Source organism: Paenibacillus sp. VT-400 (genome assembly GCF_001029205.1).
Taxonomy (GTDB): Bacteria; Bacillota; Bacilli; order Paenibacillales; family Paenibacillaceae; genus Paenibacillus; species Paenibacillus amylolyticus.
Window position 1 is genome coordinate 807,399 of record NZ_LELF01000067.1, and the last position, 230,686, is coordinate 1,038,084.

230 protein-coding genes, 1 tRNA gene, 1 pseudogene and 1 riboswitch (1 of these 233 running past the window's edge) are annotated in these 230,686 nt (G+C 45.6%); of the genes and pseudogenes, 199 read left to right on the top strand and 33 right to left on the bottom strand.

The genetic code is table 11. The annotated features are described in order from the left end of the window. Positions 1-2 precede the first annotated feature (2 nt). A complete protein-coding gene (locus EL84_RS14305; protein WP_047842145.1) occupies positions 3-947 on the bottom strand; it encodes a hypothetical protein in 945 nt (314 codons plus the stop codon). A gap of 352 nt (positions 948-1,299) precedes the next feature. Between EL84_RS14305 and EL84_RS14310 the strand changes: the two genes are divergently transcribed. The 49 genes from EL84_RS14310 (at position 1,300) to EL84_RS30870 (ending at position 36,489) form a co-directional block, all read left to right on the top strand. Next, positions 1,300-1,806, top strand: coding sequence for a DUF2569 domain-containing protein (locus tag EL84_RS14310; RefSeq protein ID WP_047842146.1), 507 nt, complete (start codon positions 1,300-1,302; stop codon positions 1,804-1,806). A 127-nt stretch (positions 1,807-1,933) separates the two neighbouring features. Further along, positions 1,934-2,548: a histidine phosphatase family protein gene (locus EL84_RS14315; protein WP_047842147.1), complete on the top strand. Its 615-nt coding sequence runs from the start codon at positions 1,934-1,936 to the stop codon at positions 2,546-2,548. A gap of 38 nt (positions 2,549-2,586) precedes the next feature. After that, positions 2,587-3,243, top strand: a complete 657-nt coding sequence (locus EL84_RS14320; protein WP_047842148.1) for a pyridoxal 5'-phosphate synthase — start codon at positions 2,587-2,589, stop codon at positions 3,241-3,243. Between the two features lie 81 nt (positions 3,244-3,324). Next, positions 3,325-3,894 carry a GNAT family N-acetyltransferase gene (locus tag EL84_RS14325; protein ID WP_047842149.1) on the top strand — a complete coding sequence of 190 codons (570 nt, stop codon included), beginning with the start codon at positions 3,325-3,327 and terminating at the stop codon, positions 3,892-3,894. A 339-nt stretch (positions 3,895-4,233) separates the two neighbouring features. Next, positions 4,234-5,190, top strand: a complete 957-nt coding sequence (locus EL84_RS14330; protein WP_047842150.1) for a radical SAM protein — start codon at positions 4,234-4,236, stop codon at positions 5,188-5,190. Between the two features lie 386 nt (positions 5,191-5,576). Next, positions 5,577-6,590: a phosphodiester glycosidase family protein gene (locus EL84_RS14335; RefSeq protein WP_047842151.1), complete on the top strand. Its 1,014-nt coding sequence runs from the start codon at positions 5,577-5,579 to the stop codon at positions 6,588-6,590. Next, positions 6,587-7,600: a bifunctional glycosyltransferase family 2/GtrA family protein gene (locus EL84_RS14340; protein ID WP_047842152.1), complete on the top strand. Its 1,014-nt coding sequence runs from the start codon at positions 6,587-6,589 to the stop codon at positions 7,598-7,600. Before EL84_RS14335 ends, EL84_RS14340 begins: the two co-directional genes overlap by 4 nt. Before the next feature lie 214 nt (positions 7,601-7,814). After that, entirely contained in the window at positions 7,815-8,054 is a 240-nt protein-coding gene (locus EL84_RS14345; protein ID WP_235431614.1) for an Mpo1-like protein, read from the top strand. Positions 8,055-8,144: 90 nt separating this feature from the next. Beyond that, positions 8,145-8,855 (top strand): AAA family ATPase, encoded by a 711-nt coding sequence (locus EL84_RS14350; protein ID WP_047842153.1) that lies wholly within the window; start codon positions 8,145-8,147, stop codon positions 8,853-8,855. Between the two features lie 67 nt (positions 8,856-8,922). Beyond that, complete coding sequence (locus EL84_RS14355; RefSeq protein WP_047842154.1) at positions 8,923-9,417, top strand: cysteine hydrolase family protein; 495 nt, start codon at positions 8,923-8,925, stop codon at positions 9,415-9,417. A gap of 442 nt (positions 9,418-9,859) precedes the next feature. Continuing rightward, positions 9,860-10,372 carry a GNAT family N-acetyltransferase gene (locus tag EL84_RS14360; RefSeq protein ID WP_235431534.1) on the top strand — a complete coding sequence of 171 codons (513 nt, stop codon included), beginning with the start codon at positions 9,860-9,862 and terminating at the stop codon, positions 10,370-10,372. Between the two features lie 34 nt (positions 10,373-10,406). Beyond that, positions 10,407-10,880, top strand: a complete 474-nt coding sequence (locus tag EL84_RS14365; protein WP_047842155.1) for a hypothetical protein — start codon at positions 10,407-10,409, stop codon at positions 10,878-10,880. 41 nt (positions 10,881-10,921) lie between these two features. Continuing rightward, positions 10,922-11,332, top strand: coding sequence for a hypothetical protein (locus tag EL84_RS14370; protein WP_047842156.1), 411 nt, complete (start codon positions 10,922-10,924; stop codon positions 11,330-11,332). Positions 11,333-11,637: 305 nt separating this feature from the next. Continuing rightward, positions 11,638-14,352 (top strand): YDG domain-containing protein, encoded by a 2,715-nt coding sequence (locus EL84_RS30865; RefSeq protein WP_053061493.1) that lies wholly within the window; start codon positions 11,638-11,640, stop codon positions 14,350-14,352. A gap of 205 nt (positions 14,353-14,557) precedes the next feature. Then, positions 14,558-15,040: a hypothetical protein gene (locus EL84_RS14380; protein WP_047842157.1), complete on the top strand. Its 483-nt coding sequence runs from the start codon at positions 14,558-14,560 to the stop codon at positions 15,038-15,040. A 47-nt stretch (positions 15,041-15,087) separates the two neighbouring features. Continuing rightward, a complete protein-coding gene (locus EL84_RS14385; protein WP_047842158.1) occupies positions 15,088-15,723 on the top strand; it encodes a hypothetical protein in 636 nt (211 codons plus the stop codon). Positions 15,724-16,188: 465 nt separating this feature from the next. After that, positions 16,189-16,641, top strand: a complete 453-nt coding sequence (locus tag EL84_RS14395) for a hypothetical protein (RefSeq protein WP_047842160.1) — start codon at positions 16,189-16,191, stop codon at positions 16,639-16,641. Positions 16,642-16,672: 31 nt separating this feature from the next. Then, on the top strand, positions 16,673-17,176 hold the full coding sequence (locus EL84_RS14400) for a DUF4188 domain-containing protein (RefSeq protein ID WP_047842161.1): 504 nt from the start codon (positions 16,673-16,675) through the stop codon (positions 17,174-17,176). Positions 17,177-17,294: 118 nt separating this feature from the next. Continuing rightward, positions 17,295-17,702 (top strand): hypothetical protein, encoded by a 408-nt coding sequence (locus EL84_RS14405; protein WP_152683029.1) that lies wholly within the window; start codon positions 17,295-17,297, stop codon positions 17,700-17,702. A 171-nt stretch (positions 17,703-17,873) separates the two neighbouring features. Continuing rightward, positions 17,874-18,320 carry a LytTR family DNA-binding domain-containing protein gene (locus EL84_RS14410; protein ID WP_047842163.1) on the top strand — a complete coding sequence of 149 codons (447 nt, stop codon included), beginning with the start codon at positions 17,874-17,876 and terminating at the stop codon, positions 18,318-18,320. After that, positions 18,317-18,727 carry a hypothetical protein gene (locus tag EL84_RS14415; protein ID WP_047842164.1) on the top strand — a complete coding sequence of 137 codons (411 nt, stop codon included), beginning with the start codon at positions 18,317-18,319 and terminating at the stop codon, positions 18,725-18,727. The genes EL84_RS14410 and EL84_RS14415 overlap by 4 nt, the downstream gene beginning before the upstream one ends. 15 nt (positions 18,728-18,742) lie before the next feature. After that, the gene (locus EL84_RS14420) at positions 18,743-19,141 is read left to right on the top strand and encodes a hypothetical protein (protein WP_047842165.1); all 399 of its coding nucleotides are present in this window, start codon (positions 18,743-18,745) and stop codon (positions 19,139-19,141) included. Between the two features lie 29 nt (positions 19,142-19,170). Then, on the top strand, positions 19,171-19,563 hold the full coding sequence (locus EL84_RS14425; protein ID WP_047842166.1) for a hypothetical protein: 393 nt from the start codon (positions 19,171-19,173) through the stop codon (positions 19,561-19,563). A 5-nt stretch (positions 19,564-19,568) separates the two neighbouring features. Next, positions 19,569-19,916, top strand: a complete 348-nt coding sequence (locus EL84_RS14430) for a hypothetical protein (protein WP_047842167.1) — start codon at positions 19,569-19,571, stop codon at positions 19,914-19,916. Positions 19,917-20,191: 275 nt separating this feature from the next. Further along, on the top strand, positions 20,192-20,701 hold the full coding sequence (locus EL84_RS14435) for a hypothetical protein (protein WP_047842168.1): 510 nt from the start codon (positions 20,192-20,194) through the stop codon (positions 20,699-20,701). Between the two features lie 59 nt (positions 20,702-20,760). After that, entirely contained in the window at positions 20,761-21,603 is an 843-nt protein-coding gene (locus tag EL84_RS14440; RefSeq protein ID WP_235431535.1) for a hypothetical protein, read from the top strand. A 38-nt stretch (positions 21,604-21,641) separates the two neighbouring features. Next, positions 21,642-21,827, top strand: a complete 186-nt coding sequence (locus EL84_RS14445; RefSeq protein WP_036610391.1) for a hypothetical protein — start codon at positions 21,642-21,644, stop codon at positions 21,825-21,827. Beyond that, a complete protein-coding gene (locus tag EL84_RS14450) occupies positions 21,824-22,315 on the top strand; it encodes an NUDIX hydrolase (protein WP_047842170.1) in 492 nt (163 codons plus the stop codon). Before EL84_RS14445 ends, EL84_RS14450 begins: the two co-directional genes overlap by 4 nt. Positions 22,316-22,329: 14 nt before the next feature. Further along, entirely contained in the window at positions 22,330-22,899 is a 570-nt protein-coding gene (locus tag EL84_RS14455; RefSeq protein ID WP_047842171.1) for a phosphoglycerate mutase family protein, read from the top strand. A 95-nt stretch (positions 22,900-22,994) separates the two neighbouring features. Continuing rightward, positions 22,995-23,510 carry a nucleoside deaminase gene (locus EL84_RS14460; RefSeq protein ID WP_047842172.1) on the top strand — a complete coding sequence of 172 codons (516 nt, stop codon included), beginning with the start codon at positions 22,995-22,997 and terminating at the stop codon, positions 23,508-23,510. A 26-nt stretch (positions 23,511-23,536) separates the two neighbouring features. Continuing rightward, the gene (locus EL84_RS14465; RefSeq protein ID WP_047842173.1) at positions 23,537-24,079 is read left to right on the top strand and encodes a GNAT family N-acetyltransferase; all 543 of its coding nucleotides are present in this window, start codon (positions 23,537-23,539) and stop codon (positions 24,077-24,079) included. Positions 24,080-24,156: 77 nt separating this feature from the next. Continuing rightward, a complete protein-coding gene (locus EL84_RS14470; protein WP_047842174.1) occupies positions 24,157-25,050 on the top strand; it encodes a PhzF family phenazine biosynthesis isomerase in 894 nt (297 codons plus the stop codon). Positions 25,051-25,090: 40 nt separating this feature from the next. Further along, on the top strand, positions 25,091-25,543 hold the full coding sequence (locus EL84_RS14475) for a GNAT family N-acetyltransferase (protein WP_047842175.1): 453 nt from the start codon (positions 25,091-25,093) through the stop codon (positions 25,541-25,543). A gap of 53 nt (positions 25,544-25,596) precedes the next feature. After that, positions 25,597-26,436 carry a GNAT family N-acetyltransferase gene (locus EL84_RS14480; RefSeq protein ID WP_047842176.1) on the top strand — a complete coding sequence of 280 codons (840 nt, stop codon included), beginning with the start codon at positions 25,597-25,599 and terminating at the stop codon, positions 26,434-26,436. Positions 26,437-26,459: 23 nt separating this feature from the next. Next, a complete protein-coding gene (locus EL84_RS14485) occupies positions 26,460-27,050 on the top strand; it encodes an HD domain-containing protein (RefSeq protein ID WP_047842177.1) in 591 nt (196 codons plus the stop codon). 46 nt (positions 27,051-27,096) lie between these two features. Next, positions 27,097-27,552, top strand: a complete 456-nt coding sequence (locus EL84_RS14490; RefSeq protein WP_047842178.1) for an NUDIX hydrolase — start codon at positions 27,097-27,099, stop codon at positions 27,550-27,552. Between the two features lie 169 nt (positions 27,553-27,721). After that, complete coding sequence (locus tag EL84_RS32150; RefSeq protein WP_162489225.1) at positions 27,722-27,883, top strand: hypothetical protein; 162 nt, start codon at positions 27,722-27,724, stop codon at positions 27,881-27,883. Between the two features lie 108 nt (positions 27,884-27,991). Continuing rightward, entirely contained in the window at positions 27,992-28,771 is a 780-nt protein-coding gene (locus EL84_RS14495; protein WP_047842179.1) for a hypothetical protein, read from the top strand. A 135-nt stretch (positions 28,772-28,906) separates the two neighbouring features. Continuing rightward, positions 28,907-29,587, top strand: coding sequence for a zinc dependent phospholipase C family protein (locus tag EL84_RS14500; protein WP_047842180.1), 681 nt, complete (start codon positions 28,907-28,909; stop codon positions 29,585-29,587). Positions 29,588-29,690: 103 nt separating this feature from the next. Continuing rightward, the gene (locus EL84_RS14505; protein WP_047842181.1) at positions 29,691-30,113 is read left to right on the top strand and encodes a hypothetical protein; all 423 of its coding nucleotides are present in this window, start codon (positions 29,691-29,693) and stop codon (positions 30,111-30,113) included. 27 nt (positions 30,114-30,140) lie between these two features. After that, entirely contained in the window at positions 30,141-30,701 is a 561-nt protein-coding gene (locus EL84_RS14510; protein WP_047842182.1) for a GNAT family N-acetyltransferase, read from the top strand. Positions 30,702-30,832: 131 nt separating this feature from the next. After that, complete coding sequence (locus EL84_RS14515) at positions 30,833-31,330, top strand: PH domain-containing protein (RefSeq protein ID WP_047842183.1); 498 nt, start codon at positions 30,833-30,835, stop codon at positions 31,328-31,330. After that, complete coding sequence (locus EL84_RS14520; RefSeq protein ID WP_047842184.1) at positions 31,327-32,889, top strand: PH domain-containing protein; 1,563 nt, start codon at positions 31,327-31,329, stop codon at positions 32,887-32,889. Before EL84_RS14515 ends, EL84_RS14520 begins: the two co-directional genes overlap by 4 nt. Before the next feature lie 82 nt (positions 32,890-32,971). After that, positions 32,972-33,748: a Cof-type HAD-IIB family hydrolase gene (locus EL84_RS14525; RefSeq protein ID WP_047842185.1), complete on the top strand. Its 777-nt coding sequence runs from the start codon at positions 32,972-32,974 to the stop codon at positions 33,746-33,748. Positions 33,749-33,857: 109 nt separating this feature from the next. Then, on the top strand, positions 33,858-34,028 hold the full coding sequence (locus EL84_RS31760; protein WP_094030640.1) for a YHYH domain-containing protein: 171 nt from the start codon (positions 33,858-33,860) through the stop codon (positions 34,026-34,028). Positions 34,029-34,122: 94 nt separating this feature from the next. After that, positions 34,123-34,584, top strand: coding sequence for a GNAT family N-acetyltransferase (locus tag EL84_RS14530; RefSeq protein ID WP_047842186.1), 462 nt, complete (start codon positions 34,123-34,125; stop codon positions 34,582-34,584). Continuing rightward, positions 34,571-35,233 (top strand): HAD family hydrolase, encoded by a 663-nt coding sequence (locus EL84_RS14535; RefSeq protein WP_047842187.1) that lies wholly within the window; start codon positions 34,571-34,573, stop codon positions 35,231-35,233. The genes EL84_RS14530 and EL84_RS14535 overlap by 14 nt, the downstream gene beginning before the upstream one ends. Before the next feature lie 73 nt (positions 35,234-35,306). Continuing rightward, positions 35,307-35,831 (top strand): NUDIX domain-containing protein, encoded by a 525-nt coding sequence (locus EL84_RS14540; protein ID WP_047842188.1) that lies wholly within the window; start codon positions 35,307-35,309, stop codon positions 35,829-35,831. Continuing rightward, positions 35,818-36,489 (top strand): DUF3298 and DUF4163 domain-containing protein, encoded by a 672-nt coding sequence (locus EL84_RS30870; RefSeq protein ID WP_053061494.1) that lies wholly within the window; start codon positions 35,818-35,820, stop codon positions 36,487-36,489. The genes EL84_RS14540 and EL84_RS30870 overlap by 14 nt, the downstream gene beginning before the upstream one ends. A 300-nt stretch (positions 36,490-36,789) precedes the next feature. Here the strand turns inward: EL84_RS30870 and EL84_RS14550 are convergent, their stop codons facing one another. Then, positions 36,790-37,950: a glycosyltransferase family 4 protein gene (locus EL84_RS14550; protein ID WP_235431536.1), complete on the bottom strand. Its 1,161-nt coding sequence runs from the start codon at positions 37,948-37,950 to the stop codon at positions 36,790-36,792. Between the two features lie 209 nt (positions 37,951-38,159). Here EL84_RS14550 and EL84_RS14555 point away from each other — a divergent pair, with 209 nt between their 5' ends. The 7 genes from EL84_RS14555 to EL84_RS14585 all read left to right on the top strand — a co-directional run bounded on the left by EL84_RS14555 (position 38,160) and on the right by EL84_RS14585 (position 46,123). Continuing rightward, complete coding sequence (locus tag EL84_RS14555; protein WP_047842190.1) at positions 38,160-38,729, top strand: DUF4375 domain-containing protein; 570 nt, start codon at positions 38,160-38,162, stop codon at positions 38,727-38,729. A 27-nt stretch (positions 38,730-38,756) separates the two neighbouring features. Next, positions 38,757-39,029 (top strand): hypothetical protein, encoded by a 273-nt coding sequence (locus EL84_RS14560; RefSeq protein ID WP_152683030.1) that lies wholly within the window; start codon positions 38,757-38,759, stop codon positions 39,027-39,029. Positions 39,030-39,255: 226 nt separating this feature from the next. Further along, complete coding sequence (locus tag EL84_RS14565; protein ID WP_036669587.1) at positions 39,256-39,711, top strand: PTS sugar transporter subunit IIA; 456 nt, start codon at positions 39,256-39,258, stop codon at positions 39,709-39,711. After that, positions 39,711-40,028 carry a PTS fructose transporter subunit IIB gene (locus EL84_RS14570; protein ID WP_047842192.1) on the top strand — a complete coding sequence of 106 codons (318 nt, stop codon included), beginning with the start codon at positions 39,711-39,713 and terminating at the stop codon, positions 40,026-40,028. The genes EL84_RS14565 and EL84_RS14570 overlap by 1 nt, the downstream gene beginning before the upstream one ends. A gap of 29 nt (positions 40,029-40,057) precedes the next feature. Next, positions 40,058-41,176 (top strand): PTS fructose transporter subunit IIC, encoded by a 1,119-nt coding sequence (locus EL84_RS14575; protein WP_047842193.1) that lies wholly within the window; start codon positions 40,058-40,060, stop codon positions 41,174-41,176. A 248-nt stretch (positions 41,177-41,424) separates the two neighbouring features. Next, the gene (mngB, locus tag EL84_RS14580) at positions 41,425-44,103 is read left to right on the top strand and encodes a mannosylglycerate hydrolase (RefSeq protein WP_047842194.1); all 2,679 of its coding nucleotides are present in this window, start codon (positions 41,425-41,427) and stop codon (positions 44,101-44,103) included. A 52-nt stretch (positions 44,104-44,155) separates the two neighbouring features. Then, positions 44,156-46,123, top strand: coding sequence for a BglG family transcription antiterminator (locus EL84_RS14585; RefSeq protein ID WP_047842195.1), 1,968 nt, complete (start codon positions 44,156-44,158; stop codon positions 46,121-46,123). 165 nt (positions 46,124-46,288) lie between these two features. Here EL84_RS14585 and EL84_RS14590 read toward each other — a convergent pair whose 3' ends face one another. Then, positions 46,289-47,062, bottom strand: coding sequence for a sporulation protein (locus EL84_RS14590; RefSeq protein WP_047842196.1), 774 nt, complete (start codon positions 47,060-47,062; stop codon positions 46,289-46,291). Between the two features lie 181 nt (positions 47,063-47,243). Here EL84_RS14590 and EL84_RS14595 point away from each other — a divergent pair, with 181 nt between their 5' ends. From EL84_RS14595 to EL84_RS14685, 20 genes are all read left to right on the top strand, one after another. Further along, positions 47,244-47,921: a class I SAM-dependent methyltransferase gene (locus EL84_RS14595; RefSeq protein WP_047842197.1), complete on the top strand. Its 678-nt coding sequence runs from the start codon at positions 47,244-47,246 to the stop codon at positions 47,919-47,921. Positions 47,922-47,927: 6 nt separating this feature from the next. Further along, the gene (locus EL84_RS32030; protein WP_161799432.1) at positions 47,928-48,089 is read left to right on the top strand and encodes a hypothetical protein; all 162 of its coding nucleotides are present in this window, start codon (positions 47,928-47,930) and stop codon (positions 48,087-48,089) included. Between the two features lie 97 nt (positions 48,090-48,186). Continuing rightward, positions 48,187-48,726: a hypothetical protein gene (locus tag EL84_RS14600; RefSeq protein WP_047842198.1), complete on the top strand. Its 540-nt coding sequence runs from the start codon at positions 48,187-48,189 to the stop codon at positions 48,724-48,726. A gap of 8 nt (positions 48,727-48,734) precedes the next feature. Further along, entirely contained in the window at positions 48,735-49,274 is a 540-nt protein-coding gene (locus tag EL84_RS14605; RefSeq protein WP_047844196.1) for a GNAT family N-acetyltransferase, read from the top strand. A 47-nt stretch (positions 49,275-49,321) separates the two neighbouring features. Further along, positions 49,322-49,846, top strand: coding sequence for a YfiT family bacillithiol transferase (locus EL84_RS14610; protein WP_036610311.1), 525 nt, complete (start codon positions 49,322-49,324; stop codon positions 49,844-49,846). 33 nt (positions 49,847-49,879) lie between these two features. After that, positions 49,880-50,395, top strand: coding sequence for a GNAT family N-acetyltransferase (locus EL84_RS14615; protein WP_047842199.1), 516 nt, complete (start codon positions 49,880-49,882; stop codon positions 50,393-50,395). A 130-nt stretch (positions 50,396-50,525) separates the two neighbouring features. After that, positions 50,526-50,909, top strand: a complete 384-nt coding sequence (locus EL84_RS14620; protein ID WP_047842200.1) for a VOC family protein — start codon at positions 50,526-50,528, stop codon at positions 50,907-50,909. Positions 50,910-51,099: 190 nt separating this feature from the next. After that, positions 51,100-51,846, top strand: a complete 747-nt coding sequence (locus tag EL84_RS14625; protein ID WP_047842201.1) for a class I SAM-dependent methyltransferase — start codon at positions 51,100-51,102, stop codon at positions 51,844-51,846. 49 nt (positions 51,847-51,895) lie between these two features. Continuing rightward, entirely contained in the window at positions 51,896-52,660 is a 765-nt protein-coding gene (locus EL84_RS14630) for an SDR family NAD(P)-dependent oxidoreductase (protein WP_036610299.1), read from the top strand. 194 nt (positions 52,661-52,854) lie between these two features. Further along, positions 52,855-53,544, top strand: a complete 690-nt coding sequence (locus EL84_RS14635; protein ID WP_017689733.1) for a response regulator transcription factor — start codon at positions 52,855-52,857, stop codon at positions 53,542-53,544. Then, positions 53,541-54,545: a sensor histidine kinase gene (locus EL84_RS14640; RefSeq protein WP_047842202.1), complete on the top strand. Its 1,005-nt coding sequence runs from the start codon at positions 53,541-53,543 to the stop codon at positions 54,543-54,545. The genes EL84_RS14635 and EL84_RS14640 overlap by 4 nt, the downstream gene beginning before the upstream one ends. Positions 54,546-54,661: 116 nt before the next feature. After that, positions 54,662-55,417 (top strand): ABC transporter ATP-binding protein, encoded by a 756-nt coding sequence (locus EL84_RS14645; RefSeq protein WP_036669625.1) that lies wholly within the window; start codon positions 54,662-54,664, stop codon positions 55,415-55,417. Continuing rightward, positions 55,414-57,339: an ABC transporter permease gene (locus EL84_RS14650; RefSeq protein WP_047842203.1), complete on the top strand. Its 1,926-nt coding sequence runs from the start codon at positions 55,414-55,416 to the stop codon at positions 57,337-57,339. Before EL84_RS14645 ends, EL84_RS14650 begins: the two co-directional genes overlap by 4 nt. A 199-nt stretch (positions 57,340-57,538) precedes the next feature. Next, positions 57,539-58,066 (top strand): ClbS/DfsB family four-helix bundle protein, encoded by a 528-nt coding sequence (locus EL84_RS14655; protein WP_047842204.1) that lies wholly within the window; start codon positions 57,539-57,541, stop codon positions 58,064-58,066. A gap of 18 nt (positions 58,067-58,084) precedes the next feature. After that, positions 58,085-58,615, top strand: coding sequence for a CDP-diacylglycerol--glycerol-3-phosphate 3-phosphatidyltransferase (gene pgsA / locus EL84_RS14660; RefSeq protein WP_047842205.1), 531 nt, complete (start codon positions 58,085-58,087; stop codon positions 58,613-58,615). A gap of 16 nt (positions 58,616-58,631) precedes the next feature. Continuing rightward, positions 58,632-59,057 carry a GNAT family N-acetyltransferase gene (locus tag EL84_RS14665; protein WP_047842206.1) on the top strand — a complete coding sequence of 142 codons (426 nt, stop codon included), beginning with the start codon at positions 58,632-58,634 and terminating at the stop codon, positions 59,055-59,057. A gap of 40 nt (positions 59,058-59,097) precedes the next feature. Further along, on the top strand, positions 59,098-59,532 hold the full coding sequence (locus EL84_RS14670; RefSeq protein ID WP_047842207.1) for a GNAT family N-acetyltransferase: 435 nt from the start codon (positions 59,098-59,100) through the stop codon (positions 59,530-59,532). Between the two features lie 108 nt (positions 59,533-59,640). Next, positions 59,641-60,063, top strand: coding sequence for a hypothetical protein (locus tag EL84_RS14675; protein ID WP_036610281.1), 423 nt, complete (start codon positions 59,641-59,643; stop codon positions 60,061-60,063). A gap of 181 nt (positions 60,064-60,244) precedes the next feature. Further along, complete coding sequence (locus tag EL84_RS14680; protein ID WP_047842208.1) at positions 60,245-61,465, top strand: RtcB family protein; 1,221 nt, start codon at positions 60,245-60,247, stop codon at positions 61,463-61,465. 21 nt (positions 61,466-61,486) lie between these two features. Then, a complete protein-coding gene (locus EL84_RS14685) occupies positions 61,487-62,665 on the top strand; it encodes a DUF4272 domain-containing protein (protein WP_047842209.1) in 1,179 nt (392 codons plus the stop codon). Positions 62,666-62,857: 192 nt separating this feature from the next. Here the strand turns inward: EL84_RS14685 and EL84_RS14690 are convergent, their stop codons facing one another. Continuing rightward, entirely contained in the window at positions 62,858-63,898 is a 1,041-nt protein-coding gene (locus EL84_RS14690) for a LacI family DNA-binding transcriptional regulator (protein ID WP_235193769.1), read from the bottom strand. A 527-nt stretch (positions 63,899-64,425) separates the two neighbouring features. Here EL84_RS14690 and EL84_RS14695 point away from each other — a divergent pair. The 10 genes from EL84_RS14695 (at position 64,426) to EL84_RS14740 (ending at position 78,316) form a co-directional block, all read left to right on the top strand. Next, positions 64,426-65,805 (top strand): ABC transporter substrate-binding protein, encoded by a 1,380-nt coding sequence (locus tag EL84_RS14695; RefSeq protein WP_047844197.1) that lies wholly within the window; start codon positions 64,426-64,428, stop codon positions 65,803-65,805. A gap of 125 nt (positions 65,806-65,930) precedes the next feature. Continuing rightward, on the top strand, positions 65,931-68,858 hold the full coding sequence (locus tag EL84_RS14700; RefSeq protein WP_047842210.1) for an extracellular solute-binding protein: 2,928 nt from the start codon (positions 65,931-65,933) through the stop codon (positions 68,856-68,858). Between the two features lie 75 nt (positions 68,859-68,933). Further along, positions 68,934-69,845 carry a carbohydrate ABC transporter permease gene (locus tag EL84_RS14705; protein WP_047842211.1) on the top strand — a complete coding sequence of 304 codons (912 nt, stop codon included), beginning with the start codon at positions 68,934-68,936 and terminating at the stop codon, positions 69,843-69,845. A gap of 2 nt (positions 69,846-69,847) precedes the next feature. Further along, the gene (locus EL84_RS14710; RefSeq protein WP_017689719.1) at positions 69,848-70,711 is read left to right on the top strand and encodes a carbohydrate ABC transporter permease; all 864 of its coding nucleotides are present in this window, start codon (positions 69,848-69,850) and stop codon (positions 70,709-70,711) included. Between the two features lie 11 nt (positions 70,712-70,722). Beyond that, positions 70,723-72,189: an NHL repeat-containing protein gene (locus EL84_RS14715; RefSeq protein WP_047842212.1), complete on the top strand. Its 1,467-nt coding sequence runs from the start codon at positions 70,723-70,725 to the stop codon at positions 72,187-72,189. Further along, complete coding sequence (locus EL84_RS14720; RefSeq protein ID WP_047842213.1) at positions 72,170-72,790, top strand: Yip1 family protein; 621 nt, start codon at positions 72,170-72,172, stop codon at positions 72,788-72,790. The genes EL84_RS14715 and EL84_RS14720 overlap by 20 nt, the downstream gene beginning before the upstream one ends. 14 nt (positions 72,791-72,804) lie before the next feature. Further along, positions 72,805-75,390, top strand: coding sequence for a DUF5696 domain-containing protein (locus EL84_RS14725; RefSeq protein WP_047842214.1), 2,586 nt, complete (start codon positions 72,805-72,807; stop codon positions 75,388-75,390). After that, entirely contained in the window at positions 75,387-76,286 is a 900-nt protein-coding gene (locus tag EL84_RS14730; RefSeq protein WP_047842215.1) for a carbohydrate ABC transporter permease, read from the top strand. Before EL84_RS14725 ends, EL84_RS14730 begins: the two co-directional genes overlap by 4 nt. A 28-nt stretch (positions 76,287-76,314) precedes the next feature. After that, positions 76,315-77,325, top strand: coding sequence for a carbohydrate ABC transporter permease (locus EL84_RS14735; RefSeq protein WP_081745928.1), 1,011 nt, complete (start codon positions 76,315-76,317; stop codon positions 77,323-77,325). Positions 77,326-77,353: 28 nt separating this feature from the next. Further along, positions 77,354-78,316 carry a glycosyl hydrolase gene (locus EL84_RS14740; protein ID WP_053061496.1) on the top strand — a complete coding sequence of 321 codons (963 nt, stop codon included), beginning with the start codon at positions 77,354-77,356 and terminating at the stop codon, positions 78,314-78,316. Positions 78,317-78,463: 147 nt separating this feature from the next. Here EL84_RS14740 and EL84_RS14745 read toward each other — a convergent pair whose 3' ends face one another. Next, positions 78,464-78,715, bottom strand: a complete 252-nt coding sequence (locus EL84_RS14745) for a hypothetical protein (RefSeq protein WP_414855714.1) — start codon at positions 78,713-78,715, stop codon at positions 78,464-78,466. 238 nt (positions 78,716-78,953) lie between these two features. Between EL84_RS14745 and EL84_RS14750 the strand changes: the two genes are divergently transcribed. After that, a complete protein-coding gene (locus EL84_RS14750; protein ID WP_047842216.1) occupies positions 78,954-79,562 on the top strand; it encodes a DUF1349 domain-containing protein in 609 nt (202 codons plus the stop codon). A gap of 26 nt (positions 79,563-79,588) precedes the next feature. On the opposite strand, the gene EL84_RS14755 is transcribed toward EL84_RS14750, so the two are convergent. Together EL84_RS14755 and EL84_RS14760 are read right to left on the bottom strand one after the other, a co-directional pair. Beyond that, positions 79,589-80,695: an MFS transporter gene (locus EL84_RS14755; RefSeq protein WP_047842217.1), complete on the bottom strand. Its 1,107-nt coding sequence runs from the start codon at positions 80,693-80,695 to the stop codon at positions 79,589-79,591. Positions 80,696-80,783: 88 nt separating this feature from the next. Further along, positions 80,784-81,314, bottom strand: coding sequence for a TetR/AcrR family transcriptional regulator (locus EL84_RS14760; RefSeq protein WP_053061497.1), 531 nt, complete (start codon positions 81,312-81,314; stop codon positions 80,784-80,786). A 235-nt stretch (positions 81,315-81,549) separates the two neighbouring features. Between EL84_RS14760 and EL84_RS14765 the strand changes: the two genes are divergently transcribed. The 3 genes from EL84_RS14765 to EL84_RS14775 all read left to right on the top strand — a co-directional run bounded on the left by EL84_RS14765 (position 81,550) and on the right by EL84_RS14775 (position 83,946). Continuing rightward, the gene (locus EL84_RS14765) at positions 81,550-82,395 is read left to right on the top strand and encodes an AraC family transcriptional regulator (RefSeq protein ID WP_047842219.1); all 846 of its coding nucleotides are present in this window, start codon (positions 81,550-81,552) and stop codon (positions 82,393-82,395) included. 214 nt (positions 82,396-82,609) lie between these two features. Continuing rightward, on the top strand, positions 82,610-83,161 hold the full coding sequence (locus EL84_RS14770; RefSeq protein WP_047842220.1) for a nucleotidyltransferase family protein: 552 nt from the start codon (positions 82,610-82,612) through the stop codon (positions 83,159-83,161). 50 nt (positions 83,162-83,211) lie between these two features. Beyond that, positions 83,212-83,946, top strand: coding sequence for a YdcF family protein (locus EL84_RS14775; RefSeq protein ID WP_053061498.1), 735 nt, complete (start codon positions 83,212-83,214; stop codon positions 83,944-83,946). Between the two features lie 100 nt (positions 83,947-84,046). On the opposite strand, the gene EL84_RS14780 is transcribed toward EL84_RS14775, so the two are convergent. After that, positions 84,047-85,375, bottom strand: coding sequence for a M56 family metallopeptidase (locus EL84_RS14780; RefSeq protein WP_235431537.1), 1,329 nt, complete (start codon positions 85,373-85,375; stop codon positions 84,047-84,049). Between the two features lie 6 nt (positions 85,376-85,381). Beyond that, positions 85,382-85,756, bottom strand: coding sequence for a BlaI/MecI/CopY family transcriptional regulator (locus EL84_RS14785; RefSeq protein WP_017689706.1), 375 nt, complete (start codon positions 85,754-85,756; stop codon positions 85,382-85,384). Positions 85,757-85,923: 167 nt separating this feature from the next. On the opposite strand from EL84_RS14785, the gene EL84_RS14790 reads away from it, so the two are divergent. From EL84_RS14790 to EL84_RS14870, 18 genes are all read left to right on the top strand, one after another. Continuing rightward, on the top strand, positions 85,924-86,445 hold the full coding sequence (locus tag EL84_RS14790; RefSeq protein ID WP_047842222.1) for a hypothetical protein: 522 nt from the start codon (positions 85,924-85,926) through the stop codon (positions 86,443-86,445). A gap of 116 nt (positions 86,446-86,561) precedes the next feature. Beyond that, complete coding sequence (locus EL84_RS14795; RefSeq protein ID WP_047842223.1) at positions 86,562-87,452, top strand: TIGR01777 family oxidoreductase; 891 nt, start codon at positions 86,562-86,564, stop codon at positions 87,450-87,452. A 539-nt stretch (positions 87,453-87,991) separates the two neighbouring features. After that, complete coding sequence (locus tag EL84_RS14800) at positions 87,992-88,993, top strand: beta-ketoacyl-ACP synthase III (RefSeq protein ID WP_047842224.1); 1,002 nt, start codon at positions 87,992-87,994, stop codon at positions 88,991-88,993. Then, entirely contained in the window at positions 88,983-90,275 is a 1,293-nt protein-coding gene (locus EL84_RS14805) for an ATP-grasp domain-containing protein (RefSeq protein ID WP_053061500.1), read from the top strand. The genes EL84_RS14800 and EL84_RS14805 overlap by 11 nt, the downstream gene beginning before the upstream one ends. Then, positions 90,272-91,267 carry an NAD-dependent epimerase/dehydratase family protein gene (locus EL84_RS14810; RefSeq protein ID WP_047842225.1) on the top strand — a complete coding sequence of 332 codons (996 nt, stop codon included), beginning with the start codon at positions 90,272-90,274 and terminating at the stop codon, positions 91,265-91,267. The genes EL84_RS14805 and EL84_RS14810 overlap by 4 nt, the downstream gene beginning before the upstream one ends. Continuing rightward, entirely contained in the window at positions 91,261-92,121 is an 861-nt protein-coding gene (locus EL84_RS14815) for an MBL fold metallo-hydrolase (protein ID WP_047842226.1), read from the top strand. The genes EL84_RS14810 and EL84_RS14815 overlap by 7 nt, the downstream gene beginning before the upstream one ends. After that, positions 92,118-93,446 carry a F390 synthetase-related protein gene (locus EL84_RS14820; RefSeq protein ID WP_047842227.1) on the top strand — a complete coding sequence of 443 codons (1,329 nt, stop codon included), beginning with the start codon at positions 92,118-92,120 and terminating at the stop codon, positions 93,444-93,446. The genes EL84_RS14815 and EL84_RS14820 overlap by 4 nt, the downstream gene beginning before the upstream one ends. Positions 93,447-93,506: 60 nt before the next feature. After that, positions 93,507-94,427: an SDR family oxidoreductase gene (locus EL84_RS14825; protein WP_235431538.1), complete on the top strand. Its 921-nt coding sequence runs from the start codon at positions 93,507-93,509 to the stop codon at positions 94,425-94,427. A 20-nt stretch (positions 94,428-94,447) separates the two neighbouring features. Further along, the gene (locus EL84_RS32155; protein ID WP_162489226.1) at positions 94,448-94,624 is read left to right on the top strand and encodes a hypothetical protein; all 177 of its coding nucleotides are present in this window, start codon (positions 94,448-94,450) and stop codon (positions 94,622-94,624) included. Positions 94,625-94,640: 16 nt separating this feature from the next. Then, entirely contained in the window at positions 94,641-95,222 is a 582-nt protein-coding gene (locus tag EL84_RS14830; protein ID WP_017689696.1) for a DJ-1/PfpI family protein, read from the top strand. Next, positions 95,219-95,797 carry a GNAT family N-acetyltransferase gene (locus EL84_RS14835; protein ID WP_047842228.1) on the top strand — a complete coding sequence of 193 codons (579 nt, stop codon included), beginning with the start codon at positions 95,219-95,221 and terminating at the stop codon, positions 95,795-95,797. Before EL84_RS14830 ends, EL84_RS14835 begins: the two co-directional genes overlap by 4 nt. Further along, positions 95,794-96,669: a serine/threonine-protein kinase gene (locus tag EL84_RS14840; protein ID WP_047842229.1), complete on the top strand. Its 876-nt coding sequence runs from the start codon at positions 95,794-95,796 to the stop codon at positions 96,667-96,669. Before EL84_RS14835 ends, EL84_RS14840 begins: the two co-directional genes overlap by 4 nt. Positions 96,670-96,766: 97 nt before the next feature. Next, positions 96,767-97,138 carry a hypothetical protein gene (locus EL84_RS14845; protein WP_321163442.1) on the top strand — a complete coding sequence of 124 codons (372 nt, stop codon included), beginning with the start codon at positions 96,767-96,769 and terminating at the stop codon, positions 97,136-97,138. 59 nt (positions 97,139-97,197) lie between these two features. After that, positions 97,198-97,857 carry a GNAT family N-acetyltransferase gene (locus EL84_RS14850; RefSeq protein WP_161799433.1) on the top strand — a complete coding sequence of 220 codons (660 nt, stop codon included), beginning with the start codon at positions 97,198-97,200 and terminating at the stop codon, positions 97,855-97,857. Next, positions 97,857-98,327: a GNAT family N-acetyltransferase gene (locus EL84_RS14855; protein ID WP_053061501.1), complete on the top strand. Its 471-nt coding sequence runs from the start codon at positions 97,857-97,859 to the stop codon at positions 98,325-98,327. The genes EL84_RS14850 and EL84_RS14855 overlap by 1 nt, the downstream gene beginning before the upstream one ends. A 105-nt stretch (positions 98,328-98,432) precedes the next feature. Next, a complete protein-coding gene (locus EL84_RS14860) occupies positions 98,433-98,780 on the top strand; it encodes a hypothetical protein (protein ID WP_053061502.1) in 348 nt (115 codons plus the stop codon). A gap of 295 nt (positions 98,781-99,075) precedes the next feature. Next, positions 99,076-99,858 carry a glutamate racemase gene (gene murI / locus EL84_RS14865; protein WP_053061503.1) on the top strand — a complete coding sequence of 261 codons (783 nt, stop codon included), beginning with the start codon at positions 99,076-99,078 and terminating at the stop codon, positions 99,856-99,858. 24 nt (positions 99,859-99,882) lie between these two features. Further along, a complete protein-coding gene (locus EL84_RS14870; protein WP_047842232.1) occupies positions 99,883-100,434 on the top strand; it encodes a histidine phosphatase family protein in 552 nt (183 codons plus the stop codon). A gap of 68 nt (positions 100,435-100,502) precedes the next feature. Here EL84_RS14870 and EL84_RS14875 read toward each other — a convergent pair whose 3' ends face one another. Beyond that, entirely contained in the window at positions 100,503-100,865 is a 363-nt protein-coding gene (locus tag EL84_RS14875) for a DUF423 domain-containing protein (RefSeq protein WP_047842233.1), read from the bottom strand. Between the two features lie 64 nt (positions 100,866-100,929). After that, a complete protein-coding gene (gene coaA, locus EL84_RS14880; RefSeq protein ID WP_036610217.1) occupies positions 100,930-101,859 on the bottom strand; it encodes a type I pantothenate kinase in 930 nt (309 codons plus the stop codon). 195 nt (positions 101,860-102,054) lie between these two features. Between coaA and EL84_RS14885 the strand changes: the two genes are divergently transcribed. The 6 genes from EL84_RS14885 (at position 102,055) to odhB (ending at position 109,668) form a co-directional block, all read left to right on the top strand. Next, positions 102,055-102,843, top strand: a complete 789-nt coding sequence (locus EL84_RS14885) for a DUF3891 family protein (protein WP_047842234.1) — start codon at positions 102,055-102,057, stop codon at positions 102,841-102,843. A gap of 238 nt (positions 102,844-103,081) precedes the next feature. Beyond that, a complete protein-coding gene (locus EL84_RS14890; protein ID WP_047842235.1) occupies positions 103,082-103,591 on the top strand; it encodes an 8-oxo-dGTP diphosphatase in 510 nt (169 codons plus the stop codon). A 359-nt stretch (positions 103,592-103,950) separates the two neighbouring features. Further along, on the top strand, positions 103,951-104,448 hold the full coding sequence (locus tag EL84_RS14895; RefSeq protein ID WP_036610208.1) for a GNAT family N-acetyltransferase: 498 nt from the start codon (positions 103,951-103,953) through the stop codon (positions 104,446-104,448). Then, on the top strand, positions 104,449-104,883 hold the full coding sequence (locus tag EL84_RS14900) for an NUDIX domain-containing protein (protein ID WP_036610206.1): 435 nt from the start codon (positions 104,449-104,451) through the stop codon (positions 104,881-104,883). It abuts the gene before it with no gap. Between the two features lie 634 nt (positions 104,884-105,517). Next, complete coding sequence (locus tag EL84_RS14905) at positions 105,518-108,391, top strand: 2-oxoglutarate dehydrogenase E1 component (RefSeq protein WP_047842236.1); 2,874 nt, start codon at positions 105,518-105,520, stop codon at positions 108,389-108,391. A 5-nt stretch (positions 108,392-108,396) separates the two neighbouring features. After that, positions 108,397-109,668: a 2-oxoglutarate dehydrogenase complex dihydrolipoyllysine-residue succinyltransferase gene (gene odhB, locus EL84_RS14910; protein ID WP_047842237.1), complete on the top strand. Its 1,272-nt coding sequence runs from the start codon at positions 108,397-108,399 to the stop codon at positions 109,666-109,668. A 126-nt stretch (positions 109,669-109,794) separates the two neighbouring features. On the opposite strand, the gene EL84_RS14915 is transcribed toward odhB, so the two are convergent. The 4 genes from EL84_RS14915 to EL84_RS14930 form a co-directional block, all read right to left on the bottom strand. Next, positions 109,795-110,775: an alpha/beta fold hydrolase gene (locus EL84_RS14915; protein ID WP_047842238.1), complete on the bottom strand. Its 981-nt coding sequence runs from the start codon at positions 110,773-110,775 to the stop codon at positions 109,795-109,797. A 41-nt stretch (positions 110,776-110,816) separates the two neighbouring features. Beyond that, positions 110,817-111,794, bottom strand: a complete 978-nt coding sequence (locus EL84_RS14920) for a type I phosphomannose isomerase catalytic subunit (protein ID WP_047842239.1) — start codon at positions 111,792-111,794, stop codon at positions 110,817-110,819. Positions 111,795-111,983: 189 nt separating this feature from the next. Next, positions 111,984-112,568, bottom strand: coding sequence for a class I SAM-dependent methyltransferase (locus EL84_RS14925; protein ID WP_036610195.1), 585 nt, complete (start codon positions 112,566-112,568; stop codon positions 111,984-111,986). Beyond that, complete coding sequence (locus tag EL84_RS14930; protein ID WP_047842240.1) at positions 112,569-113,522, bottom strand: TIGR01212 family radical SAM protein; 954 nt, start codon at positions 113,520-113,522, stop codon at positions 112,569-112,571. It lies immediately after the preceding gene. A gap of 318 nt (positions 113,523-113,840) precedes the next feature. Here EL84_RS14930 and EL84_RS14935 point away from each other — a divergent pair, with 318 nt between their 5' ends. Then, positions 113,841-114,041, top strand: a complete 201-nt coding sequence (locus EL84_RS14935; protein WP_036610190.1) for a hypothetical protein — start codon at positions 113,841-113,843, stop codon at positions 114,039-114,041. A gap of 152 nt (positions 114,042-114,193) precedes the next feature. Then, complete coding sequence (gene trmB, locus EL84_RS14940) at positions 114,194-114,949, top strand: tRNA (guanosine(46)-N7)-methyltransferase TrmB (RefSeq protein ID WP_047842241.1); 756 nt, start codon at positions 114,194-114,196, stop codon at positions 114,947-114,949. A 129-nt stretch (positions 114,950-115,078) separates the two neighbouring features. On the opposite strand, the gene EL84_RS14945 is transcribed toward trmB, so the two are convergent. Then, positions 115,079-117,331, bottom strand: coding sequence for an AraC family transcriptional regulator (locus EL84_RS14945; protein ID WP_047842242.1), 2,253 nt, complete (start codon positions 117,329-117,331; stop codon positions 115,079-115,081). A 408-nt stretch (positions 117,332-117,739) separates the two neighbouring features. On the opposite strand from EL84_RS14945, the gene EL84_RS14950 reads away from it, so the two are divergent. The 3 genes from EL84_RS14950 to EL84_RS14960 all read left to right on the top strand — a co-directional run bounded on the left by EL84_RS14950 (position 117,740) and on the right by EL84_RS14960 (position 121,259). Next, positions 117,740-118,645: an ABC transporter permease gene (locus tag EL84_RS14950; RefSeq protein WP_017689672.1), complete on the top strand. Its 906-nt coding sequence runs from the start codon at positions 117,740-117,742 to the stop codon at positions 118,643-118,645. A 96-nt stretch (positions 118,646-118,741) separates the two neighbouring features. Beyond that, the gene (locus EL84_RS14955; protein WP_373865007.1) at positions 118,742-119,605 is read left to right on the top strand and encodes a carbohydrate ABC transporter permease; all 864 of its coding nucleotides are present in this window, start codon (positions 118,742-118,744) and stop codon (positions 119,603-119,605) included. Positions 119,606-119,705: 100 nt separating this feature from the next. Then, the gene (locus tag EL84_RS14960) at positions 119,706-121,259 is read left to right on the top strand and encodes an ABC transporter substrate-binding protein (RefSeq protein WP_047842243.1); all 1,554 of its coding nucleotides are present in this window, start codon (positions 119,706-119,708) and stop codon (positions 121,257-121,259) included. A 140-nt stretch (positions 121,260-121,399) separates the two neighbouring features. Here the strand turns inward: EL84_RS14960 and EL84_RS14965 are convergent, their stop codons facing one another. Continuing rightward, positions 121,400-122,551 (bottom strand): UDP-N-acetylglucosamine--LPS N-acetylglucosamine transferase, encoded by a 1,152-nt coding sequence (locus tag EL84_RS14965; protein ID WP_036669745.1) that lies wholly within the window; start codon positions 122,549-122,551, stop codon positions 121,400-121,402. A gap of 50 nt (positions 122,552-122,601) precedes the next feature. Further along, positions 122,602-123,129 carry a phosphatase PAP2 family protein gene (locus EL84_RS14970; RefSeq protein WP_017689668.1) on the bottom strand — a complete coding sequence of 176 codons (528 nt, stop codon included), beginning with the start codon at positions 123,127-123,129 and terminating at the stop codon, positions 122,602-122,604. Positions 123,130-123,839: 710 nt separating this feature from the next. Between EL84_RS14970 and EL84_RS14975 the strand changes: the two genes are divergently transcribed. From EL84_RS14975 to EL84_RS32280, 9 genes are all read left to right on the top strand, one after another. Then, the gene (locus EL84_RS14975; RefSeq protein ID WP_036610177.1) at positions 123,840-125,078 is read left to right on the top strand and encodes a glycosyltransferase family 2 protein; all 1,239 of its coding nucleotides are present in this window, start codon (positions 123,840-123,842) and stop codon (positions 125,076-125,078) included. Between the two features lie 335 nt (positions 125,079-125,413). Next, positions 125,414-125,908 carry a translation initiation factor IF-3 gene (gene infC, locus EL84_RS14980; RefSeq protein ID WP_017689666.1) on the top strand — a complete coding sequence of 165 codons (495 nt, stop codon included), beginning with the start codon at positions 125,414-125,416 and terminating at the stop codon, positions 125,906-125,908. A gap of 24 nt (positions 125,909-125,932) precedes the next feature. Next, positions 125,933-126,136 carry a 50S ribosomal protein L35 gene (gene rpmI / locus EL84_RS14985; RefSeq protein WP_017689665.1) on the top strand — a complete coding sequence of 68 codons (204 nt, stop codon included), beginning with the start codon at positions 125,933-125,935 and terminating at the stop codon, positions 126,134-126,136. Between the two features lie 88 nt (positions 126,137-126,224). Further along, a complete protein-coding gene (gene rplT, locus EL84_RS14990) occupies positions 126,225-126,584 on the top strand; it encodes a 50S ribosomal protein L20 (protein WP_017689664.1) in 360 nt (119 codons plus the stop codon). Between the two features lie 579 nt (positions 126,585-127,163). Continuing rightward, on the top strand, positions 127,164-128,204 hold the full coding sequence (locus EL84_RS14995; RefSeq protein ID WP_047842244.1) for a BMP family lipoprotein: 1,041 nt from the start codon (positions 127,164-127,166) through the stop codon (positions 128,202-128,204). A gap of 298 nt (positions 128,205-128,502) precedes the next feature. Continuing rightward, entirely contained in the window at positions 128,503-130,041 is a 1,539-nt protein-coding gene (locus tag EL84_RS15000) for an ABC transporter ATP-binding protein (protein ID WP_036610171.1), read from the top strand. Further along, entirely contained in the window at positions 130,034-131,113 is a 1,080-nt protein-coding gene (locus tag EL84_RS15005) for an ABC transporter permease (RefSeq protein ID WP_036610168.1), read from the top strand. Before EL84_RS15000 ends, EL84_RS15005 begins: the two co-directional genes overlap by 8 nt. Next, positions 131,114-132,076: an ABC transporter permease gene (locus EL84_RS15010; RefSeq protein WP_047842245.1), complete on the top strand. Its 963-nt coding sequence runs from the start codon at positions 131,114-131,116 to the stop codon at positions 132,074-132,076. 212 nt (positions 132,077-132,288) lie between these two features. Beyond that, positions 132,289-132,678 (top strand): hypothetical protein, encoded by a 390-nt coding sequence (locus EL84_RS32280; RefSeq protein ID WP_047842246.1) that lies wholly within the window; start codon positions 132,289-132,291, stop codon positions 132,676-132,678. A 6-nt stretch (positions 132,679-132,684) separates the two neighbouring features. Here EL84_RS32280 and EL84_RS15020 read toward each other — a convergent pair whose 3' ends face one another. Beyond that, the gene (locus tag EL84_RS15020) at positions 132,685-133,128 is read right to left on the bottom strand and encodes a GNAT family N-acetyltransferase (RefSeq protein ID WP_036611020.1); all 444 of its coding nucleotides are present in this window, start codon (positions 133,126-133,128) and stop codon (positions 132,685-132,687) included. Positions 133,129-133,732: 604 nt separating this feature from the next. On the opposite strand from EL84_RS15020, the gene ilvB reads away from it, so the two are divergent. From ilvB to EL84_RS15040, 4 genes are all read left to right on the top strand, one after another. Next, entirely contained in the window at positions 133,733-135,484 is a 1,752-nt protein-coding gene (gene ilvB / locus EL84_RS15025) for a biosynthetic-type acetolactate synthase large subunit (protein ID WP_036610160.1), read from the top strand. Beyond that, positions 135,481-135,963, top strand: coding sequence for an acetolactate synthase small subunit (ilvN, locus tag EL84_RS15030; RefSeq protein WP_024628317.1), 483 nt, complete (start codon positions 135,481-135,483; stop codon positions 135,961-135,963). The genes ilvB and ilvN overlap by 4 nt, the downstream gene beginning before the upstream one ends. Before the next feature lie 261 nt (positions 135,964-136,224). After that, entirely contained in the window at positions 136,225-137,217 is a 993-nt protein-coding gene (ilvC, locus tag EL84_RS15035; RefSeq protein ID WP_047842247.1) for a ketol-acid reductoisomerase, read from the top strand. A 138-nt stretch (positions 137,218-137,355) separates the two neighbouring features. Further along, positions 137,356-138,897, top strand: a complete 1,542-nt coding sequence (locus EL84_RS15040; RefSeq protein WP_036610154.1) for a 2-isopropylmalate synthase — start codon at positions 137,356-137,358, stop codon at positions 138,895-138,897. A gap of 379 nt (positions 138,898-139,276) precedes the next feature. Here the strand turns inward: EL84_RS15040 and EL84_RS15045 are convergent, their stop codons facing one another. Continuing rightward, positions 139,277-140,257 carry an aldo/keto reductase gene (locus EL84_RS15045; RefSeq protein WP_036669756.1) on the bottom strand — a complete coding sequence of 327 codons (981 nt, stop codon included), beginning with the start codon at positions 140,255-140,257 and terminating at the stop codon, positions 139,277-139,279. Between the two features lie 233 nt (positions 140,258-140,490). On the opposite strand from EL84_RS15045, the gene leuB reads away from it, so the two are divergent. From leuB to EL84_RS15120, 14 genes are all read left to right on the top strand, one after another. Beyond that, on the top strand, positions 140,491-141,576 hold the full coding sequence (gene leuB, locus EL84_RS15050; protein WP_036610148.1) for a 3-isopropylmalate dehydrogenase: 1,086 nt from the start codon (positions 140,491-140,493) through the stop codon (positions 141,574-141,576). Positions 141,577-141,854: 278 nt separating this feature from the next. After that, complete coding sequence (locus EL84_RS15055) at positions 141,855-142,394, top strand: peroxiredoxin (protein ID WP_036610146.1); 540 nt, start codon at positions 141,855-141,857, stop codon at positions 142,392-142,394. A 357-nt stretch (positions 142,395-142,751) separates the two neighbouring features. Beyond that, a complete protein-coding gene (locus EL84_RS15060) occupies positions 142,752-143,168 on the top strand; it encodes a hypothetical protein (RefSeq protein ID WP_017689649.1) in 417 nt (138 codons plus the stop codon). 448 nt (positions 143,169-143,616) lie between these two features. Continuing rightward, the gene (locus tag EL84_RS15070) at positions 143,617-144,723 is read left to right on the top strand and encodes a PAS domain-containing sensor histidine kinase (protein WP_036610143.1); all 1,107 of its coding nucleotides are present in this window, start codon (positions 143,617-143,619) and stop codon (positions 144,721-144,723) included. A 121-nt stretch (positions 144,724-144,844) separates the two neighbouring features. Further along, entirely contained in the window at positions 144,845-145,810 is a 966-nt protein-coding gene (locus EL84_RS15075; protein WP_047842249.1) for an AAA family ATPase, read from the top strand. 4 nt (positions 145,811-145,814) lie between these two features. Next, a complete protein-coding gene (locus EL84_RS15080) occupies positions 145,815-146,930 on the top strand; it encodes a DUF58 domain-containing protein (protein WP_047842250.1) in 1,116 nt (371 codons plus the stop codon). Further along, on the top strand, positions 146,927-148,240 hold the full coding sequence (locus EL84_RS15085) for a DUF4129 domain-containing protein (protein ID WP_047842251.1): 1,314 nt from the start codon (positions 146,927-146,929) through the stop codon (positions 148,238-148,240). The genes EL84_RS15080 and EL84_RS15085 overlap by 4 nt, the downstream gene beginning before the upstream one ends. Before the next feature lie 83 nt (positions 148,241-148,323). Next, positions 148,324-149,280, top strand: a complete 957-nt coding sequence (locus tag EL84_RS15090; RefSeq protein ID WP_047842252.1) for an aldolase catalytic domain-containing protein — start codon at positions 148,324-148,326, stop codon at positions 149,278-149,280. Between the two features lie 289 nt (positions 149,281-149,569). Continuing rightward, positions 149,570-151,696 (top strand): EAL domain-containing protein, encoded by a 2,127-nt coding sequence (locus tag EL84_RS15095; RefSeq protein ID WP_047842253.1) that lies wholly within the window; start codon positions 149,570-149,572, stop codon positions 151,694-151,696. 159 nt (positions 151,697-151,855) lie between these two features. Then, positions 151,856-151,926: transfer RNA gene (locus EL84_RS15100), tRNA-Gly, on the top strand. Positions 151,927-152,446: 520 nt separating this feature from the next. After that, on the top strand, positions 152,447-154,339 hold the full coding sequence (gene abc-f / locus EL84_RS15105; RefSeq protein ID WP_047842254.1) for a ribosomal protection-like ABC-F family protein: 1,893 nt from the start codon (positions 152,447-152,449) through the stop codon (positions 154,337-154,339). A 410-nt stretch (positions 154,340-154,749) separates the two neighbouring features. Further along, positions 154,750-155,784: a phenylalanine--tRNA ligase subunit alpha gene (gene pheS / locus EL84_RS15110; protein ID WP_047842255.1), complete on the top strand. Its 1,035-nt coding sequence runs from the start codon at positions 154,750-154,752 to the stop codon at positions 155,782-155,784. 82 nt (positions 155,785-155,866) lie between these two features. Then, on the top strand, positions 155,867-158,320 hold the full coding sequence (gene pheT / locus EL84_RS15115) for a phenylalanine--tRNA ligase subunit beta (RefSeq protein ID WP_047842256.1): 2,454 nt from the start codon (positions 155,867-155,869) through the stop codon (positions 158,318-158,320). Between the two features lie 138 nt (positions 158,321-158,458). Continuing rightward, the gene (locus tag EL84_RS15120) at positions 158,459-161,167 is read left to right on the top strand and encodes a hypothetical protein (protein ID WP_047842257.1); all 2,709 of its coding nucleotides are present in this window, start codon (positions 158,459-158,461) and stop codon (positions 161,165-161,167) included. A 104-nt stretch (positions 161,168-161,271) separates the two neighbouring features. Here EL84_RS15120 and EL84_RS15125 read toward each other — a convergent pair whose 3' ends face one another. Together EL84_RS15125 and EL84_RS15130 are read right to left on the bottom strand one after the other, a co-directional pair. After that, positions 161,272-161,667 (bottom strand): cytochrome C oxidase subunit II, encoded by a 396-nt coding sequence (locus EL84_RS15125; RefSeq protein ID WP_414855715.1) that lies wholly within the window; start codon positions 161,665-161,667, stop codon positions 161,272-161,274. 217 nt (positions 161,668-161,884) lie between these two features. Continuing rightward, positions 161,885-162,244, bottom strand: a complete 360-nt coding sequence (locus EL84_RS15130) for a phage holin family protein (protein ID WP_036610114.1) — start codon at positions 162,242-162,244, stop codon at positions 161,885-161,887. Positions 162,245-162,432: 188 nt separating this feature from the next. On the opposite strand from EL84_RS15130, the gene EL84_RS15135 reads away from it, so the two are divergent. From EL84_RS15135 to EL84_RS15150, 4 genes are all read left to right on the top strand, one after another. Further along, positions 162,433-164,799: an endonuclease MutS2 gene (locus tag EL84_RS15135; RefSeq protein ID WP_047842259.1), complete on the top strand. Its 2,367-nt coding sequence runs from the start codon at positions 162,433-162,435 to the stop codon at positions 164,797-164,799. 50 nt (positions 164,800-164,849) lie between these two features. Beyond that, the gene (locus EL84_RS15140) at positions 164,850-165,290 is read left to right on the top strand and encodes a DUF350 domain-containing protein (RefSeq protein WP_082219034.1); all 441 of its coding nucleotides are present in this window, start codon (positions 164,850-164,852) and stop codon (positions 165,288-165,290) included. 119 nt (positions 165,291-165,409) lie between these two features. After that, positions 165,410-165,976 carry a hypothetical protein gene (locus EL84_RS15145; RefSeq protein ID WP_036669791.1) on the top strand — a complete coding sequence of 189 codons (567 nt, stop codon included), beginning with the start codon at positions 165,410-165,412 and terminating at the stop codon, positions 165,974-165,976. 129 nt (positions 165,977-166,105) lie between these two features. Next, positions 166,106-167,320, top strand: a complete 1,215-nt coding sequence (locus EL84_RS15150) for an MFS transporter (protein WP_047842260.1) — start codon at positions 166,106-166,108, stop codon at positions 167,318-167,320. A 95-nt stretch (positions 167,321-167,415) separates the two neighbouring features. Here EL84_RS15150 and EL84_RS15155 read toward each other — a convergent pair whose 3' ends face one another. Continuing rightward, positions 167,416-168,636, bottom strand: a complete 1,221-nt coding sequence (locus EL84_RS15155) for an NAD(P)/FAD-dependent oxidoreductase (RefSeq protein WP_047842261.1) — start codon at positions 168,634-168,636, stop codon at positions 167,416-167,418. Between the two features lie 97 nt (positions 168,637-168,733). On the opposite strand from EL84_RS15155, the gene EL84_RS15160 reads away from it, so the two are divergent. The 7 genes from EL84_RS15160 (at position 168,734) to EL84_RS15190 (ending at position 173,009) form a co-directional block, all read left to right on the top strand. Then, positions 168,734-168,967 carry a hypothetical protein gene (locus tag EL84_RS15160; RefSeq protein ID WP_047842262.1) on the top strand — a complete coding sequence of 78 codons (234 nt, stop codon included), beginning with the start codon at positions 168,734-168,736 and terminating at the stop codon, positions 168,965-168,967. Positions 168,968-169,012: 45 nt separating this feature from the next. Further along, positions 169,013-169,408: a spore coat protein gene (locus tag EL84_RS15165; protein ID WP_047842263.1), complete on the top strand. Its 396-nt coding sequence runs from the start codon at positions 169,013-169,015 to the stop codon at positions 169,406-169,408. Between the two features lie 160 nt (positions 169,409-169,568). Continuing rightward, on the top strand, positions 169,569-170,069 hold the full coding sequence (locus tag EL84_RS15170; protein WP_024628343.1) for an Lrp/AsnC family transcriptional regulator: 501 nt from the start codon (positions 169,569-169,571) through the stop codon (positions 170,067-170,069). A 13-nt stretch (positions 170,070-170,082) separates the two neighbouring features. Further along, positions 170,083-171,291 carry an aminotransferase class I/II-fold pyridoxal phosphate-dependent enzyme gene (locus EL84_RS15175; RefSeq protein WP_047842264.1) on the top strand — a complete coding sequence of 403 codons (1,209 nt, stop codon included), beginning with the start codon at positions 170,083-170,085 and terminating at the stop codon, positions 171,289-171,291. Between the two features lie 187 nt (positions 171,292-171,478). Further along, a complete protein-coding gene (locus tag EL84_RS15180) occupies positions 171,479-171,700 on the top strand; it encodes an aspartyl-phosphate phosphatase Spo0E family protein (protein ID WP_179198508.1) in 222 nt (73 codons plus the stop codon). Between the two features lie 177 nt (positions 171,701-171,877). Then, positions 171,878-172,429, top strand: a complete 552-nt coding sequence (locus tag EL84_RS15185) for a hypothetical protein (protein ID WP_017689626.1) — start codon at positions 171,878-171,880, stop codon at positions 172,427-172,429. A gap of 37 nt (positions 172,430-172,466) precedes the next feature. Beyond that, complete coding sequence (locus EL84_RS15190; RefSeq protein ID WP_017689625.1) at positions 172,467-173,009, top strand: bifunctional adenosylcobinamide kinase/adenosylcobinamide-phosphate guanylyltransferase; 543 nt, start codon at positions 172,467-172,469, stop codon at positions 173,007-173,009. Positions 173,010-173,094: 85 nt separating this feature from the next. Here the strand turns inward: EL84_RS15190 and EL84_RS15195 are convergent, their stop codons facing one another. Continuing rightward, complete coding sequence (locus tag EL84_RS15195) at positions 173,095-173,706, bottom strand: DedA family protein (protein WP_047842265.1); 612 nt, start codon at positions 173,704-173,706, stop codon at positions 173,095-173,097. Positions 173,707-173,854: 148 nt separating this feature from the next. Between EL84_RS15195 and EL84_RS15200 the strand changes: the two genes are divergently transcribed. From EL84_RS15200 to EL84_RS15235, 8 genes are all read left to right on the top strand, one after another. Next, positions 173,855-174,430, top strand: a complete 576-nt coding sequence (locus EL84_RS15200; protein ID WP_036610088.1) for a cob(I)yrinic acid a,c-diamide adenosyltransferase — start codon at positions 173,855-173,857, stop codon at positions 174,428-174,430. Further along, positions 174,427-175,410, top strand: a complete 984-nt coding sequence (locus EL84_RS15205; protein ID WP_047842266.1) for an RluA family pseudouridine synthase — start codon at positions 174,427-174,429, stop codon at positions 175,408-175,410. Before EL84_RS15200 ends, EL84_RS15205 begins: the two co-directional genes overlap by 4 nt. Positions 175,411-175,811: 401 nt before the next feature. Next, the gene (locus EL84_RS15210; protein WP_047842267.1) at positions 175,812-176,177 is read left to right on the top strand and encodes an arsenate reductase family protein; all 366 of its coding nucleotides are present in this window, start codon (positions 175,812-175,814) and stop codon (positions 176,175-176,177) included. 139 nt (positions 176,178-176,316) lie between these two features. Then, positions 176,317-177,210, top strand: a complete 894-nt coding sequence (locus EL84_RS15215) for a 5'-3' exonuclease (protein ID WP_017689620.1) — start codon at positions 176,317-176,319, stop codon at positions 177,208-177,210. A gap of 5 nt (positions 177,211-177,215) precedes the next feature. Then, positions 177,216-178,322 carry a phosphodiester glycosidase family protein gene (locus EL84_RS15220; RefSeq protein WP_321163443.1) on the top strand — a complete coding sequence of 369 codons (1,107 nt, stop codon included), beginning with the start codon at positions 177,216-177,218 and terminating at the stop codon, positions 178,320-178,322. Between the two features lie 30 nt (positions 178,323-178,352). After that, complete coding sequence (locus tag EL84_RS15225; RefSeq protein WP_047842268.1) at positions 178,353-179,039, top strand: MOSC domain-containing protein; 687 nt, start codon at positions 178,353-178,355, stop codon at positions 179,037-179,039. Between the two features lie 72 nt (positions 179,040-179,111). Further along, positions 179,112-179,990: an ROK family protein gene (locus EL84_RS15230; RefSeq protein ID WP_047842269.1), complete on the top strand. Its 879-nt coding sequence runs from the start codon at positions 179,112-179,114 to the stop codon at positions 179,988-179,990. 176 nt (positions 179,991-180,166) lie between these two features. Further along, positions 180,167-181,168: an HRDC domain-containing protein gene (locus EL84_RS15235; RefSeq protein ID WP_047844208.1), complete on the top strand. Its 1,002-nt coding sequence runs from the start codon at positions 180,167-180,169 to the stop codon at positions 181,166-181,168. A gap of 70 nt (positions 181,169-181,238) precedes the next feature. On the opposite strand, the gene corA is transcribed toward EL84_RS15235, so the two are convergent. Further along, a complete protein-coding gene (gene corA / locus EL84_RS15240) occupies positions 181,239-182,174 on the bottom strand; it encodes a magnesium/cobalt transporter CorA (RefSeq protein ID WP_047842270.1) in 936 nt (311 codons plus the stop codon). A 451-nt stretch (positions 182,175-182,625) separates the two neighbouring features. Further along, positions 182,626-182,749, top strand: a riboswitch (SAM riboswitch). A 236-nt stretch (positions 182,750-182,985) separates the two neighbouring features. Between corA and metA the strand changes: the two genes are divergently transcribed. The 6 genes from metA to EL84_RS15270 all read left to right on the top strand — a co-directional run bounded on the left by metA (position 182,986) and on the right by EL84_RS15270 (position 189,883). Beyond that, on the top strand, positions 182,986-183,903 hold the full coding sequence (gene metA / locus EL84_RS15245) for a homoserine O-acetyltransferase MetA (protein ID WP_036610071.1): 918 nt from the start codon (positions 182,986-182,988) through the stop codon (positions 183,901-183,903). Between the two features lie 24 nt (positions 183,904-183,927). After that, the gene (locus EL84_RS15250) at positions 183,928-185,115 is read left to right on the top strand and encodes a PLP-dependent transferase (protein WP_047842271.1); all 1,188 of its coding nucleotides are present in this window, start codon (positions 183,928-183,930) and stop codon (positions 185,113-185,115) included. Further along, positions 185,112-186,284: a trans-sulfuration enzyme family protein gene (locus EL84_RS15255; RefSeq protein ID WP_047842272.1), complete on the top strand. Its 1,173-nt coding sequence runs from the start codon at positions 185,112-185,114 to the stop codon at positions 186,282-186,284. The genes EL84_RS15250 and EL84_RS15255 overlap by 4 nt, the downstream gene beginning before the upstream one ends. Positions 186,285-186,525: 241 nt before the next feature. Then, complete coding sequence (gene mqnC / locus EL84_RS15260; protein ID WP_047844209.1) at positions 186,526-187,662, top strand: cyclic dehypoxanthinyl futalosine synthase; 1,137 nt, start codon at positions 186,526-186,528, stop codon at positions 187,660-187,662. A gap of 233 nt (positions 187,663-187,895) precedes the next feature. Next, on the top strand, positions 187,896-188,873 hold the full coding sequence (locus EL84_RS15265) for an aldo/keto reductase (protein WP_047842273.1): 978 nt from the start codon (positions 187,896-187,898) through the stop codon (positions 188,871-188,873). Further along, entirely contained in the window at positions 188,870-189,883 is a 1,014-nt protein-coding gene (locus EL84_RS15270; RefSeq protein ID WP_047842274.1) for a zinc-binding alcohol dehydrogenase family protein, read from the top strand. Before EL84_RS15265 ends, EL84_RS15270 begins: the two co-directional genes overlap by 4 nt. A gap of 86 nt (positions 189,884-189,969) precedes the next feature. Here EL84_RS15270 and EL84_RS15275 read toward each other — a convergent pair whose 3' ends face one another. From EL84_RS15275 to EL84_RS30875, 4 genes are all read right to left on the bottom strand, one after another. After that, a complete protein-coding gene (locus EL84_RS15275; RefSeq protein WP_051447155.1) occupies positions 189,970-190,875 on the bottom strand; it encodes a YitT family protein in 906 nt (301 codons plus the stop codon). Positions 190,876-190,988: 113 nt separating this feature from the next. After that, positions 190,989-192,227, bottom strand: a complete 1,239-nt coding sequence (locus EL84_RS15280) for a cation:proton antiporter (protein WP_036610060.1) — start codon at positions 192,225-192,227, stop codon at positions 190,989-190,991. Between the two features lie 4 nt (positions 192,228-192,231). Further along, the gene (locus EL84_RS15285; RefSeq protein WP_036610059.1) at positions 192,232-192,726 is read right to left on the bottom strand and encodes a cation:proton antiporter regulatory subunit; all 495 of its coding nucleotides are present in this window, start codon (positions 192,724-192,726) and stop codon (positions 192,232-192,234) included. A gap of 294 nt (positions 192,727-193,020) precedes the next feature. Next, positions 193,021-193,425 (bottom strand): hypothetical protein, encoded by a 405-nt coding sequence (locus EL84_RS30875; RefSeq protein ID WP_051447154.1) that lies wholly within the window; start codon positions 193,423-193,425, stop codon positions 193,021-193,023. A gap of 180 nt (positions 193,426-193,605) precedes the next feature. Here EL84_RS30875 and EL84_RS15295 point away from each other — a divergent pair, with 180 nt between their 5' ends. From EL84_RS15295 to EL84_RS15370, 16 genes are all read left to right on the top strand, one after another. Then, positions 193,606-194,550, top strand: a complete 945-nt coding sequence (locus tag EL84_RS15295; protein WP_047844212.1) for a putative sporulation protein YtxC — start codon at positions 193,606-193,608, stop codon at positions 194,548-194,550. Between the two features lie 415 nt (positions 194,551-194,965). Then, positions 194,966-196,903, top strand: a complete 1,938-nt coding sequence (thrS, locus tag EL84_RS15300) for a threonine--tRNA ligase (RefSeq protein ID WP_036610058.1) — start codon at positions 194,966-194,968, stop codon at positions 196,901-196,903. Between the two features lie 427 nt (positions 196,904-197,330). After that, positions 197,331-197,870, top strand: a complete 540-nt coding sequence (locus EL84_RS15305) for a 3D domain-containing protein (protein WP_081595013.1) — start codon at positions 197,331-197,333, stop codon at positions 197,868-197,870. A gap of 111 nt (positions 197,871-197,981) precedes the next feature. Next, entirely contained in the window at positions 197,982-198,197 is a 216-nt protein-coding gene (locus EL84_RS15310) for a hypothetical protein (protein ID WP_036610057.1), read from the top strand. 198 nt (positions 198,198-198,395) lie between these two features. Further along, positions 198,396-199,424, top strand: coding sequence for a cell wall-active antibiotics response protein LiaF (liaF, locus tag EL84_RS15315; RefSeq protein WP_047842275.1), 1,029 nt, complete (start codon positions 198,396-198,398; stop codon positions 199,422-199,424). A gap of 3 nt (positions 199,425-199,427) precedes the next feature. After that, positions 199,428-200,453, top strand: coding sequence for a HAMP domain-containing sensor histidine kinase (locus EL84_RS15320; protein WP_047842276.1), 1,026 nt, complete (start codon positions 199,428-199,430; stop codon positions 200,451-200,453). Between the two features lie 18 nt (positions 200,454-200,471). Further along, positions 200,472-201,134 (top strand): response regulator, encoded by a 663-nt coding sequence (locus EL84_RS15325; RefSeq protein ID WP_017689597.1) that lies wholly within the window; start codon positions 200,472-200,474, stop codon positions 201,132-201,134. A gap of 148 nt (positions 201,135-201,282) precedes the next feature. Next, positions 201,283-202,947, top strand: a complete 1,665-nt coding sequence (locus tag EL84_RS15330) for a S1C family serine protease (protein ID WP_047842277.1) — start codon at positions 201,283-201,285, stop codon at positions 202,945-202,947. A 175-nt stretch (positions 202,948-203,122) separates the two neighbouring features. Continuing rightward, complete coding sequence (locus EL84_RS15335; RefSeq protein WP_047842278.1) at positions 203,123-203,812, top strand: response regulator transcription factor; 690 nt, start codon at positions 203,123-203,125, stop codon at positions 203,810-203,812. A gap of 1 nt (position 203,813) precedes the next feature. Further along, a complete protein-coding gene (locus EL84_RS15340; protein ID WP_047842279.1) occupies positions 203,814-205,274 on the top strand; it encodes a sensor histidine kinase in 1,461 nt (486 codons plus the stop codon). A 67-nt stretch (positions 205,275-205,341) separates the two neighbouring features. Then, positions 205,342-206,310: a 4-hydroxy-3-methylbut-2-enyl diphosphate reductase gene (locus tag EL84_RS15345; protein WP_047842280.1), complete on the top strand. Its 969-nt coding sequence runs from the start codon at positions 205,342-205,344 to the stop codon at positions 206,308-206,310. A gap of 276 nt (positions 206,311-206,586) precedes the next feature. After that, positions 206,587-207,651, top strand: a complete 1,065-nt coding sequence (gene aroF / locus EL84_RS15350) for a 3-deoxy-7-phosphoheptulonate synthase (RefSeq protein ID WP_047842281.1) — start codon at positions 206,587-206,589, stop codon at positions 207,649-207,651. Between the two features lie 413 nt (positions 207,652-208,064). Then, the gene (gene glnA, locus EL84_RS15355; RefSeq protein ID WP_036669830.1) at positions 208,065-209,489 is read left to right on the top strand and encodes a type I glutamate--ammonia ligase; all 1,425 of its coding nucleotides are present in this window, start codon (positions 208,065-208,067) and stop codon (positions 209,487-209,489) included. Positions 209,490-209,728: 239 nt separating this feature from the next. Continuing rightward, a complete protein-coding gene (gene serC / locus EL84_RS15360) occupies positions 209,729-210,817 on the top strand; it encodes a 3-phosphoserine/phosphohydroxythreonine transaminase (protein WP_047842282.1) in 1,089 nt (362 codons plus the stop codon). A gap of 138 nt (positions 210,818-210,955) precedes the next feature. After that, positions 210,956-211,423, top strand: a complete 468-nt coding sequence (trmL, locus tag EL84_RS15365) for a tRNA (uridine(34)/cytosine(34)/5-carboxymethylaminomethyluridine(34)-2'-O)-methyltransferase TrmL (RefSeq protein ID WP_017689589.1) — start codon at positions 210,956-210,958, stop codon at positions 211,421-211,423. Positions 211,424-211,590: 167 nt separating this feature from the next. Beyond that, entirely contained in the window at positions 211,591-211,845 is a 255-nt protein-coding gene (locus EL84_RS15370; protein WP_036610032.1) for an AbrB/MazE/SpoVT family DNA-binding domain-containing protein, read from the top strand. Positions 211,846-211,946: 101 nt separating this feature from the next. On the opposite strand, the gene EL84_RS15375 is transcribed toward EL84_RS15370, so the two are convergent. Beyond that, a complete protein-coding gene (locus tag EL84_RS15375) occupies positions 211,947-212,864 on the bottom strand; it encodes a serine hydrolase domain-containing protein (protein ID WP_047842283.1) in 918 nt (305 codons plus the stop codon). A gap of 473 nt (positions 212,865-213,337) precedes the next feature. On the opposite strand from EL84_RS15375, the gene EL84_RS15380 reads away from it, so the two are divergent. The 6 genes from EL84_RS15380 (at position 213,338) to EL84_RS15405 (ending at position 221,001) form a co-directional block, all read left to right on the top strand. After that, complete coding sequence (locus EL84_RS15380; protein WP_036669834.1) at positions 213,338-214,102, top strand: alpha/beta hydrolase; 765 nt, start codon at positions 213,338-213,340, stop codon at positions 214,100-214,102. A gap of 11 nt (positions 214,103-214,113) precedes the next feature. Continuing rightward, positions 214,114-215,073, top strand: coding sequence for an ABC transporter permease (locus tag EL84_RS15385; protein ID WP_017689585.1), 960 nt, complete (start codon positions 214,114-214,116; stop codon positions 215,071-215,073). Positions 215,074-215,091: 18 nt separating this feature from the next. Then, a complete protein-coding gene (locus tag EL84_RS15390; protein ID WP_036610027.1) occupies positions 215,092-215,994 on the top strand; it encodes a carbohydrate ABC transporter permease in 903 nt (300 codons plus the stop codon). 53 nt (positions 215,995-216,047) lie between these two features. Further along, positions 216,048-217,643: an ABC transporter substrate-binding protein gene (locus EL84_RS15395; RefSeq protein ID WP_047842284.1), complete on the top strand. Its 1,596-nt coding sequence runs from the start codon at positions 216,048-216,050 to the stop codon at positions 217,641-217,643. A gap of 98 nt (positions 217,644-217,741) precedes the next feature. Continuing rightward, positions 217,742-219,907 carry a beta-glucosidase BglX gene (gene bglX / locus EL84_RS15400; RefSeq protein ID WP_047842285.1) on the top strand — a complete coding sequence of 722 codons (2,166 nt, stop codon included), beginning with the start codon at positions 217,742-217,744 and terminating at the stop codon, positions 219,905-219,907. A 77-nt stretch (positions 219,908-219,984) separates the two neighbouring features. After that, positions 219,985-221,001: a LacI family DNA-binding transcriptional regulator gene (locus tag EL84_RS15405; protein ID WP_047842286.1), complete on the top strand. Its 1,017-nt coding sequence runs from the start codon at positions 219,985-219,987 to the stop codon at positions 220,999-221,001. A gap of 298 nt (positions 221,002-221,299) precedes the next feature. Here the strand turns inward: EL84_RS15405 and EL84_RS15410 are convergent, their stop codons facing one another. Both EL84_RS15410 and EL84_RS15415 read right to left on the bottom strand, forming a co-directional pair. Then, positions 221,300-222,364, bottom strand: coding sequence for a phosphodiester glycosidase family protein (locus EL84_RS15410; protein WP_047842287.1), 1,065 nt, complete (start codon positions 222,362-222,364; stop codon positions 221,300-221,302). After that, a complete protein-coding gene (locus tag EL84_RS15415; protein WP_017689578.1) occupies positions 222,361-222,771 on the bottom strand; it encodes a uroporphyrinogen-III C-methyltransferase in 411 nt (136 codons plus the stop codon). The genes EL84_RS15410 and EL84_RS15415 overlap by 4 nt, the downstream gene beginning before the upstream one ends. Before the next feature lie 439 nt (positions 222,772-223,210). Here EL84_RS15415 and EL84_RS15420 point away from each other — a divergent pair, with 439 nt between their 5' ends. From EL84_RS15420 to EL84_RS15430, 3 genes and pseudogenes are all read left to right on the top strand, one after another. Beyond that, positions 223,211-223,867, top strand: a complete 657-nt coding sequence (locus EL84_RS15420) for a response regulator transcription factor (RefSeq protein ID WP_017689577.1) — start codon at positions 223,211-223,213, stop codon at positions 223,865-223,867. A gap of 136 nt (positions 223,868-224,003) precedes the next feature. Further along, positions 224,004-225,228, top strand: a pseudogene (locus tag EL84_RS15425) (PLP-dependent aminotransferase family protein). Between the two features lie 191 nt (positions 225,229-225,419). Beyond that, positions 225,420-226,046, top strand: coding sequence for an FMN-dependent NADH-azoreductase (locus EL84_RS15430; RefSeq protein ID WP_053061505.1), 627 nt, complete (start codon positions 225,420-225,422; stop codon positions 226,044-226,046). 108 nt (positions 226,047-226,154) lie between these two features. Here the strand turns inward: EL84_RS15430 and EL84_RS15435 are convergent, their stop codons facing one another. Further along, positions 226,155-227,000 carry a DUF2161 domain-containing phosphodiesterase gene (locus EL84_RS15435; RefSeq protein ID WP_082219039.1) on the bottom strand — a complete coding sequence of 282 codons (846 nt, stop codon included), beginning with the start codon at positions 226,998-227,000 and terminating at the stop codon, positions 226,155-226,157. Positions 227,001-227,362: 362 nt separating this feature from the next. On the opposite strand from EL84_RS15435, the gene EL84_RS15445 reads away from it, so the two are divergent. The 3 genes from EL84_RS15445 to EL84_RS15455 form a co-directional block, all read left to right on the top strand. Next, complete coding sequence (locus tag EL84_RS15445) at positions 227,363-229,258, top strand: PrkA family serine protein kinase (protein WP_036610009.1); 1,896 nt, start codon at positions 227,363-227,365, stop codon at positions 229,256-229,258. 244 nt (positions 229,259-229,502) lie between these two features. Further along, on the top strand, positions 229,503-230,510 hold the full coding sequence (locus EL84_RS15450; RefSeq protein WP_047842288.1) for a globin-coupled sensor protein: 1,008 nt from the start codon (positions 229,503-229,505) through the stop codon (positions 230,508-230,510). A 128-nt stretch (positions 230,511-230,638) separates the two neighbouring features. After that, positions 230,639-230,686 carry the 5' end (the start) of a LacI family DNA-binding transcriptional regulator gene (locus tag EL84_RS15455; protein ID WP_017689571.1) on the top strand. Its footprint extends 957 nt past the window's final position, so the window shows 48 of its 1,005 coding nt (coding positions 1-48); the start codon lies at positions 230,639-230,641; the stop codon falls past the right edge of the window.

A 230,686-nucleotide genomic window follows, 5' to 3' on the forward strand; every position in this document is an offset into this window, starting at 1 on the left:
CACTAATCCAAACCAGAAGCTGAAGTAATCTCCTCCATCGTTACCCGATACAAGAAGTTACCTTCACTGAGTAGCAGACGATGTTGGCGAAAATCCTGCCGTGCCTGCTTGAAGGGCTGATCTTCCTCATTTAACAAAACAATCTTCTGCCCCTTGTTCAATCTACCGGGTTTCTCCATTTTTTTAAGCACAAACGACCCATGTTTACCGTACCCGGCATCGAACAAGAAATGATAACCATCCGTACTGAGGCCAGAGGAACCGGAGATGTTTGGATTCATAAATGTTACGTTAGGTTCACTGGTTCCCCCTGAGATACAACCGAGTTCAAAATCGGTATAGAAGTAGAACCAGACCTGCTTCTCATTTACCACATTGAGTGCGTAACAATCTGCAATGTCAGCTGCGCGGTTTTCGTACACTTTATTACCGTGCTCATCCCAGGCCAGCAGACCGCTTGATCCAATTGGATCGCTCCATCCGTAGTTACCAAATACCCCTTCATCGAAGTAACTGGTCCAGATCGTTCCCTTCTCTGTGACCTGTACACTTTGGATACCGTCTCCCAACAGAAACTCGCGGATCGTATTTCCGTCTAAATCACACAATTTGGCGTTCAGATCAAACTGTTCATTTCCGTAATTCGCACACCGTGCTCCGACGAGCAGCAGATGATCATGCAATGGTTGTACGTAATGATAATTGAACGTCTGTCCCCAGATGACAACTTCCTCGATAGTTTGATCTGTCACAATAAGCACTTTGTACGTATAGCTTTGATTCAATTTACTTTGGACGAACATACCTCGTTCTCTTTGGGGGATCTGATTCATCAAAAGCACATAAACAAGGCCATCCCCGCCCCACTGGGTGGAAACGATATCGAAGCCCTCGACATAGTTTGAAATGTCGGCAAAAGGCAAAAGTTTTACTTTGGGATTGGTCATATCCATATCCTCCTTTGTAGTCAAATTCAGAGTCACCATCTGCATCTGTATAAGAGGATTATGACGTACGTGTACTTTACTGAACATGGCGGAAGTATAGCGAAGGTCTTTCTTTGGCTTTTACAGTGGATGAGTATGATGTTTGGTAACCTGTGCCTTGACACTCGTAGTACAATAAGGAAGTTGTGTAAAATTCTATATAATAGGAGGGCGGAGAGATTGCTATAAGGAGAGTGTGAAAATACATACAACGCACGTGAATGAAGGGGTAAGAATCACCCGTAGATTCAATTTACAATTACGAGGAAGACTCATCTCAGAAAAACAAAACTAGTTAAGGAAGTGTTAAGAGGTGGAACCACATATTCAAGAGCAAAAGACAGACTACCGTCCACTAGGCGTATCGGGCTTAGGTGGTTGGCTGATTCTCGTCCAGATTGGATTATTTCTTACGTTGATTTTCCTGGCGCTCCAATTGGTTATGTATTGTTTGCCCATGCTTACAACAGAGACTTGGGAGTTGCTAACTTCGAAGCAATCTGAATATTATCACCCGCTATGGGGACCGGTCGTTATTTTTGAAACGGTATATAACGCACTGTTTTTAGTGTTTAGCATATATACTATCATTGCTTTGTATAGTAGAAAATCGATCTTTCCTCGTCTTATGATCATATTTTATAGTGTCAGTCTAGCCGTTAGTATCATTGATTATCTATTGTTGCTTCAGATTCCGATGGCGAGAGAACTTGAGGATGGAAACTCGTTAAGAGATATTGGCAAGTCGGTACTTACTTGTGCCATCTGGATTCCTTACTTTATCAAATCCGAGCGAGTTCATAACACATTTGTAAGATAAATGGTAAGCAGGAAATACCCGATCTTGGATAGAAGCTATCTGAGATCGGGTTTATTGTATATATGCCGGGCTAGTCATACAGTGTAAGGTATAGTGTTCATTATAGAAGTGAAAAGGAGGAGAGATCTTGAAAATTTATCTGGTAAGGCATGGGATGGATGAGGAAGGGTATCGAGGCGGATGGAGTGATCGTGGACTTACGGAACAGGGAATCAATCAATCCAGGAAACTGGGAGAGTATTTGCATCATCATGCTGAGGAGTACAACATACATACGATTATTAGCAGTGATCTTCCTCGTGCAGTGCAGACTACACGGGAAATTGAGAAGAAGTTAAACATGCAGGCTAGCTTAATGAAAGATTGGCGTGAGATGAATAACGGAGATTTGGCAGGCATGCTCCATAAGGATGCTGAAGAACATTACCCAGGGATTTATTTCAATACTCTTGAGATGGACTCCCCGTTTCCGGGAGGAGAAAGCCCAAGGGATTTTTATAACCGGATAAGCACAGCTTTCGAGAGTCTTTTCAGAGGTTTAGAGGAGAAAACAGTAGAGTCCAATGTTCTATTAATTACTCACGGCGGAGTGATTAATATTCTGTATTATCTGCTTGAGAAGAAGGAATGGAGCAATAAATCCAGCTTTTATCCCATGGACAACACCAGTGTACATACCGTTGAAAAGGGAAGGCATGGTTGGAAACTTAGCAGCGTAAATGTGTTAAGTCATCTAGATTAGTTGTTTTTCCATGTTAAATAGAAGACGGAGGCGATGACATGAGCGATAAACCAATTGAACTGTTGCAACGTTTAAAATCTTTATCCGGCCCATTTCCAACGTGGGATATGGGGCATTTGCCGGAGCAGCCGGGGAAGTTATTTTTGGAGTGGTTGAGATTGGCAGTTGAGAACAAAGTGAAAGAACCTCACGCTATGACAATCTCCACCATGGATCAAGATGGTTATCCTGATGCGCGGGTGTTGATTTTGAAAAACGTAATTGATGAAACGTTCTATTTTGCCTCCAGTTCGGAGAGTCGAAAAGGGCAGCAGTTGAAGGAGAATCCTCATGTGGCTCTGACATTCTACTGGCCTTCCCTTGGAAGACAGATTCGGATAAGGGGAATTGCCGAGGATCAGGGAGATGAAGCGGGCGCTGATGATTTCCGCAAACGTTCAGCTGGAGCAAGAGCAGTTGCTATGACAGGACATCAGAGTGAGGTTTTGGATAGCGAGGAAGTGCTGGATAGTTCCATTGAAGCTCAGAAGGAAAAGATAAGACGTGACCCCAGTGTTGTTACACCTCATTGGCGTTTATATGCCGTGAATGCACAAGAGGTGGAGTTTTGGCAGGGAGATTCGGAGCGCAAGCATGTACGAGTCCAATATGTAAAGCAAGATGGGCAGTGGAAGACATTCAGATTGTGGCCTTGATATTACAACAGGTGAGTTAGGCAACACGGACCGAACTGCTGTTTGTTTCTTTTTCCTAACAATCTGAGGGAGGATAAAACTATGAGAACGATTGAAAGTTTCTTCGAACCATTTCCCATGTTGGAAACCGAACGGACGTTACTTCGACCTTTTACTTATGATGATCTGGAGGATATGTACGGTTACTGCGTTGTACCTGCTGTATCGGAGTTCACGACCTGGGACGCGCATCAGAGTAAAGAAGACACCAAAGCTTTTTTAGATTTTGTCATGAGTCGCTATGAGACGGATCTAATAGGCCCGTGGGGGATCGAAGATAAACACACCAAGGGGCTGATTGGTAGTTGTAACTATCTAGGGTGTGACAGCGATAACAGGAGAGTTGAACTGGGATATGTGTTATCTGATCAATTTTGGAATCAAGGTTACATGACCGAGGTAGTGAAACGAATCATCCAATTTGGATTTGACGAAATGGGGCTCGAGCGAATTCAGGCCAGATGTTTGGTGAAGAACACGGGTTCCGCCAAGGTTATGGAGAAGGCAGGCATGCATTTCGAAGGTGTGCTGAGGAAATACATGAAGGTAAAAAATGAGTTTCAAGATCTGAAGATGTATGCTATCGTAAAAGAAGACTTCTACTCGTGTTAAATAAAGAACGTGTTATTGAAAAGTCGTGTGTCATTTATCATGCTGGCGAGCCATGGATTTTCCTATAATCCTGAATTTATCAGTGATACACAATAAAAGCAGAAGTAAGAAATAGCTTGAATTGCTGCATCAAGAGTTCAAGGTATCGTATTGAATATTGTCTAATTCAATAATCATATGCCAAGCTTTGGCCCATTCCTGATCGTTGAGGAAATGGGTTTTATTTTTGTTTTCAGCAAGCAACGTACATAATGTCATATCTTGAACCTGGTGCCTTCCGCTATAATCTTCAAGTTATTAAAACATGGATTGAATGAAGGAACCAGGAGGTACAACGAATTGACGACCAAAAACAGATATAAATCACTCGAACTGGAAACACCCGGCGTATATGAGCTAGAAGGGCTTGAAGTGGGAGTGACATCGAACTGCAATTATAAATGCGACTATTGCTGCGCCTACAATCGGGACGATGGAGCATGCATCGGTAGTCAGGAAGTTATCCGTATTATTAGTGAGCTTCCTCGTCTCAAGCGCGTGCGATTGTCCGGGGGAGAAGTTACTTTGAAATACCAGGATTGTCTGGAGATCGTGACGTATTGTGCGGCACATGGCATCGATACACAATTGAACAGCAATGCCAGTCTGCTGACAGAAGAACGGATTCATGCGTTGCGTGATGCGGGCTTGTCCAACATTCATATCTCGTTCAATTATACGGATGCGGAGTCCTATGCTGCGTATTATCGTGTGCATCCTCGCATGTATGAGAGACTGGAGCAGAATATCCGTCTGTGTACGGAAGCCGGTCTGGAGACGGTGCTGGAAACGTTACTATTTGAAGGTAATCAAGCGAACATGCAGGCCATTAGCGATAAGGTGTATGATCTGGGTGTGCGCATCCATGAGATCCAGAACAGTATTAAGATGCCGCATACCGACTGGACCCAGATTGTATCCAAAGAGTCCCTTGTTCGATCTGTTACGGAATTAATTAAACATAAAAAGCCAGATACAACGCTCTATTTCACCTGTATGGATCGGTTCGCTGAACAGTTGAATTTGCGTGAACAACCCGGTGTGTATTTCTCTAATTGTGTGGATGGCACGAAACAGCTACATTTGCACGGTAACGGGGATATTCTCATCTGTGAGTTATGCCACCCTGTCGTAATTGGCAACATCTATACTGGAACGTCGTTGAAGGATATTTACGCTCAGCAGCCCCCGGCGTTAACGGAATTCCTGGAGAAGCGGCCTTGTCTCGCATACGATGCTCTTTTTGCAGACGCATAACAGGAAGAGTTGTTAAAGAAGAGCTGTAAGCTAAACAAAACATGTTACACGATAACAGCGACATTTAGGGTTATATAGATTGAAAATCAAGGTGATCTGATTTCCTCAATGGGAAAACGGATGGCCTTTTTTGATTGAACTATTCATTTACACAAAAACGGAGAGGACAGAAAAAACCTGAAAAAGCGAAGCGTGCGCCTTTATCCCCGGATTTTTCCCTTTAGAAAAGGGAATCAAAAAAATCTGGGGGTAACAGCGATTGGAAGGTTGTTCTGTCATCGCAGTGTCAGTGTAATAATCTTTAGTCCAATTCGTGTGGTTTCAGATTCATTTAAGCTACCCGGCCTAATATGGCCTTAAGACTTAGATGAAGAGGTGAGATTCACATGATGAAGATAGATGAAAAACCAACCCGGAAAGAACCACATAAAAGGCCGATCTCTCCAAAAAAGCGCAGATGGCTCATCATCACACTTGTCATCGTGCTTGCGGTAGGTGGAATCTTATACAGCCTGGCTGACCGTTACCTGATCAGGCATGTGCAGGTAGTTGTAGCAGATGAGAACACAGGAACGCCAATAACAGGCAACACCAATGATTCCAACAATACTTCGACCACCACAACTGAAGTGAATGCAACGTCAGATGATTGGAATTATTCGAGTGATGATATGAAAGTCAATATTGAAAAGGTACAGACGGGTTCTGGCTCGGATCAGATTACGTATTATGTCGCTGATGTTCAGTTAACGGATGCAAGCAGCCTGCGAACCGCGCTGGCGGACAACAGCTTTGGAACGAACATTACCGAAAATACGTCAGAGATTGCCGCAGCCAACAATGCGATCTTTGCCATTAACGGTGATTATTACGGATTCCGCGACGATGGTGTCATTATCCGAAATGGAACACTGTACCGAGACAGCCCCACGCGGGATGCACTTGCCCTGTTCAACGACGGTACGATGAAAACATATAACGAGAACGAGATTTCTTCCTCGGAACTGCTGGCCGAAGGTGCAACCGATACACTATCTTTTGGGCCCATTCTGATTCAGGATGGCGAGATTGTCAGTGATTTTAGCAGTGTGAAAATCGATAATAACTTCGGCAACCGCTCCATTCAGGATGCAAATCCAAGAACTGCGATTGGCATGATTGCTCCGAATCATTACGTCTTTGTGGTGGTGGACGGACGGCAGGACAACAGCCGTGGCATGACCTTGGCAGAACTGGCGGATGTCATGAAAGGCCTCGGAGCAACCGAAGCCTACAACTTGGACGGCGGGGGTTCATCCACGATGTATTTTATGGGCAGAGTTGTCAATAATCCGCTGGGGCGTAATCAGGAACGTGGCGTAAGTGACATTTTATATCTGACGGAGGGACAAGGATCATGACGATATTAATTCCATCATATGAACCCGATGTGCGTTTACTGAATCTCGTTTTGCAACTGCAAACCTTTAAACTTGGACCCATTGTGATTGTGGATGATGGCAGTGGCCCCGGTTACCGTGGAATTTTTGAAACGGCAGAAGCGTATGGCTGTACGGTCCTGACACATTCCGTCAATCTGGGTAAGGGCAGGGCCTTGAAGACTGGCTTTCAGTATATTAAGGAGTATGGACCTCAGGGCGGTATAGTGTGCGCAGATAGTGACGGACAGCATCTGCCACATGATATTAAGCGTATCTTCGAAGTGCTACTCGCACAAACCACACCAGGAATTGTACTCGGCAGCCGTCGCTTCAGTGGTAAAATTCCAGCACGTAGCCGGTTTGGCAATACAGTCACAAGGGCGGTCTTTTCCCTCACAACAGGTACCAAAGTATATGACACGCAGACCGGTCTACGCGGTTTTCCCTACTCCATGCTGGACTGGCTGAACCAGATTCCCGGGGATCGGTTTGAATACGAGATGAACATGTTGTTAACGGCACACAAGGAAGGGTATGAGATTACGGAGGAGTTTATTGATACGGTGTATCTGGATCACAATGAGTCCTCCCATTTCCGCCCGCTGGTTGATTCATTCCGAATCTATATGCCAATCCTGATGTTCAGCACATCTTCGGTGCTGTCTGCTTTGATTGATTTTGGATTACTATTCGTTATTCAATATTTTACGCATAATCTGTTTCTGTCGGTTGTCGCAGCAAGGCTGTGCAGCTCCATCTTCAACTATACGATTAATCGGAAGTACGTATTTTCCGCTGGACGAACCTCTAAGGTTCGGCAGTCTTTGCCCAAATATTTCTCACTTGTCCTACTGGTGCTGTTATTAAACTACGGTTTATTGTATTTTTATAATGAAAAATTAATTCTCCCGCTGCTCGCAGCCAAGCTGCTGACCGAGGTATCCATCTTCCTGTTCAGCTATTGGGCACAGCGCAGATTTGTCTATTAACTCTGAAGAGAGAGTAAGCCTATGGCTTGCTCTTTTTTTGGTTGAAACGGTTTCATATCTACCCCGAAATAGGTTACGATGGAGTGGGAAATAAGGAGCCTTATTTTAGGTGAAATGGATGTGAACTGATGTTGAATCGTGTGCGCAAGGACTTGCGTTATTACCTTCAGAACATCAGGATCGGAACAACCTCATTTTGCATTACTTTGCGTTTTTGTCGGCGTTTGTGGCATGGATTTTTTTGTTTATTGATATCAAAGTCACGCTCCTACTCGCTGTCATCCATTACGCTTTATCCTGGATGGGGCACTTCTATTATGAAGGCAATAAACCCGCAGCTTTTCGTTATCCTCATATCGGTTTTTATGCGGGGTTTACCTGGTTTTTTATGAAAACGATGGAGATCATAACCCGCAAGGACATCATTCGTCCATGGCTGGACCAATCAGAGTAAACTTAATGTTAATTTGAAGATAAGTGTGCGAAGTTCGAGTGTAAATGTTCTTTTGTTGAACTTATATAAAATAAATATGGGAGGATGATTATGTATCTTCGAAGTGTGGAACTCATGTCGGCCAAGATTGAGAATCGGAACCAATATCCTTTTGACATCCCCGCGATACGGTCCTTGGAACGATTGGAATTCACGAATAACGTTACTTTTTTTGTAGGTGAAAATGGTTCAGGGAAATCTACACTGCTGGAAGGCATCGCTCATCAATGTGGATTCAATACCGCAGGGGGCGGCAGGAATAATACCTATGAGACACATGCTTCGGAATCCTCGCTCGGGAATTATCTCAGGCTGGCCTGGTTGCCCAAAATGACGAATGGTTTCTTCATGCGCTCTGAATCCTTCTATCAATTCGCATCACATGTCGATCAAATGCCGGCATCGCTTCAATATTATGGCGGGCGTTCATTACATGAACAATCACATGGGGAGTCTTTTCTCAGTCTGTTCGTCAATCGCTTCAGTTCCAAAGGCATCTATCTGCTTGACGAGCCCGAAGCCGCTTTGTCTCCAGCTAGGCAACTCTCCTTATTGCGTATCCTTCATGATCTGTCAGGCACTTCACAATTCATTATTGCGACGCATTCACCCATTTTGCTGGGATATCCGGGGGCAGAGATTTTAAGTTTTGACGATAGCCATATTCAAGAGATAGCCTATGAGGAGACAGATCACTATCAGATTACTCGCAGCTTTCTGGAGAATCGCGACCGGATGCTGAATGAATTATTTAAAGATTAAGTTCTCAGTTTAACAAGGGAAGTCACTCAACCATGCGACATGAAATTTATTTATGAGGAGAGATTGGATGAAAGTAGGTTTGCTGATTGTTGATATGCAGGAGAGTATTGTGCGGAAGAAGATGGACCAGACTTCGATAGACCATGCCTGTGAGTATATTAACCATGTGGCTAATGTGCTGCGCTCGAATGATCATACGGTCGTTCACGTGCAGGATGTGGAGGGCATGGAGGGGGCAGCGTCAGATGAGTATCGCATCATTCCCGAGGTGGATGTGAATGAGAAGGATCTCACCGTTACCAAGGAAGCCTCCAATGCCTTCTGGCAAACTGACTTGGAGCAGGTGTTGAAGAGTCATGGAATTGAATTGGTGATAATCTCTGGTTTTGCCGCAGAGGAATGTGTTCTATTCACCTACAACGGAGCGATGGAGCGAGGTTTCCGGCCGGTGATGTTGCAAAATGGAATTCTTAGCACACATCCCGAATCAGTGACTTCAACGTACAGAGATCGCAATGTGATCTCATATCCTGTGGTTGATTATCTATATAAATTCAACTAAAGAGGTTTACACTGAGCACTCCAATGACAGAACAACCTTCCGATCGCTGTTATCCCCAGATTTTTTTGATTCCCTTTTTAAAGGGGAAATCCGGTGATAAAGGCGAACGCTCCGCTTCTTCAGGTTATTTCTGTCCTCTCCGTTTTTGTGTAAAAAGTTTAGTTGAACCTATATAATTCGATAATTATTAGCTAAGTGCTAATGGATATTTGGTGAAAAATAAAGACAAGACCAATAATCGGACTCTGTAGGGAGTCTTTTTTTTGTCCAAATGTTCATGTCCACTGTGAAAGTAGGTTACTCCATGGTTTAAACCAAACTTTGCCTATATCTGTTGTGGTTGAAAGGATATATTGAGAACAGGGCACAGCAAACTCGTTGTGGACATCGGTAATGTCATGTATGGACCACTAACCAACTCATTAACTAAGGGAGATGTGCAATGAAGATGAATGTGCAAATTACGAGTATTTTGGCAGAACAAAAGGAATTGTTCCTCAACCTGTACAACTTGTACTTATATGATCTGTCCGAATTTTCTGGCGAGGATCTACTTGAAGAGGGGAAATATGATCCAACGAACACCTATCTATATCTGGAACGCGATGAATTACATCCGTTTTTGATTCAGTATGAAGGAAAGGTTATTGGATTCGTACTGGTCTGCTCACCTCCATATGTGCCGGAAGGTGTGGATTATACCGTGCAAGAGCTGTTCTTGGTCAAAAAATATCGCGGACAGGGGCTGGCAGCACAAGCGATTGACTTGGTTTTTGCTCAATTTGAAGGTACATTTAAAGTGGAACAGCTTGCTAATAATGCGGCAGCAGTTTCGTTCTGGAAAAAATATTATGAGCAACATCAGATTGAATACACTGAGTCTGAATATAACATTGAGATTGACAACATCGCTGGTAGCCACCGGATTTTGTCTCAGACTTTTGTACGTGGATGACGGTATAGAAGTATGAAGGGAGCAAGTAGGTTAAATGTCTAAAGAGCAATATTTCAAGGACCTCGAAGAAATTATTCATGATGTGATCTATATAGGTTCTTCTGATTCAGAACTTCAGAAAGAAATAGAAACGAATATGTGGTGTATTTCAATTTCAGAAGAAATGTCTAATGAAGTGAACTTGAGTGATTTTAGTGCTTTTATTATGAACGTCATAGCCAACCGTCAGAATCAGATTAATCATTCGAATAAGCAGAGCGGATTGATATTTTATCTATGGTTTGATTTTATGGCGAGTCAATTAAGATTTAATCTAATCTCGGATAGCAATAAGGAGCTACCTTTCAGATGCAAAATTCAGAATGTGAGTGAGCCTGATGAAATTATAGATCTTTTTTTGAAGTCGAATGTTTATGATGAGATAACCCAAGATACAGATACTAATGAGAATGATGCAGATAATGAATACGTATTAAAGGTATTTACACAATATTTAGACAAACAGTAAACCGTATATCATAGGAATATTTAAATTAGAAGGTGATTAGTATGTTCATTATCGTAGCAACCAAGGGGAGTTTGAAGTGGGTTTCGGGTGTATTTCAGGCAGAAGATGTAGCTAGACAGTATATGGATCTCATACCCGAGGAGCTTAAGGTGTACCATGAATTCATTCAGATAGAGAACATCACATATCCATTTTATATTATAGAGCGTCAGGATTCTCCATTTAGGTTTCTTGGTAAAGATGAAGTGATTTCACTTTTTGATAAAACAGATGTGTCAGAGGATGAAGATGAGGTGCACTTCAATATCTACACGATTGATTCAGATTATAGATCGAACAAACCTGGAACAGATTATATGGGAGCACTGAGGCATGATCATGTGACCAATGAATCTATAGAGATGTACCGAGAAGAAGGAACAGCGTTTCTGAGTAGACGAAGGATTTTATGAATGTGAGAATTGAGGAAACTAGTGATTCAGCATTTTAGTTTACTACCTAATTTAATAAACGAGGATACCTATGGATACGACAACGAGGTGTCCTTTTTTTTGTTATATTTCAGTTCTGATGTGATAGGGAGGAGTAGAAAAAATGTATACTGTATGCACCGAAAGTTGGGCTCTAAACTCTTTAACAGACTGGGTTTTGTAGCCATATTTCATGGTCAGTATTTTATGTATACTATTGCTGATCTTTGTGATAAGTTGAGCGAGTAAGATCCAGTAATCATACTATGAGTGAGAGGACTAATATCATGAATTGTGCTAAAAAGCTTGTGACCACTCTATTGATTACAGTTATGTTGTTTTCATCGTTTAATGTAGTATTGGGTGCCGCCGAATCTTCGGCATCAGACATCGAGGGAAACTGGGCAGAAAGCCAAATTACGAAATGGATCGACAAAGGTTTTATTCATGGTTATGAAGATGGCAGCTTTAAACCGAACAATACCATAACAAGAGCAGAGTTTTTCTCATTGGTTAATCGTTCATATGGATTTACTGAAACAGCATCTGTATCCTTCAAGGATGTTACTTCATCTAACTGGGCATATGCTGAGGTTTCCAAAGCTGTAAAAGCTGGATACATAAAGGGTTATAGGGACGGTACAATCGGTGCCAATAAACCCATTACTAGACAAGAAGTTGCAGTTATTATCAATGATCTTCTGGATCTATCGAATGAAGCTAGTACTGGAAATCACTTTACGGATTCCAATATGATAGCCTTATGGGCTAAAAATTCGGTAGATGCTATAGTGGCTAAAGGGATTTTACAGGGCTACGATAATAACTTCAATCCGAATAAACCGATCACTCGTGCTGAAGCAGTCGTTGCGCTGGATCGTTCAGTGAATGCAAGAGCAACGGATTACAGCTTAGCTGGAACATATGGCCCTGAGGCGGGGACGCAGACCATTGATGGGGATGTGCTCATTAGCACGGCTGGGGTTACATTGAAGAATATGATCATCAAAGGAAACCTATTATTTAGTGAAGGTATCCAAGAAGGAGATGTACACCTTACGAATGTTACGATTAAAGGTGTGACACGGGTAGAGGGTGGGGGCGTTAGTACCATCTATTTAAAAAATACCGTAACATCTACCCTTATTGTTGATAAGAAAAAAGGACCCGTTCTCATTATTGTAGAAGGTTCAACGACAGTTGGAGAAGTAACCATTCACTCCCCTGCTACGCTACAAGAAACGGATATTACGGGGAATGGCTTCGGCAAGATTACATTATCCGAGCGGTTACCTGCGGGTTCAAAAGTAGGTTTGAAAGGAACATTTGATTCCTTAATCATTAAAGGCAGTGGGGTTCAGGTGGATATTCCTGAAGGCCGTATTAAGGACGTTATCGTAGCAGTTACAGCAACGGGGACGACTCTTAACTTAGGCACGGATGCAACGATTGTAAACCTTTTCTTAGATGCAGTCGCTAAAATTCTAGGCACGGGTACTATTGAAAAGGTGACGCTGAGTTCCGTTGCTAAAGGTGGTACGACTTTTGAAACTACAATTCGACTGTTGGATAAAGTCATAAATACAGTGACTCCAGCTACTCCAACTGCTCCTGTGACTTCACCTTCCACTGGAGGAACGGATACAATCGCTCCTACTCTGTCCAATGTAACGAGTGGTCATATTGCAGGTGGAGATCCTGTGGTGGGTAGAAGCAATGAAAATGGGTATCTGTATTTGGTTCCTTCCGCAACACCAAAAACAATCACTAGTCTAAACCAATCTGTTGCAGGGTTGTTTGGCAAGAAGCAGTCGGTGACAGCAAACGTAGATACGACAATGAGTACAGCGGGTTTAACGTCAGGTACGTATGTCGTATATGCCGTTGATCTCGCGAACAATATATCGATGGCTTCGGCAGAGATCATTATTGGTACAAATCAGTTAATCGTTTCGACTCCAGTACTCTCAACCGAAAAAATGTATGATGGAACGGTATCGGCAACAGTAATAGCAGATTCACTAACCGGAGTTGCTACTGGAGATCATGTAACCGTGAGTGCAGCAGCCACCTACAATGATGCATCAATAGGCACAGGTAAAACAATCACTGTAGTTTATACGTTGAGCGGACCAGAGGCGTCCAAGTATATTACGCCTGCAAACTATACAATCCAGACAGGAGTTATTACAGCCGCACAGTTGACGATCGGGGAGCCATTGTTGACTGTTATTGAGAATACAGATGGAGATTCATCGGTAGTCGTATCTGCAGGTTCCTTAGTTGGGGTTGTTCCAGGTGAGGATGTGACGGTGAGTGCTGAGGCGGTATATGATACAACTTCCCCGCCTAAAGCGGCGCTTGTATCTGTGGTTTACAGATTAGCTGGTATGGATAGTGGCAAATATATTGCTCCGGTTAATAATACGAACTACACTGCTTATGTACAATCTAGTGCAGATACGGGGACGATCATAGACCTAATCACCACTTTCAAAGTGTATGATGGAACCTTTGCAACAACTGCAATAGCAGGTTCTAGAGTAGGATCTTGTGGAGAAAATAAACAAGGTATTTGTCCTGGGGATGACGTAACGGTAAGTGCTTCAGGAGTCTATGATAATGAAAATGTAGGAACAAATAAAAAGATAACCGTATCGTATATTTTATCTGGTAATGATGCAACAAACTATACTGCACCAGATGAAATTGCAGTGAATGGTGTAATAACTAGAAAGCAATTGATGATCTCGTCTCCGACATTAATACTCTCCAAAGTGTATGACGGAACTCTTATTGCAAATGTAACACCAGGTGCATTATCTAACATTATCCCTGGGGATGACGTACAGGTAATCGCCGTAGCCACTTACAACAATGCAGCTGTAGGAACCAATAAAGTAATAACGATTAATTACACTCTTACAGGAAATGATGCAGGAAATTATGTTGCCCCAGCAATGCAGATAGTTGGTACAGGGGAGATTACTGCTACACCGTGATGTTTATGTTTGAAGACCATTTTCATTAGTGACTTTTCTGATGAAAGTGTAGAAGCAAATAGAGTCTCCACTGTCGAATAAGACTGTGGAGGCTTTTTGATTTTTAGATTCAAAACAACTTCGCATTTACCAATACATGGGTTATGATGAATTAAGAGGATTGAACAGATATTGAAGCATGGGGAAGTGTAACGGAGGTGCGGGTATGTCGAAGCATCATTTTGTTATTGAAAACAAATCGCAAGTAAACGAATATATCTATACTTCCTACTCTTGGGACTCTAACGGCGTGATACATGGGAGTGGATTAACCACAAAGAATCATGCGACCTTGGAAGACGAATTCATTGCGTACATCTATGATTCCCTTTGCTGGTTGGATACATGGAATCCATCTACCTGTATGAGATGTAGTGGACTGAACAACTATGGAATAACCGTTATTAAAGAGCAGGATGTTTTGTTGAAGTTTCATCAACTAATTCGGGCCTGGATGGATCTATTCAGCCATGCGACTGATCCGATTGTTCTAACAGGGAGTTACTGTGTTGATGGAGAAGAACAAAAGAGCTACTACGAGAAACTCGTGTACAACAAAGTTGAATTAATCAACGAATTACATAAGCTTGCGAACATGGCAAAGTATGCTGAGATAAATGGGAAATGCATTGTGCATTTTGGGATATGAAATTTAACTCTTTTAAGACCAATTGACTAAAGAAGGGAGTTTTTGTATTGCCTTGGCCGATGGTACATTTTGCAATTGCATCCGAGTTGATATCCGAGCCATTCCCTGAATTGTTATCGGGGAGCCTTGCTCCTGATTCGATCCATGTAAGAACTAATCTTCGTACAGAAAAGGCGAAAACCCACCTCATGCCAGAGGGAGGAAGATTCGCAACAGACGAAGAACTTAAAGGATTTTTTGAATCCAACAAGAAGTTAGCTTATAGTGATCCCAAATTCCTGCAATATCTGTGCGGTTACATCGCCCATATCTATACGGATCGCGTGTGGACATTCGATATCTATCCAGCATATGAAGTCCATCCCAACGGAAGAAGTGTGTATACACAGGATGTCACAAAGCTGGAGTTTATGATTTTACGGAATTGGAACAGGGCCAACGATTGGTTAAATGAGCTGAATGTGGGAAGAGCATTTGATTTAGGCGGATTGCTGGAATCTGAGGTGTACCAGTATAGAGAAGAGAAACTTGAGTTTTTAGTTAACCCTGACAACGAACCTTTGGGTGATTTAAATATGTTATCCATGGAAGGTATGGAAGAGTTCATACATAAAACGGCGTTAGCGCTAAAAGAATTGTATACAAAATGGAATGTGTATGAAGATTTACGCAGCACTGTGTAAGAAAGGGAGAGATATACCTGAAGGTATACAGGAAACAAGTACGCAAAATTGTAGTGAATGATACACTGTTCCTGTACGTTGTGGATGAGCAAGCTTACGATATCGTCATTCGGGTTTATTCGAATGCGTTTAAATCTACATTTGTAGAGTTCGATGTTGCTTGGGAAGATACATGGGATATATTTGTCTATGAACCCAAACTGATATCCAACCTTATTCAATATGCTATAAAACAAGGGTGGGACTACCAACAGAAGAATAACAAAATGAAATTTAACAATGCGACCAGCATTGTAAGGATTCTAATGGCAGAGAAACAAACACGATCATAAGGAACTTGAACACAAATTGAAAGCACGTCTACTGCTCCACAACTCACCTAATTTTAAATTAGAAGCTATATATACTGAAAGACATGATCTCCAGTTAATCTTGCATCATAGAATCACATAAAGGAGGATGACTATGGACATCGTTATGACGCTTGAACTGCACGGATGGCTGGATATCCTGGTTCTCCCTGATCAGGGAGAACAGATTGAGATTCCGGTTTCTTTTTTGTCAGATGCGGTTGAGGAGATAACACGTCAATTCGTAGCATTGCACAAAGGAGCCACGGAGGTATCCATGACCATGCAGACCGAACCTGGAGAATATCGCTTCTGGATCAAGAAACGTTCGCAGGTAATCGTTCAATTCATGGTGTATGAGATGAGTGATAACTTTAGCACGGAAGCCGTTACAGAGGGGCGATTGCTTATGTCTGAGGAGTTATCCTTGGTCAAGTTGACTAAGCTATTTTACAGAGAATTAAGCAAATTGAAGGAAATGGGACTGGAGGAATATCACAAACGGTGGAGTTTTGAGTTTCCCTTGAATGCCTATGAGCGGATAGGAAGGGCCGTCCAGATCCGATGAAATCGAATGTTTTGAGAGAAGGAGAGATTACGTGGCGAACATACATAAGGGAAGATACTCCGCTCAGATTGAGGGAGAATTTGTTGTTTTTATCATCGGAATGAGGATCAATCGTCTGTGGGCTATACACAAATGGTTGCCTGTCTTTAAGTCCATGGGACCGATGATTAAAGAACTGTATATGAATCCGGAGACTGGATTTCTGAGTACAGAGTATTTTATAAGTTGGCGTGGGGTGACGCTACTACAATACTGGCGCTCTTACGATGAATTGGAGAAATACGCACGAAGCGGATTACACTTGGAAGCTTGGAAAAAATTCAACCGATCCATTGGTACTGACGGAACAGTAGGGATATATCATGAAACATACAAGGCTCAGTCGGGTTCCTTCGAGACCATATACGCCAACATGCCCAAATTCGGATTAGCTAAAGCTTCTGACCATGTGCCTTCGACAGGGAAAATGGAGACATCCAGACGCAGAATGGGCGGAGAGAATGACCCGGCCGTGGAAGTAACAGAGAATCCTTAAATAGGTAAAAAGAAAGGGGCATGTTATGAAGGCTAAACTTCGACCAGAAGATATATATTCAAAGCAACTTAGCTGGCTGTGTATTGAACCAATTCTTGTTTCGGTACGGGGCAGAGATATGGCAGCCAAAACAGAGATATACCGAATGTTACACGAAGGGCAACAAGCTTTATTTCTGTTCTATTCCTATCACAATCACACGAAAAGTCTGGCAGAATTTTATTGGTTTTCGGCATATAACATCATTGAGATCAAAAGCTGGAATGGAATAAAAAATGGGATGCACTTTTTTCATTTAGATGAGATGGTTAATGTACTTGAACAGATTGAAAGTCTCATTACGGACAAAAATAAAGTGGGTGAAGAGTGGCTTGAGGTGCTGGCAACAGATCTGGATAAGGACCCAATCTTGCTTCAGAGAACAGAGGTGTTATATGACACCTATCAGACCGTGGCGCAAGCAGCTATTACACATATGAATGAGATGATCCTGCAAAATCGGGATATGTATCTGGAGATTGAGTAAGGTTAACGTAGCACCTCCTTATAATAAAAGAACTGCTCCCATGGAGTGGTTCTTTTTAGTATTTATGCAGTACCGATGCAACAAACTTGCAAAATCATGCAACAAAACGCAATACAGTGGGATTGCCGTAACTATGCTTGTAATATGAGTTGTGAGAGGAGGGGCAAACACATGAAAGTCATTTTTGAAGAGGACACGACAGTTGAAAAAAGGTTAGCCAAGGTCATAACCCATCCTGCGGAGAAGTCGAAGTGGGACCGTATTCAGAAGGCAATCTGTGAATCGGAAACTCAATTAACGGTCATCCATGCCAAGAATAATCGCAATATACAGATCCAGTTGAGCTCGGTGGTTGCCTTTGAATCAGAGGATCGGATGTGCTGTGTCCGGGTGATCTCAGGTGAGAGGTACTTGCTTCATAAACGTCTGAAATTTGTAGAAGAGGATCTGGATGACCTTCATTTTGTAAAAATAAATAATCAAACGATCATCAATACGCGGTACATCACCGCATTCTCTGCAACAGACCAAGCTCGAATTAAGGTAGACCTGAGCGATAGCTCCAGTTACTTCGTCAGCCGATTTTATATTAAAAACTTTAGGGGGAAATTATCATGATTACTCAACTTAGAAATTCTTTTTTTCAAGTATTCACTATAATGACGCTATGGATCACACTCTTGGCTACAATATTCTTTGGTGATCTGCCCATTCAGATGTCCTATTTATGGAACATAGCGGGTATTGCTTTTATTGCAGCTTTGTTGTTTGGAATGATGTATAACATACTGTGGAACTATTTTACGTTAAAACCGGTATGGAATATCGTCATTTCTTCCACATTCAATATTGCAGGAGGTATGGCGATGGTATGGTTATTCTCGGTAGACATGTTCCAATTCATCGCTCCCTGGTTCCCCGGCATGTGGTTATTATCTATCGTGCTGCACATCATCGCTTTCTATTTTTATGCTAGAATGGATAGCAGGAAAAAAGCGGAAGAGTTAAATAACATTCTCAAGTAGGTAGGGAGTACACGTATGAACGAGGAAGAACTGTTGCAGTTGTACGGATTGGAACCTGATGAGGTACACCGGGAGGCCATCCGACAGCTGCTTCAGCAAGAGATTGAGAACCGGAAGTCAGAGGATAACGAGGTTCTGAGACTGTTGTGCATCATGTTATTCTGTATTGGAAATGTGGAGGACACCACGCTGATCTGGAAAGCTAAACGAAAGAATCAGGATACGGGCAGTTATATTGATGTGCAGTTATTATGTGGTGCGGGACATGAGCAGACTTTATTTTATCTGGAAAATATGGACGGGGAACAGGCGCACAAGGAGTTGCTTTACCTTAAACACTGCGAGCCGTATGACTTTGTTGATTTCTCCAACGCGGAATGGGTCTCAAACTATAAACAATATTATGGTGTTTAATATATGAGTACACCGGAAGGAGGGGGACTATGCCAAGTTTGCATGACAACATCATATTAAGTTACGAAGTTGATTTAGAGAACAAAAAAATCAGGATGCGCACACGTTCAAGTCATACTGTACCGAAAAATATGGATGTTTTATTCTCTGGTGTAATGGCCCATGCGTTTGATACACCGCTGCATGGCAGCATTATTTTGGATCTGGATGAGTGGGAAATAGAGCATTTTATCCCTTATAATCGAGAGTTGTTAGAGTCAGGGAAGGGTCAAGCTTGGCCTGTCAGTTATGATTCCTATGACGAATTGCAAATCCGGCTGATCGAGGAGAAATACAAGTACATGGTGATCTCATCCTCGTATGGACTGAGTGGTTGGGTTTTGGCGAAGAACGTAGAGATTACTGTTCAAGAAACGGGGTGAACGGGATGAAGGGTGAAAACACACAGCATGGTGGCAAGAAGGGCGCAGGACTCAGAACGGGCATTGTTGTTCTTGTTGTTCTGCTCGTTATTCTAGTAATGACCAATCCAAACGAAGAAGATTTTGTTGCGTGGCTCGCAAGTGAACATGACATCCATTCTTCGTATGATGTGAATGAAGGCAGGACGTTTACGCAGACGATCGACGGTGAGGAAAAGACGCTTCATTATAAAGGTGGACATATACTGCATATGGGAATCTTTTCAACATTTAGTTACCTTTTCTTGGATAATGAAGAAAAAGAGATCCAGATTGAAGCGGTCGGCATAATGAATATGCTATTTAGTAGGTAGCTAGATTGATTGTGGACAGTTACAAAAGTTGAATGAAAGTTCTGCTGATAACCACGCGCTTTGCATGATATAACTCGTGCAGAGAAGCGTGGTTTTTTGCGCGAAATGCTATAGAAACAGAGATGGTTAACTTCGTTTATTCGCAAATTCCACATTATGGGTTATGATGTACCTTGAGAGAAAATTTACATACATAGGAAGTCTCTATTTTAAATTAAAGGCATTTAAGGTCTTTACGAGGGGAGTATTATCCATGATTGAATGGAGGGCTGACTATGAAAAAGTTAACCGTAGTTTCATTATTATTACTACTTCTGGTGGCCTGTCAGAACCAGGAAAACACTGAAGATGCACAACAATCAATAGATTCCTTGGCTCAAAGTGTCACAGCAAAAGAGACACAACAGGATGAAGAAATATCGACATCCCATGAGAAGGAAGACATCCCACCAGAGTATCTCGATGAAACAAACTATACCGGTGACAAATTGGAAATCGTCAAACTTATGAATGCCCGTATACGTTATTTATACGAAAAGGATGAAATAGCATATATGAGTTTGATTGATCCTGAATCTCCTATATCAGGTATGGGAAGATACAAAGTTCTTAAGGTTACTTCCATGAGCGATATCACTATACAGGAGCAAAGGAAACTCTATCAGGCAGTGGTGATAGTTAATGAGTTAAATGAGAACGACGAAGAGTATAGCAATACGATGGTGTTTTGGAAAAAGAAAGAAGATGGCGATAACGCGCAATGGATTTTTGCAGACATTGATTAAGCACATAGTGTCTGACACATGGAAGATCCATATCTTCACACAAAATAAAGGGTGATGTAATGATGGCAAGGCGATTAATACTGATTGAAGGATTACCGGGTTCAGGCAAGTCAACGGTTGCCAAAATGGTATCCGAAATTTTGATAGGACAAGGCAAGAAGGTACAACTGTTTCAGGAAGGAAACCTGGATCACCCTGCTGATTACGAGGGCGTATCTTTTTATTATGCAGGAGACTTCGAGGCTTTATTGGGCACGCATGAAGATTACAGAGAGGTTCTGGAAAGCAATGCGACTGCTCATGATGAAGGTTTCCTGATTCCATACCGTAAGATGAAAGAGCAATGGGGAATAGAGCTTCCTGATCACATTGTACAGGATATTTTCAGACGAGATATTTACGAAATTCCTTTTGAGCAAAATGTTAAGCTGATCACCGAGAAGTGGCAAGATTTCGCCCAAAACGTGTTAAGCACGAATGATGACTGCATCACGATATTTGAATGTTGTTTTATCCAGAATCCACTAACCATGGGTCTCGTAAAATGCAATCAATCCAAAGAGCAAAACGTGCAGTATGTATTGGAACTGGGGCGAATCATTCATGCTCTGAACCCGCTTCTCATCTATATCGACCAGAAAGATATATCCTATACATTTGATAAGGCGGTTAGTGAAAGACCAAAAGAATGGTCAGAGGGATTCATTAATTATTATACGAACCAGGGTTTGGGGCAGGCACAGGGTTATCAGGGTGTTGAGGGTACGGTACAGGTTTTGCAGGAAAGAAAGAAGCTGGAGTCCGAAATCTATGGGTTACTTCAAATGGATAAGGTATGGCTGGATAATTCGGATTATGACCGCGAGGCTTGTTGGCACAAGCTAGAAAAGATTCTGCAGTAACCTTAATGAAATACGAATACATACCGGAGGTCAGTTTTATGACATTTTATGGAGTAGCCTTAATTGCAACAACCGCAATCTTAATTATTATAGGTGTTCGAAGCAAACGGAAAGTAATTCTTAGATGGGGCATAGCCAGTTTAATTTTATTGCTCGTACTCATCATTCCCTCATTCATCATGGGATTCATGGACGGATTTGCTGATGGGTGGTCAGCGAGATGACCACTGCAGATAACAATAATGTATCGTATGAACAAAATAACAACAAATTCAACTTCCGTGTGGCAGGTATTGTGATGGATGCGGGAAGAGTTCTTTTGCATACGACAGAACAGGATGATTTCTGGAATCTGCCCGGAGGTCGGGTGAAATTAAACGAGACAACAGAAGCGGCTATTGTGCGAGAGATGATGGAGGAACTGGGTGTTCATGTAGAAGCGCAAAGGCTCGCATATGTTAGTGAAGATTTCTTTGAATATGATGGTCTGAAGTATCATGAAGTTGGCTTTTATTATCTCATCACATTGCCGGAAGCCCATAAGCTATATAGTGAAACCGAATTCAAAGGTTTAGAAGATAACGGTAAGTTAATTTTCCAATGGTTTTCCTTGGACGAACTGGAGCGAATGGAAGTATATCCTGTGTTTTTGAAAGAGGAACTGAGTAACCTTCTTGATGCAAAAGGCATCAAACACTTCATTCAGAAATAGAGGAATAGGTGCCTATGGACATTACATTTATTCGTCATGGTCATGGCGAACACTTGATGGATTATCCAAACCAATTAAATTTTCTGCATCCTGGCCTCACTGAATTGGGAGAAAGTCAAGTCATAGCGTTGCGTAAGCAAGTGGTTTTTGCGCCTGAAGACGTCATTTTGGTTAGTCCAACGAAACGTACTATTGAAACAGCACAACTCCTAACCCCTAACAAAAATCTTGCGTTCTTCAGCCCACTGGTTGGCCCAAGAATGTTTCCTCAGAATCCAGAGTTTGTTCCTTTCGTCTGTGATCAGATCTATTCCAAGGAAGAACTCAGCCATCAGTATACTTACATAAGAATGCTTAATTTGGGGTTGGATTGTTGGGAAGAAAGTATTAATCAGATGGATGCAGATCGGTTCCAGATATTAGCTGAAAAGCTTCTTGAATGGTGCAGGCAACAGAGCGGCAATACGTTTATCATTTCACATGACGGTACGATATCGAACTACAGGATATTACTCGGAGAAAAAGAGTTAACCAAAAGTGATTTTCTGGGTGAAGCCGGGCAGTACACAATCCGAAACGTTTAACGATTAAAGGTGATTCCGTCAATCTCTTCTATTACACATTGCACAAGGAGTCTGTTTTGTAGGTGGTCTATAACTGTACTTAGGGGGACTTTCAAATGAAGTTATCGGATTATGAATATTTAACTTTGGCTCTGGAAGAAGCAGAACAATCACTTATTGAAGGAACGTATCCGATTGGTGCGATAATCGTGGATGTGGATGGGATTGTCGTGAGTAAAGGCAGGAACCGAGTTTTCTCGGATTGCGACCCCACCGCACATGCTGAGGTGGATGCCATTCGTCGGGCAGGAAAACATTTGCTGGATGTAGAGAAGAAGAAATTCTCGAAGAAGAAAGACTTGACGCTTTATACTACCTGTGAACCTTGTCCTATGTGCTCTTGTACCATATTAATGTCGGGTATTAAAAAGATTGTATGGGCAGCGGATGATGAAGAATATGGCGGACTTCGACGTTTCAAGGAAGGGCCTCATTTTATCCATATGTTTGACACGTTATCCTGTGTTGCAGCACCCTATCTTGATCTGGAAAACAGACAGAGGGCTTTGCTCGCCAAATGGAATATTGGTAGAGGTTTGCTTAATACAGAGTGGGAGATTCCTAAGCAATGATCCTAATCCAAAGGAGATGAATTCATATGGAATTCGTGGGAGAGAAGGTAAGAATAACAACAGTCACAGAGCAGGACCTCGACTTCATATGTCAACTTGAATGTGACGCAAACATATGGAGCTTTGAGGAAACTGTTGAGACGGATGAGGAGAAGGTTCGCGAGAAATATCGCAGCCATTTTGCTGTCGCAGATGAGAAACCGTATGCCTATGATTTTGTTATACGCCGCTTGAATGATCCGGAAGATACACCCATTGGTATTGTTCAGATGTGGAGTTATGTGGATTACCGAAAAAGCTGGGAACTTGGATTCGCTGTACTTTCAGAATACGCAGGCAACGGATATGGGAGCGAGGCTACCCGTCTTTTGTTACGATTTGCGTTTCAAGAGTTACAAGATCATAAGGTCGTCGGCATGTGCAATTCACAAAACGTTCGCTCAGCCGCACTGATGCAGCATGTGGGTATGACACGGGAGGCCATCTTCCAGGAAGAGCTATGGTGGAACAATCAGTGGACAGACCAGTATTTTTACTCCATTTTGGATAGAGAATTTAAGTCTGTCTAATAGGTACGGGAGGAAATAAGATGACTACGTTGGTTCTGTTGTGTTTCTCGTAAATTAGGGCAAAGGTGGTTATAACCATGGGGAGAATTACGGTTTATCATTATGATGCTTTCTCTACCGTTCCGGGTCAAGGTAACCCGGCAGGAGTGGTTTTTGATGCTGATCATTTCAGTGAGACGGAGATGCAGCAGATCGCTTATAAGGTTGGTTTTAATGAGACAGTATTTGTGTTGAATTCTGAAGTAGCTGACGTCAGATTACGTTATTTTACGCCGGGCCATGAGATTAATCTGTGTGGTCATGCCACAATGGCATCATTGTATGGATTGAAGACGCGTGGGATGTTAAGTGACAAAGAGTTAATCACGATTGAAACCAATGTAGGTACATTACCCATACGATTTGAGCGCAATGCCGACACCATTTACATGGAAATGAAACAGGATCAGCCGCAGTTTATACCATTCCAGGGGGATATCGAGAAGCTGGTAAGCGCCATCAATCTCACTCTGGATGATGTTGACCTTTCTACGCCAATCGTTTATGGAAGTACAGGAGCCTGGACGTTATTAATCCCGATTCGTGAACTGAACTCCTTTATGAAAATGAAACCGGATTCTTCCCTGTTCCCAGGAATTTTAATTGAGAATCCCCAAGCTTCCCTACATCCCTTTTGTTTCGAAACCCGTGATTTCGATGCGATGATGCATGCCAGACATTTTTCATCACCATACTCAGGTACTACGGAAGATCCTGTGACTGGAACAGCCTCCGGGGTGATGGGTGCCTATTATTTAACCTATGTGAAACCGGAGATTGATGAGGTACAGTTTGTGATAGAGCAAGGGCATGAGATTGGAAGAGATGGAAAGGTTCAAGTGAGTGTGATTCGGGATGGTGAGGATATGGATGTCAGAATGAAGGGGACAGCTGCTTTTGTGCGTGAACTGAATGTTGAATTGGACATTTGATCATATACGAAAGCAAAAAGCGCGAAGGGAGATTAACATTTTGCAAATTATTGATATTCGGCAGAAGCCGGACGTGATGCAAGAAGCAGTACAGTATTTCTGGAAACAATGGGGCTCGGAATCAAGCTTCCATTTCTATCGGGATTGTATAGAGCGTTCTGTGGATACAGAGAGTGATGTACCAAGATTTTATGTGATGTTGGACGGAGACCGAATTATCGGTGGGTGCGCTTTGTTGCGAAGTGATCTGAATAGCAGGCAGGATCTTTTTCCCTGGTTTGCGTGTCTTCATGTTGATCCAGAATATCGGGGCCAGAATCTGGGTGGACAACTTCAGACCCATGCGATGAATGAGGTGAAAGCAAAAGGGTATGACAAGCTGTATTTGTGTACTGATCTGACTGATTATTATGAAAAAAATAACTGGGCCTATATCAGTAAAGGATATTTGCTTGATGATGAAGAGACAAGAATCTATGAATATAAGATTTAATAGAGGTTACACACGCTTTATGGCTTTGTCTTGAATTCGGGAGGAATGAACCTATGATTACCGAGATTAATAAACATGAATTCCACAAAGTAAAACATCTCACGGACTCGTGTAAGAATATTGAAGTCAAAGCGGTGGCGTATGGCTTGAACCCGGGACGGATCTATGTAGATGATGCAGAAAATATCACAGCAGCTCTAATTTGGGTACATGGACAATCTGGTTTTCAGTTGATCGGCGACTCTCGAAGTGAGCCCTTTCTGAATGAATTGAAAGAGTACATGCGGGAACGTATAGAACCTGAGTTATTGGACTTACATATGCATGCTGTTGAAATTGGTGTGGTGGACGAAGCCTGGGAAGATGTTCTTCGGCACATCTCCGGGAAAAGAGATATCTCCAGTGATATTCAGCATGTATTCAAGTTGAATCCAAATTCGATAAGTCAGCAAGCACCTCTCGACATATGTGCTTCACAGGACGAGAAAGTCAGAATTCTCAGGATAGATGAAGTATTATTAGGAGAGAAAAGATATAACAATTCTCCATTCCTGAAAGATAAAATATCTCACTTTTGGAAGACAATAGATGATTTTTTACAACATGGCTTTGGCTATATTGCAGTGCATAACGATGATATCGCGAGTGTTTGCTTTTCGGCATTTATCACAGATCAGACACATGCGGTTGATATTGAAACGGTTGAAGTCTACAGAAGAAGGAATTATGGTGCGATGGTGGCAAAAGCTTTTGTGGAAGAATGCAGTCGTGTAGGTATACATCCGTATTGGGATTGTTCACCGGACAATGCAGGCTCAATTCGTCTGGCACAAGGTGTGGGGATGTCACTCGATTTTAACTATAGAGTTTACTGGTATGATCTATCCACATAGATGGGTATGAAGGAGGGTGTGCTGTGAGCGAATCATTACAGGATCAGATTCACTTTCTCATTGAGATTGATAAACTCAAAACGATTGAACGAAAGACGAGAATTATGCACGGTGAGAGACTTGAAAATGATGCGGAGCATTCCTGGCATCTGGCGATGATGGCCTTGGTTTTGCAGAGTCATGCCAACAAGGATGTGGATATCCTCAAAGTCATTAAGATGCTTCTCGTTCATGATCTGGTCGAGATTGATGCCGGAGATACGTTCGCTTATGATACGGTGGGACACACGGATAAATATGATCGTGAACTCAAAGCAGCTCATCGGCTGTTTGGTATATTGCCTAAGGAACAGGCGGAAGAACTACTCCAATTATGGTTAGAGTTTGAAGCAAAGCAGACTCCTGAAGCACAATTTGCTTCATCTCTAGATCGGTTGCAGCCTCTGATACACAATCATCAGAATGAGGGAGATACGTGGCAGAAATATAACATTACAAGTGAACAGGTGATAAACAGAAACCGTGAGATTGCGAACGGTTCCGAAACATTGTGGGAGTATGCGCAGCAGCTTATTCAGAAATCCGTGGATCAGGGAATCCTGTCCAAATCATAAGGATACGTTTTGACGTATGCACTTCGAAGATGGGGGAGAAGCATGAATGGGGTATACCATGGAGCTAAGAAAACTGGTGGGCCCGCGTCCTCTAATTATGGCGGGCTCATGCGTACTCGTGTTTAATGAGGAAGGTCACCTGTTGCTGCAAAAACGTACAGATAGCTTGGATTGGGGGACACTTGGGGGATCGATGGAACCCGGGGAGTCTTTGGAGGAAACAGCTGCGCGGGAATTATTTGAAGAGGCCGGACTGAGAGCGGAATCGTTCAAACTCATTAACGTTTTTTCAGGTGAGGACATGTATTATCAGTATCCGCATGGTGATGAAGTTTACAACGTCATGGCTGTTTATGAAGCTTCAGGCATCAAGGGCAGCCCAACCATTATGGATGGTGAAGGGCTGGAACTCCGATATTTTGATCTGAATCAGCCGATCCCTGAGATCAATCCGTTTACGGAGTATGTGTTGAAGAAGGCAGAATATATCAGAACTAACTAGCTGTATCCGGATTATAAATCTTCCACCTTTCACAAATGGGTGTGGAAGATTTTTTTATTTTCAACTTATACGCACCCTAAATGCCCCTTACATCTACCCAAAAAATTAACTAAGGAAAAATATGCTAGAATAGGGAGTGAACATTTAAAAGGGTCTATTAGGAGGAATAATGATGATGTTTGGTTCTATCATTACAATATTCGCAATGTTGATTAATGTGTTGTTATATGGACTGGGCGTGTATGCGCTGATCCTGTTTATTAAGCTAGCCCGACGTGGGATTCAGGCGCTGGATATCTACCTGTATGAAAAACGCGGAGAGCGTTTTTAACGTTCAGCATCTCATACTCGAACAGAATTATCATTTTTCTCTCAGTGTTTTATCTTTTCTATTCTAGTATGATTAACGCATCAATCCAGTAAAGAGAGGTTCCTGAATATGGATGCTTTTTTAGAGCAAATTAACGAGTTAAACGAGCTTCAGAAAGACTTGGTTAGCCTACATCCTTTGTTTGCAGAACATTATCCAGTGGTTGTAGCCTATGAAGCTTTATTATATATCTATGATTATTCGTCCAAAACGCAACAATATGAGTGGGTGAAGACGGTACCGGACGATTTATATATTCCAGATGAGTGCCTTGCCGCAATGCCGGTGCATCATATGAACGGACGAATGTGTGCGATTGTAACGGATACAGCGTTCAAAGATCTGGAGCAGAAAGTTTATCTGTTCCACGAATATGTTCATTGTTATGTATATGAGAAATATGATGAACGAATCGTCAACCGTCTTCAGATTAAGCATAAAATGGACCAACTGAAGCGTGTAACATGGGAACTGGATTATGAGTTTCCGTATGAAGATGAAATCGTTGTGGAGCGGATTAACTCATTGTTGTCTGCTTTGAAGAGTAAAGACCTGACACAAGTACAGACAGCTAGAAAGGCGTTGTTCACTTCATTAAATGAAGAACAAGCCGAGTATTGGAGCTGGTTGGAGTGGAACGAGGGTTACGCGCGTTATATTGAGAATCTGATTCGGGCAAAATTTGGGCAGGAAAGCAACCATTTTGGAGATACTGCTCCGTTTAATCGTCTAGTATTCTATGAATGTGGATCGGAATACATTAGTCTGCTTGTGAAGGAGCACCCGGAATACCATACGGATCTGGAGCAGCTGTTTGACCGGACGCAAGTGGAGAGAATACAGGGTTAATCACGCATCTACGGTGAAAAAGCTGGAGCAGAGTGAAGTCTTACTAATCTAGCCATCTGTACGTTACCTAGTAGGTTATATCGTTTCTTTTTCTAAGTATAGTAGAATACTTCCCGCTAAAAGGAGATTAACTCTATGCCGTTACCTATGGTTCATCTTAGTATTGCTAATCGAATTGCAGACTCGCTGCAAATGCAGGCTGATCGAGGTTCATTCTATCTGGGGAATATCGCCCCGGATTCCATACATATGCGCGAAGGTACAACTAGAGATGATAAGGAATACACCCATTTTAACCCGAAAGATGATGGAGATCACGTTGGTGAACTGAAGGATCTTTACTCATTCTATATGCAACAACTTACGGATGAAGGATGGAAGTGGTTTGTGCGAGGATACTTTATGCATGTGCTGACAGACTATTACTGGTTCCGGAGTGTGCATCCTGAATTCGTCGAACGGGTCAACAAGGTAGATCAACATACAGACAGTAGCAGATCGAAGGATGAACTGGCGCGTTTATATTACCAGGAGACGGACCAGATCGATTTTAATCTCTATCAAGGTTCAAGTTGGAGCGAAGAGGTATGGCAAGTGCTCAACAGTTCACCGGGTTATGACATGACGGATCGTTTAACTGCTGATGAGATTGTACGCTGGCGGGACCACACGTTTTCTTTTCTTAATGGGGAAGAACCGGGAATTACTCCTGAGTTCATCACGGGTGAGAGAGTTCAGGTATTTGTGGAAGAGACCGTAGAGCGACTGATCTCTATGTTGCCTTCATGGGACCCGGAGTTACGTAACTTGATATGAATATAGATAGTTAGTGCAGTTAAGTCATTTCATTATATACTGTATTTATTACTTCTCTACTCATTACTAGTTTATTTAATACTACGTCAGGGAGGCACGCAGTATGGTGAAATATGTAGGAATGTTGCTCGTATTTGTCATTGCCACGTTCATTGCAGGGTGCAGTAAACCGAATGAATCGAACGCGGAAGAGGGGCTTCCTGTGCTGATCACCTTAACCTGTAATCCAGACCTCACTTTGGAACCATGCCAAGATGTTGAGTTTGATCGATCTGACGAGATTCGGATCATGATGGATGCAATACATAAGGCCGAGCGTATGCCGGGTATTCTCAATTATAGTGCACAGTACGACCTGAGCATAACAAATGCGGACAGCTCGATAACACGGTATGATTTTTCATTAGGAATGGATCCCAAGATGCAAGGCCTGTTAGTAAACCTTGAAGACACGAACACTGGATATAGCATTCCTCTTGAGGATTCGAATCAACTAAGAAGACTGATTCAGAGACGTACAGATTAAGAAGGTATATGGAACGGAGAAGAACCTGTGGGTGACAAAATTACCATTGAACCTTTGACAAAATCAGATGCAGATGGAGCGTATCAGGTATTTGAGACAACCATTCCCGCAGCATTTGATCAGGAGGGAATAGGCTCGCTTCTGGATGATATTCAGGATGAGATAACACAGAAAAAAGCGATGATTCACAAGGCATTGCAAGCTAAGGACAACATCAAAGCAAGTGTATTTTTCCTCGTTGCTAAAATGGGGGATGTTATTGTAGGCACAATCTCGTATGGACCGTGTGGTAAGGAGATTCCAGAATGTACAGAGGGCCGGCTGAACGGTATCGGAGAACTGGGTAGCCTGTATGTGTTGCCCGAGGTTCAAGGACGGGGGGTTGGTTCGGCGCTCATTCTTGCACTGGTTACTGAACTGCAACGGCTGGGAATTCAGCAATTCTGCCTGGATAGCGGTTACCAGATCGCACAGAAGAAGTGGCAACGCAAATTCGGTGAACCCTATGTGGTGGCGAAGAACTACTGGGGCGAAGGAACAGATCATATGGTTTGGCTGTGTGAAGTACAGGATTTTATAGTAAAATGAATGAACAAAAGAGATGACGACCTGTATTGTATAGGGGTCATCTCTTTATCTTTTTGCATCGATCGTGGACGATTGTTCGTACATTGTATCATGTGTGTTTTTATGTACCCGAGGAAAAAAGGAGTGAACATATGTCAATACAGTGGAATACACCCGAGCAACGGCTGTCCCCTCATGCGGTAAACTTGTGGAGAATTAGCGCCATCATATGGAATGTAATAGGCTTTCTGATCCTTGCCGTACTGTTAATACTGGACTCCATCTATGGATGGAAGACGTGGATTGGTTGGATTTTGTGGGGCGTTACGGCCATATCGGTGCTCTATGCGGTGTGGGATATTTTCATCCAGCCGTCATGGTTATACAAGCATTGGTACTATGATGTGAATGAGGAGTTCCTGCAACTGAAGCGTGGGGCGCTAACCAAGGTACATCAGATCATCCCCATGGCGAAAGTGCAATCGGTTACAACAAATCAGGGACCTTTAATGCGAAAATACGGACTCTATTCCGTATCGGTTGGCACGATGGGTTCATCGCATGAAATCCCGGCATTGCCAGAGGAAGTCGCACTTGCACTCCGTCATCAGATTGCGTCCTATGCGCGAATTAATGAGGTGGATGAATGATCGATATGAAGCGACATCATCCATTAACCATGCTGTGGAGCTTGTGGAAACGGGTAAAGAATTGGTTCGCTATCGTCCTTTTTTTGTTTGTTTTCCGTCAGGGCTCGGAGTCCCAATGGATATTCTATGGAAGAATCGCTTTTTATGTAGGTGTCTCCCTTAGCATCCTGTCCATGATCCTGAAGTGGTTCACCTCGCGTTATGCAGCAGACGATACAGCCTTTCATATCTATAGTGGTGTGTTTAACCGTACTCGAAGAACGATACCTTATACGAAGGTCCAGAATGTGAATCGTCATACAACGTTGTTTCATCGGTTATTCAGGGTGACGTCGATTCGATTCGAGACCGGAATTAAGGGAGAAGATGCTACCTTTCAGTTACACATTGTTTCACTTTCCGAAGCGGAACAGCTGGAGAAGATTGTAGCAGGTCATATGGCTGAAGAAGCAGTAACAGTAGGAGCAACAGAGGAACATGATACGTTGGATGCAGTTCAGGTTATGGAAGAGGGAGAGGCGCAATCCGAACCTGTTATAACTGATGAAGTCATGTCTCTACCTGCAAAAGAAAAACAGGAACGGGTTGTTCATTATCATTCCACCCGCAAGGACATATTCAAAGCATCCTTTACCTCGCTTAGTTTTCTCGTACTGATTCCGGTCCTGGCTACGCTCTATTCCTGGGTGAAGGACTTCTTCCCTGATGAAGAAGTAACGGAAAGTTTGTTATTAACCTGGCTCGATTCCTGGTGGATTGCCAGTTTGATGATTTTAGTTTTATTGATCATATCTATTGCTCTGGGCATAGTCAGAACCTTCGTAAAGTATGGCAATTTCCAGATCACCTCGGATTCCAAGCGGATCTATATCTCGAAGGGCATGATGGAGCAAACGTCATTTTCAATCCTGAAAGAGCGAGTCCAGGCCGTCAAAATTACACAGTCGCCAATGAAAAGGCTGCTTGGACTGGCGGAAGTAGAACTGACCACTGCAGGTAGTCTGGGAGAATCCGAGCAGGAGGTGAACTCACTCTATCCCTTCTTGCCTGTGAAGCAAGCCTATACCCTGATTGAGGAGATCCTGCCATCCTATCGGGTTACGCAAGAGATGGAAAAACTTCCACGAATATCACTATGGCTGCGCCTGCTCAAACCAAGCTGGGGATGGATTATGATCACGGGTTTATTGTGGTATTTCAAACCAGTGGTGTTTGGGCAGAAACATGCCTGGTTGATGATTTCCGCGATTCTGCTCGTGTGGATTGCAACATGCAGAGTGATGGACTTTTTCCATACCCGATACATTCTGCATCAGAATTTCATCCAACTTCGAACCGGTGCACTTACTTCAACACTCTTCATCTCCAAACGTGAGAAAGTCATCGAAGTGCAGATCACTCGTAATGTGTTACAACGTTGGTTCGGTGTGGCTTCCATTCATACCGTAAACCGCGCCAAACCAGTACTGCATCATTGGGCACATGACATTTCCCTGGATACGGCGAAATCATTTCAATTATGGTACATGGGACGTACCCAAGATGTTCAGACCCGTTAATTGTAAGAGCAAGTGCAGGAAGACCAAACAAGGTTATTCTGTACTTGCTCTTTTTAATTGAAGACAGAGGAGGAAGAATAATTTGATTAAAGCTGTGTTCTTTGATGTGGACGGTACATTGCTGAGCGAAATAGATCGGAGTTTATCACCGCGTACAGCTGAGTCGATCCGGGAGTTGATTCGTAAAGGCGTTCAAGTCGTACTCGTCACAGGCAGGCCATATAATTTATGCGAAGAATTCAGAAATCTCGGAATCGATACGATCATTTCGGCTAATGGAGCATTGATCAAAGCGGGTGATGAAGTGATACATAAGTCTGTACTTTCAGCACAGATGGTTAGAGCATTCAGTGAGTTTGCCGAGTTGCAGGGGCACAGTATTTCATATTTTACAGAGTCATTTGATACGAACGGGTTGTGTACAGCAGATGATCGTGTTACTGACGCCTTAAGAGATACGCTTGGACTCATGGATTCCCCGCAGAAAATCAGCACGTTGGAACAGGACGTATATTGCATCTGTTTATATGCAGATGAAGCGGAGACGGATAAATTCCAGTCCAGATTTCCTTCCTTACGATTCGTGAGATTCCATCCGTATGTAGTTAATGTGCTGGAAGCGAGTGAAGTCAGCAAATCTATAGCCGCAGAGAAAGTTCTCGACTACCTGAAGATATCCAGAGAGGATACAATGGCCTTTGGCGATGGGGAGAATGATGTGGATCTGCTAGATTATGCGGGAATCGGAATTGGGATGGGGAATGGCGGAGAACGAATTAAACAAAACGCCAATTATGTCACCCTGCGGGCAAGTGAAGATGGAGTCACCCATGCATTGAAGCAATTTAAGATTTTATGAGAATGGATCGGCTAAAAAGATGAAGGATATCCAAATTGTGGATTTTCATGTAGAATGATATAGCATGTATTAAGCCCTAAAGCATAGGGTGTTGATCGAAGGGTGACTTATGAAAAAGGTTGTTATCGTAATCCTGTCTCTTGTCGTACTTGTTGGTGTATCCTCTTCCGCTTATGCTCATCCAGGCAGACTGGATAAGAACGGTGGACATAACTGTTCAGCCAAATCCAAACAAAAGGGTCTGTGCACGGGTTATCACTATCACAAAAAGAAAAAATGAGAATGAGCTGTACAAGATAAACCCGGCCATCATTCAATGTATGGTTGGGTTTGCATGTGTAGCATTGTTTTAAAATGATGGAGGCGATTACACCATGCGGATACAGGAGATATCGGTATGGAATCGTGACGAGTTAGTGGCGATGCTGGCCGAAAGCTCCAGTGAGGGGTTCAGACATATCGAGCGATTAATCCATGAATATGAGACAGGAATCAATACATTTGAGCAAGAAGATGAAGCGCTTTTTGAATGCAGAATACACGATAAGGTTGTTGGGATCTGCGGTTTGAACAGAGATCCTTATTCTGAAGTGACGGATACCGGAAGAATTCGCAGGTTTTATGTGATGAGAGAATTTCGAAGACATGGGGTTGGGCGCAGGCTGATGGATGCGGTTATTCAAAAAGCGGAAAATCATTACGCTCGACTGGTTCTTTACACGGATCAACCGGTTGCTGGATCTTTTTATCACAACTTGGGATTTAGAGAAGTGACGAGTATGGAGAAGATAACGCATGTACTGGAATTGGGGGAGAAGGAAGATGGATCATATTAAAGCGGTTATTTTTGATTTGGATAATACGATTCTGAACAGAACGATGACCTTTGACGGCTTCACGCAGCGTTTAATCAAGACATATTTTGGTCACCTTGAGTCAACCGAAGAAATAAGCAAACGAATTATTGAACTCGACCAGGATGGTTATAAGGACAAACCCCTTCTGTTCAACGAGTTGTTGCATGAACTGCCTTGGGCTGAACATCCGCCACATGCAGAACTGATGGAGTTCTATGGCAGAGAGTATGTGCGAAGTTCAGTTCTGATGGAACAGGCGCGAGAAGTCGTTCAGCATCTGCGGGGGAAATACCAAACCGGGTTAATCACCAATGGGCAGACCGATATTCAGTATGGAAAAATCGATCAACTCGGTATCCGGGAGGATTACGACCATATTATTGTTTCAGAAGAGGCTGGAGTCAAAAAGCCCGACCCACGCATATTTCAGCTTGCGCTCGATCATTTCGGTCTGAGACCAGAGCAATGCATCTACATTGGCGATCATCCGGTGAACGATATTGAAGGAGCAGCAAGCGTAGGCATGAGCACCATCTGGATGAAGGTCAACCAGCCGTGGCAGGACAGCATTACATCGGGTCCTTTACATAAGATTGAACATCTAAGTGAGTTGAAGAAACTGCTTTAGAAGACGGTTATATAAACAAGTGAACACCTATAATCACAGTCTGGAAAGCGAGGAACATATGGAGATTAGACAGATGGCAACAGCGTTTTTGAGCAATGGCTCAGACATGCTGATGATGAAGAAGACGGGCAGCAGACTATTTGATTTTGAATTTTGGGGTGGCATCGGCGGGCATCTGGAACAAGGGGAATTGAACGTACCCATGAGCGCCAGCTATCGGGAGATTGAAGAAGAGACCGGATTCAAGCAAGAGGATGTCGAACACTTTCGGCTTCAATATATTCTGTTGGAAGTTAACGGTGGTGAGATTTGGCAGCAGTTTGTATATTTCGGAGAGACCAGACATCGACATTTTGTGCCCTCGGATGAAGGAGAGTTATTCTGGATACCGATGGATGAGGTACTGGACTTACATTCGTCTATTCTGATCAAAGCAACGCTCAGGCACTATTTACAACATCCGGGAGCAGAAGACATCTGGATTGGCAACGTTCAGAGCGGAACAGACCTAAAGGGCACTTTACAGGTAATATGGAGCAGAATGCAGGAAACGAAATCATTTGAGCCAAAGGGGGTTATCGATAATGTTGAAATATAGAACTGAAAGAAAAAAATGGAGATGGATAAATTACCTGTTGATCACTGTCCTGATGGCTATAATTCTTCCGAGTAGTCATGTAGAGGCAGGCAGCACGATTACAGTGAAAACGAAGGTCCAATATTACAAAGGACAGCCATACATACATCTAACAGGTGGAAATAAATCTGTGACGGATAAGCTGAACAAGACATTTAAACTTCACGCAGTGAAAGCAGCTCGCCTGGACAAAGAAGAAAAGAAATCAAACAAAAATTATTTCTACATTACCATGGCCAGTGTAAAATACAATGCAAAAGAAAAGTTATCTGTGGTATATGAAGATCATGTGTACACTGGCGGAGCACATGGAATGGATGCGACAAAATCATATAACTATGATTTAAGAACGGGGAAAGAACTGCGGCTAAGCGAGTATGTCAAAGACGATACTCAGATGGAGAAGGTAGAGAAATCAATCTCCAACAGTCTATTAGCCATGTATAATGCAGGAGTTTCTATTTTTGAAGAAAATATTTATGATTTTCAGCTTGATCAAACATCTGAATTCTTTTTATATGACAAAGGTATCGTCATCCGATTCCATCCTTATGAGGTTGCACCCTACGCTAAAGGGTTTGTAGATATCAAAGTCCCGTTCAGTAAATTCAACCAATAGATTGTTTGCAATAAAAGGCATGATCCAGTTCAATGAGGTCATGTCTTTTTCTATATATACAATCATTCAAAATACTCTAAATAATTTCAATAACTTCGGCTTCTATGTTTCTACATACCGAATAAATAGCTTAACCTATTCCAAGAAGGAGATTTTGTTATGAAACGTATCGGAAACATGTTTCAGGCTGACCGTAGCAGAGTGTAAATGCTATGGCAGCCTGAACGAGCGAACCGGTTTAATTTTGCATAGGGCAGTGACGGTAGTTATGGGTTCTTGGAAGAAGATGATTTCATCAGACTACGCTGTAATAATTCGATCTTTTGTTTGTCTGTTCCGATGTTCTATCGCTTCCTCATAATCCCCGATCAGTGTATCAAAAATATGCTCCCACGACCGCTGCTTAGCCAGCTTTCTGCCTTCCAGTCCCATCATTCTCAATTGGTTCGAGTGATTTCCCCAGAGACATATCTCCCGAATCAGTGCATCAGCCTGACCTGGCTCGAATAACACACCATTGCGGTGGTGGGATACCAGATCCTTTACACCTCCGGCATTGGCCGCCACCACAGGGAGTCCTGAAGCCATCGCTTCCAGTACCACATTGCCAAATGTCTCCGTAGAGGAAGGAAACACAAACAGATCTGCCGAAGCATACATAACAGCAAGTTCTTCGCCATGCATATAGCCTGTAAAGGTGACATTGGGTGGGGATTGCAGACGCATTTTCGGGAGAGATGGGCCGTCGCCAACGATGATCCAGTGTACACGGGACTGCATTTCCTGGGGCAACTGCTGCATGGTAGTCGTGAGCGTAGCGATATCTTTTTCCGGGGCAATGCGTCCAACGTAGAGTAGAATAAGGGGAGCGGTGATGTGGTATCGTTCACGGATATCCGAGCTGCGTTTATCAGGTGAGTACAGGTTGCAATCAATCCCGCGAGACCAAAGTTTCAGACGCTGAATGCCTTGGGTTTGCAGGGTGTTTAACGTTTCCTGCGATGGAGTTAGGGTTGCATCACAGGCGCGGTGGAACCACTGGATATACTTCCAGTAGAGAGGAATCATACTTTTCAACCGGTAGTATTCGAGATAACGATCGAAGTGGGTATGGTAGGAGACAACATGCGGAAGATGGTGTTTGAGCGCATACCTCAGACCAAGCAGCCCCATATTAAAAGGCGTAGCGATATGCAGCAGATCGGGTTGAAAGGTTTGTAGCTGCTTGTGCGTGTCTGCTCTGTTGGGTAGAGCAATGCGGCATTCGGGATACAGAAAAAAAGGGATGTTGGCAACCGATCGGACTTGAGTCTCATGGCTTCCTTCAATGATGGAGTTCGGAGTAAACAGCAGATGTTCAATTCTTCTGCGGTTCAGATGGTTACTCAAGCGGTGGAGCGTGCCAGCAACACCATTGGTTTCCGGAAGATAGGTGTCTGTGAACAAGGCTAGGCGCATCATTACCCCTCCCAAGACTCGTGATGCCAAGATCATAACAGCGGAACATTTTCCAGAGGTCAAGTGCACGTTAACTTGACGATATTCCCTGTAAATTGTTAAAGGATATACTATACCAACTTCCATAAGTTCAACTTATATAGCGTATTCTGATATGATGTAATAACGTGTCGGCGTATATATAGAAAGAGAGATACAGGAGGCAGAGAAAGATGAACAAGTTACAAGAAGAATTGCAGGAGTTGTTACCACTTGATCAGCTTGAAGAGATGTCAGGTGAAGAAGTGGTGGGGAGTGTTGCCATGGACCTTTATCGGGCTGAATTTTCGACGATTCGAGAAAGTGGGCCGGAACTTCCGCAAGTATTGAGAGATATCATTCTAATCATTGATCTGGATACCGAGCTGTCCATGAACGGGATGACCGGTTTCCTTGAGAATTCCAGCGGACAGTATCTGGGTGAGACGATAACAGCTATGGAGCGGATCGGCAATGATGCAGATGCCGTGATCCTGAAGAAGATAGAGCAGATGTTGTCCGAAAGCGGTGTAACGCACGGGCAATTACGAGATAATGTGAATGGCCTGTCCGAAGATGACATCACGACAAGCCTGCAAACGCATGGGGAACAGATTCATGAGGTATTACAGCAGATTGAACTGGAAGCCGCGAATTTGAGCATGCAATCGGATAACGAAGAAAGCTTTGATCTGCTGTATCAATATGTGGACGAAAATAAAGAACGTTTGAAACAGGAGATGCAACACGTTTTGTCTAATTGAGTGGGAAGAGGAGGCAAAATGACAATCATGAACAAACGATTAGCGCTGGAATCCTTTTTGGTTACCTTGTTATTCATCATCGGTTTTGTAGCTTGGAATGTCGTTCAAGGCATGATCATGATACCTGATCTGACGAACACCGCTTCTTCTGTTACCCCATTGCAATCCAAGATTGCTTTTGGAAGCCGTGTTCAATGGGATACAACATCCATGATTATGGCTGTTGCCGGATTTATTTTGCTCGCCGCCGCATATTACGGTCTTCGATCAGGAATGCAACGCTGGACACAGCGTTCCTGAAGTATTGTCTAAATAGAAGACATTTCCTTACACTGCCTTTGCAGCATACCAATTGAAATTCATTTGCAATTGCCCTGAGTCTATTAGACTCAGGGTTTTTGCTATGGCTAATGTTTTTCCGCTTCGAAGGGGAAATTTTCTAGATCCAAGGTCAAGGAAGAATCCGTTACAATGATCTTGTAAGCGCTTATCGTTTTGGATAGAGAGAGGAGGAGAGACAGAGATCATGATTACAACCAATCAGATTTATCTCGATCAGACATTGCATAGCAAAGAGGATGTATTTGATTTTATATCTGCGGAGGCAGAGCGTTACAGCATCACTACAAACCGTGTACAACTTGCGGCTGATCTGTGGGAACGCGAACGTGTCTACTCCACCGGACTTCAGGATCACTTTGCAATTCCCCATACCCAGAGTGAAGTTGTAACACGTCCGGCAGTGATGGTCATTCGATTGCGGGAGCCCATTGATTGGGAATCTCATGACGGCAAGCCGGTAAAATATATTTTTGCCATTCTTGTGCCTAAAGGTCATGTAGACGTATCCCATCTGCAAATTATCTCTTCACTTGCCACCTTATTGCTGGAAGATTCATTCAAAGAGGCCATCGCGGAAGCGGTACAGCCGGAAGATGTATATGCGTTGCTTCATCAATATACGGAAGGACTGGTGTCATAATGAAAATCGTAGGTGTAACGTCATGTATCGCAGGTCTCGCCCATACCCCGATGGCTGCTAAAGCACTGGAGAAAGCAGCTCAGCAACTAGGATACGAGATCAAAGTGGAACAGCAGGGAGCTATGGGGCAGGTCAACAAGCTAACGGAGGAAGATATCGCAGCCGCGAATTTTGTATTGATTGCAGCGGATCAGACCGTGAAGGATATGGATCGGTTCAGTGACAAAAAAGTCGTCCGTGTCAAAATCGGTCATGCCGTAAGTCAGGCAGAGGCCGTGTTAACCCGAGCGGTTGAGGCTGTTAACGCACAAGCTTAACCCCACCTTCCACATGAGGAGAGAGTACGATGAGAAAATGGTTCGGTGAAGCAAAAACACACTTGATGACAGGTATCTCCTATCTGCTGCCGGTCATTATCGCGGGTTCCCTGGTCGTTGCCATCTGCAAAATTATCGCACTATCAATGGGCATTACTGATCTTGATCCGTACAAAGATGGAAGCGGATTCTTGCATATTTTATATCTCGTGCAAAATGTAGGATGGAGCGGCATCGGACTATTGACGATTGTCCTGTCCGGTTACATTGCTTACTCCATTGCTGACAAACCTGCGCTGGCGGCAGGTCTGATCGGCGGGGTGCTGGCACAGCAGACCAACGCTGGTTTCTTGGGCGCATTAATCTCCGGTTTTTTTGCCGGATACATCACCTTATGGGTCAAAAACAAAGTTAAGATTACAGGTCCGGCCGCTGGCTCGGTACCGTTAATCATTTTACCGCTGATTACCGTAGGTTTAACCGGATTTCTGATGGCAGTCATTCTGGGTGGCCCGCTGGGCGCGCTGAATGAGTATCTCATTGCTTGGGTTCAAAACATGAGCCAGAGCGGAACCAATACCGTTGTGCTTGCCATTATTCTGGGGGCAATGATTGGATTCGATCTCGGCGGACCCGTCAACAAAGCGGCATGGATGGCAGGCAATGCCCTGTTCCTGTCCGGTGTCTATCTGCCGAATATTTTCATCAATATTGCCATCTGCATTCCGCCGCTTGGTTATGGTTTGGCAACATTGCTGATGAAGAAACGTTTTTCCAAAACCTATCAGGAAGCGGGAAAAGGTGCAGTGATTATGGGTGTGATCGGTATCACGGAAGGTGCAATTCCGTTCACACTGCGTAACCCTGCCAAAATGATTCTGGTCAACATGTCTGCCTGTGCAACGGGCGCTGCCTTGACTGCACTGCTGGGAGCACATATCATCATGCCACCAATTGGCGGCTTATATGGAGCTGTGTCAGTAGGTACCCCAATCGCGTACCTTGCCGGAGGCATTGTCGGCGCACTGATCGTGGCGGGTGGCACCATGTTGGTGAACTTCCGCGATGAAGAAGAGAAACAGCCTGCCAAGACTCAGGAAGCTTCAGTGAAGAAAAACGGGGAAGAAATCGAACTCGTTTTTGACTAAAAGTACATGTTCAAAAAGATCGGTTTTCAGTATCGAGAAGATGGGATGAAGGTAGAAATGGAGTAGCGGAGCGTAGGGGAAACTACGTGAGCAACTACAATGTTTCCGAAGGAAACAACCTTCGTAAGCATCCACTTATTTCGGCTGAATTCCATCTTCGATGCTGATGATGCCAACAGGCATCCCTCGTAATCAAAAGCGGACTTTTTTGAACAACCTTTAAAAAGCACCTGGAGGGATATAGAGATATGAGTGAGAGAAATCGTACCAAAGTACATGTGATTCCACATACACACTGGGACCGGGAATGGTATTTTACGACCTCCCGTTCCAAAGTGTATCTTGTCAAACACGTCAAGGAAGTATTGAATGCACTGGAGAATATCGATGGATTTCATTATTACCTGCTGGATGCACAGGGCTCGCTGCTGGATGATTACATCCGCTGGTGTCCCGAAGATGAGGAACGGATCCGCCAACTGGTTTCAGCCAAACGACTGATGACTGGACCCTGGTATACACAGACGGATCAATTGGTTATTTCCAGTGAATCAATGGTCCGAAACCTGTATTATGGTATGAAAACAGCACAAAAGTACGGACATGCGATGAAGGTTGGTTATGTCCCGGATGCATTTGGACAATCGGCACAGATGCCGCAGATCTATCGGGAGTTTGGCATTGAACGTTTCCTGTTCTGGCGTGGTGTCTCGGATAATACGAATCCACATACCGAGTTTACGTGGGAAGGGTCGGATGGCAGTCGTGTATTTGCTGTACAGATGCCATTCGGGTATTACTACGGTGGTAACATTCCGGAAAATGAAGAAGATCTGATCCCTTATTTGGAGAAACAGATTGGTGCGCTGGAACGCAAAGCCTCCACCAAACATATCTATTTCCCCAATGGGTTTGATCAGGCGCCTGTGCGATTGAATCTGCCGGAGTTGATTAAACGGTTCAATGCACTGGATACAGAACGCGAATATGTGATGAATGAACCGGAACGTTTTCTGGCGGAGATCGAAGCGGATAGTCAGGATCTGCCTGTACTTCGGGGTGAATTAATGGAAGCCAAGCACATGCGGATTCACAAGTCCATTTTTTCCACCCGTGCGGATCTCAAGCAACAGAATAACCGAATTGAGAATCTGATTGCTAACACGCTAGAACCTGTACTTGCGATTAGCCATTCTCTCGGACATGACTACCCGCATCGTATTGTGGAGGATATCTGGAAGCTGTTGTTTGAGAATGCGGCACATGACAGCATCGGTGGTTGTAACAGTGATACAACGAATCAGGACGTTGCGTTCCGTTACAAACAGGCCTATGATATCGCACTCAATCTGCTCGACCTGCATATGCGGATGATTGCTTCAACGATACAGCAGAAGGAGACATTTGCGTTCACCCTGTTCAACACGCTACCGTATGTGCGAGGTGGGGTTACCGAGATCGAAGCTTATATTCCGGAAGAATCCTTTGTGATTCGGGATACGAAGGGACGCGAGCTGGCCTACACCATTGTAGAAAAAGCAGATCAGACCGATTATGTGCTTGGACAACACATTGACCTAAATCCAAGTCGCAAAGTGCATCTGCCAGAACGCGTATATCGCGCCAAATTGCTGGTGGAACTGCAAGAGGTCCCGGCGATGGGTTACACCCAGATTGTTTTTGATTTCAGTCAGGGCGCTACACCTGTTATTGAGCGGCGTAACGGAGACACGATTGAAAATGAACATTTCAGCATTGGGCTACAAGCAAACGGCACCTTGCAAATTACAGATAAGCGATCTGGCCAAGTGTATGCGGATCAAATGGTCTTCGAAGATAACGGGGATGACGGAGATTCCTACAATTATTCTCCTCCCGAGCGGGATCTGATTGTTTCTTCGGCAGGTAGCCAGATGAGTGCAACGACCACCCAAACGTCTGTATCTCAGACACTATCCCTGCGTTTCACGCTGGATGTCCCCTACGATCTGGAAGAGCGCGCCGCAGGCATCACGTCGGGAGCATTGCCAATGCAGGTGCAGATATCTCTTCGCAAAGGAGAGAATCTGATCCGTTTCCAGGTTCAGGTGCAGAATGAGGTGTTCAGCCACCGTCTGCGTGTCCTTTTTGATACAGGAATTGCTTCATCCCTATCCATTGCAGACCAGCCTTTCGGTGCGATTGCTCGTCCAACCTCATTGCCAGAAGTGGACGTATGGGAGCGCGAACAATGGCACGAGAAACCGATCACCATTGAAGCGATGCAGAGTTATGCTGGGTTGAACAACGGTTCCCATGGTATGGCTGTGTTGACGGAAGGTGTACGTGAATACGAGATTATTGGCGAGCAAATGGATACCATTGCCCTGACCTTGTTCCGTACTTTCGGTTTCATGGGTAAGGAAAATCTCTTGTATCGTCCCGGACGGGCCTCCGGTGAGAAAATTGTGACAACACCTGACGCGCAATTGCTTGGCGAGCTCTCCTTTACCTTTGGCCTGCATATCCAGGCTTCCGGATTCGACGAAGCGAATGTAGCTCGTGCTGCACGTGAATATTTGACACCGATCAGCAGTTATCAGCTATGCGACTTTTTGAACGGTCGACTGATCTTTGCTTTCCGCGATGAGGAACGTGTCCTTGATACAGACTACAGCCTGATGTCGTTCAGCGACGATTCCAACGTGGTGTTAAGCAGCTTCAAGAAAGCAGAACAGAGTGAGGGTTACATTGTACGTGTCTTCAATCCGTATTTGTCACAGTCTGCTAACGTGAACATACACTTTAATCAGCCTGTACATGCAGAGCGTGTATCTCTTGGTGAACAACCACTAGAGCCTCAGCAGAAGTTAACCGATGGAGAAGAGGTCGTGCGTTTGCCAGAACTTGCTCATTGTAAATTGATGACTGTACTTGTATCGATATAAAGTGAGCTTTAGTTATACACAATCCTGATCAGAAGGGAGGTCGGATATCGGTATGATTTTTCCAACTAAACGGTTGAAAAAGCTGTTCCACCTCATTCATGGTGAAGGACAGGAACAGGCTTGGACGAGCCAAGCACTTGCAGACAAGCTGGAGGTAACCGTGCGTACCATTCGGGATGATCTGAAAAAGTTGGATCACATCCTTGCGGGACACGGCGGGAGCCTGGAGTCCAAGCGTGGACGGGGATATTCCATTCGTGTGCATGATGCGAAGCGGTATAATGAGCTGTTGGAGGAACGGAAGGATGATCGGCAAAAAGGTGCGCCAGTACCTGGATCGCCTGATGAGCGTATCCGTTATGAATTGTTCAAGCTGCTTGGTGAACCGGGTCATATCAAGATGGAAGACCTCGCTGATCAGCTGTTTATAAGCCGTGCAACAATGAACAATGATCTGAAAATCATTCGTCAGATTCTGGAGAACTACCAGCTTCAGCTTCAGATCAAGCCAGGACATGGTGTGAAAGTTGTCGGGGACGAGCAAAGGTTCCGTTATTGCCTTGCCGAGTACGCCGATTCGCGAGATGAAGAACTGGGCCCCGAAGGAATGACCGTTGCACAGGAACGTTTGTTGTATCCAATCGGACCCGCGCACATCCGCGAGATCGTCATTCGCCATGTAGGCCAACAGGATGTTCGTATTGCAGATGTGGCACTGAAAGATCTGATTACGCATCTGGCTGTTATGGTATTACGTATTAAGCAGGGACATGAACTAGAGCAATTCGAGAAAGTGGAGGCGAATGTTCAGGATCAGCAACTTGCGCAGCAGATTATTCAGGATCTGGAGTTGTTATATTCCATTCATTGTCCAGTTGGAGAGCGAGATTATCTGCTGCTGCACATTGTTAGCAAAAAAATGACCGCTACCGATTGGGATGGACTACGAAGTGACCCGTTATATGTTGCTGTACAGCAGATGCTGGATCATATCTATGATCGGTACACCTATGATCTGCGTGATGATGACCGCTTGCCAAATGATCTGTATGCCCATCTGAAGCCCATGATTACGCGCTTGGAACATGGCATGAATATGCGGAATCCACTGTTGGGACATATACGTAAATATTATCCGCTGGCCTATGAGATTACGATCAGCGCAGTGAAACAGCTACAGACATATGTACCTCATGAAATCAATGACAGCGAGATCGGTTACCTGGCTCTCCACATTGGGGCAGCATTGGAACGTAAATACCAGATTCCTCATCGCAAACGGAAATCCGTATTGCTCGTCTGTGGGTCAGGATACGGCACAGCCCGTATTCTTGAATCCAGATTGCGCTCTTTATTTGCCGAGCTGGAGGTCTCTCGTGTAGTTTCGCTAAGAGAGTACGAGGAGATGAGGAGTGTGCCTGAAGATTTGGTCATTTCCACGATCCGGTTACGCGAGTCCAAAGGCAAGCCGTCGGCTGTCATTGCTGCGATTCCATCGGAACGCGACATGGCAACGATCACTCATCTGGTGCGAACCAGTGATGAGCAGGAGGAAATGACGCTGCTGCGTTACTTTGATCCAGCGTTGTTCATGTTTCGGTACGATCAGCCTGACAAAATGACACTTATGGCTGAGATGAGCGGAGCACTGTTGGAGAAGGGAATTGTGACGGAGCAGTTCTGGCCTGCTGTGCAGGAACGGGAAAAGATGGCTTCAACGGCGCTTGGAAGAGGCATGGCGATTCCGCACCCCATGGAGCTGAGTTCAACTCGTACGACCGTATCGGTATGTCTGCTCGAGAAGCCGATTCCGTGGGATGAGGAAAATGAAGTACATGCTGTATTTATGTTATCCATCTGCAAAGAGGATTACGAACAGGCTATGGGGATCTATGATCTGTTTGTAGAGTTGATCCGACAGGAGGAACAGCTGGAAAGCCTGCGATCCTGCGGCAGCTTCGATGCCTTTGCCCAACTTGTATGTGAAACGTTGAGTCTGAAAAGTACCGAAGTGTATTAATATATAGTTCACTAATGGATAACTTCACTGACACTTCGAGTACAAAACAACTTTCCGATCGCAGTATCCCCAATTTTTTTGATTCCTTTTTTTGAAAGGGAAAAACCGTCCTTCATCAGATTTGTCTGATAAAGGACGGTTTATTTCGTCTACACAAACTATAGATTAGATATGTTTGGATATGACTTCTTCCAGTCCTTGAGCGACAGAATGCGCCCCTCGCGCCAGGTGTCTTTCATACAGATGCAGGCGGACAAAACTTTCATCCGTGCCCATCGCTTCCGAGAATATTCCACTGAGCCCACGAGCGCGGCGATCGATCTGTAATAGCAGCTCCAGCGAATCGCCCATCGGATAGAACAGCACTTCGAACTCATCCAGATGCCCACGGAATTTGTTTGTTGGTACAAATTCAAATTCCTGCACAAATGGCAGATTGCCACCCAGCTTTGGTGCATAGTCATTGGTCACTTCACGCAGTTTGAAACCAAGGATATCAATTGCATCGAGCACTGTGTTCATGTCTTTGCTAGGAACAACATGCAGTCTGTCCCGGTCTGAAGGGTCTACAGCACTTGAAATATCGAGGCCCGTCTCCACCCATACCTCTGCACGATGCAAAGTAATTGGCAAATTTTCTGGCAGGTCAAATGAGAAGTCTTTCTCCAATTTGGCTCCAGGCTGTAAGGTGAAACCTTCGGTGAGCAGATATTTGGCTATAACGGCTGTTTCTTTTACTTTACGATCATCGTGCTCCCGTATGTAATGGGTTTTGATTGAAAGATAGATCCGATCTACGTTCTGTTCCACATCTCCACCTTGAATGTACACAACCCCCGAGATGATTCCTCCAGGCGTGACCTCTGGTGTATGCAATTCCGTATTTACTTTGGCTGCTCCAACACCTACACTGGCTAACATTTTCTTGAAAAATGACATGCACTCGACCTCCAGATTAGATGGTTTATTATATGGGATACATACGGCTTCGACCTTAATACGGAAGCTGGAAGAGAAGCGTTTCATATTTTAGCAAAGATATATCGTATATCCAAACAGGAGAATCGACGTACCCATGTCGAATGTTTAAATAAAGGGAATTTTTGTCAGGAGGAACTCTATGAGCATGGAATGGTACGATATGATTGCACAACGTAATGGGGGATACAAGGGTAGAGCTTTGTATACGCTGGAAGGTAACTCTGCTGAAGATATTTTTGAAGAGTGGTTGATTAAGCTTCTGCCTCAGTATACATCCGTGCTCGATGCAGGCTGTGGACATGGGGAGTTTACGTTGAAAATGTCGGAATATACCGATCACATTATAGGGTTTGATAATTCGGAAGAGATGATAAAGATAACCCAAAACAGTCTTCATTCAAGCACGATAACAAATGTGGAATTTGTCTGCATCAGCACAAAAGAAAAGATGCCATTTGAAGATAAGCAATTTGGTTTGATCTATGATCGCAGAGGTCCAACTTCCATTATTGAGCATGGGAGATTGCTACAAAAGGGTGGAGTTATGATTGGTATTCATACGGATATAACAAAGGTACGTGAGCGTTTGGAAAGAAATGCATTTAAGGTGATCAAGATTGAGGAATATAACGAGGCACTTATGATTTTCTCGGATGAAAAAGAGTTTGCCATCTTTCTCTCCGATATCCCCGGAAACCCGGATTATACACAGCCTGAGTACCGGGAACAGCTGGAAGTCAAGCTGAAGGAGAACCAGGTTGATGGTAGAATTGCTGTAAGAGAATGCAAGTATATTTGGCAGGCCATAAGGAGCTGAAGCCGATTGAATACAGAATTTTCAGAGCAGAAATATGGTGAAACGGGTGTCAAAACCAGCTTCGAGCAGATGGCAAACGGGGAACAAAAATATAAAATGACATCAGAAGATGGCAGTTATTATTGTAGCGATACATACCATCAAGCATGGATTGAACACCTCCAGTGATTGGACGGCATCCCCTGAATTGGATAGGTTAACTCAATCTTTAACAGAGAAGGAGCTACTCCAGAAGTATGATTAATTAGACGGGAGGATCAGACAGATGCGTAAAAGTACAATATTTTGGATTACGGGAGTAACGATAATTCTCTTGGTGACTCTGCTCATATACAGCTATGTTATTCCAAGTGTGAGTGCCAAGGATGTTGTGATGGCAGGCACAATCAGGCAGATTGATACGGATGTAGTTGAGGTAGAGTTAGAGATAACGCGAAAAAGAGAAGACAAGGACCAGCATATGGTGTATCCCGTTGTCCCTGGATGGGAAGGGGTCACATTCACTGAAGAACAAGATGATGCGTGGTACATGCCTTCGTCTGTTGGCAGCTCCTATCTTGATCAAGTCATTCTGGAAAAGTATCTGAAGGCGCAGGGGAAAACCATGAAATCAGCTGATAATCTGATAGGATTTGCGATACCTGATGAGATAGGGAGCTACAAGTTGCGGTTAACGCTCAGATCTTTGGATGGAACGACTCAGCCGCTTGAGAATCCCGTGGTGTATTATGTTCACAACGAGCATTTGTTAGGGAAGGATCTGAGTTGGGTTACGAGTGAGAATCTGGAGATCAATAAGGAGTAATCAGAATGATGAATGTATATGAATCGAATGAAATCACTGTACGTTTCTTGGACACAGAAGATGAACAACATCTGGTGAAGTGGCTGTCAGACCCGGAAGTTCTTCAATACTATGAAGGGCGTGATCGGTCGCATGATCTGGAACAGGTGAGAGAGCATTTTTACAATCAGAAAGATGGTGCTACTCGCTGTATCGTTGAGTATGGAGGACATCCGATTGGATACATTCAGTTCTATGAGCTTGAGGAAGAAGAGCGAACGGAGTATGGTTATGGAGACACGGATGAGATCATCTATGGAACGGATCAGTTTATTGGTGAGGTAGAATACTGGAATAAAGGCATTGGTACACAGTTGATGCAATCCATGCTGGCTTATCTGATTAATGAAAAACAAGCCCGTAAAGTGGTTATGGACCCTCAATCCTGGAACTTAAGAGCGATATCCTGTTACGAGAAATGTGATTTCCAAAAGATTAAGCTGTTGGAGAAACATGAGCAGCACGAAGGACAGATGCGAGACTGTTGGCTTATGGAATATGCCCTGTAGATCCTGCTTAAAGTTATTTGAATCATGTAAACAAGGAGGAATAATGGATGGATGAAAGATTTCCGATAGGACCATTTGTACACACGGGTGAAGTTACTTTGGCACAACGGGAGAAGTGGATTCAGGACATTGCTGAGTTGCCTGAACGCGCACGAGAAGCGGTAAAGGGATTGAGTGAAGAGCAATTAAGTCTACCGTATCGAGAAGGTGGATGGATGCTCAAACAGGTTATTCACCACATGGCAGACAGCCATATGAACAGTATGATTCGTTTCAAGTTGGCGCTGACAGAGGATACACCAACGATTCGGCCTTATTATGAAGAGCGCTGGGCTGAACTGAGTGATTCAAGAGACCTGGATGTCGAATTCTCGCTTCAGATTCTGGATGCCCTCCATCGTCGTTGGGTGTTTCTGTTAAACGCGCTGACAGATGCAGATTATGCCAAACAATTTTATCATCCCTCATCGGAAGAAACGACAAGACTGGATTACAATCTGGGCATGTATGCTTGGCACGGCAAACACCATGTTGCTCACATCACATCGCTTCGGGATAGATTGGGAATATAGCTATTAGAAATATCTTTTAAGGAGGATTCATCAATGAGTGTACATATCAGACTATTAAATGAGAACGATCCTGTAATCATATCAAAGGCGTTTCAGGAGCAGGGTTGGGGGAGATCCCCTGAGCAGTATCTTCATTACTTGGCTGAACAACAGAATGGGGAACGCGTAACCTTGGTAGCCGAGTTGAATGGAGAATTTGCCGGATACGTGAATGTATTGTGGACTTCCAGCTACCCGTCTTTCAGGGAACAAGGCATTCCCGAAATTAACGATTTTAATGTACTAATGAAGTTCCAGCGCCAAGGTATTGGTTCACGGTTGATGGACCGAGCAGAGGAAGTTATTCTGGAACGAACGGATGTAGCAGGCATTGGTGTAGGTGTGTTTTCCGATTATGGCAAAGCGCAAGTTCTATATGCCCATCGCGGGTACATACCAGACGGTCACGGTGTACACAAACATGATCATTACATTCAGCCGGGTGAAGAAACGATTATGGACGACGATGTTGTACTTTATCTTACGAAGAAGTTAAAAGCCACGCAATAAGTCTAATGTGTAGTTAGTACTTGCAAAGAAAGATGATCAAAAAGCTGTCCTGCATGTTATACTCTATTGGAATTTGAGGAATGATAAGCAGGATGTTGAGAGATTAGATGATCAGAGGAGTGATTGATCCATGTTTAGCAAAGTCGGCCAGGTTATGTTGTATGTCAACAATCAAGATGAATCACTGGCATTTTGGACGGAAGTTGCAGGATTCCACATTGTAGATGAAGTAAACCTTGACGAGGGCATGAGATGGATTGAGATTGCGCCTACCCCAAATTCGCAGACAAGCATTATTCTCCAAAACAAGGAGTTCGTGGCGCGGATGTCGGCGGGTGTAAATCTGGGCACACCTTCGTTAATGTTCTTCACCGAAAATCTGGATCAGTTATATGCCGACTTGGCTGGTAAACATGTAACGGTTGGAGAGATTGTAGAGATGCCAACCGGGCGTGTTTTCAACTTTGCTGATAATGAAGGAAATTACTTTGCAGTTTTGGAACGGGCGAAGTAAGTTATAACTAACAGTACCATTGCAAGCGGTCGACATTCATGTCGGTCGTTTTTTTGTTGGGAAAAAGCTTCTGTTTTTTAAGTAGAAAAGCACAAGAAAAATAGAGAACTACTGGGTAAAAATGTTATAATAGAGTGTGGCTGATTTAACGAAAATGCCGAGGAATGAATAGTCGAAAATGAAGGTTTGAATGGAGCAGTTAAGGAGGAATGTGGTTGTGGAAAAGACGATTAAAAGTGTACAGGATCTATATGATATGCTCGATACGGATTTCAGATCTGCCAAGCAGTTTTGGGAACCTTTCTATGAGGATCGGAACAGACCAATTCCCTTTTTCCCAAACAAACCGGATGAGAATCTGGTAGCGCATGTGAACGAAGGTGTGCTGAGCGGCGGTAAGGCACTGGAACTGGGGTGTGGCCCGGGCAGAAATGCGTTGTATTTAACCCGCCAAGGATATCAGGTAGATGCTTATGATCTTTCGGAGACAGCTATTGCTTGGGCTAAAGAGAGGGCGGCAGAGGAGCAACTGGACGTGCATTTTGAATGTCGATCTGTGTTCGAATTGTCCCCAGAGCAAGAATATGATCTTGTCTACGACTCGGGTTGTCTGCACCATCTGTTGCCACATCAGCGCATTCCCTACATAGAGATGATCCACAATGCACTCCGGCCTGGAGGATACTTTGGAATGACTTGTTTTGCTCCTGGTTTTGGCGATATTGGTGGGCCTGAGATCGTTATGAATGATTGGCAGGTGTATCAAGAGAAGTCGATGCGCGGTGGTCTTGCGTTCACGGAGGAGAAGCTTCGCTACATGCTGGAAGATGGCTTTGAATGTGTGGAGTTCCGTGCAATGAAGTCGCTGGAGCAACATGAACCGTATTTTGGTGTACCTTTTCTCTGGGCCACGTTGTGGAGAAAGAAAAACTCGTAAGAATAGTGAAATAAACATGCATTGAAAATAGAGGAGGAGTGGTATCGGAATGGGAACAGAAACAGGAAAAAGACACTTTATCATTACAGGCACATCCAAAGGGATCGGTTTACAACTTGCAGAGTTATTATTGGCTAAGGGGGATTACGTTTACGGTATTTCACGCGGGGGTTCGGATCTGTTGGAATCAAGCGAGGAATGGAGCGGGCGTTACCGCCATGTTCAGTATGATCTTGCCGACCTGAATGGGATCGATGATTTGATTACACGCATATTGGACCAAATACCTTCTCAAGAAGCTGAATTCATTGGACTCATTAATAATGCAGCGATGCTGGAGCCTCTAAAACCTATCGATCAATGCAGTGCGGCAGAGATAAGTCAGAGTCTTAACATCAGCCTCGCAGCACCAATGATATTGAGTTCATCTTTTATTCAACAAACAAATCACCTGTCCGCCAGACGTAAAATTGTTAATCTCTCATCGGGTTCGGGAAGTTATCCCGCGCCTTCAATGGCAGTGTACTGTACATCCAAGGCAGGTATGAACATGTTCACCCAATGCGTATCTTTGGAACAAACGGGTCAACAGAACCCTGTTGAGATTATTGCTTTTGATCCGGGGATGGTTGATACGGAATTGCAGGCTGTTGCACGAGGCAAAAGTGCAGAGGAGTTCGCTCTTGCAGGTATGTTCAATCAAGTATATGAAGCAGGACAATTAAGATCGCCACGAGACGTAGCGATGCAGTTGATCGAGCGGATGGACGAAAATAGTGATTCAAGCCATGTTATACACACTGTTGAGAGCTAATATGATATACGATACTTCTTTCAGCTCGTTTTCTTACGAAGTATGGATACCTTTTGATATAAGCCCAACTTCCCTGTACACTGGAATCAGCGATCGGAAGAACGATTCGTAACGGTAAAGGTGATCCTGCAACAACGGAGTCTAATTACCTTATTCAACCTCAACCTTAGAAGATCAGAAACGTGGTGAATCTCTTGTTTAAAATTATGCTCATTGAAGACGACGAATCGTTATTCAGTGAAATCAAGGAACGTTTGTCCCAATGGTCTTATGATGTGTATGGTGTGCAGGATTTTGGAAAGGTATTGCAGGAGTACAGCGTAATTCAGCCGCAACTGGTCATTATTGATATTCAGTTACCCCAATATGACGGGTTCCATTGGTGCCGGATCATTCGTTCGCACTCTAATGTGCCGATTATCTTTTTGTCCTCACGCGATCATCCTGCGGATATGGTTATGTCCATGCATTTGGGGGCAGACGATTTTATCCAGAAGCCTTTTCATTTCGATGTATTGATTGCCAAGATCCAAGCGACTTTGCGGAGGGTGTATAACTATAATACAGAGCATATTGAACTCCGAACCTGGCGCGGTGCTGCTATTGAATATGTGAAAAATACACTGACCTGCGGGGATGAATCTGTCCTGTTAACGAAAAATGAGATGTTCATCCTTAAAGTGTTGGTCGAGCACAAAAACCAGATTGTTACCCGTGAGGACCTCATCCGGAGCTTGTGGGATCATGAGCATTTCGTGAGTGACAATACGCTGACGGTTAACGTTAATCGGTTACGGAAGAAGCTTGAACCCATCGGCTTGGAGCGTTACATTGAAACCAAAGTAGGTCAGGGGTACATGGCAACGGAAGAGGCAGAAGCATGATCGGAAAGTACATACGAGAAAGGGCTAGTTGGTTATGGCTACTGGTAAGCATGCAACTTATTATTTTATTGGTGGCCTACCTGGACTCGTCCATTCCATTCCAATCTGTGATGTATATCGTAGGACTGAATGTGGTGGTATGCCTTGTTTTTATCTGGGCGAGATACCTGAAAGAGACCCGTTTCTATAAAAAATTGAGCATCTGGGATCATACCTATGATCTGGGAGAACTCGATATCGCCGAAAGTCCATATGAGCAGATTGTACATGAGGCCGTCAGTTCCCAGACACAGCGATATCGTAAGGAGTCGTCACATCATTTTATCGCTCTGGAACAGGAGAAGGACGAGATGTTGTCCTGGATTCATGAGGTGAAGACCCCACTGACAGCGTTGCAACTGATGATCGAGCGCTTGCCAGATGACAAGTTACAGAGCCAAATGACATATGAATGGTTACGAATTCATCAGTTGCTGGATCAGCAGCTTCACCAGAAGCGTATTCCGTTTATGCATAATGATCTGTTCATCGAAGAGACGGAACTTGAACCGGTATTGAATAGCGAGATACGAGCACTGAAATCGTGGTGCATCTCCAAAGGCATTGGCTTTGATGTGTCTTTAATGGTATCGCGCGTGCTCACAGACAGCAAATGGTTAGGCTTCATCCTCCGGCAGTTGTTGAGCAATGCGGTGAAATATAGCGATTCATCGGACATCCTCATTGAAAGTCGGGAACAGGATGGACACATCATACTCATGATTCAGGATCACGGGCGAGGGATTGAGACTCAAGATCTGCCGCGTATATTTGATAAAGGATTTACGTCTACCCGAGGCAGAATGGATGGAGCGGCTACCGGGATGGGGCTGTATCTGGTTCGTCAGGTGGTCCAGACGCTTCATGTGAACATTCATGTAGAATCTTCTCTTGGCGAGGGCACAACCGTCACACTTACTTTTCCGCGAAAAAACGACATGGTGCATCTTGCAGGCGTGTGACAACAATGTCACATGCTTTTTGGTTTTGTTCGGTGAATCACACGATAACACTGCACATCCCGATTATGATATAGACACGAGCATTTTGCAGAAGATCTAAGAGGAGTGAGCGGGATATGTGGATACTGGAAGCCAAAAAAATTCATAAAGTCTATGGTAATAAATTAAATAAACAGGAAGTGCTGAAGGGAATAGATCTTGGGGTAAGCAAGGGAGAGTTTGTTGGTATTATGGGGCCTTCGGGTTCGGGTAAAACAACGCTGCTTAATGTACTTTCCTCCATCGATCGGGTGAGCCAGGGCACGATTGATATTGAGGGCAAGGAATTCACCGGAATGAAGGAGAAACAGCTGGCTGAGTTCCGCAAACATCATCTGGGCTTTATTTTTCAGGAATATAATCTGCTGGATACCCTTACGGTAAAGGAAAATGTATTATTACCGCTCTCGATCACGAGCATTCCAAAGCAGGAGGCACACCAGAAGTTTGAACAGATCGCCCGTGAACTGGGAATCTACGAATTGAAAGACAAGTATCCATCTGAGATTTCAGGGGGTCAGAAGCAGCGGACTTCGGCAGCACGAGCATTTGTCCACGAGCCGAGTATCATTTTTGCGGATGAGCCGACAGGAGCGCTGGATTCCAAGTCCGCTTCGGATCTGCTCGGCAAGTTAAGTGATATGAACAGCGCACGAAAAGCGACTATTATTATGGTTACCCATGATCCGGTTGCCGCAAGTTATTGCAGCAGAGTGATCTTTATTCGAGACGGTCAGATATACACCCAGTTGAATAAAGGAGACGAGTCACGGCAATCGTTCTTCAACGATATTATCAAAACCCAGGGCGTATTGGGTGGTGTGCAGCAATGAGCTTGAATCATATTATCTTCCGCAATCTCAGAAAAAATCTGAAGAATTATTATCTCTATGTATTTGCGCTTGTGTTCAGTGTGGCCTTGTATTTTTCCTTTGTGACGTTACAGTATGATCCTTCCATGGATGAGGTAGCTGCTTCAACGAAAGGTGCGGCGGCTATAGGCGCATCTTCCGTATTATTAATCGTCATTGTTGGCATCTTTTTGCTCTATGCCAATACGATCTTTATCAAGCGGCGTAGCAAAGAAATTGGATTATTTCAATTGATCGGACTGACGAAAGGCAGAATTTTTGGTATTTTGAGTGCCGAGAATAGTATTCTTTATTTTGGCTCCATGGCTATCGGTGTGTTAATTGGGTTTCTTGCGTCCAAGCTGGTATTGATGATATTGTTCAAAATTCTCGGTGTGGATGCGATTACGAAACTGTACTTCTCTCCGATGGCACTGATGCAAACGGTGATTGTCTTTACGATAATGTATCTGCTCATCATGCTGATGAACTACACTTTTATCAAGAGACAGAGTATTCTCTCACTCTTTCGGGTGTCTGCCACTTCGGAGCAGCAGGTGCAAAAGATGTCTGTCGGACAGATGATTATTGGCGTCTTGGGTATTGCTCTGATTGTGTATGGATACTTCATGTCTGCACGGCTGTTCAGCGGTGAGGCAATGGATATGCAACAGTTGATGTATACGATGATCCTGATTCTTTTCTCGGTCATACTGGGGACATACCTGTTCTATAAGGGTTCGGTAAGTTTTATCTTTAATCTGATTCGCAAAAGTAAAAACGGATACCTTACCATTCATGAGGTGTTGTCTTTATCTTCAATCATGTTCCGCATGAAATCTAATGCATTGCTGCTCACGATTATTACAACCGTGTCGGCGCTTGCTATTGGCATGCTGTCACTCAGTTACATTTCGTATTATTCGGCAGAGGCTCAGGCGAAGGAAAGCTTGCCGGAGGATTTTTCTTTTGCTCAGGTTGAGGTGAAAAATCGCTTTGTAACGGAGTTGGAACATAAACAGATTCCATATGAGGAGAATCATAGACAGCCTATTTATATTGAAATTGATGCTCATGAAGTGATGGACGAGTCCATGACGGAAAAGTACCTGTTCAGTAGTGTGTTGAGTGACAACATGGTAGATAACATAGATCTGCAACCAGGTGAAGTGATCTTCATGGGATACGGAAATGCCATTCAGCAGTTGATTTCCATTGAGGAGAAAGGTCCGATCGTCTTGCATGGATTGAAGCATACACTGGACCACCAGCTGATCGGAACCACCCAAAAGGGGGTTCTTCCTGGATACTATTCTGGGGGCACGCCTGTAGCGGTAGTAGATGAAACGGTATACCAGCAGCTGCGGCAGGATCTCGATCCCGAGCTGCAAAAATCCGAGTGGGCGGATTACTATGGTGTACGTATTCTGAATGAGGGGCAGGCTGAAGAGGCATATGCCGTATATAAGGAGCTACAGTTGGAAGCACCGAGCTTCTCCCAGATTGAGTTCAGAAATAACCAACGTAACAATATGGGACTGATTATGTTCATTGTTGGTTTCCTTGGTTTGACGTTCTTGATTACATCGGGATGTATCCTGTACTTTAAACAAATGAATGAGAGTGAAGAGGAGAAGGGCAATTATACCATTCTTCGTAAACTTGGATTTACACAAAGCAATCTGTTGAGGGGTATTCAGATCAAGCAGTTGTTTAACTTTGGTATTCCGCTTGTGGTGGGGTTGAGTCATAGTTACTTTGCCGTGAAATCAGGTTGGTTTTTCTTTGGTACGGAGCTGGCGACACCTACGGTCATTGTCATGATAGTCTATACATTGTTATATTCGATCTTTGGTCTGTTGTCTGTGTGGTACTATAAACGAGTGATTAAGGAAGCTTTGTAGAATTGGGATCAGGAGTATGCTGATATAGCAAAATAGATTGAGTAAAGGGCAGCTGTATTGTTTACAGACTGCTCTTTTTTCTTTCAGAAATGAATAGAGCAAACTGAAAAAAAGGATGATTATGGAATTGAGTCGAAATGATGATAGAGTCCATGCTTCTGATTCATGTATAACGGTGAAACGAGGGGAGTGGAGTAGCGTGCCTGGAGTTCTATATGCCTCGAAGAAAGAGTTAAGTGAGACGATTCGACGCACCTATGAGTTGTTTGAGGGTGAGTTCAATGACATCCATAACAGCGACAAAGATAAGTGGGTTGAAGGTGTGGACAAGACGCCTGCCCAGATGATCGCCTACCAGTTAGGATGGACGAACCTGGTGATGGATTGGGAGCGAAATGAACAGTTGGGAAATGAATTCCATATGCCGGCACCAGGATATAAATGGAACCAACTAGGGTCATTAAATGAATCATTTTACGAAAAGTATTCAGGTTGTACGCTGGAGGAGCTGCGCTCTTTGTTTCGGGAGATAGAACAACAATGGCAGAACTGGATTGACTCGCTGAGCGAAGAGGAATTATTTGTACAAGGGATAAGACAGTGGACGGGGACCAAGCCCGGATGGGCTATGGTGAAGTGGATCCAGATTAATTCGGTAGCCCCTTTTAAATCTTTTCGGACCCGAATTCGTAAATGGAAAAAAGGTCACTTAGCCAACATGGATTGAGAGGAGAATAGATGTCTAATGAATCTGGCAAATAAAATCACGTTGGCTAGAATCGCGTTGATTCCAATGTTTATGATCTGTTTTCTCAATCAGCAAAGCGTGATGATTGCACTAATTATTTTTGCAGTAGCAGCTGGTACGGATAAATTAGATGGATATGTGGCGAGAAAATATAATCAGATCACGAATCTGGGAAAGTTGCTTGATCCACTGGCGGATAAACTGTTGATTGCGGTAGCGCTGGTCATGATGGTTCAGGAGAATATGATCAGTTCATGGATTGCTGTAATCATTATAGGACGTGAAATTGTCATTACTGCATTACGAATGGTAGCCACAGAGCAGGGTATTGCTCTTGCAGCAGATCGGTATGGAAAAATCAAAATGGTGCTTCAGGTGGCAGCCATCATTGCCATTTTGTTGAATAATGTTCCTTTTAGTTTGCTGACTGATATCAGAGTGGATGTGGCATTACTATGGGTTGCAACAGACGTTACTCTCTTATCCGGAATGAATTACATTATCGTAAATTATAAACTGTTGAGATAAAAGGAGTAATTAGGAGATGTCTAAAGGAAATATAACCCCAAGTACCGAGCAAGATTCAAAGTATGTTCGCGAGCAACTTATCGCATTTAATGCTGCACATGTGAGTGAGGAATTAAGGCATCGGTACGAAGAACTGAATTTCAATATCAAAAATGAGACTGGCGAGATTGTTGCAGGTGTGCTTAGTACACTTTGCTGGAACTGGCTGGAGGTTGATATTCTTTGGGTGGATTCTGAACAACGGCATCGGGGATATGGTTCCCGGTTGTTGCTTGAAGTTGAGCGAATTGCGCGAGAGAAATCTTGTGATTTTATCATGTTGAACACCTTCTCCTACCAAGCACCGGAATTTTACAAGAAACATGGCTACCAATTGATCACAACGATCGAGAATGCACCGACTGGACACAGTCATTATTATTTTAAAAAGGACCTCACGTAAGACAAAGCGTGCGAAATAGGACAAAATCAGGAGGGTTATTATGGTCACCATTAAAGGAATCAAACTTGAAGATTTACCGGCACTAAGCCAGCTATACAATGAGTTGATGGGAATGCCTACCAATGAGCAGCAGATGAAAAAGATGTTTCATTACATACAGCAGAATGGTCATTATCATGTGCTTGGGGCATTTTACAATGGCAAACTTGTTGGGTCCGTTATGGGGGTTGAGTGTATGGATCTGGTGGGTCCATGCAAACCGTTCATGGTTGTGGAGAATGTGATTGTATCGGATCAGGTACGCAGGCAGGGCATTGGGCAGAGGTTAATGCTCCAAATTGAGCGGATTGCAAAAGATCTGGGTTGTGGTTACATGATTCTGGTGTCTGGCGATCAGCGCAAGGAAGCACATATATTTTATGAGAAGTTAGGTTTCAAGGATGAGAAGGTTCAGGGTTACCGGAAGCATCTTTAACAGGCACTTCAAGTGAAGATTTCTTACACAAGTGGAAGGATTACTTAAGGAACATGGCGAATAAGGCATAGTCTTAACAAAAGAAACGAATAAGAGGGAGGCACTCTCGTGTTCAAAAAATGGGCTAATGTTTTCATGGTTCTGAGCCTGGTATTCGCCGTATGTTCCCCAACCTCCTATGCTGCCGCCAAAACGGTTAAGGTAACCGTTACGCTGGTGAGCGCAGAGCTTGTCGAGAATAACTCTGTCGGTAATGAGTGGGCCATCGGAGCAAGTGTGAACGGCAAAGATCTGGAGGAGGGGTCGTCAGTCACTTTAAACCTGAAATCCACGGGTACATTGAAACTGGAGGCCATCGCCGAAGAACAGGACAAAATTCCCGATTACGGGGATAAAAGCACCAACGTCAAACTATCTTCGTTCTCCAAATCAACCAACAAGACACTTTCCGTGGTGGTGACCGAGAACAGAGGTCGATATTCTGGTAACACAGCAACTTGGGAGTTCAAGTTTAAGATTAGCAAGAAGTGAATAGGAACCAACCGTGAGAAAAAAAGGGAGCTGAGCTCTCTTTTTTTATGCGTAAATAATTGGTGATCTAAAGGAAGACGACGTTTCGAGCCACGCTGATCTTTGTTAAACTAATGAGAACAACAGTATAGAAATAAAAGATGTATTTTCAAAAAAAAGTACATAGGAGGTTAACACAATTATGCGTATCGTAGATAACATTAAAGTCTGGGGGGAGCCGCTGGAAAACGCCGTAAGTCAGGCGGTGACTTGCTCGCAATATGGAGATGTATTGGGTGTGGCTCTGATGGCCGACCATCACAAGGGTTACTCGCAACCCATCGGTGGTGTTGTCGCTTATCGGAATATGATCAGTCCGTCAGGTGTCGGATATGATATTGCCTGTGGCAATAAGGCTGTGCGCACAAATCTGATGTGGGAAGATATTCGAGATCAGATTGTAACGATCATGGATGACATCAATTCGACCATTTCTTTCGGCGTGGGTCGTAACAATCCAACACCCGTGGATCATGAGCTGTTCGACGACGCGAGCTGGAAGCTGTTTGATACCATTGAACCGGGATTACAACATAAGCTGAAGACACTTGCACGCAACCAACTCGGAACCGTAGGCAGTGGCAATCATTTCGTGGATATTTTTGTAGAAGAGGCAACGGGAAAGGTGTGGATCGCAAATCATTTTGGCAGCCGCGGGTTCGGTCATAAAGTGGCGAGTGGATTCCTTAACCTTGCGGCAGGACGTCAGTTCAGTGGCAAAGCTCCTGGCGAATCGATGGATCAACCGCCTACGTTGTTTGACCTGAACAGCGAAATGGGTGATATGTATTGGGACGCAATGACTTTGGCGGGCCGATACGCCTATGCAGGACGCGACTATGTTATTGAACAGGTGCTCGGAATTCTGGGGACAAGTGCTGAATACGCCGTACATAACCATCACAACTTTGCCTGGAAGGAACAACACATGGGTGAAGAGGTAGTTGTGGTCCGCAAAGGTGCAACGCCACTGGCATCCGGGCAACTCGGTTTTGTTGGAGGCAGTATGGGGGATATCTCGGTAATTGTGGAAGGGATCCACAGCGAGGAGAATACCGAGTCATTCCGCAGCACCGTACATGGGGCAGGGCGCACGATGAGCCGGACCCAGGCGGCTGGCAAAATGAATTACAAGTTGCGCACACGCATGGGCGGCGAGATTAGCGAAGCACAGATGCATGAGGCGATTCGTGCCTATGGTGTCGAGCTGCGAGGAGCGGGCACAGACGAAAGTCCGTTTGTGTACAAGAAACTGCAAGACGTGCTGAACGCACATGCGAATACGCTGAAGATCAACCATGTGCTGCGTCCCGTTGGTGTCGCCATGGCCGGAGGTAATGAATTCGATCCATACAAGGATTAGTCAGAAAAGAGGGTGAACTTCATGAGAAATTGTGCGATATATAGCTCTCAGTTTGACCTGGATCAGCTGTTTGAAGTGATTCAATCCATCTATCCCGAGGATACGATTAAAGGCCGGGAAGACAAAACCCATATTCAAGTGACTCAGAAAAAATGGCTCAGTAAGAAAACCAAAGGCTTTAATATCATGACCAGCCAGACACATCCTGAGGAATTTACGACAATGATTCAGGGGATGCTTGGATTTTTGAGTCAGATTGAAGGGCGCAATGCTTCGCTCCAGGAAAAGGTACTGATCAAATGTTCCACATTGAATATGGTGGTTGGTATTGAGACGGAAGAGGACATATCGGCAGAATTCTTCGGCGAGTTATTACGGTTGGCTGATGCGCTGGATGCTGTTATCTTCTGGGGAGGTGGATCTCTGCTGAATGCACAAGGTCAGCTATTGCTGGATGTGAATGGAGAATCTGAGGTGGAGGATTACACGGTGACAGCGCACACCAGTTTCCTTGACGGTAACAGACCGCAGTCGGAGTCGGGCATTCAACGTAAAGCGCGGTCAGAGCAACGGTTGACTGAACAAGGCATTCCGTATAATGCGAACTTGCCTGCAAGGGCCGGAGACGAACACACCACGATTCGGAGTAAAGAGGAAGTCGCGCGCCGTGCGGTTGCCCTATGTCTTGCCGCGCTTAAGGGTGAGTGTCTGGGAGCCGGCGAAAGTGCGGATGATACCGCAGCACTGGTTCAGGAAGTGATCGACAAGTATGAGGCTGAATCCTTTTTCTCACCCGTAGAGAAGAGGTTTATCGACCAGTACGGAGCAGAGCAGCAGGAGATTATTTCCTTCTCCTGGGGATATGAAGCCTACCACGTAATGTTATGGGCGCTTGGTTATGTGAAGGAACTGGGTGCACCAACGGAGTTGTGTAACGTAGGGAAGGATGTCGGTTATTTGCAACAGAAGGATAGTTTTACCGACTTTCTCTCCGATGCATCTCTGCGTAACAAAAGCGAGATTCTGGATGAAGCAGATCTGATCTACCGTTATAACTGGATGTGCGTGGATAGTCGTGTGAATGACAAAACACCTCCAGCTGGCCTGAATGGTGGAGTGGCTTATGAACGTCACCGTGCATTGAACTGGCTGATCTGTTATCTGGATCTGGCGTGGGATGATGTGCGTACAGATACGTAGAACGGGATGATGTGACGGCCTATTGTAAATAAACAATAAACATTACACAACATACAACAATACAAATACCCCTATAGCCGCACGAATACGGTTAAAGGGGTATTTGGTGTGCTGTTCTGTGTGGACATAAGCGTTATTCCATATATGGTGAATATGTATATCCACACATATTCACCAACATGTATTATACTTTTACCCACTATGTCTGCCAAACTGTTCACGAATAATGACATCAGCAAGAATCAACTTTTTCTCGACATTGCTCTCTGGATTCGCAATGCGCCATAACATCTGATCCACTGCACGCGCACCGAGCAACTCCTTGTTCACATTAACTGTAGCCAGTAATGGGATATTGTCGTATAGATTATCAAATCCCGTGACAACACACTGATCGGGTACACGAATCCCCATACTCTCAAGGGCTTCTATGGTGTATAGCCCATAGAAATCATTCGCACATACAAACACTTCAGGCAGGTTATCCTCACTGATCACCGAAGTGAACGTCTGGCGGAACTCATCCAATGCCTGATTACTCAACTCGGGAATCTGATGTATTTCCATCCCATGACCCATAAGCACAGAAGTATACGCAATCCAGCGTTCATAGAAGCTATGAGCATCCCCGATATTGCCAACGAACTGGAATGTTTTGAAACCCTTGCGGAGCAAATAGAGCATGATCTCTCGCATGGATGCGAAGTTATCGGTGAATATGCTGTCACTGTGAAAAACAGGGTCCAGATGATCCACCATCACAACCGGAATACTGAGACGCTTGATTTCAAGCAGAATCGGGGTAGAGATAGAGCCAACGGTAATGATTCCTCGAATGGCATCCGGGTTGAGCAGGGTAAATAGCTGGTCTGCTGAGGGTTCCGTCAAGGTCAGAATATTAATCCCTTTTTGGTTCAGTTTGGAAGAGATCCCGTTAAAGACGGGGCCCCAGTATACGGAGTCTTGATTTTGGTACCGAACATTGGGGAACAAAATCAAGATCGTTCCGCTTGAACGTGTGTTCTTTGGTTCCTGAAGTTCATGGCTGTTATACAGTTCACCAGACAACATGCTGTTATCTTTGAAATATCCAAGTTTGCCAGCGGCCTTGAGAATGACATCCCTCGTTTGATCGCTAACTCCCGATTTTCCAGACAAAGCTCGTGACACCGCGAATTTCGACAAACCCGTAAAATGTGCAATCTCCTGAATTGTTACCTTTGTCTTCATCATACCATCCTTACACTCGTAGTTCTGCCGTATTCCTTATTTGGAGCGATATCCAACGATTCTAGTATAGCATGATGTATTTCTCTTAATCTAATAACGGACAGAGAATTCAAAATGTTAGTGATGCACAGTATTTTAGGATGAACGTTCAACGTGACGGTAAGCATATTTTCAGATAGTATGACGAAATTTGTCTGCTTAATTATTATTTTGTTATTTTATAAAAATAACAAAATAAACAAAGTTAGAATCATGGTTTAATATGTTTGTACTTAGAGTCCAGGATATTGAATAAGCTGTGATACAGGCATGTTACAGCTTAATCAGCATTTTATCAGAGAAATTAGAAAATGTTAACAACAAAAATGTTGACGCTTACATTTTGCTGTGTTAAATTTTGTTTGTCTAAAGCAAACAAAGAAATAACAAATGGTGGTGGTTGTTTATTTTCGATTGGTTGATGAATGGGGTTAACGATTTAGGGTGAACCATGATTGGTATACACATTCGGGGAGGTTGTTAAAATCATGATGAGAAGATGGAATGTTCTACCTCTGATGTTATTGGCAGTGATGATTTTTGTATCCGCTTGCAGTGGTGGGGGGACAGCGCAGACGGGGACCGAAGCAGAGGGAACAACGAACTCAGGTAACAGCACCGAGGTCGCTGAGACAGAGAAAGAGGGCGAAGCGGAAGAAGCTGTGGTTAATGTGCCTGATCTGGGTGGGCGTGTCATCAAGGTCGCGGCCTGGTGGGACTTGAAACCGGCGGGAGAGACGGCCTCCGATAAGGCCAGACTTGATAAAATTGCAGAGGTCGAGAAGAAATACAACGTAAAACTGGAGTTTGTTAACGTACCTTTTGAAGAATACATGAACAAATTCACAACGTCTGCACTGGCTGGCGAACCGTTCGCCGACATCGTTCAGATGGAGTACAAATCCGCACTACCCGCCATCCTCAAAGGGCAACTATTGCCCATCTCCGAATTCACTACACCTGAGAATAACATCAACCAAGAGGCTAACCTGATTGCAAAATTTCCTGCCATTGCAGGCAACGAATATGCCTTCGAATCTCCAACCAGCATTGGTCTGGGACTTCACTATAACCGTGACTTGTTCAAAAAATTATCTTTGCCTGATCCTCAAGAACTGTATAACCAAGGCAAATGGGATTGGGATAAATTCATGGAACTTGCCAAACAGGCAACCAAAGATACCAATAACGATGGCAAAACTGACGTATACGGATTTTCTGGCTGGGCGCTTGATGTCGTTCGTCATTTTACCGCAGCCAATGGTGGAACAATCGTGGATGATACCAATAGCAAAGAAGGATTGTCCGATCCGAAAACGATTGAAGCTGCCGAATTCGTCAAACGCCTGTATAACGTGGAAAATGTCGTGAAGGTCAAAACCGGCGACAAAACTAATTGGGAGGAAAGCAATACGTTCAAAGATGGAGATGTAGCTCTGTTCACCGCTGCTGAATGGCAGTTGGGCGATCTCACCTTTGCGGTTGGTGTTGTGCCGATTCCGAACGGGCCACAGGGTAGCAAAGAGGTAACGTATGCAAACAACGCAGCATCAGCGAAGTTCATTCCTAAAGGTGTGGAAGATCCAAAGATCGTCTACCAAATCTATGAAGAGACCTTCGACATCCCGCAGATTGAAGAGTATCCAGGTCAAGATTATCTGGAGAGTCGTTATACCGACGAGAAGGATATTGCGATCATTCGCGAGCACATCGCTGGAACCGGCCGCATCTTGCTGGATGATGCCTACACAGGATACCCTTTCGGGGATTATGTGAACGATATCATCAAAAACAATGCTTCCGTGACAGCAACAGCCGAGAAATACAAAGCACAGGCACAAGCTGCCATTGATAAACTCGGCAAACAATAACAACACTTATCACCAGCAAACGATTCAGGCAGGGGGCTCGTGTCGGCAATGTTGCACGGAGCCCCTTTTCCTGAACCACCAAATCGGCATTGCTGGCATCAGCCTTGATGAGGAGGACTCGTAGGATGGCTGGAATTCTACAACGCAAGACATGGATATTGTCCACAGTAATCATCGTGGCGGCAGCCTGCATCATTCTATATGTAACTTCCGGCGCTGATGGAAAGAGTGCAAACATTCCACCTGGCAGTCTGCCTGCCATTGAAGTGGATGCAGTCTTGCAGCAGACCCGGCAGAAAAAGGGATACGAACAGTATCGATCCGGAACGGATCAGGCTACACAGCCGAATGTGGACATCACCATTGAAGCAGGAGATTACATAAAAGCCGAAGGTGAAGACGTCCGCAAACTGACTAATTATGAAGGAATGGATGGTGTATCTCTCCATACCGGAGAGACCGGACAAGTCGATTGGACGATTAATGTGCCGGAGACCGGGCTGTATAACCTGTCCGCAATCTATTTTCCCGTAGAAGGCAAGAGTTCGGCCATTGAGCGTGCATTGTACATTGATGGTGAACTTCCTTTTGCGGAAGCCGCCTATTTGCAGTTTGACCGGGTATGGGCCAATGAGAAAGATGTTGTGGAGCAGGACAATCAAGGCAATGACCTTCGCCCGAGACAAGTGGAGCAACCACGCTGGCTGGAAGAAACGTTTCAGGACTCCGACGGGTACGAACAGACTCCATTCAAGTTTTATTTGGAAAGAGGGGAACACACGCTAACGCTAAAATCATCGCGTGAACCCATGGTGATTCGGTCCATTCGTCTTTTCAATGAGAACACAGCTGTTCCTTACACAGAGACTGCAGGGGCACAACAATCGGACTCCTCTGGGCAGCCGAAGGATGTACTGATTCGCATTGAAGGAGAAGCCGCGATTGCCAAATCTTCACCTACGTTATACCCGACCAGCGAAAGGTCAAGTTCTGCTGTATCTCCTTATAGCGCATCCCAGGTACGCATCAATACGATTGGCGGCTTTAACTGGCGTCTGCCAGGACAATGGATTGAATGGGAAGTGGATGTGCCGGAAAGTGGACTGTATCATATCGGTTTTACCGCACAGCAGAATTTTGTCAAAGGCATCTATTCTACACGCAAACTGACCATCGATGGTGAAGTTCCGTTTGCAGAGATGGCGAAAGCACCTTTCCGTTATCAAAGTGACTATCGCATTGACGTCATGGGAGGCAAGGATGCATACAAGTTTCACTTGGACAAAGGAAAACATGTGCTGCGGCTGGAGAACAGCCTCGGTGACTTCGCACCGCTTATCCGCAATGTGGAGGACAGTCTGTACAACTTGAACTCCATGTACCGACGCATTCTGATGATTACAGGCACGAAGCCTGATGAATTCCGGGATTATCGGGTGGAAAAGCAGATCCCGAACCTGCTGGAAGTGTTCAGCGGAGAAAGTAAACGTCTCAAGGACGTTGCCGCACAGCTTCGTCTTCTATCAGGACAGTCCAGCGATCAGGAAGCCTTGATCAAGACGATGGCGCTGCAACTGGACGAGATGATTGACAAGCCAGATACCATTCCAAGACGGCTTGCGGCTTATAAAACCAATACAGGCGGTCTCGGCACATGGGTGCAGCAGGCACGAGAGCAGCCCCTTGAAATCGATGCACTGTACGTCACTTCGATTGACCGCGATATTCCTGGAACAGGTATGGGGCCACTTGCCAAGCTTGGTCATGAAGCGAAGATATTCTATCATTCGTTCTTCATTGATTATAACCAGATTGGTAATGTAGCTACATCTGAAGATCAGCGTACGGTAACCGTTTGGATTGGTAGCGGACGTGATCAGGCGAATACGATGAAAGCGATGATTGACAAGACCTTCACACCAGACAGTGGTATCAATGTCAATCTGAAGCTGGTGAATATGGGAACCTTGCTGCCAGCGACTTTGTCCGGTGAAGGACCGGATGTAGCGATGCAGATCGGCAATGATCTGCCGGTGAACTTTGCGATGCGGAACTCGGCTGTAGATCTGACGCAATTCAGTGATTATAGCACCGTGGAACAGGAGTTCAGGGAAAGTGCAATCGTGCCGTATGCCTATGATTCAGGCGTATATGCCCTGCCGGAAACGCAAACCTTTAACATGCTGTTTTATCGTAAAGACGTGCTCGAAGAACTCGGACTTGAAGTACCTCAGAACTGGGAGGATGTCGAAGCTCTGCTCGCGATTCTGAGCAAGAATCATATGGAATTTGGTATGCCGATTGTGACCCAGGCGAATATGCAGGGTGTCAATATTCCGCCGAACTCGCAGTATGCCACGATGCTGCTTCAGAACGGCGGCGCCTTCTATCGTAACGATGACAAGGAGTCGGATCTGGATTCAAGGATCGGAATTGAGACGTTCAAGCAGTGGACGGAGTTTTATACCGATTACAAGTTAGAGCGGGAATATGATTTTGCCAACCGTTTCCGGACAGGACAGATGCCTATTGGACTAACGGATTACACGATGTACAACCAGTTGTCTGTATTTGCACCGGAGATTCGCGGACTATGGGGATTCGTTCCTGTCCCGGGAACCGTTCAGGCGGATGGAACCTTGAATCGGGACGTACCGGGTGGAGGGAGCGCCGTCATGATGCTGGAGGGTGCCAAGGACCAGGACGCGGCGTGGGAGTTCATGAAGTGGTGGACCAGTACACCGATTCAGGCTGAATTCGGACGGGAGATGGAAGGACTGATGGGTGCCGCTGCCCGTTATCCAACGGCCAACATCAAGGCGCTGGATTCCCTGCCGTGGCCTGCGGAGGATTACGCCAATCTCAAGGCACAATTCGAAACGGTGAAGGGCATTCCTGAAGTACCCGGTGGTTATTTTACAGGCCGCCATCTGTTCAATGCATTTTACAAAACCGTTGTTGGCCAAGTGGAAGCCAGGGAATCCATCATGGATTATACCCAATATATTCAGGACGAGATTCGAGTCAAACGTAATGAATTTGGTCTTCCGTAAGCAGAGGGAGGGTTAATCGTGCCACAAATATCACTCCGAGACGGACAAAACAGTCCTCCTGAGAAAGCGTCAAGGATGGGCATGAAATCGTGGTGGAGCTGGAAGCTCCAGGAAATGAAGGCCAGCAAACATTCCTATGTTCTGCTTGCACCTTATATGCTCCTGTTCCTCATGTTTACCGTGATTCCGGTTGTCATCTCGATCATACTCAGCTTCACCTACTTTAACATGCTGGAATTTCCACGTTTTATTGGCTGGCAGAACTACACCCGCCTGTTTCTGGAGGATGATGTATTCCTGATTGCGATCAAGAATACGTTGTTGTTCGCCATTATTACCGGGCCGATCAGTTATATTGCCTGTTTCGTCTTCGCGTGGATCATTAATGAGTTAACACCGAAATGGAGAGCGTTCATGACGCTGATCTTCTACGCGCCCTCCATTTCGGGCAATGTGTATTTTATCTGGCTGATGATCTTCTCGGGAGATCGTTATGGTATTGCCAATGGGCTGTTGATCAAATGGGGTTTTCTGCTGGAGCCAATCCAGTGGCTGAAGACGGAAGCCTACATTATGCCTATCCTCATTCTCGTGCAGCTATGGCTGAGTCTCGGAACCGGATTTCTGGCGTTTATCGCTGGTTTGCAGACGGTGGACCGGACATTGTACGAAGCGGGAGCGGTGGATGGAATCAAAAATCGCTGGCAGGAACTATGGTACATTACCCTGCCTTCGATGCGTCCGCAGCTCATGTTCGGCGCAGTCATTCAGCTGACAACCTCGTTTGCCGTGGCCGATGTGTCGATCGCACTGGCCGGGTTCCCAAGCGTGAACTATGCGGCAGAGACGGTGGTCACCCACTTGATCGACTTTGGTACTACGCGGTTTGAGATGGGATATGCATCAGCAATTGCCACCGTACTGTTCATGATTATGGTGGGCACCAACTTGCTGGTACAGAAACTGCTTCGAAGGGTGGGAGAATAGCTATGGCTGCAATTGCGACAGGCAAAAAGCGGGTGAATCGCTCGCTATCGGGAAGCCTCTCCCTGTTTGCCCTTCTGCTCGTATTTGGTGCCTTCATGGTGCTGCCGCTGATCTATGCAATCAACAATGCATTCAAACCATTGGATGAGATTTTCACTTTTCCACCAACGCTGTTTGTCAAAAATCCCACGTTCAGCAACTTTACGGATCTGCTGAATCTGCTGAGTGACTCATGGGTGCCGTTTTCACGTTATATATTCAACACGGTGTTTATAACAGGCATCGGTATCGTAGGCCATGTGCTGCTAGCTTCCGCAGCGGCGTACCCGCTTGCCAAGCACAAGTTTCCGGGCAAAGTATTCATGTTCCAAGTGGTCGTACTGTCACTGATGTTCACACCTGCGGTAACGGCAATTCCGAACTATATGATCATGTCTTGGCTCGGATGGATCGACACGTACTGGGCCGTCATTATTCCGGCATTTGCCTATTCACTCGGGTTGTATCTGATGAAACAGTTCATGGAGCAGATCCCGGATGCGCTGCTGGAAGCAGCCAAGATTGATGGCGCCAGTGAATACCGGATCTTCTGGTCCATTGTCATGCCCAATGTGAAGCCAGCCTGGCTTACATTGATCATTCTGCTGTTCCAGATGTTATGGGGCAGTGATGGCAATGGGTACATCTACAGCGAGCAGCTCAAGACTCTGCATTATGCAGCAGGACAGATTATTCAGGGCGGAATATCCCGGGCAGGAGCGGGTGCTGCGGTAGCACTGATTTTGATGAGTGTGCCGATCACGCTATTTATTTTCTCTCAGAGCCGAATCATTGAGACGATGGCGAGTTCGGGCATGAAGGATTAAGGGGGAACGATATGGCACGCACAGTGAAAAGATGGCTTGTTCTCCTGGCGGCAGTATCTCTGCTGCTGGTGAATGCCGTGCCTGCGGCGGCCTCCCCGGCGCCGTATGAGAGTTATAACTACAACTACTGGAAAGAGGCTGTACCTTCACCGGATGCCTATCTGCCCGAGCGTACCATATCAGGCCGTGATCTCGGCATTAGTGAGTTTAAAGACCCTGGTGATGTGAATGTTTCACCTTCCGGGTTGATCTACATTTTGGATAGCGGCAACAGCCGAATTGTTGTATTGGACCCAGGCTTTAAGCTGCTGCGCGTCATCGATGGATTCATGATGGATGGCAGCAAGGAGACCTTTAACCTTCCAGGTGGATTGTTTGTAGATGAAGAAGAACGCATATATGTCGCCGATACAGGAAACAGTCGTGTGGTTGTCCTGGATGGAGAAGGGACACTGATTCAAACCATCACGAAGCCCGAGTCGGATATCCTGTCGACCCAATTCCAGTTCCAGCCTTTGAAGCTGACGGTGGACCATGTAGGCCGAGTGTATGTTGTGGCGCAGGGGGTCTACGAAGGGATTATGCAGTTTGACGAGAGTGGGAAATTTATCGGATATGTCGGTACCAACAAAGTGGAGCGGGACTACGGCGAATATATCTGGCGCATGTTATCCACCAAAGCCCAGCGTGCACAGATGGTCCTGTTTGTCCCGACGGAGTTCTCCAATGCGGATATTGACCACAAAGGATTTGTGTATGCAACGAATATTGATCCCGGCTCGAATGAACCGATCAAGCGGCTTAACCCGTCTGGTGAAGATGTACTGAAACGGTTTGGTTATTACGATGTCAAAGGTGATATCCGGTTCCGCAACAATCCGGGTCCATCCAAACTGATCGATGTGAAAGTGCTGGGCGACGGCATGTACAGTGTATTGGATGCGACACAGAACCGGGTGTTCACGTACGACGATGAAGGTCATCTGCTCTACATATACGGTGGCAAAGGAAATCAGGTGGGCACGCTCAAAACACCTGTCGCGATTGAACAATCAGGTGAGCATCACTTGGTTCTGGATCGGGGCAAGAACAACCTTGTCGTCTATGAGCCAACCCGTTTTGGTGCCCGTGTGAATGAAGCGGTGGCACTCCACTATCGGGGCGAGGACACGGAGGCCGTAAATATATGGAGAGAAGTGCTGAAGCTGAATGCCAACTATGACATCGCTTATATCGGTATCGGCAAGTCCTTATTAATGGAGAAGAAAAACGAGGAAGCGCTAAGTTACTTCGAACTTGGAATGGACCGCAAGAGTTATTCTGTGGCGTTCAAGAGGCATCGGCGGGAGATGATGAAGGAACATTTTGGTACATTCCTGACCGCTGCGATCGCGCTGATTGTCATTCTGATCCTGACCCGGGTGACGGTTAAATGGAGACGGAGGAGGCAGGTTGATCGTGAAGCAGGATTTCATTAAGTTTCCGCTGCATCTCATTTTTCACCCCATTGATGCATTCTGGGACCTCAAGTCAGATAACCGGGGACGGCTGTTTGTTGCTTTTGCAGCATTGGCGCTTACCATTGTTATGATGATTTTGCAAAAGCAGTACGCAGGATTTCTCGTTAATTACATCGATCCTCGTACGATTAACAGCATCATCGAAATCGCCACGGTTGCAGTACCTTTCTTTCTATGGTGCATGGCCAACTGGGCGGTAACAACTTTGATGGAAGGGGAAGGCAAGTTCAAGGAAATCGTTCTGGCGACAGGTTACTCGCTCATTCCGGTTATTCTGATCTATGCCCCAATGATCGTGATCAGCCGTTTTATGGTGCAGGAGGAGACTGCTTTTTATTATCTGTTCAATAGTATTGCGTTCTTCTGGTTTGTACTGCTTCTGTTCATTGGCATGATGACGGTACACCAGTACACGGTGATTAAAACAATCATTACGATGGTGCTGACACTCATTGTGATGGGCATTATTGTATTCCTTGGCGCACTGGTCTTCAGCATGCTGCAACAGCTGTACGAATTCGGTTATAACATTTACCGCGAGTTGATTTTTCGGACCTAAAGGAGGCGGCATCCGTGAACAAAAGGCAACGATTATATACGGTGCTGGCTGGTGGTGCAGCTGTAATCATGATTGCAGCCGGGCTGCTGTATATAAACAACAGGGGGATTCCTGCCGTAGAAGCCGCAGCTTATCTGGATACGACAACCACAGCCATGCCCGTCACAGAGGAACCGTTACAGTTCCTTAGCGACTCTTCGCAGGGTGTACCTGGTATGCAACTGGTCGCTGAAGATCAGGGATTGGCCCTGTACTATAACGAGGAGACAACGGAAATTGCAGTACGTGACGCGAAAAGTGGAGAGGTTTGGTACAGCAATCCGAAAGAACGGGCTGAGGATGGTCTTGCTTCTGCATATGAAAAAGAAGTGCTGTCCTCCCAGTTGAACGTGTCTTTCCGGGATTCGATGGGCACACTGGAGAACTTTCCAAATTTCAGTTCGAGTATAAGCAACAAACAATTCACAGTGGGTCAGATCGATCAAGGGATTCGGGTCAACTATACACTTGGTGATACATCACTTGGTATTGATGCCCTTCCGAAACTGATTAGCAAGCAGCGACTGGAGGAGAAGGTTCTTTCCAAGCTGGACGCTACTGTCGCAAGATACACGTCTGCCCGTTATTATCCAACCAAGAATAATCCAGATATTTTGGAACGGCTCGATGGACAGATCTCGAAGCAGCTTGTGCTGAACAAGATGCTGGGTGCTTTTGAGACGGCGGGGTATACGGCGGACGATCTCGCTTTTGACAATCAGGAGAACGGGGTTGAAGGCGGGGGCGTATCCGATAAGCCCGGCTTTGTCATTTCAGTGGAATACCGACTGGAGCAGGGAGCACTTGTTGTGACCGTGCCTCTGAGCCAGATAGAGGAAAGTGGGCAATACCGCATTCGGAATATTGATTTGCTCGCTTATTTTGGTGCTGCGGATACGAAAGGAGGGGGCTACATGCTCGTTCCTGATGGTTCCGGCAGCCTGATCCACCTGAACAATGGGAAAACCCAGGAAGAACAGTATGTACAGCGCGTATACGGCGCAGACCCAAATGATAATTCGCTCAGTCGTCCTCAGGTTAGTGAATCCGCGTATATGCCTGTGTTTGGTCTGAAAAACGGGGAGAATGCCTGGTTTGCAGTCATTGAAAAAGGGGACGGCATTGCCAGTATCTCTGCGGATATTGGAGGCAGGCAGAACAGTTACAACCACGTGCATGCGACCTTCTCCCTGCGCGGGGAGGATGAGCTGGAGATGTACACCTCGCAGAAAATGCAGGAGATCCAGCTGCTTAGCGAAGAGCCTTACCGTGGAGATATTCAGGTCCGTTATCATTTCCTTCATGGAGAAGATGCCAGTTACTCGGGTATGGCCCGCCTGTATCAGCAGCAGTTGATCGAGCAGGATGTATTGAAGCCGCTCGCAGAACAGACGGAGTTGCCGTTTTATGTGGATGTGCTTGGTGCAGTGGACAAAAAGGCTTCGTTCCTGAGTGTACCCTATCGGACCACTTTAGCTATGACGACGTACGAACAGGCTACCGAAATGGCGGCGAAATTACAGCAGGATGGTGTGAACCGCGTACAAATGCGGTATCAGGGATGGTTCGGCGGTGGCATCAGTCATCATACGCCAACCCGGGTGAAGTTGGACAGTGAAGTGGGCAGTCGTTCCGAACTGCAGGCGTTGTCCACCAAGCTGGAGCAGTCGGGTGGAGCTCTGTTCCCGGATGTGGCTTTCCAGCACATTTATCACGATGATATGCGCTTTGCTCCTTCCTCGGATGCAGCGCGGTTTGTAACAAAGGAGACAGCAGAATTGTATCCGTACAATCCTGCACTTAATCGCATGGATCAGAGTAGGGACAGCTATTATTTGCTCTCAGCGGCCAAGCTTCCTTATGTAGTGAGTGAGTTTGCTGACAAATTCAATAAATTGGATCTCGGCGGATTATCCCTTCGTGATCTCGGGCAGGTCCTGACTTCCGATTATCGGGATAGTCGGGTGATTCATCGGGAGACGGCGAAGAACATTGTGAAGGAGCAGCTGGGCAAGCTGGAACAGTCCTATCCGAACCTGATGATATCTGCTGCAAATAACTACGCTTGGGGAAGTGCGCAACATGTTGTAAATGTACCCGCAGGATCAAGTCGCTTCAATATTACCGATGAAGAAGTTCCTTTTTATGCGATGGTCATTCATGGATACATGAACTATGCGGCATCTCCGATGAATACGTCGGGGGATCAGGATCTCCGCAAACAGTTGCTACGCAGTCTGGAACTCGGGGCAGCTCCGTATTTTCAATGGACCTATGAACCATCATCCGGGCTAAAGCTGACGAATTATGATTCGGCCTACGCAACGGAGTATGCATATTGGGTGGATGATGCCGTTGCCTTGTATAAGCAGGCCAATGAAGTGCTGGGAAATCTGGCGAATGAGCAGATTTTCAAGCATGAACGCATTCAGGATGGCGTTGTCCGGATCACCTATACTGGGGGGACATCCATCCTTGTGAATTACAATGCGGATGCAGTAACCGTGGATGGAACAACGGTTGGCGGGACGGACTATGTGGTGGGAGGAGTGAACCGATGAGAACCATTCGATTATCGCTGAAGTCACGGAGAGCGCTGCTTGGACTTGCATTTATTTCCCCGTGGCTACTCGGTTTCATCTTCCTCTTTGCCACGCCGCTCCTGCAATCGATTCGATTCAGTCTGAGTAATCTGTCCGTTGCTCCGGGCGGGTACGTTCTGGAATACGTTGGATTTAAAAACTTCAAGGATGCGCTTCTGGTTGACGCGACGTTCAACCGGATTCTGGTCGACTCGGTTGGAGCGATGCTACTGAATGTGCCGATGATTTTGTTCTTCAGTCTGTTTACGGCCACACTGCTTAACCAGAAGTTCAGAGGCAGAACGATGGCACGTGCAATCTTTTTCCTGCCGGTTATTCTGGCTTCGAGTGCAGTCGCAGCAGCTGAGTCTGCGGGATTAATCAATCTGATGGGGGATGCGAGTGCGGTGGATGCATCAGCCGATGGCGGTGCTTCGTTCAACGTGGTATCCATTGTGCGGATGCTGGCGGATGTGGGATTACCGATGGCCTATGTGGATTACATTGTAGAAGCCATCATGCGGATCTATGAGATTATTAGCAGCTCAGGCGTTCAGATTTTGATCTTCCTCGCTGCACTGCAATCGGTACCGGGATCGATGTATGAGGTTGCGAAGATCGAAGGGGCGACAGCTTATGAATCATTCTGGAAAATTACATTTCCCATGGTCAGTCCGTTGATCCTGACAAATGTCATCTATACGATCATTGATTCATTTGCCGGGAGTCCAGTCACACAGGCCATCTACCAAACCGCATTCAAAACCCAGAACTTTGGCTTAAGCTCGGCGATGTCCTGGCTGTACACACTGGTGATTGGTCTTGTATTGATCGTAGTGGGCTGGGTATTGTCACGGCGGGTTCACTACAACTGACGGTTAACATTAAGGGAGGCTTCAGATTATGGCTGCATCAGGGACAGATCGCATGGTGGTAGTTCCGAAGCAGAATTATCACATGCATCGGGTGCGAAACAAAACATCGGACCTTCTCTATTCCATATTCAGATATGCACTGGTCATCGGCATTTCATTTATTATTTTGTACCCGTTATTTCTCAAAGTGTCAGTTGCGTTTAAGGATAAACAGGATATCTACAATCCAACGATCTATATGATTCCCCAGCACTTTACATTGGATAATATCCGGCTAGCGGCGCAAGTGATGGATTACCTGCCTCTGCTGGCGAACACGTTATTGTTTGTTACCATCACAACGCTTCTGACAGCGATATCCTGTGCACTTGCCGGATATGGCTTCGCCCGGTTTTCGTTTCCGGGTAGTAATGTACTCTTCATCCTTGTGATTCTGACGATTCTGGTGCCGACAAGCACACTTATGGTGCCAATGTATCTGCATTTCCGCAGCTTTGACTTTATGGGCATCATCCAGTTGTTCTCTGGGAAAAATGGTATCAATCTGCTGAATACGTATTGGCCTTCCATGATCACGGCTGCTACAGCGGGAGGGCTGAAGGCGGGGCTGTTCATCTATATTTTCCGTCAGTTCTTCAAGGGCATGCCAAAGGAAATCGAGGAGGCTGCATTGATTGACGGCGCAGGTGGATTCAAAACGTTTGCTCGAATCATGCTGCCCAATGCAATCTCGCCGCTGATTACGGTCATTTTGTTCTCGTTTGTATGGCAGTATAACGATACCTTTTATTCGGCATTATTCATGAGTGAAAGTCCACTGATCTCGCTGAAAGTGGCTTCCTTGCCTGCTCAGGCGAACCAGTTGATTCCGCAGCTGATGGGCTTTGGCTCGAACTCGGGCATCAAGGCCGATCCAAACTATGTGGCGATGATTGTGGATACAGGCATTTTGCTGGCTATTGCACCCCTGATTATTTTGTATCTGTTTGTGCAACGTTATTTCGTGGAGAGTATTGAACGTTCTGGTGTAGTGGGTTAACATGTTAAATCCAATTGGAGGTGTAGAGATGACAGTGCGTGAGATCAGCAGAGTTCCGGTGAATAAAGCAGCGACTCCCGAAGCAAAAGAACTGATGGCGTTCCTGGTAGAGCGTTATCAAAAAGGGATGTTGTCAGGCCAGCAGGATTATAGCAATCTAAACTGGATTAATGAAAATACAGGCCGGAAACCAGCTGTGATTGGCTTTGATCTCATGGAATATTCGCCATCAAGAACAGAGCGCGGTGCGGTCTCCCAAGAGATTCGGGATGCGATAGACTGGCATAAACAAGGCGGGATCGTGACATTATGCTGGCACTGGAACGCACCGACGGATCTGATCGATGAACCGGGTAAAGAGTGGTGGCGGGGGTTCTATACGGACGCGACAACCTATGATCTTGCCTCCGCGATAGCTGATACTGAATCGGAAGCATATCAGTTATTGATTCGGGATATCGATGTTATTGCTACACATTTGCAAGAGTTGAAGGATGCTGGTGTGCCTGTATTATTTCGACCACTTCATGAAGCGGAGGGTGGCTGGTTCTGGTGGGGAGCGAAAGGCCCCGAACCTGCCAAACAGTTATATCGTTTGTTGTATGATCGATTGGTTCAAGAACATCAGCTGCACAATCTTATCTGGGTCTGGAACTCGGAAAAACCGGAATGGTATCCAGGGGATGATATCGTGGATATTGTGAGTGTAGATGTATACCCGGAAGCGGGAGATCACAGCCCGCTGGCGGCACGTTACACCAACCTGCGAGAGCTTGTGAAGGATAGTAAAATCATTGCACTGGCCGAGAACGGCTCCATCCCTGACCCTAAGCAGATGAAGGAACAGGATGTACACTGGAGTTGGTTCTGTACCTGGACAGGTGGATTCCTGAGAGACGGGACGCATAATGAACTAACGTTTTTGAAGGAATTGTACCATAGCAAAGAGGTCATTACGCTCGATCAGTTACCGAAGTGGAGTTGGTTATAAGAATCCCACGTCCAACTTGAATTGGAATCAATGAAGCATTAGTATTCGCTGTAAGAATTCATGCGAATACTAACGCTTCATTTGTTGGTAGCGCACATTTGTTAATGGAACCCATCACCCCTGAAACATTAGAAGTTGAACAACCATTTAGTTTGACGGGTGTAACATAGCTTGGATATTGGTATGTAAAGTCACGCTGGAAGTGAATAAAATGTACGATTGATTAACCGTGCGGATCAGAATCCTTTCGCTTGTGCCATTAACTGGACCGATCCGAATGGCGGATGGTTCGCTGCCACCGTACGTATCGTCCAGGGTGACCGATGTGATATGTGTGATGGGAATTTCAATTTTGGAAAACTGCCACCGGATGACCAGTTGATCTTCTACTTTTTTCACGTTAACACCAAATATAGGATGACCTCCTGTTGTGATTCAAATTATTGAAGTAATCTCGTATGTCCAGTTTATCATATTTTGGATAAAATTACCTTATTAATAATAAAGAGTGACGATTTCTATCAACTGATATCAAGGATGGGAACTTGATGTAAAACATACAGGATTAACCATGATACATATCGAATACAAATAGAGAAATTAGAGAACTTATACTCCAACACAAAGGGTGTGCCACATGACGAATCTATTCGAACATTGTTCAGGTCAAACATTATCTGCTAACCTGGGATGGCTGAACGAGCCAGCAGATTGGTCCATTGAAGACGGCAAAGTAACGATAACCGTTTCGCCAATCAGTGACTTTTTCATTGATCCGGGTGGTGAGCCGGTGAAAGCTTCCGCTCCATTTTTACATACGATAGTCAAAGGAGATTTCAGCATCGTCACTCAAGTACAGGTGGACATGAAAGAACAGTATGACTCCGGGTGCCTGATGGTGAGGGTAGACGATACGAATTGGGCTAAAGTCTGCTTTGAATATTTTGAAGAACAGCCGTCCATTCTTAGTGTTGTTACTCGTGGTAACTCGGATGATTGTGTATCTGCACCTGTAGACGTTAATAAGCCTTATTTACGTGTAGCCCGGGCAGGCAACAGCTTTGCTTTCCATTATTCTCAGGATGGAGAGAAGTGGAAGCTGGTTCGTTATTTCGGACTCGACTGCGCGGAAGAGATCAAAGTTGGCATTGTGGCCCAATCCCCCATTGGGCAAGGGACCACGGTTACTTTTACAGACGTACAGCTTCAGCATGGAGTGACCGGAAGTGTTCGCCGGGTAAAATAACAGGGATCAGAAGGTTGTTTTGTCATTTATTTCACCCGAATTAACATTCCGAACAGACCGAGTATAGCAAAGGCCAGAAATGCCGTTGTATTGGAAAACACTTCGATCGTATACCCTGCCATGGATGAGCCAAGAAATTGCCCAACACCCAGCGCGAGAAAGGCAAGGCTAATTCCGATGGACACATTTGGACTGAATAGTCTCGTCGCCCAAACGATAAATACACTGGTCAGGAAAATATACGTGCTGCCAAATATGATCGCAGAGATGAGACTGGCAGTCATGGATGGAAGAAGGATTACCCCCAGTGAGATAGCCAATAAAAGTATGCCTATTCGGTAGGACCACCCAATCTCGAACCGTTCAATAATGCGACCAGCGCATCCACCGAGTATCCCCATAAACCCCATCACAATCCAGAACAACACGGCTTCCGAATCGGAGGCCCCTTTCTCGTCTGTGAGGAAGTTCCGGGCAAAGGTCCAGTAGATTGCAGAACTGAAACCTGTCAACAGACAAGCCATGAGCAGAGCAGACCCTGGGCTGGTAGGTTTCATACATGTCCAGAGGGATTTGGTACAAGGAAGCGTCTTGGTTGCCGGAATAACACGTCTGTTCCACAAAAGAACCACAACACCGATTACAGCAAACAGGATGTAGGTTAGACGCCAGTAATCCGTGAACAGCCAGTAGAGTGGGCCCGATATTACAATCCCGAAGCTGGTTCCGGTGTTAATCCAGCTGTTGCCTCTTGCTTGTAGCTCGGGAGCAAGCTCGGCATTAACCGTGTTACCGAGGGCTGGAGAGGCCCAGCCTGTACTCAAACCTGCTAGAAATATACTAAATGTAAGAACCCATGCATTCTGAGCCAGGGCAATGCCGGTTAATCCGAGCACTGCGCTGATCCCTGCCAATTGAATGACATAATGATGTCCCTTGCGATTAATCAACAGTGGTGCAGTTAGAAGGGACAGACAGTAGGCAATATACGTTCCTGAGTTAATCGCGCCAGAGGCTGCATCATTTAATTGTAAGGCTTCCGAAATTTCCGGCATAAACAATCCATAACTGAATCGCCCGAATGCATAACATACAGCGATAAGTGCAATGCCTGGAAAGATAATTTTTTTCATTAAATCCACCGCCTTTTAGATAGAACGATCATTATATTTCTTATTAAATAAAAAAGTGAGTTGAAATATTAACTCACCCGGAATAGCATTACTTGAAACTGGTCTGCGTCATATGGATCAGCTCACGGCAGACGTCATTTACATTTTCTGTCTCAGCAAGTGCCGTGGAACCCTCCAGCAGCAGGGAGAATCGCAATAGATCTCGATCACTTGCAACAGGCGCCAATGTTTGGATTAACGTTCGCATATGTCTTTTGTGCGCATTCACTGTCTGGACGATGATATGGTCTGTATGACCTCCGAATTCTTCTTTGGCGCGTAAAAATAAGCAACCTCTTGATTCGTGTTCCTTCAACCAGGTTGCATGTCCTTCAGCCAGATTGAGGAACATGGGTTGTGCTTTATTGTCTGCATATTGCCTGAGCTGTTCTAAATAACGCTGTTCGCGTCGCAAGAGTACCTGGACAATGAGATCATCCTTGGACTCAAAGTGATTGTATAGCGTCATAATCGCAATCCCGGCATCCGTGATAATCCGCTTCAAGCCGATGGAATGGAAGCCGTGGAGGTAGAATAATTCTTCAGCCACGTTCAAAAGCATTTCTTTTTTGCTGCTCATATTCAATGATACTCTCCCTTCAAAATAAGATAGAACGATCATTATACTTGTAGGCTATAATAATTCGTTGACATTGTCAAATTTTGTGACTCCCCTTGTCTTTGGTTAGTTCAAAGCCTGGGCAGGGCGTTATATGAACAACGTCGTTGCACATTAACCGGACATATGAGAGCACAACATGACAGGTTTTTGGGTGGTTTATCCGTTATATTAGACATCAAGGAGTGATTATTACATGAACTGGATCAACGCATTACAGGTCGCTATTCAATATATGGAAGACCACTTGCTCGAAAATATGACGATGGAGCAGATTGCAGCGCAGGCCCATATCTCTCCTTTTCATTTTCAACGTACCTTTGCCTTATTAACTGATGTTACTGTAGCCGAGTACATAAAACGCAGACGATTGACACTGGCGGCACATGAGCTGCTTCAAAGTGATCACAAAATCATTGATCTGGCATTTAAATACGGTTACGACACACCGGAATCTTTCTCCAAAGCATTTCGTAGACAACATGGGATCGCACCCAGTGAGGCTCGAAAGAATAGTAACGCTGTCCAATCGTATAATCGTCTGGTGATTCAAGTGAGTCTAAAAGGAGCAGAGCCGATGAAATATAAAATTGTTGAACATCCCGAATTTACGTTGGTCGGAGTAGAGCAAACTTTCTCATATGCAGATGGAGAACATCTGCAAGGCATCGGGAAGATGTGGCAGGAAGCGTGGACGAGCGGTACAGAGGAGCGTTTATTTGAACTGAACAATGGGGATATTCCAGGTTTACTCGGTGTCGTTGTGGATCAGAGCGAAATCCAGGAGAAACAGATGCAATATTGGATTGCTACGACTTACGATGGTGAAGTACCGGAAGGATTATCAAGCTTCACCATGCCTGCTTCCAAATGGAGTGTATTTGAAGTAGAAGGCCCGATGCCGGAGAGTATGCAGCTTCTGTGGAAACGGATTATTTCGGAATGGTTTCCATCCAACCCGTATGAGCACGCATATATGCCGGAGCTGGAAGTATACCCGGGGCCCAATCAACCGCCACAAATCTGGATACCGATTAAATAAATTTTAACCGTTTCAAACTCGATCATTGTAGCCCATAAACATTCGGATAACCGAAGCTGTTTATGGGTTATTTGGTTGTGATTAATCAGAGATTCGAAGTTGTACAGAGGATGTTCAAGCGTTGTTCATTTTATTGCAGATAGGTAAACATGATATATTGGAACGAAGGTTAACAGCAATAAGAGGACAGCGAGGTAAACCGCAGGAGGCAGATATGGTATATGAGAACCCATTCATTCAGACGATCATCAAACACGAGCAATTAATGCGTGACCTGCGGAGAGTTCGTAGTCTCCATTTGCCTCAAAGTTACATAGGTGCAGGATATATTCGTAATTATATCTGGGATGTTCTGCATGGATATGATCTTCGTGAACTTCACAGCGATATTGATGTTGTCTATTATGATGCGCAAGACTTGCGTGAGGAGCGAGACATACAGCTCGAACAACAGCTTCGTGAGGAGACGGGCAATTCGAAGTGGTCTGTCAAAAATCAGGCGAGAATGCATCTGCGCAATGGCACAGTTCCTTATCATTCTACTGAAGATGCTCTTCGCTATTGGCCAGAAGTTGTGACTGCTATAGGCGTACAGTTGGATGAAGAGGATCGGGTGAACATCTGTGCTCCGCATGGTTTACATGATCTGTATCACCTTATAGTCCGCAAAAGTCCATTCTTCACGGATGCTGACTATTATAATCAGAGAGTACAGAAGAAGCGCTGGCAGGAACAATGGCCGAAACTAACGATAATAACATCTTGAATAATAAGTGATTTGCGGAATTGCGAGTACAAGAAGGAGTGTCTACGGATTTGATAAAAAAGTTCTTACAAAAAAATGGACTGATCATTGATCTTGTCCTGTTGGCATGTTTTGTGGCATTTCTGGCCTTCTGGGGCCAAAGGTTTGCAGTCATGTTTTTTGGAATGATCACGGTGGCTTTTATCGTACTAAGACGGATTGACTATCAGAAGCATGTTATTCTGAAACGGATTATTCTTACCGGATTTGGCGTGGTTGCTGTCTCTTTTGTCATTATTGAAGCACTTGTATTCACACAGCTCGGTGCGAATGATCCGGATGAGGCAGACTATGTCATTATTCTGGGTTCAGGCATCCGTGGAACGGAATTGTCATTGACCCTAAAACAAAGGTTAGATGCCAGTCTGGACTATATTCGCAGTCACCCTCAGACACCCGTCATTGTATCAGGTGGGCAGGGACCTGGAGAATCGATTCCTGAAGCGCTCGCCATGAAAAACTATCTGATTGAACAGGGGATTAACCCTTCCCAAGTCATTATGGAAGATCGCTCCACAAGCACACAGGAGAATTTGGCCTTTTCCAAAAAAATCATTCTTGAATCTGGGTTAGAGCACCCTGAGATCATGATTGTTACAAGTGACTATCATATGTTTCGCTCCAAGTATATCGCTGCCAAGAACGGTTATGCGGCAGAATATGGCATATCGGCCCCGTCACCGGGTTATTTGAAACCCGTCAACATGATCCGTGAATATTTTGCTACGATCAAAACATTTCTCTAATGCACATGACAGAAAAACGGAAACAGGACGAAGCGGAGATCTATGATCTATGCTTCGTCCTGTTTCCATATAAGGATGGCTATTGCTCCTTAACGATAGGTTATTTTTCTGAAGGAGCAGGTACAGTTACTGAAACCTTATCCCCAGGGAGAGCTACCATTTCAGGAGATTCACCGGTAAAAGGAACAGTGGCTGATTCTACAACTTTAGCCTCAGAAGGTTCAGTAGTAGATGGAACAGTAGTAGAAGGTACAGTAACAGACGGAACTGGCACAGCTTCGGAAACTTCATCCTCAGGGAGAGCCACGATCTCAGGAGTTTCGGAAGTAGAAGGAGCAGTTACAGCTTCGGAAATTCCAACCTTGTTGGGAGAAGTTACGATTTCAGAAGATCCACCCGTAGAAGGAACAGTCACAGCTTCAGAAGCCTCAGCCTCCACTTTAACTGTGTGGTTTGATGCCCATACGGCGGTGGACGTACTTACACCTGTAATAAGCAGGAGAGCTCCCATACTTAACATCCAATGTTTCTTTTTCAGTTTCTTTACATTAAACATAATCATCAATCTCCTTTTTAATTGTTTGCCTTCACCCGATAGGGACGAACAAAATTGAGCAGGCATTTTCTTGGTTCCCGCCATCACATTTAAAATTGTCTCACCATATCGTCTTCGTTCTTCGTGGGACATCTCTTTCACCACATCTTCATCACAGGCCAACTCGCTCCAGGTATGAATGTCCCGGCGAATGATATGAATCAGGGGATTGAACCAGTGCAGGGCACTAACCCCCAAGGTCAAAGCTTTGACCCACAGATCTTTATGTTTTAGATGTACCAACTCATGATGAATTACCATGCTGATGTCCATTTTCACCGTATTTTCGGGTGGCAGATATATCGTTGGTTTAAACAAGCCAACCAGTATAGGGCTTCGTACTAGCGTGCTGTGAGCAAGCGTGATATTGCCTTTGAGACCCAAAGCCTCTTTCATTAATGGTAGCTGTATAGCTGCTTCACTATGACAGAGGACTGGGGTACGTGTACGAGATAATTCATTCAAAAATCTTCGATAACAGTACACCTGCCATGCAGAAAAACCAATGACTCCAATGCCCCATACGCATAACAAGAACCAGGCTGAGGTTACCGAAATGGTTTGTTCCGGGATAAACGTTCCTGCAAGTACGCCCGAAGCTGCATTCTCCGTACCCGGTATAGTTGATGTCGTTTGGAATGTAATATCCAAAAGCCATGAAAGGCCAAGAGATACCGGGAACAGATAAAACAAGAGAGCAAGTTTACCGAGTCTGTAGAGCCACTTGGTCGGAAAAACAGAACCGGGTATAAGTCGTAGTGCCAAAATACAAACAGAAACGATACTTCCCGCCACGGTCAGGCTGCACAGAATCTCAAAAAAGATATTCATCATCTGCACCTACTTTTCCGAAAGCCATTTTTTCAGTTCTGAAATGTCATCGTCTGAAAGCTTGTCACCGTCATACATGGCCGAAACCAAATTCTTGACTGAACCTTGATACAGTCCATCAAGAACGTGCTGCGTTTCCTGTAGTTTGTAATCTTCGGGCTTTAGAAGAGGCTCATAATCATTGGTCCGTCCACGTCTCGTAACGGTAAGAGCGCCTTTATCCACTAACCGTGACAGAAAGGTAGACATGGTCTGCGCTTTCCACGCTTTCCCCTTCTCAGCAAATATGTCTAATAGTTCTGTGGAGGTGACCGGTGGGGCGCATGACCATATAACAACCATTAACTCCATTTCTGTTTCGGATAATTTTTGAATCTGGTTCACAGTGAACACTCCTTAACATCGTTATGCGTCCATAACGATCGTATTACTACACTACGTAGTACGTATAAACTACTACAACTTGTAGTGGATAGTCAAGTTATCCTGATAGATGATTGCCAAACCATGTTATAATATAGGTCATTAATAGAAGAACGATGTAGGAGTGAATGATCATTACAGCATATCAATTACCTGCTCTCTATGAGCAGAAGCGAGTTTCAATGCACGAGATGGAAGAGATTGTACGCCTGTTAGCTCAGGCACCGCTATTATACGATGATGGACAGGGCATCCAGGTTCAGGATTACATGGGAGGCTTGGAGGTCGAACTTGAACATGAGGTACGCCGTGCAGTGACCGAGTTGTACGAACTGGCTGTTCAGGCCTGCCGCGTCTTCGCCGATCCATTGGCGTACGAGCAACTTCAGGATGCGCTTGGGTTACAGGCTGAGTTATGGCAGGAGGAAGTGCTTACTCTTGCAAATTGGATGGACTGGCTGAAGCAGATCAGTGAAGGAAAGAGAACACTGCCAGAGTACAACTTTACAGCGATGCTTGGGAACTTGCCGGACGGATTCATGATCCATGATTTTCATGATGAACTCCGATATCAACTGGAACAAAACCCTGCAAACGCATGGGCTATCGAAGAGCGGGATCGCTTGTACGTAGCTCTTGGTGTGAAATAAATCAAACCAACGGGTCACCGGCGGTGTTAATCTATTATCTGCATTTTGCATGCATAGAAACATTCCAATCTATATCTTACGAATTCTTTACCCAGTATGGGAAATGAGGGGATACCGTGAAGAAGGTTGTATTAGCTGGTGGAACGGGATTTGTCGGACAGGATTTTGCCCAAAGATTCAAGAAACTAGGTTATGAGGTGTTAATTATCTCGCGTCAGCCCGGTCATATTGCCTGGGAGGATCGTGCAGGGATTATAGGGGCACTGGAAGAAGCAGAAATGTTGATTAACCTGGCAGGTAAATCGGTGAACTGCCGTTATACGGAGGAGAATCGCAAAGTCATTCTGGAATCCAGAACCCGGACAACGCGCATTCTCGGCGAAGCCATCCTGGCTTGCAATCAACCTCCTGAACTATGGATTAATTCGAGTACAGCGACCATATACAGACATGCTGAAGATCGTCCCATGACGGAAAAAGAGGGCGAGATTGGCTCCGGATTCTCGGTCGACGTTGCCAAGGCATGGGAACAGGCTTTCTTTGAATTCAGTCTGCCATCTACGCGTCAGATTGCACTGCGGATTGCGATTGTGCTGGGCGAGGGTGGCGTGATGGTGCCCATGACGAACCTCGTCCGTTTTGGACTGGGAGGATCTCAAGGCGCAGGAACACAGCAGTTCAGCTGGATTCATATCGAGGATCTCTTCCGCATGGTAATCTATCTGCAAGAGCATCCACACTTGAATGGTGTGTTCAATGCGTCCTCTCCGCATCCGGTGACGAATCGGGAGCTAATGGCGCGTCTGAGAGAACAGATGGGTGTTCGGATCGGCCTGCCTTCTCCTCGCTGGATGCTTGAACTGGGCGCACGTTTTATTCAGACCGAGACGGAATTGGTTCTCAAAAGTCGTTGGGTGATTCCCGAGCGAATGGAGAGGGAAGGATTCACGTTCACATACGGTACACTAGATGCTGCTCTTGCCGAGATTTTGAATAAGAAGAAATAACACTTCATAACAAAAGAAAATACAACAGGAAGGGCAGAGGCATCTGCCCTTTTGTTATATATGTTCAACTAAACATTTACACGATAACGGAGAGGACAGAAATAACTTGAAGAAGCGAAGCGTTCGCCTAAAAGCTTTCTGAAAGAAAGCTGCACCGGAAGCATATGCTTATCCCCGGATTTTCCCTTTTAAGAAGGGAATCAAAAAAATCTGGGGATAACAGCGATCGGAAAGTTGTTCTGTCATCGCAGTGTCTGTGTAAATACTAATTAGCTGAACTTATAGAGGTTTTTCAAAAAGTCCGCTTTTGATTACGAAGGATGCCTATCGGCATCATCAGCATCGAATATGGAATTCAGCCGAAATAAGCTGGAGGCTTACGAAGTATGTTTCCTTTGGAAACATTGTGGTTGCTCACGTAGTTTGCCTACGCTCCGCTACTCCATTTCTAGCTTCATCCCATCTTCTCGGTACTGAAAACCGGTCTTTTTGAATACGAACTTATATATCAGTCAGATGAACAGAAAGAGGTTGGGGAAATGCAACTTAGAAGAGTAAGGATCGCGGGAACAGGGAAGTACCTACCTGAACAGGAAGTCACCGATGAGGAACTGGATCGCCGCTTGGACGTGCCTGCGGGCTGGGTTAGCAAAGCTACAGGCGTAGGTGTACGTCATTATGCTTCGGGTGAAGAAACCTCCTCTTTCATGGGCGCACGGGCTGCGGAAGCTGCACTGGCGGATGCAGGATTACAATTTAGTGATATCGACTGTCTGGTGTGTACCAGTGGCACGAAGGAACAACCGTTGCCAAGTACGGCGGTATTTATCCAGCAGGCCATGGGGCAGCAAGATTCGGGCGTACCTGCCTTTGATATGGATGCAACCTGCCTAAGTTTCCTGAACGGACTGGATGTGATTTCCTATATGGTAGATGCTGGACGTTACCAGCGAGTACTGCTCGTAGCCACTGAGATTGCCTCAGCCGGACTGAATTGGTCGGATAAAGAAAGTGCGGCCCTGTTCGGAGATGGAGCGGCCGCTGTTATTATTGAGCGTTCGCCTGAAGGGTCATCCTCTCAGATTGTACATGCTTCCCTTCAAACCTACAGCCGAGGTGCTCGCTTCTCGGAGATTGCAGGTGGAGGTACACGGCTGCATGCTTCGAATTATAAGGCGGATCAGCCTGAACCCTACCTTTTTCATATGGATGGACAGGCGATCTTCCGCATGGCTTCCAGACTTTTGCCTGGCTTCATTGGTGATATGCTGCAGGCGACCGGGAATCGAATGGAGGATTTCCAATTGGTCATTCCCCATCAGGGAAGTGCCATGGCGATGAGACTGATTCGCAAGAAGCTTGGGATTGCTGAAGATCGGTTTATGGACATCACACGAAATCACGGCAATACGATTGCGGCATCGATCCCGATGGGTCTGCATGAAGCGATTAGACAACAGCGTATTCAGCGTGGAGATCGGGTGTTGATGATTGGCACGGCTGCCGGATTATCATTGGGAGGACTCATTTTTGACTACTAGATCTGGGGAAACCAGACATCGTACAGCTGCTTCTCTCCGTGTGTTGCTTACAGGCGGAAGGGCTCCCGTAACGCTCGATCTGGCACGCATGCTTCATCGGGCAGGCCATCGGGTCTATGTCGCGGAGAGTGCCGTACGGCATCTGACCAGATTATCTCGTGCAGTGGAACAGTGCGCTGTGGTCCCGTCGCCACGTCATGACACACGTGCGTATCTGGCAGAGCTGGAACGGTTGGCACAGGATTGGCAGATCGACCTGTTGATTCCGATGTGTGAAGAAGTCTTTTATGTTGCCCAAGGGGCAGACAGATTGCGTGCATATTGCCGTGTTCTGGTTACAACTCTGGAGCAGCTGCATGAGCTGCACCATAAATATGATTTTATCCAGCTTGCAGGGTCACTCGGTCTTTCGGTTCCGGATACACACCTGATCCACAGTCGGCAGGAATGGATGGAAGCTCAGTCTGTTCTGGGAAAAGTAGGAGATTGGGTATGGAAACCGGTGTATTCCCGCTTTGCAGCCAAAGTTCGCATGCCAACACTCATGAACGATGAGGCTAGGGCAGGGACGGATCAGGAAGGAAACGTAAGTGAAAAGAAACGTCGACATTTCCGTAACGACCCTCCGGACGAGGTAGCACTATCATCTATTTCACCTTGGGTTGCACAGGCCTACATTCCTGGTCAGATGTTGTGTACATACAGCATAGCGCATGAAGGGCAACTGGTTGCACATGCCACTTACGACAGTCGCTATCGTACAGGAAGCGTGGGAGCCAGTGTTTTTTTTGAACAGGTGGAACATGAAGGTGCCCTTGCGTGGGTGAGACAATTTGTTGAGGCAACGGGGTTTAGCGGACAGATTGGGTTTGATTTTATAGAAGGTCAGGATAGGCGAGTGTACGCGATTGAGTGTAATCCGAGGGCAACGAGCGGGATTCATCTGTTTCACCCCGGAGATGACTTGGTGCGTGCACTAACTGAACCGGAGACGTTGGTAAAAGAAAGAAAAATGATCACGCCCGCACGTGGCACCAAAGCCATGCTCATGCTTCCCATGCTGGGAAGCGGGTTGCAGCAGATCTTAGGCAAAAGGAAGCTCCATGCATGGATAGCTGCGTGGCGTGGAGCCAGGGATGTGGTCTATGTAGGGCAGGATATCCAGCCTGTATTTGAACAATTCGAAGTGGTGCTAGCTGCATGGCGTCTGGCAAGATCGCAGAAGTGCTCGCTGACTGAAGCTTTGACTCATGACATAGAATGGAACGGTGAACAACAATGAATAGAGCATTGGTTACAGGAGCTACGGGATGTCTGGGCAGGCATCTCGCGATACGACTTGCTAAAGAGGGATGGGAAGTCACTGGCATGGGCCGACAGCCAAAGGTTGGTGCAGAACTTGAGTTGGCAGGAATCCGATTCCTGAATGGAGATATACGGGATGAGGCTGCAGTGAACAAAGCGTGTACGGGACAGGATGTGGTGTTTCACTGTGCAGCTCTATCCTCGCCATGGGGCCGATATCGTGACTTTTATAGCAGTAATGTAGAAGGCACACAAAACCTCATTGATGGCTGCCTGCATAATGAGGTTCAGCGATTCATACATGTCTCAACTCCGAGTATATATTTTAACTACAACCCGCGGTATAACGTACATGAGAATGATCCGTTGCCATCCAAACCAGCCAATCATTATGCAGCCACGAAGCTTCTCGCTGAGCAGGTTGTAATGGAGGGGCATGCGAAGGGACTTCCATCGATCATGATTCGACCGCGAGCCATTTTTGGTCCGTATGATCAGACGTTATTTCCCAGAATTGTCGCAGCAAACGCAAAATCAGGCGTGCCCATGATCGGTGGTGGACAGGCGTTAATCGATCTGACATGTGTGGATAATGTGGTGGATGCCTTGTTGTTGTGCCGCGATGTCGATGCAGAAGCGCTCGGAAGAGCTTACAATATCTCCAATGGCGATCCGAGAGCGTTCAGTGAGTTGGTGAGCAGCCTGTTTGGCATGCTGGATATGCCCTTGCGTCGTCGAAACATTCCTTATCGGATGGCATATGGTGTGGCAGCGTTGCTGGAGCGAGTTCATGGCTATATTCCTACGTTGGGTGAGCCTGCGTTAACAAGGTATACAGTCGGCTCCTTATCCATCCCACAGACGTTGGATATTACGGATGCACGGGAGCAATTGGGATACATTCCTCGGGTGTCCATTGAAGAGGGATTACAACAATTTGCAGACTGGTGGAGGGCTGAATCATGCTGACGTCAACTCCAGTAGAACTATATTTGGGTGCGGCGGGTTACTGTACACATCCAGAGTTTCTGACGCTGCGCGGTGGTCGGTTGAGCCCGGTGCCTTTCCCGGCAGGATTTGCCTGCATCATTCATCCCGTACATGGACCGATCCTGCTGGATACGGGATATAGTTCACGCTTTTTTGAGGAAACGGCTCATTTGCCTAACGCACTGTATCGTCATATTACACCAGTGGTCTATCGTGAGGAGGATAGTGCCGTTCATTTTCTGGCTGGGCTTGGACTGAAAGCTTCCGATATTCGGTATATCATCCTCTCTCATTTTCACGGCGATCATATCGCGGGAGTACGAGATTTCCCGGAGGCACAATTTATCTATCTGCCAAGGGCCTATGATGCTGTGCGCTCACTTGGTCCGATTGCGGCTGTAAAAGCAGGCTTTCTTGCTGGGTTGTTGCCCGAGGATTTTACAGCTAGATCATTGCCTGTTACGCGTCAGCCTGAGCCATGGACAAGAGCGGGGGAATCTTTCCCTTTTGAAAAAGTCTACGATATCTTTGGTGATGGCAGTCTGCTGGGGGTGGATGTATCCGGTCATGCGGAAGGCATGATGGGACTGCTGCTGTGTACAGAAGAACATGACTATTTTCTCTGCGCAGACGCGGTGTGGTCGAGTCGGGCTTTTCGTGAAGAGCGCAGACCTCATGTGCTCGCGGGTATTATTATGTCTGATCGACAGGAATACAACCGTAACTTTGACAAGCTGGTTCAGCTGCATCAGCAGTTTCCCCAGATTCGTATTGTGCCGAGTCATTGTCGAGATGTACTGGACGCTTGGGGTGTAGGAGGGCCGAAACGATGAGCAATACCTTTCGTATTGTGGTTCATTATGCACTCGCACGTGGGCTGCGAACATGGAAAACACGAGAACAACTTGAGCGCTGGCAAGAGCGCCGGATTATTCGGCATGTTCATCAGATCCGTGCCCGATCTCCGTTTTACCGGAAGTGGTGGGGTGGCGTGGACGCAACCGACTGGAGAAGCTTTCCGTTGATTGACAAATCAACCATGATGGAACATTTCGATACTCTGAACACGGTGGGCATTACCAAGGACGAAGCGCTGGCTCTTGCAGGTGAAAGTGAAGAAACGCGTGACTTCAAACCTTCCATTCAAGGCGTGACGGTTGGACTGTCTTCGGGCACGTCAGGGAACCGGGGGATATTTCTGGTGAGTGATCGGGAGCAGGATGCGTGGACGGGTACGGTGCTGGCCAAGTTGCTGCCTGGTGGACTGTGGAAACCTGCGAAGATTGCGTTTTTCCTGCGGGCCAACAGTAATCTGTATGAATCGGTGCAACGTGGCAAATTGCAGTTTCAGTACTTTGATCTGCTGGAACGTGTGGAGACCTTGGTTAAGCGGCTGGAAACCTACCAACCTACCGTGTGGGTGGCTCCTCCATCCATGCTGCGTCTGTTGGCGGATGCGTATGTGGCAGGATATCTGACTGCTGTACCGGATAAAATCATCTCTGTTGCCGAGGTGCTGGACCCCCTGGATCGCAAGGTGTTGGAGAAGATCTTCGGACAGACCGTTCATCAAGTCTATCAGTGTACAGAAGGGTTCCTGGGTGCAACCTGTCGTTATGGCACACTGCATTTGAATGAAGATATCGTGCATATTGAAAAAGAGTTCATTGATCCCGCCACCCGACGGTTCGTGCCCATTATTACGGACTTCTCCAGAACATCACAGCCGATAATCCGGTATCGGCTGAATGATATTCTGACCGAGGCGGCGCTGCCATGTGCCTGTGGTTCCCCGTTTACTGCCATTGAGCGGATTGAAGGCCGCTGTGATGACACGCTTTATTTTTCAAACATGCATACGGGTGAGGTGGTACCGGTCTTTCCGGATTTCGTTACCCGTTCGGTCATTGCGGCTTCGCCGGATATTGAACATTATCGTGTGGTGCAGCAAGGGGACGGAACAATGGAAGTATCCCTTCGGCTTGGCGGGAGCGCAGTGATGGAGCAGGTCGAGACGGATGTACGTGGTGAACTGATGAAGCTGGGAGAGCGTCTGGAATGTACTCTGCCTGAGATCAGATTTGTTCCATATACGTTTAAACCGGGAATCACGAAGCTGCGCAGGGTGGAGAGACGGCATAACGGAGTGACGGATTAAGAAGGAGTCTTGCGATCTAGGTAAGAAGTGAGCAATTTACCGAGGAAAGAAGGTCACGCCGTGACAGTAGAGGAACACTTAACAGAAGCCGGACAGGGACGGATTAATACAGGTTCTGACGTAGTGAAGAAGACAAAGGAGAAAGATAACGCTCCGGTGGCCTTAATTACAGGTACATCCAGTGGTTTTGGTATGCTCACCGCAATCACCCTTGCCAAGCAGGGATACCTTGTTGTTGCTACAATGCGTGATCTGAGTCGAAGAGAAGAGTTGGTTAAACTGGCTGAACAGGCGGGGATAACCGAACGTTTGCAATACATGCAACTGGACGTAACCGATGCTGAATCGGTGAAGAAGGCTGTGGGGTCCGTACTTCTTAATAATGGCCGAATCGACATGCTGGTGAACAATGCAGGATTTGCGGTGGGCGGGTTCATTGAGGAAATATCGATGGAGGATTGGCGGCGCCAGATGGAAACGAATCTATTTGGATTAATCGCCGTGACACGTGCGGTCCTGCCTGTGATGCGTGAACAGAAGCAGGGGCTGATTATTAACTTGTCCAGTGTAAGTGGGTTGTCCGGTTTTCCAGGGTATGCGCCCTATGCTGCCTCCAAATTCGCTGTGGAGGGATTCACGGAAAGTTTGCGGCATGAGATGTCTTCGTTCGGTGTTCGGGTGGTATTAGTTGAGCCTGGCTCTTATCGCACACCGATCTGGAATAAAGGTTTGGGTGAGATTCACCGGAGCGAGGACTCTCCGTATAAGCATAAGCTGGACGCGGTTCTTCGTTATTCCAAACATGCGAGCGAGACGGCACCTGATCCACAGGAGGTAGCTGATCTGATTGGCCGAATTGCACGGATGCGTGCACCAAGACTTCGATATGCTTTGGGAAAAGGTTCGCGTGTGCTGATATTAGGCAAAGCCGTGCTACCCTGGAAGTGGCTGGAGCGGATTATCGCCCTTGGTTTAAAATAGAGATTAGGCAGGAGCCCAAATTGTACAGTTTGCAGACGGGAGGGTTAGCCATATTCGAATTCATCGTCATTATTTTACTTCTTGTGATTGTGGGTCTGCTCTTTCATATCAATAGCAAGCTGCCAGCGCGTGACCGGGTGAAGGAAGCAATGGAACGGGATTGGAATCAGAAACATAATCAGGATGCTCCAAATTAAAACGCGGAGGTTACCAATGAAAATGGCATTCGTTTTGTTTGATGGACTGACTTTCCTTGATTTTGCAGGGTTTTATGATGTGATCAATCGGTTGAATTTCTTTGAACCTACCAAAGGAACGACGTGGGAAACCTGTGCAATGACAGATCAGGTCACGGATGAGTCTGGTCTAACGTTGAAGGTGGATCGGGTGAAGCCTGACCTATCAGAATATGATCTCGTGTTTATCCCCGGAGGCATGGGAACGCGCAAGCTTCGATATGACGAGGCCTTTGTAGGTTGGCTGAAACAGGCTGAGTCTGTGCCTTTGAAGGTTTCCGTGTGCACAGGCTCTCTGCTGCTGGGTGCAGCTGGTTTTTTATCTGGCAAAAAAGCAACAACACATCCCCGTGCATATAATTTGCTTGAGCCGTATGTCACTGAGGTGATTCAGAAGCGGATTGTAAAAGATGGAAATGTAATTACTGCCGGTGGAGTAGCCACGTCCATTGACCTGGGGATTTATGTTGTTGGGTTGCTTGCAGGACAGGAAGCGGCAGCGAATGTAAAACTTCAGATCGATTATCCTTATGAGATGCAGGGAGTGGTCGAAGAATGAATGAAGGCCGAAAGCAAGAGACCTATACCATTCGCAATATTCAGCGAGATGAAGCAGACATATATTGGCCTTTGCGACTGGAAGCACTGAAAACACATCCTGAAGCCTTTGGGGCATCGTTGGAGTTGTCCATTCAACTCCCCATGAGTGAAGTGCAGGAGCGCATACATAATGAACCGGATGATTATATTCTGGGAGCATACACAGAAGAAGGAACCTTGGCGGGAATGTTGGGTTTCAAAAGAGAGTACGGCCTAAAGCTCAGGCACAAAGGCATGATCTGGGGCGTCTATGTTGCTCCGCCATATCGGGGGAGTGGCCTGGCTTCACGGTTGCTCCGCGAGGTGCTGGATCGGGGAAGACATCTGGAGGGCATCAAGCAGATTAATCTGAGTGTAGTTACAACGAATGAGTCAGCCAGACGTTTATACGAGCGATATGGATTTGAAGTCTACGGCATCGAGCGTAACGCATTGGAAGTCTACGGTCAGGGATATGATGAGGCGCATATGAATTACTTTTATACGGAGCATTCAACATTGAATGAAGATATCACCACAGGAGGGGTCCTATGACAGATCATGTTGAACTTGAGATTGATGGTGTTTCCTTTGTCTTAAAAGAGTCTCATTCTTTCGATTGGTTACGGCCCTTGGGTACGGTCTTTCGCGTATTCGATCAGCAGGATTCAGGGAATCTCTCCTTCGGTATTGTGCAAAAGGATGGAAAGAGATTGTTTGTAAAGTATGCGGGAGCACATACAATTCATGCGAATCATACGGGAAGTCCCCCGGAAGCCATTCGTAATCTGAAATCATCTGTTTCCGTTTACGAAGATTTGGCGCATGACACGTTGATTCGACTAACGGATCATTTTGCAACGGATGAGGGTTATACCTGTGTATTCGATTGGGTGGATGGGGAGTGTCTGCACTCCCACTGGTATTTTCCACCTCCTGCCAAGTATGAAGATCCGCGTTCGCCCTATTATCGGTTCAGACAGCTTCCAGTGGAGACACGCATTCGGGCGATGGAACAGATTCTGGATTTTCATATCGAGGTGGAACGAAGAGGTTATGTGGCTGTAGATCTGTATGATGGCAGTCTGATCTATGATTTTGACAGAAACTTCATGAAAATTTGCGATATCGATCTGTATCGGAAGGGTTCTTTTACCAATACCATGGGGCGTATGTGGGGATCTTCCCGCTTTATGTCACCCGAAGAGTTTGAGCTAGGCGCACCCATAGATGTGGTTACCAATGTATTCAACATGGGGGCAATGGCGTTTGGTTTGCTTGGCGGGGAGAAGGATCGTTCCTATGAGAGATGGGATGCCGGAGAAGCATTGTATCAGGTTGTGATACGTGCAGTGAGCGATGATCGGTCCGAGCGGTACGCATCGATTGCGGAACTTGGTGAGGCCTGGAAACAAGCTACGATTTAAGGTCAATGAGTGAGTGGTGGAATTTTCGCAAATATGCAAAATCCATTCGTATATGTGTGTGAAATCCCGTATAATGGAAATTATTAAGGGGGTGCAGATGATGTGCAGATATGCCTTGTCAGGACCATATAAAGACATCTATGCATGTTTCATTTGTCGCAAATCATTTAAACAAGTTTCCAGACATGACCTGAGCCCTGAGGTGGTGGCACAACTTGAATATAAATGCCCGCAATGTGCCACGTCTATGGTCAGCATGGGACAGGATTTCCAGGCGCCCAAGCAAAATGATACCAAACAATGGACCAAAGTGATGATGTTGTATCGTCATGGTTTTACCTATCATAATTGCGGGTGCGGGGCTGGATATCGCCCGGCTGATTTACGTGAATTATCCGATTTTCTGGAGCAGCAAGAAGCTGGTAAAGGCAGTGAAGGCAAACGATTATTGCAAAGGTTAACTTCTTAGTTATGGTTCCAAAATCCAACCTGTCGTCTATGGAAATGTTGAAAATACAGGTGAGCACGTTGTATACAATCAATGAGCAGAAGCGTCTCATAAGCATTAACGAGCCAGGTGGTGGGCAAGCTCCGGCCATTTTTATCGGTATGACTTCTGCTGGTTCACTGATCTATTACCATGAGCAGTTACCGCCGAATCTAATCGATGAGTTGGCTAAGGATAGCGAGCTTCCGTTGGATATTCCAAAACTGATTCGAAAGGTGGAAACCTTTGAGCCAGTTAACCGTGTGTGGATGGGACCCGCCTATGCTTTTCCTGAGTTATCTCACGAGTGGAATCAGAAGGTTCAGTTGATTGGTCAGGAGCAGCGTTATTTGCTGGCAGAGCATTTTCCTGAATTAACAGATCACTTATATGAAAAAAGCCCTGTTGCCGCTTATGTTATTGGGGATTCTGCTGTGGCAGTGTGCCGCTCCGCGAGGCTCTCCAATCATGGGGCGGAAGCGAGCCTATATACGGCACCCGGTTATAGAGGACATGGATATGCAGCGGAGACGGTAAAGTGCTGGCAGTATTATGTCAAGGAGCGTGGGCGCATGCCAATCTACAGTACATCTTGGGATAATCTCGCTTCACAGCAAGTTGCCCGTAAACTCGGATTAATTCAGTTCGGTGTGGATTTCAGTATCACAACTGTGGATTTGAGGAAGGACTGTGATGTCTGATGATTCGCACTTTCGTACAAAAGGATCTGAAGTATGTCATTGAAGCGCATATCCGAATTTATCGAAACGAGTATAATTATGATCATAGCTTTGCTGAATTTATCACCCATGCGGTGAATTCGTTTGGAATTAAAGGCAATCATTCGAGGGAGATGTTATGGATTGTTGAGTTAGATCAGACAGCTTCCGGCTCCATAGGACTTACTCAGGTGAATGAAAATACGGCTCAACTTCGCTGGTTTCTGATCGAACCGGAAGCACGTGGTGCAGGATGGGGCGTGAAGCTTATCGAACAGGCAATTCTTTTTGCAAAAGAAAAGGACTACACATCCGTGATCCTGTGGACCAATGAGTCTTTGATCGGCGCGCGTAGATTATATCAATCCGTGGGCTTTGAAGTGAGGGAAATCCGCAAGCAGATGTTGTCAGGTCAGGAGCTTACCGAAGAACAATGGGAACTTGTTCTGTAGTTGGCCGGGGGCTTGAGCATGAAAGCCGAGTCTGTTGCGTTAACTCGTTGTTGAAAGGAGTGGTACAGTGAATCAGAGAAGACTGATTCTGGGTTTGTTATCCGTATGCACAGCATTGACGGTAGCAGATGTTCGATTCGGACAGAAGACCAAGCATTATCAACAACCATTGAAAGCAACCTGCAGCAGATGGTTAGCGATCCTGTCCTCCTGACCAGTAGTAATCCGAATGATTATATTGCTGGTAACCGGGAGGCTTACGACGACATCTTGAATACGGGTGAGGCAGGACTGCCTTTCCTGTTACAGCAGCTCGAATCCAGTCCGGATAATGGTCTTAAGGAATGGATCATGGCTCAGGCAAGTACTGAACTGCTTGGAGAGCTTAACCCTGTAGAGGCGTGGCATAGTGGCAAGGACTGGCTCAGACAGTATAAAATGAGCGTAGAATAATGGCTTATCTTCTCTATAGTACCTGACTTAGCGGAAGTAATGGAGGGGGCGGAATCGATTCTGAAGAAGCGATAGCGTTCGCCTTTGTCTCCGAATTTATACATCTATAAGGTTATTCAAGAAAATTTGGAGACAACAGCGATCAGAAGAACGATCCGTAACCGGAATGGTTCCCGCAAGCCGTCAAGCACTGTAGTGTGTGATGAGCCGGAAGTACAAACCTCACCTCCAGTCAGCATGAGCAACATTGAGAGGTTCTTGGAACCCGAAAGAATACATTATAGAGGTGAAATCCTTGACTAAGAAAATTGCTTTTTTTGATTCAGGCATCGGTGGTTTAACCGTTTTGCATAAGGCATCACAACAGTTTCCAGAAGAAAAATTTCTGTATTATGCGGATACCTTGCATGTCCCCTATGGAACGAAGTCTGCGGATGAGGTTAGAGGACATATTTTTGATTGTGTGGAAGCCATCGTTCAGGAGGATGTTCAAGCAATCGTGATTGCTTGTAATACAGCAACAAGTCTGGCTGTGAAGGATCTGCGCGCCAAGTATGATATCCCGATCATTGGCATGGAGCCTGCGGTGAAACCAGCCGTGGAGATGAATCGCAACAGTGGGAAGAGAGTGCTTGTATTTGCCACGGCCCTCACCTTGAGCCAAACCAAGTATAACGAACTGGTATCACGTGTTGATGATCACCACAGTGTCGATTCCATTGCGTTGCCGGAACTTGTGGAATGGTGTGAACAGCTGGATTTTGATCCGCGCAAAATCGCTGATTATTTCCGGTTCAAACTGGCAGATCTTGATCTTCAAGGGTATGGCACAGTGGTGCTTGGCTGCACGCATTATCCATTCTATACGTCCATTCTGCGCACGGTTCTGCCCGATCATATACAGATCATTGATGGCGGTACAGGTACAGTGAACCATCTGAAGCAGCGGCTTGGACTGGTGGCTCAACATGGAGACAGAACAGGGGAACAGGTCACTTTCCTCAGTTCATCAGGCCGACCGGAAGAGCAGGAGAAGATGTACAGTGCACTTCAATATCTTGAGATGAACTCCAAGTAAGTTACACCATAGGAGGTGATAGCTATGCAGTCGATTTATCTTATCCGTCACGCCAAGGCCACAGGGCAGGAACCTCATGCAGAGCTTACAGATGAAGGGATCAGGCAGGCTGAAAAACTTGCAGATATCTTGGCTCATCATTCCATAACGTATATTGTCTCCAGTCCATGGAAAAGGGCTGTTCAGACGGCTATGCCACTGGGCATAGCAACGCTGCAACATATACATACGGATGAACGTCTCCAGGAGAGGGTACTTAGCTCTCTTGATCTGCCTAACTGGATGGATGTATTGAAACGTACATACGATGATGTGGATTGGGTGGAAGAAGGCGGGGAATCTTCGAGAAACGCGGCTGCAAGGGGGCTGGCACTACTGGAAGAGTTGTGGAGCAGACCGGAACAGCATGGGGCCGTGGTTACACATGGAAACTTGTTATCCCTGCTTATTCGTGAGTATGAACCATCCTTTGGTTATGAAGAGTGGAGCAAACTGTCTAACCCGGATGTGTATGTGCTGGAGCGACAACGACCAGATGCAGGGTTGTCCACCATTCGAAGAATTTGGACAGATTAAACAGCAAAAGAGTGCTCCAGCGATATTATATCAGCCAGAACACTCTTTTCGTTTATCCACGGGGCATATTACAATGCAGCAATCATGATCATAACCCATCCAGCCAAAAATGCGACTCCGCCAAGTGGGGTAATGGCTCCCAATCTGCGAACACCCGTTACACTTAAAACGTACAGGCTGCCAGAGAACAGGATGATCCCGGCGAACATCAGCCATCCGGCAAGCATGACGAGTGAAGAGGATTCAAGACGGTCTGCCAGCAGTCCGATCAGGATGATGCCAAGTCCGTGGATGAGGTGATATTGAACACCGGTTTCATAGATTTTGATCATGTCAGCGGATAGTTTGCGCTTGAGCGCGTGTGCACCAAAAGCACCCAATGCAACAGCCAGGAACATCATAATACTGCCGAGTATAATCAGGGTTTGCAATGTGTTTTTCTCTCCTTTTAAGGGTAATTAGATATAACATCAAGGTGTACTGCACGAGTGTTGTCTACAGTTTGCGCAATTGAATCTGCCCAATGGAGTGATCGGCTTCCTTTTTCAGAATCAGTCTGGCACGTCCTTTGGTTGGCAAAATGTTTTCATGCAGGTTTTTCGCATTGATATCTTGCCAGATCTGGTTGGCCGTACGTACGGTTTCTTCTTCATCGATATTGGCGAATCGTTGATGGAAAAAGGAATCTGTGTTCTGGAACGCTGTATTGCGGAGTAGCTTGAAACGCTCAACGTACCAGTGTCGTATATGCTCTTCTTCCGCATCAATGTAGATGGAAAAATCGAAGAAATCACTAACCAGCAAAGGCGTTTCCTTTTTGATCTGAAGTACATTGATACCTTCAATAATGAGAATATCCGGTTGACAGATCTGCTTCTCTTCTCCTTGAATGACATCGTAGGCGAGGTGAGAGTAGACGGGTGCTTTCACTTCGGGTTTGCCAGATTTCACATCACCCATGAACTGAATCAGGGATTTGATATCATAACTTTCCGGGAATCCCTTGCGGTTCATGATGCCCTTCTCTTGCAGCACCGCATTGGGATATAAGAAACCGTCGGTTGTGACAAGGTCAACCTTCGGGCTGTTCTTACCTCTGGCGAGCAGTGCCTGTAGCAAGCGGGCCGCTGTACTTTTGCCCACGGCAACGCTTCCCCCGATTCCAATGATGTAGGGGGTGGGGAGGGCTTCTTTTTTCATAAAGGAGGCCGTCAGTTGATTCAACTCTCGTGAAACTCTTGCATATAGGTCAATAAAGTGGGTAAGAGGCAAATATATATCTTCGACTTCTTGAATCGATACCTCTTCATTCAATCCCTTTAACTGTTCTAATTCGGCTTCCGTCAGTGGAAGAGTGGTCTGATGTTCTTTAAGTTCAGCCCATTCCTTGCGGTTAAACTCGATGTAAGGAGAGTATAAATTCATGAGATCCCGCTTTCTGTATGTAATATAATTGTGGACACAACCTTTAGTGTATCAAATTTCAGGAAACTGACAACACCTTTACATTGTGCATTTCATAATGCCTTTCGTCAAAATGGAGCGAAAAACAACTTACTAGGAAAGTTTAACCCAATTTATGTTAAAGTCAACGTATACCATGCGGAAGGGTGACAGCACATGATCGTATATGAGAGAGAGCATGATTTTGTTTTGACCGCACAGCATGAGCATGGATTAGTAGCCGGAGAGATGGCTTCCCACTGGAAAAATGAATTATTAGCCGATGCTGCGCATCGGGATGAATTGATTCTAGCGGCCAAGGAACATGACCGTGGCTGGATTGAACTGGATTCGTCTCCGTTCTGGAATGATTACAGTCAGTCGCCGTATTCGTTTCGTGACTTTCCATTGCGTCCGCGTTTTGTATTCTACCATAAAGGGATTGAAGAAGTTCGGCAGAAAAACCTCTACGCCGGATTATTGTGTAGCTTGATGTATACGGAACTGTTTCAGAAAAATCTGGGGGCCAATGCTCAGGATGATGATGAAATCCGAGATTATCTGCAGCAAGAACACGAACGTCAGTTGAGTTGGGAGAAACAGCTTGGTGGTGATGCTGAGGCACTGAAACAGAGGCTGCAAAGTGATGTGGAGATCATGCTTTTCTGTGATCAGCTCAGTCTGTTTCTCTGTATGGAGGAACCGGGAACCCCTGCTGCGCGTTATGATTTTTTTGCAGAAGGGCTCAGTTGTACGTTTGATGCCTGTTCCAGACAACCTATTCAAGCAGAGTGGTTATCCAATGAAAAAGTAGGCCTGTCGTTTTTCCCGTTTGATGAGGACTTTACGATCGTTTTGCCTTATAAATCGGTGCCAAAGGCAAGTATCCGCAAATTTGGTATGCAACAGGCTTATCGCCGGGCTGAATGGAAGGAACGCCGGGTGTTGATTACGGAATTGAACTGAGAACTGGAAACTCCAGGCTTGAGGAAAGAGCAGCATAGAATATCACAAAACAGGCGGGCTTCTAATGTACAGGTGTACAGGGCGTCCGCCTTTCGTATGCATATATATCATCATAGACTATACTGTGAGACCGGTGAAAATACCAATGAATCAGAGTGGGAATAAAGAAGGAAAACACAGGTTATTCCCAGAAATGTTAGTGTACAGCAGAGAAGCGCACGTTAGCAGGAGGACGAATATGGATACTAGAATAGAGATATTAACGATGTGTATGGTATGGGACAAAATGAATGATCAGGTGTTGTTAATGAATCGGCCGGACCGCAAAGGATTTCCGGGATACATTGCTCCTGGGGGGAAGGTAGATTTTCCGGAGAGTATCGTGGATGGTGCCATGCGGGAGGTTCTGGAGGAGACGGGGCTAGTAGTTAATGAAATTACGTATAAAGGGCTTGATGAGTTCTGTGATCCCGAACAAGGATTGCGGTACATGGTATTTAACTATTTGGCGACTTCATTCGAGGGTCAGTTATTGCAAGATCCGCCCGAAGGCGAACTGTTATGGGTGCCTATGAAGCGGGTTTTTGAGCTGCCTATGCAGGATTGGTTTGCTGAACGTTTCCCACGTTTTTTCCAAAAAGGCACTTTTGAGCGGAGTGTGATCTGGGAGAAGTCATCCGGCCGTACGTTGCAAGAGACATTTATGGTGTATAGCGATTCCGTACTTGAACAGAGTGTGACCCGATAAGTTAAACCGTCAGAAGGAGGAAAAATCATGGGATACCAGCATGCCCTGCAAGGATACAGTGCGGCGACGCTTGATGGGGAATGGAAATTAATCCATGAGCATTTAAGCTTGGGTTAGGATAAAAATAATGCCTCATATTGTATCATCCATATCTATATATTTATATCCAAATATTATGATATAATGAAGTTTACTATTTTTATAGGAGATGACTAGTCTGTGGGTAATAGTGTGTGATTAATAGATTTAGTAAACTAGTTTGTTGAAATGAAGAATGATATATTTGTAGATTTGCCATACATAGGCTTCTGCAAACAGAACGTAAATGAATATTGTACGATGAAAAGGTGGAGATTGGCATGAAATTGTCGTTCCGGATTTTGGACTGGGAAGAAGAGAGACCCTACGAACTTTTGTTGATGGCTGATCCTTCAAAAGCAATTGTGGATGAATACCTGAGTCGGGGTGTTTGTTTTATTGCCGAGTATGAAGGAGAGATGGTTGGGGAGTTCGTATTGTTGAAGACTCGTCCAGAGACTGCGGAGATTGTTAATATTGCCGTACAGGAAGAACTGCAGGGACAAGGTGTAGGCAAACACATGATTAAGGAAGCGATGGAAGCTGCACGTAGATTGGGATGCCGAATTCTCGAGATTGGGACGGGCAACTCCAGCTTTCATCAATTGAAGTTATACCAACGTTGCGGTTTTCGCATTATCGGGGTTGATCGTGACTTCTTTGTGAGGCATTATGAGGAAGAGATTATAGAGGATGGTATCCGCTGTGTGGATATGATCCGTATGGCCATAGATCTGGATGCTGTTACAGAGGATGAAAACGAAAGGAAGAGTCCTTAAGTGAATCGGCATACACATATTGGGGTATATGGCTTGGTAGCTTGGGAGGGCCAATTCCTGTTGATTCATAAGGCTCGCGGAGCATATCAGGGGCAATGGGATTTACCAGGCGGAAGGCTGGAATTTGGCGAGCAGCCAGAGACTGCTCTTCATCGTGAGATTGAAGAGGAGACGGGCCTGACCCATCTACAAGTGATGATTCGTTCTGCGGAGTCTACGGTACTGGAATGGGTGTATCAAGGTGAGCCGGAAGAGTTGCACCATATCGGGATGTTGTATGATGTTGTTTTGACCGCAGCCAGTCAGCCGGATCATATCAAAAAAGAACCCGATGGTGAAGATTCGTTGGGCGCGGACTGGTTTACACTGGAGCAAGTTAGAGATCTTTCCCTAACGCCGTTTGCAGAGTATATGATTAGCAAAAGTACATCTTAATGTGCATCCTCAACTTTATTGTTAACTTAAATTTGATGAATCCAAAGAAGCTGCTCGGATAATTTATGTCTGGGCCAGCTTTTTGCTGTGGGTCTCCTGAAGAAAACCCCAATTATTTGTTGAATGTGACGTCAAATGGTTAATGTTTAACTTGACGGTTTGTTTTTGCACATAATGGACCACAATTCAATTAAGGAGGTAAAATGGGAGATCGTATGCCTATTTTGTTGTAATTAAGTGTTCGTTGTTCTGCTCAAATTGATCGATTTATTCGATTCATCTAATTTATGCATCAATTGAACTAAAAATAGGAAATGCTCCTGAGCGTAAAAGTTTATAGAATAGATAGTAGAACATGGACTTCACTTGAAGAAGAGGAGAAAGTGTAACCTTCGAACGGATCAGGACAGTATTCGACATCTGTGCGACGGTATATACAATCATTGTTTTACTTTGATTTTGAAAACGCAGACAAACCTTGACGGGAGCGTCGGACTAACGTTACTACCACCAACAGCACGATTATTGGACTTCATGAAAAATTTCGCTTAAAATGTTGAACGAACGCAAATTACGGCTTAGTCAATGATTTCCGTCAAAAACTTATGACTAAATCAAGACGGAGGGAACGTCGATGACGATCGTGGAAGGCAACAAGAAGCCCTGGGAAAGTTACTATGGCCCCAATATGGGATACGTACAGGAACAATATGAATTATTCACTCAAGACCCTGGTTCGGTTACACCGGCTTATCGTGAACTATTTGAACAATGGGGTGCACCGCCGATGTCTGGCAGGGATGCACGCACAACCTTGAATTCCGGCAACGCCCAATCGGCTTCCGGAAGCGTAGACATTCAACTATTACAGAAAGCGGTTACAGCGGGTAAACTGGTATGGAACATCCGCACCTATGGTCATCTTGCTGCAGATATAGATCCGCTTGGAATCAGTGAAGATACAGACACATCTTTGCTGGAACCTCAGCATTTTGAATTAAACGAAGAAGATCTGAAAGCTTTGCCTGCTTCCCTGATCTGGGAAGGTGCAGATGGGCAGACAGCAACCGGATGGGATGCAATCCAACGTTTGCGTCAGATATACACTGGACCCATGGCCTACGAATTCAGTCATGTGCACGAAGTTCAAGAGCGTGAGTGGCTGAATCGTCGTGCGGAATCTCGGACATCACCGGCTCCACTTACGCCGAAAGAACGTAAGGCTTTGCTGGAACGTTTGGTTGAAGTCGAGCAATTTGAAGATTATCTTCACAAAACATTTGTTGGGCAGAAACGTTTCTCCATCGAAGGTAACGATGTGCTTGTGCCGATGCTGGATGAAGCTGTTCGCATCATGGCAGAAGCCGGATCAAGCCACATTCTGATGGGTATGGCCCACCGTGGACGGTTAAATGTACTGGCTCATGTTTTGGGCAAACCGTACAGCAAAATTTTCTCTGAATTTCATCATGCTCCGAACAAAGATTTGGTTCCATCGGAAGGTTCGACTGGGATCAACTACGGTTGGACGGGGGATGTCAAATATCATATGGGTGCCAACCGTTTTGTGAAAGACGGGGAAACTGTACAGGCACGCCTTACTCTGGCGAATAACCCGAGCCATCTGGAATACGTTAATCCGGTTGTACAAGGGTTTGCTCGTGCGGCTCAGGATGACCGTCGTGACCCTGGGTATCCGAAGCAGGACGTGACGAAGGCAGCTACCATTTTGATGCATGGTGATGCAGCATTCCCTGGAGAAGGGATCGTTGCAGAGACGCTTAACTTCAAAGCTCTGCCAGGATATCAGAATGGCGGAACCATCCATATTATCGTCAACAATCGTCTGGGTTTCACTACAGATAGCAGTGATTCCCGTTCAACGTACTACGCAAGTGACCTTGCTAAAGGGTACGAAATTCCGATTGTACACGTGAATGCGGACAATCCGGATGCTTGTATTGCAGCCATTCGTATGGCAGCCGAGTATCGCAATCGTTTCAAAAAGGATTTCCTGATCGACTTGATCGGTTACCGTCGCTACGGCCATAACGAAACCGATGATCCCGAAACAACTCAACCTATCGTTTATGACAAGGTGAAAAACCATCCAACGGTAAGCCACTTGTATCAGGATCAGTTGAAAGAGGAATCGATTATCGATGATGCATCCATTACGAGCATTCGCGATGGAGTAACGAACAAATTAAAAGAAGCTTATGACCAGATGAAGAAAAATGAAGTACATGAATATTATCAGCGGAAAATCAGTGAGCCGGAGGCTGTTACGATTACTCCGACTGCGGTACCGCTTGAGAATCTTCGCAGCATTAATGCCGATCTGCTGAAATGGCCTGAGAACTTCAATGTGTATCCGAAGTTACAGCGAATTTTGCAACGCCGGAGCACTTCCCTGAACGAAGGGGAAAAAGTGGATTGGAGCCTTGCGGAGACACTCGCATTTGCAACCATTCTGGCAGATGGGAAGCCAATTCGGATTAGTGGACAGGATGCCGAGCGTGCTACATTCGCTCATCGGAATCTGGTGTTGCATGATTCGGAGAATGGAGCAAAGTTCTGCCCATTACATCACTTGCCACAGGCAAGAGCATCCTTTGCAATCTATAACAGTCCGTTGTCTGAAGAATCCGTTGTTGGATTCGAATACGGATATAACGTATATTCACCCGATACACTGGTCATCTGGGAAGCTCAATTCGGTGACTTTGCCAACTGTGCACAGGTTATCTTTGATCAGTTTGTATCAGCGGGTCGTGCCAAATGGTCTCAGAAATCCAGTCTGGTCATGTTGCTTCCACATGCGAATGAGGGTCAGGGACCTGAGCATACAAGTGCTCGTCTTGAACGCTTCCTGCAGCTTTGTGCAGAAGACAACATGACGGTTGCCAACTTATCGAGTGCTTCGCAGTACTTCCACTTGTTGCGTCGTCAAGCTTCCTTGACTGAAACGGAAGATGCTCGTCCACTCGTGATGATGTCACCGAAAAGTCTCATTCGGAATCCGCGTGTTGCTTCACCGGCAGTCGAATTCAGTGAAGGCAAGTTTGAGCTTGTGCTGGAGCAAGCCGGACTGGGTACACAGCCGGATCGCGTAGAGCGCATTATTTTGTGCAGTGGCAAGATTGCTATTGACCTGGAAGATGCTTTTGAAAAAGATAAAGCAGATTGGTCATGGCTTCACATCATTCGAGTGGAACAGCTATATCCGTTCCCGGCAGAAGAGATCAAACGCATACTCGCACGTTTCAGCAATGTAAAAGAACTGGTATGGGTGCAGGAAGAAAACAAAAACATGGGTGCCTGGACATACATGGAGCCTCGTCTTCGTGAAGTTGCCCCTGAAGGCACAACCGTTAGATACGAAGGTCGCCCGGAACACGCAAGTCCTTCCAGCGGTTATCAGCTTGTGCATAGTATGGAACAGCAACAGATTATTACATCTGCGTTGAAACAAACGACGAAGAATAATATTCCACTGGGGAGGTAACAGCTGTGAGTGAAATTAAAGTACCTGCAATGGGTGAGTCAATAACTGAGGGAACTGTTTCCAGATGGATGGTTAAAGAAGGGGATACCGTTAATCAGGGTGATGTACTTCTTGAACTGGAAACGGATAAAGTAAATATTGAGATCAGCGCAGAAGAAAGTGGCGTGCTGGAGAAGATCATTCGTCAGGAAGGAGAGACGGTCGAGATCGGTGAAACGATCGGTACACTCTCAGCTGGTTCTGGAGGAGGAAGCGGTGCACCCGCTTCCGAACCAGCAGCTGAAGAGAAAAAGGCCGTTACTCCTGCACCTGAAGCTCCAACACCACCATCGGCACCTGTTGCGGCAGCGCCAGAGTCATCTGATAGTGCTAAGACGGCTTCACCGTCTGCCCGTAAGCTTGCACGTGAACGTGGTATCGAACTGGATCAGGTTCAGAGCAAAGATCCGATTGGACGGGTATACCAGGATGATGTGAAGAGCCATAACAATCAGGCGCCTGCTCCTGCTGCTCCACCTGCGAGTAAAGCTCCAGCAGCACCAAGTGCTCCGGCAACTGGAAGTTCTACCTATACCAAACCAGTGGAGCGTCAGCGGATGTCTCGCCGTCGTGCAACCATTGCGAAACGTCTGGTAGAGGCTCAGCAGACAGCAGCCATGTTGACTACGTTTAATGAAGTTGATATGACTGCGATCATGGATGTACGTAAACGCCGTAAGGACAAGTTCAAAGAGAAACATGAGATTAACCTGGGCTTCATGTCCTTCTTCACCAAAGCGGTTGTGGGGGCTCTGAAAAAATTCCCTACAATTAACGCAGAGATTGATGGCGAAGATGTTGTACTCAAAAAGTATTATGATATCGGCATCGCCGTATCTGCGAAGGAAGGACTGGTTGTACCGGTTGTGCGTGATGCAGATCGTCTGGGCTTTGCCGAGATCGAGAAGAGCATTGCGGACCTGGCATCCAAAGCTCGTTCCAACACGCTGGCGTTATCTGATCTGCAAGGTGGAACGTTCACCATCACCAATGGTGGAACATTTGGTTCCTTGTTGTCTACGCCAATTCTGAATACACCTCAAGTGGGTATTCTGGGGATGCATAAGATCCAGCTTCGTCCAGTGGCGATTGATGCAGAACGGATGGAGAACCGTCCAATGATGTACATCGCGTTGTCCTACGATCACCGGATTATCGACGGTAGTGAGGCTGTTCGCTTCCTCGTAACCGTGAAAGAACTGCTTGAAGACCCGGAATCCCTGTTAATTGAAGGTTAATCCATAACGTTTGAACATAGCTATTATTCATATCGCTTAACAAGAAAACCCCTGAACTGGTGCGCAGCGTGAGCTGTACATCCGATTCAGGGGTTTCTTTTTGCTTTTGATATGTCTCCGACTCTATTATATAGAGTCAGCCGTCTCAGTACGGTTCAACGGACTAGAGTGTGTATTCGGGCCAGGGGTATTCCGCTCTAACCAGTTCACAACATGCTGAGCCACTTCTGTTCGGTTGATCTCATGCAGCATTTCATGCCGTCCATCCGGATACAGGCGATACTCAATATTCTCCAGGTGAAGTTTCTTATACTGCGAGACCAGATTAAGAACGCCTTTGCCATGAAGTCCGACAGGGTCCTTCTCACCTGAGAACAGGTATACGGGTTTGTGTTTGGGTATGCGCTCCATATTGTGTGGGAGATGGACTTCAAGCAGCAATTTGAAGAAGTCGCGGAAAAAGCCTGCTGTACAGACGGCTCCGCACAGGGGATCATCAATGAATCTCTGAACCTCTTGTGAGTCCCGGGACAACCAATCAAACGGTGTCGTTGCAGGGCGGAAAGAGCGATTAAATCCACCAAATACAATCGCGTTAAGCAGCATGCTGGGGTGGGTAGCCCCCTGAATGCCGCATTGTAAAAAGGCGAGTTTCTCTCCAAACCGGAGCAGACCACGTCTGCCGTTTGTCCCGGATAAAATAAAGGCATGGTACTGTTCATGACCAGCGTACATGAGATGTTGTACCAAGAATGAGCCCATGCTATGTCCCATTAGAAATAGGGGCACCCCAGGATTCTCTTTGGCGGCTACTTCGCCCAGATTGATCATATCACTCGCCATCCAGCGGAAGGCATCGATACCAGCATTACCAAGCAACTTGGCATTCTCCACAGTTTTGCCATGACCCCGATGGTCATTGGCATAAACCGCATAGCCATTTTGGGTAAGGATGTCGGCAAATTCGGCGTATCGGGCTGCCGTCTCGCCCATGCCATGTGCAATTTGCACGACACCTTTAACGTTACATTCCGGATCGGGAAGCCAGCGGTACACATGAATACGGGTACCTTCACTAGCGACCAAGGCAAAGGTAGATTCCTGCATCTCGTGTAATTCCTCCTTCACAGGTTACATATAAGCTTGATTTAGGGCAGATAAGAGCGAAGAACAGTGGTATTCCCGTTCAATGTATAAGAACCCAGATTGGCTGGCAAGAGATAACATTGTCCAGCTTTCAATTCAATGCTGTCTGATTCAGCATGTGCCCACTCCAAAGTTCCTTCTCCTTCACAGACAACGAGAATCGTGAAGCTGTCAGGATTGGTGGAGAGTTCCCAACGTTTGTTCACAATACCTTTTTCAACTACAAAATAAGGGCATTCCGCAAGCTTGAGCCATTCACCAGGAGTAGCGTTATTTGTTTTCATCGTTGAGGCACCTGCGCCCTCATAGGCGGTGACATTTAATGAGTCTTCAACATGCAACTCGCGTGGTTTGCCATCCAGTCCTGGACGATTGTAATCGTATATCCGGTACGTCGTATCCGAGTTTTGCTGAATCTCAGCGACAACGACACCTGCACAGAGCGCATGCACTGTTCCGGCAGGGATAAAGAACGTATCACCAGCTTCTACAGGCACCTGACGAAGGGTATCCATCACCGTGCCGTTTTCCAATGCTTCTTTTAATGTTGCCCGATCAACGCCTTCGTTCAAGCCATAGATGATGTGTGCGCCCGGTTTTGCGTCGAGTACATACCACATTTCTGTTTTGCCAAGCTCGCCAGGAGGAAGTGCCTCATACTCGTCAGTTGGATGAACCTGAACGGACAGGTCATCGTTGCAGTCAAGCAACTTAATCAGAAGGGGGAAACGGCCGCCTTTTTCAGAGACACCTTTGGTTCCAAGCCATTCGGTGCCCAGTTGTTCACGAACTTCATCCAGACCTTTGCCAGCCAGTGCTCCATTTAATACCTTGGTTGTACCGTTGGGATGATCCGCAATCATCCATCCTTCTCCGATATGTCCTTCAGGGGGCGTAAGGCCGAATTGCTCCAGCGCACGACCGCCCCACACACGTTCTTTGAACTCAGGTTGGAATTGTAATGGGTATGGCGTAGACATCAGTAATCTCTCCTCTAGTATATGAAATGGTGGATCGCTTTAATCAGTCATGGGCATGTAGTCGCCATGAGCAAACAAGTGAATACGTTTGCATATGTAGATGTAGAACACAGATCGCAGTAAGAAAAAGCCGTTAATAGCTCGCCTTGCGATTGTGTCTAGTTTATTGTATTTGGGGAACAAAGGAAATTATTTTTTCTCGATTCCGATCAGAAAAGGAGAAGTTTCTCGCTGCAATTGGCGATAGATCACAACCTGTGCCTGTTCCACCGGAAGGGCAGAGGACCAGTCCAATACAGCTTCTGCTTCCTGTGCCCCTCCGTCATGACCGGGGTAGAGCACAACCGTAATAATTCCGCGAGGACGTAATAAAGCGAGTGCAGCCTCGAGTGCAGCGATCGTGCTGTCAGTCTCGGTGATGATGGAGGAATCTGCACTTTCTGAAGGCAGGTACCCCAGATTGAACATAACTGCACCAACCGTACCAAGCCATGACTCAGGAACTGCTTCTGCCATTCGATCATGGCTTAGTTGAAGCATGGAGATGGAGCCAAGCTTGGCTTCATCATTTTGTTTTCGAATCCGGGCCTGTGCCAGCGTGAGGGCTTCACTTTGAATATCGAATCCAATGACTTGACCACGCCGGCCAACTTGTTGTGCCAAAAATAGTGTGTCTGCTCCTGTACCCACCGTTGCATCTATCGCCAGATCACCTGGCTGCAGACGGGAAGCAATCCACTGATGCGCACAGCTGAGAACCGAAAGAAAGCCCATCTATGCTCGCCTCCAATACTTACCTTGCCATGAATCCCGCTCTCGCAGCTCACGATCAATGGAGTTTAACACTTCCCATTTGTTCATGGACCACATCGGTCCAATCAACAGATCACGCGGTGCGTCGCCTGTAAGACGGTGTACGATCATTTCCGGTGGAAGCATCTCCAGTGTATCTACGATCAGCTTGATATACTCGTCCTGATCCAGAAAACGTAAAAGACCAGCTTCGTATTGCTTCACCATTGGTGTTTTGCGCATCAGATGCAGCAGGTGAATCTTGATTCCCTGTACATCCATATTGGCAACTGCCCGTCCAGTGTCCAGCATCATCTCATGTGTCTCTTGAGGCAGACCATATATGATATGTGTGCACACACGTATATTCCGTTTGCGCAGTTTCTCAACCGCTTCTTCATAACACTTCGTGTCGTGCGCGCGATTAATCAATGTTGATGTGGAATCATGGATCGTTTGAAGGCCCATCTCAACCCACAGATAGGTGCGTTCGTTCAGATCAGCCAAATAATCAACAACGTCATCTGGCAAACAATCCGGGCGAGTGGCGATGGACAAACCAACAACACCGGGTTGCTCAAGAATTTCTTCAAAATACTCGCGCAGCTCCTCAACCGGAGCATACGTATTCGTATAGGCTTGGAAGTAGCCAATATAATGGGCTTTAGGCCACTTGAGGTGCTGTTTATCTCGAATTGTATTGAATTGGGTGACCAGATCTTCACGTCTGCTGCCAGCAAAATCGCCTGATCCACGCGCACTGCAGAAGGTGCAACCACCTTTGGCAATGGAACCGTCGCGGTTGGGACAGGTGAATCCAGCATCCAGCATCACTTTGAAAACCTTATTGTTAAATTGATCTCGCATCTCATAATTCCAGGTATGGAATCGTTTATCTCCCCACAGGAGAGGGGACTGTAATGCAGGTGCATTCATCTTCAGGGTACTCCTTTGGTTGTCGAATTACCGTAATCATACGTGAACAAAAGAAGAAGCGCTATGCGATTTCCGTCATAGATGATGGATAGCGATTATAGGTGTCTTCATGAACTTTTATCATTGTATCAAAAAACTAAAAAAAAAGGGAATCGAAACGCAAAAATAGGCCGTAAAATCAAGGTTTTCTCCTTGCTATAGTTTACACCTTATGTTATATTTAAATCAGCGTCAGACACCATCTAATGGGTATTATTCATCATAGCATTTGAATCAACGTTGACGTCATGGACCATACTATACCGTGAGGTGATATGAATGAATTCCCAAGTTAAAAACAATGAATTGAATCATGTGTCTGTTGAATTGACGGCAGAAGAAGCACTGGCTTTAACAGGTGTTCGTTTTAATGGAAATCCGAAAGTGAAAGCGGCTGCAAGACAAAAAGTTCGCGATGCTTTCGAAAAGACATTTGATTTTTCACACCAAGATAAGGTAGACTATGAACTACTAAAGTAGTTGGACCCCAATTCCAAATAAATCGAAGAGGGAATCTTTGAGATTTGCCCAAAGTGGCAGATCCGAAGATTCCCTTTTCATTGCTCTTTACAATTTGCCAGTTCTTCGGCAAAATAAGTCTGAGACAAGTATGGGACAAACGGAGGAATAAAATGCGTTTACGTGGCAGAAAAGGGATAAGAGAAAATCTGGAGCAACAAGTTGATCTTGTTGTACTGGACCCAAAGCAACATAAAGGAAAATGGTCTGAACTGTTTGGCAATGATCACCCGATCTTCGTGGAATTTGGTATGGGTAAAGGTCAATTTATCAGCCAAATGAGTTATAAATATCCGGAATTTAATTTCATCGGTATTGATATGTATGATGAACTGGTGCGTCGTGCCAGTGAGAAAGCTCGTAATGCGTGGAGTCAGGCTGATGTGGAGACACCTCCGAACCTGAAGCTTGCGCTGGCAAATATCGAACAGATCGAAGAAGTTTTTGAACCGGAAGAACTGGAGCGCATTTATTTGAACTTCAGTGATCCTTGGCCAAAAGCAAAGCATGCACGCCGTCGGTTGACGCATCCGCGCTTCCTGAAGAAATACACGGAATTGCTTAATCCCAAAGGTCAGATTCATTTCAAAACCGATTCGGAGACGCTGTTTGATTTCTCACTCAACGCCATTGCCGACTTTGGCTTGCAAATGACCAATATTTCTTTGAATCTGCATCGTGATGGTTTGAATGAAGAACATGTGATGACGGAGTACGAGCAGAAATTCATGGGTAAAGGTATGAACATTCACCGGGTTGAAGTGATTGTGGGTGAAGAGGCCTTGCGTGAGTATCAGCAGATACGTCTGGACAAGTATAAAGTTCGTGAAGCTTCGAATGAGTCTGGCGAAGATCAGGAACAGGAATAAATCGAAATCTAATTTAAACTCAATTAAGTAGAGCGACACATGAGGTGAATGATTCATTCTCATAGGTCGCTCTTTTTTTGAATTAACAATCCATATGCATTACTTCATAAACTCAAGTCTGGGATGATTTCAAAAGTTCTCTGAATGAAACTCTTTGCGGCGATAATCGTTTGGTGTAACACCATTGAACTTTTTGAACATGCGATAGAAGTATGAACTGTTGGTGAATCCGGTCCTCTCGGCAATGTCGGCAACGGAGTTTTCTGTCTCCACCAGCAGATGCTGGGCCTTGGCTATGCGGGTTTCGTTAATTACGTCCGTGAGCCCTTTCAGGGTGAGCTGTTTGTAGAGCCTGCTTACATAGATGGGCGACATGCCCAACTCATCTGCGATAGAAGTTAGACATAGATTGGGGTCCACATAGTCCCGCTCAATAATGCCATTGATTTTACGAATTAACTCTTCGTGTTTCAGTGTACGTTTCTCCTCGACTTTGGAACCAAGCTCATCAAACATCCGATAGAAGTGTTCATGTACTTCACTGATGTCTTCCGCGTCTTTGACAGGCAGCATTAGACCATCCGAGACTGAATCAAGCGTGAGTTGATTATTCTTCTTGAGGGTATTTCGTACATGGTTCAGTGTCATCGTCAGATGGGATAAAGCTAGCTGGAAGACGGTAAATGGATATGCGGCTGTCTCGCCGACGATATCTGCATAGACTTGTTTTGCTTCTCGCGTCTTACCTGTCATTAGATGATCAACAAGTTGTCTTTCCTTACCTGCTGGAAATGCGTACTCCTTGGCGTGATAAGCCATGATGTCAGAGGTATAGATCAGACAGCCCGGTCCCATGAACAAACGATGAAGTGAGGCTTCGGCTGATCTGGTGTAGGATGCAATACTGTCTTCCAATGAATCTTCTTCCGTGCCGATCGTACAGGAGATGGAGCATTTCAAATGGGTCATTACAGCTGCCTGCATCATACGTAGCAGCTCTTCGATCCGGTTATGAGCAGGTTGCTCAAGTTCATGGTTTTCCGCTTTTTCATTGAAGATGAGTGTGATCAGATCACCGCCCATGTCCACAGCTTCCGCATTGTAGTGGAGATCGGCTGTCTCGGTGCAGATGTTCATCATGGCGTATTTTACAAGCTGGGTCTCATCACGATACGTTTCGCTGAATTCGGTAAAATGGTCAATACGCAGTAATACCAGTCTGGATGCACGGTGAACATCAATGGAGGAGCCGTAGAACTTCATCCGTTCTTCCAGCATACCTCCAGTTACTGTTTCGCGGCCCTGTAGGGCCCCTCGTAGAAAATCCTGCCGTAACAAATGAAGACTGCCACGTCGCTCTGCTTCCATCACACGTAAACGAACAAGCACCTTATCAATAGGGTGATATAGTTTTCGGGACACAAGGTAAGAGAGCAGCAAGCCTGCGAAGAGAAGTCCAACACAAAACAGAACGGTATGTGTGCGCATACTCCGTATATCTGAGGTAATCAGATCATAAGGTGTTATTCTCACATAACGCCAACCCAGATCATCGGGAGCGGTATAGGTGATGAGCGATTTTTCTCCGTCGACCTTCTCGGTAAAGTAAGCTGATTGCTCCGTCTCCTGCATAATTGGCTTCATAAAAGCTTCGCTGGAGAGATTTTTCATCAATGCACGGTCGCCAAAGTCGGATAAAAGGTCTCCATTCTCATTCACGATAAAGGTTTTGCCTGGTTGATCCACAGCATTCATATTTGGACTGAGCCAATCATCCTTGATATTAACGATGACAGCATAGTTTAGCTTTGCGTTATCATTAATCGTGTCATAACAGAGATAGGTGTAGCTGTTAACCTCTGTTGCTTCGGTAGAGCCGACCTGATATGTACGCGGGATGGGTACAAAAGGTTTATAGTCATGGAAGTTCTGGAGGATACTTTTAATCCCCTGATCGTCGATCTCCGAGATGGACTGCTGCCCATTGCGCACGTTGGAACTGATATAGAATTCATTGCTTTTGGAGTTATATACATAGATAGATTCAATAAAAGGAAGGGACATACGGTAGTTGTCTAGCTGCTCCATCGCGGATGTGATTTCATAGATATTCGGTTTGGAATAGAGCAGTAATGAAGAGATGGTGTAGTCTTGATAAATCTGATATGACAATGATTTTGCAGTCTCGGTCATTTTGGCCACTTCACGGCTGGTTTGAGTAAGACTGTTCATATCTGTACGATACACCTGGCGAAGAGCAATCCGATTATAGTTGACGTACAAAATAGAAGAAGCCACAAGTAAGGTAGCGACGGTACTGATAATAATGCCGATCAGAATCCGTGTGAAGACCTTCTGACTGTCCTCTGAACGTTTACGCATTCTGTTTCCCCCTCAGACCTCCTATTTTGGGTGAACAACATAGAATTTCATATACATATGTGAGGCTTCATATATCGATGTACAGAAGAGCAAGAGTAACTTGAATTATATATTATGTATGCGTTTACATCAATGCTGGACAGGCCATTTTGCCTGTTTTCTCTACATAAAGTTCAACTTTCGCTGGATTGTTCACTAGGTGTAGCCTATGCACGATATCAACATTTGTGAACGGATGTGTGTGAATGTCTGTTCATTTCATGGTTCGTTCATTTTGTTCATAGTTCATTTCGCAGAATCGTTCATTTTCTGAAGGGAAGCTTCAGTATCCGTGAGTGAAGAGAGCATCTACAATAAAAAGAGAGCTCCACCACGCAGCACCGCAAGAAATTCGGGAGGGATCGAGCCATGCTCAAAGAATTGAACAAAAACAAAATCATGTTTCTGATGCTGTTGCCCACGCTGATCTTTTTTCTGATTAACTCGTATTTTCCGATGGTCGGCATCTATTATGCGTTCACCCGGTATGATTTTGAAGGCGGATTATTTGGTAGTCCATTTGTCGGTCTGGAGAACTTTAAGTTCCTATGGCAATCCGGAATGTTGCTGAAGCTCACAACCAATACCGTGGGTTACAATCTCGCCTTCATTATATTAGGAAACGGTCTGGCGATCTTCTGTGCGATCATGCTTAGCGAGATCCGGGGCAGGTTATTCAAAAAAATTACTCAATCCGTCATGTTTTTGCCGTATTTCATCTCATTTGTACTATTAAGTGTAATCGCTTACAACATGTTTAACTACGAGTCGGGTTTTGTGAACACGGTACTCAAACGTTTTGAGGCCGGCCCGGTCGACATTTATAACACACCCTGGATCTGGGTGTTCCTGATCATCATCTTTTACCTGTGGAAAAATCTTGGATACAGCATGGTCATCTATCTGGCTGCCATAACGGGGATCAGTGATGAGTATTATGAGGCTGCCCGAATCGACGGGGCCAATATATTTCAGCGGATCTGGTACATTACAGTACCGATGCTGAAGCCAACCTTTGTCATCCTGTTGTTGTTCTCACTCGGCAGTATTATGAAGGGGCAGTTTGACCTGTTTTATCAACTGATCGGCAACAACGGGGTGTTGTACAACGCAACAGATATTATTGATACGTATGTGTACCGTTCACTGAAAGTAACGTTTGATATCGGGATGGCAACGGCTGCTGGTCTGTATCAGTCCTTGTTTGGATTCATTTTGATCATGACCGTCAACTATATTATCCGCAAAGTAAATGAGGACTACGCCTTGTTCTAGAACGCCCGCAGGGCAGGAGGGAGAACGATCATGAACACGCCAATGAATACTCACACTCGTACGAATACTCGTCTCAGAGATTCGGAATTCACTTTCATGTTTCAACTGATTTCCTACAGCTTCATCATCATTTTATCGATCATGTGTCTGCTACCGTTTCTGCTGATTCTATCCGGTTCATTCAGCAGCAACGAGTCCATTGTGAGGGATGGTTATCACCTCTTTCCAACGGACTTTTCCCTGGAAGGTTACAAAATGGTTTTTACATTCCCTACAAAGGTACTCAAGGCTTATGGGGTAACGGTCTTTACAACGGTGGTGGGGACTACGCTTGGGCTGTTCCTCATCACGATGGCCGGATTTGTGCTCCAGCGTAAGGATTTTAAATATCGGAACACGTTCTCGTTTTTTATCTACTTCACAACCCTGTTTGGTGGGGGGCTCGTGCCTTGGTACATTATGTTGGCGAACTACTTCAATCTCACAGATACGTACACCGTACTGATTTTCCCGGGGTTGATGACGCCATTCCTCATTATCCTGATGAAAAACTTCATTCGCTCGGCAGTGCCGGATGAATTGATTGAGTCCGCCAAAATTGATGGAGCAAATGACTTCCGCATCTATTTCAGCATTGTGTTGAAACTGGCGATGCCTGGTATCGCCACCGTAGGTCTGTTCTTGGCACTCGGTTACTGGAATGACTGGTTTACCTCATCCCTCTTCATTAACAACCCGGATATGTACCAACTGCAATTTTATCTCTACAACACGATGAACACGATCACATTCATTGACCAGATGGCGATTGGCACAGGGATCACGCTCAGTCAGGATGTGCCTACCGAATCAACCAAGATGGCAATGGCCATCGTTGTAACGGGACCGATTTTGTTCCTGTATCCGTTTGTACAACGTTATTTTGTTAAAGGACTCACCATTGGTGCAGTGAAAGGTTAGAACGTGAACGCGCTGTGGGCGTCAGGCCATTGACATCATTTCAGGTCTGAAGCATGGCGAGTCTGCGCTAACATATAAAGGTTCACCACAAAAAGGGAGGATGCGTATGCGTAACAAAACAATTCGGCACCTGTCTCTGGTACTTGCCCTGATGTTGTTCGCCGGGGTACTTGCCGCATGTAATAACGGTTCGGGGGGATCGACGCAAGGAAGCGAGCAGGGAGGAACATCCGGGAACAAAGGCGAGAAAGTCACGCTTCAATTTTACATGCTTGGGGATGCTCCGAAAGATCTGCCTGTCATTGAATCCGAGATCAATAAGCTGGCTGAGGCTGATCTGAACGTCAATGTGAAATTCAACTACACCTCATGGACCGACTGGGATCAAAAATATAAACTGCTGCTGTCTTCTGGACAGCCGATCGATCTGATCTTCACAGCAGATTGGACATTCTACCAGTCCTATGCCAAGAAGGGTGCGTTCCTGCCACTGGATGAAATGTTGCCTACAGCAGCGCCAGCGCTGAAAGCTCATGTACCTGATGACATGTGGAATGCTGTCAAAATCAATGACAAAATCTATACGGTTCCATCCACTTGGATTGAGTATGTAACCGAGGGAATTGCGTACCGTGAGGACTTGCGCGAGAAGTACAATCTTCCGAAACCGGAATCCTTGGAGACGCTCGAAGCGTATCTGGAGGGCATCAAAGCCAACGAACCCAATATGATTCCGATTGCGGATAGCAATGCCAACCATACCCATGGTATTCGTCAATTGACATCCAAGCTGGTTAATACAGCAGGTCAACTTCCATATGGACTGGATATTATGTATGACACACCAACAACCGTGACGTCCTACTGGGGATCGGCGCAACACCTGGAAGACCTGAAAACATACAAACGCTGGATGGATAAAGGCTTTTTCCCGAAAAACGTACTGAATGTAAAGGATACTTCCAACTCATTGCTGCAAAATGGAAAAGCGGCTGTTGTTCTGTCCGGGGAGAACCCGAACAAATTTAATGCAGATGTCATCAAGGTGCAGTCTACTCATCCAGATTGGAAACTGGCTTATTTCCCGTACCCGAATGCAAAAGGGTTTGCACAACCGGTTCACCCGATCCACAATGGTTTTGCGATTCCGCGTAGCAGTAAAAACCCGGAAAAAGCATTGGCATTTTATGAGAAACTGGTGACAGACAAACGATATAACTGGTTGACTGAATACGGCGTTGAAGGCAAAAACTTCGAGGTAGATAATGGATACTACAAAATGGTAGGCGATGCACAAACAAACGGCTTCCCGCGTGAGGGCATGAATGGTTGGGCATGGCGTAATCCGGAATTCATGCTCTATGACAAAACCTTTGATGACGTGCTGACCATGTTTGAAGATCTCGACAAAATCAAAAAGCCGGATATTTATACCGGATTTGCTGAAGACTGGACACCGTACCAAGCCGAGAAGGCTGCATTGGAACAAGTGGAAAAACAATATCTGTATCCGCTTAATGTAGGTTTGGTGGCAGACGTAGAGGCTGGATTGAACACATTTATGGAGAAGGCTAAACAAGCAGGATTGGAAAAAATTCAGGCAGAATACACCAAGCAGTGGCAGGAGTATTTGAAGTCTACAGGCATACAATAGTTTGTACTTTCCTTCATAAAGAAAAGGTGCCTTCAAATTCGAAGGCACCTTTTCAATGTGGTTGCAGGCTTGTTTGAAGCCGTTGGTTAGAGGCGTGATTGGACGAAGAATACAGGAAGCGACATCCTAATGGGATAAATTCATAAACGGGCCTCTTCTGCGGATGAAGGACGAACGTCCTCCAGCAGATCGATAATACTTTGAGCGCTCTGCATTGGATGAACCTTGGCGATTTCCGCCAAATGACGTTTGCGTTTACGTACAACATCCGGGTAGTGATGCAACAGCTTGTTCATCCATTTAACCACTACGTCGGGCGAAGTTATGGGTTCTCCCAACCCTCTTGCTGTAAAATAATGGACGTTTTCTTCTTCCTGACCAGGTATAGGGTTGTGGAACAACATGGGAATTCCTTTCGCCAAGCCTTCACTGCATGTCATTCCCCCAGGTTTGGTGATCAGAAGGTCGGATACTTCCATTAATTTGTCCACTTCGTTGGTGTACCCCATAATGTGAATATTTTCTTTGCGATACATCGGGTTCTGTTCCATGCTGATCCGTGTTTTATCATTGCGACCCAGACAAAAAATGATCTGAATATCTTCATGCCAGCGTGTCAGCAGCGGATGGACCAGCTTGTCGCTGAGCATTCCCCAACCGCCGCCCATCACCAGTACAGTAGGCATGTTCTTGAGGTTAAATCTGCTTCGGATCTCTTCTCGTCCGGGATGCTCCCAAAAATTTGGATGCACCGGAATGCCCGTGACTCGAATGTTGTCTGCAGGTACGCCTCGTAGCATTAGTTTGGACTTAACCTCATCTGAAGAAACCAGATAAAGGTCTACTTCACGGTTAATCCACGTCCCATGTGCATCATAGTCGGTGATGACTGTGCATAGGGGAACCTGTACACCCAGACGTTTCAGTCTGGATATGACAGCACTTGGAATCGGATGTGTACAGACAATCGCATCGGGACGTAACTGGCGCACAACGCTGCGTGTGTGTGTATAGAACAGTTTATGCAACGCCAGTGTGGTCAGCCTGTTCAATGATTTTTTATATTGGTGTCTGTATACGTATCCGAAAAGTTTGGGTTGGTTGGTAACCGTTTTTTTGTATGCTGTTATAATCAGAGGTGCAACCTTTGGATTTAAGAAACTTCCCAGTTCAAGCACTTTTGTCTGCACGTCTGGCGAGAGCTTTCGCAAATTGCTGGACAGTGCATAGGCGGCTTGAGTATGACCCGTACCAAAGCCTTCAGATAATAGTAATACTCTTTTTTTCTCCACGCTTACTTCACCTGTTCCTGCTAGGTTTTTCTGAGTCTAACATATCGGCTTTAAGACCAGAATGCAACTGTTGCAAGTGCGACTAAAGTACCTATTGTGGCACCCGCCAGAACATCGGAAGGATAGTGTAACCCCAGATAAATTCGAGAGAATCCGACAATAAGGGCCACAGGCAACAATATTAGCAATAAGATCGGATCAGTGGTCATAAAGGGAACTGTGACCGAAAAAATGGCAGTTGTGTGCCCTGAAGGAAACGAGTGATCCGTCAGGGGATTACGGAACGTAATTGTATCCGGCAAGGCCAGATAAGGTCGAATGCGGGGATACAATTTTTTCGCGATGGCTACAGGGATGTGGCTGACCGCAAGGGCGATACATGCCTGGAGTCCTGTTGTGCTCCATGGAGCTGGAGCAAGTAGCCAGATTAACAACGATATTGCAATAGATGAAGTTGCTCCACCCAGATGGGTGAAATAATACAGCCAAAAATTCATAAAACGATTATGAAGTCGGCCGTTGATCCACATAAAAACATTTCGATCATAATCTTGAAACTTTAAGAATAAACGGCTCATATTGGCCTCCTGCCAGTCAGGCCGCCCGTAATGGCGGCATTATTTCCGGTGATTTTCTGCATCCGGTTTCGTCCTGATTAGTATATAACCGTTTTTCATGAACTTGAGGTTATTTCAGGTATATGTTTATCATATTTTTAAATGTTGTCCTTTTCAAGAAGAACCCATGTAAAGAACGTGAAATTCATGTTAAAGAGTGGATATATACCCATCTTAACTTTTTGACTTGGGCCAGCCAAAAAAGATACAATGATTCAACATGGCTGAAATGAGGTAAAAAAATGTGAGTTCTGTTTCAAACTTTTTGAGGTCTGTTTGCGTTATTTGTTATAGAGCCTCTGACGAAGAATAACATGCTGATGAAAAAAGCAGGGACTTTAGAAATAAAAATCAAGTAAACGGCTGAAAATAAGATATAACAGGCATGAATGCGAGGTTGTGGTATCACGAAGTGTCTATTCAGCGTTTAAAGATCACATTTCTGCTTCAGAAAGTGGAATTGGGGTTTTGACAAATGACTGAAAAGGATACAGAATCGATAAAGCAGCCAACTGATAGCAACCAAGCTTTGAAACATTGCCTGATATATTCACGTAGTACACAAAAGAACAGGGTCATATTCTGCAGATCAAAAAAAAATAAATTGCAGAATCAGGAAGAGAAATGCTTGAGTAAACTGGGTTTTGAAAAAAAGGGGGTAACAGAGAACGATGTTGGACGCTATATTCGTCACGATGCAGGTCATTCTGGCACTGCTAGCCGTGTACCAATTCACGTTTTCGCTGTTCGGTCTGATTAAGAAAAAGAAAAAGAAACATTATCCGGCGACAAAATCATTCGCTGTACTCGTCGCAGCACACAATGAGGAACAAGTCATTGGTGCCTTGATGGAGAACTTGAAACAACTTGATTATCCGGAAGATCTGTACGATGTGTTTGTCATCTGTGACAACTGTACGGATGGAACGGCTCAAATTGTCAGAGAGCATGGATTAAACGCATGTGTACGTACCAATGCCGATTTAAGAGGTAAAGGGTATGCCATCGAATGGATGCTTAAGTACCTGTGGAAATTACCGCGTCAGTATGACGCAGTTGTTATGTTTGACGCGGATAACCTGGTTGACCGTAACTTCTTGCTTGAGATGAATGATGACTTGAACAATGGTTCGCGTGTTATCCAAGGATACATTGATACGAAAAATCCGGAGGATTCCTGGATTACTGCAGCTTACGGTGTTTCTTACTGGTACATCAACCGTCTGTGGCAGTTGTCTCGTCATAACTTGAATATGGCGAATTTCCTCGGAGGAACCGGAATGTGCTTTGAGACCAACCTGTTGAAGGAAATTGGTTGGGGTGCAACAAGTCTGGTTGAGGATCTGGAGTTTACGATGCGCAGTGTGCAACGTAATGTGTATCCTGTTTTCAACTATGACGCCAAAGTATTTGATGAGAAGCCATTAACATTCAAAGCTTCAGCGAGACAACGTCTGCGCTGGATGCAAGGTCACTTTACAGTTGCGCGTAGATACTTTTTCCCGTTGCTATGGCAGTCCATTAAGGAAAGAAGCCTGGTGAAATTTGACCTTGCTATCTACGGAGCCAATGTCTATGTGGTGTTGCTTACGTTCCTGATGACGGCTGTGATGTGGGTAGACATGGCTATATTCAGTGGTCCGCACATTGCTAATATTTATGGATACTTCCCGTTATGGGTTGGGTTCGTGGCTATTGGTTTGAACATTCTGACGTTCCTGTTGTCCATGGCGCTGGAGAAGGTTACCTTTGCCAAAGTTTATCTATATCTGATTTTGTTCCCGATCTACTTGCTGTCTTGGTACCCGATTACGTTCTACGCTTTCTTTACGCAGAACAACAAACAGTGGAGCCACACTCAACATACACGTGTTGTACGGTTGGATGAGGTGCAAAGCAAACAAGGGTAAGGAACATGCATGCGATACTTTGTTGACATCTGATATCACAAATGTGTAATTCACGAAAAAAAGTTGTGAAGAATGTTGACAATGTATTTCATGGGTGATATAGTATTCAAGTGCCTTAAAGCGAATAGCAATGGAATCACAAGCAGAAGTCCGACTTCTCACCTGATCAACAAATATGTTGGCTGGTCAACGATCCCAATAATTTATGAAGTGTATACTCATGAAGAATTGTGTTGATTACAGGGATGTCGGTAGCTTGACCGGCATCCCTTTTATTTTTGTTTAACTGGATATTTAAAATGACCTGGAGGTGGACGATTATTAGTAAAGATCACATGATTAATGATGAGATTCGGGCGAAGGAAGTACGCCTTGTCGGAGCTGAAGGAGAACAAATTGGGATTACGCCCATTCGCGAAGCACTGCAAATGGCGATTGACCTGAATTTGGATCTGGTCAATGTGGCACCACAGGCTAAACCGCCGGTGTGTCGTATTATGGACTATGGCAAATTCCGCTATGAGCAACAAAAGAAAGATAAAGAAGCCCGTAAGAACCAGAAAATTGTTGATATTAAAGAAGTATGGTTCCGTTCCAATATTGAGGAGCACGATTATCAAACGAAGCTTCGTAATGTAGTTAAGTTTTTGAACGAAGGCGACAAAGTGAAATGTTCTGTTCGTTATCGCGGACGTGAAATTGCACATGCCGCGATTGGTCAACGGATTTTGGAGCGCGTTAAGGTAGAAGTTGCAGAACTTTGTACTGTTGAACGTCAACCAAAATTGGAAGGCCGCAGTATGATCATGATCTTGGCTCCTAAAGCCTGATAACATTGGAGGAGGAAACACAAAATGCCTAAAATGAAAACACACAGCAGTTTGAAAGGACGCTTCAAAATTACTGGTTCCGGTAAGGTCCTTCGTTACAAAGCTCACAAAAACCACTTGCTTTCCCACAAATCCAAACGTGCTAAGCGCGTTCTGAACGGTAACCCAGTTATGGCTGCCGGGGATGTTAGACGTTTGAAACAAGGCTTGGCTAACTTGAAAGGCTAATTCTAATTAGTACATTCCGTATGGGGGATCGGCTACGGCCGTACACATACCACGGATACATTTATATTTATTTGGGAGGTTCTTTAATATGGCAAGAGTAAAAGGCGGTTTTGTAGTACGTCGTCGTCATAAAAAGGTTTTGAAACTGGCAAGAGGTTATTTCGGTTCCAAACACCGTATTTTTAAAACAGCTAACGAGCAAGTAATGAAATCCCTGGTATACGCATACCGTGACCGTCGCAACACGAAACGTAACTTCCGCAGACTGTGGATCGTTCGTATCAATGCTGCAGCACGTATGAATGGTTTGTCTTACAACAAACTGATCCATGGTTTGAAACTTGCTGGAGTAGACATGAACCGCAAAATGTTGGCTGATCTGGCCGTTAACGACATCAATGCGTTCAACTCTTTGGCTACTGTAGCTAAAGGCAAAATCAACGCTTAAATTGTATGATACAAGCCGCCGTACCTATATGGCGGCTTTTTTTACGGCTTGGAAGAAATTCGAAGATGAATCTCTGAATGAGTAGAGCGAATAGGCTATAGTCTGGAAGGGAACAATGAAACTAGATAACTGGTGAATAACGATCCATGGGAATACATAAAATACGAACGGTGAAATAATACAAATAAAAACAGGTAAATCCCACTCATCACTAAAGTTCGCGATATGTTTTTGTTATATAACATCACATCGTTGTAACGTTAGTGTGTTAAAACGCTAAATTATTAAGCGTTTTCAATAAAAAAAGAACAAAAATATGTGATATTTGGTGATGAAACATCTGGATTTTAACACTGGTTGATTGTATAATCACCTCTAGTAGGCTAGTCCTAGATTTTTCTCTCCATGTCATAATGTTCGGTTTTTCGACAGATGATAGGATGTTTCAAGGGTGAGAATGCGCTTTTAATGTCGAAGAAACCATACATTCTGCATAAAAGTCATTCCTGCTATCTGTTAACCGTTCAATTGTAGGCTGGATTGGAATGAGGGATATATCATTAAGGGGGAAAAAGAGAAATGAAAAAGATGCTCAGCTTGTCTTTGGTAATGTTGCTGGCGGTATCGGTTATGCTCGCAGGTTGCGGTAGCAAACCGAAAGAAGAAACAAATGCCGGAGGAGATACAGGTGGCACATCCACTGAAGCGAAATCCGACCTCAGAATCGGTATGGTTACTGACGTAGGTGGAGTTAATGACAAATCCTTTAACCAATCCGCTTGGGAAGCTCTGCAAGCGACTGAAACAGAAACAGGTACTGCTGTTAAATACCTGCAAAGTAAATCCGATGAAGAGTACATTCCTAACCTGAACGAATTCGTTAAAGGCGGATATGATCTGACTTGGGGTATCGGTTTCCAATTGGCTGATGCAATCAAAACTGTAGCTGAGCAAAACTCTGATGCTAAACTCGCGATCATCGACAGTGTTGTTGATGCTCCTAACGTTAAATCCGTAACATTTGCTGAAGAAGAAGGATCTTATCTGGTTGGTGTTGTGGCTGGTCTGACAACTAAATCCAACAAAATTGGTTTTGTAGGCGGTATGGAAAGCCCACTGATCAAAAAGTTTGAAGTAGGATTCAGAGAAGGCGTTAAAGCAGTTAACCCTGATGCTCAATTCATTTCTAACTACACAGGTGCATTTGATAAACCTGACCTGGGTAAAGCAGCAGCAGCAACACTTTACAATGAAGGTGTAGATATTATCTTCCACGCTTCTGGCGCAACAGGTAACGGTGTGTTTAACGAAGCAATTGCTCGTAAGAAACAAGGTCAAGATGTATGGGTTATCGGTGTTGACAAAGACCAATCTCTTGAGTTTGGTGATGAGATCACACTGACTTCCATGATCAAAAAAGTTGACGAAGCAGTTAAGCGCGTTAACAAAGAAGTAGTTGATGGTACATTCGCTGGCGGTTCCGAGAACCTGACTTTGAAAGAAAACGGCGTAGGTATTGCTGATACCTCTACTGCCAATGTACCTGCTGATACACTTGCAAAAGTGGAAGAGTACAAAGAAAAAATCATCAGCGGCGAAATCAAAGTTCCTACGGAGTAATTTTGATCTTAGTCGCAAATGAATAATCATTGGGGCCGGTCTTGACCGGCCTTATGATTGCAAGAACAGGAACATTTGATCAAGTCATCATAACAATTGTACAAGGTCACTGTGCATCAACGCTCCGGTAGGAGCTTTTCTTAAGATAATGGAATTGATATGTTCTTAATGAGCTGAACCATTCGATTATCGCAAGAAAAACTTCAGCTAAGCGCGGTCTGTCTTCTTTGAAAGTACGTCGATAGACGTTTTTTTTACGTTTGCGGAACCACACTATATCAGTTATAAGGGTGATTACATGGGTGCAGCAACCCCCGTCGTTGAGTTAAAACAAATTACGAAGCGTTTCCCAGGCATTGTTGCCAACGACGCCATCAGCCTTCAGCTTCGTAAGGGCGAGATCCATGCGCTACTGGGCGAAAACGGCGCTGGTAAGTCAACGTTGATGAATATTGTATTTGGTCTCTATCAGCCAGATGAAGGTTCCATTGAAGTGAATGGCAAGCCTGTCATCATCGACAGCCCTAACCGAGCGATCGATCTTGGCATAGGCATGGTGCATCAGCATTTTAAACTTGTACAGCCGTTCACGGTAACAGAGAACATTATTTTGGGATCTGAACCAACGAAGGGTCTCAATATTAACTATAAAAAAGCAGCCGCTGAAGTTCAGCGTCTTTCCGAACAGTATGGACTGAAGGTGAATCCTCATGCCAAAATTCATGATATTTCTGTCGGAATGCAGCAACGTGTAGAGATTGTTAAAACGTTGTATCGCGGTGCAGACATTCTGATATTTGACGAGCCTACAGCCGTATTGACTCCTCAAGAGATCAAAGAACTGATGATTATCATGAAGAAGCTTGTAGCTGAAGGAAAGTCCATTATTTTGATCACGCACAAACTGAAAGAAATCATGGAAATCTCCGATACGGTAACCATTATTCGTCGGGGTAAAGTAATTGATTCGGTTAAAACATCGGAAACAAATCCGAATGAGCTGGCAGAGAAAATGGTGGGGCGGAATGTCACATTCAAAGTGGACAAAAAACCGGCTACACCTGGAGCCAATGTGCTCGAAGTCAGTAAATTAACGGCCAAGAATAAAGAAGGTATTTCGGTTCTGAACCAACTTAACCTGAACGTACGTGCAGGAGAGATTGTCGGAATCGCAGGCGTGGATGGTAACGGGCAAAGTGAACTGATTGAAGCTCTTACCGGACTTCGTAAAGTAGAGAGCGGTTCGATTCTTTTGGAGGGCAAGGAGCTGTCCAATCATTCTCCGCGCCATATCTCGGAGTCGGGTGTAGCCCACATTCCGGAAGATCGACATAAACACGGACTTGTACTTGATTTTTCAGTGAGTGAAAATATCGTTCTGGAATCGTATTATAAAGCACCATACACCCGTAAAGGGTTCCTTAACTTCGATGCCATCAAACAGCAGGCGAAGCGGCTTGTTGAGGCTTTTGATGTGCGTACACCAAGCATCGAGACCAAAGCTCGGTCCTTGTCCGGAGGAAACCAGCAAAAGGCGATTATCGCCCGTGAGGTAGATAAAAACCCTGAACTGCTTATCGCTGCGCAACCAACACGTGGTTTGGATGTAGGGGCTATTGAGTTCGTGCAAAAGCAACTGATTGCACAGCGCGATCAAGGGAAGGCTGTTCTGCTGATTTCATTTGAGCTTGATGAGATTATCAATGTATCTGACCGAATTGCTGTTATTTATGAAGGCCAGATCGTTGGCGAGGTGCTGCCGGAAGAAACCAATGACAGGGAGCTCGGCTTGATGATGGCGGGCAGCACCCAAAAGAGAGGTACTGCGCATGAATAACGTATTGAAATGGTTTACCCGAGATTCATTTATTTTGCCTGTAGTAGCTATTATTATGGGTCTTATTCTCGGTGGAGTTGTCATGCTGATTGGTGGTTACAATCCAATTGAAGCCTATGGTGCATTGTTCACCAAGGTATTTGGCGACATGTACAACTTTGGTGAAGCAGTACGGGAAATGACGCCACTGATCATGACTGGACTCGCATTTGCATTTGCATCACGTGCAGGGTTGTTTAACATCGGGGGAGAAGGTCAATTTCTCGTTGGTATGACCGCTGCAACATTTGTTGGTGTTAAATTTGCAGGTTTGCCGATCTACCTTCATGCGCCACTGGCTTTGATTGCCGGTGCATTGTTTGGTGGTCTGTGGGCCGCGATTGCTGGTTATTTGAAGGCGGCACGTGGGGTCAATGAAGTTATCAGTAGTATCATGTTGAACTGGATTGGTCTGTATCTGGCCAACCTTATCGTTCGCCAATTCTTGCTATTGAAGGGCGAGAATCGTTCCGTGGATATCAGCGAATCGGCTTCGATTAGTTTGACATGGCTCTCTGAGCTGATGGGCAATTCCCGTGTACACATGGGGACGTTGATTGCCCTTGTGATGGCTGTGCTCTTTTATATCTATATGTGGAAAACAAAACAAGGTTATGAAATCCGCGCGGTAGGTTACAACCCTAATGCGGCTGAATATGCAGGTATGCATGTTAACCGGAATATCGTAAAAGCGATGTTTATCAGTGGTATGCTTGCCGGTCTTGGTGGTGCATTCCAGGTTCTTGGTGTGTTCCAATACCAAACCGTAATGTCGGGTTCACCGGGAACAGGCTTTGACGGAATTGCGGTTGCCCTGATTGGTTTGAATCATCCGTTTGGGGTGTTATTGGGGGCAGTGTTGTTTGGTACCCTCACGTACGGATCTGCAGGTATGAGTTTTGCTGCGGATGTTCCGCCTGAGATTATTCGGATTGTGATCGGTTCGATTATCTTCTTCATTGCGGCACAAGGCATCGTGCGCTGGATACTTAAACCGTTCTATTCGAAGCGTAAGAAAGAGAAGGTGTTGTAGATGGACTTGTTGACAATTGGGCAAATTATCAATACGACGCTTGTCTTTGCTACGGCATTGATTTTTGCATCACTCGGCGGAATTTTTTCGGAAAAATCAGGTGTAACCAACCTTGGACTTGAAGGTTTTATGGTCTTTGGTGCCTTTGCAGCTGGAATCGGGGCGCATTATGCTCAAGAATCGGGCATGGGCGGAACGACATCGGCCTGGATGGGAGTTTTGCTAGCGATTGTATTGGGCGTACTGGTATCTCTGATTCATGCCGTTGCGTCTATCACATTTAAGGCAGACCAGATTATCAGTGGTATCGTCATTAACTTTTTGGCAGCAGGAAGTACGTTGTACTTGGTTAAACTGTTGTTTGAAGGTTCTGGTGATTCACCATTGGTTCAAGGCTTCAGCAAGTTTGATGTGCCATTGTTGAAAGACATTCCTTTGCTTGGAGAAGCCTTCTTCAAGAACGTATATCCAACGACATATCTAGCCATTCTGTTCGTATTCCTGACGTATTACATCATGTTCAAAACGCCATTTGGTCTGCGCCTTCGTTCTGTAGGTGAACATCCAAGTGCGGCTGATACGGTTGGTGTTAAAGTGCTTCGTTATCGCTATATTGGCGTTATGATCAGTGGTGCGCTTGCGGCCATTGGTGGAGCTGCGATTACGTTGACGACCACGGGTACGTTCTCACACAATACGGTTTCCGGCCAAGGTTATATTGCCATTGCAGCTATGATCTTTGGTAAGTGGAATCCGATTGGTGCCTTTGGTGCGGCTGTTTTCTTTGGATTCTCACAAGCGATCCGAAACTATGTACAGTTGTTTGAATGGTCACAAAGTATTCCCCAGGAAATTATTTTCATGTTGCCTTACCTGCTTACCATCATCGTTCTCGTTGCAGCGGTTGGACGTTCTTCGGCTCCGTCTGCACTCGGTGAAGCGTATGACCCTGGTAAAAGGTAAACTTGTAATATGTCAATTTACTATCCAAAAGCTTGATAAAAGGGTCCGCCTTGTGCGGGCCTTTTTTCGTTTTCTTGAACGCCCATCGACTTTTCCATGCTTAACTTGGTTCTCGTGCAGATACCCATATTTTCAGGTAGGGACAAAGAAACAGGCGAATTCAGTGATGGACGAATACACTGTTTTGAACGATCCGAGGAGGAGGGGAAAGTATGAAACAACAAGTTACGCGTGATGAAGCGATGAAATTAATAGGCAAAAATATTGTTGCAATCAAAAAAGACGGCACTCGGGTTACGGGAAAGCTGTTGAAAGTATCGGGCAACAAACTGGTACTCAAGCGTTTGAATGGCAAAAAAGTACGTACAAAAGCGATTCTGCCACTGGTATTGTTTGATCTGCTCGCTATTGCCACACTGCCTTATGCTTATGGAGGTGGTCCCGGCTTCGGTCCCGGATATGGACCTGGACCAAAACCAGGGCCTGGATATGGTCCAGGCTACGGACCGGGATATGGACCTGGAGGACCTGGTGGCGGATATGGACCTGGTCCTGGATTCGGCCCTTATGGTCCAGGTCCACGCCCACCAGGATTTTTCTAGGACATTCTATAATGTTTTTTCCAATTCGTAGCAGCGGCTTATCATGATGTATCGAATCGCGCTGTATCCATTTTTTTGATAAAACTGAAGCCCTTTGGTATTGCCCTCATCCACCATCACTTTAGATCTTCGACAACCCCGGGATACCGCAAAGCTCTCTGCTTTGAGCAACAAAGTTTGCCCGTAACGTTTGCGTTGTTCTTTCGGACTAACGGCCATCATATCGACATAGAGCAATTCCCCATGCATGAGAAAATGGATGAATGCCACAGCAGCTTTGTCTGGCTCCGGCGAGACAACAAAGGTCATGCCCCTGTTCATTCGCAGGGGTATTTCTTTGCGGATTTTATTAATTTCCTTTTCGCTCATATGGGATAAAGGAACAAGTTGAGTGTCAATCAGCTTCATGATGGCGCCATCATCCAGCTTGGATGTGCGTTGCCGAATCACCATGCGGAGCCTCCTTTCAGGACCAGTCGTGCTGCTCGTATATCCTATGCCCGAAGCAAGATAAAAGGTGACTGAATGAAGCGCTGGGATTAGGGCAACCTTATAGGCTGAAGAGGGAGGAAAGAAGGTTCTCTGAATTTTTATGCAAAACAGGTATTGACTTATCGGTTGGAGGAATCATATAATGTTCCTAACATTTAACGAGAATATTTCATCGGCTATGAAGAGGACGAAGTTTTAAGGGCTCTTTTGCTCAGAGAGTGGCTGGAATTGCTGAAACCACCACCATTATCCCTTATATACGAGCTCACCTCGGAGCTGTTTTCCTGAAAAGCACTGGATGTCACTCCTTTCGCGTATTAGGGAAAATCGTATGTCTGCGTTACAGACAACAGGTATGGGAAACGACTATGTTCGTTTGAGCTATTCGTTTTGTTGTACCTGGTAAGGTCCGTTATTGCGAAATTTCGGGCAAAGTTGGGTGGTACCACGGAAGCGATAACCTTTCGTCCCTCGCAAGCATGAACTTGTTTGCAGGGGATGGAAGGTTTTTTTTGTAACTTTAAATGTCAGAATGGTGTAAATTCCGAGAGGAGGATGACTAATGGGAGCTCAAATTCCAGAAGTTCGATCGACAGATGAATTACGTGAAAAATGGATGAAGCCGGAGGTCATTAGCGGTTCCGAGATTCTGCTGAGAAGCTTGTTGCTTGAAGGTGTGGATTGCGTATTTGGTTACCCGGGTGGCGCAGTGTTGTACATTTACGATGCAATGTATGGTTTCGAGGATTTCAAACACGTCTTAACCCGTCACGAACAAGGTGCAATTCATGCAGCTGACGGATATGCACGTGCAAGCGGCAAAGTTGGTGTTTGTATCGCTACCTCCGGGCCGGGAGCAACCAATCTGGTTACTGGAATAGCCACGGCATATATGGATTCTGTGCCGCTGGTTGTCATTACGGGAAATGTTAATTCCAGCCTGATCGGCTCGGATGCTTTCCAGGAAGCGGATATTACCGGGATTACAATGCCGATCACCAAACACAGCTATCTGGTAAAAGATGTTAAGGATTTGTCGAGTATCATTCATGAGGCATTCCATATTGCCAACACCGGCCGTAAAGGTCCTGTACTGATCGACATTCCGAAAGATGTCTCAGCCAACAAAACCTTGTTTGAACCGAGTACTGAACCTGTTACATTAAGAGGGTACAATCCACGGACAGTACCAAACAAACTGCAGGTTGACCGTCTGGCTCAGGCCATTCAGGAAGCAGAACGTCCAATGATTCTGGCCGGTGGCGGTGTGGTATACTCGGGAGGACATGAAGAACTGTTCGAGTTTGTTGAGAAGACAGGCATTCCGATTACGACAACCCTTCTGGGGCTTGGTGCATTCCCAAGTGGGCATGAACTATGGACAGGGATGCCAGGAATGCACGGAACATACACATCCAACCTGGCCATCCAACAGTCGGATCTGCTGATCAATATCGGCGCACGATTCGATGATCGGGTAACAGGTAAGCTGGACGGATTCGCTCCACATGCCAAAATCGTCCATATCGATATTGATCCGGCTGAGATTGGTAAAAACATTGCAACCGATATTCCAATCGTTGGTGATGTGAAGACCGTACTTGAAATAGCCAACAAAGAAGTTGGACGTGCAGAGCGTGCAGATGCATGGAGAGACCAGATCAAACAGTGGAAACAAGAGAAGCCATACAGCTATACGGATTCAGACGAAGTGCTGAAACCGCAGTGGGTTGTTGAAATGTTGAATGATACAACCAAAGGTGAAGCGATTGTGACTACGGATGTGGGACAACATCAGATGTGGGCGGCACAATATTACAAGTTTAATCAACCACGTTCATGGGTAACTTCGGGTGGTCTCGGAACGATGGGCTTTGGATTCCCTTCTGCAATTGGTGCTCAGATGGCCAATCCGGACAGACTTGTTATCTCCATTAACGGAGACGGCGGAATGCAGATGTGTTCCCAAGAACTCGCAATCTGTGCCATTAACAATATACCGGTAAAAATTGTGATCATTAACAATCAGGTACTTGGAATGGTTCGCCAATGGCAGGAACTCATCTATGAGAACCGTTACAGCCACATTGATCTGGCAGGAAGTCCGGATTTTGTAAAACTGGCTGAAGCATATGGCGTGAAAGGATTGCGTGCAACGAATAAAGAAGAAGCAGCGCGTGCTTGGCAGGAAGCTTTGGATACACCAGGACCAGTCGTTGTAGAATTCGTAGTACGCAAGGATGAAAATGTGTATCCAATGGTTCCGCAGGGAGCAACAATTGATCAAATGCTGATGGGGGATGCTGACGAATGATTAGACATACGATTTCAATATTGGTTAACGATCAGCCAGGCGTCCTTCAGCGGGTATCAGGGTTGTTCGGTCGACGCGGATTTAACATTGAGAGTATTACCGTAGGTCAATCTGAAGAACCTGGACTCTCCCGGATGGTTATTGTCACCATTGGTGACGATAAAACGCTGGAGCAGATTGAGAAACAATTGTACAAAATCATCGATGTTATTAAAGTGGTTGATTTCAGCCTGAAACCGATGGTAGCCCGGGAACTTGCCCTGATCAAAGTGAAAGCAGAGCCTTCCGAGCGTCCTGAGATTCTGGGTGTGGTAGAAACATTCCGCGCATCCGTTGTAGATGTTGGTCCAGGCAGCCTGATTGTGCAGGTAGTTGGAGATACGGACAAAATTGATGCTATGATTGAATTGCTCAAGCCATATGGCATTCGCGAATTGTCCCGTACAGGCATAACTGCATTGGTACGCGGCAACGTATAAAGTTATAATGAATGAAGAGGGACGACGGTTAGCTAACATATACAGTTGATCTTATGTGAGTGTCAGTCCCTTAACAGTTGTAATTTAACATTTTAGTGATGTAACGCTTGAAAATATAGCTACATTCCCGCATTAATGGGCGGGTGTCTGAACGGATCGGATCAGACCAGAGATGCTTTTGACACTCCAAGCGAGTCGGTCCCTTGAGACACCCGCTCATTAATGAAGGGTTCTTTACAATACAAAGGAGGACTTATAAACATGCCAGTAACTACTTATTATGAACAGGATGCAGAGCTTAACGTATTGAAAGGAAAAACGATCGCGGTAATCGGTTATGGTAGCCAGGGCCACGCCCAAGCTCAAAACCTTCGTGATAGTGGATTGAATGTAGTCATCGGACTTCGTGAAGGTAAATCCTTCGACACTGCAAAAAATGACGGATTTGAAGTTCTGTCCCCGGCTGAAGCAACAAGCCGCGCAGATGTAGTTCAAATCTTGCTGCCAGACGAAACTCAAGCTTCTGTATACAAAAACGAAATCGAACCAAACCTGAAAGAAGGCGCTGCATTGCTCTTCTCACACGGTTTCAACGTTCATTTCGGTCAAATCGTTGCTCCAAAAAACAGCGATGTATTGCTGGTAGCTCCTAAGTCCCCTGGTCACATGGTACGTCGTACTTATGTGGAAGGTTTTGGTGTACCGGGCCTGATCGCGATTGAGCAAGATGCAACGGGTAAAGCTAAAGAAATCGGTTTGGCTTATGCTAAAGGTATCGGTTGTACACGCGCAGGGGTTATCGAAACTTCCTTCCGTGAAGAAACAGAAACAGATCTGTTCGGTGAGCAAGCTGTTCTGTGTGGTGGTGTAAGTGCATTGGTAAAAGCTGGATTCGAAACATTGACAGAAGCGGGTTACGCTCCTGAAATGGCATACTTCGAATGTCTGCACGAACTGAAGCTGATCGTTGACATGATGTATGAAGGTGGACTTTCAAGCATGCGTGATTCCATCAGTAACACAGCTGAGTACGGTGACTATGTAACTGGACCTCGCGTTGTAACTGAAGATACGAAGAAAGCAATGAAAGAAGTGCTGACAGATATCCAACAAGGTAAATTCGCACGCGACTTCATTCTGGAAAACCAATCCGGACGTGCATTCTTGACATCAACTCGTCGTAACGAAGCTGAACACCCAATCGAAGTGGTTGGCGGACAATTGCGTGAGATGATGCACTGGATCAAGAAGTAAGCATTAACTTCTAGAACATGCACTTTAAGGTATTCAAGTAAACTTAGAGCTTTAACTGGGAATAGCGGCCGTGCTTATGCGTGAGCCGCTATTGCTGGTTCAGAGAAACATATATAACAAGTACAGGAGGTGCGAAGCGTGCGTAAAATCTATGTATTTGACACAACGCTGCGTGATGGAGAGCAATCCCCGGGAGTCAATCTGAACACTCGTGAAAAGGTGGAAATTGCCCATCAGCTCGAGCGGCTTGGCATTGACCGGATGGAAGCGGGTTTCCCGGCGGCATCTCCAGGTGACCTGGCAGCTGTCAATGCAGTAGCAAATGCGGTCAAAAATGTGACTGTAATTGGCTTGTCCCGTTCCAGAGAGCAAGACATTGATGCGGTTAAGGAAGCACTTAAAGGTGCACAGGACCCATGCATTCACGTTTTCCTGGCAACTTCACCTATTCACCGCCAACATAAATTGCGCATGGACAAAGCGCAGGTACTGGATACAGCTCGTTCCGCGATTCGTTATGCAAAGAAAACATTCTCGAAGATTGAATTCTCACTTGAGGATGCAGGTCGTACCGAGTATGATTTCCTCGTGGAAATGGTGAATATGGCTGTTGAAGAAGGTGCAGCTGTCGTGAATATTCCGGATACGGTTGGTTACCTGAGCCCATATGAATACGGAAACATTTTCAAACATCTCAAGGAGAATGTACACGGTATTGAAAAGGTACAGCTGAGTGCCCACTGCCATAATGACTTGGGTATGGCGACGGCCAATACACTTGCAGCCATTCTCAACGGAGCCGATCAGATCGAAGGTACGATCAATGGCATTGGTGAACGTGCCGGAAACACGGCGATCGAGGAAATTGCTATGGCGCTGGAGACACGTCAGGAATTTTTCCAGGCGAAAACATCGCTGCAGTTGTCTGAGATTGCACGGACCAGTCGTTTGGTTAGCCGTTTGACAGGTATGGTTGTGCCTGGAAACAAAGCCATTGTTGGGGCAAATGCCTTCGCACATGAATCCGGCATTCACCAGGATGGTATGCTGAAGGAAAAAACAACGTATGAGATCATGACCCCAGAGTCCATCGGTCTGAAGGAAAGTAAACTTGTACTGGGTAAACATTCTGGTCGTCATGCCTTCCGTGAACGGTTGATTGATCTGGGATATGAGCTGGAAGAAGAAGCATTGAATCGGGCTTTCGCCCAGTTCAAAGATCTGGCTGATAAGAAAAAAGAAGTTACTGACGAAGATCTGCTTGCCGTAATTGAAGAGAAATTGCAGGATGCACCTGAGGTGTATAAACTGGAATCCATCTTCGTAACGTACGGAGATGAATCGGTACCAACGGCCAAAGTCCGCATTGCAACGCTTGACGGGGATACGATTGAGAAGCAAGCAGAGGGTAACGGATCGGTAGATGCGATCTACAATGCGATTGACCAAGTGAGTGGGGAAGATGTAACGTTGTCTGACTATTCCATCAAATCGGTGACACATGGTAAGGATGCATTGGGTGAAGTACATGTTGTGCTGACTCAGAATCAGGTTTCGGTACAAGGACGTGGCGTAAGCACAGATATATTGGGTGCAAGTGCACGTGCCTATGTAGACGGCCTGAATCAATTGATTGAGAAGCGCAAGACATATACGAACCGTGTAAACGTTAACCTGTAGGCTCCAATGCAAGAAGCACGCACCCTTCATTGAACTGAACTTTAGCTGAGGCACATGTATGCTGCTAGAATGATCTATCTTTAATTTAATGGATATAGAAGATCGTTCGGCTTGCTTTGTTACGTTTAGTGAGGTACGTAAAGAGTCTGACTCTCCTGTGGAGGGCCAGACTCTTTTGCTTGTATTTGAGCATTTTGCATAACCTCTAAGCGTCTTCCAATCAGCAAGATATAGATCGAAATGATTCTGTTCGTCTATATCTTGTACCCGTGAGCGGTATAATTCGAATTATGCAAAATGCTGATTTATATGATTATGGCAGTAAAACACAGAACCTTTTCTACGCTTACTTATTGCATTGGCTTACTCTATCAAGCTATTACCACGCGTATGCATTAGGTGCATGTCCACCTGGGCCCGGAAAAATCTCATCCAGACGTTTGAGCACAGCTTCATCCAAAGTCACGTCCAGACATTTGAGTGCGGTCTCAAACTGCTCCAGCGTACGCGGTCCGATAATCGGGGCGGTCACCGCCGGATTGGCTGCAACCCATGCCAAAGCCACCGTATCCTGTGGTTCACCGAGATCACGACACAGTGCGGCAAAGTCTTCAAGCTGAGTTTGCTGCTGCTCGATCCGTCCAGCGATGCCCCCGCTGCGTGTTCCTTCCAGCTTTTGCAGAGCGTTACGTCCCAGTAATCCACCATCCAGTGGACTCCATGGAATGACGCCGAGGCCCAGCTCTTTGGCTGCGGGCAGTACTTCCAACTCAGGCAAACGACAGTTGAGGCTATATTTATGTTGTTCGGAAACCAGGCCGAGGAAATGACGATTCTTGGCTTCACTTTGAGCGATTGCAATCTGCCATGCAGCAAAGTTACTCGATCCTACATAACCGATTTTACCCTGATGAACGGCATTCTCGAACGAACCCCACAGCTCGTCCCACGATATGGCAGGGTCTACATGATGCATCTGGTATAGCTCGATATGATCGGTCTGTAAGCGGCGGAGGGAACCCTCCAGATGCCGTCTGATTTTGTAGGCGGAGAGGCCAGCTTCGTTGTTGGGGCCATCTGTATCATCATGCATGGAGCCATAGACTTTGGTGGCTAGAACTACTTTTTCACGTCTGCCCCCACCCTGGTTGAACCAGCGTCCGATAATTTCTTCGGTAAGGCCGGAATTTTCACCCCAACCGTAGATGTTAGCGGTATCAAAAAAGTTCACCCCTGCATCAAGTGCTGCGTCCATAATGCGGAAAGCTTCTTTTTCATCTGTAGCAGGCCCGAAATTCATGGTACCGAGACAGATTCGGCTGACCTTGAGGCCTGATTTACCCAAATACGAATATTGCATGTTGCTTATCCCTCCTGCGTACCTGATTTGAATTCAGCTATATTTTAACTCAGCCGGGAGGTCAGAACAACTTGGAAAGGCCAATCTCTATTGGCTTATAGGTAAAAACTATTAAAGTCATAGATTGTATATCTTGGTCAAATGACCTTGGAATATGATACAAAAGAGAGAGTTAATATGAGACGTTACTTTATGAATAATTAATGAATGAAATATAAGGAGTGGACAACCCAATGGCAGACGTGAAAAAAATTGCAGTTATTGCAGGTGACGGAATTGGCCCTGAAGTCGTAGCTGAGGCTGAGAAAGTTCTTAAACGTACGGAGGAAGTATTCGGTTATCGTTTTGAGACAGAGCATGCGTTGTTTGGCGGAATCGCGATTGATGAGAAAGGTACACCTCTTCCTGAAGAAACACTGAGCGTATGTAAAAGTGCAGATGCAGTCCTGCTTGGAGCGGTTGGTGGCCCAAAATGGGATAACAACAGCAAGGAGCTTCGCCCGGAAACAGGCCTGCTGGGTATTCGCAAAGCACTTGGATTGTTCTCCAACCTGCGTCCGGCTGTCGTATTTGATTGCCTGAAGGATGCTTCAACTCTGAAGCCTGAAGTACTTGAAGGTACAGATCTGATGGTGGTACGTGAGCTGACAGGTGGGATCTACTTCGGAGAGAAGTTCAGACGTGAAAGTGCACAGGGCGAAGAGGCTGTGGATACATGTGCATATAATGTAACAGAAGTGGAGCGGATCGTTCGTCAGGCGTTCGAAATCGCGCAAGGACGTCGCAAAAAGCTGGCTTCTGTAGACAAAGCCAACGTATTGGAAACTTCCCGTCTCTGGCGTGAAGTCGTGAACCGGGTAGCACCGGATTATCCGGATGTTGAACTGGAGCATGTACTGGTAGACAACTGCGCGATGCAATTGCTGCGTCGTCCGTCCAGCTTCGATGTCATCGTAACGGAAAACATGTTTGGAGATATCTTGAGTGATGAAGCAGCGATGTTGACAGGTTCCATCGGTATGCTTGCATCTGCATCACTGGGAGAGGGCAGCTTCGGACTCTATGAGCCGGTACACGGTTCCGCACCGGATATCGCTGGTCAAGGCCTCGCTAATCCGATTGCAACCATTCTCTCTTTGGCGTTGATGTTCCGTACAACCTTTGGTTATACAGAAGGTGCGGATGCCATTGAAGCAGCTGTGTCGGATGTATTGAACGCAGGACACCGCACAAGTGATATTGCTGTAGACAAGAGCACAGCGATCAGCACGACCGAAATGGGCGATTTGATCGTGGCGGCTATTCAGAAACAAGCGTAATTATAGGACCAAAAACATGGCAGCCCTTTGTTTCCAGTTATGGAATGTACAGAGGGCTGTTCCTTTATCATTTTTGCCACGAAAAATCCTTATTTATAATGATTATAAAAAAATAATGTTTATAATCTTGACTTTGGGAAGTCCGGATGATAACATTTTACTTGTACTTGTTATCAAGTATCAAATCATTTTAATTACAGGAAAAGCGTACGCGTTTTTCTTGATGATGAGCAATCCGCAAGGATGCTTACATAATCCCAAAGGAGGAATTTTTAGTTATGGCAGAACGTTTGGTAGGTAGACCAGCACCGGATTTCGCAATGGAAACAGTATCGGGAGACGGACAAGACTTCGGTTCCGTTAAACTGTCCGATTATCGTGGCAAATGGCTTGTATTCTTCTTTTATCCTTTGGACTTCACATTTGTGTGCCCAACTGAAATTACAGCTTTGAGCGTTGCTTCCGAGCAATTTAAAGCTTTGGATACAGAAATTCTTGGCGTGAGCGTAGACTCCGTACACAGCCACAAAGCATGGATCAATACACCTGTAGACAGCAATGGTCTGGGTCAATTGAACTTCCCGCTGGCTTCCGATATCACGAAGCAAGTGGCTAAAGATTACGGCGTTCTGATCGAAGAAGAAGGCGTAGCATTGCGCGGTCTGTTCATCATCGATCCAGAAGGCGAATTGAAATATCAAGTAGTTAACCACAACGATGTAGGCCGTAGTGTTGAAGAAACACTTCGCGTACTGCAAGCACTGCAATCTGGCGGATTGTGTGCAATGAACTGGAAACCAGGCGACACTAACCTGTAAGCCAGATTAACTTGAACGGTTTTTGTTCAAGCCCTCATCCCGTTAGGGATTGAGGGCTTTTTGCACCCTTTTGCCGGAAGTTATCACGAAGTTAATCAAAAGTGTTTGAACAAGCAGCTAAGCGTGTTAATAATATATTAGAAGAAAGTCTTCTTTTTATCTGTTGAAAGAGGAATTGATGGCCTTCAAGGCGAATAGGGTATGGAAACCCGGTAAATATTCCGGTGCTCTGCATTTATAATCTGTACATGAATGTGATACACTGATGGAACTATTCCTTTTTGGAAGTGCTGTAAGTGTACGGGATGGCATTTTAACAAAAAAAGTCCCGGCACGTAATAAGGAGGGTGAACAAAAATGAGTTACTGTTGTGGGGCAAGTATGGTTGGAACGAAGGGCACGCTGAAGCATTACCGCACCCAGGTTCATAATGTTCCCCTGCTGTTTTGCCCGGTGTGTCACCGGGTTGAGGTGCATTATAAAGTGGAAAACGAATACGAAATTCTGGCTGAATATGCGCATGGAGACGGTGCATCCGAGATCGACTTTCAAGATTATGTTACAGAAGATGAGGATGCGATTTTTGAAAACTGTGTAAACCGTGAGAGCGAGGATGCCATGGTCATTGTGCAACGCCAGATTGATATGGCTCTGGATTTGCTCAGGCTCGCCAAGGAAACCAAAGACGAGAAGTGGGAAAGCGAACTTAAACGTCGATTAGCTGTGATGAGTCAGCGCAGACTGAAAATTCAGCATAATAAGACCGGACTATAGATGATCTCGGATATATCACCAATTAAAGATATTAAAAACGAAGCTGATTTGCCTAACTGGGTGAAACGGCTTCGTTTTTGTGCTGTATTCTGGAACTAATTCGAGGTTTTTTTTAAAATAATTTCCATTCGACACTTTCTCCGATTGACTCTCTTCTATAAACTTGTCTATGATAAAAACAGACTTGCAAAAGAGGCGGAGCAAAAAATGTTCGTGTTTGGGAATAGGAGAAGGTCAGAATGGGACAAACGTATATGATTTTCCGGATCGACTGTTGGTTACCGGGAATAGACCAGCTTGAGTTCCGGCCATGCCATCCATATTTTCGGCTCAGCCCCCCAACGAAAGGGCACCGGTAATGAAAAATAAAATCGGCCCTTCCTGTTTCTGTGATGATATGATGTCCGAATGGCAAGTTTATCATTTACGTGAAAAGGAGGAACCTGACATGATTAGTGAATTTCAGGATACAGTGCCTCAACCAACGGATGGTTTCCCGCCTGTGCATCTGGATAACAACAAGTACGAGAATGTACTGGAACATCTGGATAGCGGAATTATGTTGTTTGACAGTCACGGTGTATTGACGTTTATTAACGTTCAGATGGCAAAGTTGTTGGAACTTCCAAGAAGTCTGTTGAGCGGCTGCACCCTGATGCAAATGCTGCATCATCCGCAGATGAGCCGATTCAAGAAAAAGAAAATTTTACGTATCTATCGGGAAACTATTTTTCACCGTAAGCGCTATCATGAATTGATTGATGAATACGGAAGACATTGGCTGGTTACTGTGACGTACGGTGATCAGATGGATGGCGACTTCTTGTTCAGCGTCAAAGATGTATCTGATTATAAACAAATTGAACAGACCGCTTATCAAAATGACAAACTTGCGATGCTGGGGCGAATTTCAGCATCTATTGCTCATGAAATTCGTAATCCGTTGACTGCAATCCGTGGGTTCATCCAACTGCTCAGGCCCCATTTGCTGCAGCTCGGCAAAGACGAGTACGCTCGAATCATACTGACGGAGATTGATCGGGCGAATGACATCATCTACGAATTTTTGAATTCTTCCAAACCGTCAGCTCCACAGAAGACCGTGATATCCGTCGACTCTTTGCTCAAAGAGGTGGTCTTGCTGACCGAAAGCGAAGGGTTGATGAAGGGATGCGAGATCGTACTGGATGAAGGGGATGCCCCGCTGAATGTGTCCATTGATGTCAAACAGATTAAGCAGGTTATTTTGAATATGGTGAAAAACGCAATGGATGCCATTGAGGAAGTTGGCGAAGAACATACGGGTCTAATTCGAATATCTACCGCCACGGAAAACAAATTCGTGCAGATCTCCATCGCGGATAACGGTCATGGGATGGACCATAACACGCTTGTACGTCTGTTTGATCCATTCTTTACGACCAAGGAGAGCGGAACGGGGCTTGGACTTTCGGTGAGTTACCGGATCATCAAGAACCATGGAGGCACCATCTCTGTGGATAGCAAAAAGGGCGAAGGCACGCGGTTTATAATTATGTTACCCTTGGTATATTGAGAAAAGCGGGGAGTTAAGGAGTTGGCCATTTGCCAACTCCTTTGTTTTATGTTGCCAATAACGGTTATAGTTAGTAATGAATGCGAATACATAAGCTCCATAACGGAAGGATGAGATGCAGATGGAAATCCAAGGAATGGAACAAATGAATCAACAACTGATGGATCACGTGGGAAAAGTGATTGTGGGAAAAGAGCATACGATAGAGCTGGTAATGACAGCGATCATAGCGTCAGGACATGTGCTGCTGGAGGATGTACCGGGTACCGGAAAAACGATGCTTGCCAAATCGGTAGCCTCTTCATTGGACTGCACATTCCAACGGATACAGTTTACACCGGACTTGCTGCCCTCTGACTTAACAGGGATTCATTTTTTTAATCAAAAAGAAGGGGATTTTGAATTCCGACCCGGCCCCTTGTTTGCCAATCTTGTACTAGCCGATGAGATTAACCGTGCTACACCGCGTACACAATCAAGCTTGCTGGAGTGTATGGAAGAGCGCCAGATCAGTATCGACGGTTCAACGAGACAGCTGGAACGGCCATTCATCGTTATCGCCACCCAGAATCCTGTAGATAACCAGGGAACTTTTCCACTACCTGAAGCGCAGATGGATCGTTTTATGATGAAAATTCGCATGGGTTATCCAAGCAGTGAAGAGAGTGTAGAAATTTTGAGACGTACGGTAGCCAGTCGTTCTGTTGATGATCTCTCGGCAGTGATCAGTCGTGAAGAACTTTTGAAGGCGCAGGATACGTATAAAACAGTGCAAATCAACGAAGATTTGCTACGATATATCATTCAGTTAACCGAAGCGACAAGGCAACATCCAGAGCTCTCGCTTGGCGTAAGTCCACGAGGGGCTCAGGCATTACTCAAGGCAAGTCAGGCATGGGCTGCACTGCATGGCAGAGACTTTGTTTTGCCTGATGATATTAAAGTACTGGCGGAACCTGTGCTGGCGCACCGACTGGTATTCCGTAACCGGATCAGACAACAAGAGGGCTTGGCGGAGCGTATCATCCAGGAACTTCTGAATCAGACAGAAGTGCCTACGGAGAATCTCGCTACAAGCGGGCGTTAATCTTATGGCATTATTATGGCTTGTCCTTGTTGGAGGCATTGTCGTTGTTATACATGGTGTGTGGTTTGGACGACCTGCACTGCGAAAACTCAAGTACAGCAGACAATTCAGCAAGCTGCGTTGTTACGCTGGAGATGAACTTGAGATGGTGGAGACGATATCGAATGAGAAACGAGTCTCCGTACCGTGGCTCAGACTTGAATCGATGATGCCAGTGTCGTTTGTATTTCGTTCCGGCTCAGGTATGGATATTAGTCAAGGCGAAATCTATCAGAACCATAAGAGTATTTTTACGTTAAAACCGTTTACTCGTATTACGCGCAAGCATCCTTTTACATGTACTCAGCGTGGGATTTATCCATTAAATACAGCAACGATGACAGGTGGGGATCTCTTTGGTGTGTGGCGTTCCACCAAACCAATTCCTTTGCAAATGTCTATGATCGTGTACCCTTCATTAGTGAATGCAGAGGATCTTCCTGCAATTTATCAGGTATGGCAGGGAGAAGTGGAAGTATCACGATGGATCGTTGAAGATCCTTTCTTGATCCTGGGTGTTCGGCCTTATGGTGCAGGCGACCCCATGAATCGTATTCACTGGAAAGCGAGTGCACGTACAGGTGAATTACAAGTCTACAAACAGGGATGGACGGCTGATCCGCAATCCTGGATTGTAGTCAATATTCAGGAATCTGCAGATATGTGGAGTGTTGTTACTCGACCGGAAAAGATTGAACGGGCACTTCGTTACGCTGCCACGGCTGCAGTGGATGCCATCGGGAGAGGGTTGCCGGCAGGCTTCGCCCATAATGGTTATCATGTGGGTGGAGGCCGCGATACACTTCGGATTGAACCGGATTATGGCACGCCCCATCTGGAACGGTTACTGGAAGCTATGGCTGAGACAGAGTTGAAATGCATGGTGCCCATGGAGCAATTCCTGAATGATGAAGTACGTCTGAATGAAGAAGCACAGCAAATCCGCAGCTATCTGCTGATTACATCCTATGTATCTGCCGCTATGGAGCACGAGATTGCACGTCTGCACGAACAAGGACATCGTGTAACGATTCTCCCGGTAGAGGACGTGAAGGGTAATACGAAGGCGGTGAGTGCATGAGGAACAGACCGGTAGCGACGACCACAGGACTCATAGCAATGCTTGCCGTCTTGATGGCTGGCATATACCTTTTTCCGATATTTACGCTTGCTTCATTCTACGCAATGGAACATTTGCCGTACACATTATTCATCCTGGTTGTTTTTGCAGGTTGGTTGGGACAGTTCATTCAGCATAAAATTCCAGGTTTTAGCGAGAAAAGTACACTCATTCGTGGACTAGCGGCACTCGTCATAGGATTTCTCTTCGCACTCGTTGTTGGGATGGGCCTTATTCTCCCGTTGCCGGATATCATCACATTGGTACTGTGTGGAGTCATCTCGGCTTATGCAGGTCTGACCTTCCAGCCAGTCTTTCATTCTGTGTTGTTATGGCGCTTGCAGATTATGGGTGTAATCAGTGCAATCGTGCTTATGATTGCTTCGAATTCGTTGGAATTCATGCAGCCGATACGAACCTATAACCTATGGATCTATATTGCGGGAGTGATCAGCTTTGCTTTTTGGCTGGTTGGACGATATATGCTGCAACTGGATCAGGCAATACTCAATGACGGCAAGAGAAGATTGGTATTAAGAGATTTTGCACGTGCGAATCATCAGCGGTTCATGTGGATGTTTATTGTTATCGTCGCGATTGGTGCTTTCCCAAGTCTGGCTGCCTGGCTGGGACCGCTACGTGATCGCTTGCTCGCATGGATCAGGGGATGGTTTGGTCCGATTTCCGGCGAGGAGCCACGATTACCAATGGACAACCCCAATCAGCAGTTAAATATACCGAATGACTGGAGAGAGCCGCCATCCGAGCCCTCAGTCTTCTGGAACATCCTTGGATGGGTAGTGATGTGTGCTGTAGCAGGAGTAATTCTGTGGCTGCTTCTGAGGTTGGGACAAAAAACGATAAACAGACTTATGGACCGATTCAAGGGGATGTTACAACCAGGTGAAAAGAAGGCAGAACCACGGACGGAGTATATCGATGTCAGTGAGACGCTTGATGCGCCAGCAAAAGTCCGAAAGAATTGGTTTCGCAAGAAAGAGGCGCCACCTGCACAGGATGCTGAACGTGTTCGGTATTACTATCGGACTTGGATTGAAAGAGCAGCTCATCGAGGCGTGGAAATACAGGGAACGCATACTCCGCTGGAGGCTGCACAGACCATTATTCAGAATGGTGTGAAGGTAGAAGAAGATGAGCTGTCTGCGAGACTGCCAGATACGTATAATGCCGTTCGTTATGGAGAGAAAGCTCCCGATCGTTCCCATATGGTTGAGATTGACCGAATCTGGAGATCTTATCGAAGTAAATAAGTCCGGAATCCCTTTACTTTTCTTGTCACGTTCAAGTATCATGAGAGGAATACACAAGTTGGTCAGAAAAGGAGCAGACATTAATGAAGACAAATCATTGCAAAATTGTAGATTGTACGATCCGTGATGGCGGATTGGTGAATAATTGGGACTTTAGCGTGGACTTTGTTCAACAGCTATATGCTGGATTGAATGAAGCTGGCGTTGATTATATGGAAATTGGATATAAGAACTCTCCGAAGTTGCTTAAAGGTGCTGAGGAAGCAGGACCATGGCGTTTCCTGAACGATGATTTCCTGCGTAAAGTTATTCCTCAAAAAGGAAATACCAAACTGTCTGCACTGGTTGACGTTGGACGTGTGGACGAAAATGATATCTTGCCTCGCAGTGAGAGCATGCTGGATCTGATCCGGGTTGCCTGCTACAGCAAAGATGTAGACAAGGCACTTGCACTGGTTCAAACATTCCATGATCGTGGATATGAAACTACACTTAATATTATGGCACTCTCCAATGTTATGGAGAATGAATTGCTGGAAGCATTTGAATTGATCAAAGAAAGCGCTGTGGATGTTGTTTACATTGTAGACTCCTACGGTAGCTTGGACCATAATGATGTGAAATATCTGGTAGAGAAGTTCAAGACTCACTTGCCTAACAAACGTCTTGGTGTTCACACACATAATAATATGCAACTTGCGTTTTCTAACACATTGGTTGCGGCAGAACTTGGCGTCGAACTGCTTGATGCTTCTGTGTATGGTATGGGCCGTGCTGCTGGAAACTGTCCAACCGAATTGCTCGTAGCTCATCTGAAAGGAACAAAATACAATCTGCGTCCAGTACTTGGTGTATTGGAACAGTTGATGGTTCCACTCAGAGAAAAAGAAGAATGGGGTTACATTCTGCCTTACATGATTACAGGCGCGTTGGACGAGCATCCACGTTCAGCAATGGCGATTCGCTCATCGGAAGACAAGGATAAGGTTGTTGATTTCTATGATAAATTAACAACACCAGAAGTGAATTTTGATAAGTAATATAGTCTGAAATACAGTTGTAAAATAGGAAAACATGGACTCTAACTGGAGATCCATGTTTTTTTAGTTCTTAATGCCTTGTTTTTCTCTATATTTGTGAATAAATATTCCTAGGAGTAACTATTTTTTAGTTCACGTATACAAAATTAAATGTTATTATGTACCAGATAGCATGTGTATGCATGTGAATTGAACGTTGGTTAATATGTTTTTTGTCGAATCATGTAGTAAGTTGTTGAGTTTGGTTAATGTAATTCAGGATAGGTGATCCCGGGAAGGAAAACACGGCATGAAGGTTAATCTGCAAGATCAGAGAAAAATAAGTTGGGTCGCTGTGAGCGGCTTATTATGTTTCCTCGCAAGTCAATGGTTTCGTTCTTCTTCAAGCTCTGATCTGATCATATCGGGTTACCCGGTTTTGACACTCTTGGGTGGATTTGCTGCGGTAGCGGCTTGTATCGGCATCTATAATCAAAGCTGGTTGTTTCGGACACAGAAGCTAACGCTTCGGAGGACATTATTGACAACACTCTTTTTATTGATTGGTCTGTTTGAACTGGTTCATATCGTTTCATTTGCAGAAGAGATTCCAAATGGAGCCATGATGGAATCGGAGTTCTCCTTAATGATGTCAACCATGGGATCTTTGGTATGTTCTGTAGGTTTACTGCTCGTGTATACCTTAAATGAGAAAGAATTTGCATTACCACGCAAATTCTTACTTTTAAGTGGGACATTGGGTACCTTTGTTATTTTGTACATACTGGCTATTCAGGAATGGAGCATGTTGCCGAGTATGCTTGATGGGGAAGTGCTTGGTGGTATCTTCACTCGAGTTCATCTTATGGTTGGATTGCTCTATGGCATTATTGCAGTTCTTTTGTTTGTACAATGGAAAAAAACCAAAGACGGTGATCTACCAACCATTCTATGTGGCATTCTGTGTTTCTTTTTTGGTGAATGTTATTTTGTTTCAGCAACTGGGGTGAACGATCTCAATCTGTTATTAGGATTGCTGAGTAATTGTATGGCGTATTTTTTCATTCAAAAAGGGCTGTATACGTCCGTAGTGGACACACCTTTCCTGCAACAGCAGGTCGCGGAAGCCAAGATGAACTATATTGCTCATCATGATGATGTAACGGGACTTCCAAACCGTCGTCGCCTTTCACAGCAGCTGAAAAAGATGATGGATGATGCCGTGGTGCAGGAACAGCTTGTTGGTGTATTGGTCCTGAATATTAATCGGTTCAAAACCATTAATGATTCGCTTGGACAGCAAGCGGCTAACCGTGTTTTGCGTCAGGTAGGTCAACGACTGAAACAATTGTCCCTTCCAGGAGAAGAAGTCTTTGGATTGGGAAGAGATGAGTTTGCATTAACGATGACAGATTTCAGTTCAACCGATACAGCGTTGCGTCGGACAAGATCCATTTTGCAACTTTTTGAGAAGCCCGTCTTGGTTGATGGCAATGAGTATCATCTGACACTTGGAATTGGGATGGCCATTTTCCCACATGATGGGGAGTCACCACTGGAGATTATTCAAAATGCCGATACGGCTTTGCACAGTGCAAAGGAACAAGGAATGGAACTGAATCGTTTTGCCCATGCGATGCAGATGAAGGCACAGGAGCGTTTGCAGCTTGAGAATGATCTGCGCAAGGCGTTGGATCGAGGTCAGTTCTACCTGGTCTACCAGCCGCAGGTTAATCTGCAAAGTGGGCTAATCGTTGGCATGGAAGCCTTGGTGCGTTGGCAGCATCCGCAGCGGGGCTCGGTATCTCCGGCGGACTTTATTCCTCTGGCAGAAGAGAGTGGGCTCATTGTGCCACTTGGCGAATGGGTGCTTCGTGAAGCGTGTGCACAGAACAAACAGTGGCAGGAAGCCGGTTATCGTAAACTGTGTGTTTCGGTGAATCTGTCGATGAGACAATTCAGGCATTCCCATTTGTTGGACAATATCAATGGCATTCTCAAAGAGACGGGACTAGAGCCTGTATGGCTTGAACTGGAGATTACAGAGAGCATGACATTTGATAAAGACCGGTCATTCGAACAATTGCGCAAAATCAAAGAAATTGGTGTGCATATCAGTATTGATGATTTTGGAACGGGATACAGCTCGTTGCACTATCTGAAGGATCTGCCAATTGATCGGCTTAAGATTGACCGTTCATTTGTGAATGAAGTCATGGAGGACAGCAATAACGCCGCGATCGTATCTACCATCACTTCAATGGCGCATCATTTACAACTGAAAGTCACAGCTGAGGGCGTGGAGAACGAAGATCAGATGGTCTTTCTTCGCAATCAACACTGTCACGAGGCTCAGGGTTATTTCTTCAGCAAACCGATTAAAGCCGCTGAATTTGAAAAGCAATTTTTGAGAGATGTGGATAAGCCTACAGGCTAGGGAACAGCGGGGGCGCGAGGGTGCTCCTGCTTTTTTTGATGGATGCGTAATGAAAAAAATGGGAAATATGACTTGCATGCTATAGAGGATCATGGTATATTATTATTTGTAAAATCACTGTTAAATTCCTAAGGAACTTAACAATAAATCTTCAATCATGCGGGTGTAGTTCAATGGTAGAACTTTAGCCTTCCAAGCTAATAGCGTGGGTTCGATTCCCATCACCCGCTTAATGAAGCAGTACCGGAGCCCTTGCGATGCAGGGGCTTTTTTCTATTACCTTAAAAGAAATCCCGTGGTAACGGCGATCAGAAGATTGTTCTGTTTTCGGAGTGGCCAGTAAGTAAGTATTCTTTAGTTTAATTTATATACCCTTTGCTTTTTTACAATGATCTGGTACAATAACGGAGAAATTGATACTACACATGAATGAGAGGTAACCATACGTCCCATGAAGTAAAACACATGAATTTAACCCCAGTTAACTGCAGACGGTTTTATGACGCAGTCAGCCAGAGCGGCTGAGCAATGAGGGGATTCGTGTGTCCAAATTCAGCTATGGGAAAAGGTATGGAGCAAGTAAGCCATTGAGGTTTACGTGTACCCTGTATTTTGGGTTTCTTTGTTCATGCCGTAGCTTACCTTAGATCTGTCTTTGAATGCTTGATCCAATCCTGAATTGCCAAACCGCCGGCTGATGCCAGCGGTTTTTTTTGTTCGGCAAAAAGGATGCAGGAAGGATGAGGCCTCATGATGACATTGGTACGCTTACATGAAGTATCAAAAGAATGGAACGGTATTGAATTGTTTACAGGATTGAATTTGGAGATTAATGAGGGCGAACGACTCGCCATTTTGGGTCGCAACGGATGCGGCAAGACAACGTTGTTACGCATCATTTTGGGTGAGGAGCATGGTGGTGGACGGATTGAACGTCATATCCCTCAGCAGGAATGGGGGTTCATGCGCCAGCGCTCGGAAATTGAGACCGGGATGAATGTACTGGATGCGGTCCGTCGTGAGAGCGGTCAGATCTATGAAGTGAAACGGAACTTGGAAGAACTGGAACAACGTTTGAGCATGAGCACTGAAGCGGATGAAGAGCTGCTTGCAGCTTATACACAAGTGATGGAGCAATATGAACAGTTGAACGGTTATATGTGGGAGACTGAGGTAGAGAAAGTACTGACTCGCCTTGGATTATCCGCAGAGCATTGGAACAGACCCTATCATTCCTTGAGCGGTGGACAAAAAACAAAGGCTCGTTTGGCGGGGCTGCTTGTCAGCAAACCCAAATTCCTGATCCTGGATGAACCGACGAATCATCTGGATGAGGGAAGCATGCGCTGGCTGGAAGAGTGGTTATCCTCATATGAAGGTACGCTGTTATTTGTATCACATGATCGTACGTTTATTGATCAGGTAGCAACAGGAGTCATTGAGTTCAGTCCAGATGCCCTGACCAAATACAAGGGCGGATACTCCGACTACAAGATCCACAAAGAGCGTGAATTACGCGAACAGGAAACGATCTACCGCAGGCAGGAATTGGAACGTAAGGCGCTGGAAGAAACGATTCGAAATTATCAGGAATGGTTCCATAAAGCGCATAATTCGGCGACTGATGTGGAGGTGAAGATCACCCAGAGCTTCTACAAGGCCAAAGCCAACAAAAATATTTCACGTTACCATGCGAAACAAAAACAGCTGGAGCGTTTGGAGCGGGAACGGGTGGATAAACCTCGTGAAGCTGCAAAGTTGAACATGGAATTACAGATGAATCCACTGGCTGCACGCCAGCTGCTTGCGCTGGAAGAGGTGAGTTTTTCATATACGGGAGACAAATCATTGCTGCGCAATCTTCGAATTACTGTGGAACGCGGAGATCGGCTTGCTGTACGAGGTCCTAATGGAACCGGCAAGACAACACTGCTGAAGTTGATGATTGGTGAACTGGAACCTTCGCAAGGCAAGGTCACACGGCATCCACAGCTGAAAATCGGTTACTTTTCACAGGAGCTGGAAGGGCTTCCCGAGAACCTGACGCTGCTGGACAGCTTGCTTACCCTTCCATCCATGACACAAAGTGCGGCACGTACCATTCTGGGATGTTTCCTATTTTCCAGAGATGATGTATTCAAGCGCATTGGGGATTTGAGCATGGGGGAAAAGTGCAGAGTGGCATTTTTGAGACTGTACTTTGGCGGAGCCAATCTGCTGGTGCTGGACGAACCAACGAACTATCTGGACATTGATACCCAGGAAGTCATGGAGAATGTATTAAAACAGGCTTCAGGTGCTTTGGTGCTTGTATCCCATGACCGGATGCTGACGAAGTCACTCGCGAATCGGTTATGCGATCTGGAGGCTGGTGGCACAGCAACTCTGTTTGAAGGAGGAGTGTCGGATTGGGAGCAGTCCAACAAACTTCGGGAGGTGGCGCTGGAGACCCGGGAATCCGATGACGAGCGGTTACGATTGGAGATGCGCCTATCCGAATTGCTGTCTCCTGTAAGCACTGCTGGGAAAGACAGTCTGACACAGCCCGAGCATTCGAATGAGCGAGCAGTCGAGGCAGCTGAGATTCGCGAAATCCAGCAGCGCCTGAAACAATTGAAAGATAAGGGTGCAAGCATAAATTAGAACATGGACGGCTTGCTATTTCGATCTATTTTGCATATAATTATGAACGATCATCGATGATTACATCGATATGGGTAAACTAAGCAAACGTGATGATGGAGATAAGTAAGCAGTGCCTCTGGACAGGGAGGAAACGCCGTAGATTGAGAGCGTTTCTGTAGAACAAGGCTGCCGAAATTCACTCCGAAGCGGTTCCCTGAACCTGTTTGTGTGCAGACACAGAGGCAACAGTAGGGGCAAACGGTTAACGGTCGTTATTCCGTACAAAGTGAGACAGAACCAGTTGCAGGCCAGAAGGGCCACGCAGCAATGGATGTCTAACAAGGGTGGTACCACGGTCTTTTCGTCCCTTCAGGGGAGAGAAGGCCTTTTTTTGTTGCAAAAACACCACAAAAAGGGGGCAATTACACATGAAAGAACGTTTAGAGGCATTGAAGATCGAAGCGCTGGAGCAGTTGTCTGGTGTGAATGATCCGCAGACGCTCAGTGATCTGCGTGTGAAGTATTTGGGGAAAAAGGGTGCATTAACTGAAATTTTGCGTGGTATGGGTGCACTTAGTGCGGAGGAACGTCCAGTTATTGGTCAAGTAGCCAATGATGTTCGGGCTGCCATTGAGGAAGTCATCGATAGCAAGCAGGATCAGTTCCAGAAGGAAGAGACGGCGAAGCGTCTGCAATCCGAGAAAATTGATGTGACTCTGCCAGGACGTCGTGGACGTCAAGGCGGACTGCATCCACTGACCAAAGTGGTACAGGAGATTGAAGATATTTTCATTGGTATGGGATACCGTGTTGCGGAAGGTCCTGAAGTCGAAATGGATTATTACAACTTTGAAGCATTGAATCTGCCGAAGAATCACCCGGCGCGCGATATGCAGGATTCTTTCTATGTTACCGAAGACTTGTTGATGCGTACCCATACATCTCCGGTTCAAGTACGTACCATGCAGAGCATGAAGGGCGAAGTGCCTGTCAAAGTCATCTGCCCAGGTAAAGTATACCGCCGTGATGATGACGATGCGACACACTCTTTCCAATTCAACCAGGTTGAAGGATTGGTCATTAGCGAAAACATTCGTATGAGCGATCTGAAAGGAACCCTACTGCAATTCGTACGCGAAATGTTCGGTTCCCACACAGAAATTCGTCTGCGCCCAAGTTTCTTCCCATTCACAGAGCCAAGTGCGGAAGTGGATGTAACTTGTGTACAATGTGGCGGCAGCGGCTGTCGCGTATGTAAGCAAACAGGCTGGCTTGAAATTTTGGGCGGCGGTATGGTTCACCCGAAAGTACTGGAAATGGGTGGATATGATCCGGAGAAATACAGTGGTTTTGCATTTGGTATGGGCGTAGAGCGTATCGCGATGCTGAAGTATGGTGTCGATGATATCCGTCACTTCTACAATAGCGATCTGACCTTCCTGAAGCAATTTGGACGGCTGTAACTTTAAGTCAAGAAAGATTAACCATATAGAGCAAGCGAATGAACCGGGAACACCAATTTATAGATGAAGGAAGTGAACGTCCATGAGAGTATCGACAGATTGGCTGTCTGATTATATTTCCCTTGAAGGTGTGACGCCACAGGAATTGGCGGAGAAAATCACCCGTGCGGGTGTCGAAATTGATGTAGTGGAGAACCGCAACAAGGGCGTCAATAAAGTTGTTGTAGGTTATGTGAAGAGCAAGGAGAAACACCCCGATGCAGACAAACTGAATGTATGTGTCATCGATGCTGGTCAGGAAGAAGATCTGCAGATCGTGTGTGGTGCGAAAAATGTGGATGCAGGCCAAAAAGTAGTCGTAGCCCTGGTTGGAGCAAAGCTCCCTGGTGGATTGGATATCAAAAAAGCCAAACTGCGCGGTGTTGTATCCCTTGGCATGATCTGTTCCGCCAAAGAGCTGGGCATGAACGACAAATTGTTGCCGAAAGATCAGCAGGAAGGTATTCTCGTTCTGCCGGAACAAACGGAGGTTGGCACGCCAATCAGCCAGGTTCTTGGTCTCGACGATCATGTGCTTGAACTGGACCTGACACCGAACCGTTCCGACTGTCTCAGCATGCGTGGTGCAGCTTATGAAGTGGGTGCCATTCTGGGTCGTGAAGTGAAGCTGCCAAGTCCCAAAGACCAACTGGTTGAAATTGGTGATGCAGCCGTGAATCATATCTCTGTAGAGATCAAGGCACAGGAGCAATGCATTCACTATGCAGCTCGTTATGTAACTGGCATTAAGCTGGGTGCTTCCCCGCTGTGGATGCAAAACCGTCTCATGGCGGCAGGTGTTCGCCCAATCAATAACATCGTTGATATCACGAACTATGTCATGCTGGAATACGGTCAACCGCTACATGCATTCGATGCGGATAAGCTGGAAAAGGGCCATATTGAAGTGCGGATGGCCAACGAAGGCGAAACGATTGTTACGCTGGATGGACAGGAGCGCAAGCTGGAGCCGCACATGTTGCTCATCACGGACGGCGTGAAACCTGTAGCCATCGCTGGGGTTATGGGTGGCGAGAATTCCGAGGTATCGGAAGGCACGGTGAATCTGTTGCTGGAATCCGCCAAGTTCGATGGCGGAACCGTTCGGAAAACGTCGCGCCAACTGGGGCTGCGTTCCGAAGCAAGCATGCGTTTTGAGAAGGAAGTAGACCCGGGTGCGGTGATTACGGCTTTGGATCGTGCGGCTGAACTGATTCAGCGTTATGCTGAAGGTGAAGTGCACCAGGGAATCGTGGAAGCTGGAGCAGAGGCTGCGGAGAAACGTGTAATTCAATTGTCGCTGGACAGACTGAATCGTTATCTGGGAACTGATCTGTCTTTGCTTGAGGTAAAAACGATCTTCGCTCGCTTGCACTTTGCATGTGGTGATGCTGATCAAGGATTGCTGGATGTGGAAGTGCCAACACGCAGAGGGGATATTACGCTTGATGTAGACTTGTTTGAAGAGATTGCACGCCTGTACGGATACGACAACATTCCAACCACATGGATTGAAGGGCCGACGACTCCAGGGGCATATACACGCTCTCAAGCAATGCGCCGCACGATTCGTGGATTGCTCTCAGGCAGTGGCTGGCAGGAAATGATCAGTTACTCCTTTGTACACCCGGATAAAGCGACTCTGTTCCCAGCGTTGACACAAGGCAGTAAAGCCGTGAAACTCGCGATGCCTATGAGCGAGGACCGTAGTGTGCTTCGTACGAGCATTTTGCCGCAAATGCTGGATGCAGCGGTGTATAACATGAACCGTAAACAGGATTCACTGGCTGTATTTGAAGTGGGCAATGTGTTCTTCACTGAAGAAGATCAGTTGACCAAGCAACCACATGAGATTCCGGTACTGGGCTTGTTGCTCACTGGTAATCGTGCAAGCCAGCAGTGGAATGTTGGAGCGGAGAAAGTAGACTTCTTCGATCTGAAAGGTGCTCTTGAGCATCTGTTCGCCTATGTGGGGCTTGAACAACGCATTCGCTTGGTAGCAAACAGCCCTGAAGGATTCCATCCGGGACGTTCCGCATCGGTTTACCTGGAAGGTAAGGATGGCGGGGAAGGCACATTGATCGGTACATTGGGTCAATTGCATCCGGAACTGCAACAGCAGTATGATCTGAATGATGTGTACATCGCAGAGATTGCACTTGAATCGATCTACAATGAAGCAGACGCTGACATTCGTTATCGTGAACTTCCGCGTTTCCCAGCCATGGAACGTGATATTGCGGTTGTTGTGAATGAGGATATTGTAGCGGGAGATATGCTGCGCACCATTCGTGAATCGGCGGGTGAATTGTTACAAACTGTACAGGTGTTCGATGTGTTTACTGGTAGTAAACTGGGTGAAAACAAGAAAAGCGTGGCGATGGCACTGGTATACCGGAATCGTGAACGTACACTGACCGATGAGGAAGTTACTGAAGTTCATGCCCGTGTAGTGGCTCGTCTGGAAGAGCAATTCGGAGCGGAATTGCGTAAATAGGACAAAAGAAGATTTTTTGAACAAAGATTAGCAGGAATTGTTTGAAGTCACATCGAATCCTTAGCATTAGAGGATCGATGTGACTTTTTTGTGATTACAGCTTAGAATCAACATACAGACTTGAAGGAGGGCACAACTGTGACTACACCTGATCGTACACGCGTCACCGTAGAGATCTACGGGACTTCCTATAAACTGGTTGGCAGCAGTGCCGACTATATGAAACAAGTAGCTAACCTGGTGGATGAGCGTATGGGCGCAATCTCCAAGCAAAATTCCCGTCTGGATACTCCGCGTATTGCGGTACTGGCGGCTGTACATATGGCTGAACAGTCTCTTCAGACTCAGGAAATCCGTAATGAACTGAAGATGCTCACTGGAGAACGTACAGAACTGAGAAACGAATTGAATCGGTTGAACGCCATACAAAATGAACATCAACAAGAATTGGAACGGCGTGACCAGGCTCTTGCTGATTTGCAACAGCTGAAGATTGAAGCAGAGCAGGCGTTGCAAAAGTCCGAATCGGACAAAAATTCAGAGATAGCCAAGTTGAATAAGCTGCTGGAGCAAGAACGCGCTCAAGCAACGGAGCGAGTGCAGAAATTGCAGGCCCAAGCGACAGCACAACTGAAGGAAGCAGAAGCCAAGGGAACGAAACAGCTGAAGGAAATGGAAGAGAAAGCGGCTAACCAGCTTAAAAATGCACAGGCACAGGCTGCTTCCCAGCTCAAAGAAGCTCAAAACCGTTCTGTAGCCGAATTGCAGCAGGCGCAGGCCAAAGCTGCGGCGCAATACAAAGAGTTGCAGGACAAGACTGCAGCTCAATTAAAAGAAGCCGAAAGCCGTGCCGTTGCAGAACGTCAACAGATTGAAGCCAAGGCTGCGCAGCAGGTCCAGACAGCCAAGGAAGAAGCCGAGTCGGCCATTTTGTCAGAGTTGGAGCAGGCAGAGAGCAATCTGAAGAAAGCTCAGGAAGAGGCAGCGCTGCAATATAACGAACTTCAGCAACAGATGGAACTTCGTCTTCAACAGGCTGAAGAAAAAGCGCTGCAACAGACACAAGAGCTCACGGATCAGGCGAATCAGGAACGGTCTGCCTTACAGGAACAAGCGGAGCAGAAGCGCCTGACTGAGATAAATCAGTTGAATGCGGAGTTCAAGGCGTTATCCGAGCAGTTGGAACTCGAATGGATGGAGAAAGAAGCAGCCTTCGAGGAACAATTGCAGCAAGCCAAGGAAGCAGCAGCGTCCCAAGCGAAAGAAGCCGAAGCGGCGGCAGAGGCCTTGTTGCAAGAAGAACAGGGCAAGCTCAAACAGCAACTTGAGGAACAACGTAAACAGGCGGAGACTCGACTATTAGATGTCGAAGAGCAATTAGAAGAAGTGATGACCCAGCTCATCAGTGCACAGGACATGGTTGCAGAGCAAGAACAGCAGCTTCAGCACGAGCGTGGTCAATTGGAATCGTTACGTCATGAGCATGGGGTCCGTAAACAGGAGCAGGAAGTTCAGACTCGCCGAATTACGGAACTGGAGCAACAACTGGAGCAGTTGAAAGAGGACCGTTCCCAGTTGCAGGAGCTTCTGCGTGAAACGGAACAGGCTGCCCAGCAATCCCGTGATTCACAGGAACAATGGAAGCAGAAGTATAATGAAACTGTGGATAGAGAAACTTCTCTCACAGCACAGCTACGCAAACTTCAGGAGCAACATGCACAGCTTGAACAGGAAGCCCAAAAGCTTCGTGAGGCTGAAGTGAAGTCGGAAGAGGAACAGCGCAGACTGCATAAAGTGCTTGAACAGGCTCATGCTGCGGTGCGTACATTGCAGAATGAGATCGGCACGCTTACGGAACGTGAGCAGTCCTTGAAGGATCTTGCTGAGCAGCGATTGGCTGAGATCGGAGACCTGGAGAATCAGATTCTTGAAGTTGCTGAACAAAATGAAACGTTGGAGTCTGGTGTGCAATCCCTTCATGATGAATTGTCCGTGGTGAAGGAAGAGTCTCGTTTCAACCATGAAGAGGCTGTGCAATACCAGAAGGATGCAGAGCTTTTGGAAGAGAAACGCAATCAGCTTGAAGGTGAGCTAAATGTTGTTCGGGAAGAGCTGAATCGACTTCAGGATAACTATAAACAAATCCGTAATGATTACAGTGATGCATTACAACGTGAAGAGAATTACAGTTCCAAGCTGGATGAACTGAGCAAGGAGAAACAGGAGATTGTGAACGCACTTGAAGAAGCAAGTCAATCTTCAGCTAAACTTTCCGAGCGTTACTCTGAGCAAGAGAACCGGCTAGCCCAGACTGAGGAAGAAGCGTTGGAGTGGCAGATCAAATACGAAGAGCTGTCAGCCAAACAGGCCGAGTTGGCATCCCGTCTGGAACAGTTGACGAGACGTGAAGAAGAACTTCGCTCAAGTGTTGAACAAGCAGAGCAGAACGACCAGGTGTGGCAACGCCGTGCAGATGAATGGGCGGCTCAGGAACAATCCTGGCAGGAACGCTGGGCTGCACTTGAGAATGAACTGACGGTTTGGAAGAGAGAAAGTGCGGCAAGTAGTGAGTTGCTGGAGGGACTGGAGCAAGAACGACAGCAGCTGGACAAGTTACGTGCAGAAGCGACCCAAGAGAAAGAGATCATGGAAACTGAACTGCTTGAGATGGGGGAGCGTTACGAACTAGCGGCCAATCAATTACGTTTGTTACAGGTTGAACGTGAAATGGAGCAGGAGAAGGCAGAGCAGCTGAACACGGAATATCGTCAGTTGCATGATGAATATACGAAATTGCAGACGGAATATAACGAATGGATTGAATTGATTGAACAGGACCAGACCTAGCGGAATGAATGTAGCAGAACTGGCTCGTGGGCAACGTACTCTGGTACAATTTGTTATACTAAAGAAGGAGCTCCCGTCGCTGCGGGGGCTCCTTGTCTTGAATACTATTCTTCAACGATAATTTTGGAGATCATGCTGCTGTGTCCTGAACCGCAGAAGACAGAACAGGACATTTCAAACTCACCAACTTTGTCCGGGGTTATGACTTTGGAGCTATTTCTGGTATCCAGTTGAAGATTCAGCTCAGGCACCAGGATACCGTGATTTCCGTTTTCATTTTTATAAACAATGTTAACGGGAACGCCTTTTTTAAGATGGTACTCAGGTTGATCGAATTCATAGTTACTCGCCTTGATGACCAATTCTTCACTGGCTGTAACTCCAGCATCAGCATCGGATCCATTGCTACCAGATTCTGCGGACTGTTTCACTCCTCCACATGCAGTGAGGACCAGAATTAACATACAGGCAGCAAGCCATGTTATGCCTTTCTTCATCATGTGCCTCCTTAAAGCGTGATATGGATAAAATTTGAATGATTGCTCCAGTCATCATACCGCAATATGTGGATGCCTGTACACGCTGCGTATGTCGTTTTTTTGAAAATTGTACGTGTACGGCAGAGCGTGTGCACTGCCTGAATGAAATAAACCCCTTCCGGCCCAGGGCCTTCAGAGGTTTAGGAGAATACATGGGGACGTTAAGGTGAAGTGGAGATTAACTTTTGGAGCTTCGTCCGGCATCAAAAGGGGTGGATACCGGGATGAAGAGATCGATAATCCCGATAACCAGCGCAGCGAGAATGGCACCGAGCAGGCTGACTTCAACATGATCTACAACATATTGACCAAGCCAAATCACCAGTGCGCTAACGATAAATCCGACAATACCGCGACCAAACGGGTTGACTCTTTTGCCGAAGATACCTTCAACGATCCAGCCGAGCAGGGCAATGACAAGAGCAAGCAACAGAGCGCTCCAGAAGCCACCAACGGCGAATCCGGGAACGATCCAGCTGACCACCATTAATACAATTGCAGCGATGACAAATCGCACGACATGTCCCAGGAAATTCATGGTGTTTACCTCCTTTTATTCGGATTGAACTGAGCAGGGCAACTCCAAGGGGGATGGAGAGGTTGCACAATCCTGACACCTGTAGTTTGTGGTGTTATTGTTGAAGTTATGTGTGGAAGGATTCGTTAAATAGCGTAAGAAAGTTTCTTTCGTTATAATACAGATATAGTTTGGAAGGAGTTGTACACTTGGACACGAAAATTTTACACACACTGGAATATCGCAAAATTTTAAATACATTGCTTAGCTTTGCCCAGACGACCATGGGAAAAAAGAAAGCGGAGCAACTTGAACCAAGCAGTGAACTTGAAGAAGTGAAGCGGTTGCTGCAGCAAACCGATGAAGCCTTCACATTTGATCGCTTGAAAGGCTCACCGTCGTTTGGGGGAATTGTAGATATTACGGCTTCCATCAAACGTGCTGAAATTGGAGGCACACTTAACCCTCACGAACTTTTGGGAATATCCAATACAACCTTTGCAGCGCGGCGATTGAAACGTCAGATTGGTACTTTGCATGAAGATGAGCCCATCGAATCATTGTTCTATATCAGTGATCAACTGTCAGAGCAAAAAACGCTTGAGGATGCCATCAAAATCTGTATTGACGATAATGCAGAGGTTGCCGACAGTGCAAGCGTAACGTTGGCGCAGATTCGTCGTGAGCTGCGAGGCGGAGAAGCGCGGATTCGCGAAAAACTGGATTCCATGATTCGATCCTCTACCGTATCCAAGATGCTTCAGGATCAGCTCATCACCATCAGAGGAGACCGTTTTGTGATCCCGGTGAAAGCTGAATATCGTTCGTACTTTGGCGGGATTGTGCACGATCAATCCGGTTCGGGTGCGACATTGTTCATTGAGCCGGAATCCATTGTTGCAATGAACAACAAATTACGCGAAACCCGGATTCGGGAAGAACGCGAAATAGAAATTATTTTGCAGAAATTGACGGCACTTGTCAGTGAGCAGGGAGAGTGGCTGTTGTATGATGTCGACTTGCTGGGATCACTTGATTTTATCTTTGCCAAAGCACGTCTGGCTCGTGAACTGAAAGCAACATTGCCTCGCATGAATGACCGCGGGTTCCTGAAGCTCAAGAAAGGCCGTCATCCACTGATTCCAATTGAAAACGTGGTTCCAATCGACATAGAGTTGGGCAATGATTACACATCCATTATCGTGACAGGTCCCAATACGGGTGGTAAAACGGTAACGCTCAAAACAATTGGATTGCTGAGCCTGATGGCCATGTCCGGTTTATTTGTTCCGGCTGAGGATGGCAGTCAGTTATGTGTATTTGATGCGATCTATGCAGACATTGGGGACGAGCAGAGTATCGAGCAGAATCTGAGTACTTTCTCCAGTCATATGACCAACATCATTCGTATTCTGAAAAACATGACACCAAAAAGTTTGGTATTACTCGATGAACTTGGCGCAGGGACAGATCCGGCTGAAGGTTCCGCACTGGCGATCTCCATGCTGGAGCATATGCACCGGACGGGATGTCGCATGGTTGCAACCACTCACTACAGTGAACTGAAAGCATACGCATATGAGCGTAAAGGTGTCATTAATGCCAGCATGGAATTTGACATCAACACACTGAGTCCAACCTATCGCCTTCTGGTGGGTGTACCTGGACGAAGTAATGCATTTGCCATTGCAGAGCGACTGGGACTGCCGGGTTACATTCTCGACTACGCCCGTGGCGAAGTGAAGGAAGAGGATCAACGGATTGAGCACATGATTGCTTCTCTTGAAGAGAACCGTCTTACGGCTGAACAAGAGCGTGAGAAGGCAGAGAGCTTGCGCCAGGATATGGAGAAATTACGCAGTCGTCATCAGACCGAACTGGAGAAGCTGGAACAGCAGCGTGATCGCCGGATTGAAAAAGCAGAAGAAGATGCACGCAGCATTGTGGACAAGGCTCGCGCGGAAGCGGAGAAGATTATAGCAGATCTTCGCCTGTTGGCTATGGAAGAAGGTGCTTCCGTGAAGGAGCACAAACTCATTGCTGCCCGCAAACAGCTGGACGAGGCTGAACCGGAGAAACGCAGAAAAACGGTCAAGAAGACGGCAACAGCGCCGAAGACTCGTGCTATCGGTCCTGGAGATGAAGTGCTTGTCTACAGTTTAAATCAAAAAGGCCATGTTGTAGAGATGGCGGGCAGCAAAGACGCTATGGTACAACTGGGGATTATGAAAATGAAAGTATCCCTGGATGACCTGGAACTGCAGCAATCGGCTCCCGCAGCCAAACCAAAGCAAAAACCGGTAACGGGTATGAAACGTACACGTGATGACAATGTGAAAAGTGAATTGGATCTGCGCGGTACCAACCTGGAAGAAGCCCTGATGGAGACAGATCGGTTCATTGACGAAGCTTTCCTTGCCAACCTGGGCCAAGTTTATATTATTCACGGTAAAGGTACAGGAATTTTACGTTCCGGTATTCAGGATTACCTGCGTAAGCATAAACATATTAAAAGCTACCGGCTGGGCAATTACGGAGAAGGCGGGAACGGTGTGACCGTCGCAGAATTGGAATAGCCGGTCCATGAATCAATGATATTCTGCGACCTTATTCATGAAGGTTGCAGATGGGGAGAGGGGAACGGTGCGTGATAGAAAGCATTGACCAATTGCTGTCTCATCCCTTGGGGATGGTACTCGGTTTTTTCTCGGTAGCGATTATGGAGCTGCTCGTATTTCTGGCTTGTTTCGAACTGGTGACTAAGTATAAATGCTGGACGGAGATCAAGAAGGGCAATGTGGCCGTTGCGATGGCTACAGGAGGTAAGATCTTCGGGATCTGCAACGTATTGCGGTTCTGCATACAAGCGAAATCTTCGGTGTATGAAGCTATGACGTGGTCATTTGTAGGGTTTATCCTTCTGCTCATTGCCTATTTTTTGTTTGAATTCCTGACACCCGTGTTCTCTATTGATAAGGAGATCGAATCGGATAACCGAGCTGTCGGATTGATATCCATGATTATTTCAGTCTCGCTGTCGTTTGTTATTGGCGCGAGCATTATCTAGGGGGACCGGTCATGAAGATATTAATACGGATTTTGTTTGCGGCATCGATCGTGTTTTTTGCCATCGGTGTCATCTATGTAATGAATACATGATTATATGAAAGAGAAAGGTTGATCAATATGGAAACAACAGTATGCCCTTGGTGTCAGACGGAGATTGTATGGGATGAGGAGCTCGGTCCTGAAGAAGAGTGTCCTTATTGCCACAATGAGTTAAAAGGATACCGTACACTCAACATTAACATCGATGATGAAGAGAACGATGAAGCTGAGGACGACATCTATGATGTAGACGATGTAACGAACGAGAAACAGACTACGGATCTTTCGGATCTGTGGGGGGATGAAGTTGAACTCAAATTGCCGGAGTTGCGAACGTTAACCAAATACGCGGATGAAGGTAATGATCTCATTCAGTATGAACAAGGTGTACAGAAGCAACTTGATCATCAGGAAGAAGTACCAGAGTGCCCGAATTGCCGCGAATTCATGATTCTCGCAGGTACACAAGCTGCAACGCAGGATAACTTCACACCAGTTGCTAACGCAGCTTCAGGCGAAGGGTCACTATTGGCATCACCGTTTAAAGTATTGACCTATGTATGCTCGGGATGTTTCCAAGTTCAATACAGTCTGTCTGAGGAAGATCGTCTGCGTCTGATCAAGAACCTGAGTACGCAGGAATAAACATTTCGGAGATTCTAACCAATTTCATAGCAATCCTGAAGATTCATCATGTTTTCCTCTTGCTTGGGGCACGTTAACCCTAAGACCTACCTGTACATAGTTCACTTCAGGTGGATGAAGGAGGAGCAGATGAAGATTACTTTAGGCCGACAATCCATTCTGCTTTTGGGCGTGAATGGATTGTTTGCGTTAGCCGGAGCGCTGTCGGGAACCTTTTTGAATGTGTTTCTGTGGAAAAGCCGTCCGGATTATGCCATGTTGGGATGGTTCACTCTCAGCCAGCAACTGGCCATTGGACTGACATTCTGGCTTGCTGGCAAATGGGTCAAGGAACATAATAAAATGAGTGCACTACGACTAGGTACTGCGCTGTCCGGCATATTTTATATGATAGTCCTCTGGGCTGGTTCCAAAGCTGTAGACTGGATATGGCCTCTGGGTATGCTAATAGGTTGTTCCTTGGGGTTATTCTGGATTGCATTTAATGTTGTGTATTTTGAAATAACGGATCGGGAAAACAGGGATCTATTCAATGGCTGGGTCGGGTTACTTGGTTCGATGACAGGAATTATAGGTCCATGGTTCTCCGGTCTGATTATTACTCGCATGACAGACAACACAGGATATCGGCTCATCTTTACGGTATCACTCGTTATTTATGTCATAGCAGTAGTTTTTAGTTTTTTTCTGAAAAAAAGAAAGGTGAGCGGTACATACCGCTGGTCGGAACCTTGGATACAGCTATCCAAGCGGGATAGTCCCTGGAGGACCTTAGGCTTGGGTTTATTCGCTCAGGGTGCACGTGAAGGTGTCTTTGCCTTCCTGATTGCACTGCTTGTATATTTGGCTACCGCACAAGAGTACAAATTGGGGCAGTTCTCACTCATCACTTCTGCTGTGGCATTAGTAAGTTATTGGGCAGCCGGGAAATGGTTTAAACCACAGTATAGATCAAAAGGAATGTTCATTGGAGCTCTCATTCTGCTCGTTGTGCTTCTTCCTCTTCTCTGGAAAGTGACCTATGGTACGCTGTTAATCATGGGGATTGGGAGTGCTGTTGCGATGCCGTTATATGTATTACCGATGATATCAGCGGGATTCGACATGATGGGCACAAGTGGCGAAAATGTGGAGAAAAGGGTTGAACTTGTCGTTTTGAGAGAGTTATGCCTGATGCTTGGCAGACTATGTGGGTTGGCCATATTTATTGTGACGGTCTTAAATGCTCCGTCTCTACGCATGTTGACCTGGCTTATTATTGTCCTTGGTGCTTCTCCGCTAATTGGATGGATCTTTATGCGCAAGTTATTGAACCGAACGGAAGGACAAGAGCCCTCGGCTTAGCAGGCTTCCCAATATATAAACAGGGTACAGCGGCGGGAAAAGAGAACTTTCCGTGTGCTGTACCCTGTTTGTAGTTGTATTGATTCAGTTGTTGGTTATACAGGAGATGGTTTATTTGTACGTGTGAGAGAGAACAGATCCATATCAGGGTTTTGTTTGCCAGTAATAGCATCCACAATTAAGGAAGCAGCAATCATGCTGTATACGGTCCCGTTACCTCCATACCCTTCTACAAAGTACGAATTCGGATAGTCTGGGTGTGGACCGATTAACGGAAGACCGTCATGGGTGCTTCCAAAGACAGCCTCCCAAGCGTAATCAACTTCGAGATCAGGTAATGGGAAATACTCGGCAATCTTTTGTAACAAAATCTCACCTTTATGAACCGCCTTGATCGCCCGTTGTTCTTCTCGAGGACGATTCTCATCAAGTCCACCTGCAATAATTCTTCCGTCTGGAGTTGTGCGCATATATAGATAAGGTCGTTCGGTCTCCCATATCATGCATTGCTTATACCAGCTGCTGAGATCCTGTAGTGGCTTGGTGGCGATAGCATAGGTGCTTTGAAGGTATGCGCCCCTGTCCTTTTTAATTTCTTGTGTTTCATAGCCTGTTGAGAAAATAACATGTTTGGCACGTACAGTGCCATGAGGTGTGTAACATAGGACACCATTTTCATCATAATCACAATGGGTGAATTCACTATGAGCATAGACTCTTGCTCCTTGACGTGAGGCTGAGTGGAATAGTGAGTGAACCAAACGATACGGATTAACCTCAGCATCCCCGCTTGTGTATAATGCAGCACGTTTGCTGAACGGGAATAGTGCACTGATTTTTTCCTGATCCCACAGCTCCACATCAAATCCATAATGTTTCAGGTTACGATATTCTTCCTCCAGCAACGATACATCTCCCTCGTGACTGGCACAATAGAGACTTGTGCGAGGCACAAACCAAGGATCAATCTCAAGCTTCGATGAAATTTTTTCGAGATGGTGCATGGCATCCCGGCATAATTCGTAGAATCGAACACCGCGTTCTTCTCCAAATGTCTGGATACAAGAGGTGAGCGTTTTGTCATTTGTATATTGGAGTAGGCCCGTATTAGCCATACTACTGCCATAACCGATATCTCTTTTGTCAATAACAACGGTGTCAATCCCCTGATCTGTCAAAAGCTTGGCAGACAATGCGCCCCCCATTCCACCACCGATGATTAGACAATCACAGGACAGGTTTTCTTGCAAAACAGGATAATGGGGATGGGAAGCAAAGGTAGTTGGCCAAAATGTTTTTCCGTTAATAAGTTCCATAATTGATCACCTCTGTTGAATATAGTTGAAGTATACTTTTTCAGGTTAGGGTAACAATAAATTCGCAATAACTTTAGATTAAGGAGGTCAGATATACATGCAAAACTCACAAATGCAAGCACTGAGCCCCAAGGAACTGAACTATATTGCGGATTCAATTTCCAATGAGGAAATGTTAATCAAACAATGTGCAGCTACAGCCTCCATCACACATAATCCGCAAATTCAACAGGCGCTGAATCATTATGTTCGCTCACATGAGCAGCATCTGAATACTCTTGTCAATGCGTTACAGCAACATCAATCTCTTGCACCAGCGCAATCACAGTAAAGTTCAAAACATGACAAGTTATTTCAAAGTATAGGAGGAAAATACGTGTACACTCAATCTTTGTCATCTGGTGGAAATTTTATGCAGGAGCAAGATCTGCTGAAGTCGATTCTTGCAGATTTAAGACGAACCTCACGCGAATATACGACTGCGACAACGGAAGCTTCCTGCCCCATGACACGTCGAATGTTCACAGACCTGACGAACGATACCCTAAGATTACAAGGGGAACTGTTCAATCTGATGCAGCAAAACAACATGTATTCTGTCTCATCCAAGGCACTTCGTCAGGATGTGGACAAGCAAATTCAGTCCGCCCACCAGACCCAACAAAAGTGTCAGCAGTTCATTCAGGAAAAGAATACGCAGAACAGTTCATATAGCCAAGCTCCTAATGTGCCTCAGCATCAACCGAATTACGGTAACCCTTATTACATGTAACCTTTGCAAAAGAGGTTTGAAGCACCTAATGTTACAGGACCATACCACCGCTTGCCTGAATTCAGGGCAGGCGGTCTTTTGTCTATGCATCAACGTCAAATTCATGTAATATAAGTATTAATTCATTTTCAGGAACCTGGATGACGCTGGAGGGAAAACCATGAAAGATTTGAACGATCTGCAATTAAAAGTTCTGGATCTGCTGAAGGAAGACGCGAGAAGGACTCCCGCACTGCTGTCGACGCTGCTGGGGGAGTCGGAAGACAAGATCAAGAACGCCGTGGCACAGCTAGAACAAGACCACGTCATCGTGAAATACGCAACCGTCGTGAACTGGAGCAAAATAGATGATGAAAAAGTAACGGCCCTGATTGAAGTGCAGATCACGCCGGAGCGTGGTCGTGGTTTTGAAGGGATTGCCGAACGTATTTATCTCTATCCGCAAGTAAAGTCCGTATATCTCATGTCCGGTGCATACGATCTGCTCGTTGAAGTGGAAGGTGGCAACCTGCGTGAAGTCGCTAATTTTGTGTCGGAGAAACTGTCTCCGATAGACTCTGTACTTTCAACCAAAACGAATTTTATTCTTAAAAAATATAAGCAGGACGGGATTATCTTTGAAGACCATCAGGAAGACAACCGTCTCATGATCTCGCCGTAAAGGAAGATGTGTCATGATAGTGAATGAACAGACAACCGGGAACAACAAGAAAATGACATCTTATCTGGCACCCCTCGTGCAGCAGATACCTCCATCCGGAATTCGTAAATTTTTTGATCTGGTTGGAGACAACAAGGATATTATCACTTTGGGTGTGGGTGAACCTGATTTTGTTACCCCTTGGCATATGCGTGAAGCTTGTGTATACTCGCTGGAAAGAGGTATGACCAGTTACACATCCAACGCAGGTATGCCGAAGTTGAGAGAAGCCATTAGTGAATATCTGGATACTCAGTTTGATACCAAATACGATCCCAAGGATGAGATTATTGTTACGGTGGGTGGCAGTGAAGCGATTGACCTGGCTTTGCGCGCATTAATCGTACCTGGTGACGAGATTCTCATTCCTGAACCTTCGTACGTGGCGTATTCACCAATCGCTTCAATCGGTGGCGGTATACCAGTTGGTGTTGATACCTATGCGAAAGATCAGTTCAAGTTAACGGCCGAAGCACTTGAAGCTGGTATCACACCGAAGTCGAAAGTGGTTATTCTGTGTTATCCGAGTAATCCGACTGGAGCCATCATGACGTATGAAGAGTGGCTGCCTATTGCTGAAGTGATTAAAAAGCATGATCTGATTGTGATCGCGGATGAAATTTACGCTGAATTGACGTATACGCAAAAACATGTTAGTTTTGCAGCTATCCCTGACATGAAGGAGCGGACTATTCTCGTAAGCGGATTTTCGAAGGCTTTTGCAATGACAGGTTGGCGGATCGGTTACATGTGTGGTCATCCTGAGCTTATTGCAGCCATGCTCAAAATCCATCAGTATACGGTAATGTGTGCGCCGGCCATGGGTCAGGTTGCTGCACTTGAGGCGTTGACGAATGGTTTGGGTGAGAAAGATCGGATGGTAGAATCGTATAATCAGCGTAGACGTTTAATTGTGCAGGGCTTCAGAGATATTGGACTTGATTGTCATGAACCTCAGGGAGCATTCTATGCATTCCCGAGCATTCAAAAGACGGGTATGAGTTCAGACCTGTTTGCTGAGCGATTGTTAACGGAGAATAAAGTGGCTGCTGTTCCGGGCAATGTTTTTGGCCCTCAGGGTGAAGGCTTCTTGCGTTGTTCTTATGCTACTTCTGTAACCCAATTAAATGAAGCTTTGGAACGAATCGGAAACTTTGTTTACAAACTGCAAAAAGAGGGTTAATACTAAAGTAGAATCTTTTTACAAATGTGACATTTTTATCATTGGAAAAAATAACTTTCTTTTACAAAATAATGTGATATAATTTCAATTTGAAATAAGTTTTCATAAATTTGGAAACCATTTTTCCAAGGAGGGGTTAGCTTTGTTTTGTGTTGAATATGATTTACCGACGAATCGTGGGCACTATCTGGCAGAAGGCGATCATGGCGACCGATGGTCGGTGAAACCCGATAACGCATCTTTGCATGACATTTCCTTGGAAGATGAAATTCATATGCTTCGTCGCAAGATGGAACAGATCTTCCTCGAAGAGAAATCATTCACATCCGATATTGTAATTGAAATCAGCAGTTTGCTGGATTTAAAGATTAATGAATATATGAAGGCTAACCCGATTAAAGCAAAATAACGTTTATGCTGGATTGAAACGTTTCATTAATCGAATTAGAAAGTAAAGAAAGGGAGACCTGAGAAGGTCTTCTTTTTTTGTGTGAAAAGGCAGGGTGATCCCCCGATAAGCCAGGTTATTTTTTTGCGTGGAACAATTGTGATATATTGGACATAGGAGACTAAAGGGGGAACTGGAATGAAGAGATTTTGGGGGCTTACTGCAATCATTTCTATCGTTTTTCTGCTTGCTGGTTGTGGAGGTAAAGATGGTTTTTCCATATTCATCATTGATAACCAAGGAAATCCATCTGTAATCTCAGAACAGTTACAGGCCAATCTGCAACAGAAACTGGGCGAGGAACCCAAGGTAGAAGTGATCACCAGTGCGATGTATGATGTTCAGAAAATTATGGTAGAGTATGCGGCTGGAGGACATGATATCTTCATTTTGCCTGAGTCCGACATGAAACAATACGGAAGTAATGGCTCCAATGTTCCGCTGGATGATACTTTTGATCCCAAGAAGTTTGAACGGGGTGTATTTGAGGGTGGAGTATTGGTAGAGAAGGGTGAAGGAGATGGAGGGTCAGATCTCAAGCAAGAATCACATCTTTACGGCATTCCACTCGAAGATATGAAAATGTTTAAAGATGTAGAATATGCTGCGAGCAATTTGTTCGCTACCATTCCAGTGTCATCTTCCAATGTCGAAGAATCCAAAAAAGTGCTGAAGGCGCTGACAGAGTAAAGAAAATTCAGAATGGCTATGGAAGGAGGGAAGCGGATTGCTGATTACGGTCACAGGCGGCATAGGTAGTGGTAAAACCCGGTTTGCCCTTAAGTACGCAGCCGGGATTAGCCGGGAGGGTGTATATTTATCCACCGGTGATCATGATCCCGTTATTCCCGAATTGCCATCCGCTCATTATCGTGCCATTCATGCCGGGAACGGTCAGCATTTGACAGAGGTGATCACCCAGATTAATCGGGAATCCAATCTTTTTTTGGCGGACCAGCGAATTGTAATTGTAGACAGTCTGACCTCCTGGATGGCTGCCGGTTTCAGGGCAACAGAGGATCTGGATCATCAGCGTTCAGAGACACAGCTTTTGCTTGATGCATTATTGTCTTATCAGGGGAAGTTGCTTGTGATTACCAATGAAATGCATGGCACATTGCATCCTACCGAGGAAGAACGAATATTTACAGCGAGAATGGCTTCGGTTAATCGGATGCTGCAGATACATGCTGAAAAGATGTATTTGCTGGTATCTGGTCTGGCTATCGATCTTAAAAGTCAGGGCATGCGAAATGAAGATGAACGATAGTGAGATGACATAAACGGGTGATATAAAGAAGCCTCCTTAACCACGAATTGGTGGCGAGGAGGCTTTATTTATTAAGCTATTCTTTTTATTTCTGCTTTTTGTTACGTCTGATCCACCAGATGATACATCCGATGAGAATGATGGCCAGAATGACATACACTACAATGGAATAGACGTCCATAAAGTGCAAAATGCTCTCCCATGATGCGCCAAGCGCAGCACCAACGCAGACAAGAATGACATTCCAGATCAATGTACCAATGGTTGTAAAGAGAAGGAATAAACCAAATTTCATATTGGACATGCCTGCGGGAATGGAGATAAGACTACGAACGAGGGGAACCATTCGGCAGAATAATACGGTCCACATGCCATATTTGTCAAACCATGCATCGACACGGTGAATATCCTCTTTTTTGATGCGCAGAACATGTCCCCAGCGTTCCACAATTTTCTCAAGGCGTTCGACGTCAATGAGTAAACCAATACCATACAGGATCACAGCACCAAAGACAGAACCAATAGTTGCGGCGATAATAACTCCTGGAAGAGTGAGACTGGTATAGGTGGTCATAAATCCGCCAAACGGCAAGATGATTTCGGATGGAATCGGGGGAAATACGTTCTCAAGAGCAATAATGAGTGCAATGCCTATGTAGCCGTATTGTTCCATGAAATCGGTTATCCAGTTTTGCATAATCGTCTCCTTTACTTTTGGTTTCCTTTGATTTGTCGTATACTCGGCAGAGCACACCAATTCTTATATACGTGTAAAGCGATAGACGGGTTTCTGAAAAAATGGCATTCCCGTATTCATTATTATATTACCAATTGGAGGGATAACGATGGGCATATATACACGAACAGGTGACGAAGGACAGACTTCGGTCATCGGTGGACGCGTCATCAAGGATGATGACCGAGTTGAGGCTTATGGTACGATTGATGAGTTGAACTGTTTTGTAGGCCAGGCGATCAGCCTTATTGACTCGGCTCAAGGGGAATTTGAAGATCTGCGTGAACACCTGTTGGAAGTTCAGCAGGAACTGTTTGATTGCGGGTCGGATCTGGCCTTTGTGAAGATTAGTGAGACCAAATATAAGGTGAGAGATGAAATGGTCACACGTCTGGAACAATGGATCGACCAGTATGATGCAGAGAACCCAAAAGTGGAACGATTCATTATTCCTGGTGGCAGTCAGCTGTCTTCTGCTCTTCATGTGTGCCGTACTGTATGTCGTCGCGCAGAGCGTCGCACGGTAACACTTGGACAACATACAGATATTAATCCGTCTGTACGACGGTATCTAAACCGACTGTCTGATTACTTCTTCGTGGTTGCACGGACAGCCAACGCGAGACAACAGGTGGCGGATATTGAATATGTGCGGAGCAAAAAAGTCTTCCGCCGCAAAGAATGAGCCAGTATTATTCGCCGATTGTCTACACGGTGACCGAACAAGAAGATGGCTGGCTGCTGAAGACCGTGCTTCAGCGGCGGCTGCTGGTGTCGCGTAAGCTTTTGTCCAAAATTAAGCTGACGGAGCAAGGTGTCATGCTTAATGGAGAGCGCGTGTACATTAGCGTCAAGGTAGCTACGGGTGATGTCGTTGAAGTTCGGATGGAGCAAGAGGAATCGGATGATATTTTGCCCGAGCCTATTCCATTTACCGTTCTGTATGAAGATGAGCACTTGCTTATTGTCAACAAGGATGCGGGCATCATCGTTCATCCAACACATGGACATTACACGGGGACTTTGGCAAATGGCGTTGTTCATTACTGGAAAACCAAGGGCGAGCGTTTCCGGTTCAGACCGATTCATCGACTTGATCAGGAAACGTCAGGTGTGCTCGCAATAGCCAAGAACCCTTATGTGCATCAGCATGTCTCTGAACAGATGATCGCTGGAACAGTAGACAAGAAATATATTGCACTTGTGCACGGCAGCCCTGTCCCGGAACAAGGGGCAGTAGATGGCCCGATCGATCGCGATCCTGAAGAGCCACACCGCCGAATCGTAACACCTGATGGTTACGCTGCAAGAACGTTGTACACAACCTTAACACGTTGGTCAGGGGGCAGCGCCAGTGCGATAAGCCTCAAGCTGGAAAGTGGCAGAACCCATCAGATCAGGGTACATATGACGTCCATCGGCTGCCCGTTAATAGGTGATCGAATGTACAAGACACTACCTGTGCACGAGATCGATGAGCAGACCATGGCTGTTCGAGAAGAACGGGACAGCTGGATCGAACGCCAGGCATTACATGCTTGTGAGTTGACGTTTGAACATCCCATTCTAAAGGAACGCATAACGTTCCAGGCTCCTTTTCCACCAGATATGGCCGCGCTAGAGAAGCGTTTGAATGATGAGGCAGCTCCGAGAGAAGAACTGTAGGAAGCTGCGACGGGGCTCTTAGTTTTGCACCTCGTAGCGCAGTTTCCTGCACGGCCTGTCCTGTTTGGAGTTCAACGCTGTTTGTCTTACCCTTGTGAGGGATGCTTAATGCACCCGAACAACATGCCGTAGGCTAATCTTTATGGTTCTATGGTTAATGTATTGATGTTTACCAATTTGATGTTAAATATTTCAAGAATTCAAATCTTAAAAGCTTTTAAGGATACAAAAGCTGTAAGATTTTGATCCAAAAAAATATAGCGAATGTTTTTATTTTTCTCATTCGCAAAATTCAGTAAAATTACATGGCGATGGTATCGATTTGGAGCGACTTTTGGATTTGCGAAGCAAACCAAGGGAAGCGAGAAGTCGAAACCGGAGCCACAGGAGGAACACATACCATGAGTAACTTAAAAATATATCAATATGCCAAATGCGGCACATGCCGCAAAGCTGTAAAATGGCTTGAAGCTCAAGGACATGAGCTGGAGTTAATCCCTATTTTTGACTCACCGCCATCCGAATCTGAACTAACAGAACTCATCCAAAAGAGTGGACTGGAAGTGAAAAAGTTCTTTAATACGAGTGGGGAAGTGTACAAAGAACAACAACTGAAGGACAAACTTCCGGGAATGTCAGCTGATGAACAGATTCGTTTATTGGCTTCCAATGGTCGTCTGATCAAACGTCCGATCGTTACGGATGGAGAAAAGGTGACGGTTGGATTCAAGGAAGAAACGTACGAGCAGGAATGGAATAACGCATAAACGCGCTGAATATCAGCCTTGAATTGTTCAAAATTCAGGGCTTTTTTGGCTGAACGATGGTTGGCGGAACTATGCTATAATGATAGAATTAGTTTCGATATTTTATATGCTAGATTTAGATAGGAGAGAACAAATTCAAGTGAATCAACGTAATGAACCTACTTTGTTGCTGGTAGACGGTATGGCGGTGTTGTTCCGTGCTTTTTATGCGACATCTGCAAGCGGATATATCAGACGTACAAAGGCAGGATTGCCTACCAACGCAGTCTACGGATTTATCCGTTATTTCTGGGATGCGGTTCAGACTTTTGGGCCAAGTCATGTCGTATGTTGTTGGGATATGGGCGGTAAGACGTTCCGCGGTGAAGAATATGCAGCCTACAAAGGCAACCGAGCCGAAGCTCCGGATGACCTGATTCCCCAATTTGCTCTGATTCGTGAAGTCATGGATAGCCTGGGTATTCCGAATATAGGTGCACAAGGATTCGAAGCCGACGATTGTATCGGGACGCTTGCGAAGTATTATACCGAAGAGACCGATATGAATGTTATGGTACTGACGGGTGACCACGACATGTTGCAACTGATCAATGACCGCACAAGTATCATTATTATGAAAAAAGGCCATGGCAACTACATGGTGTATAATCCTGAAACGCTCATGGCAGAGAAACAACTGACACCTCGTCAAGTGATTGACATGAAGGGTCTGATGGGAGATGCCAGCGACAATTATCCCGGAGTACGGGGAATTGGTGAGAAAACAGCGTTGAAGCTTGTACAGGAATACGGCTCCATTGAAGGTATTCTGAGCAACATGGATAAACTGACCCCTTCGGTGCGTAACAAGATTGAGAATGATTTGGACATGCTTCATCTGTCCCGCAAACTGGCAGAGATTCATTGTGCTGTTCCGGTTGCCTGTGCGCTGGATATCTGTGAATTGCGTCTTGATCCGGATATGGTGATGGACAAGTTTGAACAACTTGAGATGAAGAGCCTTGGCTCTTGGATGGGAGTGGCAATAGGGTGAGCAACATGAATAACGTACGAACAGGCAAAAAGTGGTGGACAGGGGCTATGGCCCTCGTCCTGGCCTTGCCCGTAATTCTTTCGGGAGCAGTAAGTGCACCACAGACAGTGGATGCCAAAGCAGCAATTAGCACCAAAGTACAGAAAGTAAAAGCAGTAGGACGTAATTTTACCGTACAGACCGTTTCGATTCCAAAGGGAACACCGGTTACCGTGGGACTCGCGAAGAAGCAAGTTGGCCAGACGGCAACATTGCCATCGATTGTGAAAGCCTATGGTGCACAAGCAGCCATTAATGGAGCATTTTTTGAAGCATATAACGGAGCACCAGATCCATACGGTATGTTAATAGCAAATGGTAAGGTCATACATATTGGAAGATACGGAACATCCATCGGATTTAAGGAAGACGGCTCGGCGATCATGGATTCACTTCAGGTGAGTTTGACAGGTAAAGTAACGGATACAAAAGGTAAATCACGGAGTTGGTATGCAACCTTTATTAATCGAACACCTTCAGCGAACGCAAGCATTACGATGCTGTATACGCCTGAACGAGGTGCCACAGTTGGGTTCAAAGGTGGCACTGCGGTTGTCATGGAGAAAGGTATCGTGACCAAAAAAGTGCCCAATACAAATGTAGCGATTCCTAAGAATGGCTCGGTACTGGTCTTCACAGGTAATCAGAAGTCTTCTTCGGACCGTTTCACCGTTGGTTCGACCGTAGAAATGAATTATAAGTATACGAACGCAGCAGGCAAAGAGATCCCTTGGCAAGATGTAGTGACTGCTGTTGGGGCAGGACCCCGTTTGGTAAAAGACGGCAAGGTAGCTGTCAATCCGACGAGCGAAGGTTTCAAGGATGCCAAGATTCTTAATGCTTCCGGAGCCAGAAGTGGTATTGCGATCATGGCGGACGGTTCTGTTATGCTGGCTACCGTTTCCGGAGCAACAATCAAGGAGTGGGCAGCGGTGATGCAGAAGCTTGGCGCCAAACAGGCCATGAATCTGGATGGCGGTGCTTCCTCGGGTATGTATGCCGGGGGCAAAATGTTGACTTCTCCAGGTCGGCTATTGAGTAATACACTCGTATTTGGCGGCTCTTTGCGTTAAAAGAAAGTGATTATGGGAGGTATGACGCAAATGACACTCACATCTGATCGAAAGCCAGGGGAGGGCAATACAGCTGTTCTGGCCATTAATGTAGGACTGCCGCAGCCGCTCCCTGGGCAGAAGCGTGAAGTGCTGAGCGGCATTGTGAAACATCCTGTATCCGACGCGGTTTTCCTGTCATTCACTGGAATGACAGGGGACGCGCAGGCGGATCTGGTGCATCATGGCGGCCCTGACAAAGCCGTTTGTGTATACGATTACAGTCGTTATCCGGCGCTGGAACAACTGATGGATCGCAAGCTGGATTGGGGAGCTTGTGGAGAAAATCTGACGGTTGAAGGCTGTGCCGAAGAAGACGTACGGATTGGTGATGTGTACGAGTTGGGCGAAGCCACAGTGCAGGTCAGTCAGCCCAGACAACCTTGCTTCAAGCTGGGTGCGAGGTATGACTATAAGGAGCTGCCTGTTTATTTTCAGGAGAGTGGATATACCGGCTTTTACTTTCGTGTACTGCAAGAAGGTGAGGTAAGGCCTTTATCGATATTTCGACGGATCAGCACCGATCCAGCCTCAATGACGGTTCTTGAAGCCAATCGAATCATGCATCAGGGGAAAGAAAATGTCGAAGGTATTCAGGCGTTGCTGGCCATTCCTGCGCTGTCAGACAGCTGGAGGCAAACGTTAATGAAACGATTGTCCAAGCTGGAGAACAAGTAGCAGGGTAATTATCGTGTCATCAAGTAAAGCAATTCGAATTCCTTTTTAAACTAACTTGGGAGTGTGACTAACATGACGATCTTAGGCGCAATTGAAGCAGGCGGAACCAAATTTGTATGTGGTATTGGCACAGAAAACGGAGAAGTTCTGGAACGCGTAAGTTTTCCAACAACAACACCGGAAGAGACCATGGCTCAAGTGATTTCATTTTTTGAAGGCAAAGGCATTGAAGCTCTGGGTGTAGGTTCATTCGGTCCGATTGATCCGATTGAAGGAAGCCCAACATATGGCTATATCACAACAACACCTAAACCACATTGGGGACAGTATAACGTGATTGGCAAGCTCAAGGAGCATTTTGATGTGCCGATGACATTTGATACGGATGTGAATGGTGCGGCACTTGGAGAAGCAACCTGGGGCGCTGCACAAGGTCTTGAGAGCTGTCTGTATATCACTGTGGGTACAGGTATTGGTGCAGGTGCTGTGGTTGGCGGTAAAATGGTCCATGGATTGTCACATCCAGAGATGGGACATATCATTGTACGCAGACATCCGGAGGATACATACGAGGGTTTCTGTCCGTATCATGGTGACTGCCTCGAAGGCCTTGCAGCAGGACCGGCCATTAACAAACGTTGGGAGCAACCGGCTTATGAACTGCCTGCAGATCATAAGGCTTGGGAGATCGAAGCACATTACTTGGCACACGCACTGATGAATTATGTTCTCATTCTCTCTCCACAGAAAATTGTCATGGGGGGCGGAGTAATGAAGCAGGAGCACCTGTTCCCGATGGTTCGTAGCAAACTGCAGGAGTTGCTGGCTGGATACGTTCAGCATCCGGCGCTTCAGTCCGACATTGACCAGTATGTTGTTTCACCAGGACTTGGCGACAATGCAGGGCTGTGTGGTTCGCTGGCGCTTGCCAAGTTGGCATTGAATAAGTAGGTCATTAAGGGATTGACGAATTTTACCATTGTGGTATGATATGGGCAACAGCATAGTACGGTTAATGAGGAAGCACCTCTCTTGCATGCATTTTGCAGGAGGGGTGTTTTTTTGTGCTGCCTGTAGGTAGCATCTCTAACTCGTATAAGCTGAATATTCAAAGGGAGGGAACGAAAATGGAAGTCATTTTCATGAACAGATTGTCCAGAATGTCAGATCAGAATGCAGAGTATGCACAGTTATGGATTGGGGAAGAGGAAGATAGTTGGCAGCTGGGATGGAGTCGCTATGAGGAAGGAGAGCGTGAGGACAGCATCTGGTATGAGGGGACTTCTTGGGAGGAGCTGCTTCATATTTACCGTCATCAGCTTGCCATACAGATGAGTGAGGGGTACCGACCGCAGTTGCAGGGGTTATTTCATGAGAATGATGATCTGAAGTCACGCAGTTATGGTGGACAGCGGCTCCATTGTTACAGTGAGTTATACGGCAATGAGCAATTATATACGGATCTGTGCACATGGCGCAGGAAGAGAGCTGTGTCTGACCGGAAGGCACCGTATTTTATTGCAACGAATCGTCTGCTGCGTTTGATCAGTGCCTTTGTTCCACAATCGCTGGATGAACTGATGCAACTGCCGGGCGTAGGAGAGAGCAAAGCGACTGAGTATGGTACGGAATGGATGGAGATTACAAACGGGTTGGAACGTTCAACGACATTCCCGCTGGACTGGGTATACACGGCGCTAAAGGAAGAAGAGTATGAGAGTTGGTTATACAAGCAGAGAGAGCAGAAGTACAAGCAGGAACTTGATAAGTTCACCACGCGTAAGCAGGTGCTTGAAGGCATGAAGGAAGGGTATACGTTAGAGGAGATTGTTAATCGATCCGGATTATCCCGGCGCGAGTTGGTTGAGCTGTTAGAGGCACTGGATCACGAAGGTTATGACACCGATTGTCTTCTTGATGTGGAGCTGGCAGTGATGCCAGAGAACGAACAAGAGGCCGTATGGAGTGCGTATGAGGAGCTGGGAGATACGTTCCTGAAGCCAGTATTACATAAGGTGTATGGAGGAGAGAAACCCGATGGAGGAAGTCTGGAGCAGGTCTATGAAAGACTGCGCATGATTCGAATCCGCTTCCGTCGGCACGCAGAGACAGAGAAGAATGTTGGTTAATAATCAGAAATGAAAAAAGACGAGGCGTTTCTCCCGGAGGAGCGCTTCGTCTTTGTTATTTCATACGAGTTCATACCCAGTCTTTCTTGCGGAAAATGAAGAACATGCTCAGGCCCAGGGTAACCATTAGGCCAATCACAACAAAATAGCTGTATTTCCAGTTAAGCTCGGGCATATTCGTAAAGTTCATACCGTATATACCGGTAATGACCGTCAGCGGCATGAAGACCGTGGTAATGGCGGTAAATACACGCATGATCTCATTCGCCCGGTTCGCAATACTGGATTGGTAGGCTTCTCGCAAGTTGCCCATCAGGTCGCGATAAGTCTCAAAGGTTTCAGATATTTTTACAGCATTCTCATAGATGTCACTGAAATACTTTTGCAGTTGATCATCGATGAGACGCAGATCTTTTTTATTCAAGGTGTTAATAACCTCTTTCTGAGGTCCAAGGACTTTTTTCAGCCACAGAATCTCACTGCGTAGCCCGATGATTTCATTCAGATGTGACTTTTTGGTGTGCATCAGAATGTCTTCCTCAAGCTTCTCGATCCGTGCTTCAATTCGGTCACCTACGGTGAAATAATTATCAACAATCAAATCAACCAGCAAATACAGCAGACGATCCGGTGTACTGATTTCCTGTTCCCAAAGGATGGGTTTCAGTGTGCGCAATTCGCTGACCTTGTGCTTGGTAACACTAATAATGAAATGTCTGCCGAGGAATAAGTTGACCGCACGTAGAAATATCTCTTCATCATCAAAACGGATGCTATTAATCACAATAAAATAATGGTTCTCATAAATTTCAATCTTCGGACGTTGTTCTTCGTCACTAAGACAGTCTTCCACAGCCAGATCATGCATCAAGAACAGCGGCTGAAGTACCGCTAAATCGTCTACGTCTGCATCAATCCAGTAAAATCCTTCCGCTGGTGGAGTCAGCGCCTGCTGAATATCGTCCACCGGAATAAATACACCGTTGTTTACCAACCGGATTTTCATCGTTAATCTACTCCTTCTGCACCCGCCAACTTGGCGGATATTATCATTATGGGCGCAAAAAGAACAAATCAGCCGGTCGGCAGCGGAGCCTGGAGATCAGGGCTGCGTTCACTATATAATCAAACGGAAGTCACGTCCCGCTGCCGGCATGCTGATGTCAATTCTCTATGCAGTTTGTCGGAATTCGGCTGCCAGTCAGGCCTCGGGTCGCCATCCATTTAATATGTCACCTCTCACATAAGGGTTTATAACACCTTGTTTAGTATACCGCTGGTACAAGGTGCTTTCAAGCGCAAAAATGTGTCTATTTCGCGCCCTGAGGCAGTGTATGACAACGGATGATGAACGGTTCCGATCTGGGAAGCAGACATCGAACTGCATCTTGACGTGAGGGCATTAATGTAATAAAGTAGACGGTGAACCATATTTAATTACAATCTAATACAGCGAAATCTTATCAAGAGTAGGTGGAGGGACTGGCCCGATGAAACCCGGCAACCGGCGGTATACCGCACGGTGCTAATTCTTGCAGCGACTAAGTGTCAGGTGGCACTGTTGTAACTGAGAGATGAGAGAGGCGCATATCTTTTTTACATATGACCTTTCTCGAAATCCGAGGAAGGTCTTTGTTATATGCCCCGACTTCTCAGCAGTGATTTTCGCTAAGGAACTTGAGGTTGTTTGTAACGTTGGATGAAAGAGCAATTCAATGTTTTTACAAGCTCAAGGCAGTCTATAACTGTATTGATGTGAAGACATCAAGCCAGGGGTGGCTGCATCTATCTATGCACAAGGAGGAGTTAGACTTACTATGCCAATCAAAATACCCGATACTCTACCAGCAAAAGAAGTACTTGAAGGAGAGAATATCTTCGTCATGGATGAAACTTCTGCATATCAGCAGGATATTCGTCCACTCCGTATCGCTATATTAAACCTGATGCCCACAAAGGAAACGACCGAAACACAATTGCTTCGTCTGGTGGGAAACACGCCTATTCAGGTGGATGTCGTTCTCGTACATCCCAAATCCCATACGTCGAAGAATACGTCTCAGGAGTATTTGGATCTGTTCTATAAAACCTTTGATGAGATTGAGCACCGCCGTTTCGATGGAATGATTATTACGGGTGCCCCGGTGGAACAAATGGATTTCGAAGACGTGAACTATTGGAATGAAATCCAGGAGATCTTCGAATGGACTAAAACCAATGTGACTTCAACCCTCCACATATGTTGGGCTTCCCAGGCAGGTTTATACCATCATTTTGACGTACCCAAGGTTGCACTTGATGAAAAGTGTTTTGGCGTTTTCCCACATACCATCAATAAACCACATGTTCCATTGTTGCGTGGATTCGATGAAGTATTCAACGTTCCACATTCCCGTCATACGGAAGTGAGACGCGAAGATATTGAAAAGAATGAGAATTTAGAGATTTTGGCTGAATCAGAGGAAGCGGGGATCTTCCTGGTTGCTACCAAAGACGGCAAACAGATTTTTGCCACAGGACATGCCGAGTATGACCCGTTCTCATTAAAGTGGGAGTATGACCGGGATGCAGCCAAAGGGTTGGATATCGCATTGCCTAGGCATTATTATCCGAATGACGACCCTTCTCGTGTGCCACCAGCTACTTGGCGCGCTCATGCCAACTTATTATTCTCTAACTGGCTCAATTACTATGTGTATCAAGAAACACCTTACGATATTGGCCCGCAAATCTAATCGAGATTACAGGAGGATGCAGCAATGGAAGACAACAACAAGTTGAAAATCGAAAGCCGCTTAGCACAAATTGGGTCCATCAATGAACCGGTAACAGGCGCCATTAACTTTCCGATCTATCAATCCACTGCGTTTCGCCACCCGAAGCTTGGACAAAGCACGGGGTTTGATTATATTCGTACCACTAATCCAACCCGTAAAGTGTTGGAAGAAGCCGCTGCAGCGCTGGAGTCCGGTGATGCAGGGTTTGCCTGTAGCTCGGGAATGGCCGCGCTGCAAACGATTTTTGCCATGTTTGGTCAAGGGGATCATCTGATTGTATCGCTGGATCTGTATGGTGGAACCTATCGTCTGCTGGAACGTATTCTGTCCCGTTTCGGCGTAACTGCTAGTTATGTGGACACGAATGACCTTGCAGCACTGGAGAAGGTTCGTCAACCGAATACAAAAGCTGTATTTATTGAGACACCAACCAATCCACTGATGATGATCACCGATGTGAAAGCCGTTGCTTCCTGGGCGAAAAGTTACAACCTGTTGACCATTGTTGACAACACGTTGTTGACTCCATTTTTCCAACGTCCGATTGAACTGGGTGCCGATATCATCATTCATAGCGCTACCAAATATCTGGGCGGACATAATGATGTGCTCGCCGGTCTAATTATTACCAAAGGTGAGGCGTTATCTGCAGAGATGGCGTTCCTGCATAATTCCATTGGAGCGGTATTATCTCCAAGTGACTCCTACCAGTTGATGAAAGGTATGAAAACGCTGGCCCTTCGCATGGAGCGTCATGAGCACAATGCACTTACTATTGCTAAATACTTGCTTGAGCACCCAGCGGTGGTTGAAGTGTATCATCCAGGTCTATCCGATCATCCGGGGTATGAGATACAGAACAAACAATCCACGGGTAACACAGGTATCTTCTCTTTCAAAGTGAAGGATGCACGTTATGTTGAACCGTTGCTACGTCATATCCAACTCATTGCTTTTGCCGAAAGTCTCGGCGGAGTCGAATCACTCATGACTTATCCGGCAGTACAGACTCATGCGGATATTCCGCTTGAAATTCGTGACGCCGTAGGTGTAGATGACCGTCTGCTCCGGTTCTCCGTAGGCATTGAACATGCAGATGATCTGATTGCAGATCTCGGCAATGCTCTGACAGCTGCACAGCAGGAAGTGGAAGGAGGCGTGCACTCATGAGGGAGTCCAACAATAAGCCCAATTCCGAGTTGAAATTTGATACCAAATTGCTCCATTTTGGCGATGAGATTGACAAAACGACCGGAGCCTCAAGTGTACCGATCTATCAAGCATCAACATTCCATCATTTTGATATCTTCAATCCGCCTCAACATGATTACAGTCGTTCGGGTAATCCGACACGTCAGGCTTTGGAAGATTACATCACATTGCTGGAGGGCGGCGCACGAGGCTTTGCCTATTCTTCGGGGATGGCTGCGATCTCAAGCGTGTTCATGATGTTCTCCGCAGGGGATCACATGATTGTAACGGAAGATGTATATGGAGGTACGTATCGTTTGCTTACTTCCATATTAAGCCGTATGCAGATCGAGACAACCTTTGTAGACATGACCAATATAGATGAAGTAAAAGCGGCACTCAAGCCAAACACCAAGGCAGTTTATATGGAAACACCGTCCAACCCTACACTGCGAATTACGGATATCGCTGCTGTAACTGACTGGTCGAAGGAACATGACCTGATCACGATTCTGGATAACACCTTTATGACACCTTACTATCAGCGTCCAATTGAGCTTGGTGTGGACATCGTCGTACATAGTGCTACGAAGTTTCTCGGAGGTCACAGTGATGTACTGGCAGGGTTAGCCGTTGCTCGCACGGAATCACTTGGCGTACAACTAAAACAGTTGCAAAATGGACTTGGAACTGTACTCGGGGCACAAGAATCTTGGCTTCTGATGCGCGGGATGAAAACCTTGGGGGCTCGCATGGCTCATAGTGAACGGAGTACAGCCAAACTGGCGGCATGGCTTAATGAGCGCAGTGATATTACCGCTGTCTTTTATCCTGGACTGGAGGATCATCCGGGCCGTGAGGCACATGAGCGCCAGTCCACAGGATATGGAGCTGTCGTTTCTTTTGACGTCGGTTCAGGTGATCGTGCAAAAGCAGTTCTTAACCGGGTGAAGCTCCCCATTGTTGCTGTAAGCTTGGGAGCTGTGGAGAGTATTCTGTCCTACCCAGCCATGATGTCTCATGCGGCAATGCCGGCTGAGGTTCGCCGTGACCGTGGCATTACAGATGGGTTGCTGCGCTTCTCCGTAGGTCTGGAAGATATCGAAGATCTCATTGTAGATTTGGAGCAAGCACTTCAGGAATCCTAACAAAAATGGATGCCCGAATACGCCGATGTGTATCACTTAAGTTCGAACTAATTCCTTTCCATATGTAAAAATTTTTACTTATTTTTAAAGCACCTGTACATAAGGTGCTTTTTTTCACATGTAACCTGTGTTACGATATGTGGAGTACAGAAATACGATGTTGCCACCAGAACTTGCTTCTCTTGAACAAGTTGGGACGGATCGTTATATAATTTCTCTTCATGAGGGAGGCTTTTTTACGATGAGTACGGTAGACCGTATCTTAGATAAAGCCCTTCGGGGCGAACGTTTAGACTTGGAAGACACGATTGAGCTATTTGAATCAAATGAAGTGGACAAAATCGGGGCAGCTGCTAATGTCATTATGAAACGCATGCACCCTGAACCATACAGAACATTTGTAATTGGGCGTAACGTCAACTACACAAACGTGTGTGATGTGTACTGCCGTTTTTGTGCTTTCTACCGCAGACCTGGTTCGGATGAAGGTTATGTGCTTCCGGACGAAGTGATTTTCCAGAAGATTCAGGAAACGGAAGATGTGAATGGTACCGAGATTTTGATGCAAGGTGGAACGAATCCAAACTTGCCTTTCAGCTATTATACAGACCTGTTGAAAGCCATCAAAGAGCGTTTCCCAAACATCACGATGCACTCTTTCTCCCCAGCGGAGATTATGAAAATGGTTGAAGTATCCGATGGCCTTACATTGGAAGAAGTTGTTCGTGCCATTCACGAAGCTGGACTGGATTCCTTGCCTGGCGGCGGCGCTGAAATTCTGGATGACCGCACACGTCGGAAGATCAGCCGCTTGAAAGGTTCATGGCGTGATTGGATGGACGTTATGCAAACTGCACACCGCATCGGTATGAACACCACGGCAACGATGGTTATCGGACTTGGTGAATCGATGGAAGAGCGTGCATTACACTTGCTCCGTGTACGTGAAGCTCAGGACGAATGTATTGCGAACAAGTATGACTCCGAAGGTTTCCTGGCATTCATTCCTTGGACCTTCCAGCCAGACAATACCAACCTTAAGCTGGAGCGTCAGACTCCGGAAGAGTACTTGAAGACTGTAGCCATCAGCCGACTGGTGCTGGATAATATCAAGAACATTCAATCCTCTTGGGTAACCATGGGTCCTGAGATCGGTAAGAAGTCGCTTGAATTTGGTTGTAATGACTTCGGTAGCACGATGATCGAAGAGAACGTTGTATCTGCTGCTGGTGCAACTTACAAAGTTAACATTGAATCCATTCTGCGTTTGATTCGAGAGTCCGGTTATATTCCGGCACAACGTAACACCCGATACGAGATTGTGCGCATGTTCGACGAAGAAAATGCCGTACATGAAGATTTCGTAATGCAGAACTAATTCTAATTAATTCAATACTACTCTTTATAAACTTTGATCGTTAGATAAGTATTTATGAAGCCAAGCCCGCTGACTACTCCGTTTGGAGAGACGGCGGGTTTTTTGATTTCTTTCTGCGGTTCGAGGTCATCAAACAGTACATGTTACGCAATTGGCGATATTTTATATTGAAATTGAACTGTTACAATGAAAGGGAACTTGTGTAGTCAGACACGCTGGAAGGGGTTAAACCGATGAAGAGAAGAATACTTGGCAAGACGGAACTGGACGTACCTGTATTGAGCTTTGGAGCATCCTCACTCGGTTCTGTATTTCGTGACATTGACCGGGACGAAGGGATTCGCACTGTACATGCAGCCGTAGATGCGGGGATGAATTACATAGACGTTTCGCCTTACTACGGGCTGACAAAAGCGGAGTCCGTGTTGGGTGAAGCCATCCGTAGCTTGCCGCGCAGTTCATATATGTTATCAACCAAAGCCGGACGGTATGGGGAAAATGAGTTTGATTTTTCACGTCAGCGGATTCTGGATAGCGTGCAAGAGAGCCTGGATCGACTGCATACAGACTATATCGACATTCTGTTCCTGCATGATATTGAATTTGTGCCAGCAGAGATTATTATCGAAGAAGCTTTTCCAACGTTGCTGGGTCTGAAAGAGCAGGGAGTTATACGACATGCGGGCATTTGTGGTTTACCCTTGCCTTTGTTCGAGAAGGTTCTGCCACAGATCGATGCGGATGCGATCATCTCGTATTGTCATTATTCATTGAATGATACCTCATTATTATCGTTATTGCCCCTGTTGGAAAAAAAAGAAATTGGCCTCGTCAATGCTTCGCCTCTTTCTATGGGCTTGTTGAGTACCCGAGGGGCTCCTGCCTGGCATCCGGCAGACGATCGGGTGAAAGAGCTCTGCCTGAAGGCTGCCCGCTTCTGTGCAGAACAAGGCAGTGACATTGCCAAGCTGGCCGTGCAATTCTCTACGTCGAATGAACGAATTCCGACAACACTGGTGAGCAGTGCCAGCCAGCGCAATATCCTCAATAATGCAGCCTGGATAGAGGAATCGATAGATCAGAGCCTGCTGGATGAAGTGCTGCGCATTCTGGCTCCATTGCATAACGAGACGTGGTCAAGCGGACGACCTGAATATAATACGAAGCCAAGCAACACGACAGCTGAAGCATCCAAGGGGGAACAACGATGAGAGCCATTGTATGTGAAGAAATAGATCAATTGAAGCTCCAGGACCTGCCTCAACCGGAACGAGCAGAAGGAGAGGCGTTGGTTGCCATTCGGCGGATTGGGATCTGTGGAACGGATCTGCATGCGTACAAAGGCAACCAACCATTCTTTACCTATCCTCGTGTTCTGGGTCATGAACTGGCGGCTGTTATTGAAGAAATCGGTCCGAACGAGGCTGGGTTACAGCCTGGGGATCAGGTAAGTATTATTCCGTATCTGCACTGTGGTCACTGTATTGCATGTCGCAATGGAAAAACCAATTGTTGTGCGTCCATGCAAGTCATGGGTGTGCACGTAGACGGAGGCATGAGAGAAAAAATCAACGTGCCTGTCTCACATCTGCTCTCAGCAGAAGGTTTGACGCTGGATGAGACGGCAATGGTAGAACCATTAAGCATTGGAGCCCATGCCGTCAGAAGAGCAGGAATTAAACCTGGTGAGCATGTGATTGTGATTGGAGCTGGCCCCATTGGATTGGGTGTGATGGCATTTGCCAAACAGGCGGGGGCGCGTGTTATTGCCGTTGATCGTAATTTGGACAGGCTGGAGCTTAGCCGGACCTGGGCTGGAGCGGATGACCTGGTACAGGCCAATGAACATACCGTACAACAAGTGTCTGAAATTACGGGAGGCGACTATGCTACAGCTGTCTTCGATGCAACAGGTAACGTGAATTCCATGAATGAGGCCATTCAATATGTGGCGCATAGTGGTCAACTCATTTTTGTAGGACTGGTGAAAGCGGATATTACCTTTCATGACCCCGAATTTCACAAGCGGGAGATGAGTATCCTGGGCAGTCGAAACGCAACCCGTGAAGACTTTGAACAAGTCCTGTCGACCTTGCGTCAAAAGAAATTAAGTATGGATGGGTATATCACACACCGCGTGGAATTTGATGAGCTACCTACGGCAATAGATCAATGGTTATTGCCAGATTCACATGTAGTCAAAGCCATCGTTGAACTATAATAACAATTAATTATAATAATAGAAAAAAAACGCTCTCTGACCTTGGTGGACAATACTGTCCATCCATAGGGGAAGAGAGCGTTTTTTTATTTTTCCGGATTCGTTACAATACCCGCATGTGGATCAATGTGACGCACAATGGACTTTAACCAGATCATCTCCAGCACATGTACCTCATAATAAAGTGCACCCGGGATTTGCCTGATCCATCCTTCCGCCATCGCGAGTTGTGTTGAGTCAGAAGTGGCTTCCAGAATTCCAGGTTCACGGCGTAGCCGTTTGCGTACAGCTTTTTCAACTTGAGAGCTTTGTGTGGTCAATATGCATACTTTGCGTTTGGAAGAGAAGCCCCTGAACGCAATGTACACCATTTCATAAGCAATAAGATAGGCGATTACAGAATACATCGCTTGGTCCCAGCCAAAGACAACACCAGCGGCTGTCAGTATCAACAAGTTAAGCAGCATGATTATTTTTTCGATAAGCATCCGTTTTCCGCTAAATACACGTTCAGGTGGGCGGGAAGACGGATCACCGATTTCCAGCGTATCCAGTGTCCCGCCATACCGTACGACGAGCCCAATTCCGAGTCCGAGGCATAATCCGCCAAACATGGCGGCAGCCAGCGGATGCTCTACAAGTGGCGGCATGGGATGAAGCACAATGGCACCGATCGAAAAGACAACCAGACCTAGAACAGTAACCAGTACAAATTTCTTCTGCACAATCTTGTAAGACAGAAATATAAACGGCACATTGAATAAAAATAGGAACAATCCAATCCTCATTTCGGTCCAGTGGGCGAAGAGTGAGGAAATGCCTGTAATGCCTCCAATAATAATCTTATTGGGGTGTAAGAACAATTCAAGTCCCACGGAGGCCAGAATTCCGCCCGCAATAACGAGAAACAGGTTTAACCAGCGGCGGGTAGACGATATCCTGGTCTTGGCGGTGTTTGGCACCGGATTAGCCGATATCAGAGGTGCTTTCATAGGTCATCCTCCTTAGTGCGGCTTTCGAGCCATTCTCCCTGGGTTAGTCACAGAAAGATCGGCGTAAGAGCCGCGAAGTACGTTAGTATGTCTGTTCTGTACAGACATAGGTGTTATCCTTCTTTCTGCAGCACCTTTGGTTCTTCTTTCTTTTTCCGAGGATCTTTGAACTTGAATATTTTATCCAATAAACGGAATACATGTTTGGACTCTTTGGTTAATAAAGGACCCAGAATGGCCAGAATTAGGACATACAGCGCGGCAAACGGTTGAATCATTGGTAACAGTCCCCCGGCTTTACCCATGTTGGCCAAGATGATGGAAAACTCACCCCGTGACACAATGGTTAATCCAATATTCGCCGATGCTTTGGGTGATAGTCCTGCACTGCGCCCGGCCAGCATACCCGCCAGGAAGTTACCGAACAATGTAATAACAACTGCAATCAGAGCTAACCATACGGCATCGCCACCCAAGGACAACGGATCAATGGACAATCCAAAGCTGAAGAAGAAGATGGCTCCGAAGAAGTCACGGAACGGTAGAATCAAGTGCTCAATCCGTTTCGCATGTTCTGTTTCAGCAAGCACCAGACCAACCAGTAATGCACCAATCGCTTCGGCAACATGAATGGTTTCAGAGAAACCAGCTACCAGGAACAAGGCTCCAAATACAACGAGAGAGAATAGTTCATTCGATCGAATTTTAAGCAATTTGTTTAGTAGCGGTGTTGCTTTGCGTCCAAGGATAATCACGATAAGCATGAATCCGAGGGCAATAAGTGCGGACATGATGACGCCTCCGATGGAGGATGAATCACTAAGCACAAGTCCGGACAAGATCGAGATATATACAGCGAGGAATACATCTTCGAACATAATAATACCCAATATCATCTCTGTTTCCGGATTGGCCGTTCGTTTCAAATCGACGAGTACCTTGGCCACAATGGCACTGGAAGAGATGGTAGTTATACCTGCGATAATAAGTGCTTCTGCAACTGGGAAACCGGACACAAAACCGAATATTAATCCCAGCGTAAAGTTAATGCCGATGTAGATCGAGCCGCCTACTGCAATGGAGCGACCCGATTTAATTAAACGACCTACCGAGAATTCAAGTCCAAGGTAGAAGAGAAGGAACAGGATACCGATCCGACCCATAAATTCAATAAAAGGCTGACTCTCAATAAAACGGAAGTCAAGATGCCAGATTTTCATGGCATGTGGCCCAACGGCCATCCCGATCAGAATATAAAATGGAACGACCGAAAATCTTAGTTTTGCCGATAAAAGGCCGGCTGCTGCAATGAGCACAAGGGCCAGACCTACTTCGAATATCAAATGATCCATCTATTTACCCCCTTCCAGTCAGGAGGAGGGATTTAAACAGTTTCTGCTGATTGCGTTCGCCAACGGCTACCACCGTGGATTCTGCACTGATAACTACCTCCGGACCTGGGCTGATATGTTTTTTGTGATTTTTCTCTACAACGGCGATAACCGTTGCCCCAGAGTTTTGACGTACGTCCAATTCACCGATGGATTTACCGATACTTCCGAAGGATGGTTCGATTTTGTACCACTCGATAATCAGGTCGTCAAACGTTACTTCAATATTTTCAAGCTGTTTTGGCTTGTAAGTTAATCCGCCAACAATAGCAGCGATCTGACGTGCTTCGTAATCGTCAAGTGTGATCATCGAGATGCTTTGATCGGGATCATCATACTCGAAGTGGTACATTTCCCGGCGACCGTCATCGTGAATAATAATGACAATTTTATCACCGCTGCTTGTTTCAATCTGAAATTTTTTGCCGATTCCCGGCAAGTCTGTTTCGCGTACATCCATGGATTGTTGCCTCCTTATAATTAGGGGCTGGCCACAGAAGACAGGCTTATTTCCCGAAAATGATTAATCTGCTGCTCAAGGGAACATCAAAAGATGCGGGTAAACAGAGCCAGAAATTCCTGACACAGCCATATGATTTGAATTTGTCGGTGTGGGTACAACAAAAATAGGTACTGTCATAAACATGGGTTTATCTAACGTGTGCTAAAAGGGTTATAAGTTATGCACAAGCGCACCGTCTTTAATTACAGAGGTGTCTTCATGCAAAAGCAACCTGTAAATACGTCGTAACGGCTAGTGAAGAGCGTTCACGTATTTTGGTGCTATAGGGGTGAGGGATACATACATGCTGGTAAACTTAATAGGTAGCAGAAATAATCTGCGTTTAAACAGACAATACCACGGTTTAAAGGACAGACCCGTTGTAGGGATTCGCAGCATCAATAACAATGCGAGGACAAGAAAGACAGGCTTATTATGCGTAACCGCAATCAGCTTGGACATAACTTGTGGATATTTGCGAATGACAGGTTTCTGCTGGGATTCGGGTATTTGCAACAGCACTTCCTTGTTGGAAGTTGCTTCTACAGACACCCCAACGGCAGATTCGGACTGCATCGGAATAGGGAAGCACAAGGCTTGGAAAACGCACAAAATGATAATGATAGTGTAGTGGAGTATTCTAGGTTGTTGTCTCATTTTGGCTTCCCTCCTTTCCCGTGAAATATACTGTTATTAAAATAATAACACATTTTTGTCTTAACTCCAAACCTCTTTATAATATACTGAGAAATCATGACACGCTTTCCATCAATCCGCTTCGTATATCCCCATCGGCCTTGCCATATACTTTGAACAGGAAGGAAAGGAGTGATTCTTGTGGAACTGTTTGCTGTATGGACCGATGTATCGCGGCAAGAGGAAGCGGATCAATTTTATCGTTGTGTCAAGGAAAAAACCAAAGGTTTACATATAAGTAAAAGAGGATTTCGGCTCACCTTCAAACATAATGATGGAAGAGCAACCTGGGTGTGCAGAGGGAATGAGAATCACGAAGACTTCCAGCAATGGCTTCCCCGGATCAGTGATCTGCTCTCCCTTGGACTCGCCGACTTCATTATGGAGACACAAGAACGGAGCATGGTGGAGGATATGATCGCCAAGGCGTGTTCTGTCATGGATGAGCATGAGGTGGAGAAGGTCAATCGAATCTGCATGCCACTTCTATTAAATGGTGATTTGGATCAGCCCGGACTTCGGGAGCGTCGCCGTACTACGTTAGCCAGTGGACTACGGCAGGATCTGGAGGATGTTCACTTTTTTCACCTTGAAGGCATTATCAACTTCCGCATACGGCCATACAAGCAGGAGCTTCAGGAATTAGTGGAGTATGCACTCGATGAGTTCTGGATGGATCGGCAGTATGAAGAGTTTATGGGGTTGTTAAAATATTTTGTGTTTTTTCAAGAAGCCAAAGTACCTCTGGTTCATCTTGTACACAAGGGAATGCATGAGTTTCAGGTACTGGATGCTGGACTTAATCTGTTACCCGTGCAAAAGGATGAACAGGTCGTTGTGGAAATGCCGGGTCTGGAACTGGAGATGGATATCGAAGATATGATTGTAAGTACACTCATCTCAATCTCTCCTGAGAAGGTCATGCTCCATACACGCACCCCGGATCTGCCAATCATCTCGACCATATGCCAGATCTTTGAAGACAAAGTGCAAATATGTCATCATTGCCCGGAATGCGAAGTGCTGCGCTCAGGATTGTTGACAGGTCTTGACGCAAGTGATCTCGGCAATTATAATAACTGTTGATCCATGAATTTTTCATGTGAACCATTGAACCAAAAGCGTTGACAAAGACAACAACCACACGCAAGATCGGTGCAGAGAGAGGAACCTTGGCTGAAATTTCCTCCGGATATCACGTATGGTTTACCCCTTTGTAGCTGCAATTTTGAAAGTGGAGTTAGAATATCGCCTTTAATGGGGATTATCCGCGAGTAAGGATCTGCCGGGTCATGCCCGTTATCGTCATGCCAATGAGGGCTGTATTTCCGAATATGGATGAATCAGCTGAATTAGGGTGGAACCACGAGTATATATCACTCGTCCCTTTGCCGGGACGGGTGTTTTTTGCGTTCCTTTGCAAAATGACTGGAATAGCAATAGATAATCAGTCCATAAATATCTGGACACAAAGGTTACATTAACAGGAGGAATGAGACAAATGGCAGTGAACATTAAATTACCGGATGGTTCGGTACGTGAGTACGCGGATGGCAGCAGCATTGAGGACGTAGCCGCTTCAATTAGCAGCGGATTGCGCAAAAATGCCGTAGCCGGCAAGCTGGATGGTATCGTGGTGGACTTGTCCACAACACTTCATGAGGGAGCATTGGTGGAGATCGTAACGCTGGATTCACCAGAAGGACTTGAAGTGATGCGTCATAGTACAGCTCACTTGATGGCTCAAGCAGTGAAACGTTTATATGGTAACAAAGAGGTGCGCCTCGGTATCGGCCCTGTCATTGAAGATGGTTTCTACTATGATATGGACCTCGAACATGCGCTCAATCCTGAAGATCTGCAAAAGATCGAGAAGGAAATGGAACGTATTGTGAATGAGAACTTGCCAATTGTACGTAAGGAAGTTAGCCGCGAGGACGCGATCAAAACGTTCGAAGAAGTGGGCGATCCTTACAAACTTGAGTTGATTCGTGATTTGCCAGCGGACAGCGTGATTACGATTTATGAGCAAGGTGAATTCTTCGACTTGTGTCGTGGCCCTCACGTACCATCAACTAGCAAAATCAAAGTGTTCAAACTGATGAATGTCGCGGGTGCTTACTGGCGTGGAGATAGCAAAAACAAAATGCTTCAACGTATCTATGGTACGGCTTTTGTGAAAAAAGCACAGCTGGACGAGCATTTGCACTTCCTCGAAGAAGCTAAAAAACGGGATCACCGTAAGTTGGGTAAAGAGCTGGAAATGTTCACATTCTCCCAACTGGTCGGTCAAGGCTTGCCAATCTGGTTGCCTAACGGTGCGAAGCTGCGCCGTACTCTGGAGCGTTATATTGTGGATCTGGAAGAAAGCCTGGGATACCAGCATGTATACACACCGGTTCTGGGTAACGTGGAATTGTACAAAACATCTGGACACTGGGAGCACTACCAGGAAGATATGTTCCCGAAAATGGTTATGGATAACGAGGAACTTGTTCTCCGTCCAATGAACTGTCCTCACCATATGATGGTGTACAAGTCCAGCATGCACAGCTACCGTGATCTGCCAATCCGGATTGCCGAGCTTGGTATGATGCACCGTTATGAAATGTCGGGCGCATTAACAGGTCTGCATCGTGTACGTGCAATGACACTGAACGACTCACACATTTTTGCACGCCCGGATCAGATCAAAGAAGAGTTCGCTCGTGTTATCGAGTTGATTCAAACAGTGTACAAGGATTTCGGTATCAACGAATACCGTTTCCGTCTGTCCTATCGTGATCCGCAGGATACCGAGAAATACTTCCAGAACGACGAGATGTGGGAAATGTCCCAACGCATGCTGCGTGAAGTTGTGGAAGAACTTGACCTTCCTTTCTATGAAGCTGAAGGTGAGGCGGCATTCTACGGTCCGAAGCTGGATGTGCAGATCAAAACAGCCCTGGGCAAAGAAGAGACATTGTCTACAGTTCAACTGGACTTCCTGTTGCCTGAGCGCTTTGAACTTGAATATGTGGGAGATGACGGACAGAAACATCGTCCAGTCGTTATTCACCGCGGTGTAATTAGTACAATGGAACGTTTCACAGCATTCTTGCTGGAGAACTTTGCAGGAGCTTTCCCATTGTGGTTGTCTCCGGTACAGGCAAAAGTGATCCCGGTATCCGGAAACTTCGACGATTATGCGCGTGAAGTGGAAGCGAAACTGAAACGTGCGGGAATCTCTGCTGAAGCCGATCTGCGGAACGAGAAGCTTGGATATAAAATCCGTGAGGCGCAGCTGGAGAAAATGCCTTATATGTTTGTTGTTGGTGAGAATGAGCGTAATGCAGAAGCGGTATCCGTGCGTAAGCGTGGAGAAGGCGATCTTGGCATGAAACCGGTCGATGAAATAATCGCTCAATTGAAAGAAGAAATTGCAACACGTTTGGTATAAATGAACAAATGATTTATCAGATAACCAGTGTATAATTTGCGCTGATCACTCTGAATAACGCCTGGATAACATGGGATTGACCTATGTTATTCAGGCGTTTTTCGTAGTGTTTGCAGTAAAAAGTATAGATTAATTGCTTTTTGGAAAACCTTTGCAGTGAGGGGGAGGTTATACAATGAAAAAGCAATTCTCAATTCAAAAGGAACATATACGGGGTTTATTGGTTGGCTGTGTGATGTTCGCCGGGATGATGATTAACCTGAATCATGCGGATGCCTATACATTTGAAGAGGAAAGTGCAGTACTGCATGTGGAGAGTCACAACAGTAGAAGTGAAGGTCTGATTATTGAGACTTCGAGCAAGCCTGATCAAGAATTTCCGGAACAGGTTAGCCATCAATACAGCGATGAAGCCCAGCTGACGACCATGGTGTATATGGCTTTATTGTGGTCACCACAACCAATGGTCATTCCAAGACCTGAGCTTCCTGAGAAACAAGTGGCAGATCCGTCTATGCCTGTGCTTGCTCCGCGTTCAGAACAAATCCTGGGTACACAAAAGGTTACAGCAACGGGATATACGGCAGGTGTGGAGTCTACAGGAAAAGGACCAAAACATCCTCAATACGGAATTACGTATTCTGGTGTCAAAGTACGTCGTGATAAAGAAACAGTTTCCACGATTGCAGCTGATCCGAAGTTGTTCCCAATGGGTTCCATTCTGTATATTCCGGGCTATGGATACGGTATTGTTGCAGATACTGGTTCGGCGATCAAAGGTAATAAGATTGATCTGTATTTCCCGACAACCAAGCAAGTGTACAAAGAGTGGGGCAAAAAAGATGTGGAGGTACAGGTGATCAGGCAAGGCGCTGGGAAATGCACAGAAAAGATGCTCAGCGAGTTGGCCGATGCAATCGATGTGTACAAATCCGTACCGGATTCGTGGTTGGACAAGGCCATTTAATTTCACATGGTCACATGAATAACTGAAGTGCTCTCTCCACATAATACTGACTGGGGACGAACCCCGCGGTGCAGCAATGCATCGTAAATATGAAGAGAGAGGTGATTCGTTGTGGCTAAAAAATCACAAGGGTACCAAACGCCAAACGAGAAGTACAATGCAGAGTTTGGAGAAGAGAATGCAGCAGCAAAAGTGAAGCAATCCGCTCAAAACAAAGTACAAGATAATTTCCAAACACCTGATGAAAAATACAATGCCGAGTTCGGTGTAGAAAACACAGGCCAAACTGGCCAAGGTCAAGGCAAAGCATCAAAATACAAAAAATAATTGAAGATTCATTAATCAAATGATGATTCAGCACCCTGGAGCAGCAGCTCCGGGGTGTTTTACATATGCGAAGTTTTTTACATTAATATCCTCTGATCTCAGTCTCGAGACCGAGATGAATTCCACCTGCCGCCGCTGTTCTCATTGTCTTGTCTGAGTTACACTGGATACATAATACAGACAAAGGAGACATGAGCGATGAAACGATCGACACGTGACCGCTGGTGGGTTGGCATACCTCTTATTGCTATTGGTGCGATGATCTTGTTCAGACAATTGGGATATGACATTGATGTAGGATATATTTTCAGAACATATTGGCCGTTATTTCTAATCTGGTGGGGGGTCAAAGGAATATCCGAGATTCGTCGCAACGGGGGTTACGCCTTTATTGGACCCGTAATTGTACTGGCGATCGGCGGTTACTTTCTTGCCCGTAACCTGGGATGGATTGATTACTCCATGGGGGAGTTCATTCGTTATCTGATCCCAGTTATGCTGATTGGCGGAGGATTGTTTGTACTGATTGGGCCACGACGTCGTGATCGGAAACATCATGACAAGATGCAGCCACCTCCAGCACCTGAGCAACCTTATAAACCGTTAGCTCCGGAGGATCTGGAGATGCCGTCATCGTTTGACGAACAGTTCGAGAAAACATTTGGCAAACCAAAACAGGAACAGAAGAACGATGCACATGGCCCTCATTTCACAGGATCAACGGATTCATCATCACAAGGGCATCAATATAAGAAGAAACATCAATCGTATAACTCTAACGATACCGGATATGGAGAACATTATGATGATGGCTACGGAAATGGTTATGGGGATTATGGCAATGGCAATACCATTAACAAATCGGCGTTCATCGGTGATCTGTACATGGGGCAGGAAGTGTTCTCGTTGAAACCAATGAACATCTCGGCTTTTATCGGAGATACTGTAATTGATTTGACGAAGGCACAGATTCCTTATGGGGAGACGAAGATTGTCATTTCTTCATTTATTGGGGATGTGAAAGTATTTGTTCCGGAAGATATGGATCTGGGTGTGACGGTGACGACAAATTCCTTCATTGGAGATATGTCACTGTTGAACCAGAAACGCGGCGGATTCCTGAGTAGTGCCCAGGCTGAAACTGCCCATTACCATGAAGCTAGCAAAAAGGTACGGATTATTGTAAGTGTGTTTATCGGAGACGTCAAAGTGAATAAGGTGGGTTAATGCATGATTCGAACAATTCTCAAGGCCAATAAATGGGAACTGATGATGTATTTTGCGCTAACTGGTCTGATTACACTGGGCGGATTCTATCTATTGTATGGAGAGGTGTTGATGGGGGCTGGTCGTCAGAGGGCATGGACCTATGTTGCCGTTGTTGTGCTGGCCACCGTTATCACCGGATATATCGCTGCATTACGACTCCAACGCAAGATCGACCTGCTAGATCTCAATATGTTGAAAGTATCCAAGGGTAATCTGGCGGTACGCATGCCTGAAGCGGATGACGCTTCGTTTGGTCGTGTCTATCAGGAGTTCAATGTCATGATGGATTCGATTGAGAAAAAGATGAGACTGCTTCAGCGCCTCGGTGAGCAGGAAGTCATTGAGAAGGAGCAAGCCTCGGAGCGGGCTGTGATTGAAGAGCGCAAACGAATGGCAAGGGACCTCCATGACACGGTTAGCCAGCAGCTGTTTGCCATGCATATGTCGGCTTCGTCTTTACCGCGACTGCTGGAGATGAATCCGGAACATGGTGGTAAAGTACTGGACCAGTTGATCCAGATGTCACATATTGCACAGCGTCAGATGCGAGGATTGATTGCCCAACTTCGACCGGTGGAGCTGGAAGGGCGTGACCTCACCGCAGCACTGGATAGTTGGTTTCCTGATTATTGCAGGCAGAATGGTCTTAAAGGTGTGAAAGAGCTGGAACTGGATGGCGGAATCTCGGATGCCATTGAGCACCAGCTGTTTCTTGTTATTCAGGAGGCGGTTGCCAATGTCGTGAAGCATGCAGAGGCTGGAGTGGTTAGTCTGTCCATACGGGAGAGTGAACATCAGATCAGCATGAGCATCAGCGATGATGGTCAGGGATTTTTACAGCAAGCGGAGCGTCCGGGTTCATACGGGTTATCTACCATGCGTGAACGGGCGGAGAAGCTTGGGGGGCAAGTTCAGATTATATCGAAACCGGGAGCGGGAACGACGGTACGGGTATTGATCCCGAAATTCCCGAACGTTCCTGAGTGAACCAGAGGGGGAGACGCAATGAGTGGTAAAGTAAACGTGATGATTGTGGATGACCATGATATGGTGCGCATGGGGTTGAAAACATATCTGATGCTGGAACCTACTTTTCATGTGATGGGAGAAGCGGGCCACGGGCAAGATGCGCTTGATCAGTTACGTAAGTTAAATGATAGTGAAATGCCGGACCTGATTCTAATGGATCTGATGATGCCTGTAATGAATGGTGCTGAAGCAACAAAAGCCATCATGACTGAATTTCCAGGGATGAAAATTGTGATGCTTACCAGTTTCCTGGAGGATGATCTGGTTGTGCAAGCGATTGAAGCGGGTGCGGTAAGTTATGTACTGAAGACAGTCTCTGCTGAAGAACTGATCTATGCTCTGCAAGGGGCCTATAGAGGCATGCCTGTTATGACAGGTGATGTGTCGCAGGCGTTAACCCGGGGAATCAGACAACGTACAGCGAGAGAGAGTGAATCAGGTCTGACTGAACGGGAGAAGGAAGTGCTGCTGCTTATTGCAGAGGGAAAGACCAACAAAGACATTGGAGAAGAATTACATATCAGTATCAAAACCGTCAAAACACATGTGAGCAACCTGCTGATGAAATGTGAGATGGATGATCGTACACAATTGGCCATCTATGCGCATCGTCAGGGTTGGGTGAAAACGAAAGGGTAAAATGCTGTCGTGACGGGTAAAAGAGTCTATTCTTACGTGCTTTTATCTCCTTTTTAATTGTTTTTAAGGTACGGTTAAGGTTTAAAGTACAAAATAAGGACAGTTAAAGAATATCTCTTGGGAATAAGAGATTGGGAGGTAGAGAGGCATGGACGAACGCAACTATAGATCGAACCGTCAAGACGAGGAAAACGAAACCAAACAAACGGAGAACCGCAATTCTTCCGGAACGGACGAATCCTCCTATTATTATTCTTATGGACCTTTTCAGTCCGTGAATCAGGAAGATACAGCAAATCACATGGGAAGCAATAATCAACGTGAAGAAGGAAATGTAGAGATTACAAAACCTGATCCGGTGAGACCCGTACCTACTTACTATAATAGTGAATCAACCGAACAAGCGAAAAGATCATCAGCAGGCGGCGGAAACGGCTCAGGTAACGATGGAGATCAAGGGAATGGCGGCAAAGGCAACTGGAACTATAATAACCGCAAGCCACGTTCTTCCGTAAGATCACTTCTATTTTCCTTTATTGCCGGGATGCTGGTCATTACCGTTCTCATGTACACAGCTGACAGAACAAACATGTTCACACCGGAGACGGCACTTACGAACACGGACAATCAAAGTTCAGGACAGGAAGCGTCTACAAACACAGGCGGAGGCAACAATGTCACAGCGTCGTTACTGCCAACTGGCAAAGAAGATGTGTCTTCCGTAGTAACAAGCACAAGTCCGGCTGTCGTCAAAATCGAAACACTCGCGAAGCAGTCCTCACGTACAGGATTGGGTCAGGGTGGATCCAATACAAGTGATCCGCTGTACCAATACTTCTTTGGTAATGGCGGCGGAACGGAAGGCAATCAAGGCCAAAGCCAGCAACCACAAAGCGGTAATCAGCTTGTGCCTATGGGCATTGGTTCCGGGTTCATTTTTGACAAAGAAGGATATATCCTGACGAATCAACACGTTGTTCAGGGTGCAGATGTAATCCAGGTAACGCTGGAGAACAACAGCAAACCTTATGAAGCTAAATTGCTGGGAAGCAGCTTTGATCTGGATTTGGCTGTATTGAAAATTGAGAAAAACAGTGGTGACGATGCGTTCCCTGTAGCTCCACTGGGTGATTCCAACAGTACTCAAGTCGGTGAATGGCTTGTAGCTATTGGTAACCCTGAAGGATTCGAACACACCGTTACAGCAGGTGTACTGAGTGCCAAAGAACGTACGATCAGCATTCCAGATGAAGAAACAGGAAAAACACGTGAGTACAGCCATTTGCTGCAAACCGATGCTTCGATTAATCCGGGTAACTCCGGTGGTCCGTTGCTTAACCTGAATGGGGAAGTTATCGGAATGAACGTTGCAGTAAGCGCAGATGCACAGGGTATTGGTTTTGCAATCCCGTCGAGCGTCATTTCTGAAGCTGTTAAATATCTTAAAGAGAACAAAGAAGTTCCCAAAGAGCCAGTACCCTTTATCGGTGCGTCTCTGATGGCTCTCACGCCTGAAGTTGCTAAACAAATGGGAACAGACGTTACCGAAGGTTCAGTTGTAGCCAGCACGATCTTCCAATCACCGGCTTACCAAGCAGATCTTCGTGCATATGACATCATCACAGGTGCCAACGGTACGCCTTATGCGACAAGTCAAGACCTGATTGATTTCATCAAGAAACAGAAAATCGGCAGTGAAGTGACATTAAACGTGGTGCGTGACGGTAAGAAAATGGATCTGAAAATCAAAATCGGCAATAAAAATGATTTTGATACTTCACAAACAACAGATACACAACAGCAGCAACCATAAATATCAGGTAAGGATTTACAGAACGGAAGGGTTTGAAGGCCCTTCCGTTTTTTTGCCCTGATGAAGCAGAGTTACAATGGACCAGGACGAATTGGAGACGCCTACTTGAAGATGCAGATTGTGCTTCTGCCTGTTACAATGGGATAAAACGTTAGGATAAAGGAGAAAGACCACCATGCGCTCAACTATTTTGATTGTGGATGATGACGAAAAAATTGTATCCATGCTCCGCCGGGGGCTGGCTTTTGAAGGATATGAGGTACAGACGGCTTCCAATGGAGCTGAAGGCCTCAGCAAACTGATGGACAAGGAGCCGGACATCGTTGTGCTGGATGTGATGATGCCGCAGATTGACGGATTTGAGGTATGTCGCAGATTGAGAGAAGCAGGCAGTAAAGTGCCTGTGCTGATGCTGACGGCCAAGGATGAAGTACAGAGCCGGGTGACCGGACTGGACACAGGAGCCGATGACTACCTTGTAAAACCTTTTGCGCTGGAAGAATTATTGGCACGTGTCCGTGCATTGCTGCGCCGCAAGTCAGATAGTGCGGCTACGCCGGACAACCGCTTAATGTATGAAGATATCATTTTGGACAATGACTCACGTGAAGTATTGCGAGATGGGCAGCGTCTGGAGCTGACTGCCAAAGAATTCGAACTGTTGAATCTGTTCATGCAAAATCCAAGACGGGTACTGTCCCGTGATCTGATTATGGATAAAATCTGGGGTTATGATTACAGCGGTGAGTCTAACGTGCTTGAAGTATACATTGCCATGCTCAGACAGAAGACTGAAGAATACGGTGGCAAACGTCTAATCCAGACCATCCGGGGAGCCGGTTATATTCTGAGAGGTGACTCCTGACATGTCCATTCGGTTAAGACTAACCGCATGGTATTCTGGTATTCTGGCCGCCGTGCTTATTTTTTGGGGCGTTGTCATCTATGCCTTTGTTTATTTTAATTCCTATCAGGAAGTCGAACAGCAATTAAAGGTGAAAAGTGCCCGGATTACGGATCAAATTGGTGTAAATCCTCTTTCGCAGTCGTTGGATCTGGACCCATTTACAGAGAGCCAGCTTCAGGAGGCACAAATTTACATTCAACTCTGGGATTATCAGAGTCGCTCAGGCATAATTTCCGGCAATATGAAAAAACTGGAGATTCAGTTTCCGGTATTAAAAGCCAATGAAATTCTTGAAAAGCGAGGCATATCCAAGATCTATGTGGATGGTACACCGTTTCTGGTGAATCAGCTTCCCCTTTCTCTTCAGGGAACCAATGAAGTACGTGGGATTCTTCAGGTTGGTGCGAATGTAAGTTCACAGGAGCGCTTGCTGGAAGCGTTGCTTAATATTTTGGTTTTTGGCTGGCTGGTAGCGATGGCATTGGCTATTACCTCAGGTCTCGTCTTGGCTCGCAAGTCGATGCGTCCGCTCGTGACTGTCATTGATGCCGCCAATCAGATTCAATCTGGAGATGACTTAAGTGTACGTATTCAATATGCTGGGCCGAAGGATGAGATCGGGCGTCTGATTGAAACGGTGAATAATATGCTTGAACGTACAGAATTGTCATTCCGTGGTTTGGAGGAGACGAATGCTGCTCAGCGCCGCTTTGTATCCGATGCATCGCATGAACTGCGTACGCCGCTGACCACCATTCGCGGGAACGTAGACTTCTTGAAGAAGCTGTGGGATCAGGAAGGAAGCGACCGACCGAATCTGGATGAGGAGACTGTCAAACAAATGTCGCTGGAAGCCATTGAAGACATGGCTGACGAGGGAAAACGTATGAGCAGGCTGATCAGCGACATGTTATCGCTGGCGAGAGCGGATACGGGTCAGAAAATTGAACTGAATCCGATCCCGCTGCAGATACTCGTACAGGAAGTAGCACGCAGAGCACAATTTCTGGATCGTCAGGCAGACTGGCTTCCAGGAGATTTTTCCATCCTGAACGGCATTTATGTGAATGGGAGCAAGGACTATCTGCAACAGATGCTGTTTATTTTCATCGAAAATGCGTTTAAATACACACCTGAAGGCTCTGTGACGCTGGATGCCGTATTATACAAGGGCCAGGTGGGACTACGCATTAGCGACACCGGTATTGGGATGGATCGGGACGAAGTGCCGTGCATCTTTGATCGTTTCTATCGGGCAGATGAATCCCGCGGGGCTACACCGGGCATCGGTCTGGGACTTTCGATTGCGAAGTGGATTATTGAGGAACACCATGGATCGGTTGAGGTTGTGACCAGACGTGGAGAAGGAACCACCTTTATTATCTGGTTGCCGGTTGTCTTTGCTCCGCCTATCGAATAAAGGTATAATAGACAGGACTGCAATTACATCGGCAACGTTGCCGAGAAAGAAAGCGGGTGGCAACCAAGTGGAAGTACTACGAATTTCGCCGCGGGGATATTGTTACGGCGTTGTGGATGCGATGGTGCTCGCGCGTCAAGCGGCACGCAATCTGGATTTACCACGACCTATTTATATATTGGGTATGATTGTGCATAACCAACATGTGACGGATTCCTTTGAAGATGAAGGTATTATTACATTGGATGGTCCGAACCGGATGGATATTTTGAGCCAAGTGGAGAGTGGCACGATTATTTTCACAGCTCATGGTGTATCTCCTGAAGTGCGCAAGTTGGCACGGGACAAAGGATTGACAACAGTGGATGCAACATGCCCTGATGTGACCAAGACACATGATCTCATTCGCGAAAAGACATCAGAAGGTTATCAGATCATCTATATTGGTAAAAGGAATCACCCTGAACCAGAAGGTGCCGTTGGTGTTGCACCAGATCTCGTTCATCTGATCGAGAAGGAAGAAGAGATCGAAGAGCTGAACGTATCTCCAGGCAAAATCCTTATTACAAATCAGACAACGATGAGCCAGTGGGATATCAAACACATTATGAGCCGTCTGCTGGAGAAGTTTCCGGGCGCAGAGATTCATAATGAGATTTGCCTTGCAACTCAGGTTCGTCAGGAAGCTGTAGCGGAACAGGCAGGTCAATCGGACCTGGTTATCGTGGTGGGTGATCCTCGCAGCAATAACTCTAACCGTCTGGCACAAGTGTCGGAGGAGATTGCGGGTGTTACGGCCTACCGTGTATCTGATGTTTCCGAGATTCAGCAAGAATGGCTGAAAGGTGTAAATAAGGTGGCGGTTACTTCGGGTGCATCAACACCAACACCGATCACGAAAGAAGTCATCCTTTACCTGGAACAGTATGAACATGACAAGCCGGAGACGTGGGAGATCAAACGTACCGTGAACATGAGCAAACTGTTGCCTCCAGTTAGAGAAAAACACGTACACCTTAGGGCAAAGGAAATGTAAAAAGTAAGTCTAAGTGTATGTGAATTAAAAACGAAATGTGAATGAGAAGAATCCTGTTATGCAGATCCGAATGTCGGAGCCTGCGGAGCAGGATTCTTTTTGTATATGGATAAGGAATGTGTACCTTGACGCAATCATATAACTATGGTATATTCACTTTAACGGATAAAAGCTTAAAAGCGAACAAGCGTTTAAGCGCGACAGAGTTTTTATATTTAATCAGACGCACGTTAAGGAAATTATTGTGCTCTCATACAAGGAAGGATGGGAATTAATATGATCGTTATTGCAGGCAAAGCTACACCGGAGGAACAGATTCAGGATATCGTTGCAGTTATTGAAAAAGAAGGGCTTCAGGTGCATATCTCTCGCGGAGAGGATCGTACTATCATTGGTTTGATTGGTAAAGTTGAACCTAAAATGCAAGAACATCTTCGCCAAATGAAAGGTGTCGAGAATGTCGTTAAAATCTCGAAGTCCTACAAATTGGCAAGTCGTGACTTCCATCCGGAAGATACGGTGATCTCCATCAAAGGTGTAGACATCGGCGGAAAAGAACTTGTTGTCATGGGCGGACCATGTGCGGTTGAATCCGCTGCACAGATTGATGAGATTGCCGGGCTTGTGAAAGCTGCTGGTGGGCAAGTGTTACGTGGTGGAGCATTTAAGCCTCGTACTGGTCCTTACAGCTTCCAGGGAACGGGCGTAGAGGGATTGATCATGATGGCGGAAGCAGGCATGAAACATGATCTGCTGACCATTACAGAAGTCATGACACCTGAGTATGTGGATATTTGCGCCGAGTACGCAGATATTCTGCAAGTAGGTACACGTAACATGCAGAACTTTGACCTGCTCCGCAAATTGGGTGAGTGTGGCAAGCCGGTATTGTTGAAACGTGGTTTCAGTGCGACATACGATGAATTGTTGAATGCGGCTGAATACATTCTTGCGGGTGGTAACCCAAATGTTATGCTGTGTGAACGTGGTATTCGTACGTTTGAATCCTACACACGGAATACGTTGGATCTGTCAGCGATCCCTGTTCTGCAGTCTCTGAGCCATTTGCCGGTTATTTCCGATCCGAGCCATGGTACTGGACGACGTGAACTGGTGGAACCGATGACAAAAGCTTCTGTTGCTGCAGGTGCCAATGGCCTGATCATTGAAATGCATACCGATCCGGATAACTCCATGACAGGAGATGGTGTGCAGTCTTTGTTCCCTGACCAATTCGCTAACCTATTGCAGGATCTGGAGAAATTGGCACCAATCGTGGGTAAATCATTCAGCACAGCCAAACAACCGGCAGAATTTTTCCCGGCACGTGTAGGCGTTTAATAAGAATTTCATAGTCAAGGTCTGGATCATCATCCGGGCATCTCCTCTGATCTCGTTCATTGCAACGGAATCAGATAGATGCTCGGTTTTTTGCATATTTTGCAGTTTTGAACGTATTTATTAATCAATAGTGATAAGAAACATTTATGATGTGAAGTTTTTCCCATGATTTAGGTTAAAATAGGGGTCGCTTTACCGCATTAAACCAGTTAAATGTATATAAAACTAGTTGTTATATGAATTTATGTTATTTATAAAGTGTGAGTATATCTAACATCCCTTCAAAAAATACCTTACATAAGTATTGACGATGTCATATTTTAAAATTTATAATGACGACAGAAAAAAATTCGAATTTAGACATTTTCTTAGTGGGGTTGTTTAATGTTCGGAATATTTGGGAGGACGAATACATGTCGGTTGAAAACGTATTGAAATCAATTCAAGAGAACAACATCGAGTGGGTAGATTTTCGTTTTGTAGATTTAGCTGGTCGTGCACATCACATCTCGTTGCCAGCTTCGGCTGTTGATGCAGACACGTTCGTAAATGGAGTAGCTTTTGACGGTTCTTCTATCCAAGGTTTCCGCGGAATTGAAGAGTCCGATATGGTTATGATGCCAGACCCTGAAGCGACTTATGTCGATCCGTTCACTGCACACCCTACATTGAATGTTATGTGTGATATCTTCACTCCGGATGGCGAGCGTTATGAGCGTGACCCACGCAGCATCGCTGTTAAAGCAGAAGCTTTCCTGCAAGAAAGCGGCGTAGGTACAACAGCATTCTTCGCACCTGAATCCGAGTTCTTCATCTTCGATGATGTTCGTTATGAGAGCGGCACGAACAGCTCTTCCTACTTCGTAGATTCCGAAGAAGCTTCTTGGAATACCAACCGTCAGGAAGAAGGCGGAAACCTGGGCTTCAAAGTTCGTACTAAAGGCGGATATGTTCCAGTAGCACCAGTGGATACACAACAAGATATTCGTAGCGAAATGTGTCGCCTTTTGGAAGAAGCTGGCCTGTCAATCGAGCGTCATCACCATGAAGTGGCGACAGCGGGTCAAGCCGAAATCAACTTCCGTTTTGATACACTGAAGAAAACAGCAGATAACCTGCTTGCATACAAATACATCGTGCACAACACTGCACGTCAATATGGCAAAGTAGCAACATTCATGCCAAAACCATTGTTCGGTGATAATGGTAGCGGAATGCACGTTCACCAATCCATCTTTGATGGCGATTCCCCATTGTTCTATGACAAAGCGGGATATGCTAACCTGAGTGAAATGGCTCTGCACTACATCGGAGGTATCCTGTACCATGCTCCGGCACTGATCGCTTTGACTAACCCTAGTACGAACTCGTTCAAACGTCTCGTACCTGGTTACGAAGCACCAGTTAACTTGGTTTACTCCAAAGGTAACCGTTCCGCAGCAGTTCGTATTCCGGTTGCAGCTGTGACACCAAAAGGTTGTCGTATCGAGTTCCGTACACCAGACTCCACAGCTAACCCATACTTGGCATTCTCCGCAATGTTGATGGCTGGTCTGGATGGAATCAAACGTAAAATCAACCCAACTGAGCTTGGATATGGTCCTCTCGATAAAAACATCTATGACCTGTCTGATGCAGATAAAGAAAACATCCGCAGTGTGCCAGCTTCCCTGGAAGAAGCACTTGATGCTCTGGCAGCTGACAACGAGTTCTTGACTGAAGGCGGCGTATTCACAAAAGACTTCCTTGATAACTACATCAACCTCAAACGTGATGAAGCGAAAGCAGTAGCGATCCGCATTCATCCGCACGAGTACAGCCTTTACTTCGACTGCTAATCTGTCGAGGTCGGAACAGTTCTTGTTCCAACTTAAAGCCTCCGGGACACGCTCTCGGAGGCTTTTCCTTAAATTAAACAATGTAGTGCTTTAACTTTGCAGGGTGATAAAGGAATTTAATAACCTGAATTCAACACTTCAGTGCATATTGCCCTTGAAGCAGATAGAGAATACTGATATCATAGCGATAATATTCACTTTGTATGTCAGAGTTACGGATGGAAAGGGCGGGGGATTTTGTGACAAAAAGAGCGTATAACTTTAATGCAGGACCTGCGGCGTTACCACTTGAGGTACTGGAGCGTGCACAGGCGGAATTTGTAGATTTTCGTAATACAGGCATGTCGATTATGGAGATGTCTCACCGTGGAGCGGTGTATGAGTCTGTACATAATGAAGCTCAGGAGCGGTTGTTGTCGCTTCTAGGCAGTCCAAAAGGATACAAGGTTCTCTTTCTGCAGGGCGGTGCAAGCACTCAGTTCGCGATGTTGCCAATGAACCTGCTCGGCGCAGGGCAGACTGCAAGTTACGTGATGACTGGCAGCTGGGCGAAGAAGGCTCTGTCTGAGGCGAAGTTGATCGGCGAGACACATGTTGCTGCATCTTCGGAAGCAGAGAAATTTATGAAATTGCCGGATGTTTCGAATCTGAGTTTGCCAGAACGTACGGCTTATGTGCATCTGACTTCGAACGAAACGATTGAAGGTACGCAATTCAAGTCGTTCCCGGATACCGGTTCAGTACCTCTGATTGCGGACATGTCGAGTGATATTTTCTGTAAACCATTTGATCTTAATCAGTTCGGCATGATCTACGCGGGTGCACAGAAGAACCTGGGTCCATCCGGAATTACGGTTGTAATTGCTCGTGAGGAACTGGTGAGCGAATCGCCTAAAACGATTCCAACCATGCTTCGTTACAGCACACATGTAGATAACAACTCCCTGTACAATACGCCGCCATCCTTCTCGGTATATATGGTGAATGAAGTATTGAAATGGATTGAAGAACAGGGCGGACTGGCTGGTATTGAGCAAAAAAATACGAAAAAAGCGGAATTGCTTTATAACACAATTGATGCTTCCGGTGATTTCTACCGTGGTTGTGTGGAAACAGAAGATCGTTCCCTCATGAATGTAACCTTCCGTCTTGCTTCGGAAGAACTGGAGAAAAAGTTCATCAAGGCCTCGGAGGAAGAAGGATTTGTAGGTCTGAAAGGACATCGCAGTGTGGGGGGGCTGCGTGCCTCTATTTATAATGCTGCTCCTTATGAGAGTGTTAAGGCACTGACAGACTTCATGAGCCACTTCCAGAAGACAAATGGATAATAAAGTATAGGACGGTGTAATGGACCTTCGTGTCTAATCCTGTGCCTTACCAGAGCCTTCCACATTGACGTGTGGAGGGCTTTTCTTTAAGATTAGAGGGTTGTCGTCAACATGAAATGAAAAGGAGATTGAACACATATGGCTTTACACATCGTTCTGGTTGAACCAGAAATTCCGGCGAACACAGGTAATATTTCGCGTACTTGTGCGGCAACCGGTACCCATCTGCATCTCGTACGTCCACTTGGATTTCGAACAGATGATGCTACATTGAAACGTGCAGGGCTGGATTACTGGCATGCTGTCCATATTGAATACCACGACTCATTTGCTGAGGTTCAGGAAAAATATCCGGAAGGTCGTTTCTTCTATGCAACTACGAAGGCCAAGAACCGATATAGTGATTTTAATTTTCAGGATGGGGATTTCCTCGTTTTTGGTAAAGAGACTAAAGGCCTGCCACCTGAATTAATTGCTGCGAATCCCGATACATGCATGAAAATGCCAATGACTGGTGATGTTAGATCATTAAATCTGTCCAATTCGGCAGCAATTATTGTATATGAAGCGTTGCGCCAGCTCAATTTCCCGGGGTTAGAAGGATAAATTTTGGTTATAAATGACGGCTAGAATTCGGAAAAAAAACATTTTTCAAAAAAAAGGACAAAAAATGTTTATTTCCAGCAGGATTCGACAAAATCTTGGCGAATCTATAAACATAGTACAAATGTACCTAGAAATTTAGAGTAAGATAGGAGAGGTGTGCCGTAGCTATGAAGCCAGCTGGAGTAGTTCGCAAAGTTGACCAATTAGGTAGGATCGTATTGCCTAAATCTTTGCGTAAAAGGTATCAAATGAATGAGGGAGATCCTGTAGAAATCTTAGTACAAGGGGACCATATTATTTTGGAGAGATATCGTCCAAAATGTATTTTCTGCGGATCCATCGAGGAAGTCAACGAGTTCAAAGAGCGTTACATATGCGCACAATGTTTAGATGAAATGACTCAGCTTCCACAACACGGATAAGAAATAACGTCATGGGGTCCATTGACCCCGTGGCGTTTTTTTTGTTTTATTCTCAATTGAATGGCATAATTGCAATTTGAAAAAAAGATAAAATACGTATACTAACGCTGGGTGTAAAGGGGTAAAACCTCATTCCACACGGCATTCAGGATGCCTTGCATATTTTCTTCCTCACTATTAATACATATGACAGCTTCCTTTGAGGGAATTATGATACACAACTGACCATAGGCACCATCGGCGCGGTAAGCGTCATGAGAACACATCCAGAACTGATACCCGTAACCTTTTCCCCAATCTCCGTCTCCAGTCGTTTCGATCTGCTGGGACGTAGCCTGTCGAATCCAATCCGCAGGTACAATCTGTCTGCCTTCCCAAAAGCCCTCCTGCAACAGTAACTGTCCAAATCGACTCAGTTCCTCATTGCTTATCCAAAGACCTGCACAGCCAAGCGTTACGCCGAGTGGAGAGGTTTCCCACTCTACATCATGGATGCCAAGCGGATCAAATAACCGTGGAGTCAGGTAATCTTTCACGGTTTGGCCGGTAGCAGCCTGTAGCATGGCCGAGATCATAAACGTATCCCCGCTGCTATATGTAAATTGTTCTCCAGGTACCCGGTCCAGAGGAAGAGACATATAATATTTCGCCCAGTCCTTTTCGGTCAATGAAGCTCGTTCATCAGCCCAAAGAGGGGGAGAGTCATGACCCGAAGTCATTCGGAGAAGATCACGCAGTCTCAATTCTTGCGGCGATGGGAGATTGCGTTGTGCAACGGGTACATGATCATAAGAGAAATAATCACCAAGTGTCGCATCCAGATGTATCAGACCTTCTTCAAGCGCAAGACCAACGGCCATACATGTGAAGGATTTACTGATGGAATGTTGTACCCTGCGCTGATCCTTATCCCGGTCCCAATGGGCAAGCAGATGCCCTTTTTGTAATATGCGAATGGAAAAAACGTTCAATTGTTGCTCCGTAATCGTATGAATGAAACCTTTGAGTTGCTCAGACATATTAACCTCCCTAATATCAGGTGAAACCTGAGTAAAATCGGTTGGTGAAACGTTTCCGTAATTCGAATGCAAAATCAGAACCCATGTTAGTATAAACCTGGTTTGGTGTCAATTAAAGTTGTAATAGCACTTACTAAATTTTCATTTTTTCGTAATAATAGTGTCTTTGGACGCAAATTTAGACTTAAAAGAGCATTTTTTCGAGAAAAAAACGCGAAATTTGTAAAAAGGTTATTGACAGGATTTACTCATCGGGCTTATGATTTATTCGAAACGATTCGAAGAAATCGCTTCCACATTAAAAGTGTTGTAATGAAGTCCATGTGAATCAACGTTGGCTATGTTTTGAAACGATTCGAGAAAATCGTTTCGATAACCCATCGTAATACAAGGGAATCTACAACAGCCTGCAATCCAACGCCAGAGAAACGAATGAGTAAAGACAGCAGGCGATGATGAGAGGGGTTACATTTATGGCACATATAACGATCGAAACTGGATCGCCAACCTTATGCATGAATACTAGCATACATGTTGTGTCCAGTGACTCCGGAGAGACTTCAGGCGGTACACTATATCTGTTGCACGGGGCAGGCGATAATGCGAGTACCTGGCAGCGGTTAACCACAATTGAGATGTATGCAGCGCAATATGGCTGTACGATCATTATGCCGGAAGCGAATCGAAGCTATTACACCGATATGGAATACGGCCTGAATTACTTCCACTACATCACTCAGGAGTTACCTGAAATATGCAAGCGTCTGCTCAATCTGAATCCTGATCCGGAGAAAACATACGTTGCAGGTTTATCCATGGGTGGATATGGTGCACTGAAATGTGGACTAACTTATCCAGAGCGATATCGCAAAGTAGTGTCTCTATCTGGCGTAACGGATATCCAGACACGGCTTCATGATCCCCATATGCCAGCGACAATGATCAAGGAAATGAAAGCGGTTTTTGGAGAACGTTTACAGGTGAAAGCCGATCAGGATATTTACGCACTGTCGGCCAAGCTGCTGGAACAGGGTGTTCCTTTACCGGATATCCTCAGTTGCTGTGGCGATAGTGACCCCTTTGTAGAGATGAATCGCGACTATGCGAGATACATGCAGGGGACTGCCTTTGATTTTCGGTATGTGGAGACGCCGGGGGCTCATGAATGGAGATTTTGGGAGCACCACCTGAGAACGATGTTTGATTTTCTGTACAACGACAAGACCATAGTAGAGTGAGGAGATGCAATGTGAAACCTGCAGCCGAAGGACCTAGCAAAAAGCTGAAGGGAAACGTGAAGGGCAATTCGCTCTGGACTGAAATCTGGAAGCACCGAATGACATACACCCTGCTTATTCCGGGGCTTGTCTGGCTAATTCTGTTTGCCTACATGCCGATGGGTGGCCTGTCTCTGGCATTCAAAGATTACAAGGCTAACCTGGGCATCTGGGGAAGTCCATGGAGCGGATTCGAGAACTTCAAATATGTTTTCCGTGATCCAACCTTTATCGACGCAGTATGGCGTACGCTGTACATCAATATTCTGAAATTGATTATTCAGTTCCCGTTCCCGATTATTCTGGCGCTGTTGCTGAATGAATTGCGGATGCGCAGAGGGAAAAAATTGTTCCAAACCGTTCTTACGTTCCCGCACTTCCTGTCCTGGATCATCGTATCCGGGGTAGTCATCAATGTGCTGGCATATGACGGACTGGTAAATAGCGCGCTCGGATTACTCGGATTGCCAACGATTAACTTCCTGGGGTCCGAATCCAACTTTGTACCAATGTTGCTGTTGACTGATATTTGGAAATCAAGTGGATGGGGCGCGATTATATTCCTGGCTGCCATTTCCGGTATTGATCAGGATCAGTATGAATCAGCACAGATTGACGGGGCTTCCCGTATGCAACAGATGTTCAAAATTACTTTACCGAACATCCTTCCAACCATCACAATCATGTTTATTCTCTCGGTTGGTGGATTGATGTCTTCCGGATTTGACCAGATCTTCAACTTGGCAAATGCCGCTACCAAAAATGTATCGGAAGTACTCGATGTATATATCTATCGGATTACGTTCCAGTCATCTACCGATTTCTCATTCTCGACAGCGGTCAGCTTGTTCCGTTCCCTGGTGAATATGGCCTTGCTGCTTCTTGCTGACAGATTTGCCAAGTGGCTTGGCGGAGACGGTTTGTTCCGATAAGAGAGGAGGAAAAATGAGATGAGCAAGAAAGCTAACAAAAAACCGAGAATTGGTACAGAAAAAATGACACTTCTCGATTACATTATTTTTGCCGTATTACTAGTGCTTGCCCTGATGATCCTGATTCCGTTCTGGAATGTCATCATGATTTCGTTTGCAACACAAAAAGAATATGCTGACAATCCATTTTTGATGTTCCCTAAAGAATGGACATTGGATTCCTACAAGGCATTGTTCGCTGACGGAACGATTCTGACGGGGTACAAAAATACAATTATATTGCTAGTCATCGGCTTGCCACTCAGCTTGTTCCTGACAACAAGCATGGCATATGGCCTTAGTCGCAACAAATTTCCGTTTAAGAAATTTCTCTTTTTCCTGGTACTGTTCACCATGATCTTTAATGGTGGTATCGTACCACTGTACCTGATCATGAAATCACTTCATCTTACAGGTACGCTGTGGTCCGTTATCCTGGCGGGAAGCTTCAGTGCGTTTAACATGATTCTGATGATGAACTACTTCTACACCTTGCCTGAATCACTCATGGAATCGGCGAGACTGGATGGAGCAGGAGAGTGGAGAATTTTGTTCTCCGTTGTTCTTCCGCTGGCTACACCAATTATGGCTACAATCACGTTGTTCTACGGTGTGGCTTACTGGAACAGTTGGTATGATGCGATGATATTCCTTCGAAAAGCGGATCAGTTACCGCTCCAGAATGTACTCCGAAATATTATCGTGACATCTACGACGAATGCATCCAATGCATCCAGTGTGGATGCTGCCCAGGCAAGCAACTTCTCAATGGGCATGAAGATGGCGGCCGTATTTGTCACCATGGTACCAATTATGTGTTTCTTCCCAATGCTGCAAAAACACTTTGCCAAAGGGGTATTAACAGGGGCAATCAAGACCTGATATACGTATAGGATTTTGCAATAAAATTCTACTAAAAAACATGGGGGTAAAACATGAAAACGAAGAAAAAGTTGTCAGTAAGAGCTCTCTTTGCCATCACGCTTAGTGTAGTTATGCTGATGGTGACAGCTTGTTCCAGCCAAGGAGCTTCAGGTGGTAACGAAAAAGATGCAGAGGGAAATTACAAAGACAACCTGACCATCTCTGTAGCTAACCTGACAGAAATCAAAAACGGGAACCTGGATAATGACTTCCACAAGTTCTGGACAGACAAATTTAATGTAACTTGGGACTACAACTATATCGATTGGGATTCATGGGGCGAGAAGCTTCGTCTGTGGATCAACTCTGGCGACTTGCCGGATGTAGCGGTATGGAACTACGTACATGGCGATGCCATTAACAGCATTGAACAAGGTTTGTTCTACAAATTTCCGGATGACTGGAAAGAACGCTGGCCTAACGTCGCAGCAGCTTACAATTTGACGGGTCTTGGAGACAAGTTGGAAGAATTGACGGGTGGAACATATGTCCTGCCTAGACCAATCTACTTCGAGAACAAACCAGCTGACCCACTGACGAACCAAATTGGTGTCATTGCGCTTCGTAAAGACTGGGCTGAAGCGGTTGGTTTTGAACTGAAAGATGCTTATACAACGACCGAATTGAACGAATATGCTGCACTAGTGAAAGAAAAAGATCCAGGCAAAGTGGGTAACAAACTTGTACCTCTGTCCTACAATGCGGCAGATGCCATGACAAACATGATTATGCCAAACAGTGTGCATGCCATGACTGACTCTCCGTTCTACAAAGGTGAAGATGGCCAATTCCACTGGGGACCAGCAGATCCTGAAACGCTGACAGGACTTAAATTGATGCAAAAAGCCTACAAAGATGGACTGCTCAATCCTGAGTTCTACACATGGAAAAACAATGAAGGTCAAAACAACTTCAAAGTAACAGGTACAGCTGCTGTAACAAGTCTGGGCGGACTGGCTTCCTACAGACAAGGTCTGGATTCCGATATGAAAAAAAATCTGGGTGTAGATAGTGATGAACTGGTACACACAGCAATCGTAGTAGGCGATGACGGTAAATACCGTAACATGGAACAAGCCAACTTCTGGTCTGCATTGATCTTCAATCCAGACATTAGTGACGAGAAATTCGAACGGATCATGGATCTGATCGATTACTCCGCAACAAAAGAAGGACAGTTGCTCATCAACATGGGCTTTGAAGGAAAAGATTGGAAATATGATGAAAACAACGAACTCGTTAGCTTGTTGCCAGAAGGAACGGTATTGGAAGATAAATATCCAGCACGTTTCGAAGGTCTGTATCTGCTTGGTGACGACTTCAGTGTTGTAAACCCTGCAATCAAAAAAGATTACCGTGATAGAGCCGTGAAATTGTTCGAAGAAAAAGCAAAACTTGGTACAGAAGGCAAATCGCTTGCACCATACGATTGGGATGTCAACCTGTACGATTCCAAAGCTAAGAGTCAGGCTTCATTCGACTACCAGAATGAATATGCCAACTTGATCCTCAAAAACGGAGATCTAGAGGCAAACTGGAAAGAATGGGTAAACAGTAAAATGTCCCTGGTTCAACCTTATCTGGATGAGCTAAACGATAAATTCTAGTAATCATTCAGTAATTAATTTTGAACCCGGTGCGCGGTCTCTCCCCGAACGCAGCCGGGTTCTTTATTTCAACAACTTGTAGTGGAGGATACGATCAGATGAATAACGAGCAGTTGTTAGACCTGGTAAAACAGATGACGTTGGAGGAAAAAACAGCTCAGCTTCTTCAGTTGACTGCCAACTTCTATGAAGGAACAAATGTTGAAGGTCAGATCACAGGGCCGATGGAAGAGATGGGAATTACGGAGCAGTCCGTGGATGCTAGTGGGTCCATTCTGGGGTTGTCCGGTGCGCAGGCCATCATTGATGTACAGCAAGCTTATATGAAAAAAAGCCGTTTGGGCATTCCGCTTTTGTTCATGGCTGACGTAGTTCATGGATTCAAAACCATTTTCCCGATTCCACTGGCGATCGGTTGTTCATGGGACACAGAACTGGCTGAGAAAAGTGCTGAAATTGCAGCACGTGAATCAGCTGTATCCGGTTTGCATGTTACCTTTGCACCTATGGTGGATCTGGTTCGTGACCCGCGCTGGGGCCGTGTGATGGAAACGACAGGAGAAGATCCTTATCTGAACAGTTTGTTCGCGGCTGCGTTTGTACGTGGATATCAGGGCGACAGCTTGAAGGATGAGCCAGATCGTCTTGCAGCCTGTGTTAAACACTTTGCGGCATATGGAGCGGCTGAGGGTGGTCGGGATTACAATGCGGTGGACATGTCTGAGCGTAACCTGCGTGAGTACTATTTGCCAGCGTACAAAGCAGCATTGGATGCGGGCGTGGAGATGGTTATGACTTCGTTCAATACGGTTGACGGTATTCCGGCGAGTGGCAATGAGAAGTTAATGCGCGGCATTTTGCGTGACGAGTGGGGCTTTGATGGTGTATTAATCTCGGATTGGGCTTCCATTCGCGAAATGATTGCGCATGGTGCTGCAGAAGATGATCGTGAAGCGGCATATCGTGCCATTCGCGCAGGAGTAGATATGGAGATGATGACACCTTGTTATGTGCATCATTTGCCTGAACTGATTGAGAGTGGTGAAGTGGATGAGAAGCTCATTGATGAAGCCGTTCTGCGAATTCTGCAACTGAAAGAAAAGCTGGGATTGTTCGATAACCCACTTCGTGCAGCTGATCCTGAACGTGAACGTGAGATTGTATTCTCCAAAGAGCACCGTCAGGTATCGTATGAACTGGCAACCAAATCGGCTGTCCTGTTGAAAAATGATGGCAGCGTGCTTCCACTTCAACCTGATGCTAATGTAGCCCTCATTGGTCCTTTTGCACAGAGTCCTGATATTCTGGGCTGGTGGTCCTGTGAAGGGGTTAAGGAAGATGCAGTTAAATTGGGAACAGCTCTGCAAGAACGCCTGACGGGTGGGAAAGTTCAATTTGCTCAAGGCAGTAATGTTCATACGATTACAGCCGAGCAGATTGCCGAAGCCCTGGAAGTGGCAAGCAAAGCAGATCTGATTGTCCTTGCTCTTGGTGAAGACTCCGAGATGAGTGGAGAAGGTGGCTCGCGCACGGATATTCGTCTGCCAGCAGCCCAATTGGAATTGGTTAAACAGCTCAAAGCAGCGGGAAAACCGATTGCCAGCGTTATTTTCAACGGCCGTCCATTGGATCTGCATGGTGTAATCGATGAATCGGATGCCGTTCTTGAAGCCTGGTTCCCAGGTAGTGAAGGCGGAGCGGCGATCGCAGATGTTCTGACAGGTGTAGTGAATCCATCTGCACGTCTGACGATGTCCTTCCCGCAGTCCGTAGGTCAGATTCCGGTCTATTACAACCATTTCAATACAGGTCGTCCACTGAACCCGGAGAAGACGGAAGAACGTTATGTCTCCAAATACATTGACAGCCCGAATGAACCTTTGCTTCCGTTCGGTTATGGTCTCTCATACACTTCGTTCTCTTATGGTGATCTTGAAGTGTCAAGTAACGAGATGACTGCCGAAGAGTCCCTGAGCATCCAGGTACGTGTAACGAACACAGGTGAGCGCGCAGGCGTAGAGACCGTTCAGTTGTACGTTCGTGATGTAACGGGTGAAGTCGTTCGTCCTATGCGTGAGCTGAAAGGATATGTGAAACTTGCACTGGCGCCAGGCGAGAGTGGTACAGCCACGTTTACGTTAAATGAAGAACAGCTTCGTTATCACCATTCTGACTTAAGCTACCGCAGTGATCGAGGCGAGTTCCATATTCTTGTGGGTGCAAACAGTCGGGATACTCAGAAGAAATCATTCAGACTTGTTTAATCTGATGAATGGAAAGAGTAATGTGTCAGGCCTTTTGTTATGGAAGGCCTGATGAACATAACAGGGGAGCGAAGAATGTGGTCAGTATCAAGGATATCGCCAAACAGGCGGGAGTTTCCATCTCTACTGTGTCATATGCGCTGAATGGCAGCAACAAAGTGACCGATGAGACGAGTTCCAAAATTTTGGCCATTGCCAAAGAACTGAACTATGTTCCAAATGCCGCAGCAAGAACACTGAAGAAGAGGGAATCCAAAATTCTAGGTGTATTCTTGACCGATTTTAGAGGAGATGTGTATGGAGACTTGCTGAGTGGCATGAAAGCCGTATGTAATGCTCAAGGCTATGACCTGATCGTGTGCAGTGGTAAACAATCCCATCGCATGCTTCCAGAGAGAATGATTGATGGTGCGATCATTCTGGATCATACGTTTGCAAGTGAGGAACTAATGCAGTATGCCGATCGTGGGCACAAAATCGTTGTATTGGACCGTGAGATGGATCATCCCAACATTAATCAGGTTCTGCTGGATAATAAAGCCGGGGCAACACTTGCGATGGAACATCTTATTGAACAGGGACATAAGAAAATCTACGTGGTGACAGGACCGGAAGGTTCGTTTGACTCTGTGCAGCGGTTAAAGGCTGTGAGACAGGTTGCGGAACGTGAAGCCGATGTGGAATGGATTGAGATCACGGGAGATTTTGAGAAGAGTGGTGGAGAACAAGCCGCAGATCAGATTGTACAGGTGTATGATGGACCCGCAGCGGTATTCTGCCTCAATGATGAGATGGCTATTGGCTTGTGTGATCGTCTGGCAGACAGTGCACTTGGCGTTGGTCAGGAGATTGATGTCATCGGATTCGACAATATTGAATTGAGCAAATACGTCCAGCCGAGACTGGCAAGCATTGATTATTCCAAGCGTAAGTGGGGATCGCTCGCTGCTGAACAATTAATCAAAATTATTGCTGGAGAACCCGTCGATCATGAACGAATTTATGTCACATTAGTTGAGGGCGGGTCGGTGAGTGGGCCTATTTCGTCTGATTCGGTTATATCCATGCGGAATGACCGGGCGGTTAGCTATTGATCCCGAATACAGCAAGAGACAAGGCTTAGAAGAATCGAATCATTCTTTTAAGCCTTGTCTCTTGTTATTTCGAGGATGAAGCAATAGAAAAAGCCTCTCCGGAGAGAGGCTTGGCCTTTACAAGCCTTTTGTTTTGTCATTGTTGTAGGATGAAGTGAGAATGCCTGTAATGAAGAGAGTCAATACGATTGCAATAATCCAGAATGTCAGTGAAAATGACATGCCCTTCGCACCTCCTGCACAAGCTCATTTTCTTCTATTATAACCATTATAGGTAGAAAAGAAATGCTTCACCCTATTATTTGTAAAATAAAAAGTGTGTGGGCACTGGTCTGAGGCTGCCATCTGAAGGGTTATTCACAACCCGATTATTCAGAATAAGCGAGGATGATCCACCGCCATCCAGATTATAGGCGTCAATCACCCCAAGCTTGTACAACCGCCCTTGCAACTCTTCAAGGGTAGCACCGGAACTTCCGCCCTCATTATATCCGTCAACTACAATGATCAATAACTGATCATCCTTATAATTGCCAATGACTGTACGTGGTGCTCGTTTGGGTGATACTTTCCATTTGGCAGGAATTGTGGTTTTACGCCCATTCTGTAGCAGCACCGGAACAAACGTAGCCCCGAATTGCGGTTGCAGGCGATCCAGTGAGTTTTTGTCGGAGAACTTGCCTCCGACCAGTTTACCGGCATCGTTAAGTCCTACAAAAAACAGATCTTTGAAACTGGCCTGGAAACCGTTCACGTATTTCCCGTCCATGACGGTTGTGCTAAGTGGATAACGTTTGCCGCCACTGTCAGCAAATCCACCTGCGTTAATCCCGGCAATAGCGCCGTTACGCTTCACAGCCTGCATGGTCGTCTCAGAACGCCCAGGTTCACTGTCTAGAGCCATCTGCATGGCTGTAGGGTCTTTTAGCTTGATCTTCATGGCATAGCCCTTATAGCTGCCAGGATTCACTCTGTACATTTCAATCGTTAGCCGTTCACTGTCTACCCGTTCAAATGGAACGCCAAGCTTGGATGAAATCCGGTTGTTGTAAATCTTTTCCGGACGATCCGCTTGGGTGGAAGCCTTCTGCACAAGTGTAGACATCGTACTTGTTGTTTTATTATAGAGCTGTGTCGTTCTTTTAATAGAAGAAGAAGTCTGGACAGCAGCATCTTTTGCCCCCGCAAGCTCTTGGCTAATTGCTTGGGTCCGGGGTGTAATCGTATCCTCTGACAGTTCGGTAGGCATCAAACCTCCGGGTTCAAGTGGAGGACGAAGCAGCAGCAGGCATAATATCAATCCAACAAAAGGAGCGAGTGCAAGCATAAAAAAACGATTAACCTGTTTGACGGGTGTAATCATTTGAGCAGGTCCATCTTTTTCTGGAGTGTCTCCAGTTGTTTTTTGACTTCGCTCAGCTGGGTATACAGTTTGTTGCTGTTATCCGTTTTGTCACTTGCATTATCCTTGGTGAAAGTCAGCAATTCATTGAAGGATTGAACCTGTCCCTGCAGGTCTTCTACTTCCTTTGATATCGTTGTTAGCTGATTTTCGTAGTCGGTTTTTAGTGCTGCAATCTGCTGCTGATTATGGGCTTGAAGCTGGTTAATCATCTGTTGCTGGAGATGGTTACTATAATAGTAGGTTCCAACGACTCCTAGTGCAATGAGGACAATCCACATTACCAGAAACAGCTTGATTGAAGATCCAGCCTTGCCTTTGGCGCTCCGGGTGTGATGGATGTCAGAGGACGGGGCAGATGGTTTCATATCATCACTCCTGGTCATTAATAGGTACAAAAAAATTTCCAGTCCTCATTCTATCATGCCCCTATTGATTACGCAAAAATGAAATTCTTTACTTAATAGAGTAAAAAGAGATTGCATCGGAAGGAAGTCCTAGGATACAATTTCTTATAGATGCAATAAGTAGGAACTTTGGGCAGGTTTTTCGACTTTTTTAGATAGAAATGCAGGAAATTTATACTATATTTTGACCTTTCCGGGGATGGGAAGATGGACGTCATGGTGTTTTTATAACAAAATACAGTGAAAATAGAGCTTTTTTATCGGCTGCCTCCTGTATTTTTCTGTTTTTCGACATAATCCGACCTATGCTTCTTCTATACTCGGACTGTCGCATAGACAATGGAAATATCATGATAGAAGCTAGAAGTTATTTGTCCAATACATAACAGGGGGAACAACAATGAAAAAAGTATGGCAGGTGGTCATCATAGATATCCACCCCACCAGCATGCTCGGTACAAAATTGATTTTGGAAGAGCAGCAAGATCTGACGGTACGTGGCATGACTTCGACCGGAACAGAAGGGCTCGATCTGGTGAATATTCACCAGCCTGATCTGATTCTGATGGATTATCGTCTTCCGGAGGGTCAGGCAGATCAATATATTGCCCAGATGAAGAATCTGTCAGCTCACAGTCACATCATTATTTTGACGGATGAAGACAATGTGAAGCTGTTTCGTCATCTGATGAGCCTTGGTGCAAGCGGCATGTTATCCAAACAGGCTTCCCCTAGCCAGCTGATTCATCTGATCTCTGGATTACGTGAGGGCCATGTGTCCATTCCATTGTCGTGGTTAAACAGTGCGGAGTGGGCGCAACCTGTAGAGTCTCCGACAGAAGCGCGTGTCATTGAATTAACAGAAACCGAAACTTTTATCATGGAAAGAATTGTTCAGGGTGTAACCTATGATAAAATAGCGAATGAGATCAACGTTAGCAGACGTTCCATTGATAATTACCTGCGTAAAATATACGTGAAGCTGGAAGTGAGCAGTAGAGCACAGGCCATTGAACGTTATGCCTTGCATGCAAGACAAGTGAAGACGGGATCCTGACGAAACAGGTTTGTTCTTCCCCTGATCACAACAGTTCTGTATGCATCCGGTCATATTCGATGGCGAGCAGGAATAGGTTGTAGGGCTGCGGACTGCGAGTACAGTTTCGGAATAGGGATGAAAGGGGAACGGATCGATGAAATATTTCTTTGCTTCCCGTACCAACAGGCTTTTGTCATCACCACTGAGGGATATACGTGAGATGTCTGGCAGGGATTATTTCATTTCTCTGGCAGAAGAATTGCCTGCGGAGGAGTTGTTTCCTTTCAAATTGTTGGAAGAAGCAGCCGTGTCGGTCTTTAGTTCAGGCCCCTCCGCATTGCAATATGGAGAGCCAGCAGGCTACACCCCCCCTAAGAGAGTGGTTGAACAAAGACTGGAATGCACGCAAAGGCATACGAACGGTACCCGAGCAGATTCTGTTGACCACTGGTACCCAGCAGGCCATCGATCTGGTGATGCGTCTATTGCTTGAACCAGGAGATTCTGTACTGGTTGAACATCCCACATCTCCAGGCTGTCTTGAGGTTCTGGAGATGCAAGGAGCCAAGATTGTGCCCGTAATGGGTGATCGGGACGGCATACTGCCAGACCTTTTGGAGCATCACATGCAGCAGGTTAGACCGAAGCTGCTTTTTGCTGCACCCAGTTTCTCGAATCCGACCGGTGCTTTGTGGAGTATGGAGCGGCGGGAGGCAGTCCTTGAGCTGTGTTCGCGCTATGGTGTACTGCTTGTGGAAGATGATTCTTATGGAGAGCTCCATTTCGATGGCCTTGAGCCAACGGAATTCTATCGTAAATATCCTTCACTCTTTGCACTGGATACTGCCGATCAGGGTGGACATGTTCTCTACATTGGTTCATTCAGCAAAACGGTAGCGCCCGCTCTTCGAACCGGATGGGCCGCTGGACATCCTGCGCTGATTCAGGCAATGGCCTCGGTTAAACGAATTGCAGATGGTCAGTCCAGTCCGATGAATCAGCGGCTGTTGTATCAATTGCTTGCCCACTCCCCATTTCGTTGGAGTGATCACCTATCGATGTTGAATCGGGAGTATAAGACAAGACTCAAACTGATGCTTGAACTGTTGAAGAGGCCGGGCTGGAAAGGGTGTCAGTATAACATCCCTGAGGGCGGAATGTATCTGTGGGTACAGTTGCCGGAAGGCTTGGATAGTGGCGCTCTGCTTAAAGCGGCTTTGCCCAAAGGTGTATCTTTTCTTCCTGGATCACTATGCTCCACAGGTGTACAGGATCAACGTTACATCCGATTGAACTTTAGCCACCCCGGCCGGGATGAATTGCTGCTTGGCATGAACCTGATCAGTGAAGCCATTTCCGAATTTACGGCTCGTAGCTAAGTCACATCAAAAATAGATTTTGTAGCAAAAATTAAAATTGGTTCATGACCAAAGTGATTACGTTATTGCATCCACTAACATTTTTATATATAATATGAATTAATGAGTTGTTGGTTTCTTTATATAAGCTACAATGGTGGCCAGTTCAGGAAAAGCACTCATATATTTTATTTAACGGGGGAAAATTCAACATGTCTAATATTTTATTTGTTAAAGCAAATGACCGTCCTGCAGATCAAGCAGTCAGCGTTAAATTGTACGATGCATTCTTGAGCGCATACAAAGAGTCCCACCCAGGTGACACAGTTACTGAGTTGGATCTCTACAATACAGATATTCCTTACTATGGCAACACTGTAATTACTGGTGGCTACAAAGCTGCAAACGGCATTGAAGCAACTGCCGAAGAGCAAAAAGCTGCAGCACTGGCTGCACAATTGCAAGATCAATTCTTGGCAGCAGACAAAGTGGTATTTGCATTCCCGCTCTGGAACTTCACTGTTCCGGCTCCACTGGTGAACTACATTTCCTACCTGAGCCAAGCTGGTAAAATGTTTAAATACACAGCTGAAGGCCCTGTAGGTCTCGTAGGCGACAAAAAAGTGGCATTGCTGAATGCTCGTGGTGGCGTATATTCCGTAGAGCCAATGGCATCTGCTGAAATGTCCGTTAAATATGTAACTAACGTATTGAACTTCTGGGGTATTCAAAACCCTGAGCTTGTAATCGTTGAAGGTCACAATGCTTCTCCTGACCGTTCCCAAGATATCGTGGATGCAGGTCTGAAATTGGCTTCCGAAGTAGCAGTAAGCTTCTAATAGCAAACTTCTATATAAAACACATAAAAACACCTGTAGTCTCCACTGGAGATTACAGGTGTTTTTGCATTCTCATTTTTCATAACACTTACTTCGAGTGATTCCATATCAGATATGGCCTGTATTTTTCAAGTACTGCTCCGCTGTTTCAGCGATGTGTGCAAGGTCGTCCTTATTTTTACCAGATACAGAATACGTTACATCGAGTTCATTAATGGTTCGTTCAATCATATCATTATCCTCAAGCATGTGTGCATGCTCGGTTAACGCCTGTACTCCCTTAATCGTCAAAATATACTTTCCACGGGAGAGGCGTTCAAACCAGCCATAATAATTTTTTTGCAGAATTGCTGCGGCAGAACCTACGCCTGTCTGTCTGGCAAGGTTGGCCGGAGAGGCTTCTCCGTTCGTTCGTAGAGCGGATGCGACACGTAAAGCCTTCTCACGATATGCTGTGACCAGTTGTCTTCGTGTGCTGCCTCCCGTATTGTAGTCTCCGCTGCGTTCGTCGAATTCCTTGAGCAATCGTTTCCGCCGAACTCCGCTTTTACGGGCAACCTGATTGCGGCCAGTGGGGGGGATCAGGGCGGAGGGCTCGCACAATACATCAATCAGGGGAGCTTTGGTTTTGTAAAATGTGACAGTCAGCAACCCCAGACCGAGCTGTCTGCATAGTGCGGTCAGTTCGCTCCAGCGTTGGTTTACGGCTCCGCGTTTACTGCGATTGCGCTCGACGGCCAGATACACGAACGGGCTAAGTTTCAAGCGCTGCATGCCCTGCAGCAACAAGGAGAGGTTAAATGTTTTTTTCATCTCCACAATGAGTGGTTCGTCCTGGTCCGATCTGACTCCGACGAGGTCACAATGTCTGACTTCCGCCTTGACGTCGAAGCCACGCTGCTCGAAAAAAGCCTTCACAGGCGAATATAATTCGGTTTCGTATTTCACTGCCATCGTCCGTGCTCCTTTCCAGAAGTGGCCTGTCTCTGACCATGTGTTGTCCGGTTTCCTGAATTTAGAACCCTCATTATATCATATTCGTTCTTTTTTTTCTGAAGGCACAAGATGTCTGATAGAACAGGGAAAAGCCAAAATTCGAAGCGCTTGATTGAAAAAAAAGAGGTCAACTTATCCGAATTGCCGCATAGGTATGTAATACACTTTTCACAACAAAACAAGACGTTTGGACAGAGGGTGGCGGGACAACACAGGACCGCAAGATTGGTATTCAAGCAGGAGCCGCAATTCTATTGATTTCTTCATACCATTCGGAATGGTTGACAATCACACTAAAGGAGCCATGGGAGGTACCAAGCATGAATATTTTTGAACGCGTTGCGGAACATCGGGCAGAGAGTGACCGTTTGACATGGAACGGAACATTTGAAGATTATATTGCACTGCTGAGAGAGGACCCGACTCCGGCAATGACGGCTCACGCCAGAGTGTATGAGATGATTGAATCGTTTGGGGTGGAAGAAGTAGGTGGGCATAAGCGGTACAAGTTTTTTGAACAGGAGATCTTTGGGCTGGACCGTTCGATTGAAAAGTTGGTTGAAGAATACTTTCACTCGGCTGCACGCCGTCTGGATGTACGGAAGCGGATCTTGCTCCTGATGGGTCCTGTAAGTGGAGGGAAATCGACGCTGGTGACGCTGCTGAAGCGGGGGCTTGAACAGTTCTCGCGGACAGAGAAAGGTGCCATATACGCCATTGATGGATGCCCGATGCATGAGGAACCGCTGCATTTGATTCCGCTGGAGCTTCGTCCTGAAGTGGAAAAGGAAATTGGAGTCCGTATTGAGGGTAACCTTTGCCCATCCTGCCAGATGAGACTCCGTACCGAATATGGTGGTGATATCAGCAAGGTACCGGTGGAACGGGTCATTGTTTCCGAAGATAATCGCGTGGGAATAGGAACGTTCAGTCCATCCGATCCGAAATCACAGGATATTGCCGATCTGACGGGGAGTATCGACTTCTCCACCATCACGGAGTTTGGTTCCGAATCCGATCCACGTGCCTATCGTTTTGATGGGGAGTTGAACAAGGCGAACCGTGGGTTAATGGAGTTCCAGGAGATGTTGAAATGTGATGAGAAATTCCTATGGAATCTCCTGTCGCTCACGCAGGAAGGAAATTTCAAAGCGGGACGTTTTGCCTTAATCAGTGCGGATGAAATGATTGTGGCGCATACGAATGAATCGGAGTATAAGTCTTTTATCTCCAACAAGAAGAATGAGGCACTGCAATCCCGGATGATTGTCATGCCGATTCCGTACAACTTGAAGGTATCCGAGGAAGAGAAAATCTATGCCAAGCTCATTCAGCAAAGTGACATGAAGCATGTTCATATTGCACCGCATGCACTGCGGACTGCAGCCATTTTTTCCATACTTACCCGCTTGAAGGAAACGAAGAAACAAGGCATGGATCTCGTTAAAAAAATGCGCATGTATGATGGTGAAGAAGTAGAAGGATACAAAGAAGCTGATCTGCGCGAGATGCAAAATGAGTATCTGGATGAAGGGATGTCTGGCATTGATCCGCGGTATGTCATTAACCGGATCTCCAGTGCTTTGATTAAGCAAAATCTTCAGTGCATTAACGCGTTGGACATTCTGCGGGCGATCAAGGATGGTCTGGACCAGCATGCTTCAATTACAAAGGAAGAGCGGGAGCGTTATCTGAACTTCATTGCTCTTGCACGCAAGGAGTATGATGAACTGGCCAAGAAGGAAGTGCAGAAAGCCTTTGTTTACTCATTCGAGGAATCCGCGAGAACGTTATTTGAAAATTATCTCGATAACATTGAAGCATTCTGCAACTGGTCCAAGATTCGTGATCCGCTCACGGATGAAGAGATGGACCCGGATGAGCGTTTGATGCGTTCCATTGAGGAACAGATCGGGATTTCCGAGAATGCAAAGAAAGCGTTCAGAGAAGAGATTCTGATCCGAATCTCGGCATACTCCCGCAAGGAGCGCAAGTTCGAATACAGCAGCCATGACCGTTTGCGTGAAGCGATTGAGAAGAAGTTGTTCACCGATCTGAAAGATATCGTCAAGATCACAACCTCAACCAAAACACCGGATGCAACACAATTGAAACGTATGAATGAAGTCATTAAACGCTTAATTGAGGAACATGGATACACCGCAGCCAGCGCGAATGAACTGTTACGTTATGTGGGCAGTCTGCTTAACCGCTAATCGGCAACGAACCATTCCGGATCAGGCTCCTGATGCCTGTTGTGAGGCTCCTTCACAGCAGGGTCAGGGCCTTTTTAATTACATGAAGGTCATATTAATCTAAAAAAGCTGACAAATAAGGTTAATTTTAAAGAGAAATAGTTCTAATGGTATATGTATATTTAGGTATTTTAGTCTATAATCAATACATATATTTACAATTTAAAGTAATTTAGTGTTTATTAAGGAGCTGACTGAACCAGATATGAGCAGTATTTCCGCAACAAGACAGAAGCAACTTGATTACATGGGATTAACCGCAGGGGATCTAAAACTGCTTGCCGATCATCGGCCTGTTTTTAAAAAAGTCGTTAATGAAGTGGTAGATCATTTCTACAATCATGTGGGAAATTATCCTGAATTGGTAGATCTGATCGCTCGATTCTCTACCATTGATCGTCTAAAAGAAACACAGAAGATGTACTGGTTATCGATGACGGATGGAATCGTGGACGACGCATATATTGAGCAACGGATTGCAATTGGGCTTGTGCATTCCCGTATTGGCCTGTCCGAAGATTATTATCTGGGTACCTATATGGTATACCTAGATATTGCAACGAGCATATTCCAACAGGTTATCCCTGATTCCTGGCATCTTGTCATTCAGGCGCTCAGCAAAATGTTTAATCTGGATTCACAGCTTGTCCTTGAAGCCTATGAGAAGAAAGAAAAAGAAAAGTTACATCAGCTTGCCGATGACCAACAACATACGTTGCAGGCGATTACGCAGATTACCCAAGAGCTTACAGGCATGATTAGTGAATTAAATGAGAGTGCAATGGCTATATCGAGTGTAGCCAAAGAAACAGCGGCTTCTCAGGATCAGGCTCAAGTTCTGCTCACGGAATTAACAGGGGAGATCCAGCAGATCGGAAAAATGGGTGAACTCATTCGGGAGATATCGGATCAGAGTCATCTTGTCGGTCTGAATGCAGCGATTGAAGCTGCTCATGCAGGAGAGTTCGGACGTGGCTTCGAAGTGGTTGCCAGTGAGGTGCGTAAGCTTGCAGCCAGTTCTCGGGACGCCCAGGGTAAAATTCAGTCTAATCTGGAGCAGATCATGAAGAAACTGAGCAGTGTGCAGCAGGAGTCAGATCATACCTCTCGCGGAGCACGTAGCCAAGCTTCACGCTCGGCTGAACTCGCTGTATTTGCAACAACAATGGAGAAACTGTCTCTGGATTTGAAGAATCTGGAACAGCAGGAATAGAGCTTAAAAGCATTAGGAACCTTCCATACCGTTTCAGGCTGTTTTAAGCTATAATGGGTAGACAAACCTGCCGATGTTATAGAAAAGCAGCCGGAGACAGGGGATTTGAAAGAGGTTGAGGTGATCAGATGGCTTCTATCCATGATGTAGCCAAGGAAGCGGGAGTATCTGTTGCA

Coding starts and splice junctions, on each gene's coding strand:
- EL84_RS14305 (WP_047842145.1), bottom strand. CDS start 947: ATGACCAATCCCAAAGTAAAACTTTTGCCTTTTGCCGACATTTCAAAC.
- EL84_RS14320 (WP_047842148.1), top strand. CDS start 2,587: ATGAGCGATAAACCAATTGAACTGTTGCAACGTTTAAAATCTTTATCC.
- EL84_RS14325 (WP_047842149.1), top strand. CDS start 3,325: ATGAGAACGATTGAAAGTTTCTTCGAACCATTTCCCATGTTGGAAACC.
- EL84_RS14335 (WP_047842151.1), top strand. CDS start 5,577: ATGATGAAGATAGATGAAAAACCAACCCGGAAAGAACCACATAAAAGG.
- EL84_RS14340 (WP_047842152.1), top strand. CDS start 6,587: ATGACGATATTAATTCCATCATATGAACCCGATGTGCGTTTACTGAAT.
- EL84_RS14350 (WP_047842153.1), top strand. CDS start 8,145: ATGTATCTTCGAAGTGTGGAACTCATGTCGGCCAAGATTGAGAATCGG.
- EL84_RS14355 (WP_047842154.1), top strand. CDS start 8,923: ATGAAAGTAGGTTTGCTGATTGTTGATATGCAGGAGAGTATTGTGCGG.
- EL84_RS14360 (WP_235431534.1), top strand. CDS start 9,860: ATGAAGATGAATGTGCAAATTACGAGTATTTTGGCAGAACAAAAGGAA.
- EL84_RS14365 (WP_047842155.1), top strand. CDS start 10,407: ATGTCTAAAGAGCAATATTTCAAGGACCTCGAAGAAATTATTCATGAT.
- EL84_RS14370 (WP_047842156.1), top strand. CDS start 10,922: ATGTTCATTATCGTAGCAACCAAGGGGAGTTTGAAGTGGGTTTCGGGT.
- EL84_RS30865 (WP_053061493.1), top strand. CDS start 11,638: ATGAATTGTGCTAAAAAGCTTGTGACCACTCTATTGATTACAGTTATG.
- EL84_RS14380 (WP_047842157.1), top strand. CDS start 14,558: ATGTCGAAGCATCATTTTGTTATTGAAAACAAATCGCAAGTAAACGAA.
- EL84_RS14395 (WP_047842160.1), top strand. CDS start 16,189: ATGGACATCGTTATGACGCTTGAACTGCACGGATGGCTGGATATCCTG.
- EL84_RS14405 (WP_152683029.1), top strand. CDS start 17,295: ATGGCAGCCAAAACAGAGATATACCGAATGTTACACGAAGGGCAACAA.
- EL84_RS14410 (WP_047842163.1), top strand. CDS start 17,874: ATGAAAGTCATTTTTGAAGAGGACACGACAGTTGAAAAAAGGTTAGCC.
- EL84_RS14415 (WP_047842164.1), top strand. CDS start 18,317: ATGATTACTCAACTTAGAAATTCTTTTTTTCAAGTATTCACTATAATG.
- EL84_RS14420 (WP_047842165.1), top strand. CDS start 18,743: ATGAACGAGGAAGAACTGTTGCAGTTGTACGGATTGGAACCTGATGAG.
- EL84_RS14425 (WP_047842166.1), top strand. CDS start 19,171: ATGCCAAGTTTGCATGACAACATCATATTAAGTTACGAAGTTGATTTA.
- EL84_RS14430 (WP_047842167.1), top strand. CDS start 19,569: ATGAAGGGTGAAAACACACAGCATGGTGGCAAGAAGGGCGCAGGACTC.
- EL84_RS14435 (WP_047842168.1), top strand. CDS start 20,192: ATGAAAAAGTTAACCGTAGTTTCATTATTATTACTACTTCTGGTGGCC.
- EL84_RS14440 (WP_235431535.1), top strand. CDS start 20,761: ATGATGGCAAGGCGATTAATACTGATTGAAGGATTACCGGGTTCAGGC.
- EL84_RS14445 (WP_036610391.1), top strand. CDS start 21,642: ATGACATTTTATGGAGTAGCCTTAATTGCAACAACCGCAATCTTAATT.
- EL84_RS14450 (WP_047842170.1), top strand. CDS start 21,824: ATGACCACTGCAGATAACAATAATGTATCGTATGAACAAAATAACAAC.
- EL84_RS14455 (WP_047842171.1), top strand. CDS start 22,330: ATGGACATTACATTTATTCGTCATGGTCATGGCGAACACTTGATGGAT.
- EL84_RS14460 (WP_047842172.1), top strand. CDS start 22,995: ATGAAGTTATCGGATTATGAATATTTAACTTTGGCTCTGGAAGAAGCA.
- EL84_RS14465 (WP_047842173.1), top strand. CDS start 23,537: ATGGAATTCGTGGGAGAGAAGGTAAGAATAACAACAGTCACAGAGCAG.
- EL84_RS14470 (WP_047842174.1), top strand. CDS start 24,157: ATGGGGAGAATTACGGTTTATCATTATGATGCTTTCTCTACCGTTCCG.
- EL84_RS14480 (WP_047842176.1), top strand. CDS start 25,597: ATGATTACCGAGATTAATAAACATGAATTCCACAAAGTAAAACATCTC.
- EL84_RS14490 (WP_047842178.1), top strand. CDS start 27,097: ATGGGGTATACCATGGAGCTAAGAAAACTGGTGGGCCCGCGTCCTCTA.
- EL84_RS32150 (WP_162489225.1), top strand. CDS start 27,722: ATGATGATGTTTGGTTCTATCATTACAATATTCGCAATGTTGATTAAT.
- EL84_RS14495 (WP_047842179.1), top strand. CDS start 27,992: ATGGATGCTTTTTTAGAGCAAATTAACGAGTTAAACGAGCTTCAGAAA.
- EL84_RS14500 (WP_047842180.1), top strand. CDS start 28,907: ATGCCGTTACCTATGGTTCATCTTAGTATTGCTAATCGAATTGCAGAC.
- EL84_RS14505 (WP_047842181.1), top strand. CDS start 29,691: ATGGTGAAATATGTAGGAATGTTGCTCGTATTTGTCATTGCCACGTTC.
- EL84_RS14515 (WP_047842183.1), top strand. CDS start 30,833: ATGTCAATACAGTGGAATACACCCGAGCAACGGCTGTCCCCTCATGCG.
- EL84_RS14520 (WP_047842184.1), top strand. CDS start 31,327: ATGATCGATATGAAGCGACATCATCCATTAACCATGCTGTGGAGCTTG.
- EL84_RS31760 (WP_094030640.1), top strand. CDS start 33,858: ATGAAAAAGGTTGTTATCGTAATCCTGTCTCTTGTCGTACTTGTTGGT.
- EL84_RS14530 (WP_047842186.1), top strand. CDS start 34,123: ATGCGGATACAGGAGATATCGGTATGGAATCGTGACGAGTTAGTGGCG.
- EL84_RS14535 (WP_047842187.1), top strand. CDS start 34,571: ATGGATCATATTAAAGCGGTTATTTTTGATTTGGATAATACGATTCTG.
- EL84_RS14540 (WP_047842188.1), top strand. CDS start 35,307: ATGGCAACAGCGTTTTTGAGCAATGGCTCAGACATGCTGATGATGAAG.
- EL84_RS30870 (WP_053061494.1), top strand. CDS start 35,818: ATGTTGAAATATAGAACTGAAAGAAAAAAATGGAGATGGATAAATTAC.
- EL84_RS14550 (WP_235431536.1), bottom strand. CDS start 37,950: ATGATGCGCCTAGCCTTGTTCACAGACACCTATCTTCCGGAAACCAAT.
- EL84_RS14555 (WP_047842190.1), top strand. CDS start 38,160: ATGAACAAGTTACAAGAAGAATTGCAGGAGTTGTTACCACTTGATCAG.
- EL84_RS14560 (WP_152683030.1), top strand. CDS start 38,757: ATGAACAAACGATTAGCGCTGGAATCCTTTTTGGTTACCTTGTTATTC.
- EL84_RS14565 (WP_036669587.1), top strand. CDS start 39,256: ATGATTACAACCAATCAGATTTATCTCGATCAGACATTGCATAGCAAA.
- EL84_RS14570 (WP_047842192.1), top strand. CDS start 39,711: ATGAAAATCGTAGGTGTAACGTCATGTATCGCAGGTCTCGCCCATACC.
- EL84_RS14575 (WP_047842193.1), top strand. CDS start 40,058: ATGAGAAAATGGTTCGGTGAAGCAAAAACACACTTGATGACAGGTATC.
- mngB (WP_047842194.1), top strand. CDS start 41,425: ATGAGTGAGAGAAATCGTACCAAAGTACATGTGATTCCACATACACAC.
- EL84_RS14585 (WP_047842195.1), top strand. CDS start 44,156: ATGATTTTTCCAACTAAACGGTTGAAAAAGCTGTTCCACCTCATTCAT.
- EL84_RS14590 (WP_047842196.1), bottom strand. CDS start 47,062: ATGTCATTTTTCAAGAAAATGTTAGCCAGTGTAGGTGTTGGAGCAGCC.
- EL84_RS14595 (WP_047842197.1), top strand. CDS start 47,244: ATGAGCATGGAATGGTACGATATGATTGCACAACGTAATGGGGGATAC.
- EL84_RS14600 (WP_047842198.1), top strand. CDS start 48,187: ATGCGTAAAAGTACAATATTTTGGATTACGGGAGTAACGATAATTCTC.
- EL84_RS14605 (WP_047844196.1), top strand. CDS start 48,735: ATGAATGTATATGAATCGAATGAAATCACTGTACGTTTCTTGGACACA.
- EL84_RS14610 (WP_036610311.1), top strand. CDS start 49,322: ATGGATGAAAGATTTCCGATAGGACCATTTGTACACACGGGTGAAGTT.
- EL84_RS14615 (WP_047842199.1), top strand. CDS start 49,880: ATGAGTGTACATATCAGACTATTAAATGAGAACGATCCTGTAATCATA.
- EL84_RS14620 (WP_047842200.1), top strand. CDS start 50,526: ATGTTTAGCAAAGTCGGCCAGGTTATGTTGTATGTCAACAATCAAGAT.
- EL84_RS14625 (WP_047842201.1), top strand. CDS start 51,100: ATGGAGCAGTTAAGGAGGAATGTGGTTGTGGAAAAGACGATTAAAAGT.
- EL84_RS14630 (WP_036610299.1), top strand. CDS start 51,896: ATGGGAACAGAAACAGGAAAAAGACACTTTATCATTACAGGCACATCC.
- EL84_RS14640 (WP_047842202.1), top strand. CDS start 53,541: ATGATCGGAAAGTACATACGAGAAAGGGCTAGTTGGTTATGGCTACTG.
- EL84_RS14645 (WP_036669625.1), top strand. CDS start 54,662: ATGTGGATACTGGAAGCCAAAAAAATTCATAAAGTCTATGGTAATAAA.
- EL84_RS14650 (WP_047842203.1), top strand. CDS start 55,414: ATGAGCTTGAATCATATTATCTTCCGCAATCTCAGAAAAAATCTGAAG.
- pgsA (WP_047842205.1), top strand. CDS start 58,085: ATGAATCTGGCAAATAAAATCACGTTGGCTAGAATCGCGTTGATTCCA.
- EL84_RS14665 (WP_047842206.1), top strand. CDS start 58,632: ATGTCTAAAGGAAATATAACCCCAAGTACCGAGCAAGATTCAAAGTAT.
- EL84_RS14670 (WP_047842207.1), top strand. CDS start 59,098: ATGGTCACCATTAAAGGAATCAAACTTGAAGATTTACCGGCACTAAGC.
- EL84_RS14680 (WP_047842208.1), top strand. CDS start 60,245: ATGCGTATCGTAGATAACATTAAAGTCTGGGGGGAGCCGCTGGAAAAC.
- EL84_RS14685 (WP_047842209.1), top strand. CDS start 61,487: ATGAGAAATTGTGCGATATATAGCTCTCAGTTTGACCTGGATCAGCTG.
- EL84_RS14690 (WP_235193769.1), bottom strand. CDS start 63,898: ATGATGAAGACAAAGGTAACAATTCAGGAGATTGCACATTTTACGGGT.
- EL84_RS14695 (WP_047844197.1), top strand. CDS start 64,426: ATGAGAAGATGGAATGTTCTACCTCTGATGTTATTGGCAGTGATGATT.
- EL84_RS14700 (WP_047842210.1), top strand. CDS start 65,931: ATGGCTGGAATTCTACAACGCAAGACATGGATATTGTCCACAGTAATC.
- EL84_RS14705 (WP_047842211.1), top strand. CDS start 68,934: ATGGGCATGAAATCGTGGTGGAGCTGGAAGCTCCAGGAAATGAAGGCC.
- EL84_RS14710 (WP_017689719.1), top strand. CDS start 69,848: ATGGCTGCAATTGCGACAGGCAAAAAGCGGGTGAATCGCTCGCTATCG.
- EL84_RS14715 (WP_047842212.1), top strand. CDS start 70,723: ATGGCACGCACAGTGAAAAGATGGCTTGTTCTCCTGGCGGCAGTATCT.
- EL84_RS14730 (WP_047842215.1), top strand. CDS start 75,387: ATGAGAACCATTCGATTATCGCTGAAGTCACGGAGAGCGCTGCTTGGA.
- EL84_RS14735 (WP_081745928.1), top strand. CDS start 76,315: ATGGCTGCATCAGGGACAGATCGCATGGTGGTAGTTCCGAAGCAGAAT.
- EL84_RS14740 (WP_053061496.1), top strand. CDS start 77,354: ATGACAGTGCGTGAGATCAGCAGAGTTCCGGTGAATAAAGCAGCGACT.
- EL84_RS14750 (WP_047842216.1), top strand. CDS start 78,954: ATGACGAATCTATTCGAACATTGTTCAGGTCAAACATTATCTGCTAAC.
- EL84_RS14755 (WP_047842217.1), bottom strand. CDS start 80,695: ATGAAAAAAATTATCTTTCCAGGCATTGCACTTATCGCTGTATGTTAT.
- EL84_RS14760 (WP_053061497.1), bottom strand. CDS start 81,314: ATGAGCAGCAAAAAAGAAATGCTTTTGAACGTGGCTGAAGAATTATTC.
- EL84_RS14765 (WP_047842219.1), top strand. CDS start 81,550: ATGAACTGGATCAACGCATTACAGGTCGCTATTCAATATATGGAAGAC.
- EL84_RS14770 (WP_047842220.1), top strand. CDS start 82,610: ATGGTATATGAGAACCCATTCATTCAGACGATCATCAAACACGAGCAA.
- EL84_RS14780 (WP_235431537.1), bottom strand. CDS start 85,375: ATGATGAATATCTTTTTTGAGATTCTGTGCAGCCTGACCGTGGCGGGA.
- EL84_RS14790 (WP_047842222.1), top strand. CDS start 85,924: ATGATCATTACAGCATATCAATTACCTGCTCTCTATGAGCAGAAGCGA.
- EL84_RS14800 (WP_047842224.1), top strand. CDS start 87,992: ATGCAACTTAGAAGAGTAAGGATCGCGGGAACAGGGAAGTACCTACCT.
- EL84_RS14810 (WP_047842225.1), top strand. CDS start 90,272: ATGAATAGAGCATTGGTTACAGGAGCTACGGGATGTCTGGGCAGGCAT.
- EL84_RS14815 (WP_047842226.1), top strand. CDS start 91,261: ATGCTGACGTCAACTCCAGTAGAACTATATTTGGGTGCGGCGGGTTAC.
- EL84_RS14820 (WP_047842227.1), top strand. CDS start 92,118: ATGAGCAATACCTTTCGTATTGTGGTTCATTATGCACTCGCACGTGGG.
- EL84_RS14830 (WP_017689696.1), top strand. CDS start 94,641: ATGAAAATGGCATTCGTTTTGTTTGATGGACTGACTTTCCTTGATTTT.
- EL84_RS14835 (WP_047842228.1), top strand. CDS start 95,219: ATGAATGAAGGCCGAAAGCAAGAGACCTATACCATTCGCAATATTCAG.
- EL84_RS14840 (WP_047842229.1), top strand. CDS start 95,794: ATGACAGATCATGTTGAACTTGAGATTGATGGTGTTTCCTTTGTCTTA.
- EL84_RS14845 (WP_321163442.1), top strand. CDS start 96,767: ATGATGTGCAGATATGCCTTGTCAGGACCATATAAAGACATCTATGCA.
- EL84_RS14855 (WP_053061501.1), top strand. CDS start 97,857: ATGATTCGCACTTTCGTACAAAAGGATCTGAAGTATGTCATTGAAGCG.
- EL84_RS14860 (WP_053061502.1), top strand. CDS start 98,433: ATGCACAGCATTGACGGTAGCAGATGTTCGATTCGGACAGAAGACCAA.
- EL84_RS14870 (WP_047842232.1), top strand. CDS start 99,883: ATGCAGTCGATTTATCTTATCCGTCACGCCAAGGCCACAGGGCAGGAA.
- coaA (WP_036610217.1), bottom strand. CDS start 101,859: ATGAATTTATACTCTCCTTACATCGAGTTTAACCGCAAGGAATGGGCT.
- EL84_RS14885 (WP_047842234.1), top strand. CDS start 102,055: ATGATCGTATATGAGAGAGAGCATGATTTTGTTTTGACCGCACAGCAT.
- EL84_RS14890 (WP_047842235.1), top strand. CDS start 103,082: ATGGATACTAGAATAGAGATATTAACGATGTGTATGGTATGGGACAAA.
- EL84_RS14895 (WP_036610208.1), top strand. CDS start 103,951: ATGAAATTGTCGTTCCGGATTTTGGACTGGGAAGAAGAGAGACCCTAC.
- EL84_RS14905 (WP_047842236.1), top strand. CDS start 105,518: ATGACGATCGTGGAAGGCAACAAGAAGCCCTGGGAAAGTTACTATGGC.
- EL84_RS14915 (WP_047842238.1), bottom strand. CDS start 110,775: ATGCAGGAATCTACCTTTGCCTTGGTCGCTAGTGAAGGTACCCGTATT.
- EL84_RS14920 (WP_047842239.1), bottom strand. CDS start 111,794: ATGTCTACGCCATACCCATTACAATTCCAACCTGAGTTCAAAGAACGT.
- EL84_RS14925 (WP_036610195.1), bottom strand. CDS start 112,568: ATGGGCTTTCTTTCGGTTCTCAGCTGTGCGCATCAGTGGATTGCTTCC.
- EL84_RS14930 (WP_047842240.1), bottom strand. CDS start 113,522: ATGAATGCACCTGCATTACAGTCCCCTCTCCTGTGGGGAGATAAACGA.
- EL84_RS14935 (WP_036610190.1), top strand. CDS start 113,841: ATGAATTCCCAAGTTAAAAACAATGAATTGAATCATGTGTCTGTTGAA.
- trmB (WP_047842241.1), top strand. CDS start 114,194: ATGCGTTTACGTGGCAGAAAAGGGATAAGAGAAAATCTGGAGCAACAA.
- EL84_RS14945 (WP_047842242.1), bottom strand. CDS start 117,331: ATGCGTAAACGTTCAGAGGACAGTCAGAAGGTCTTCACACGGATTCTG.
- EL84_RS14950 (WP_017689672.1), top strand. CDS start 117,740: ATGCTCAAAGAATTGAACAAAAACAAAATCATGTTTCTGATGCTGTTG.
- EL84_RS14955 (WP_373865007.1), top strand. CDS start 118,742: ATGTTTCAACTGATTTCCTACAGCTTCATCATCATTTTATCGATCATG.
- EL84_RS14960 (WP_047842243.1), top strand. CDS start 119,706: ATGCGTATGCGTAACAAAACAATTCGGCACCTGTCTCTGGTACTTGCC.
- EL84_RS14970 (WP_017689668.1), bottom strand. CDS start 123,129: ATGAGCCGTTTATTCTTAAAGTTTCAAGATTATGATCGAAATGTTTTT.
- EL84_RS14975 (WP_036610177.1), top strand. CDS start 123,840: ATGTTGGACGCTATATTCGTCACGATGCAGGTCATTCTGGCACTGCTA.
- infC (WP_017689666.1), top strand. CDS start 125,414: ATGATTAATGATGAGATTCGGGCGAAGGAAGTACGCCTTGTCGGAGCT.
- rpmI (WP_017689665.1), top strand. CDS start 125,933: ATGCCTAAAATGAAAACACACAGCAGTTTGAAAGGACGCTTCAAAATT.
- rplT (WP_017689664.1), top strand. CDS start 126,225: ATGGCAAGAGTAAAAGGCGGTTTTGTAGTACGTCGTCGTCATAAAAAG.
- EL84_RS14995 (WP_047842244.1), top strand. CDS start 127,164: ATGAAAAAGATGCTCAGCTTGTCTTTGGTAATGTTGCTGGCGGTATCG.
- EL84_RS15000 (WP_036610171.1), top strand. CDS start 128,503: ATGGGTGCAGCAACCCCCGTCGTTGAGTTAAAACAAATTACGAAGCGT.
- EL84_RS15005 (WP_036610168.1), top strand. CDS start 130,034: ATGAATAACGTATTGAAATGGTTTACCCGAGATTCATTTATTTTGCCT.
- EL84_RS15010 (WP_047842245.1), top strand. CDS start 131,114: ATGGACTTGTTGACAATTGGGCAAATTATCAATACGACGCTTGTCTTT.
- EL84_RS32280 (WP_047842246.1), top strand. CDS start 132,289: ATGAAACAACAAGTTACGCGTGATGAAGCGATGAAATTAATAGGCAAA.
- ilvB (WP_036610160.1), top strand. CDS start 133,733: ATGGGAGCTCAAATTCCAGAAGTTCGATCGACAGATGAATTACGTGAA.
- ilvN (WP_024628317.1), top strand. CDS start 135,481: ATGATTAGACATACGATTTCAATATTGGTTAACGATCAGCCAGGCGTC.
- ilvC (WP_047842247.1), top strand. CDS start 136,225: ATGCCAGTAACTACTTATTATGAACAGGATGCAGAGCTTAACGTATTG.
- EL84_RS15045 (WP_036669756.1), bottom strand. CDS start 140,257: ATGCAATATTCGTATTTGGGTAAATCAGGCCTCAAGGTCAGCCGAATC.
- leuB (WP_036610148.1), top strand. CDS start 140,491: ATGGCAGACGTGAAAAAAATTGCAGTTATTGCAGGTGACGGAATTGGC.
- EL84_RS15055 (WP_036610146.1), top strand. CDS start 141,855: ATGGCAGAACGTTTGGTAGGTAGACCAGCACCGGATTTCGCAATGGAA.
- EL84_RS15060 (WP_017689649.1), top strand. CDS start 142,752: ATGAGTTACTGTTGTGGGGCAAGTATGGTTGGAACGAAGGGCACGCTG.
- EL84_RS15070 (WP_036610143.1), top strand. CDS start 143,617: ATGATTAGTGAATTTCAGGATACAGTGCCTCAACCAACGGATGGTTTC.
- EL84_RS15075 (WP_047842249.1), top strand. CDS start 144,845: ATGGAAATCCAAGGAATGGAACAAATGAATCAACAACTGATGGATCAC.
- EL84_RS15080 (WP_047842250.1), top strand. CDS start 145,815: ATGGCATTATTATGGCTTGTCCTTGTTGGAGGCATTGTCGTTGTTATA.
- EL84_RS15085 (WP_047842251.1), top strand. CDS start 146,927: ATGAGGAACAGACCGGTAGCGACGACCACAGGACTCATAGCAATGCTT.
- EL84_RS15090 (WP_047842252.1), top strand. CDS start 148,324: ATGAAGACAAATCATTGCAAAATTGTAGATTGTACGATCCGTGATGGC.
- EL84_RS15095 (WP_047842253.1), top strand. CDS start 149,570: ATGAAGGTTAATCTGCAAGATCAGAGAAAAATAAGTTGGGTCGCTGTG.
- abc-f (WP_047842254.1), top strand. CDS start 152,447: ATGATGACATTGGTACGCTTACATGAAGTATCAAAAGAATGGAACGGT.
- pheS (WP_047842255.1), top strand. CDS start 154,750: ATGAAAGAACGTTTAGAGGCATTGAAGATCGAAGCGCTGGAGCAGTTG.
- pheT (WP_047842256.1), top strand. CDS start 155,867: ATGAGAGTATCGACAGATTGGCTGTCTGATTATATTTCCCTTGAAGGT.
- EL84_RS15125 (WP_414855715.1), bottom strand. CDS start 161,667: ATGATGAAGAAAGGCATAACATGGCTTGCTGCCTGTATGTTAATTCTG.
- EL84_RS15130 (WP_036610114.1), bottom strand. CDS start 162,244: ATGAATTTCCTGGGACATGTCGTGCGATTTGTCATCGCTGCAATTGTA.
- EL84_RS15140 (WP_082219034.1), top strand. CDS start 164,850: ATGGGGAGAGGGGAACGGTGCGTGATAGAAAGCATTGACCAATTGCTG.
- EL84_RS15145 (WP_036669791.1), top strand. CDS start 165,410: ATGGAAACAACAGTATGCCCTTGGTGTCAGACGGAGATTGTATGGGAT.
- EL84_RS15150 (WP_047842260.1), top strand. CDS start 166,106: ATGAAGATTACTTTAGGCCGACAATCCATTCTGCTTTTGGGCGTGAAT.
- EL84_RS15155 (WP_047842261.1), bottom strand. CDS start 168,636: ATGGAACTTATTAACGGAAAAACATTTTGGCCAACTACCTTTGCTTCC.
- EL84_RS15160 (WP_047842262.1), top strand. CDS start 168,734: ATGCAAAACTCACAAATGCAAGCACTGAGCCCCAAGGAACTGAACTAT.
- EL84_RS15170 (WP_024628343.1), top strand. CDS start 169,569: ATGAAAGATTTGAACGATCTGCAATTAAAAGTTCTGGATCTGCTGAAG.
- EL84_RS15175 (WP_047842264.1), top strand. CDS start 170,083: ATGATAGTGAATGAACAGACAACCGGGAACAACAAGAAAATGACATCT.
- EL84_RS15185 (WP_017689626.1), top strand. CDS start 171,878: ATGAAGAGATTTTGGGGGCTTACTGCAATCATTTCTATCGTTTTTCTG.
- EL84_RS15195 (WP_047842265.1), bottom strand. CDS start 173,706: ATGCAAAACTGGATAACCGATTTCATGGAACAATACGGCTACATAGGC.
- EL84_RS15200 (WP_036610088.1), top strand. CDS start 173,855: ATGGGCATATATACACGAACAGGTGACGAAGGACAGACTTCGGTCATC.
- EL84_RS15205 (WP_047842266.1), top strand. CDS start 174,427: ATGAGCCAGTATTATTCGCCGATTGTCTACACGGTGACCGAACAAGAA.
- EL84_RS15210 (WP_047842267.1), top strand. CDS start 175,812: ATGAGTAACTTAAAAATATATCAATATGCCAAATGCGGCACATGCCGC.
- EL84_RS15220 (WP_321163443.1), top strand. CDS start 177,216: ATGAATAACGTACGAACAGGCAAAAAGTGGTGGACAGGGGCTATGGCC.
- EL84_RS15225 (WP_047842268.1), top strand. CDS start 178,353: ATGACACTCACATCTGATCGAAAGCCAGGGGAGGGCAATACAGCTGTT.
- EL84_RS15230 (WP_047842269.1), top strand. CDS start 179,112: ATGACGATCTTAGGCGCAATTGAAGCAGGCGGAACCAAATTTGTATGT.
- EL84_RS15235 (WP_047844208.1), top strand. CDS start 180,167: ATGGAAGTCATTTTCATGAACAGATTGTCCAGAATGTCAGATCAGAAT.
- corA (WP_047842270.1), bottom strand. CDS start 182,174: ATGAAAATCCGGTTGGTAAACAACGGTGTATTTATTCCGGTGGACGAT.
- metA (WP_036610071.1), top strand. CDS start 182,986: ATGCCAATCAAAATACCCGATACTCTACCAGCAAAAGAAGTACTTGAA.
- EL84_RS15250 (WP_047842271.1), top strand. CDS start 183,928: ATGGAAGACAACAACAAGTTGAAAATCGAAAGCCGCTTAGCACAAATT.
- EL84_RS15255 (WP_047842272.1), top strand. CDS start 185,112: ATGAGGGAGTCCAACAATAAGCCCAATTCCGAGTTGAAATTTGATACC.
- mqnC (WP_047844209.1), top strand. CDS start 186,526: ATGAGTACGGTAGACCGTATCTTAGATAAAGCCCTTCGGGGCGAACGT.
- EL84_RS15265 (WP_047842273.1), top strand. CDS start 187,896: ATGAAGAGAAGAATACTTGGCAAGACGGAACTGGACGTACCTGTATTG.
- EL84_RS15270 (WP_047842274.1), top strand. CDS start 188,870: ATGAGAGCCATTGTATGTGAAGAAATAGATCAATTGAAGCTCCAGGAC.
- EL84_RS15275 (WP_051447155.1), bottom strand. CDS start 190,875: ATGAAAGCACCTCTGATATCGGCTAATCCGGTGCCAAACACCGCCAAG.
- EL84_RS15280 (WP_036610060.1), bottom strand. CDS start 192,227: ATGGATCATTTGATATTCGAAGTAGGTCTGGCCCTTGTGCTCATTGCA.
- EL84_RS15285 (WP_036610059.1), bottom strand. CDS start 192,726: ATGGATGTACGCGAAACAGACTTGCCGGGAATCGGCAAAAAATTTCAG.
- EL84_RS30875 (WP_051447154.1), bottom strand. CDS start 193,425: ATGAGACAACAACCTAGAATACTCCACTACACTATCATTATCATTTTG.
- thrS (WP_036610058.1), top strand. CDS start 194,966: ATGGCAGTGAACATTAAATTACCGGATGGTTCGGTACGTGAGTACGCG.
- EL84_RS15305 (WP_081595013.1), top strand. CDS start 197,331: ATGGTGTATATGGCTTTATTGTGGTCACCACAACCAATGGTCATTCCA.
- liaF (WP_047842275.1), top strand. CDS start 198,396: ATGAAACGATCGACACGTGACCGCTGGTGGGTTGGCATACCTCTTATT.
- EL84_RS15320 (WP_047842276.1), top strand. CDS start 199,428: ATGATTCGAACAATTCTCAAGGCCAATAAATGGGAACTGATGATGTAT.
- EL84_RS15325 (WP_017689597.1), top strand. CDS start 200,472: ATGAGTGGTAAAGTAAACGTGATGATTGTGGATGACCATGATATGGTG.
- EL84_RS15330 (WP_047842277.1), top strand. CDS start 201,283: ATGGACGAACGCAACTATAGATCGAACCGTCAAGACGAGGAAAACGAA.
- EL84_RS15335 (WP_047842278.1), top strand. CDS start 203,123: ATGCGCTCAACTATTTTGATTGTGGATGATGACGAAAAAATTGTATCC.
- EL84_RS15340 (WP_047842279.1), top strand. CDS start 203,814: ATGTCCATTCGGTTAAGACTAACCGCATGGTATTCTGGTATTCTGGCC.
- aroF (WP_047842281.1), top strand. CDS start 206,587: ATGATCGTTATTGCAGGCAAAGCTACACCGGAGGAACAGATTCAGGAT.
- glnA (WP_036669830.1), top strand. CDS start 208,065: ATGTCGGTTGAAAACGTATTGAAATCAATTCAAGAGAACAACATCGAG.
- trmL (WP_017689589.1), top strand. CDS start 210,956: ATGGCTTTACACATCGTTCTGGTTGAACCAGAAATTCCGGCGAACACA.
- EL84_RS15370 (WP_036610032.1), top strand. CDS start 211,591: ATGAAGCCAGCTGGAGTAGTTCGCAAAGTTGACCAATTAGGTAGGATC.
- EL84_RS15375 (WP_047842283.1), bottom strand. CDS start 212,864: ATGTCTGAGCAACTCAAAGGTTTCATTCATACGATTACGGAGCAACAA.
- EL84_RS15380 (WP_036669834.1), top strand. CDS start 213,338: ATGGCACATATAACGATCGAAACTGGATCGCCAACCTTATGCATGAAT.
- EL84_RS15390 (WP_036610027.1), top strand. CDS start 215,092: ATGAGCAAGAAAGCTAACAAAAAACCGAGAATTGGTACAGAAAAAATG.
- EL84_RS15395 (WP_047842284.1), top strand. CDS start 216,048: ATGAAAACGAAGAAAAAGTTGTCAGTAAGAGCTCTCTTTGCCATCACG.
- bglX (WP_047842285.1), top strand. CDS start 217,742: ATGAATAACGAGCAGTTGTTAGACCTGGTAAAACAGATGACGTTGGAG.
- EL84_RS15410 (WP_047842287.1), bottom strand. CDS start 222,364: ATGATTACACCCGTCAAACAGGTTAATCGTTTTTTTATGCTTGCACTC.
- EL84_RS15415 (WP_017689578.1), bottom strand. CDS start 222,771: ATGAAACCATCTGCCCCGTCCTCTGACATCCATCACACCCGGAGCGCC.
- EL84_RS15420 (WP_017689577.1), top strand. CDS start 223,211: ATGAAAAAAGTATGGCAGGTGGTCATCATAGATATCCACCCCACCAGC.
- EL84_RS15430 (WP_053061505.1), top strand. CDS start 225,420: ATGTCTAATATTTTATTTGTTAAAGCAAATGACCGTCCTGCAGATCAA.
- EL84_RS15435 (WP_082219039.1), bottom strand. CDS start 227,000: ATGGCAGTGAAATACGAAACCGAATTATATTCGCCTGTGAAGGCTTTT.
- EL84_RS15445 (WP_036610009.1), top strand. CDS start 227,363: ATGAATATTTTTGAACGCGTTGCGGAACATCGGGCAGAGAGTGACCGT.
- EL84_RS15450 (WP_047842288.1), top strand. CDS start 229,503: ATGAGCAGTATTTCCGCAACAAGACAGAAGCAACTTGATTACATGGGA.